Here is a 227,618-nt window from a genome sequence, read left to right as displayed (position 1 = left end):
GGGTGACCGGGCAGCACCCGCAAGGCACTTCCGTACGTACCGAGACATCCGTCAACCACATGGAGAACCCATGACGTTGCACATCTCCCGTACGCAGCGCGTCATCGCCGCATCCGTCGGGATGGCCACCGCCACCGCCCTCGCCGTGCTGCCCGGGAGCGCGTCCGCCGCGCCGGCCGACACCGCTCCGGCGAAGGCGACCGCGCGCACCGACGCCGCGCCCTCGCTCAGCTATGTCGTCAACCTCCGCAAGGGACAAGGGAGTTCGGCGCGGATCACCAAGGCGATCGCGGCCGCCGGGGGCACCGTTGTCCAGGCGTACGACCGGATCGGCGTGATCGTCGTCCACTCGGCCAACCCGGACTTCGCCAAGGCCATCAGAGAAGTACGCGGTGTCGCCTCGGCCGGTGCGACCCGGACCGCGCCGCTGCCCGCGCAGGCGACGACCGACGTCGGTACGCCGAAACTGCTCACCGAGGAAGAGGTGAAGGCCGCGACCGCCGGGGCGGCGGCCGGGGAGGATCCGCTGGAACCGTTGCAGTGGGATCTGAAGGCCATCAAGGCCGACAAGGCGCATGAGAGGACGCTCGGCAGCCCCAAGGTGACCGTGGGCGTCATCGACACGGGCGTCGACGACACCCACCCGGACATCGCGCCCAACTTCGACCGCGCCAAGTCGGTGAGCTGCATCGGCGGCAAGCCGGACACCACGGACGGCGCCTGGCGCCCGTTCGCCACCGGCGGCTCCCCGCACGGCACGCATGTGGCGGGCGAGATAGCCGCGGCGAAGAACGGCGTGGGCATCACCGGTGTCGCGCCCGGGGTGAAGGTCGCGGCGATCAAGGTGTCCACCCAAGGCGGCAGCTTCTTCTACACCGAGGCCGTCGTCTGCGGCTTCATGTGGGCGGCCGACCACGGTATCGACGTGACCAACAACAGCTATTACACGGACCCCTGGTACTTCAACTGCACCACCGACCCCGATCAGAAGGCGCTGGTCGAGGCGATCACCCGGGCCAGCCGGTACGCCGAGTCCAAGGGCACGGTCAATGTGGCGGCGGCCGGCAACGAGCGCTACGACCTCGCGGCCGACTCGATCACCGACCCGGCCAGCCCCAACGACAGCACCCCGGGCAACCGGACCGTCGACACGAACAAGTGCTTCGACATCCCGACCGAGCTCCCGGGTGTGGTCACGGTCGCCGCGACCGGGGCCAAGGGCCTGAAGTCCTCCTTCTCCAACTACGGTCTGGGCGTCATCGACGTGGCCGCGCCCGGCGGCGACTCCACGGTGTACCAGCCGCCGCAGGCCCCGGCCACCAGCGGCCTGATCCTCGGCCCGGTGCCCGGCGGCAAGTGGGCCTACATGGCCGGTACGTCCATGGCGACCCCGCATGTGGTGGGCGTGGCCGCGCTGTTGAAGTCCGAGCACCCGCACGCACCCGCCTGGAAGATCAAGGAGCTCCTGAAGGAGGGCGCCGACCCGACGGCCTGCCCCGACCCGTACGACATCGACGGCGACGGCAAGCCGGACGCGGTGTGCGAGGGCGGGGCGCGTCATAGCGGGTTCTATGGGGCGGGGATTGTGGACGCGCTCAACGCGGTGCGCTAGCGCGCGGCGGGCGCGGTTATTCGACTGCGGGCCGTCGTGGGCTGGGCGCGCAGTTCCCCGCGCCCCTTAAGCGCACCCGGAACCGCAGCGCGCTGCCGTGAGTTGGGGCCGGGTGGATCGTTCCGCCCGGCCCCGGCCGTGCCATAGTGCGTGCATGATTCACGCAACGGGGAGTGGTGGCGCGGACGGTACCGCGCAGGCTTGGGCGGCTTTGGGCGGCGATCCCGCTCTCACCGGACTGATCTCGTATGGCGGGCCCGGCGGGGTGTTGCCCGCTCGGTTGCCGGTGGTCGGGCTGGCCCGGGCCGCCGTCGCGGTGTGTTCGCTCGCCGCCGCCGAGCTGGCCGCGCAGCGCAGTGGTTCCCCGGTGCCGGGTGTGCGGGTGGACGACGGGGCGGTGGGCACGGCGTTTGTCAGTGAGCGGCATCTGCTCGTGGACGGGCGCGCGCCGGTCTCCTTCGCGCCGCTGTCCCGGTTCTGGCGCACCCGGGACGGCTGGGTGCGCACCCATGCCAACTACCCGCACCACCGCGCCCGTCTGCTCGCCGCGCTCGGGTTGCCCGACCTCGACGACGAGCGGGCCGTGGCGGCGGTCGGGGCGGAGTTCGCGGGGCGGCGGGCCGAGGACATCGAGACGGTGGTGTACGAGGCGGGCGGCCTCGCGGTCGCGGCCCGTACGCCCGGCGAATGGGCGGCGCACGAGCAGGGCCGGGCCGTCGCGGACCACCCGCTGCTGACGCTGACCCGCACCGACGAGGGCCCCGGACGCCGGCTCGGGCCCCTCTCCGGTTCGCCGCTGCTCCCGGCCGCCGGGGTACGCGTCCTCGACCTCACCCGGGTGATCGCGGGCCCGGTCGCCACCCGTACGCTCGCGCTGCTCGGCGCGGACGTGCTGCGGATCGACACCCCGCAGCTGCCGGAGAGCCAGGACGCGCACAGCGACACCGGCTCCGGGAAGCGCTCGGCCCTCCTGGACCTGCGCGCCCGCGCGGACCGCGCCGCGTTCGAGGAGCTGCTCGCGCAGGCGGACGTGGTGGTCACGGGCTATCGCCCGGGCGCGCTCGACCCGTTCGGCCTGGCCCCGGAGGCGATCGCCGCGCGTCGGCCGGGCGCGGTGGTGGCGCAGCTGTCGGCGTGGGGGCAGTACGGGCCGTGGGCGCATCGGCGCGGCTTCGACAGTCTGGTGCAGGTGGCGACGGGGATCGCGGCGGTCGAGGGCGCGTCCGACGGACGCCTGGGCGCGCTTCCCGCGCAGGCCCTGGACCACGGCACGGGCTATCTCCTGGCGGCGGCGGTGCTGCGCGCGCTGACCGAGCGCGGGCGGGACGGCGGCGGCCGGGTGGCCCGGCTCGCGCTCGCACAGACGGCGAAGTGGCTGGTCCACGATCTGCCGAGGCAACCGGCCGCGCCTGCGGGCCCGTACGACCCGGCTCCCTGGCTCGCGGAGACGGACAGCCCGGTCGGACGGCTGCGCCACGCGCTGCCGCCGGTCGCGTTCGCGGGCGGACCCGCGAACTGGGCCCGTCCGGCGGGACGTTGGGGCACGGACAGCCCGAAGTGGCTGCCCGCGTGATCCGGCCGGGGCGCTGCATGGAAGCGCCCCGACCCGTACTCGTACTACGTACGAACTACGGCTTGATCAGCACCTTCAGCGCCGTCCGCTCGTCCATCGCCTTGTAGCCGCCGGGAACGCCGTCGATGCCGACCGTCAGGTCGAAGACCGGGGACGGGTCGACGGCGCCGGACAGGACGTCCGGCAGGAGCTCGGGGATGTAGGCGCGGACCGGGGCGACGCCGCCGCGCAGGGCGATGTTGCGGTCGAACATGACGCTCAGGTCGAGTCCGGTGCCGCTGCCGTGCGGGACGCCGACATAGCCGATGGCACCGCCGTCGCGGGTGATCTCCACGGCCGTACGCATCGACTGCTCGGTGCCGACCGCCTCGATGACCGCGTGCGCGCCCTGGCCCCGGGTCAGCTCGCGCACCGCGTCGACCGCGGCCTCGCCGCGCTCGGCGACGACGTCCGTGGCGCCGAACCTGCGCGCGATGTCGGTACGGACCTGGTGGCGCCCGAGCGCGATGATCCGCTCGGCGCCGAGCCGCTTGGCGGCCAGGACACCGCAGAGCCCGACGGCCCCGTCACCGACGACGGCGACCGTGGCGCCGCGCTTCACGCCCGCGCCGACGGCGGCGTGGTGGCCGGTGCCGAGCACGTCGGAGAGGGCGAGCAGCGCGGTGAGCAAATGATCGTCCGAGGCCGCAGCTGCGGGCAGCTTGACCAGCGTGCCGTCGGCGAACGGCACCCGCACCGCCTCGCCCTGGCCGCCGTCGGAGCCCACCGAGCCCCAGAACCCGCCCTGCGGACAGGACGTCTGCAGCCCCTCGGCGCAGAACTCGCAGCTGCCGTCCGACCAGACGAACGGCGCGACCACGAGGTCACCGGCCTTGAACCCGTTCACCTCGGCGCCCGCGTCCTCGACGATGCCCAGGAACTCGTGCCCGATGCGCTGGCCGGGCTGGCGCGCGGATTCGCCCCGGTAGGCCCACAGGTCGCTGCCGCAGATGCAGGCGCGCAGCACACGCACCACGGCGTCGGTGGGCAGCTGCACCTTCGGGTCCGGCACCTCCTCCACCCGGATGTCGTGGGGGGCGTGGATCACGGTGGCGCGCATGGGGCAGGTCCTTGCTGGTCAGTCGGGGGGCGTACGGAACACGGCCGTACGGGAAGTCCGGTTCTCACCGTACGCCTGCGCGAGGAGTGCCTGCGCGGCGAGATACGTGAGCATCACCCAGAAGTCCGGGCGCGGCAGCTGCGGCCAGTCGGCGACGCCGGTGGCGATCAGCGTGTCGGAGAGCAGGAACAGCGCCCCGCCGAGCCCCACGACCGGCCCGAGCCCGCTGGAGCGGTACGCCATCGCGGTGAGCAGCAGGCTGTACCCGGCGACGGGGACGCGCAGACCGGCCGGAAGGTCGCCCCACAGCGCGGCCACGGTCCCGACGAGCGCGAGCCCGTACGCGGCCCCGAGTGCCCCGGACGTCCGGCCGCGCCCGAAGAGCACCAGGTAGCAGACGTGCCCGGCCGCGAACGAGCCCATGCCGAGCAGGAACGCGGGGTCGGCGCCGGAGAGCAGGAACACGTCCCCGCCCCAGCCGCACAGCAGCGCGGCCACCAGCAGGCGAGGGCCACCGCGCGCGTACACATGCCCTGCGAGCAGCGGCATGAGCAGCGGTTTGGCGACCACGTGCCCGGCCCGCCACCCTGCGGCGAGGCAGAGCAGGTCGACGACGGCGACGGCCCCGAAGGCGAGCAGCAGCGGCCGGACGAGCCGGGCGCGGTTCCCCTCGGCGGCGACCGCCGTCACGCGTGCTGCTCGGAGACGGGTGCGGGGTCGGTGACCGGCGTGGCCTCAGCAGACTCGGTCGCCTCAGTCGTGACGGGCGCGGCGGGCTGCCAGCCCGGCCCCCGGAAGACCCGCCCGGCCCGCTCGCGCCAGTTGCTCGCGGCCCGTACGTCACGGGCGATCGCCGCGTACTCGTGGGTGGCGACCCGCAGCGGGTTGAAGGTGGAGATGTTCTTGGTGAGCCCGTAGACGGGCCGGTCGGTCTCGGGCGTGAACGAGCCGAACATCCGGTCCCAGACGATCAGGATGCCGCCGAAGTTCCGGTCCAGATAGCCGCCCTGGGAGGCGTGGTGGACGCGGTGGTGGGAGGGCGTGTTCAGCACGAACTCGAACGGCCGGGGCAGCTTGCCGACCCGCTCGGTGTGCACCCAGAACTGGTACACGAGGTTGGTCGCCGAGCAGAACGCGAGCGCCGCCGGATGCACGCCAAGGGCGATCAGCGGAACGTAGAACGGCCACACCGTCCACGTCGTCCAGGGCTGGCGCAGCGCGGTGGTGAGGTTGAACTTCTTGCTGGAGTGGTGCACCACATGGCAGGCCCAGAGAATCCGGATCACATGGTGGCCCCGGTGCGACCAGTAGTAGAAGAAGTCCTGCCCGAGCAGCATCAGCGGAAGCGTCCACCAGTGGATGGGGATGCTGAGCGGGGTCAGCTCGTACACCAGGGTGTAGATCGCGACGATCGGGATCTTCCACAGCGCGTCGAAGACGAGGCTGCCGAGCCCCATGCCGACGCTGGTGGCGGCGTCCTTCGTCTCGTACCCGGCGGCATCGTCGTCCGGATGTATCCGGTAACTCACCATTTCGACGACGGTGAGCAGCACGAAGGCAGGTATCGACCACAGCACGACATCGGGCAGGTTCGGCGACATGCCTGCACCGTAGGGGCGGGGTGGCGGGTGCGCTAGAGGTTGTTACTGACAAGTATGCGAGACAAGTTGTCAGCGACTTTTGGCACCTTCTGCCAATGACGGCCCGGCCACCGGGCGTACGATTCCCCCCTTCGGGCCCCAGGGGGAGGTCAACTGCCGTGTCAGGCATGGAAGTTGTGCTCGTACGCGTGGCGAGCACGGTGGCCTCCACCGTCGCCAAGTCCCTCCTGAATCCGAAGCCCGGTGCGGGCCTGGTCTCGACTCCCGTCCGCCCGCTGCCGAGGCCCGCGTCGCCGGAGCGGCTTGCGAAGGTGCTCGGTCGGCGGCTCACCGACTCGTACGGCTCGCTGCCCGAGAACGAGCGGACGGCGGCGGCCGACGCGGTGGCGGACGCGTTCGCGGCGGCGGGCGGGATCACGCCGGAGCATCTGTTCGCGCTCGACCTGGACCCCGGGCGGCTGTACGCCGAGCTCCGCCGCCCGCACCCGGGCCCGGGCGAGGCCCTGTACGAGGAGCTGCTGGGGCACTGCTGCGTCCATGTGGTCGAGCAGCTGACCGCGCACCCCGCGTTCGCTGCGCGTGCGGCGGTGGAGCAGGCACGGGCGGCGGGCCGGACGTTCACGCTGGTGACGGACGTACGCGACCGGCTCGGCCCGCGCGCGGAGGCGGCGGCCCTGAGCTTCGAGGAGCAGTACGCGGCCTTTGTGACCGAGACGCACGGGCGCCTTGAGCTGTACGGGCTGACGCTGGGGCGCTCGCGGAGCGAGTGGGCGCTGGACACGGCGTACATCAGCCTCGCGGTGAGCGGGGAGCGCGGGGACTTCGGGCTTGCCCGGGGCGATCAGGTGGCGGTCAAGGGCGAGCGGGCCCTCCCCGCCCGGGGCGACCAGGTCGCGGTCAAGGCCGAGCAGGCACTCGCGGGCGCCGACCGCGTGGTGCTGCGGGGACCTGCGGGCTCCGGCAAGAGCACCCTCGTGCAGTGGCTGGCCCTCAACGCCGCCCGGCGCGCCTTCACCGGCGACCTGGCGGACTGGAACCGGTGCGTCCCCTTCATACTGCGGCTGCGCGCCTTCACCCAGGCCGACGCGCTCCCGCTGCCCGACGAGTTCCTGCGGGCGGCCGGGGTGCCGCTGCACATGCCCGCCCGGTGGGTGGAGCACCTGCTCTCCGTGGGCCGGGCGCTCGTCCTCGTGGACGGGGTGGACGAGGTCCCGACGCGGCTGCGCGCGCGTACCGAGACCTGGTTGAAGTCCCTGATCGCCGCGTTCCCGAACGCGCGGTACGTCGTCACCACCCGCCCCTCCGCCGTCCCCGTCGACTGGCTCTCCCGGCAGGCCTTCGTGGCCCATTCACTGCTGCCGATGGAGCGGGACGACATCCGCGCGTTCATCGGCCACTGGCACGACGCCGCGCGCGGCGAGTGCCTGAGCGACGCGGAACGCGCGCAGCTGGCGACGTACGAGACCTCGCTGCGCCAGGCGGTCGGCAGCCGTCGCGACCTGGGACGGCTCGCCACCAACCCGCTGATGTGCGCCCTGCTGTGCGCACTCAACCGCGACCGCCGGATGCAACTCCCGCGTGTAAGGAAGGAGTTGTACGACGCTGCCCTCGACATGCTGCTCGTACGACGGGACACGGAACGCGAGATCGCGTGCGTGGAGGGCGTCGAACTCACCCGCGAGGAACAGACCGCGCTCCTCCAGCGGCTCGCGTACTGGCTGATCCGCAACGCCCAGGTGGAGGCCGAGCAGGGCGAGGCCATGGAGATGATCGCCGACTGGTTGAGGGCGATGCCGCAGGTGCGCGGCACCGCCGAGCAGGTCTTCGCCCATCTCCTGATCCGCAGCGGCCTGCTCCGCGAACCGGCCCCCGGCACCGTCGGGTTCGTCCACCGCACCTTCCAGGACTACCTCGGCGCCAAGGCGGCGGTGGAGTCCCGCGACTTCGGCGTCCTGGCGGCGAATGCGCACGACGATACGTGGGACGACGTCGTGCAGATGGCGGTGGGGCATGCGCGCGCGGACGAACGGGCGCGGCTGCTGAAGCAGTTGCTCCGGCGCGCCGACCGGGCGCCGAAGCTGCGGCATCGGTTGGTGCTGTTGGCTGCGGCTTGCCTGGAGCACGCGCCCGAGCTCGACCCGGCGGTCCGGGAGTTGGTCCAGGCCCGGACGCGGGAGCTGCTGCCGCCGCACTGCCTGGATGACGCGGAGAAGTTGGCGAAGGTCGGCGAGCTGGTGCTTGAGCTGCTGCCGGGGCCGGAGGGGTTGGATGAGTACGAGGCGGGGGCGGTGGTGCGGACGGCTGCCGCGATCAGGGGGGATGCGGCGTTCGAGGTGATCTCTCGGTTTCGGGGGGATGGGCGGTGGCGTGTCGCCGACCAGATCTCCAGCGCTTGGGGGGCGTTCGACACCGAGGAGTACGCGCGGGAAGTGCTGGCGGCGGGGGCTTGGGACGAGGCCTCTCTGACCGCGACGACTCGGGAGGAGTTGCAGGCCTTACGGCTGGTTCCTGGGGCCCGCCGCGTCCGGGTGTCAGGAAACCACTCGGATCTCACCCCGCTGACCGAAGTCCGGGAAGCGGAGTACGTTTTCGTCTACGGCAGCATGGATCTGACAGACCTCACCCCACTGGCCTCTCTTCCCCGGCTCAAGGATGTGGGTCTGAGCCGGTGTTCGGCTCTGCGGGATCTGACACCGCTGGTCGGGCCGACCCTTGAACACCTCTCGCTCTACATGCTCGATCCGGACCTCTCACTGGAACCACTGCGGGAGATGACCGGCCTCAAGAGCCTGTACATCGCCCATCCCGCTCTCATCGAGAGCCTCGCCGAACTGCCCGTGGGCCCCCGGTTGAACTCTCTGATGCTTCAGCGCCAGATCCGCTACGCGAGCCTCGACGGCATCGAGCGCTGGCCCCTCCTCACCCGTCTCACGCTCGCCGGACAGTCGCAACTACGCGAACTGTGCCGGAGGCCCGACCTGCTCGGACGACTGACATACCTGGGCCTCTTCGAGCTCGACACTCTCGACCTGGGTGTGTTGGCGAGCGCCGCCCGGCTCCAAGGCCTGGTCATGACCGAGTGCGAACTCCCGGCCGGGCTGGGCGCATTGCGCGACCTGCCCCAGTTGACCGAGCTACACCTCTCCAGGTCGACGACCGCCGGAGCCCCGCTCGACCTCTCCCCGCTGGGCGACCTGCCCGCACTCACCATCAGGGTGCCCGACGACATGCCCCTTGTCGGCGCCGAACAAATCTCCCCAAGCCGACTGAAGATCTTCCGCACCCGCCCCTGACCCTCAAACCCCCGCCGCCCCCAACAACACCCCCGCCGCATACGTAACCCCCATAGCCACCGCACCCCCACTCACATTCCGCAGCACCGCCGCCCCCACCGGTGCCGAGCCCAGGCGGGCGCTCCACCAGCCCGTCAGGGCCAGCGCGGCCAGGACCGAGCCGACCGTCACGTACAGGCGTACCGACGCCGGGGGCAGCACGATGGCGAGCAAAGGCAGCAGGGCTCCCACCGTGAAGGCCAGGAAGCTCGCGCCCGCCGCGTGCCACGGGTTGGCCAGCTCGTCGGGGTCGATGCCGAGCTCCACGCGCGCGTGGGCGCGCAGGGCGTCGCGTTCGGTGAGCTGTTCCGCCGCCTCCCGGGCCAGCTCGGGGCTCAGGCCGCGGTCCTCCAACAGACCGGTCAGCTCGTCCAGTTCGGCCTCGGGCTCCTCGCGCAGCTCGCGCCGTTCCATCGCGAGGGCGGCCTTCTCGGAGTCGCGCTGGGTCGACACCGAGACGTACTCGCCCGCCGCCATCGACATCGAGCCCGCGAGCAGGCCCGCGAGGCCCGCCGTCAGGAGCGTCGAGCGGTCGCCGGTGGCGCCCGCGACGCCGACGACGAGGCCCGCGGTGGAGACGACGCCGTCGTTGGCGCCGAGAACTGCGGCCCGCAGCCAGTTCAGGCGCGCGCCGAGGGCTCCGCCATGGGCCTCGTCGTGCCCGCCGGACCCGTCGGGGCCGGGCGCCGTCTCCGCTTCCGTCATGCGGCGAAGGGTCTCACCCCCGCCGTCACCACACCCGTACCGACCCACCAAGGGCGAACACCGGGCTCGTCGCGTCCGGCGGGATCTCCTTGAGCGGCTCGGCGATCTCCTCGACGGTCGGGCCCACCGTCGCCGCGACCGCGTCCAGGAGCGGCAGGTCGAAGCCGTACACGCGCGCGGCGTTGCCGCCCACCATCCGTGCCACGTCCTCGCGCGGCAGCCCCGCGTACGCGAGGCGCAGGCCCTCGCGGGAGTACGGGGTCGTGCCCTCGTCGTGCGGGTAGTCGCTGCCCCACATGATCTTGTCGAGGCCGATCCGGTCGCGCAGCGGCACCTCGTGCGGGCGCATGAAGCTGGCGCCCACATAGCAGTTGTCGCGCCAGACCCGGCTCGGGCCCTCGCCCATCGACTCGGCCAGACCCGCGCCGAACCTGGACTCCGCCGTCGCCGCCCTGCTCGCCGCCGACACCAGGCGCTCGTGGTAGTAGTCCAGCATCTCGATGACGCCGGGGATCCAGCCCGAACCCTGCTCGGTGAGGATCAGTTTGAGCGAGGGGTGGCGGCGGAACGCGCCGCCGAAGATCAGATGCCAGAGCGCCCGGTGCGAGAACCAGGTGGTCTCCACCATGAAGACGGCCCGCGCGGCCGGTTCCTCGCCGAGCGGCGGGGACGCGGAGCCGCCATGGTGGTTCACCGGTACGTCCAGGTCCGCGCAGACCGTCCAGATCGGGTCGTACGCCGCCGAGTAGAGCTCCGGCAGTCCCGAGCCCGGTGGTGCGCCGGGGAGCAGGACGCCGCCGGTCAGGCCCGCCTCCTTGGTCCGGCGGATCTCCTCGACCGCCCGGTCGACGTCGTTGAGGAGGATCTGCGCCACGCCCGCCCGGCGGCCCGGGACCAGCTCACAGAAGTCGGCGAGCCAGCGGTTGTGGGCCCGTAGACCCGCCCAGCGCAGGTCCAGCTCCTCCCGGGTCGGCGCGGGGGCCATCAGGGACGCCGACGGGAAGAACGGCGGGATCGTGTTGGGGAAGATCACCTCTGCCACGATCCCGTCCGCCTCCAGATCGGCGATCCGCCGCTCGGAGTTCCAGTTGCGGTCGGCGGTGTCGGCGAGCAGATCCTCGTGCGGGTTGACGTAGGTGGCGGCCCAGGCGTCGAAGTCGTCGTGGTACCGCTTCTCCAGGTACGGCCTGTAGTCCAGCAGGTCGGCGCCCGCGTGGCAGTCGGCCGAGATCACCGTGTACCGGCCGGCGTTCATGACGCCCCCAGGACCGGGAAGTCGTGGTCGGTCAGCCAGTGCCGGCCCACCTCGCGCGAGCGCGCCCAGGACGCCTCGACGGCCGACTGGTCGTCGCTCTGGCCGAGTTCGGCCGGGGTCGGGCCGATGCGCCGGGCGATCGGGGCGAGCGCGGCGGCGTCGAAGCCGAAGACCTCGGCGGCCGCCAGACCCAGCATGCGGCGCGTCTCGGTCACCGGGATGTCGTGGAAGGTCTTCTTCAGCCACTCCCGGGTGTGCGGCCAGGTCCCTTCCGGATGCGGGAAGTCGGAGCCCCACAGGATGTTGTCGATGCCGATCTCGTAGCGCTGGGCGAGCTCGCGGCGCTTGGTGTTGGTGGCACAGACGAAGATCTGGCGGTCCAGGTACTCGCTGGGCGGCCGCTGCAGCTCGGCGAACGGCGAGAGCTTCTTGCCGCCGTGGGCGCCCAGATAGAGCCGGTCCATGAACCACAGCAGGTTCGGCAGCCACCAGCAGCCCGACTCCGCCACCCCGAACCTCAGCCCCGGATGGCGTTCGAAGACGCCGGACCAGAGCAGGAACCACAGCGGCCGCGCGGGCCACCAGGTGACCTCGCTGACGTAGATGCCCAGGTGGTCGCCGTACTCGTGGCGGGGCGCGGCGCCCGAGTGGGTCACCAGCGGCATCCCGGTCTCGGCGGCCGCCGCCCACACCGGGTCGTAACGGCGGTCGTGGTACGGGGCCTTGTCCACCCACATCGAGGGGATCATCAGCGCCCCGAGCCCGGACTCCTTGGCCCGGTGGATCTCGGCCACCACGCGCGCGACGTCGCCCGTCACCGGCAGCAGGGCGACCCCGCAGTGCCGTTCGGGGTGCTGCCCGACGAACTCGGCGAGCCACCGGTTGTGCGCCTGCGCGCCCGCCATGCCGAGGTCGGGGTCCTGGTCGCCGGAGAGGCCGAGACCCACCCCGAAGGGCGCGGCGGTCTGGCTGTCCACGGCGTCCGCGTCGGGGAAGACGACCTCGGCCGCCACCCCGTCGCCGTCGAGCTCCTTGAGCCGCCGCTCGACGTCCCAACCGCCTTGGAGGCCTTCCTCGTTGTCGGCGAACCACTTGGCCGCGAAGGCCTCGTTGCGTACGCCCAGGCGGGTCATCTCCTCGCGGCGCCGCTCGCGCCCGGCGAGGAAGTCGTCGAACTCCCGGTGGAAGCGGGAATCCAGATAGGGCCGGTACCGCTCGGTGGGCAGTCCGGCGTGGCAGTCGGAGGAAATGATCAGATACGGGTCGTTCGGCTCGGTCATCACTGCCGTCCTCAGTCCGCAGTAGTCCTCTGTCGTCCTCAGTCGTCCTCAGTCGAGAATGAAGTTCTCCAGGTACGTCGGTTCGGCCCGGTCCAGCATCGATTGCGACCTGGCCCTGATCTGCCCGTCGCTGTGTTCGCTCGGCGGGAGCAGCCAGAAGCGGTCGGCCCGGATGCCGTCCACGACCGTCTCTGCGACGTCCTCGACCGGGGTGAACTCGATCTCGCGCCCGGCCGCCCGCATCGCCGCCTCCCACTGGTCCAGGCTGCGGTAGGGCGTCTTGCGGGGCCGCTCCTTGGCGTACCGCTCGGGCCGGTTGCGGTGCGACTCCCACAGGCCCGTGCGCAGCATGTGCGGGCCGGGGAAGAGCACGGACGCGCCCACGCGCGCGTGCTCCGCCTTGAGATGCGCGTACAGCGACTCGGTCATGGTGACGACGGCCGCCTTGGTGACCGCGTACACGGACGCGGTGGGCAGCGGCGCGATCCCGCCGTCGCTGGAGGAGGTGTTGACCACATGGCCCGGCTCGCCCGAGGCGATCATGCGGGGCACGAAGGCCTGGATGCCGTGGAAGACGCCCCACACATTGACCGCGAAGGCCCACTTCCAGTCGTTGACCTCGTGCTCCCACATCCGGCCCTCGGCCCCGGAGCCGACGCCCGCGTTGTTGCAGAGCACGTGGACGCCCCCGAAGGCGTCGTACGCGGCGTCGGCGAGCGCCCGCACCTCCTCGCGCTCGGAGACGTCGACCACGCGCGCGTGCACCCGCGCACCCTCCTCGCGCAACTCCCCGGCCGCCTTCTGGAGCGGCGCCTCCTCGACGTCGGCGAGGACGACGTTCAGGCCCTCGGCCGCGAACCGGCGGGCCATCGCGAGCCCGATCCCGCTCGCCGCGCCCGTGACGACCGCCGTCCGCCCCTCGGCGAGCCGCATTAGAGGCTCCCCGCCGGCGGCCCGTCGAGGATCTGCTGCGGGTCGTCGTAACGCTGGTGGATATACGGCAACAGGGCCTTCGCGCTGACCCGTTCGGCCACCCGGCCGCGCTGGTCGGTGGTCTTCTCGCCGATGGTGATCTCCACCAGGCGGCGCACCGGCAGGTCCGCGACGGGGTCGTACATCGACTCGCGCAGCACCACGTCCCCGGTGATCCGCTCCAGCTTGCGGACCTTCTCGTTCCGTACGCAGTGGACCAGGACCGGGTCCATCTCCAAGCCCTCGCCGTCCACGGCGGGCAGGAACTTGAAGTAGAAGTCGACCTTCTCGGTGGGCTCCGGCAGCGGCAGGACGCTGTCGACGGCCCCGCGCACCTCGACGAAGGCGATGCCGTGCCGGGCGAGCGCGGCCCGTACGACCAGGCCGTCCCGCTCGACCGTGACCTCGCCGAGCTTCTTCGGCTCGCCGAACACCTCGCGCCCGCCGATCAGCGCGCGCTCATGGGTCATCGGCATCACCAGCGGGTACCACCCCGGCTGCCCGTCATGGACGGCGGACACCGCCACCGAGCCCGCGCCGAGCGGATGGCCGGGCAGCTCGACGCGGCTGATGTTCGCCCGTACGAGTGAATCCCCCGCGGGCTTGAGCGGCGGCGGCAGAACGGCCGCGACCGCGTCCGGATCGCTCTCCCAGACGGCCGTCACACCGGTGGACCAGATGTCGGGAAGCTTCGAGCTCGCGGTGCGCGCGGCCCGGATCTCCTCCTGAGTACGGGCGCCGTACCGTACGCGTGCCATGTCGTACCACCCTTCGTCGGTCGTGCCTCAGCCTGTGGTCGCCGTGCCGTCCCCCGGGGTTCTGTAACACAGTTACACCGCCGCCGATGAAGGGTAAAGAGCCGTGCGGGAACCGGAGTTGGGAGAAGGCGGGCCATGACGCGTACGTCTTTGAGCCGCGAGGAGATCCTGACGACCGCACAGGCCCTGGTCAGACAGCACGGCCCGGCAGCCCTCACCATGCGCAAACTCGCCGCCGAGCTGGGCACGGCGGTGACCTCGATCTACTGGCACGTCGGCAACCGCGAAGAGCTGCTCGACGCGCTCGTCGAGCGGACCGTGCGCGAGCTCGGCGAGATCCGGCCGCGCGGGCGCACCCCGGCCGCCCGGATCGTCTCGGTCGCCACCGCCCTGCGCAGGGAGCTGCGCGAGCACCCGCATCTGATCGCGATGGTCCATGAACGCGGCCTGACCGAGCGGATGTTCCTGCCCGCGCAGCAGGCCCTGGTCCACGAGGTCCACACGGCCGGGCTGCGCGGCGCGGCGGCGGCGCGGGTCGTCCAGGCCGTCCAGGTCCAGGTCGTCGGCCATGTCCTGGTCGAGCGCTACCGCGAACGCGCCCCCGCCCAGCACCCCGCCGAGGACGAGCTCTGGCATACCGCGTCCGCCGAACACGACCCCGCGCTCGCCCGCGCCCTGGCCCGGCCGGCGGACCCGGAGCGGCTGTTCGCGACCTCGGTGCGGGCCCTCGTGGACGGGCTGCTGGCGCAGCCGCGTTGACGGGCGCCGGTCGGACTGTCAGTGCGGCCCCGTATTCTCTGTGACCATGCTCGACGACCGTACGACAGCAGCGCCGACGTGGCCGACCGCCTACCCGCAGGGGTACGCGGTCGTCGACGTGGAGACCACCGGACTCGCCCGCGACGACCGGATAATTTCTGCTGCCGTCTACCGCCTGGACGCCCAGGGCAATGTCGAGGACCACTGGTACACACTGGTCAACCCCGAGCGCGACCCCGGGCCGGTGTGGATCCACGGCCTGACCACCGACGTGCTGGCCGACGCGCCGCTCTTCCCGGACATCGCCGGGGAGTTCGCCGAGCGCCTGGACGGCCGCGTCCTGGTCGCGCACAACGCGATCTTCGACTGGCAGATGATCGCCAGGGAGTACGCGCGGGCCAAGCGCACCGCGCCGGTGCGCCAGCGGCTGTGCACCATCGCGCTCTCCAAGGAGCTCGCCCTTCCGCTGCCCAACCACAAGCTGGAGTCGCTGGCCGCGCACTTCGGAGTGGTGCAGCAGCGCGCGCACCACGCGCTCGACGACGCGCGCGTGCTCGCCGAGGCGTTCCGCCCGAGCCTGCACGAGGCGGCGCGGGTCGGGGCGCGGCTGCCGCTGCTTGAGTGCCGCCCGCTGACCGAGTGGTCGGACGCGCCGACCGCCCCGCGCATCGGCTACCAGGCGACCGGTTCGGGTTCGTACGGACGCGGCTCCAGCTGGCGCCCGGCCCGTAAGCGCCCGGCGTGCCCGTACCCCAACCCGGGGCGTTACGAAGCGGACAAACCGCTCAAGCAGGGCATGCGGGTGGCGTTCTCCGGGGACACCTCCATCGACCGGGAGCTCCTGGAGGACCGGGCGGTCGAGGCCGGGCTGCACGTGGCGACCAGTGTGTCCCGGCTCACCAGTCTGCTGGTAACCAACGACCCGGACTCGGCGACCTCGAAGACCGTCAAGGCGAAGTCGTTCGGCACGCCGGTCGTCGACGAGGCCGCCTTCACCCAGCTGCTGCGGGACGTGGCTCCGGCAGACGGGTGAGTGCAGGGCGTGCCGCCCACCGATGCGGCCCGGCGCGCTCCACCCTGTGGCGCATGGCACGTTGCGAGGTCTGCGGAAACGACTACGGGATGTCCTTCGAGGTGCACGCGCAGGGCGCGGTGCATGTCTTCGACTGCTTCTCCTGCGCCATTCACCGCATGGCGCCCATCTGCGAACACTGCCGGGTCCAGGTCATCGGCCAGGGCGTCGAGGTCGAGGGCCACTGGTACTGCGGCGGGCACTGCGCCCGAGCGGAGGGCAGGGTGGGCATCGTCGACAAGGTCTGATCCCCCGTACCGAAGGCCGGGCCTCCCGTACCCCGAAGGTCCGGCCCTCCGTACGCCGACCCCCTGAGAACACCCCATGGTGGGAGTTGTACCTTCATGGGGTGTACCGCTTCCTGTTGTCCCGGCAGTGGGTGCTCGTCACCCTCCTCGCCCTCGTTCTCATCCCCACGATGATCGAGCTGGGCTTCTGGCAGCTGCACCGCCACCAGCACCGCGTCGCGCAGAACGCCGTCATCGCGGACAACCTGAAGGCGAAGCCGGTCCCGGTGACCCAGCTCACCTCCCCCGGACATGTCGTCCCGCACTCCCAGTACTGGCTGCGGGTCACCGCCACCGGTACGTACGACACGGCCCATGAGGTCGTCGTGCGCCGGCGGACCGCGGCCGACGGCCGGGTCGGCTACCACGTGCTCACCCCGTTTGTCCTCGACAGCGGCCCGACCGTGCTGATCAACCGGGGCTGGGTGGCGGACAACGGCAGCCAGACCGAGTTCCCGAAGATCCCCGCGCCGCCCAGGGGCGATGTCACGGTCACCGGCCGGCTGATGGCCGACCAGACGACCGCGGCCAGCGGCATCAAGGACGTCAAGGGCCTGCCGCCCCGCCAGGTCATGCTCATCAGCAGCGCCCAGCAGCAGAAAGCGCTCGGCCGGCCCGTCCTCGGCGGCTACATCGAGCAGACCGCGCCCGAGTCGGACTCCCCCGAGCTGATCCCCGCCCCCGACCACTCCTCGATCGGTCCCCACATGGCGTACGCCGTCCAGTGGTGGCTGTTCACCGCCGGGGTCCCGGTCGGCTGGGTGATCCTGGTCCGCCGCGAGAAGCGCGACCGGGCCGAGGCGGCGGCGCAGGCCGAGTCCGCGGAGCCCGCGCCCGCGGCCGCCTGAACCACCCGCGTACCACCGCCGCACCCCCGTCCGATGCGTACCGTCCGGTCCTATTGACGTATCGGTCTGATTGACAATTCCGCCGGGCGGGAACACGCCACTGCGTGACGCGACGTATCCAGCGCATCGAGGACTACGCCCTCATCGGCGACCTCCAGACCGCCGCCCTGGTGGGCCGGGACGGCTCCGTCGACTGGCTGTGCCTGCCCCGCTTCGACTCGGCGGCCTGCTTCGCGGCGCTGCTCGGCGACGACGACAACGGCCACTGGCGGATCGCCCCCGCGGGCGCCGGGGACTGCACGCGCCGCGCCTACCTGGACGACTCGCTCGTCCTGGAGTCCGTGTGGGAGACCCGCAACGGCACGGTCAAGGTCATCGACTTCATGCCGCAGCGCGATGTCTGCCCGGACGTCGTACGGATCGTCGAGGGCGTCAGCGGCAGCGTCGAGATGAGCTCGGTCCTGCGGCTGCGCTTCGACTACGGCCGGGTGGTGCCCTGGGTGCGCCGCGCCGACGGCCACCGGGTCGCGGTCGCGGGCCCCGACTCGGTGTGGCTGCGCAGCGACCCGGCCGTCAAGACGTGGGGCCAGCAGATGAGCACCCGCTCGTCGTTCACGGTCGGGCCGGGCGACAAGGTCGCGTTCGTCCTCACCTGGCACCCCTCGCACGAGCCCCGGCCGTCGATAATCGATCCGTACGAGGCGCTGGAGCAGAGCCTCGCGGACTGGCGCGAGTGGGCGGACAAGTGCCGCACGGAGGGCCCCTACCGGGACGCCGTGGTCCGCTCCCTCATCACGCTCAAGGCGCTCACCTTCGCCCCGACCGGCGGCATCGTGGCGGCCCCCACCACCTCGCTCCCCGAGGAGATCGGGGGCGTGCGCAACTGGGACTACCGCTTCTGCTGGCTGCGCGACTCCACGCTCACTCTGGAGGCGCTGGTCACCGCCGGGTATCTGGAGGAGGCGGCGGCCTGGCGCGACTGGCTGCTGCGGGCGGTCGCGGGTGACCCGGCGGACCTCCAGATCATGTACGGCCTGGGCGGCGAACGGAGGCTGCCCGAGGTCGAACTGCCGTGGCTGAGCGGCCACTTCGACTCCACCCCGGTCCGTATCGGCAACGCCGCCGTCGACCAGCTCCAGCTCGACGTGTACGGGGAGGTCATCGACTCGCTGCACCTGGCCCGGATGGCGGGCATGGCCGCCAAGCCGCACACCTGGAACGTCGAGCTCAGCCTGCTCGGCTTCCTGGAGTCCCGCTGGCGCGAGCCGGACGAGGGGCTGTGGGAGGTGCGCGGCACGCGCCGCCACTTCGTGCACTCCAAGGTGATGGCATGGGTCGCCGCCGACCGCGCGGTCCAGGCCCTTCAGAGCGACCCGTCGCGGCGCGGCGACGCCGAGCGCTGGCGGCGCATGCGCGACGAGGTGCACCGGGAGGTGTGCGAGAAGGGCTTCGACCCCGAGCGCAACACCTTCACGCAGTCGTACGGGTCCGAGGAGCTGGACGCGGCGACGCTGCTCATCCCGCGCGTCGGGTTCCTGCCGGGCGACGACCCGCGCGTGATCGGGACGGTGGACGCGGTACGGGCCGAGCTCGGCCGGGACGGCTTCGTGCGCCGCTACAGCACCGAGGGCCGCAGTGTGGACCCGCTGCCCGGCGGCGAGGGCACCTTCCTGGTCTGCTCGTTCTGGCTGGCCGACGCGCTGCGGCTGACCGGCCGCGAGAAGGAGGCGCGGGACCTGTTTGAGCGGCTGCTCGCCCTGCGCAACGACGTGGGCCTGCTCGCCGAGGAGTACGACCCGGTGGCCAAGCGCCAGTTGGGGAACTTCCCGCAGGCCTTCAGCCATATCGGCCTGGTGGCGACCGCGCTGGGGCTGGAGGCAGGATAGGCGCATGGATCTTGGACTGAAGGACCGCGTCTACGTCGTCACCGGCGCCTCCCGGGGCCTCGGCCTCGCCTCCGCGCGGGCGCTCGCGGCCGACGACGCGAAGGTCGTGCTCAGCGGCCGCGACGAGAAGGCGGTGGCCGAGGCCGCCGACGGGCTCGGCCCGAACGCACTCGGCGTGGCCGCCGACAACGCCGACCCCGCGACGCCCGCCCGGCTGATCGCCACCGCCCGTGAGCGGTTCGGCCGCTTCGACGGCGTGCTGATCAGCGTCGGCGGCCCGGCGCCCGGCTTCGTCGCCGACAACACGGACGAGCAGTGGCAGTCGGCCTTCGAGGCGGTGTTCCTGGGCGCGGTACGGACGGCCCGCGCGGCGGCCGCCGAGCTCGACGAGGGCGGGGTGATCGGGTTCGTGCTGTCCGCGTCGGTCCACGAGCCGATCCCGGGCCTGACGATCTCCAACGGGCTGCGCCCCGGGCTCGCGGGCTTCGCCAAGTCCCTGGCGGACGAACTGGGCCCGCGCGGCATCCGCGTGGTCGGCCTGCTGCCGTCCCGGATCGACACCGATCGCGTACGGGAGCTGGACGCGCTCTCCGGCGACGCGGAGGCGGCCCGCGCCGCGAGCGAGTCCCGCATCCCGCTGCGCCGCTACGGCACCCCGGAGGAGTTCGGCCGCACGGCCGCGTTCCTGCTCTCGCCCGCGGCGTCGTATCTGACGGGCGTGATGCTGCCGGTGGACGGAGGGGCGCGGCACGGGTTCTGAGGTCTGAACCGAGCTGGGCGCGGGCCCTCAGCTGACCCGCTGCGGGCGGTGCTTGACCGCGCGCATCCGTACCTCGGCCGGCAGCGCGGCCAGGCCCGCCGAGTCGCGGGCGTGGGCGAGGGCCTGCGAGGTGAGGAGCGCCAGGGCCTCGGCGGGGGCGGCGTGGGGTTCGAGCAGCAGGGCGGCGCGGGCCGCCGGGGTGGTGCGGCGGCCGTGCAGGCTCACCTGGGCGCGCGCCACCCCGTGCAGCGCCTCCGCCTCGCCCGCCAGGACCGTCTCCAGGGCCCGGCCGCGCAGCAGCGCGCCCTCGCCGTCGCCGGAGTCCACCAGGACCTCCGCCAGGCGTGCCCGGCGCAGTTGGGCGAGCAGCCACCACAGGGCGAGCAGGATCAGCACGGCGAGCGCGGCGATGACCACCGGCCACCACCAGCCGTAGTGGTGCCAGCGCTCCCGTCGGGCCCGGCTGAGCAGCACGTCGTCGGTGCCGTGCCAGGGCCACCACGAGGGCACGGACAGTCCGGCCCCGGCGGCGAGGACCGCGCCGCCCGCCGCGACCAGTACGAGCCCCACAAGACCCAGCAGCACCCGGTTCACCGTCCTCAGCACGGCTTCACCTCTTCCTGGCGGCGCGGCCCACGTACACGGAGAGGCCGGGCTGTGCGGCGAGCCCGAGCTCCTTGATGCCGGCGCCGAGCGCGGCGTCCAAGTCGGCGCGTACGTCGTCGAGTTCACGGAAGTGCGAGACGGCGCGCACGGCGACCTTGGCGCGGCCCATCCGGACGCGCGCCGACTGCACGCCCGGGACCTCCATGGCCCGGTCGCGCAGCACCAGCGCGGCGGCGGTCCGGTCGAGCCCGGCCCGTACCTCGGCGGACGGGCGCCGCATCGCCAGCAACTCCCGCAGCCCGGGCGTCACCGCGAGCACGATCAGCCAGAGCCCGAGCGCCACCACGACGCCCGCGCCGATGAGCACCACCACGTCGTCCAGGGCGTGCCCGGCCAGCCAGTCGGCGCCGCGGCGGCGCCAGCGCATCGCCGGGCGATCGGCCCGGACGGCCGCGATGTCGTACAACAGCGGCCCGGCCACGGCGAGTACGACGATCGCCACGACCGTGGCGGGCACGCGCCGCGTCGACCAGAACCGGCCGCCCCCGCCGTCCTCCCCTTCCGCGAGCACGGGGTCGTACGCGGCGGACGACTGCGACTGGTCGAGCCCGGCCTCGGGGTTCTTCTCCAGGACGACGGGGAGTCGGCGCGTCCGATCGTCGCCACCGGGCGCGTCCGGTTTCGCCTCATGCGGCGTGGGCTCGTTCACTGAATCCTCCCCCGATCCGCTGCCGTCCCGGTGTGCGCGGAGTGCAGCCGTTCGATCTGCACCGCCACCTCGGGCACCTCCATGCCCGCCAACGCCCTTACCCGCTCGGCGACTTGCCGACGCACGGCGCCGCACTGGGCGCCGATGTCGGAGGGGTAGCCGAGCTCCACGCTGACCCGGACCCGGGCCACCTCCTGGTGGACCGTCACCGTCGCGTGGGGCGCGGCGCCGCCCTCGGGGGGCGCCTGAAGCGCCTCGCGCGCCGCCTGCGCGGCGATCTTGGCCACCACCCGGTCGGCGATCCGGGTCGCCCCGCGCTCGCCGGGCTCGATCCGCTGGGGCGACGCCGTCGACGACACCGTCATGGGGCCTTGTCACCGCCGCCGGTCGCCGCGGTCCCGGGGACGGAAGAAGTCACCGGGTTCGATGTCGCCGTCCAGGAATCTGCCCGCCACGAAGCCGATCGCGCCGAGCGCCGCGACCAGCAGGAACGCCCCGAATCCGCCGAAGTATCCGGCGAAGCCGAGGGCCATGCCGGCCACCATGCCGATCACCGCCATGCTCATGTTGAGCTCCTCAGTCGGGGGCCGGGGCCTCAGTGGAGACGCGGCTCCGGCTCGTCCTCTTCCTCATCAGGAAGTTTCACATCGCTGACCGCGATATTGACCTCGACGACCTCAAGTCCCGTCATGCGCTCGACGGCCGCGATCACGTTCTCGCGTACGGCCCGGGCCACATCGGAGATCGACACGCCGTAGTCGACGACGATCTCCAGGTCGAGGGCCGTCTGGACCTCGCCGACCTCGGCCTTCACACCGCGCGCCACCGCCGACTTGCTCCCGCCGGGGACGCGGTCCCGCACGGCGCCGAACGTACGGGACAGGCCGCTGCCCATCGCGTGCACCCCGCCGACCTCGCGGGCGGCGAGCCCGGCGATCTTCTCGACCACGCCGTCGGCGATGGTGGTACGCCCACGGGCACCGGGATCGCCGCCGCCACGCTTGGCGGCAGAGGTCTTCCGGGCCCCACTCGTCCCGCTGTCCGGCGAATCCCGGTCCGGACCGGAGTGCTCGGGGCGGTTGCGCTGTGCGGTCTCGCTCATGGCGGTTCATCCCTTTCGGCTTCCCCCCGATTGCCCACACTAAGTGCGGTTCCCCACTCCCGCGCCGGGGATGCGGCAGGCTGGAGCAATGACGGCGGACGCGTGGGGCGCGGAAGTACGGCGCCGACTGGGCCTCGGCAGACTGCTGCCGCTCGGGGAGGCGGCGGACGGGGTGTGGGTGACCGAGCGGGCGGCGGGGGCCGTGCTGCGGTCGGCGGCGGGTGCGGTGCCGTCCCTGGCGCTGACGACTCTGCGCCTGTCGCCGGTGTCCCCGGCCTCGCCCGCGTCCTGGGCCCCGCCGAGCGCGCTGGGGGCGGGGGCGGTGCGGGTGTCGGCGGAGGTTTCGGTGTGGGGGTCCTCGCCGCTGCCCGTTCGGGTGGAGCGGCTTCGGGAGGTGCTGTGGGAGGCGGCGTCCTCGCGTCTCGGCCTGACGCTCACGGAGGTGGACGTGCACGTGACCGCGCTCCTGTCCGCCCCGGCGCATCCGCCGCCGGACACTCCCCCGAGCAGGCTACCTCCGTCCACGCCGCCGGCCCGTGCGGCGCTGGCGGTCCCGGGGGTGTCGTCCGTGACGACCGAACTCGGCCCACCACCGCTGTCGGTCCGCCCCGATCCCCCTGTCGTCCTGGAGCTGACGGTGGCTTCGGGGCACCGGGCGCTGGATGTGGCGCGGGCGGTTCGGGGAGTGGTGGGGGAAGGGGTGGGGGTGCTGGTGACGTGGGTGGGGTGATTTTCCCCCACCCCACCCCTCCCCGAAAGCCCTGGGCGGGCGGCCAAGTTCGTTCACCGCAGGCCGGTGGGGGTTGGTCGCGCAGTTCCCCGCGCCCCTAAGAGAGGGCCCGGAGGGCCCTTTTAAGGGGCGCGGGGAACTGCGCGACCAACCCAGCACGGTCCGCAGACAAAGCGGGGTGCAGGGGCGCAACCCCGCGTACCCACCCACCCAGCGGGGCGCAGGGGCGCAGCCCCGCTTGCCCACCCACCCCAGCGGGGTGCAGGGGGCGGAGCCCCCGCCCGGGGGTCCGGGGGCTCCGCCCCCGGGAAAACCCACCTCCGCCCCCACCCACCCCCGGAGGGTCTAGGTGAAGGGGCGGGGTGGGGCAAAGCCTCAGTCGGACAGACCCGCCAGGTCCCGCAGGCGCCGCGCCTGCGCCGCGCGCTCCGCGACGCGCTGGTCCTCGTACGTACGACCGGCCGCGCCCTCCAACAGCGCCTTCGTCTCGATCACCGCATCCCGCGGCGCCGCAAGAAGCGCGCCCGCCAAGTCACGTACAGCCGCGTCCAGTTCGGCACCCGGCACGGACAGGTTCGCGAGCCCGACCCGCTCCGCCTCCTCCGCGCCGACGAAACGACCCGTCGCGCAGATCTCCAGGGCGCGGGCGTAGCCCACGAGCCCGACCAGCGGATGCGTGCCCGTCAGGTCCGGCACCAGGCCCAGACTCGTCTCGCGCATGGCGAACTGCACGTCGTCGGCGACGACGCGCAGGTCACAGGCGAGCGCGAGCTGGAAGCCCGCACCGATCGCATGCCCCTGGACCGCCGCGATCGACACGATGTCGTTGCGGCGCCACCAGGTGAACGCCTCCTGGTACTCGGCGATGACCCCGTCGAGCTCCGCGTCGGAGCCGCGCGCGAGGTCGAGGAAGGACGGCTCGCCGTCGAAGCCCTCGGGAGTGAAGGCCTGACGGTCGAGCCCGGCGGAGAAGGACTTGCCCTCTCCCCGCAGCACCACGACCCGGACGGAGCCGGGCAGTTCCTGTCCGGCCGCCGCCAACGCCCGCCACAGAGCGGGAGACTGGGCGTTGCGCTTGGCCGGATTGGTCAGGGTCACCGTGGCGACCGCGTCGTCGACGGTGAGCCGTACGCCGTCCTTGTCGAGTACGGGGTCGGGCGAAGCCATGGGGCGCCTCCGGGTCAGGTGCGGTCAACAAGTGACTGCACAGTAACCACCCGGTCGACCACGCGGTCGACCGGGTGGCCACCAGACCCGGCGGGCCGTGGCCCGCCCGGCCCCGGTCAGGCCGTCGCGGTCTTCTTGCCGCGTGTCGCTCCGCCGCGTCCGCGGAGTACGACCCCGGACTCGCTGAGCATCCGGTGCACGAATCCATAGGAGCGGCCGGTCTCTTCGGCCAGCGCCCGGATGCTCGCACCGGAGTCGTACTTCTTCTTCAGGTCTGCCGCGAGCTTGTCGCGCGCGGCGCCGGTAACCCGGCTGCCCTTCTTCAGAGTCTCGGCCACCCGTGCCTCCTCATGGGAAGTGCGCTCTGGACTTCTCATGATCACCCCTCTCGGGCTTCCTGGCCACCCATTCGGCAAGGTCCGTCCCAGCGGGTTTGGGCGCAGGAACGAGCGAGGCTCGACCGGAACGCAGAGTTCCGGTCGAGCCCGAAGTGACCGTCGAGGCCGACCCGCCGCGAAGTGGCTGGTCAGAGGTGTGTTCCGGGTCACAGCCCGGAACAGGCCCGTCCCGTACGTACCGGATCTTGATCCCGTGCATGACACGCCGGGGTACGAGACGCACTCACTCAGATTGAGGATCACGCGTAAGCCGAATGATCCATATGGAGTGGATCAGTCGCGCTGGGTCACGCGAGAGCGACCAGATCCGCGTAGTCCGGACCCCACAGGTCCTCGACTCCGTCGGGCAGCAGGATGATGCGCTCCGGCTGCAGCGCCTCGACCGCGCCCTCGTCGTGGGTGACCAGGACGACCGCGCCCTTGTACGTACGCAGCGCGCCCAGGATCTCCTCGCGGCTGGCCGGGTCGAGGTTGTTGGTCGGCTCGTCGAGGAGCAGCACATTGGCGGACGAGACCACGAGCGTGGCCAGGGCCAGACGGGTCTTCTCGCCGCCGGAGAGCACACCGGCCGGCTTGTCCACGTCGTCGCCGGAGAAAAGGAACGAGCCCAGCGTCTTGCGGACCGCGACCAGGTCGAGGTCGGGGGCCGAGGAGCGCATGTTCTCCAGGACCGTGCGGTCCGGGTCGAGCGTCTCGTGCTCCTGGGCGTAGTAGCCGAGCTTGAGACCGTGACCCGGGGTGACCTCGCCGGTGTCCGCCTTCTCGGCGCCCGCGAGCAGCCGCAGCAGGGTCGTCTTGCCGGCACCGTTCAGGCCGAGGATGACGACCCGCGACCCCTTGTCGATGGCCAGGTCGACATCGGTGAAGATCTCAAGCGACCCGTACGACTTGGACAGGCCCTCGGCGGTCAGCGGGGTCTTGCCGCAGGGCGCCGGGTCCGGGAAGCGCAGCTTGGCGACCTTGTCGGAGACGCGGACCGCCTCCAGGCCGGAGAGCAGCCGCTCGGCGCGCTTGGCCATGTTCTGCGCGGCCACCGTCTTGGTCGCCTTGGCGCGCATCTTGTCGGCCTGCGAGTTGAGGGCCGCGGCCTTCTTCTCGGCGTTCTGGCGCTCGCGCTTGCGGCGCTTCTCGTCGGCCTCGCGCTGCTGCTGGTAGAGCTTCCAGCCCATGTTGTAGACATCGATCTGGGAGCGGTTGGCGTCCAGGTAGAACACCTTGTTGACGACCGTCTCGACCAGGTCCACATCGTGGGAGATCACGATGAAGCCGCCGCGGTACGTCTTGAGGTAGTCGCGCAGCCAGACGATCGAGTCCGCGTCGAGGTGGTTGGTCGGCTCGTCAAGGAGCAGGGTGTCGGCGTCCGAGAAGAGGATGCGGGCGAGCTCGACACGACGGCGCTGACCACCGGAGAGCGTGTGCAGCGGCTGGCCGAGGACCCGGTCGGGCAGGCCGAGCGCGGCCGCGATGGTGGCGGCCTCCGCCTCGGCGGCGTACCCGCCCTTGGTGAGGAACTCGGTCTCCAGGCGCTCGTACTTCTTCATCGCCTTCTCGCGCGTGGCGCCCTTGCCGTTCGCCATGCGGTCCTCGTTCTCGCGCATCTTGCGCAGCACGTCGTCGAGGCCGCGGGCGGAGAGCACCCGGTCGCGCGCGAGGACGTCGAGGTCGCCGGTACGGGGGTCCTGCGGCAGATAGCCGACCTCGCCGGAGCGGGTGATGGTGCCGCCGGCCGGCATGCCTTCGCCGGCCAGGCACTTGGTGAGGGTGGTCTTGCCGGCTCCGTTGCGGCCGACCAGGCCGATGCGGTCGCCCTTGGCGACACGGAAGGAGGCGGACTCGATGAGGACGCGGGCGCCGGCGCGCAGCTCGACGCCGGTGGCGGTGATCACGGAAATACTCCAGGGCGGGTGGGACGGCGGGATGGACGGGGGTCGCGGAGCGTCGCCGCCGTCTAATGCGCGAGGAGAATTGCCATGGGCCAATTCTAGCGGGGGTGTGCAACTGCTTTTACGTGCGGTGATACGAACGCCGGTCCGCCCGAGCCGGCTCCCGGGGAGACGTTTCGGCCCGCCTCACGCGCGCGTGGCGGCGTCCACGCGCGCGGGGAGGTCGTTTCCGAGCGGGGTGCGGCCCGGGGTGATCCGCCCGAGGGAGTCCACCGCCACCAGTTCCTGGGTCCAGACGTCCCGGTCGCGGCAGGGCTGGGCGACCAGCAGGACACCGTCCACGCGCGCGACGCGGCCGGGATCGAAGGCGCAGGAGCGCCGCGCGGGCAGCGTCCAGCGCAGATCACCGTCGGCGGCGCGGTAGGCCGTGATGCGCTCGGGGGTGACGACGGCGAGCATCGCACCGGCCCGGGCGGCCGGGCCGAGCTCCTGGAGCACCCCCGACGCCCGCCCGGGTCGGCCCGCGAGCCAGTCCGCCAGGCCCGGTACCGCCCGGTGCCAGCGGACCGCGTCGACCGCGAGCACGCGCGCGGTGTCGGTGACCATCCCGTCGCTCCACAGCGCGAAGGCGTGCCCGGGCGCCGTGCGCACGGCGAGCGGGCGCCGCCCCTCACGGCGGTAGGTCCAGCCGCGCGCCCCGCTCCTGGGGTCGTACGCCTCGACGGCCGCGCCCCTTACGCGCACCGCCGGACGGGGCGGGGCGGCGGGCGGCACGGTGAGGCGGTCGCCGTAGGGGGCGGGCCGGGCGTGGTGTGCGGCGGTGACCAGCGGCAGGGCCAGGACGGCGGCGACAGCGGCCAGCGCGAGACGGTTCCGGTCCATGAGGCGCCGAGCGTATCGGCCACCGAAACAAAAAGGGCGTAACGCAATGAACTGTTTGATAGTCGATGCCATACTCGGCACCACACAGAGTGATGAGCGCTGAACAGAGGGTGGTGTGCCCGTGCAGTTCGACGACGACGCCGATCTGGACACGTCCGAGGTCAAGGACGAACGAGGCAGCCGTATCCCTGGTGGCAGGGCGACCGTCGGCGGCGGGATCGTCGGGATCATCGCCCTGGCCCTGGGGCTGCTGTTCGGCGTCGGACCCGAGCAACTGGGGCTCTCCTCCGGCGACTCCGCACCGGCGACCTCGGTGTCCGCGCAGAGCCAGGTGCAGCAGAGCTGCCTCAAGGGCCGCGACGCCAACACCAAGGAGGACTGCCGGATCCTCGCCGTCGTCAACAGCGTGCAGGACTACTGGCGCCAGGAGTTCCCGCGCCGGGGCGGCAGTTACACGTCCGCGCAGACGGTGTTCTTCACCGGCCGGGTCTCCACCGCGTGCGGCGCGGCGACCTCGGCGGTCGGCCCGTTCTACTGCCCGGGCGACCGTCAGGTCTATCTGGACCTCGGCTTCTTCGACGAACTGCGCACCAAGTTCGGCTCCACCGGCGGCCCGTTCGCCCAGGCGTACGTGGTGGCGCACGAGTACGGGCACCACATCCAGAACCTGATGGGCACGCTCGGCCGGGCGCAGGACGGCCGCCAGGGCGCGGGCAGCAACGCCGTGAAGGTCGAGCTCCAGGCCGACTGCTACGCGGGCGTGTGGGCGCACCACGCCACCACGACCCCGGACAAGCGCACCGGGCGGCCGCTGCTGACCAAGCTCACCGACCAGGACATCCACGACGGCCTGGACGCGGCGGCCGCCGTCGGCGACGACCGGATCCAGGAGAAGTTCCAGGGCCGGGTCACCCCCGAGTCCTGGACGCACGGCTCGGCCCAGCAGCGCCAGCAGTGGTTCGCCACGGGCTTCCGCACCGGCGACATGGGCCGCTGCGACACCTTCGCACGCTGACCCCGCACCGTCCGCGCGCCGCCGGACCGGCCGTTGTCAGTGGCCGGTGCAAGACTGAGTTCCAGATCACATCGGCGGCATGACGCGGGCCCGGGGACGGGTCCGAGGGCTCGGAAAGGGAGTTTCGCGATGAGTGTGTATCCGACGATTCTGTACACGGACGCGAAGGCCGCGATCAGCCTGCTCAAGGACGCGTTCGGGTTCAGCGAGCTGAGTGTGTACGAGGGCGAGGACGGCACGGTGTTCCACGCCGAACTGGCCAGCGGGACCGGCGTGGTGATGCTGGGTTCGAAGGGACGCGGCGGCCTCTTCGATCAGACCATGCGGGACGCGGGCCCGGCGGGGGTGTACGTGGTGGTGGACGACGTGGACGCCCACCACAAACGGGCCGTGGAACACGGTGTGGAGATCCTGATGGAGCCCACCGACCAGGACTACGGATCGCGCGACTACATGGCGCGCGACGCCGAGGGCAACGTGTGGAGCTTCGGTACGTACGCCCCCGGCGCGAGCGGCTGACGTGCCCTAGACCCCGCCGGTGTGGACCTGGAACGCCGCGCGGCGCACGGCCTTGGCGAGCGCCGGGTCCGGGTGGGCGGCGGCGAGCGCGACCAGGACCTGGACGGTGCGGGGGTGGCCGACGACCCGGACCTCGTCGAGCAGGGCGGGCACGGTGCCCTGCACGGCCGAGTCGAGGTGACGCACCATCAACTCGACCTCGCCGTGGTCCGCGACGGCCGCCGCGGTGTCCACCCAGAGCCAGGTGGACTCCTCACGGGTGAGGACGGCGGTCGCGTCCTCGGGGTCGCTCCCCTCGTGCTCGGCGAGCCAGAGCAGGGCGTACGGACGCAGGAAGATCTCGTCCGTGGCCGCGCGCACCTCGGGCTCGGCCGGGGCGCCCACCACACGCAGCGCCTCGAAGGCGAGACCGCGCACCAGGGCGTCCTCGCCACGTGCGGCGTCGAGGAGTTCGGTGACGGCGCTGCCGACGGGCCGGGCCGCGAGCCAGGCGCGGTACTCGGCGCGGGCCGGGCCGGGGGTGAGCCGGGCGCAGCCGCGCAGCATGTCCTCGGCGGACTGCTCGATGTTCCCGGCGGGGCTCTGCGCGGCGACGCAGATCTGCTCCAGCTTGACCCACACCGCCCAGCTGCCGAGCGGGGTGAGGGTGGCCTGGCCCTCCCCGAGGACTAGCGCGCCGACGGCGGCGAGCCCGGCCAGGACCCAGTCGAGCAGCAGGGAGAGGAAGGCGAGAGCGGCGGGTCCCTCGCCGACGACGCCGTCCGCCTCGGCGTCGTGCGGCACTTCGCAGCGCTCGTCGCGCAGTTCCGCGACGCGCTGGCCGAGCAGATCGAGCAGCGCCGGTACGAGGACGGGACCGGCCGACAGCTGGAGGAGGGAGAGCACTTGGGGGACGGCTTCGACGACCTCGGCCACGGCGGCGGGCGCGATGGCGGCCGGGGCGGGGTGCACGATCGACCAGGCGTCGAAGAGGGCGACCCAGCCGCGCAGCACGGCGGCGTCGTCGCGGTCCCAGGCGCGCAGCCGCCAGCCGGGGCGTGCGGTGCCGCCGTGCAGCTCGACGAGTCCGGCGAGCCGGGCCCGGTCCCAGCCGGCCCGCACCTGAGCCGATGTCAACCGCAGCGCGGCGGCGGCCTGTTCGGCGGCCGGAGCGGACAGGGTGCCCGTCGGGGCGGGGCGTGGGGCGTTGCCCCGGGCGCGCTCGGCGTCGGCCCAGCGGGCGACCCGTACGGCGTCGGCGAGGACCACTCTGGCCTGGCGGGCCAGTTCGGCGGCGGCCGGGGTGCCCTCCGGCGGCCGGGAGCCCGGACGGGCTCGCCGGTCCGTCACGGCCCGGCGGGCGGTGGCCAGGGGGCGGGCTTCCTTCGAATGCGGGGCGCGGACAAGCCGCAGTCTGGAGTCGCGCGGCAACTTCTCTTCAGGCTTCCGGGACGTCACAGGTGCAGTCTTCCCGCTGACGGCCCGAAAGCCCAAACGGAATGCGATGCCTTGGTTCCGGGCCCGCCCCAGGCCCGGCCCCGGCCGCCGCTTCGAAGGCGTCGGCCCCGTCTGTCACATCAGCGGTGTGAGGAAGCGCCGCAGTGCCTCCTCGTAGCGCGCGGGGTTCGCGTTCCACATCGCGGCGTGCGGGGCGTGCTGGACCGTGTGCAGGGTCACCAGTTCCGGTCTGCGGGCGGCCAGTTCGCGGGTCGGGTGCCAGGGCGCCAGGGTGTCGTCGGGGCCGTGGAAGACGAGCGCCGGGACGCGCAGGACGTGCGGGTCGGCCGCCTCGCGCAGATGGTTTCCGTGCGGGCCGGTGCGGCCCTGGGCAGCCCGGACCGCGAGCGGGAGGAGGGCGCTCGGGGCGCCGTTGGCGATGGCGAGGGCGCGCACGGTGCCCTCCCAGTCGAGGACGGGCGAGTCGAGCACGACGCCCCCGACGCGGTCGCGCAGCGCGGAGTCGGTGGCGGCGCGCAGCGCCATGGTGGCGCCGGTGGACCAGCCGTGCAGGATGACGCGCTCGGCGCCGCTGCGTACGGCGTACCGGATCGCGGCGTCCAGGTCGCGCCACTCCGAGTCGCCGAGGTGCGCGAGCCCGTCCGGGGACCGGGGCGCGCCCTCGTCGCCCCGGTAGGAGAGGGCGAGCACCGGGAGTTTCTGGCGGTGCAGGAACTCCATGGTGTTCAGGGTGTGCTCGCGGGTTGTGCCCAGGCCGTGCACGGCGATCACCCAGGTCTTCCGGGCGCCTTCGACGAGCCAGGCGGGCAGCACGCCGAGCTCGGAGGGGATCTCGACGTCCTTGTGGTCGAGCCCCAGGGCCTCTCCCGGGTTGCCCCGGTGGATCTGCGGGGTCATCCACACCCGGTCCCCCGGCTCCGGGCTGCCCCGGGTGACCCGCTCCAGACGGCGCACCACGGTGTCCGCCGGGTGCTGGGCATGGTCGACGACCTCGCCGACCACCGCGTGGATGCCGGACCCCTCGATGCCGTACACACCGGGTCGCAGCGCGGCGAGGCAGCGGGTCAGGGCGATCCGCCCGGGTGCCGTGGCGTGCACGGTGAGCTCGGGGTCGGTGGGCAGCGGGCGTGGCGGCGCCTTGAGGGCCGCGTCGCTCGCGTACCGTCCGGCGGCCACCGCGGCCGCGCCGACGCCGATGAGTGTGGTGACGGCCGCTGCCGTCGCTGTAGCCGGGCGCACCGTTCCAGTGTCGGCAGCCCCTGGCCGTACGGCCAGTGGGCGAGGGCCTACCGGGGCACGCCCGCGTCCCCGCCCATCCCGCGCGGCCCGCCCGTCACCGCTGCCCGTACCCCCGGAACTGCTCGGCGGCCCGCTCCAGGTCGGCGTCGGAGAGCAGGGACGGGGTGCGGCCGGGCACGGAGGACGCGGCGAGCCACAGCCGGCACATCCACTCCAGCTGCGCGGTCCGGTCGTACGCCTGGGAAAGGGTCGTTCCGTACGTCATGGTTCCGTGGTTCTGGAGGAGGCATCCGGTGCGGCCCTCCAGTGCGCCCAGCATGTTCTCGGCCAGTTCCTCGGTCCCGTACAGCGCGTAGGGCGCGACCCGGACCGGGCCGCCGAGCGTGGCGGTCATGTAGTGGACCGGCGGGAGCTCGGTGACCAGGGTGGAGACGGCGGTGGCGTGCACGGCGTGGGTGTGCACGACGGCCCGGGCGTCGGTGGCGCGGTAGACGGCGAGGTGCATGGGGAGCTCGCTGGTCGGCCTCAGCGTGCCGATGACCTGGCGGCCCGAGAGGTCGACGGCGACGGTGTCGTCCGGGCCGAGCCGGTCGTAAGGGACCCCGGTGGGGGTGACGAGGACCAGGTCCCCGACCCGTACGGAGACATTGCCCGAGGTGCCGACGACCAGCCCTTCCGCGGCGGTCCGCCGCGCGGTGGCGGTCAGTTCGGCCCAGGCGGCGGCGGTCGGTTCGTGGTGGTCCGGCTCTCCCATGAACGCGATCCTCGCAGCTCCCGGAGGGCGCGCCGGGGAGTGAGCAGAATCTCTTCTATGGGCCGTTTCGCCTGTTCACCGGGTTTGTCAGGGCCTGCCCCCAGCAAAAACCGGTCAGAGACACCACTAAGCCCGCCCCAGTTCACCTTCCGTTCATCCAGGTTACTTACGTTCGTCCAGCCACTGACGTCGAACGATTGCCTGGGTAAATGGAACACATCACGCTGCTGCTCGCCATTGTGGTCGTGACAGCTCTAGTGTTCGATTTCACGAACGGTTTCCATGACACCGCCAACGCGATGGCCACGACCATCTCGACCGGCGCCCTGAAGCCCAAAGCCGCCGTGGCCATGTCCGCGGCGCTCAACCTGGTCGGCGCGTTCCTGTCGGTGGAGGTCGCCAAGACGATCTCCGGCGGGATCATCAACGAAAAGGGCATCAGAACCGAGGTGATCTTCGCGGCGCTCGTCGGCGCCATCCTCTGGAACCTGGTGACCTGGCTGCTCGGCCTGCCGTCCAGCTCCTCGCACGCCCTGTTCGGCGGTCTGATCGGCGCGGCCGTGATGTCGGCCGGCTGGTCCTCGGTCAACGGCTCCACCGTCGTCACCAAGGTGCTGCTCCCGGCCGTCGCCGCCCCGATCGTCGCGGGCTTCGCCTCGATGCTGGCGACGCGCCTGACGTACCGGATCAACCGGAACACCGACGAGAAGGCCACCGCCAAGGGCTACCGGGCGGGCCAGATCGCCTCCGCCGGTCTCGTCTCGCTCGCCCACGGCACCAACGACGCGCAGAAGACCATGGGCATCATCACGCTCGCCCTGGTCACCGGCGGTGTGCTGCACCCGGGCGCCAACCCCCCGATGTGGGTCATCGTCTCGGCCGGCATGGCCATCGCCATGGGCACCTACCTCGGCGGCTGGCGCATCATCCGCACCATGGGCAAGGGCCTGACCGAGCTCGCGCCGCCGCAGGGCTTCGCCGCCCAGTCCGGTGCCGCCACCGTCATCCTGGCCTCCTCGCACCTCGGCTTCTCGCTCTCCACCACCCAGGTCTGCTCCGGCTCCGTCATGGGCGCCGGCCTCGGCCGCAAGGGCGGTGTGGTCCGCTGGTCCACCGCGACCCGGATGTTCGTCGCGTGGGGCCTGACCCTGCCGGCCGCGGGTCTGGTCGGCGCCGGCGCCGAATTCCTGACCGGCCAGGGCACCTGGGGCATTGTCCTGGTGGCGATCCTGCTGGTCGCGGGCTCCGGCTTCATCTGGAAGCTGTCGCGCCGCGAGCCGGTCTCCCACACCGACGTCACCAACGCCCCGGCCGACGCCGTGACCGAGACCCCGGCCGAGCCCGCGGGTGTCGTCACCACCGCGATCGCCGCGGTCACCCCGCCCCCGACCGTCGCCGCCGTGGCCGCCGATCTGACGGCCACCATCCCGGCCCCGGCCCCGGTGGCCCCCGCCGACCCGGCCCGCCCGGCCGCCGTCTGACCCGGCCGCGCACCCTCTAAGGAATCGTCATGCACATCGACTGGGCAGCTCTCGGCACCGTCTTCGGTGTCAGCCTCATCGTCACCGTCGGCCTGGTGGGCCTGTTCACCGTCGGGATCGTCGGCCTCAGCAAGCAGCAGTCGGCCGCGTCCGGCAAGGGCAACGTCGCCCTGGCCCGCACCACCGCGTACGCCTGCTTCGCGCTCTGCGCGGCGGCCGTCGCGTACGGCATCAACCTGATCGTCGCCAAGTAACAGCGACTGTCCACGCGTCTCCAGAACCGCCCTCCGGTCTCCCCGGAGGGCGGTTCTCTGTGTGCCTCGGCACACTCTCCCGTCGCAGGTCAGCAGCGAGTTGACGGGCGTTCGCGGGCGTGGTGGACTGCCCGAGCCATTTACGGCGGCAGAAGAGGAAGCCGGTGCGAATCCGGCGCGGTCCCGCCACTGTCATCGGGGAATGAACCCCTGTGAGCCAGGAACTCTCACCGCCGGTCGACGTCGTACCAGGGCGCGGACACCCTGAGTGAGGACATACCGCCATGCGCGCCTGCCTGTTGCCGGCACCCCCCAGAAGTACCGGAGCTCTCCGCGGCGTTGCGGCGGGCTGATCCGATGCGTGCCGATCGCACCTTCGCGTACGGCGCCACCGCCGGGCTCCTCGGCGACCTGCTCCTCGGCGATCCCCGCCGGGGGCATCCGGTCGCCGCGTTCGGCCGCGCCGCGGCCGCCGTCGAGCGCGCGCTGTGGCGCGACCACCGGGGCTGGGGCGCACTGCACACCGCCGTGTGCGCCGGAGGCGCCGCGAGCGCCGCGCTGCTCGCCACGCGCGCGCTGCGCGACCGCCCCGCCGCGTCCGTCGCCCTGACCGCCGCCGCCACCTGGGCCGTCGTCGGCGGCACTTCGCTGGGCCGCGAGGCCCGCGCGATCGGCGCCGCCCTTGAGGCCGGGGACGTCGAGGCCGCCCGCGCGCGGCTGCCGCATCTGTGCGGGCGCGACCCGCAGTCCCTGGACGCGCCCGGCATCGCGCGCGCGGTCGTCGAGTCCGTCGCCGAGAACACCTCCGACGCCGTGGTGGGCGCGCTGGTGTGGGGCGCGCTCGCGGGCGTGCCCGGCCTGGTCGCGTTCCGGGCCGTCAACACCCTGGACGCGATGGTCGGTCACCGTTCGCCGCGCCATCTGCGGTACGGGTGGGCCTCGGCACGCCTGGACGACGTGGCGGGCTGGCCGGGCGCCCGGCTCACCGCCGCGCTCGCCGTGGCCGCCGGGGGCGCGCCGGGAGCCGCCGCGCGCGCGTGGCGGTCCGACGCGGCCAAGCATCCGAGCCCCAACGCCGGCCCCGTCGAGGCGTCGTTCGCGGGCGCGTTGGGCGTACGTCTTGGCGGCACCCTCTCGTACGGCGGCCGGGTCGAGCACCGTCCTGTGCTCAACAACGGCGGGCGCGCGGTGGAAGTTCCCGACATCGAGCGGGCGGTGCGGCTGTCGCGGCGGGTGGGCTGGCTGGCGCTCGGCGTGGCGATCGCGGTGAGGAAGGTACGGACATGAGTGGCGGACTGCTGGTCGCGGGCACCACCTCCGACGCCGGGAAGAGCGTCGTCACCGCCGGGATCTGCCGGTGGCTGGTGCGCCGGGGCGTCAAGGTCGCGCCCTTCAAGGGACAGAACATGTCCCTCAACTCCTTCGTCACCCGCGAGGGCGCCGAGATCGGGCGCGCCCAGGCCATGCAGGCCCAGGCCGCGCGCGTGGAGCCGTCGGCGCTGATGAACCCCGTGCTGCTCAAGCCGGGGAGCGACCGGTCGAGCCAGGTCGTACTGATGGGCAAGCCGGTCGGCGAACTGAGCGCCCGCGGCTACCACGGCGGGCGCCAGGAAGCGCTTCTCGGGACCGTCGTGGACTGTCTGGAGCGGCTGCGGGGCACATATGACGCCGTGATCTGCGAGGGGGCGGGCAGTCCGGCCGAGATCAACCTGCGGCGCACCGACATCGTCAACATGGGCATCGCGCGCGCCGCGAAGCTCCCGGTGGTCGTGGTCGGCGACATCGACCGGGGCGGGGTCTTCGCCTCGTTCTTCGGTACGACCGCGCTCCTTTCGCCGGAGGACCAGGCGCTGGTCGCCGGGTACATCGTCAACAAGTTCCGCGGCGACGTCTCGCTCCTTCAGCCCGGCATCGACATGCTGCGCGGCCTCACCGGACGTCATACGTACGGGATCCTGCCGTACGCGCACGGGCTCGGCATCGACGAGGAGGACGGCCTGCGAGTGTCGCTGCGCGGCGCCGTGCGCGAGTCCGTGGTGGCGCCGCCGATCGGCGAGGACGTGCTGCGGGTCGCGGTCTGCGCGATCCCGCTGATGTCCAACTTCACCGACGTCGACGCGCTCGCCGCCGAACCCGGCGTGGTCGTACGGTTCGTGGACCGGCCCGAGGAACTGGCCGACGCGGATCTGGTCGTCGTGCCGGGAACCCGGGGCACGGTCCGGGCGTTGGAATGGCTGAGGGAACGGGGGCTGGCGCGGGAGCTGGCGCGCAGGGCGGCCGAGGGGCGTCCGGTGCTGGGGATCTGCGGCGGGTTCCAGGTGCTCGGTGAGCACATCGATGACGAGGTCGAGTCACGGGCGGGTTCCGTGACGGGTCTCGGACTGCTGCCCGTGCGGGTGCGGTTCGCGGCCCGGAAGACACTTGCACGGCCGACCGGCGAGGCGCTGGGCGAGCGCGTGGAGGGATACGAGATCCACCACGGCGTCGCCGAAGTGCTGGGCGGGGAAGCCTTCTTGGACGGATGCCGGGTCGGTGCGGTCTGGGGGACGCACTGGCACGGGTCACTTGAGAGCGACGGATTCAGACGACGGTTCCTGGAGCAGGTCGCGAGCGCCGCGGGTCGGCGTTTCGTGCCCGCCCCGGACACCTCGTTCGGCGCGCTGCGCGAAGAGCAGCTGGACCGCCTCGGCGACCTCATCGAAGAACACGCGGACACGGACGCGCTCATGCGGCTCATCGAGCAGGGCGCGCCCGCAGGACTTCCCTTCATCGCACCTGGAGCACCCGCATGAGCACTGTGCTGTTGTTGTCGACCGCCGACACGGATCTCCTGGCGGCCCGGGCCTCCGGGGCGCCCTACCGGATCGGCAACCCCACCCGTATCGACGTGGCCGAGGAGCTGCCCGCGCTCATCGAGGGCGCGTCGGTGGCCGTCGTGCGCCTCCTCGGCGGCAAGCGCGCCTGGGAGGACGGGCTCGCGGCGCTCAAGGCGTCCGGGATCCCGACCGTGCTGCTCGGCGGCGAGTCCGTGCCGGACGCGGAGCTGATGGCCGAGTCGTCGGTCCCGGCCGGCGTGGTCGCGGAGGCCCTGCGCTATCTGGTCGAGGGCGGCCCCGGCAACCTCGTGGAGCTCGCCCGGTTCCTCTCCGACACCGTGCTGCTGACGGGTGTCGGCTTCGCCGAGCCGCAGAAGATGCCGGAGTGGGGCGTGCACGGCACGCGCGCGTACGTGGAGGGGCGCCCCACCGTGGGCGTGCTCTTCTACCGCGCCCATGAGCTCTCCGGGAACACCTCCTTCGTCGATGTGCTCTGCGACCGCATCGAGGCCCAGGGCGCCAACGCCCTGGCGGTGTACGTGAGTTCACTGCGCGGCGCCGAAGCCGCGCTCTACGAGGAGCTCGGCAAGGCGGACGCGCTGATCGCCACCGTCCTCGCGGCGGGCGGCACCACCGCGTCCCAGGCGAGCGCGGGCGGCGACGAGGAGGCGTGGGACATCGGCGCCCTCGCCGACCTCGATGTCCCCGTGCTGCAAGGGCTCTGCCTCACCTCGTCCAAGGCCGCCTGGGCGGCTTCGGACGCCGCCGTCTCCCCCATGGACGCGGCGATGCAGGTCGCCATCCCCGAGTTCGACGGACGCCTGATCACGGTCCCCTTCTCCTTCAAGGAGCAGGGCCCGGACGACGTCCCGGTCTACGTCGCCGACCCCGAGCGGGCCGCGCGCGTCGCCGGAATCGCCGTACGGCACGCCAAGTTGAAGCACAAGCCGAACGCCGAGAAGAAGCTGGCGCTCGTCTTCACCGCCTACCCGACCAAGCACTCGCGCGTCGGCAACGCGGTGGGCCTGGACACCCCCGCCTCCGCCGTCCGCGTCCTGGACGCGCTGCGGGACGCCGGATACGTGGTCGAGGGCCACCCGGACAACGGCGACGAGCTGATCCACCGGCTCATCAACGCCGGTGGCCACGACGTGGAGTGGCTGACCGAGGAGCAGCTGGCCGCCGCCCCCGCGCGCGTACCGCTCGCCGACTACCGGGCCTGGTTCGAGAAGCTGGAGCCCGAGCTGCGCGACAGCATGCTGGAGCACTGGGGCGAGCCGCCGGGCCAGCTCTATGTGGACGGCGACGAGATCGTGCTGGCCTCCCTCCAGTTCGGCAACGTCGTCGTGATGATCCAGCCGCCGCGCGGCTTCGGCGAGAACCCGATCGCGATCTACCACGACCCGGACATGCCCCCGTCGCACCACTACATGGCGGCCTACCGCTGGCTGGAGACTGCGACATCGGAGGGGGGCTTCGGCGCCGACGCGATCGTCCACATGGGCAAACACGGCACGATGGAGTGGCTGCCGGGCAAGGGCCTCGGCCTGTCGTCGGGCTGCGGCCCGGACGCGGTCCTGGGCGACCTGCCGCTCGTGTACCCGTTCATCGTCAACGACCCGGGCGAGGGCACCCAGGCCAAGCGGCGCGGCCACGCCACCGTCGTGGACCACCTGGTGCCGCCGATGGCCCGCGCCGACACATATGGCGACCTCGCCAAGCTGGAGCAACTGCTCGACGAGTACGCGCTGGTCAGCGACCTCGACCCAACGAAGGCCCCGGCCGTGCGGGCCCAGATCTGGACGCTGGTGAAGGCCGCCGAGCTCCACCACGACCTGCACGTCGACGAGCAGCCGGACGACGGCGACTTCGACGAGTTCGTCATGCACATCGACGGCTACCTCTGCGAGATCAAGGACGTCCAGATCCGCGACGGTCTGCACATCCTGGGCGGCGGCCCGGAGGCCGAGCCCCGGGTCAACCTGGTGCTCGCGGTGCTGCGCGCCTCGCAGGTGTGGGGCGGCCAGGCCAACGCGCTGCCCGGTCTGCGCGCCTCGCTGGCCGAGCACTTCGGCCTGGTGGAGAAGGAGCTCCTGGCCGAGCCGGGGACGCCGGTGAAGGTGCCGGTCGAGCTCACCGAGCTGGTCGATGGTCCGGCCCGTACGGCGGCGGACGCGATCGACCTCCTGGAGCAGCTCTGCCGCCGCCTGGCGGAGGGCATGGAGGAGCGCGACTGGTCCGTGCCGACGTGCGGCCCGCTGGTGGACGACGTCCTGGGCACGCAACTCCCGGACGCGGTCGCCGTGTTGGAGTTCGCCTGCCGCGAGGTGGTGCCGCGTCTGGCCCGTACGACGGACGAGATCACCCACATCCTGCGGGCGCTCGACGGCGGTTACGTCCCGGCGGGCCCGTCCGGCTCCCCCACCCGGGGCCTGGTCAACGTGCTGCCGACCGGCAGGAACTTCTACTCGGTCGACCCCAAGGCCATCCCGTCCCGGCTGTCGTGGGAGGTCGGCCAGGCGCTGGCCGACTCGCTGATCGCGCGCTACCTCGCGGACACCGGGGCGTACCCGAAGTCGGTGGGCCTCACCGTCTGGGGCACCTCCGCGATGCGCACCCAGGGCGACGACATCGCCGAGATCCTGGCGCTGCTGGGCTGCCGCCCGGTGTGGGACGACGCCTCGCGCCGCGTGACCGGCTTCGAGGTCGTCCCGGTCGCGGAGCTGGGCCGCCCCCGCATCGATGTGACGGTCCGCATCTCGGGCTTCTTCCGGGACGCGTTCCCGCACGTGGTGGGCCTGATCGACGACGCGGTACGGACGGTCGCCGAGCTCGACGAGCCGGCCGAGTCCAACTACGTCCGGGCACACGCCGACGAGGACACCGCCGAACACGGCGACCGCCGCCGCGCCACCGCCCGCATCTTCGGCTCCAAGCCGGGCGCGTACGGGGCGGGTCTGCTGCCGCTGATCGACGCGCGCAACTGGCGCAGCGACGCGGACCTCGCCGAGGTGTACGCGGTGTGGGGCGGCTACGCCTACGGCCGCGGGCTCGACGGCCGGGCGGCCCGGGGCGACATGGAGACGGCGTTCCGGCGGATCGCGGTGGCGGCGAAGAACGTCGACACCCGCGAGCACGACCTGGTCGACGCCGACGACTACTTCCAGTACCACGGCGGCATGGTCGCCATGGTCCGCCATCTGACGGGCGAGTCCCCCGAGGCGTACGTGGGCGACTCGGCGACCCCGGACCAGATCAAGACCCGCACCCTGGGCGAGGAGACCCACCGCGTCTTCCGCGCGCGCGTGGTCAACCCGCGCTGGATGGCGGCGATGCGGCGCCACGGCTACAAGGGCGCCTTCGAGATGGCCGCGACCGTGGACTACCTGTTCGGGTACGACGCGACGGCGGGCGTGGTCGACGACTGGATGTACGAGAAGTTGTCGGCGGAGTACGTGTTCTCTCCGGAGAACCAGGAGTTCATGCGCAAGTCCAACCCCTGGGCGCTGCGCGGCATTACGGAACGCCTGCTGGAAGCGGCGGACCGGGGGCTGTGGGCGGAGCCGGACGCTCAGACACTTGAGCAGCTCCGCGCGACCTATCTGCAGCTTGAGGGCGACCTGGAGGGTGACGACGCATGAGCACGCCTTATCCGTTCAGCGCGATCGTCGGGCAGGACGATCTGCGGCTCGGACTGCTGCTGAACGCCGTGTCCCCGGCGGTCGGCGGAGTCCTCGTACGCGGCGAGAAGGGCACGGCCAAGAGCACGGCCGTACGTGCCCTGTCCGCGCTGCTGCCCGAGGTCGACGTGATAGCGGGATGCCGGTTCTCCTGCGACCCCGTCTCGCCCGACCCGGCGTGCCCGGACGGGCCGCACGAGGCCGGGACCGGGGCGGCGCGGGCCGCGCGGATGGTGGAGCTGCCGGTCGGCGCCTCCGAGGACCGACTGGTGGGCGCGCTCGACATCGAGCGGGCGCTGGCGGAGGGCGTGAAGGCGTTCGAGCCCGGGCTGCTCGCCCATGCCCATCGCGGAATCCTGTACGTGGACGAGGTCAACCTCCTCCATGACCACCTCGTCGACCTGCTCCTCGACGCCGCCGCCATGGGTGCCTCGTACGTGGAGCGCGAAGGCGTCTCCGTACGGCATGCCGCGCGTTTCTTGCTGGTCGGGACCATGAACCCCGAAGAGGGCGAGCTGCGGCCGCAGTTGCTGGACCGGTTCGGGCTGACCGTCGAGGTCTCGGCCTCGCGGGAGCCGGACCAGCGGGTCGAGGTGGTCCGCAGGCGGCTCGCGTACGACGACGACCCGGCCGCTTTCGCGGCGCGCTGGGCCGACGAGGAGAACGCGGTGCGCGCGCGGATCATCGCCGCGCGGGCGCTGCTGCCCGAAGTCCGGCTCGGGGACGGCGCGTTGCGCCAGATCGCCGCCACCTGCGCGGCCTTCGAGGTCGACGGTATGCGGGCCGACATCGTGATGGCCCGGACCGCGACCGCGCTGGCCGCGTGGGCGGGGCGTACGGACGTACTCGCCGAGGACGTCCGGCAGGCCGCGCTGCTCGCGCTGCCGCACCGCCGACGCCGCAACCCCTTCGACGCGCCCGGCCTCGACGAGGACAAACTCGACGACACCCTCCAGGAGTTCGGGGAGCCGGACGGGGACGACGACCCGGATCCGGACGGTCCGGGCGGTGGCGGCGGGCAGCCGCCGCAGAACGACGGGCCGTCGCAGGACGGCGGCGCCGGGGACACCCCCGCGCGCCCCGAGGCGGCCGAGGGCGGCGAGCCGCAGCCCTCCGGAGCGGGCGAGCAGCGGGCCGTACGGGCGAGTGAGCCGTTCCGTACGAAGATGCTGAGCGTGCCGGGGCTCGGCGAGGGCGCGGCCGGACGCAGGTCGCGGGCGCGCACGGCGCACGGGCGGACCACGGGGGCCCGTCGCCCCCAAGGCGCGCTCACCAAGCTGCACTTGGCGGCCACCGTCCAGGCGGCCGCGCCGCACCAGCGGGCGCGCGGGCGTTCCGGGCGCGGCCTGGTCGTGCGGCGCGACGATCTGCGCCAGGCGACGCGGGAGGGCCGCGAGGGCAACCTCGTGCTCTTCGTCGTCGACGCGTCGGGCTCGATGGCGGCCCGGCAGCGGATGGGCGCGGTCAAGGGCGCGGTGCTTTCGCTGCTGCTCGACGCGTACCAGCGGCGGGACAAGGTCGGTCTGGTCACCTTCCGGGGCAAGGACGCGGAGGTGGCACTGCCGCCGACGTCGTCGGTGGACGCGGCGGCCGCGCGCCTGGAGTCGCTGCCGACGGGCGGGCGCACCCCGCTCGCGGCCGGGCTGCTCAAGGCGCACGACGTACTGCGGGTGGAGCGCATGCGGGATCCGTCGCGGCGGCCGCTTCTCGTGGTGGTGACGGACGGGCGGGCCACGGGCGGCGTGGACCCGGTGGCGCTCGCGGGCCGGTCGGCCCGGCTGCTCGCGGCCGAGGGGACCGCGTCGGTGGTCGTGGACTGCGAGTCGGGCCCGGTGCGCCTGGGTCTGGCGGCGGAGCTGGCGCGCGAGCTCGGCGGCCCGGCGGTCACGCTCGACGAGCTGCGGGCCGACTCGATCGCCGGTCTGGTCAAGGACGTACAGGGGACGAACAGGAGGGCCGCCTGATGCCGCAGGGACAGCCGAGTGTGGTGCCGGAGGACGGTCTGACGACCCGCCAGCGACGCAACCGGCCGCTGGTCGTGGTGCACACGGGCATCGGCAAGGGCAAGTCGACGGCGGCGTTCGGGCTCGCGCTGCGCGCCTGGAACCAGGGGTGGCCGATCGGGGTGTTCCAGTTCGTCAAGTCGGCGAAGTGGAAGGTCGGCGAGGAGAACGCGCTGAAGGTGCTCGGCGCCTCCGGCGAGGGCGGGTCCGTCGCCTGGCACAAGATGGGCGAGGGCTGGTCGTGGGTCCAGCGCGATGAGCAGCTGGACAACGAGGACAAGGCCCGTGAGGGCTGGGAGCAGGTCAAGCGCGACCTGGCGGCCGAGACGTACAAGCTGTACGTGCTCGACGAGTTCGCCTACCCGATGCACTGGGGCTGGATCGACACCGACGAGGTGATCGCGGTGCTGCGCGACCGCCCGGGGACCCAGCATGTGGTGATCACGGGCCGCAACGCACCGGAGAAGCTGGTGGACTTCGCGGATCTGGTGACCGACATGTCCAAGGTCAAGCACCCGATGGACGCCGGTCAGAAGGGGCAGCGGGGCATCGAGTGGTAGCACGTCTCGTCATCGCCGCGCCGTCGTCGGGCAGCGGGAAGACCACGGTCGCGACGGGCCTGATGGCCGCGTTCGCCGCGACCGGGCTCGCCGTGTCCCCGCACAAGGTGGGGCCCGACTACATCGACCCCGGCTACCACGCGCTGGCCACGGGGCGGCCGGGGCGCAACCTGGACGCGTACATGTGCGGCGCGGAGTTGATGGCTCCGCTGTTCGCGCACGGGGCGCGGGGTTGTGACGTGGCCGTGGTCGAGGGCGTGATGGGCCTGTACGACGGGGCGTCGGGCCACGGCGAACTGGCCTCCACCGCCCAGGTGGCGAAGCTGCTGCGGGCACCGGTGGTGCTGGTCGTGGACGCGTCGTCGCAGTCGCGGTCGGTGGCGGCGCTCGTGCACGGGTTCGCGTCGTGGGATCCCGAGGTGCGGATCGGCGGCGTGATCCTGAACAAGGTCGGCTCGGACCGGCACGAGGCGGGGCTGCGCGAGGCGCTGGACGAGTCTGGCGTCCCGGTCCTCGGCGCCCTGCGCCGCGCCGCCCCGCTGTCGACCCCGTCGCGCCACCTCGGCCTGGTCCCGGTCGCCGAGCGGCACCCGGACGCGGTGGCCGCGGTGGCGGCGATGGCGGAACAGGTGCGGCGGAGCTGTGACTTGGCCGCGCTGCTGGGGCTGGCCCGGTCGGCGCCGCAGCTCGACTGCGAACCGTGGGACGCGGCGGCGGCATTGTTCCCCCACCCCGCCCCTTCCCTGAACCCTCCGGGGGTGGGTGGGGGTGAAGGTGGTCTCCCGGGGGCTACGCCCCCGAACCCCCGGGGCGGGGGCTCCGCCCCCTGCACCCCTGGCGGGGCTGCGCCCCTGCACCCCCTCGCAGAACCTACGGCCCCTGCACCCCGCCCCGACCATGGTCCGCGCCGCCGACCCGTCGTGGCCCTCGCCGGAGGCCCCGCCTTCACGTTCTCGTATGCCGAGCATGCGGAGCTGCTCGCCGCCGCCGGGGCGGAGGTCGTGGTGTTCGACCCGCTCAGGGATGAGCAACTGCCCACCGGAACCGCCGGATTGGTCATCGGCGGCGGGTTCCCCGAGGTCTACGCCACCGAGCTCAGTGCCAACGCGCCACTGCGTAAAGCCGTCGGCGAGCTGGCGCGGTCCGGCGCGCCCGTCGCCGCCGAGTGTGCCGGGCTGCTCTATCTCGCGCGGTCGCTCGACGGACAGCCGATGTGCGGCGTCCTGGACGCCGACGCGCGGATGTCGGAACGGCTGACACTCGGGTACCGGGAAGCCGTGGCGGTGGGCGACAGTTGCCTGGCCGAGGCCGGTACCCGGCTGCGCGGGCACGAGTTCCACCGGACCGTCCTCGACCCGGGGGCGGGGCCCGCGCCCGCGTGGGGACTGGTGCACCCGGAGCGCCGGGTCGAAGGGTTCGTACAACAGGGCGTGCACGCGAGCTATCTGCATACGCACTGGGCCGCCCGGCCCACCATCGCCCGTCGGTTCGTTGAGAGGTGTGCCGGATGAGCAGGCTGGTCGGAGTCGGAGTGGGCCCCGGGGACCCGGAGTTGGTGACCGTGAAGGGCGTCAAGGCTCTTCAGGGTGCCGACGTCGTGGTGGTGCCCGTCATGGACACCGGAGAGCGCGGTCGCGCCGAGGCGACCGTGCTCCACTACGTGGACGGGGCCAAGGTCGTCCGGGTCGTCTTCGCGCTCAACGAGCGCACGGACCGGGGCCGGCGCGAGGCGGCCTGGGACGCGGCGGGCGAGAAGGTCGCGGAGCTGCTGCGCGCGCACGAGCGCGTCGCCTTCGCGACCATCGGCGACCCCAATGTGTACTCGACGTTCACCTATCTCGCCCAGACCATCGGCCAGCTGGTGCCGGGCACCGAGATCGCGACCGTGCCCGGGATCACCGCGATGCAGGACCTCGCCGCCCGCTCCGGCGCGGTGCTCACCGAGGGCACGGAGCCGCTGACGCTCGTCCCCGTCACCGCCGGGTCCGCCGTGCTCAAGGACGCGCTTGAGGGCCCCGGCACGGTGGTGGCGTACAAGTTCGGGCGCCAGGCCGGCGAGGTGGCGGCCGCGCTGCGGGCGACCGGGCGGATCGACGACGCGGTGTGGGGCTCGGCGCTCGGCCTGGACGAGGAGTCCATCAGCCCCGCCGCCGATCTCGACGGCAGCCCGCTGCCGTATCTGTCGACGCTCATCGCGCCCGCCCGGCGCGACGGCGGACGCGGCGGCAAGCTGTGACCGCGCCGGCGCCGGGTTCACTGCGCGAGCCCCACCACCAGCCAGATGAAGGCCACGCCCCCGACGGTGAAGAGCAGCGTCGAGCGGGCCGGGTGTTCGTGGTGGGCCTCGGGCAGGATCTCGGCGGCGGCCAGATACAGCAGCACCCCGCCGAAGAAGCCCAGATATCCGCCGAGCAGCTCGGCCGGAAGAGTGAACAGGAGCGTCGAGGCGGCGCCGACCATCGGCGCGAAGGCGTCCGCGACCAGCATCGCGACGGCCTTGCGCTTCTCGTTGCCGTACAGGCTGGTGATCGTGTACGTGTTGAAGCCGTCGGCGAAGTCGTGGGTGATCACGGCGATCGCCACGGCCGCGCCCATGCCCGCGCCGACCTGGAACGCCGCACCGATCGCGATGCCGTCCATCAGGCTGTGGCCGACCATCGCGGCGGCCGCCGTCAGACCCACCTGCGGCGCCCGCTCGTCGCCCCCATGTGCCGCGCTGCGCACGGCGAGCAGGCGTTCCACCAGGTGGGCGAGGAGAAAGCCGCCGACGAACAGGAGCAGCGCGGCCGGTACGCCGAAGATGTCGTCGCCCGCCGCGTCCAGCGCCTCCGGCAGCAGATCCAGGCCGACCACGCCGAGCATCAGCCCGCCCGCCAGGCCCAGCACCAGATGGCGCCGGTCGGTGACGCGCTGGGCGGTCCAGCCACCGACCAGTGTCATCAGGAACGCGCCGAGCGCGACGACCACCACCATGTGCCCTTGCTAACCGACTGACCCACCACCGCGCATTTCGCTTGACGACTGTGTGACGTACGAGAGGACTCCTCCCATGGCCGATGCCACCACCGGCAAGGTGACGATCGTCGGCGCCGGCCCCGGCGCCGCCGATCTGCTGACATTCCGCGCCGCGCGGGCGATCGCCGACGCCGACGTGGTGATCTGGGCCGCCAGCCTGGTGCAGGCCGAGGTGCTGGAGCACGCGCGCGAGGGCGCCGAGATCCTGGACTCGGCGGCGATGTCCCTGGAGGACGTCGTCGGGGTGTACGAGCGGGCCGCCCGGGAGGGTCTGAAGGTCGCGCGGATCCACTCCGGCGACCCGGCCCTGTGGGGCGGCACCCAGGAGCAGCTGGACCGGCTGGACGGGCTCGGCCTGGAGGTCGAGATCATCCCCGGTGTCTCCTCGTTCTCGGCGGTCGCGGCGATAGCGCAGCGCGAGCTGACCATCCCCGAGGTCTCCCAGTCCGTCATCCTCACGCGTCTGGGCGGCGGCAAGACGCCGATGCCGCCCGGCGAGGAGGTGCGCGAGTTCGCCCGGCACGGCACCACGATGGCGCTCTTCCTGTCCGCCGCCCGCTCCGGGCAGCTGGTGCAGGAACTGCTTGAGGGCGGCTACCCGACATCGACCCCGGTGGTCATCGCGTACCAGGCGACCTGGCCCGAGGAGCTGGTGCTGCGCTGCACGATCGAGACGCTGGAGGAGACGGTGAAGGAGCACAAGCTCTGGAAGCACACGCTCTTCCTGGTGGGCCCCGCCCTGTCGGCCTCCGGCACGCGCTCGCACCTCTACCACCCGGGCCACTTCCACGGTTTCCGCCGCGCCGACCCGGCCGCCCGCCGCGCCCTGAAGGCCGAGAAGGCGGAGCGCTCACCATCATGATCACCGTCATCGGTACGGGAACGGGCGCGCCGCTGGCGCCGGACGCCCTGGCCGCGCTGGCCGAGGCCACGCTGGTCACCGGCGCCGCCCGCCATCTGGACGCGGCCGAACTGCCGCCGGACGCACGGCAGTTGGTGCTCGGCCCGCTCGCGCCCGCACTCGACATCATCGCGAAGCACCGCGAGGAGGGCGGCCGGGTCGTCGTGCTGGCCTCCGGGGATCCCGGGTTCTTCGGGATCGTGCGGTCGCTGGCCGAGCGGTTCGGGCCCGAGGCGCTCGACGTACGGCCCGGGGTCGCCTCCGTCGCCGTCGCGTTCGCCCGGCTCGGACTGCCGTGGGACGACGCGCTGGTGGTCAGCGCGCACGGCCGGGATCTGCGGACGGCCGCCAATGTGTGCCGGGCGCACCCGAAGACCGCCGTGCTCACCGGCCCCGGCGCCGGACCCGCCGAGCTGGGCGCCGAGCTCGCCCGCCGGGCGCCCGACCGGCTGCTCGTGGTCGCCTCCGCGCTCGGTGACCCCGAGCGGGAGCAACTGGTCCGGGTCACTCCGGCGGAGGCGGCGGCCCGGGAGTGGGACGCGGTCAGCGTGATCGTCTGTCTGGACGAGGAGAAGGCCCTCTCGCCGGTACGGACGGTCGCGGGCCGCAGGTCCACGCCCGAGCGATGGGCCCTGGACGAGAGCGAGTTCGCCCACCGCGACTCGATGATCACCAAGGCCGAGGTGCGCGCGCTCGCGCTGGCCCGGATCGGGCCCCGGATCGGCGATCTGGTCTGGGACATAGGAGCCGGGTCCGGCTCGGTGGCCGTGGAGTGCGCCCGGTTCGGGGCTGCGGTGGTCGCGGTGGAGAAGACCGCCGAAGGCTGCGAGCACGTACGGGCCAACGCGACCGCGCACGGCGTGGATGTCCGGGTGGTGCACGGCGCGGCGCCCACGATCCTGTCCGATCTCACCGATCCGGACGCGGTGTTCATCGGCGGGGGCGGCCGTGAGCTGCCCGCCATAGTGACCGCCTGCGCCCGCCGGGCCCGGCGCTCGGTGGTGGTGGCGCTGGCCGCGCTCGACCGCGTGCCGGCCGTACGCGCCGCGCTCACCGGGGCCGGTCTGGTCACCGACGGCGTACTGCTGCAGTCCTCGCGTCTGGCGCCGCTGCCCGGGGACGTGACCCGGCTCGCCGCCACCAACCCCGTCTTCCTGCTGTGGGGCGACCGCCCCGCGACCTCTGTTCTCGAAGGAGCTGTTCAGTGATCGGCCTGATCTCCGCCACGGCGGCGGGCGCCACCGCCCGCGACCGCCTCGCCGCGGCCTGGCCCGGCCGGGTCCGGGTGTACGAAGGACCCGTGCGGGAGGCCGTGGAGCGGGCCTTCGCGGAGTGCGACGCCCTGGTGTGCTTCCTCGCCACCGGGGCCACCGTCCGGCTGCTCGCCCCGCTCCTGGCGGACAAGGCGTCCGACCCGGGTGTCGTCTGCGTCGACGAGGGCGTCCGCTTCGCGGTCTCGCTCCTCGGCGGCCACGGCGGCGGCGCGAACGCGCTGACCGAAGAGGTCGCCGACGTACTGGGCTGTACGCCGGTGGTGACCACGGCGACGGACGCGGTGTCCGTGCCGGGTCTGGACATGCTGGGCCTGCCGGTCGAGGGGGCGGTCGCCGCCGTCGGCCGCGCGATCCTGGACGGGGAGCCGGTGGCGCTGCGGGCCGACGCACACTGGCCGCTGCCCGCGTTCCCGCCGAACGTCACGGACACCTCGGGCGCGTCCGACGTCACCCTCCACCTCACCGACCGCGTCCTCGAACTCGGCTCCCGCGCGGCCGTGTTGCGCCCCAAGTCCCTGGTCGTCGGCGTCGGCGCCTCCAAGGACGCGGCCGTCGAGGAGGTCCTCGGCCTGATCGAGGAAGCGCTCGCCGACGCGGGGCTGAGCCCGCTGAGCGTGGCCGAACTGGCCACCGTGGACGCGAAGTCCGGCGAGCCTGGCATCGTCGAGGCCGCATCGCGGCTCGGAGTGCCCCTCACCACGTACACCTCGGAGGAACTGGCCGCCGCCAGCGTGCCGAACCCCTCCGACGCACCCCTCGCCGCCGTCGGCACGCCCTCGGTCGCGGAGGCCTCGGCGCTGGTCGGCGGGGGCGAACTCCTGGTGCCCAAGCGGAAGTCGGCGCCCGAGGGCCGGGCGGCGATGGCGACCTGCGCGATCGTACGGCGGGCTCCGCGCGGCCGGCTCGCGGTCGTCGGGCTCGGCCCGGGCGCCCGCGATCTGCTCACCCCGCGCGCCAAGGACGAGCTGCGCCGCGCCTCGGTGCTCGTCGGGCTCGACCAGTACGTGGACCAGATCCGCGATCTGCTGCGCCCGGGCACCACGGTCCTGGAGTCGGGGCTCGGCGCCGAGGAGGAGCGGGCCCGTACCGCCGTCGCCGAGGCGCGCAAGGGGCACGCGGTCGCACTGATCGGCTCCGGGGACGCGGGGGTGTACGCGATGGCGTCGCCCGCGCTCGCCGAGGCCGCCGACGACATCGACGTGCTGGGCGTGCCGGGCGTGACCGCCGCGCTGGCCGCCGCCGCGATCCTGGGCGCGCCGCTGGGGCACGACCACGTCTCCATCTCGCTCTCGGACCTGCACACGCCGTGGGAGGTGATCGAGCGCCGGGTGCGGGCGGCCGCCGAGGCGGACATCGTCGTCACCTTCTACAACCCGCGCAGCCGCGGCCGTGACTGGCAGCTGCCGAAGGCGCTCGGCATCCTCGCCGAGCACCGCACCCCGCACACCCCCGTCGGAGTCGTACGCAACGCCTCGCGCCCCGACGAGAGCAGCCGGCTGACCACGCTCGGCGTTCTGGATCCGGCGACCGTGGACATGATGACGGTCGTGACCGTCGGCAACACCGCGACCCGCGAGATCGCCGGCCGCATGGTCACACCGCGCGGCTACCGCTGGCAGTCCGGCACCGCTGGGGAGGCCAAGTGAGCAGGCCCTGGGAGCGTACGGTCCACCCGATCGAGGTGGAGTCGTACCGGCGGCTGCGCGCCCGTCTGGACACCTCGCACTTCGCGCCGCTGACCCGGGCCGTGGTGGAACGGGTCATCCACTCCGCCGCCGATCTGGCGTACGCGACCGATCTGGTCTGCGACGAGGCGACGCTGAGGGCGGCGCACGCGGCGCTGCACGGCGGGGCGCCCGTCGTCACCGACGTCGAGATGGTCGCGGCCGGGATCACCCGGCGCGAGACGGTCTGCCGCCTCAAGAATGCCAAGTCCGGCCCGGGACTCACCCGTTCGGCCCACGCGATCCGGCTGGCATACGAGGAGGTGGGCCCCGGCGCGCTCTGGGTGATCGGCAACGCGCCCACCGCGCTCGAAGAGCTCCTCACCCTGGACGCCGCGCCCGCGCTGGTCATCGGTCTGCCCGTCGGGTTCGTCGGGGCCGTCGAGTCCAAGCAGGCGCTGCGCGAGAGCGGTCTTCCGGCCGTCAGCAATGTTTCCGAGAAGGGCGGCTCGGCCGTGGCCTCCGCCGCCCTCAACGCCCTTCTGTACCACCCCTTCGGCAAGGAGAACCCGTGACCACCCCCCAGACCCAGCCCGCACTGCTCATCGCCGGGCACGGCACCCGGGACGACGCAGGGGCCGAGGCGTTCCGCGCGTTCGTGGAGGAGCTAGGCCGCCGCAACCCCGAACTGCCGGTCGCCGGCGGGTTCATCGAGCTCTCCCCGCCGCCGCTGGGCGAGGCCGTCACCTCGCTGGTGGAGCGGGGGGTCAAGAAGTTCGCGGCCGTACCGCTGATGCTGGTGTCGGCGGGCCACGCCAAGGGCGACATACCGGCCGCGCTGACCCGCGAGAAGGAGCGCCACCCCGGTATCTCCTACACGTACGGGCGCCCGCTCGGCCCGCACCCGTCGCTGCTCGCGGTCCTGGAGCGGCGGGTCGACGAGGTCATCGGCGACCTCGACCGCGCCGAGGTCACGGTGCTCCTGGTCGGCCGGGGCTCCACCGACCCGGACGCCAACTCCGAGGTGCACAAGGCGGCCCGGCTGTTCTGGGAGGGGCGCGGTTACGCGGGCGTGGAGACGGCGTTCGTGTCGCTCGCGGCGCCCGACGTGCCCTCGGGTCTGGACCGGTGCGAGAAGCTGGGCGCGCGGCGGATCGTGGTCCTGCCGTACTTCCTGTTCACCGGCATCCTGCCGGACCGGGTGCGGCAGCAGACCGAGGAGTGGGCGGCCGCGCACCCGTCGCTGGATGTCCGCTCGGCCGACGTCATCGGCGCCACCGAGGAGCTGCACGAGCTGGTCATGGAGCGCTACCGCGAGGCTGTCAAGGGCGATCTGCGGATGAACTGCGACTCCTGCGTCTACCGGATCGCGCTGCCCGGTTTCGAGGACAAGGTGGGACTGCCCCAGCAGCCCCACTTCCACCCGGACGACGACGGCCACCATCATCACCACCATGGCAGCCATGCGCACGCACACCACTGAGCACGATCTGCGCCACCACGGGGACGCCGAGGTCCGTGACTCCGGCGTGGCCCTCACCGACCTCGCGGTCAACGTCCGGGCGGGCACTCCCCCGGACTGGCTGCGGGAGGAGATCGCGGCGTCCCTGACCGGCCTCGCCGCCTACCCCGACGGGCGGGCGGCGCGGGCGGCGGTCGCGGAGCGGCACGGTCTGCCGGTGGAGCGGGTGCTGCTCACAGCGGGGGCGGCGGAGGCGTTCGTGCTGCTCGCGCGAGCTCTGACGTTCCGTCATGCCGTCGTGGTGCACCCGCAGTTCACCGAGCCGGAGGCGGCGCTGCGGGACGCGGGGCACTCGGTGGAGCGGGTCCTGCTGCGCCCCGAGGACGGCTTCCGGCTCGACCCCGCGTCGGTCCCGGCCTCGGCGGATCTGGTCGTGGTGGGCAATCCGACGAACCCGACGTCGGTGCTGCATCCGGGCGGTTTGCTGGCCCGACTCGCCCGTCCCGGGCGGACGTTGGTCGTCGACGAGGCGTTCATGGACGCGGTGCCGGGTGAGCGGGAGGCGCTGGCGGGCCGGACGGATGTGCCGGGCCTGGTGGTACTGCGCAGCCTCACGAAGACGTGGGGTCTCGCGGGCTTGCGCATCGGCTACGTCCAGGCCGAGCCGTCCGTGGTGGCGACGCTGTCGCGGGCGCAGCCCCTATGGCCCGTCTCCACGCCCGCGCTGGTGGCGGCGCAGGCATGTGTGTCTCCACGGGCGCTGGCGGAGGCGGACGAGGCGGCGCGGCGGCTGGTGGTCGACCGTGCGCATCTGCTCGCCGGTCTTGCGGAGTTCGAGGAGGTACAGGTCGTGGAGGCGGCGCAGGGTCCGTTCGTACTGGTCCGCGTGGCGGGAGGCGAGGAGGTACGGGCTCATCTGCGCGGCCTCGGCTTCGCCGTCCGCCGCGGCGACACGTTCCCGGGCCTGGGCCCGGAGTGGCTGCGGCTCGCGGTCCGCGACCGCGCGACAACAAACCACTTCTTGCAGGCCCTGGACCAAGCCCTAACGCTGACAGGCCCCACCCCACCCCTTCCCTGAACCCTCCCCGCCCCCACCCGGCCGCCCACCCAGGGCTTCAGGGAAGGGGCGGGGGAAGAGGGGCGCGGGGAACTGCGCGACCAGCCCCCCGCCCACCCGCAGACGAACCCCACTCCCCCGTCAGGACCTCCGCCTCGCGAAAACCACCGCCCCACCCCCCGCCACCAACAGCGCCACCGCCCCGCCCACCACATACGGCGTCGACGGACTCCCGCCCGTCTCCGCCAGCTTCGGGTCCCCCACCGCCTGAGGCTTCATCGCGGTGCTGGACGCGAGGTCGGCCGAAGGGGACTCGCACGTCGCCTCCGCCAGCGCGACCTCCCCCGTCACCTCCGCCACATTCAGCTTCAGCGGATTCACCGAGACCCGGAGACGCAGAGCCGTCGCCGCGGCCGTACGCGACGTCGTGCGGGTCGAGGACAGGTCCAGGGTGACCTCGCCGACCCCCGGCACCGCGACCCGCGTCGTCCCGCCCGTCGACAGCGTCACCTTCTTGCCGAGCACCGTCACCGCACCCAGCAGGTTCGACGACGCCACCGGGTGCGTACCCGCCTCGCAGACCGCCTTGGAGGTCACCTCCTGGACCTCGACCAGGGAGAGCAGCGGCAGGCCGGGGACGTGCAGACGGGCGTGGACCAGGTGCGTGTAGCCCTGGGCGCGGGCCCCCTCGACCGTCGCCTCCGCCTTGGCGACATCCGCGTCGAGCACACTGAACGGCTTCCCCTTGGCCACCCCGTCCAGCTTCACCGCCAGCGCGGTCTTCTGCGAACTCGCGGGCGCCTGGACCTCGTTGAGGGTGACCTTCAGGGGGACGTCGACCGTCTTGTTGAGGAGCGACACGTCCAGGCCGGTGCGCAGCACTACCGCGCCCGCCTTCCCGCCGTGACCGGCGCCGGTGCCCGTCGCGTACGCCGGTACGGGCGCGGCCAGGGCCAGCGATCCGAGCGTGAGCGCCACGGCGGCAGAAGTGCGCGCGGGCAGGCGGAAGTTGATGGTGTTCAAGGTGGTGGAACCCCCACAGGAGACATGAACCGTCACCCGTCCGCCCTCCCACGGGGACTCGTGGGACTCGCGAGAGCCAGGGGCGCGCCGGTGACTTGAGACACCGGAATCTTTTACACACAGAGAGTGAACCGATAGACACCTGGGGTTAGTTCACCCGAATGAGGCGACAACGGCCGCGTATTCGATCGATCTCGTACGCGCGTTCCCGGCAGCCGCCCCTAATAGCTGACCTTTGGCGTACGCCGGTTGACCCGCATCGGCGCACGCCGAGGAAGCGTAAGCAAGCACAACGACCCGCCACCCCGGACCGTCACGCTCCGCGTCACCCCACGATCCGTCCCCGCAGCAGTATCCGGCTCGGCGCCCCCAGCACCCGTACGTCCGCCCGCGGGTCCTGCTCGTACACCACGAGGTCCGCGGGCGCGCCCTCCTCCAGGAGCGGGCGGCCGAGCCAGGTGCGGGCGTGCCAGGCCGTCGCCGAGAGGGCGTCGAGCGGGGGGATGCCCGCCTTGACCAGCTCCGCCACCTCCGCCGCCACCAGGCCATGGGCCATGGAGCCGCCCGCGTCGGTGCCGACGAAGACGGGGATGCCGGCGTCGTACGCCGAGCGGACCGTGTCGTAGCGGCGTGCGTGCAGCCGGCGCATATGGGCCGACCAGACGGGGAACTTGGCCTCCCCGCCGTCCGCGAGATGCGGGAACGTGGCGATGTTGACCAGGGTCGGGACGATGGCGACGCCGCGCTCGGCGAAGAGCGGGATCGTGTCCTCGGTCAGGCCCGTCGCGTGCTCGATGCAGTCGATGCCCGCCTCGACGAGGTCGCGAAGCGAGTCCTCGGCGAAGCAGTGGGCCGTCACGCGCGCGCCCAGCCGGTGCGCCTCGGCGATCGCCGCCTCGACCTCGCCGCGCGGCCAGCACGCCGACAGGTCCCCCACCTCGCGGTCGATCCAGTCCCCGACCAGCTTGACCCAGCCGTCCCCGCGCCGCGCCTCGCGGGCCACGTACGCGACGAGGTCGCCGGGCTCGATCTCATGGGCGTAGTTGCGGATGTAGCGGCGGGTGCGGGCGATGTGGCGGCCCGCGCGGATGATCCTCGGCAGGTCGTCGCGGTCGTCGATCCAGCGGGTGTCGGAGGGCGAGCCCGCGTCCCGGAGCAGCAGGACGCCCGCCTCGCGGTCGGTGAGCGCCTGCTTCTCGCTGGTCTGGTCGTCGACCGGGCCGTGCCGGTCGAGCCCCACATGGCAGTGCGCGTCGACGAGTCCGGGCAGCGCCCAGCCGGTGACCGTGACGGCGTCGGCCGCGCCCGGCGGGCGTTCATAGGTGATCCGGCCGTCCACCGCCCACAGTTCGTCCCGTACGTCCTCGGGCCCCGCAAGCACCCGCCCCCGGACATGCACCACCGCGTGATCGCTCATGACCAGCACTGTACGAGGGCCTGGGTACCCTCGACCGAGAGGCTCGGCACTTCGGCGCCGGGCCCCGTGAACGCAAGCGCAGACGACCGAAGAAGGCATCGTGACTCACCCCCTGCTCGACCTGGCCCCGCTGTCCGCCGCCCGTTTCGCGGCCATCGAGCGACGGGTGGCCGCGCTGCTCGCCACCGAGCAGGACGTGGTGATCATGCAGGGTGAGGCGCTGCTGCCGCTTGAGGGGTGCATCCGGGGCGCCGCGCACCCGGGTTCCACCGCGCTGAACGTGGTGACCGGCCCGTACGGGCAGACCTTCGGCAACTGGCTGCGGGACTGCGGCGCGAACGTGGTCGATCTGGAGGTGCCGTTCCACACGGCGGTCACCGCCGAGGACGTCGACCGGGCGCTCACCGAGCACCCGGAGATCGACTTCGTCTCCCTGGTGCACGCGGAGGCGGCGACCGGCAACACCAACCCGGTCGCGGAGATCGGCGAGGTGGTGCGCCGCCACGGCGCGCTGTTCATGCTGGACGCGGTCGCGTCGGTGGCCGCCGAGCCGCTGCTGCCGGACGCGTGGGGCGTGGACCTGTGCGTGATCGGCGCGCAGAAGGCGATGGGCGGCCCGGCCGGGGTCTCGGCGGTGTCGGTGAGCGAGCGCGCCTGGGCCCGGATCGCCGCCAACCCGCGCGCCCCGCGCCGCTCGTACCTCTCGCTGCTCGACTGGAAGGAGCGCTGGATCGACGGCGGCCGCAAGGCGCTCCTGCACGCCCCGGCCCAGTTGGAAATGCTGGCCCTTGAGGCGTGTGTGGAGCGGATCGAGGCGGAGGGCCTGGACGCGGTGACGGCCCGGCACGCCTCGGCCGCGGCGGCCACCCGGGCGGGCGCCTCGGCGCTGGGCGGCGGCCTCCAGCCGTACGTGCACGACGCCCGGGACGCGGCCCCGGTGGCCACGACGCTGCGTACTCCGGCGGGAGTCGACGCCTCCGAGCTGGTCGCGAAGGCTCTCGCGGCCGACCCGGCGCTGCCGCTGATCGCGGGCGGCGGGGCGCTGGCCAAGGAGATGATCCGGGTCAACCACTACGGCGTGGACGCCACCCGGGGCGCGGTGCAGTCCTCGCTCGCGGCCCTCGGCGCGGCGCTCGGCGAGACGGGCCGGGCGGTCGACCTGGAGGCGGCCCGCCGAGCCGTCTCGCAGAGCTGGTGAATCTCCGGTACCCGATAAAACGGCGGCCATCCGCCTCTGCGACACCTTTTCCCCACAATAAATTCCAGCTGAATTAAACATAACGGGAAGCCACTTATTACGAGTGGCTTCCCGTTTTCTTCTGCCCGGACCCGTTGATCTCAAACACCAAGTTTTCAACAAGATTTCCGGGCGGCCACGGGTATGTGATCGACTCCACAAAGGTGTCTTTTTGTCCCGGAATTACCGGACAAACCGCCTCGCGCGTACACCTGCGTGATAACACAAGCCGCTCCCCGGCGCACCACCCTCCGCTAATGCGATTTCGATTTCCGCTGGGTAAATTCGCTCGGCATGACCGCCGCACAGACCGTCATCCATATCGACACCCCACGCGTCGAGGACGGCGCCGCGATCTGGCGTATCGCCCGCGACTCGGAGGTACTGGACCTCAACTCCTCGTACAGCTATCTGCTCTGGTGCCGCGACTTCGCCGCCACCTCCCTGGTGGCGCGCGACGGCGCCGGTGAACCGGTCGCCTTCGTCACCGGGTACATCCGGCCGGAGCGCCCGCAGACGCTCGTCGTCTGGCAGGTCGCCGTCGACCGCGACCAGCGCGGGCGCGGCCTCGCGGGCACCCTGCTCGAAGCGCTGACCTCGAAGGTCGCCGACTCGCACGGGGTGCGCCTGGTCGAGACGACCGTCACCCCCGACAACACCGCGTCCGACCGGCTGTTCACCGCGTTCGCCGAGCGGCGCGGCACCGCGCCGCACCGCGAAGTCCTCTTCGAGCGCGTGCTGTTCCCCGAGGACGGCCATCAGCCCGAAGTCCTCTACCGGATCGACCTGGGAGTACGACTGTGACCATCACCCCGCCCGCCCTGAGCGTCTTCGAGACCCTGGAGTCGGAGGTGCGCAGCTACTGCCGCGGCTGGCCCGCCGTCTTCGACCGTGCCCGGGGCGCCAAGCTCACCGACGAGGACGGCCATGAATACCTCGACTTCTTCGCCGGGGCCGGATCACTCAACTACGGCCACAACAACCCGGTGTTGAAACGCGCCCTACTGGACCATCTCGAACGCGACGGCATCACCCACGGCCTGGACATGGCGACCACCGCCAAACGCACGTTCCTGGAGACCTTCCAGAACGTGATCCTGCGCCCGCGCGACCTGCCGTACAAGGTGATGTTCCCGGGCCCGACCGGCACCAACGCGGTCGAGGCCGCGCTGAAGCTGGCCCGGAAGGTGAAGGGCCGCGAATCGGTGGTCTCCTTCACCAACGCCTTCCACGGCATGTCGCTCGGCTCGCTCGCGGTCACCGGCAACGCCTTCAAGCGGGCCGGCGCGGGTATTCCGCTGGTCCACGGCACCCCGATGCCGTTCGACAACTACCTCGACGGGCAGATCCCCGACTTCCTCTGGTTCGAACGGCTCCTTGAGGACGAGGGCTCGGGCCTGAACAAGCCCGCCGCCGTCATCGTCGAGACCGTGCAGGGCGAGGGCGGCATCAATGTGGCCCGGCCCGAGTGGCTCCGCGCGCTCGCCGACCTGTGCCACCGCCGCGACATGCTCCTGATCGTCGACGACATCCAGATGGGCTGCGGCCGCACCGGTGCCTTCTTCTCCTTCGAAGAGGCGGGCATCACGCCGGACATCGTCACCCTGTCGAAGTCGATCAGCGGCTACGGACTGCCCATGTCGCTCTGCCTGTTCAAGCCGGAGCTCGACATCTGGGAGCCGGGCGAGCACAACGGCACCTTCCGCGGCAACAACCCGGCCTTCGTGACCGCGACCGCGGCCCTTGAGGCGTACTGGACCGACGGGTCCTCCCTGGAGAAGCAGACCCGGGCGCGCGGCGAGCAGGTCGAGCAGGCGCTGATCTCGATCACCGAGGAGAACCTGGTCGACGTCAAGGAGTACCGGGGCCACGGCCTGGTCTGGGGCCTGGAGTTCCACGACGAGCACCGGGCCGGCGCGGTCGCCCGGCGCGCCTTCGAACTCGGTCTGCTCATCGAGACGTCCGGCCCGCGCAGCGAGGTCGTCAAGCTGCTGCCGCCGCTGACGATCACGCCGGAAGAACTGGACGAGGGGCTGCGCACCCTGGCCCGCGCGGTCCACGAGACCGCTTCCTGAACCCCCCTTTCCCCCCACAAGAAAGGCGCCAACCCACCGTGATAGTCCGTTCGTTGAAGGACATCGAGAACACCGACCGCCATGTCCGGGCCGCCTCCGGCACCTGGGAGAGCAAGCGGATCGTGCTCGCCAAGGAGAAGGTCGGCTTCTCCCTGCACGAGACGGTCCTGTACGCCGGTACGGAGACGTCCATGTGGTACGCCAACCACATCGAGGCCGTGCTGTGCGTCGAGGGCGAGGCCGAGCTCACCGACCACGAGAGCGGCGAGACCCACTGGATCGCGCCGGGCACGATGTACCTGCTCAACGGCCATGAGCGGCACACCCTGCGCCCCAAGACGGACTTCCGTTGCATCTGCGTCTTCAACCCGCCCGTCACGGGACGGGAGGACCACGACGAGAACGGTGTCTACCCGCTGCTCACCGAGGAGGCCTGAACCATGTCGGACCTGTACCCCACCCGGGGCGCCACCGAAGTCGTCACCCCGCGCCAGGACCCCGTCGTCTGGGGACCCTCCGCCGGGCTCGAATCGTACGAGCAGGACGGCTTCCTCACCGTCGACCAGCTGCTCGCGGACGACGAAGTCGGCTTCTACCGGCGCGAGTTGGACCGCCTGATCGCCGATCCGGCGGTGCGTGCGGACGAGCGCGCGATCACCGAGCCGCAGACCGGTTCGGTGCGGTCCGTCTTCGAGGTGCACCGGATCAGCGAGATCTTCGCGGGCCTGGTGCGCGACGAGCGCGTGGTCGGCACCGCCCGGCGCATCCTCGGCTCGGACGTGTACGTCCACCAGTCGCGCATCAACGTCAAGCCGGGGTTCGGCGCTTCCGGCTTCTACTGGCACTCGGACTTCGAGACCTGGCACGCCGAGGACGGCCTGGCGAACATGCGGACCGTCTCGGTGTCGATCGCGCTCACCGAGAACCACGACACCAACGGCGGCCTCATGATCATGCCCGGCTCGCACCGGGACTTCCTGGGCTGCGCGGGTGCCACGCCGCAGGACAACTACAAGAGGTCGCTGCAGATGCAGGACGCGGGCACCCCGTCCGACGAGGCGCTGACCAAGATGGCGGACCGGCACGGCATCCGGCTGTTCACGGGCCGCGCGGGCTCGGCGACCTGGTTCGACTGCAACTGCATGCACGGCTCCGGGGACAACATCACCCCGTATCCGCGCAGCAATGTCTTCATCGTCTTCAACAGCGTGGAGAACGCCGCGGTCGAGCCCTTCGCGGCCCCGATCAGGCGACCGGAGTTCATCGGGGCGCGGGACTTCACACCGGTGCGGTGAGGGGTCTTCCGGCCGGGGGTCCGGGGGTTGCCCCCCGGGAGATACGGCCCCCGGTGCGGTGGTGATCGTTGGTACGGTCGCTCCATGTCTGATGAAACGTCCCGAACTCCCGTCACCGCGGCCGATGTCGAACACTCCGTGCGGCTCTCGGTCACCGCGCTGCGGGCCGGGCTCGCCGGGGACTGGAGCGTCAAGGCCGGCTCGCTGGACTGGGACTGCTGGGAGACCGTCGAGCATCTGTCGGACGACCTGTTCGCGTACGCCGTGCAGCTCGGCCCGCAGCAGCCGCCGCTCGACGGCGACGTCCCGTACCTGTGGGAGGCGAAACGTCCCGGCGGGCCGCACAACGCGGTGCACGCGGACCGCGCGGCCGGGCCCGCCGGGCTGCTCCAGACCCTGGAGGCGAGCGGGGCGCTGCTGACCGCGATGGTCCGCACGGCGTCCCCGGACGTACGGGCTTACCACGGCTTCGGCATCTCGGACCCGGAGGGGTTCGCGGCGATGGGCGTCGTCGAGACCCTGCTGCACACCTACGACGTGGCGCAGGGCCTCGACGTGGCCTGGGCGCCGCCGCTGGGGCTGTGCGACCGGGTCCTCGCGCGGCTGTTCCGCGAGGTGCCGACGGATCCGGACCGGTGGCGGGTGCTGCTGTGGGCCACCGGCCGGGCGGAGCTGGCGGACCAGCCGCACCAGGACTCCTGGCGCTGGTACGGCGAACCGCTCAGTGACGCAGCCAGATCCTGAGCTCGCCGACCGGAGTGAACCCGGCGCGGACGGCGGCCGCGAGGTCGTCGCCGCTCTCGTAGCCGACGACCGGCAGGCCGGGCCAGTGCCGCGCGATGGAGGCGAGGCACCCGGCCCAGGCCGCGTCGAGGTCGCCATCGGCGGCGAAGAGGTTGGAGACGCCGACCACCGACTCGCTACGGGTGGCTATGGCGCCCGCGACGATCACCCCATCGCTGTCCCGATCCGCGAGGAACAGCTGGTCCTCGTCGGCGAGCAGCGCGGCCGGGAACAGCCCGTCGCCCTCCCCGCCCGCCCAGGCGTCCTCCCAGCACGCCAACTCCCCTTCGGTACGCACGAGTTCCCAGCCGGGGTCGGCCGCCTCGGGCGCGGGCCGGTGGATCCACTCGGCGCCGAACAGCACCTCGAAGCCCTCGTCCGTCAGGTCCAGGGTGGCGAAGCTGTCCTTGACCGAGGCGCCGGGCGAGGCGTCGATCCGCTCGACGATCTCGCGCGGGGAGGCGTCGGGGGCGAGGGTGACCGCGTCCGGGTAGAGCGGCGGGGTGCGGCGCGGGCTCGCCCAGGCGTACGGGCCCGTCTCGCCCGTGATGCCGTGCGCCCGGCACAGGGCCGCGCACCACTCGGCGTTGTTCCGGGCGGCCGCGCGCACCCGTACGTCGTTCCCGCTGTCCATGATCACGGCCCGATCCTCCCCTGTGGGACCGGGCCGCGACCACTGGTTATCGGCGGTGCGAGAGGTCAGGTCACAGGGCGGACAGGACGTCCAGGGCCCGGTCCACGTCCGCCGAGGAGTTGTAGAGGTGGACCGCGAACCGCAGATTGCCGCCTCGGGCGGAGCTGTACACCCCGGCCCGCAGCAGCTCCGGCTGTGCGCCGCCCAGGCCCGGCACGGCGACGACCGCCGAGTCGTCGGCGACCGACCGGTGGCCGAGGTCGGCGAGCCCGGCCCGCAGCCGGTCCGCGAGGGCCAGGTCATGGGCGTGCACCGCGTCGATGCCCACCTCTTCGAGCAGCGCGAGCGACTGCTCGGCCCCGTAGTACGACAGGAACGAGGCGGGCTCGTCGTACCGCCGCGCGGTGGCGGCGAGTTCGCGCACCGGGCCGTAGTTGTCGCCCAGGTCCTCGGCGGCGAACCACCCCGAGTGCAGCGGCACCAACTGCTCCTGCGCGTCCTCGGTGACGGTGAGGAACGAGGTGCCGCGCGGGCAGGTGAGGAACTTGAACCCGGCGGTGACCGTGTAGTCGTACGCACCCGCGTCCAGCGGCAGCCAGCCCGCCGACTGGCTGGCGTCGAGGAGCGTACGGGCCCCGTGCGCGGCCGCCGCCTCCCGTACGGCCGCGAGGTCCGCGATCCGTCCGTCGGACGACTGGACGGAGGAGAAGGCGACGAGCGCGGTGCCGGGCCGTACCGCCTCGGCCAGCGACTCCAGCGGGACGTACCGCATCTTCAGGTCGCCGCGGACCGCGAACGGCTGGACGACGGAGGCGAACTCGCCCTCGGGGGCGAGGACTTCGGCCCCGGCGGGCAGGGAGTGGGCGATCAGTGCGACATGGACGGTGACCGAGGAGCCGAGCGCGACCCGGTCGACGCCGACCCCGGTGAGCCGGGCGAAGGAGGCCCGTGCGGCGTTGGGCTGCTCGAAGCCGCCCGCGCCCAGCCGGGTGCCCGCCGCGTTCTGCCCGGCGAGCCCGGTGATGGCCTCGACGGCCCGCCGGGGCAGCAGCCCGGTGCTGGAAGTGTTCAGATACGTCGTCTCGGGGGCGAACTCGTCGCCCGCCAGGCGCTCCAGGATCTCCATGATCCCACCCTGCGTCCCCCTCGGCCCCGGGTCAATCAATGTCGATCAACAAGGGCTGAGGGGAACCATCAAGGGTTGCTTACGCGTTGGGCCCGATGACCCCATCGGGCGTACGCGTCAGGCGCGCGGGACCTCGCAGCCGTCCGGGCCGCAGACCTCGCCCTCGGCGGGCGCGGTACCGAGGGTCGCGAGGACCGGGCGGTGCTCCTGCCAGGCCTGCTCAAGCGCCTGGGTGAAGACCTCGGCGGGCTGGCCGCCGGAGATGCCGTACTTGCGGTCGACGACGAAGAACGGCACGGCGTTGGCGCCAAGAGCGGCGGCCTCGGCCTCGTCCGCGCGCACCTCGTCGGCGTACGCGCTCTCGTCGGCGAGCACGCCGCGCACCTCGTCCGCGTCGAGGCCCGCTTCCACGGCGAGCTCGACCAGGACCTCGGCGTCGAAGACGGAGCGCTCCTCGGCGAAGTTGGCCCGGTAGGCAAGGTCGAGCAGCGCGTCCTGGCGGCCGCGCGCCTTGGCCAGGTGCAGGAGGCGGTGGATGTCGAAGGTGTTGCCGTGGTCGCGGCCCTCGGTGAGGTAGCCGAGCCCCTCGGCGCGCGCGTTGGTGGCGACGTGCTCCTCCATGCCCCGGGCCTCGTCCAGGGTGCGGCCGTACTTCTTGGCCAGCATCGGGATCACCGGGCCGACGTCGCCCTTCGGACGGTTCGGGTCGAGCTCGAAGGAGCGGTGCACCACCTCGATGTCGTCGCGGTGGGCGAACTCCGCCAGGCCCTTCTCGAAGCGGGCCTTGCCGATGTAGCACCAGGGGCAGGCGATGTCGCTCCAGATCTCGACGCGCATGTCACTTCTCTCCGACTCGTCACGGGCTCGGTCTCGACCCCGATTTTGTATGACTTTCAAGTACTACAACCATGGCGGCCGTCTGCGCATTCCCGCACATTCCCGCCGGTCAGCGCGCGGCCTCCAGCTGGTTGAACGTGGCCCGGTAGGAGCTCGGGGTGAGGCCCGTGCGGCGGACCAGGTGGGCGCGGAGCGAGTCGGCGCTGCCCAGGCCGCTGGCCTCGGCGATCTGGTCCATGCCGAGTGTGGTGGTCTCCAGGAGCTCCTTGGCCCGCTCGATGCGCTGGTGCAGCAGCCACTGGAGCGGGCTGACACCGCTCTCGGCGTGGAAGCGCCGGGTCAGCGTGCGCACGCTCACGCCCGCGTGCCGGGCGAGGTCCGTCAGCGTGAGCGGCTTGTCGAGGTTGCGCATCGCCCAGCCCCGGGTGTCGGCGCAGACCACCCCCCGCTCGGCGGGCAGCGGGGTCTGGGTGAACTGGGTCTGCCCGCCGGGCCGCACCGGCGCGACGAGCGCGGCCCTGGCCACCCGGTTGGCGACGGCGGCGCCGTAGTCGGTACGGATGATGTGCAGGCACATGTCGATCCCGGCCGCGTACCCGGAGGACGTCATCACGTTCCCGTCCTCCACATACAGGACGTCGTCCTTCAGGGCGAGGGACGGATAGCGGCGGCGCAGTTCGTCGGCGAGCTCCCAGTACGTGGTGGCGCTGCGCCCGTCGAGCAGTCCGGCCTCGGCGAGCACGAAGGCGCCGCTGCAGATGGAGGTGATCCGCCGGCCCTCGGCGGCGGCGCGCCGGACCACCTCGACGGTGCGCGGGTCGGGCACGAACCGCTCTCCGGTGCCCGCGACCAGCACGGTGTCGGCGTCCGCCACGGCGTCCAGGCCCCGGCTGACATGGAGGTCGAGCCCGCCGGTGGTGGCGATCGGTCCCGGTTCCGGGGTGCAGACGGTCAGCTCATACCCGGGGGAGCCGTCGATCTCCACCTTCGCGAAGAGCAGTTCGGGAATGGCGAGGTTGAACATCGACACCCGGGAGGGCGCGATGACGACGAGGCGGTGCGGCCGCCAGGCGGCGGGCTCGCTCACGGGAACCTGGGGACTCGCTGAACCTGCGGCACTCATGGCCAGAACCTCCGGATGCATGGCATTCAGGTCACTACTGTAACCCGAGCGCGGCCGACAAGCTGAGGGCATGTCAACCAACGCCGTACCGCAAGCCGCCCCCGCAGACCGCGAGTTGGCGCACCACAAGGCACCCCGGAACCCCCGGACCTCCTCCCCCGGGATCACCCTCGTCGCCGCCCTCCTCGGCTTCGCGCTGATCACGCTCGACGCGTCCGTGGTGAACGTGGCCCTGCCCGCGATCGGCTCCGATCTGGGCGGCGGGATGTCCGGGCTGCAGTGGGTGGTGGACGCCTACACCCTGGCCTTCGCCGCCCTGATGCTCTCGACCGGCGCCTTCGCGGACCGGATCGGCTCGGCCAAGGCGTACGCGCTCGGCACGGTCGTCTTCACCCTCGCCTCGGCCGCCTGCGGCCTCGCCCCGAACCTGGGAGTCCTGATCGGCGCCCGTACGGTCCAGGGCACGGCGGCCGCCGTGGTCCTGCCCGCCTCGCTCGCCCTCGTACGCCAGGCCTACCCCGACCCGGCCCGGCGGGCCCGCGCGGTGGCGCTGTGGGCGGCGGGCGGCTCGGTGGCGGTGGCGCTCGGCCCGGTGGCGGGCGGCGCGCTGACCACGGTGTGGGACTGGCGCGGGATCTTCTTCATCAACCTGCCGCTGGGCCTGGCGGCCCTGGCCCTGACGGCCCGCGCCCCGCGCACGGCCCCCCGCCCCGCCCCGCTCGACCTGCCGGGCCAGCTGACGGCGGTGGTCGCACTCGCCGCGCTCGCCTTCGCGGTGATCGAGCAGGGCACGGTACGGATGACGGCGGGCGCGGTCGCGATCGTGGCGGCGGTGGCGTTCCTGCTGATCGAGTCGCGCGCGGCCCACCCGGTCGTCCCGCTGGGCCTGTTCCGTACGCCGACGGTCGCGCTCGCGGTCTCGGTGGGCGCGGCGGCGAGCGTGGCGTTCTACGGCGTGATCTTCGTCTTCAGCCTGTACTTCCAGCGGACGCGGGGCGAGTCGGCGCTCACGGCGGGCCTGATGTTCCTGCCGATGACGGCTCTGATCCCGCTGACGAACGTCCTCTCGGGCAAGCTCTCCAACCGCTACGGCCCGCGCCGCCCGATGCTGATCGGCCAGCTGGTCGCCATCGCGGGGCTGCTCCTGCTCCTCGTCCCCGACGAGCACACGCCCACCCTGCTCGCCGCGTTCCTGATGATCCCGCTCGCGCTCGGCTGCGGCCTGTCCGTCCCGGCGCTGACCGCCGCGATGATGGAGGCCCTGCCCCAGGAGCGCGCCGGCCTGGCGGCCGGAGTCCTGAACGCGGGACGCCAGGTCGCGGGCGCGCTGAGCGTGGCGATGTCGGGCGCGCTGGTCGCGGGCGGCAGCGGATTCGTCCCCGGGGTGCGGGTGAGCCTGGCGGTGTCGGCGGGGCTGTTCGTGGTGACGGTGCTGGTGACGCTGAGGGTGAAGACAGGGAAGAAGTAACGTGCGGGGGCGCCCCGGGCGGGGCGCTTGACCCTCACACCGTGTCAGGCAGTGAACTCGGAGACATCATGTTCACCATCGGAGACTTCGCCCGGCACGGCCGCGTATCGGTCCGGATGCTGCGCCACTACGACGCCACCGGCCTGCTGCGCCCGGCCCATGTCGACCCGGCCACCGGCTACCGCTTCTACACCGCCGCCCAGCTGGCCCGCCTGAACCGCGTCATCGCGCTCAAGGACCTCGGACTCACCCTCGCCCAGGTACGGGAGATCCTGGACGAACGGGTGAGTACGGAGGAGGTCACCCTGGAGTGCCCGGAGGACGAGACGGGGTGGGTGACGGAGTTGCAGGAGCCGGTGACACGGGGTTAATCCCCCACCCCACCCCTTCCCGAAAGCCTCCGGCGGATGTCGGTCGGCTGCGGGCCGGTGGGGGCCGATCACGCAGTTCCCCGCGCCCCTGGGTATTCAGGGGCGCGGGGAACTGCGCGAGCAACCCAGCACGATCCGCAGAAAAACGGGGGTCCGGGGTGCAGCCCCGAAGCGGGGTGCAGGGGCCGCAGGCCCCGCAGGAGGGGTCCGGGGGCTCCGCCCCCGGGAAGCCCACCTCAACCCCCACCCACCCCCGGAGGGTTCAGGAAACGGGCGGGGTGGGGAAAAATCGGCCGTCGACCCAGCGCGGCACCCCCACCGCCCCCTCCCGCAGCTCCACCGGCAGCAACGCCTCCGGCGTGCTCTGGTAGACCACCGGGCGGAGCCAGCGTTCGACCGCCGTCGCGCCGACCGACGTGGACGTCGACGTCGTCGCCGGGTACGGCCCGCCGTGATGCTGGGCCGGCGCCACGGCGACCCCCGTGGGCCACCCGTCCACCAGCACCCGCCCCGCAAGCCCCGACAGCGAGTCGAGCAGCTCCGCAGCCCCGCCAGAACCCCCCGCCGCCTCCCCCGCCGACACCTGAAGCGTCGCCGTCAGATTCCCCGGCAACCGCGAGAGCACCGCTCCGATCTCGGACGGATGCGCATACAGCGCGACCACCGTCACCGGCCCGAAGCACTCCTCCAGCAACAGATCGTGCGGCCCCGGAGACGCCAGCACAGCCGCCGGCACCGTCAGGAACCCCGCACTCACCGTGTGCTCCCCGCCCGCCCCCGGCGTGACCGGCGCCCCGACCCCGTCCAAGGAGGCCCGCTCCGCGACCCCGGCCACGAACGCGTCCCGCATCCGGTGGTCCAGCATCACCCCCGCCTCGGAGTCACTGACCGCCACCGTCAACGCCTTCACCAGCGCGTCCCCGCCCGCACCGGCCGGGGCAAGCACGAACCCCGGCTTGGTGCAGAACTGGCCGACGCCCAACGTCATCGACGCCCCGAGCCCCGCCCCGATCGCCTCGCCCCGCTCCTGAGCCGCATCCTCGGTGACCACGACCGGGTTCAGCGACCCCAGCTCGCCGTGGAACGGGATCGGCACCGGCCGGGCCGCCGCCGCGTCGAAGAGGGCGCGCCCACCCCGTACCGACCCGGTGAAGCCGGCCGCCGCGACCAGCGGATGGCGTACGAGCGCGATGCCCGCGTCGAAGCCGTGGACCAGCGCGACGACGTCCGCCGGCAGCCCCACCCGTACCGCCGCGCGCCGCAGCAGCGACACGCACAGCTCGGACGTGGCCGGATGGGCCGGATGCGCCTTGACCACCACCGGGCACCCGGCCGCGAGCGCGCTCGCCGTGTCGCCGCCGGGGACGGAGAAGGCGAGCGGGAAGTTCGACGCCGAGTAGACCGCGACCACCCCCAGCGGCACCTTCATCCGCCGCAGGTCGGGCCACGGCGGGGTGCGGTCGGCGTCGGCGTGGTCGATGCGTACGTCGAGGAAGGCCCCCTCGTCCACGACATCCGCGAAGGCCCTCAACTGGGCGGTGGTACGCGCGAGTTCACCGGTGAGCCGGACCGGCCCGAGCGCCGTCTCGGCGTCGGCGGCCTCGACCACATGCGCCCCGGCCCCGTCGAGCAGTTCGGCGGCGGTCCGCAGCAGGGCCGCCCGTACGCTCCGGTCGGCGAGCGCGCCGCGCGCCGCCCAGGCGGCCCGCACCGCCTCGTCGACCTCCTGGTCCGTCGCCTCCGCCGCGACCTGCTCCCGCGGCTTCCCGGTACGGGGGTCGACACTCCAGACTGGTGCTGTGCTCACCGCGATGTCCTTCCGGCTTCCGGTTCCGCCCGCGTACTGTCCACCACTTGTTCGGTATTCTGAACAAGATTCCTGCTGGTGAATATGCTGGACTCTATTGACGGGCGTTCTGCGTTGGCAAGACGCGCAGACAAGAAGGGGCGAGGTCGGATGTCGGCTGCCGAGACAGGTGGGGCCCAGGTCAAGTCCGCCGTACGTACGGTGGAGTTGCTGGAGTATTTCGCGGGGCGCCCCGGAATGCACTCCCTGGCCGCGGTCCAGGAAGCGGTCGGATACCCCAAATCCAGCCTCTACATGCTGCTGCGCACCCTGGTGGAACTGGGCTGGGTGGAGACCGACGCCACGGGCACGCGGTACGGGATCGGGGTGCGGGCGCTGCTCGTCGGCACCTCCTACATCGACGGCGACGAGGTCGTCGCGGCCGCGCGCCCCACGCTCGACCGGCTCTCCGACGACACCACGGAGACCATCCACCTCGCCCGCCTCGACGGCACCAATGTGGTCTATCTGGCCACCCGCCAGTCGCAGCACTATCTGCGGCCCTTCACGCGCGTGGGGCGACGGCTGCCCGCGCACTCCACCTCGCTGGGCAAGGCGCTGCTCGCCACCCACACCGACGAGCAGGTGCGCAAGCTGCTCCCGGAGACCCTTCAGCAGCTGACCGAGCACACCATCACCGACCGCGAGAAGCTCATCGAGGAGCTGCACCAGATCCGCGAGCAGGGGTACGCGGTGGACCGCGAGGAGAACACGCTGGGCCTGCGCTGCTTCGGCGTCGCCATCCCGTACCGGACCCCCGCGCGCGACGCGATCAGCTGCTCGGTGCCGGTGGCGCGGCTGACCCCGGCGCATGAACAGATGGTCAAGGACGCCCTGTTCGACGCGCGGGACCGGCTGACACTGGCCACCCGTAGGCTCTGACGCATGACTTCAGCGACCTCCGAACGCCCCCGGCCGACCGTCGTCCTCCGCGAGGTGCAGGACAGCGATCTCCCCGTGTTCTTCGGGCAGATGAGCGACCTGGAGTCGGTCCGGGTCGCGGCCTTCGGGCCCGAGGACCCCACCGACCGGGCCCGCTTCGACGCGCACTGGGCCCGTATCCGGGCCTCGGACACGGTGATACGCACGGTGCTCGCCGACGGCGAGGTCGCGGGACACGCCTCGGTGTACGGGCCGCCGGACGACCGCGAGGTGACGTACTGGGTGGACCGCGCGCTTTGGGGGCGCGGCATCGCCACCGCCGCCCTGTCCGCGCTGGTCGCCCTCGTCCCGCACCGCCCGCTCCACGCGCGCGCGGCGGCCGACAACGCGGGCTCGATCCGGGTGCTGGAGAAGTGCGGCTTCGTGATCACCGGCCACGACCGGGGCTTCGCGAACGCGCGGGGCGCGGAGATAGACGAGGTCGTCCTCACGCTGAAGGACTGACCGCCGCCCAGATGAGAGCTTTCTGAGAAATCCGGTCATAAGGAACGAATTCGGCCGCCCGGCTCGTCCTTTTCATGGGATGAACAAGATGATCAGGCGCGCCGCGGTCTTCTGTCTGCTGATGGTGCTCGCCCTTCTCGGGCGAGCCACCTATGTGCAGTTCTACAAAGGCCAGGCCCTCGCGGACGACAAGCTGAACCGGCGGAACACCATCGCGCAGTACGCGAACCCGCTCGGGGACATCATCGTGGCCGGCTCCCCGGTCACCGGATCGGAGAGGACCAAGAGCGGCGACCTCGCGTACAAGCGCACGTACAAGAACGGTGAGCTCTACGCGGCGGTGACCGGGTTCAGCTCACAGGTGTACGGGGCGACCCAGCTGGAGGGGATCTACAGCAAGGTGCTCGACGGCACCGACAACCGGATGAAGGATCCGCTCTCGGTGCTCACCGGCAAGCGGGCGGCCGGTGGCAACGTCCTGACGACCATCGACCCGGCCGTGCAGAAGGCCGCCTATGACGCGCTCGGCAACAAGAAGGGCGCGGCCGTAGCGATCGACCCGAAGACGGGTCGCATCCTGGGCATGGTCTCCACTCCGTCGTACGACCCGTCGAAGATCGCCGGATCGACGGACGGCGACGCCTGGAAGGCGCTGTCCGACGACCCGGACAAGCCGATGGTGAACCGGGCGATGCGCCAGCCGCTGCCGCCGGGTTCGACGTTCAAGCTGGTGGTGGCCGCAGCGGCGCTGGAGAACGGGCTGTACTCGTCGGTCGACGTGAACACCGACAGCCCCAACCCGTACACGCTGCCCAACACGCGGACCGTGCTGACCAACGAGAACGCGTCGGCGCCGTGCGAGAACGCCACCATTCGTACCGCGCTGCGGTACTCCTGCAACAACGTCTTCGCGAAGATGGCGGACCAGCTCGGCCAGGACAAGCTCCAGGCGATGGCGGAGAAGTTCGGCTTCAACGACGCCACGCAGGACGTGCCGGTGCGGGCCACCGCGAGTGCGTACCCCAAGGGCATGGACCGGGCGCAGACGGCGCTGACGGGCATCGGCCAGTTCGATGTGACCGCGACACCGTTGCAGATGGCCATGGTCTCCGCCGCCATTGCCAACGACGGCCTCATGGCATCGCCCCATATGGTCTCCAAGACCACGGACGCGGACGGGAACACCCTCCAGTCCTACAAGGATGCCGACAGCAAGCGGATCCTGTCGTCCGACACCGCGAAACAGTTGCGCAGCGCAATGGTGACGGTCGTCGAGGAGGGCACCGGTTCCAACGCCAAGGTGAGCGGCGCGGAGGTCGGCGGCAAGACGGGCACGGCGCAGCACGGCGTGGGCAACTCCAAGACGCCGTACGCCTGGTTCACGTCGTACGCGAAGGACTCGTCCACCGGCAAGGAGGTGGCGGTCGCCGTACTCATCGAGGACTCCGGCGCGGCGCGCTCGGAGGTCAGCGGCAACGGCCTGGCGGCGCCGGTGGCCCAGAAGATGATGCAGGCGGCGTTGAAGTCGTCGTAGGGCACGGGCGGCGTCGGGAATAGGGCATGCACCCGATTCCGCAGGGACGGCCTCACCGGCCACCGTTGCCCCTGTGAACAGGGCAGATAAGAGCACGACGGCGGGCAGGACGGCACGGCGGCCGCTGACCCGGGTCCTGGCGGACCGCAACGCGGGGCTGTATCTGACCGGGGTGGTGGTGTCCGGGTTCGGGTCGTCGGCGATGTGGCTGACGGCCGGGATCTGGGCCAAGTCGCTCACCGGCTCGGACGGTCTGGCGGCGCTCACCGTCTTCACCATGTGGGCGCCGACACTGGTGGGCCCGCTGCTGGGGACGGTGGCGGACCGGGTGCGGCGGCGGCCGCTGCTCGTGGGACTCAACCTGGGGATGGCGGCCCTGCTGCCGTCCCTGCTGGCGGTGGACTCGGCGGCCCGGATCTGGATCCTTTTCGCAGTCCTCCTCCTGTACGGAGTGAACGGCGTGGTCCAGGACGCGGCCGAGGCGGCGCTGGTGGCGACGGCCGTCGACAAGGACCTCCTGGGCGACTTCAACGGCCTGCGGATGGCGGTCAACGAGGGCATGAAGCTGGTGGCTCCGCTGGCGGGGGCCGGACTGTGCGCGCGGTTCGGCGGCGGTGCGGTGGCGGTCCTGGACGCGGTGACGTTTCTGCTGGCGGCGGGGATCTTCGCGCTGATACGGGTACGGGAGGCCCGGCCCGTCCCCGGCGGCGCCTGGCTCGCCGACACGTCCGAGGGGGCGCGTACGGTGTGGCGCTCCCCCGCGCTGCGGCCGCTGGTGCTCGCGGGCGCGGTGACGATGCTCTGCGCCGGGCTGAACGGGGCCGCGCTCTACGCGGTGGTGGACGAGCGGCTCGGCCACGCGGCGACGTACGCGGGCGTGCTGTACGCGGTGCAGGGCGCGGGCTCGGTGGCGGCCGGCCTGCTGTCCGGCCCCCTGCTGCGCCGCCTGCCGGAGCGGGCCTTCGCGGCGGCGGGGATCGCTCTGTTCGCGGTGTCGGTGTGCGGGCGGGCGCTGCCGTACGACGCGGTGGCACTGGCGTGCAGCGCGGGGATCGGGCTCGGGCTGCCGTGCGTGCTGGTCGCGGCGATGACGGCGGTGCAGCGGGAGACCCCGTCCGCGGCCCTCGGCCGCACGGCGGCGACGACCAACACGCTGCTGTTCGTCCCGAACGCGGTGGGGTTGGGGGTGGGGGCGGGGTTGGTGGGGATGGTGGGGATGGTGGGTTTGGTGGTGCTGTTGGTGGCGGTGGGGGCGGCCGCGCTGGCCTTGGCAGCAGGGTTGTTGACCCCACCCCGCCCCTTCCCGAAAGCCCTGGGCGGGCGGCCGGGTGGGGGGTGAGGGGTAGTTTCCCGGGGCTTCACCCCGGACCCCGGCGGGGCCTGCGGCCCCTGCACCCCGATTCGTCTGCGGATCGTGCTGGGTTGCTCGCGCAGTTCCCCGCGCCCCTAGGTAGTTAGGGGCGCGGGGAACTGCGCGATCAGCCACGCACGGTCCGCGGACAAAGAACCAGGCCGCCCGCCCAGGGCTTTCGGGAAGGGGCGGGGTGGGGCTAATCCAAGGCGCCAGAGCGCCGTACCGCCCCCAGATCCCCCTCCGACGCCAACCCCGCGTGGTACAGCCGAAGTTCCGTCGCCCCAGCCCCCGCCGCCCGCGCCGCATCGTCGGACAGCGCCCCCGGCCGACCCCCCATCCCCGCCACCACCGTGAAGTTCGCCGCGAGCACGCCCCCAGAAGCATGCGGGGCAAAAGAACACAGCAAGTCGACCGCGCCCCCCACGCACGGCACCACCACCCCGTCCGCAACCCCGAACACCCCCGCCGGATCGACCCCCACATTCGCCCCGCACCGATACACACGAGGATCCGCGTGCAGCAACACCTGGAATCCAGGGGCGGCAGCCGCGCGTACGGCCGCGACAACCTCCTCCTGGAGCCCCCGCGCCACCCCCGCCCGGTACCCGACCGTCGCCTCCAACAGCTCCCGACCCGCCACCGGCGCCGAACCCCTCCACGCCGCATCCAGCGCACCCCGCACCCGCGCCCTCAACTCATCCGCATCCAGCCCCACTTCCGCGTAACCCGCCCGGCACGAGCCGCAGAAGCACAGCGACATCAGGTACTGGGACAGCTCGTCCAGCTCCACCCCCGCGATCTTGTCGTGGGCGTGCAGATGCGCCAGCCCGTACCACCCGCAGGACTCCAGCTCGGTCCCGCGCGCCCCAGGACGTACCGCCGCCTCCGCCGCCAACGCGACCAGATACGCACGGACTTCGGGCCGCGCTATGCAGGGCGCCCACGGGTATCGGTCGCCGTACGCGTTGACCACCGACGTCTCGGGGTGCTCGGCGCCCAGCCGGGAGTTGTGGGCGAGGACGACCCAGGAGTGGACGTCGAGGCCGACGGCGGCGAGCGCTTCGGCGGCCCGGCCGTACGCGTCCCCGGAGGCCCACGCTCCGGCCGCGTACGGACGCAACGTCCGTCCGGACCAACGGTGTTCGTCGACGGGGTAGAGGACCGCCGCGTGCGAGGCCGTGACGATCCGGTGGCGCGGGTGGCGCGGGGTGAGGGCCCGGGTCGAGTGGTACGCGGCGGCCAGCGTCACCTGCCGCACCCCGAGGTCCGCGATCCGCGCGGCCGCGTCCGGGTCGCCGACGACGTCCCAGGGGTAGAGGAACACCGACGCCTTCACGAGCCCGCGCCGCCCACCGCGCTCACACCCGGCCCCGAACCCGGCTCCGCCAGCAGCGCCCGCCCCCGCTCGATCAGCGTGCCCAGCTGCTTCACGTGGTACGCGTCCGGCTCGCTCAGTGGTGCACGCACCTCGCCCACGTCCAGACCGGCCAGCCGCACCCCTGCCTTGACCAGCGAAACGGCGTATCCACGGCCCTGGTTGCGCAATTCGACGAGCGGTACGTAGAAGCCGTCCAGGAGGCGGTTCACCATGGCGTCGTCGCCGCTGTTCAGCGCCTGGTGGAAGGCCAGCGCGATGTCGGGCGCGAAGCAGAAGACCGCCGAGGAGTAGAGCGTGACGCCGATGCCCCGGTAGGCGAGGCCGGTCAGTTCGGCGGTGGGCAGGCCGTTGAAGTAGAGGAAATCGCGGCCGGGGAGCTCCCTGCGGACGGTGCTGACGATCCGCTGCATCAGGTCGAGGTCGCCGAGTCCGTCCTTGAGGCCGATGACGCCGTCGACCTGCGCGAGTCGGACCACGGTCGAGGGCGTGAGGACCGCGTTGTCGCGCTGGTAGACGATGACGTCGAGCGAGGTGGTGGCGGCCAGCGCGCGGTAGTGGCGCAGCAGGCCCTCCTGGTCGGCGACGACGAGGTACGGCGGCATGGCGAGCAACCCGTCGGCGCCCGCGTCCTCGGCCAGCTTCGCGTACTGGATCGCGACGGCCGTCCCGTATCCGGCGCCCGCCACCACCGGCACCAGACCCGCGGCCTCCTCCACGGCGGCCGCCACGCACGCGTGGAACTCCTCCGGCGTGAGCGCGTGGAACTCGCCGGTCCCACAGCACGCGAACACCGCGCCCGCGCCCGCCTCGATGCCGTTCCTCACGTGTGTACGGAAGGCGTCGAGGTCCAGGCTTCCGTCCGGCCCGAACGGGGTCACGGGAAAGAACAGCAGGCCGTCCAGCCGGGCGGCGAGCGGGGCCGAGTTCACAGGCTTCGCGGGTGTCACAGGCGTCACGGGCGCTCCCAGGCAAGACCATCGTGCACAATTCTGATTAGCGTCTACATCTCTGAACGCCGCCACGCTAAGGCAGCCCCTTAGTGGCGGTCAAGACGCGAAACGGCGCCATGCAGGGCCTTTCGCGAGCTCCACGCCACACTTGACGAGCTCGAAGCACGCTCCTTAGCGTGGCCATGGATCTGAATGACATTCATGAATACGTATCCCGCCGCGTCCCGCCCGCGCCCCGAGGAGATCCGCCCATGCCCGCTCCCCGTACCGTCCTGCTCACCGGCGCCGCCGGCGGACTCGGCACCCTGATGCGCGAACTGCTCCCGGCGTACGGCTACGACCTGCGCCTCTTCGACGTAGTACCCATCCCCGACGAGCCGGACGCGATCACCGCCGACCTCGCCGACAAGGGCGCGCTGCGCGAGGCGGTACGCGGCGTCGACGCGGTCCTGCATCTCGCGGGCATCTCACTGGAGTCGTCGTTCGACAAGATCCTGCGGGCCAACATCGAAGGCACGTACAACGTGTACGAAGCCGCGCGCGAAGAGGGTGTCGCGCGCGTGGTGTTCGCCTCCTCCAACCACGCGGTCGGATTCACGCCCCGGCCGATGGGTGCGACGCCGGTGGAGCGGGACGCGCTGATTCCCGTCGACACGCCGCACCGCCCCGACACGTACTACGGCCTCTCCAAGGCGTTCGGCGAGGACCTGGCCCAGCACTACTGGGACAAGTACGGCCTGGAGACCGTCTCGGTGCGGATCGGCGCGTGCTTCAAGGAGCCGACTTCGGTACGGATGATGTCGGTCTGGATGAGCCCCGGCGACGGCGCGCGCCTCTTCCACGCGGCGCTGACCGCCGAGCGCGTCGGCCACACCGTCGTCTACGGCTCCTCCGCCAACACCCGCCTCTGGTGGGACCTCTCGTCGGCGCGGGAGCTCGGATACGAGCCGCAGGACGACTCCGAGCCGTACGCCGAGAAGCTGATCGCCGAGGAGGGCGAGCTCGACCCCGGCAACCCGGACCACGCCTGCCTCGGCGGCCACTTCACCACCAACCCGCCGATCTGGCCGCACTGAGCCAGGGCCAGGGAAGCGACACCGGAAACGGGTGACGAGATTCGCGGGACGTTCAAGGAACCGTAAAGCCGCGCCGCTCGTTCCCCGGACATGACCGCTATGACACCTGGCTCGAACCTTCCGCTCCCGACCGCCCGCGTGGCGGTGGATGTCGCCGCTCCGGTGCGGCTCGACGTGTCGGGCCTGCTGCTCACCGCCGACGGCAAGGTGCGCTCCGACGACGACTTCATCTTCTACAACCAGCCGTCGGGGCCCGGTGTCACCTACCGGTCCGGCGGTGGCGGCGCGCCGGACGCGATCGTCGTGGACACCTCGGCCGTGCCGCCGGGCATCGAGAAGATCGTGGTCACCGCGAGCCCCGACGCGGCGGGCCAGACCTTCCAGGGCATCGAACCCACGGCCACCCTGCGCAACGCCGACGACGGCAGCGTGATCGCCACCTTCACCCCGCCGCAGCTCGGCGCCGAGACCGCGCTGGTCGTCATGGAGGTCTATCTGCGCGGCGGCGCGTGGAAGGCGCGCGCGGTGGGCCAGGGTTACGCGAACGGACTGGCGGGCATCGCCACGGACTTCGGCGTCTCGGTCGAGGAGGAGCCCGCCGCCGCGCCCACGCCCGCACCCGTAGCGCCCCCCGTAGCGCCCATGGCCGCGCCGCCCATGCCCTCGGCTCCCCCGACTCCGGCGGCGCCCGCGCCCGCCGCCGCGCCGAGCGGAAAGATCAACCTGGACAAGGGCCGGGTCAGCCTCCAGAAGAACCAGACCGTATCGCTGGTCAAGGGCGGCCGCCCGCTGCTCTCCCAGGTCAAGATGGGCCTCGGCTGGGAGCCCGCGTTCCGGGGCAAGGACATCGACCTGGACGCCTCGGTCATCGCCTACGGCCCGCAGCGCAACCACCTGGACAGCTGCTACTTCGGCAAGCTCTCCATCCTGAACGGCGCGATCAAGCACTCCGGCGACAACCTCACGGGCGAGGGCGCGGGCGACGACGAGGTGATCGTCGTCGACCTGGGCCGTATCCCGGCCGAGGCGACGGGCCTGGTCTTCACGGTGAACTCGTTCTCGGGCCAGAAGTTCACCGAAGTGGCCAAGGCGTACTGCCGGTTGATCGACGCAAGCACCGGCGAGGAGCTGGTCCGCTTCGACCTGACCAGCGCGGAGGCGCAGACCGGCGTGATGATGGCCAAGCTTATCCGGCAGTTCTCGGGCGAGTGGGAGATGACCGCGCTGGGGAACTTCGTGAAGGCCCGGACGGTACGCGGGATGGTGAAGCCGTCGGCCGAGGCGCTGTGATGCGCGGTGGCCCCGCCACCGACTGACAGCCGAGGCCGCCCCGCCACTCGACGGCGGGGCCCCGCAAGCCCCGCGCCCCCGAGGCCCGTCGCGCCCCCCTCGCGCGACGGGCCTCTCGCGTACCCGGGACGCCCGCGGCGGGCCTCCCGCATCCCCCGGGACGCCAGGTCGCGCACCACGGTTCCTGTGAAGACCCCACAACACCCACCGGACAAATCGATCCCCTTGGACCATCCCCCGCGCCCGCCTCCGGCTGGCACGCTCGGGGTATGAGTGATCTTGAAGACGTACTGGTGACCGGGCTCGGCGCGATCACCCCCCTCGGTACCGACACCGCGTCCACCTGGTCGGGGCTGCTCAGTGGCAAGTCCGGGGTGTCCCTGCTCGCAGAGGAGTGGGCGGAGCGGCTGCCGGTGAAGGTCGGGGCCGCGCTGCCCGTCGACCCGGCCTCGCTGCTCGACCGGGTCGAGGCCCGCCGCCTTGATCGATGTGAACAACTCGCCCTGATCAGCTCCCGTGAGGCCTGGCGGGACGCGGGCGCCCCCGAGGTGGAGCCCGAGCGGCTCGCCGTGGTCATCGGCACCGGCACCGGTGGCGTACTGACCACACTGGGCCAGGACGACACGTACGAGAAGGGCGGCGCCCGCAGGCTCTCGCCGTACGCCGTGCCGATGCTGATGCCCAACGGGCCGGCGGCCTGGGTGTCCATCGACCTCGGCGCGAAGGGCGGCGCGCGCACCCCCGTGAGCGCCTGTGCGTCCGGGGCCGAGGCGATCGCGATGGGGCTCGACCTGATCCGCGCGGGCCGGGCCGATGTGGTGGTCGCGGGCGGCACGGAGGCCTGTCTGCACCCGTTCACGCTCGCCGCGTTCGCGCAGATGAAGGCGGTGTCGACGCAGGAGAACGACCCGGAGTCGGTGTCCCGGCCGTTCGACGTGGACCGCAGCGGGTTCGTGATGGGCGAGGGCGCGGGCGTACTGGTCCTGGAGCGGGCGGAGTTCGCGCGGGCGCGGCGGGCGCGGGTGTACGGGGCCGTGGCGGGGGCGGGCGTGACCTCCAGCGCCGACCACATCACCGCGTCCGACGTGACCGGGCAGGTCCGGGCGATCGAAACGGCGCTGCGGGACGCCCGGTTGAGCCCGTCCGACATCGGCGTGGTGCACGCCCACGCCACCTCGACGCCGCCGGGCGACCTGGCCGAGGCGGAGGCGGTCGCCCAGGCCATCGGCACGCATCCGGTCGTCACCGCGACCAAGTCGATGACCGGCCATATGCTCGGCGCGTCCGGCGCGGTGGGCGCGATGGCGGCCCTGCTCGCCCTGCACGAGGGCACCGTCCCGGCCACCCGCAACCTCGACCGCCTCGACCCGGCGGTCGCCCTCGATGTGGTGGCGGGCACGAACCGTACGGGCCAGTGGGACGCGGCCCTCGCCAACTCCTTCGGCTTCGGCGGCCACAACGTCAGCCTGGTGCTCAAGCGGACGACCTGAGCCCAGTCGTCAGGCGGAGGTGCCGATCCCCTCGATGAGCAGCGTGAGATAGCGGCCCACGTCCTCGGGCCCGCCCCGGGAGAGTCCGGCGGCGGTGGCCAGGGCGTGGGTCAGGCGCAGGAGTTCGTTCCGCTTGAGGTCGCGGCGGACCGCGCCCGCGTCCTGCGCCGCGGCGAGCAGCCGGTCGGCGGCGCCCTTCAGGGATTCGCTGCACGCCGACAGGACCGGCGAGCTGCCGTCCGTGACGGCCGCGCCGAGCAGCGCCTTGAGCCCACGGATGCTCATCATCTGGTCGGCGAGCTCGGTCAGCCAGGCGGTCAGCGCCTCACCGGGAGGCAGCTGGGCCCTCAACTCGTCGGCCCGGGCGGAGATTTCGTCGATGCTCTCGACGTACACGCCCTCAAGGAGGGCCTGGCGGGTCGGGAAGTGCCGGTAGAGCGTGCCGGATCCGACGCCCGCGCGTTTGGCGATGTCGTCCAGGGACGCCTGCTCGCCGTGTTCCGCGAAGGCGACCGCCGCCTCTTTGAGGATGCGCTCGTAGTTGCGCCGGGCGTCGGCCCGCATCGGCTTGACCGCCGTCACGCCACCCGCCGAAGCCTTCGTGCCACCCGCTCCGACCTGTGTAGCACCCGCTCCCGCCTGCGTCATCGTGGTTCCTCCTTGCGAACCGGGGACTGTCTCCGTATCTTACCTGACATCAAACGGAGACAGTCCCCGCTTGAGGTGCCGCTTTGCGCTGCCCTCCTGCCGGGGCTTCCAGTACGGGAGTTGACCATGCCGTCCGCGCGTTCCGCTCAGACCGTCGCACCCTCGGGTACGACCCAGCACCCCCCGGCCGACACGGCAGGGACCGGGCGCCCCGGTGCCGTCCTGGCCGTCATCGTCACGGCGTACCTGATGGTCGGCGTCGACTCCACCGTCGTCAACGTCGCCCTGCCCGACATCCAGCACGACCTGCACTTCAGCACCACCTCGCTCTCCTGGGTGCTCAACGCCTACACCCTCGCCTTCGGCGGCCTCCTGCTGCTCGGCGGACGGATCGGCGACATCGCGGGCCGCCGCCGCACGCTCACCGTCGGCGTCAGCGTCTTCGCGCTCGCCTCCCTGCTCGGCGGACTCGCCGACGGCGGCGGCTGGCTGCTCGCCGCCCGTGCGCTCCAGGGCGTCGGCTCGGCGCTCACCGCGCCCAGCACGCTCGCGCTGATCACCACCAACTTCGAGGAGGGCCCGCGCCGCAACCACGCCCTGTCGATCTACACCTCGGTCGCCTCCATAGGCGCATCGCTGGGCCTGGTGCTCGGCGGCGCGCTCACCGCGTGGGCGTCCTGGCGCTGGGCGCTGCTGATCAACGTGCCGATCGGCGTCGCCGTCGCGGTGGCGCTGCCCCGGTACGTACGCGAGACGCCGCGCCGCGGCGGGCACTTCGACGCGGCGGGCGCGCTGACCGGGACCGCCGGGATGACGGCCCTCGTCTACGCCTTCGTACGGGTCGCGGAGCGCGGCTGGGGCAACGGCGTCGCCGAGCTCTCCTTCGCGCTGGCCGGGGTGCTGCTCGCCGCGTTCGTGTACGTCGAGTCGCGGGCCGCCCAGCCCATCGCGCCGCTGCGACTGTTCAAGGACCGCAACCGGGCGGGCGCGTATGTCGACATCCTGCTGCTGCCCGCCGGGATGTTCGGGGCGTTCTTCTTCCTGACGCAGTACGTGCAGCACGTGCTCGGATACGGGCCGCTGCGCGCGGGCTTCGCGTTCCTGCCGCTGACCCTCGCGATGTTCACCGTGCTCCGGTTCGTACCGAAGCTGCTCCAGCGGTACGGGGCGAAGCCGGTGCTGGTGACCGGGATGTCGCTGATGGTCGTCGCGGGCTTCTGGCTGACGCGGCTGACGGCCGACGGGGACTACGTGACCGGGGTGCTCGGGCCGATGGCGGTGCTCGGTGTGGGCGTCGGGCTCAGCTTCATGCCGCTGAACGCGACGATCCTGACCGGGGTGCAGGCTGCGGACGCCGGGGCCGCGTCCGGACTGCTGCAGACGCTGCAGTGGCTCGGCGGGACGCTGGGGCTCTCGGTCCTGGTGACGGTGGCGGGCACGGCCACCCGGGGCTCGTCCGGGACTCCGGCCGAGGTGATCACGCTGAGCGCGACGAGTGCGTTCGGGGTGGGCGCGCTGATCGCACTGAGCGCGGTGGTGGTCGCGGCGGTGGTGATCAAGGGCAAGGGGCGGGCGGCGCGCTGAAGCACCCGGCCCGGGTCCGGTCGGCCCGGGTCCGCCGGGGGCGGGCACCGCGTTGATCCCCCCGCCCATCGGGACGCATCTCACACCCCGGTATCTTCGTCCCCGCAACCGACCGGCGCGCCCCCGGCGTCGCACATCCTGACGACTGTGGGACTTGAGGGATGGACCAGGAGGTGCGGTGCGGGAGATCGGCGGGTACCGGCTCGTCGCGCTGCTCGGCGAGGGCGGTGCGGGGCAGGTGCATCTCGCCCGGGCCGGGTCGGGGCGGCTCGTCGCGCTGAGGACCGTGGACGCACGGCTCGCGGCCGACCCCCGCTTCCGCGAGCGGTTCCGCCGCGAGGTGGCCGCCGCCCGGGCCGTCGACAGCCCGTACACCGCCGGGATGCTCGCGGCCGACTCGGACGCCGAGCCGCCGTGGCTGGCCACCGCGTACTGCGCGGGCCCGTCCCTCTCCGAGGCCGTCTCCGCACTCGGACCGCTCGACGAGGGTCAACTCGCCGCCCTGGGCGCCCTGTTGGCACAGGCGCTGACCGCCGTCCACTCGGCCGGTCTCGTCCACCGCGACCTCAAGCCCGCCAATGTGATCGTGACCCGGGACGGGCCGAAGGTCATCGACTTGGGGATCGCCAAGGGGATCAGCGGTTCCGGGGACGACTCGACGGTCGGCTCACCCGGGTTCATCGCGCCCGAGCGCCTGACCCGGGACACCGAGACGGGCCCGCCCGCCGATGTGTTCGCGCTCGGCGGGCTGCTCGCGCTCTGCGCCACCGGCCGCAACCCGTTCGGCGCGGGCAGCGCCCCCAAGGTCCTCGACCGCACCCTGCACGACGAGCCCGACCTCGACGGGGTGCCGGGCACCGACTGGCGCGAGTTCCTCGGTCGTTGCCTGGCCCGCGACCCGGCCGGGCGGCCCACCGTGGCCGAGGCCCTGGCCTGGTGCGCCGGGCGCGGCACGCCCGAGCCCTGGTGGGAGCGGGAGCCGGTCACCGGCCTGATACGCCAGCACGAGGAGGCCACGGCCGAACTGGTCGCGGCGGCGCCCGTTCCCGAGGAACCGGTCCCGGCCCCCGAGGCACCGGCCGCCGTCCCGGACACGGCCGTCGCCACCCCGCCGACCACCCGCCGCCGGTTCCTGCTCTGGTCGGCCTCCGGCGCCGTCGCCGCCACCGGGATCTCGACCGCGGTCGCGCTGGACGGCGGCGGCGACACATCTGGGACCGCCACGGACACGAAGACCACGTCCTGGCCGCGCGGGCGCACCGTATGGACCCGCGAGATCGGCGATCTACAGCACGGCGGCTCCCTGCTGCGCCACGGCGACGCGCTCTACGTCCGGGACACCGCCCAGCTGACCCGGCTCGACCCGGCGACCGGCGCGGTCCGCTGGCAGCGCGACGCGCACGGCATCACCCAGGTCGTGCCGCACGAGAAGGACCTCGTCCACATCGTGCGGACCGACCACCTCGGCGCCCCGACCCTGGCCGCGCTCGACGCGACCACGGGCGCCATCCGCTGGGAGACCCATGACCGGGTCGCCGAACCGGACGGCTCCCACGGCCTGTTGGCGATCGGCGACAAGGTCGCCTGCCTGGTCACGTACGAGCCGTACGGTACGGAGGGGCGCCCATGGCACGCGTACGGCTACGACCTGCTGACCGGTGCCCCGCTCTGGTCCCACGAGGGCACGGCGGCGGGGGTGACGGCGCTGCGGCACGCGGGCGGGCGGTTCGCCATCGCCGCGTCGGACCCGCTCTATGTACTACGGGCCTCCGACGGCCGCCAGGAGGCGACGATCGAGGGCGGCGCACTCCGGCCCGACGCCCATCCCGGGGCCGTCGGCACCGGCTACTTCGCGGCGGGCGAGGCGGTCAGTGCCGTCGACCTGACGACCCGCACCACGCTGTGGTCCAGAGGCGTCACCGCTTCCGTCTCGGTGACGCCGACGGCCACCGGCGACCTCGTACACGCCGGTTCGCCCACGGAGCTGTGCGCCCTGGACGCGACCACCGGCAGAACACGCTGGCTGCGTACGGACGTAGCGCGGATCACGGCGCCCGGAAGCACCTCACCACTACTGGCGAACGGCCACCTGTACGCCACCGGCACCGACCAACCCGCCCTGCACGCACTAGACCCGGCAACGGGAAAGCCGGTCTGGGCAGCACCATTCGAGCGACATGGCGAGGTGTACGGAGCAGCCGGGGACGACTTGGTGCACATCTACACAGGCACCACCCTGACAACGTTCCGAGCCCCGAGCTAAACGCCGCACCCGTACCCCCAGGAGGGCCCGAAGGGCCCTTCAAGGGGCGCGGGGAACTGCGCGACCAGCCACACACAACCCGCAGCCAAGAGCCGGGCACCGCATCACAAGCGCTACGCCCGCGACCGGGCCTTGAACGCCGCCTTACGGGCTTCCTTCGCCACCTTCTTCTCCGGATGCAGCCGCCCCATCGCCTCCAGGACGTCCGCCGTGGCGGGGTGGTCGACCCGCCAGGCCGCGTCGAAGAAGCCACTGTGCTGGCCGACCAGCCCCTCCACCAGGCCCTGGAGCTCCTCCAGATCCCCGTCCACCGCCAGCTGCGCGGCGATCGTGTCCACGGCGAGCCAGAACACCATGGCCTCCGGCGGCGCCGGAACGTCCGCCGCGCCGCGCTCGGCGAGCCAGACCCGGGCGAGGCCGCCCAGCTCCGCGTCGTCCAGGACCTCGCGCAGCGCGGGCTCGGCCTCGGGGCCGGTGAGGGCGAGGGCCTGCTGGCAGTGCAGCCGGCGCAGCGGACCGCGCTCGTCCGAGCCACGCGCCGCCGCCAGCAACTCCCGTACAGCGGAAGGCATTTCATGCCGTGCCAGCCACTGCTCGGTCTCCGCGCGGGCGGCCGCCTCCGGGTAGTACGCGATGCCGTCGAGCAGTACGTCCGCGCCCTTGTCCGCGAGGTCGCCGACGGCCGGCGCCTCCACGCCCGCCTCCAGCATCCGGGCCCGTACGCCGTAGAGGCCGAGCGGGGTGAGACGGACCATGCCGTACCGGGCGACGTCCTCGTCGTCGACGGGCGGGGCGGGCTCCTCGCCCTCCTCGGCCATCAGCGCCTCGTCGACCGGCCGGTACTCGACCAGGCCGATCGGCTCCAGGAGGCGGAACTGGTCGTCGAGGCGCATCATCGCGTCCGAGACCTGCTCCAGGATGTCGTCGGTGGGCTCGCCCATGTCGTCGGGGACGATCATCGACGCGGCGAGCGCGGGCAGCGGCACCGGGCCGTCGCCCGCGCCGCCCTCGGTCACCGTGAGGAGGTAGAGGTTGCCGAGGACGCCCTCCAGGAAGTCCGTCTCGGCCTGCGGGTCCCATTCGAGCCGGTCGAAGTCGACCTCGCCGTCGTCGCCGATCAGATCGGCGAAGTCGTCGAGCACGGGGGCGGTCGCGTCCGCGAAGACCGCGTCGAACGCGTCGAGCCAGGTGGTCAGGACGTCCTGCGGGGAGCCGGAGGTGAGCAGGGCGAGCGCCTCGCCCTGGGTGGCGCTGCCTTCGCCGTCCTCGTCCTCGGCGTCCTCGACGTCGACAAGGGAGGCGTCGACGGCGACCCGCCAGGCTTCGCTCGCGTCCGCCCAGCCGTCCTCGTCGCCCGGCAGGCCCAGTTCGGCGGCAGCGGCGGGCAGTTGCTCCTCGACAAGCTCGCCCCCGGCCCCGACCCGGGTGTCCGGCCCGGCCCAGCGGGCGAGCCGGACCGCGCGGGCGAGCAGCGGCGCGGCGAGCGCGTCGCGCGCGAGCTCGGCCTCGGAGTGCAGCCGCACCGGCGGCAGGGTGGGGCGGTCTCCGGACATCTGTGGGGTACTCCTCGGCGAAGCGGTCTGGATCGAGAGGCACCCAGCGTAGACGTATTTCACCGGGTATCGCCGCGCCCGGCCACGCCCCCGTTCGGCCCGGCGGCGGGTTCCGGCCGGGGGCGCGACCGGTTGCGTACGAAAAGCGCGGCGGGCGCCCGGCGCCGCAGGACCGTCGGTTCACCTTCCCGTCGGGTTCCGGCCACCCGGCGACCCTTGACAACTGCCCCGCCCAGCCAAGAGATTGACGCGCGTAGAACTGCACAGCGCGCCACATCCCGGGCTTCGTGTGGAACTACAACGCGCCACCGCACGGGCGCGGCACGACACCAGTCCTCCCTCATCCCTTCGGAGTTCCTTGATGCCCGTTCCGAGAACCGCCGCCGTCTCCGCCGTCGTCGCCGCCGCGCTGGGCGCCGGTCTGCTCGCCGGCACCTCGTCGGCCGCCGCCGGCCCGGCCGCCCCCGTCACGGCCCGCATCCACGACATCCAGGGCACCACCCGTATCTCGCCGCTGGCGGGGCAGCAGGTCACCGAGGTGCCGGGCGTCGTCACGGGCGTCCGGACGTACGGCTCGTCGAAGGGCTTCTGGTTCCAGGACACCGTTCCGGACGACAACCCGGCCACCAGCGAGGGCATCTTCGTCTTCACGGGCTCGGCCCCGACCGTGGCGGTCGGCGACGCGGTCAAGGTCGCCGGCACGGTCACCGAGTACGTCCCGGGCGGCCTCGCTTCGGGCAACCAGTCGCTGACCCAGATATCCAAGCCGACGGTGACCGTGGTCTCCTCCGGCAACGCGCTGCCCGCCCCGGTGGTCATCACCGCCCGTTCCGTGCCCGGCCGCTACACCCCGGCGGGCGACCCGGCCGCGGGCAACAGCGTCAACGGCCTCACCCTCCAGCCCAAGAAGTACGCCACGGACTACTACGAGTCCCTGGAGGGCATGAACGTCCGCATCAACACCTCGCGCGTGGTCGGCCGCACCGACCAGTACAACGAGCTCTGGGCGACGGTGAAGCCCAACGAGAACAGGACCAAGCGGGGCGGCACGCTCTACTCGTCGTACGACGACCAGAACACCGGGCGCCTCCAGATCCAGAGCCTGATCCCGACGGCGCGGCAGCCGTTCCCCAAGGCGAACGTCGGCGACACCCTGACCGGCACCACCGAAGGCCCCCTGGACTTCAACCAGTTCGGCGGGTACACGATCGCCGCCCGTACGCTCGGCACGGTCAAGGACAACGGCCTCAAGCGCGAGAGCACCCGCAAGCAGCGCACCGGCGAGCTGGCGGTCGCCACGTACAACGTGGAGAACCTGCACCCCACCGACCCGCAGACGAAGTTCGACGCGCTCGCCGACGGCATCGTCACCCACCTCGCCTCGCCCGACATCGTGGCCCTGGAGGAGATCCAGGACAACAGCGGGGCGAAGGACGACGGCACGGTCGACGCGTCCGACACGATCAAGAAGTTCACGGACGCGATCGCCGCGAAGGGCGGCCCGGCGTACCAGTGGCGCTCGATCAGCCCGGAGAACGACAAGGACGGCGGCGAGCCCGGCGGCAACATCCGCCAGGTGTTCCTCTTCAACCCCGCGCGCGTGTCGTTCACGGACCGCCCCGGCGGCGACTACAAGACGGCCGTCGGCGTCACCGGCACCAAGGGCCACCCGGCCCTCACCCTCTCCCCCGGCCGGATCGACCCGGCCAACCCGGCGTGGGTGGACAGCCGCAAGCCGCTCGCGGGCGAGTTCGTCTTCAAGGGCCGTACGGTCTTCGTCATCGCGAACCACTTCGCGTCCAAGGGCGGCGACGAGTCGCTTCTCTCGCAGCACCAGCCGGTGCCGCGCTCCTCGGAGGCCAAGCGGCTGCTCCAGGCGCAGGCCGTGAACGGCTTCGTCAAGCAGTTGCTCGCGGTCGACAAGCACGCGCGCGTGCTCGCGATCGGCGACATCAACGACTTCGACTTCTCGGGCGCGACCAAGGCCCTGGAGAACGGCGGCGCGCTGCGCACGGCGTTCCGCTCGCTGCCGAAGAAGGAGCGTTACTCCTATGTCTACCAGGGCAACACCCAGGTCCTGGACCAGATCCTGACCAGCCCCGCCATCCGGAACTTCGACTACGACAGCGTGCACATCAACGCGGAGTTCGCCGACCAGACGAGCGACCACGACCCGCAGATCATCCGCTTCCGCCCGTAGGACCTCAGGTCCGTAGCCAAGCGGTTTTGTGGACGTCCGATGCAGCTCCGCGCCCCTCCTCAGGGGCGCGGGGAACTGCGCGACAAGCCACACACACCCCGCACCCGAAGGCTCACCTGGCTGAACCCGCCCTGCCGAGCGCTCAAGGTCAAGGCCGTAGATCATGTCATCCGACAATTTCCGGCCATGATCCCGCACACTGGACGGGTCCGGCGGAAGTCCCCGGACGCAGTTGTTCAGGGGAGCGGAGTACGTCATGGACCGCGCGGCCTTCAGTCGCAGGATCTTTCTCGGGGCGGCGGGCGCCGTCGCGGCGGCCGGAGCCGCGGGCTGCTCGTCCGACGGCGGGCCCGCGACCGGCACCCGCAAGGACCCCGGCGCGTCACCGGGCACCGAGGGCCCGGCCAAGGAGAACGACCGCCCGGGCGATGCCGGATGGCGGCTCAAGGGACGCGGCGGCAAGAACGAGATCGAGGGGTTCGCGGACCGCACCGGCGTCGCCCGGGGCGAGGCGTTCCGCCTCCACGTGCACACCACCGCCCCGACGTTCCGGGCCGAGGCGTTCCGGATGGGCTGGTACAGGGGCACCCTGGCCCGCAAGGTGTGGGAGTCGGGGACGCTCAAGGGCGTCCGCCAGCCCGCCGCGAAGGTGGCGGAGCACACCAACACCGTGACCGCCCCCTGGTCCCCGACCGCCGAAGTCCCCACCAAGGACTGGCCGGAGGGTGCGTATCTGATCAAGCTGACGGCGTCGACCGGCGGCCAGCGCTATGTCCCCGTCACCGTGCGCTCCGCCACCACCAAGGGCCGGGTGGTGCTGGTGAACGCGGTGGCGACCTGGCAGGCGTACAACGAGTGGGGCGGCTACAGCCTCTACAACGGCCCCAGCGACGACGACGGCGACCGCTCGCGCGCGGTCAGCTGCGACCGCCCGTACGACCGCGACGGCGACGGCCTGTTCCTCACCTACGAGCAGCCGGTCGTGGCGCTCGCCGAACGGCTCGGCCTGGAGCCCGCGTACGTCACCAACATGGACATCGAGCGCGATCCCGGGATCCTGGCGGGCGCCACGGCGGTGATCTCGCTCGGCCACGACGAGTACTGGACGCAGTCCATGCGCGACCGGGTCACCGCCGTCCGCGACGCGGGCACCAACATCGCGTTCCTGGGCGCCAACGCGTGCTTCCGCCGGATCCGCCTGGAGAAGACCGCGCTCGGCGAGCAGCGCCTCATCGTCTGCTACAAGAACGACTGGCCCAAGGACCCGGGCCGGGGCGAGGGCGAGCCGCCGACCACCAACTTCCGCGAACCCCCGCACGCCCAGCCGGAGAACTCCCTCACCGGCACGCTCTACGAGTCCAACCCGACCACCGCCGACTATGTGGTCACCTCCCCCGCCCACTGGCTCTTCGCGGGCACGGGGGTCAAGCAGGGCACCAAGTTCCCGGGCCTGGTCGGCACCGAGTACGACCGCGCCAACGGTGACGAGACCACGCCGCGCCCGATAGAGGTGATCTCGCACTCGCCGCTGACCTGCCGGGGTGTGCACTCGTACGCCAACTCGGCCTACTACACGGTGAAGTCGGGCGCGGGTGTCTTCAACACCGGCACCATGCGCTGGGTCCAGTCGACGATCGGCGAGGGCGGGCACGGCATCGACTCCCGTACCGCCGCGTTCACCTCGAAGGTCACGGAGAACCTGCTGCGGGCGTTCGCGGCCGGACCGGCCGGGCGGGCGCACCCGGCCAAGGACAACCTGGACTCCTTCCACCCGTACGCGGGCGACCCGACCTGGTCCCACCACGACCTCTGGTAGCCCCGGGGGTCAGCCTTCCTTGTCGCCGAGGCGCGCCAACTCGCTCTGGAACCAGTCCAGTCGGGCCTGGAGCAGCGCCGCCTCGGCGACGAGCTCCGGCACGGTCCGGCCCGGCGTCGGGGCGCCGATGTCGGGTCCTGGCGCGGCGAGCACCTTCAGCCCTTCGCCGCCGCGCGTGGCGAAGTCGGCGAAGGACACGGTCGCGCGCGGCCCGGCGCACACCGCGCAGACCGGCTCCACGACCCGCCACCCCGGCCGCCCCCAGCCCGCGTCGGCGAGCCCGGACGCCCGGCGCCCGCAGCGGCACGGCCCGGCGGTCGCGGTGCGCACCCGCTGACGGGCGTACCGCGAGCCGCGCTCGAACCTGATGTACCGCCCGAGCACCGAGACTTCCAGGAGCAGCGCGCCCCGGTGCTCGGCCACGCAGGTCAGCGCGTACGCCTCGGAGCGCTCGTGCAGACAGTGGAAGCCGCAGTCGCAGAGCCGCGAGGGCGAACGATGGCGCCGACCGTAGGCGCAACGCGCCTCGTCCAGAACTCCGTACGGGAGCGCGGCGCCCAGCGAGACGCCCAGGAACGCGGCCCGGGAGCCGTCCTGGGAGAGCGCCGGGTGGGCGATCTTGTAGCCGGTGGGCGGCTCCGTCGGGCGTTCCTCGGGGAGCCGCAGCCTCATCGGCCCGCCGTCACCCCGACGGGAACCTCGACCGGGATCTCTTCGGAGGCGGGGACGGCGTTGTCCCATCCCGCGTCCATGTCCCGTGCCGCAACGTCGGGCTGTTCTTCCGCGACACCAGTGGCGAGAGCCTTGCCGAGCCTCATGACGACCTCCGACGAGTACGACGGTACGGACATGAACGGACACACCGGTCTCTCATGGTGACGTACGACGTGCCGCAGGCCAAGAGCGCCCGGGAAGAGGCCGGTTCAAGAACACTTCAGCGCCACTTGTCGTTCACCCCAAGAAATTCTAAGTAGACCTTCACCATCCATACGACCCAGACTTCACGAATGACCCACTCACGCCCTTTCGGGCGCACGCTTTGCGCCATGATCACGCCCTTCACCGCCGACGACGCACTCGACCTGGACGGAGCCCAGCGGCATGCCGCGCATCTGGTGGCCGAGGGCTGCGACGGCCTGGTCCTGAGCGGCACCACCGGCGAGTCGCCGACCACGACGGACTCGGAGAAGGCCGCGCTCATCCGGGCGGTGCGCGAGGCGGTCGGCGACGACGTGCACGTCCTGTCCGGGGTCGGCACCCCGTCCACCCGGCACACCGTCGAGCTGGCCCGCCAGGCCGAACAGGCGGGCGCAGATGGCCTGTTGGTGGTGAGCCCGTACTACAGCCGCCCGCCGCAGGACGCGATCGAGGCGCACTTCCGTACGGTCGCGGACGCCACGGGGCTGCCGGTCATGCTCTATGACATCCCCGGCCGCGCGGGCGTCCGGATCGGCACGGACACGCTGCTGCGGCTCGCGGAGCACGAGCGGATCGTGGCGGTCAAGGACTGCGCGTACGACCTGCTCGGCTCGACCAAGGTCATCGGCCGCACGTCGCTGGCGTACTACTCGGGCTGCGAGGAGATGAACCTCCCGCTGTACGCGGTAGGGGGCGCGGGATACGTCAGCACGGTCGCCAACGTGATCCCCCGCCAGATGCGCGCCCCCCTGGACGCCCACGACAAGGGCGAACCGGCCGAGGCAACCCGCCTCAACCACCTCACGCTCCCCCTGTCGGAACTGATGATGTCCTCGGGCCTACCGGGCACGGTGACGACAAAGGCGTTGCTGGGCAACCCGGTGAGGGAACCGCTGCAACCGGCGTCCCCGGACCAGGTCGCCGTGTTGCGCAAGGCACACGACGACCTGGTCAGTTAGGGGCGCGGGGAACTGCGCGACCAGCCCCTACGGTCCGCAGACGAACAAACCACTCAGTTGTGACTGTGCAGAATCTCGTTGAGGCCACCCCACACGGCATTGTTGGGCCGAGCCTCAACCGCCCCGGTAACCGAGTTCCGCCGGAACAGGATGTTCGACGCACCCGAAAGCTCACGGGCCTTCACGATCTGACCGTCCGGCATCGTCACCCGCGTACCCGCCGTGACGTACAGCCCGGCCTCGACGACACACTCGTCCCCGAGGGCGATACCCACACCGGCCTCCGCACCCACGAGGCACCGCTCGCCGATCACGATGCGGACGTTGCCGCCACCCGACAGCGTGCCCATCGTGGACGCGCCGCCCCCGATGTCGGACCCGTCGCCGACGACGACACCGGCGGAGATCCGCCCCTCGACCATCGACGTCCCCAACGTGCCCGCGTTGAAGTTCACGAAGCCCTCGTGCATCACGGTCGTGCCCTCGGCCAGGTGCGCACCCAGGCGCACCCGGTCGGCGTCGGCGATACGGACGCCCTTGGGGGCCACGTAGTCCGTCATGCGCGGGAACTTGTCGACGGACGTCACCTGGAGGTGGAGTCCTGCGGCGCGGGCGTTCAGCCGTACCGTCTCCAGCTCGTCGACGGCGACCGGGCCGAGCGAGGTCCAGGCGACGTTGGCGAGCAGGCCGAAGATGCCGTCCAGGTTCTGGCCGTGCGGCTTGACGAGGCGGTGCGAGAGCAGGTGCAGCCGCAGGTAGGCGTCGTGCGCGTCGAGCGGCTTGTCGTCGAGCGAGGCGATGACCGTACGGACGGCGACGACCTCGACGCCCCGGCGCGCGTCTACGCCGAGCGCGTCGGCGGCGCCCTGGCCGAGGAGGGCGGTGGCCTGGTCGGCGCTGAGCCGCTCGGTGCCGGCCGGGCCGGGCTCGGCCACGAGCTCGGGAGCGGGGAACCAGGTGTCGAGAACGGTGCCGTCGCCGGCGATGGTGGCGAGGCCGGCGGCGACGGCGCCGGTGGAGCGAGAAGCAGTAGCAGTCGTGTCGGTCATAGCGGAAAACCTAACCGGCGGTGGCCCGCCGGGGCGAACCGGTCTCATGTGCCGGGCGCGCGTCACCCCCGGTCAGCGGGGTCCGCAGCCCCCGCGCCCGCAGCACGGCGAGCCCGGCGAGGCCCGCGAGGGCGGCGCACACGGGCCAGAGAAGCCCGGGCGCGGCGGTGTAGAGGGCGCCGCCGAGCGGTGGGGCGAGCACCTGGCCGCTGATGGAGGCGCCCGCGTACAGGCTCTGGAAGCGGCCCTGGGCGTGGGCGGGCGCCTGGTCGGCGACGTACGCGGTGGCGGTGGTCTTGTAGAGGATCTCGCCGAGGGTGAGCGACACCATCAGGGCGACGGCCCAGCCGATCGACGCGCCCGGGATGAGCATCGCGTAGCCGAGCCCGACCAGGAGCAGCCCGCAGCCGACGATCGACAGCGGCGCGCGGCGGCGCAGCGCGTGGGCGGCGGGCAGTTCGAGGCAGAGGATCACTCCCCCGTTGATCGCGATCAGCCAGCCGTACACATGGGCGTCCAGGCCGTGGTCGGCGAGGAAGACGGGCAGGGTGGAGTACTGCTGGCGGTAGACGAGGTCGACGCAGACGATCGCGGCGAGCAGGACGAGGACGGCGGGCCGGGCCCGCAGTTCGCGCCACAGGCCCGGGGCGCCGGGGTCGTACGACGGCCGGGTGTGCGCGGCCGCGCGGGCGGGCAGCACCCGGGCCGCGTACGCCGCGAAGAGCAGGGTGCCGAGGCCGTCGGCGGCGAACAGCCAGCCGTACGACCACTGGGCGGCGGCAAGGGCGCCGAGCGGCGGCCCGACGGTGAACCCGGCGTTCGACGCGAACCGCATCACGGCGAACCCCTGGCGGCGGCTGCCCTCGGGGACGGAGACCGCGACGAGTGCGGAGTTCGCCGCCCGGACCACGCCCGAGGCGTACTGGGCGAGCGGCAGCGCGGCGTACAGCGCGGCGGTCGGCAGCAGTCCGAGGACGGACAGGAGCGCGCCGCTGACGACCGCGCCCGCGAGCAGAGCGCGCCGGTGGCCGTAGCGGTCGCCGAACGAGCCGCCGGTGAAGTTCCCGGCGACCAGTCCGATGCCGCCGACCCCGCTGATCACTCCGGCCTGGGCCACGCCGAGGCCGCGCGGCCCGGTCAGGTACACGAAGAGATAGACGAACGTGAAGCTGACGACGGCGTTGAAGAAGATGCCGAAACACAACAGCCGGACAGTTCTCGGCACCGCGCGCAGAGCCCTCACGCCGTCTCCCCCTGAGATCGTTGCACCATGAGTGAGTTCCTTATGGGAACGGACTATGTCAGCATGGGGGCAGCAGGTCAACGGCGTACGCAAGGAAGGATGGGGGCCATGCCTCAACGCACCCGCCTGAATGACGAGCACTGCGCCATCGCCCAGGCCCTGGACGTGGTCGGCGACTGGTGGACCCTGCTGATCGTGCGCGACACCGCACGCGGGGTGCACCGCTTCGACGCGCTCCAGCGCGAGCTCGGCATGTCCCGCAAGGTGCTCGCCGAACGGCTGAGGCTGCTGGTGGAGACGGGGGTGCTGAGCCGGGAGCCGTACCAGGACCGCCCGGTCCGGTACGAGTACCGGCTCACCCCGCGCGGCCGCGCCCTGCTGCCCGTACTGATCGCACTCCAGGACTGGGGAGACACCTGGGTGCTGGGAGAAGGAGAGACGATGGCCACGGCGACTCAGGCGTCCGGGGAGACCGAGCGGGTGCGGGAGCTGGTGGGCACGAAGGTGCCGATGCTTCGACTGCCCGACTACGACGGCGAGTCGAGGGACCCGGTGGCGTCCGGAACGCCGTACACGGTCCTGTACTGCTTCCCCGGCGCGTACGCCCGCAAGGACGCCTATCCGCCCGGCTGGGCGGGGATTCCGGGGGCGCCCGGCTGCACCCTGGAGTCGTGCACGTTCCGCGACCAGCTGGCCGAGTTCACGGCGGCGGGCGCGACCGTGCACGGGGTGTCCAGCCAACGCCCGGACGAGCAGGGGGCGTTCGCGGACAAGGAGCGGCTGCGCTTCCCGCTCCTGTCGGACGCGGACCTCACGCTGACGGCCGCGCTGCGGCTGCCGACGTTCCGCACGGCCGGAGTGAGCCGCCTCAAGCGCCTGACGCTGGTGATCGACGCGGACCGTACGGTGATCGAGGCGCTGTACCCGATCACCGACATCGAGGAGAGCGTGCGGGGGGCGCTGGCGGCGGTGCGCCGGGCGGGGACCGCGGGCTGAGCCCTCAGCGCGTGGCGCCGCCCATGTTGACCAGCACCACGCCGCCGATGATCAGCGCGATCCCGGCGAACTTGGCGGCCGTCATCGTCTCGCCCATGAAGAGCATCCCGATGACGGCGATGACGGCCGTACCGGCGCCGGACCAGATCGCGTACGCCGTGCCCACCGACATCGACTTCAGGGTCAACGACAGCATGTAGAAGGCGAAGAGGTACCCGCAGACGGTGACCAGCGAGGGCGCGAGCCTGGTGAACCCCTCGCTGTACTTCATCGCGGAGGTGGCGGCGATCTCCGACGCTATGGCGCAGGAGAGCAGGACGTACGGCATGCGGAGAAGAATACCCGGCGATGCGTACACCCGTACATAACGACGGGATGAACGTCAGGGCAGCATTCGGGCAAGCAGCACGCGCGCGTACTCCTCGTCGTACTCGCCGCCCGTCAGCAGCGCCTGCAGACAGATCCCGTCCATCAGCGCGACCAGGCCGCGCGCGGTCACCGGGTCCGTGTGCCGGGCCAGCACCTCGGCCACGCCCTCGGCCCACTCGGCGGCGACGGGCCGCAGCGGGGGCCGCCGGAGCGCGGCGAGATAGAGCTCGTACTCCAGCTCCACGCGCGCCCGGTCCCCCGCGATCCACTCGCCCATCAGCCGCGCGAGCTCGGCGGCCACGTCCACGCCGGGCTCCTCCAGCGCCCCGCAGTCGCGGATCGCGGCGGCGAAACCCTCGTTGGCCTGCCGCAGCGCGGCCACCATCAGCTCGTCGAGCGTCTTGAAGTGGTACGTGGTGGAGCCGAGCGGCACATCGGCCTCGGCGGCGACGCTGCGGTGGCTGAGCCCGGCGATCCCGCGCTCGCCGACCACCCGAATCGCGGCGTCGATGATGCGGCCGCGCCGCTCGGGGTCGTACCGGCGGGCCATCACTCACACGTCCCCGGGTCGCACACCATGCCCCCGACCGTACCGGGCCGGGCTGCCCGGGCAGTTCGCGCGTCCGGTCGTACGCGGTACGGACAACGCCGGACGGCCCCCACGCGCCTGTGCGCGCAAGGGCCGTCCGGCGTACCACTGCCAAGGGGAGCTCAGACGTTGAACCCCAGCGCCCGCAGCTGCTCGCGCCCATCGTCCGTGATCTTGTCCGGGCCCCACGGCGGCATCCAGACCCAGTTGATCTTGAGTTCGTTGACGATGCCCTCGGTCGCGGACTTCGCCTGGTCCTCGATCACATCGGTCAGCGGGCAGGCCGCCGACGTCAGGGTCATGTCCAGGGTGGCGACGTTGGAGTCGTCGATGTGGATGCCGTAGATGAGGCCGAGGTTGACGACGTCGATGCCCAGCTCGGGGTCGACGACGTCGTACAGCGCCTCGCGGACTTCTTCCTCGGAGGCCGGCTTCAAGGTGGCCTCTGCGTTCTCGGTCATGCGCTCTTCCTCTCGGCTCCGGCACCCAGTGCCTGGGCCGTCGCGTCCTTCCAGGCCATCCAGCTCAGCAGAGCACACTTCACGCGCGCGGGGTACTTGGAGACGCCGGCGAACGCCACCGCGTCCTCCAGCACCTCCTCCATCGCGTCGTCCGGCTCCAGCTGGCCCTTGGACTGCATCAGCTCCAGGAACGTCTCCTGGATCCGCTGCGCCTCGTCGAGGTCCTTGCCGACGAGCAGGTCGTTGAGGACCGAGGCGCTGGCCTGGCTGATCGAGCAGCCCTGCCCCTCGTACGAGATGTCCGAGATCTGCGAACCCTCGTACTTGACGCGGAGAGTGATCTCGTCGCCGCACGTCGGGTTCACGTGGTGCACCTCGGCGTCACCGTCCCGCAAGCCCCGCCCGTGCGGATGCTTGTAGTGGTCCAGGATGACGTCCTGGTACATCGAATCCAGCTTCACGTCGTTTAACCCCTAGCCGAAGAAGTCTCGTACGTGCTCCAGCCCGTTCACCAGGGCGTCGACCTCGGCGGGCGTGGAGTACAGATAGAAAGACGCTCGCGTGGTCGCGGGAATTCCGTAGCGCAGGCAGACCGGGCGCGCGCAGTGGTGGCCGACCCGGACCGCGATGCCCTGCTCGTCCAGGACCTGGCCCACGTCGTGCGGGTGGATGTCGCCGAGGACGAAGGAGATCGCGGCGCCGCGGTCCTCGGCCGTGGTGGGGCCGATGATCCGCAGGTCGGGGACCTCCTGGAGGCGCTTGACCGCGTACTCGGTGATCGCGTGCTCATGCGCGGCGATCTTGTCCATGCCGATGGCGGAGAGGTAGTCCACGGCCGCGCCGAGGCCGACGGCCTGGGCGATCGGGGGCGTACCGGCCTCGAACTTGTGCGGCGCCGGCGCGTACGTCGACGAGTGCATCGAGACCGTCTCGATCATCTCGCCGCCGCCCAGGAACGGCGGCAGGTCCTCCAGGAGCTCCTGGCGGCCCCACAGCACGCCGATGCCCGTCGGGGCGCACATCTTGTGGCCGGTGAAGGCCACGAAGTCGGCCTGGAGCGCCTGCACGTCCAGCGGCATGTGCGGCGCGGCCTGGGAGGCGTCGACGCAGACCAGTGCGCCGACCTCCTGGGCGCGGCGCACGATCGCCTCGACCGGGTTGACGGTGCCCATCAGGTTGGAGACCAGCGTGAAGGAGACGATCTTCGTCTTCTCGGTGATGATCTCGTCGATGTTGGACAGGTCGAGACGGCCGTCGTCGGTGAGGCCGAACCACTTCAGCTTCGCGCCCGTGCGCTGCGAGAGCAGCTGCCACGGCACGATGTTGGAGTGGTGCTCCATCTCCGTGATGACTATCTCGGTCTCGTGGTCCACGCGGTAGGGCTCATCGGCCCAGCCCAGCATGTTGGCGACCAGGTTGAGCGACTCCGAGGCGTTCTTGGTGAAGATCACCTCGTCGCGGCTCGGCGCGTTGACGAACGCGGCGACCTTGTCGCGCGCGCCTTCGTACAGAGCCGTGGCCTCCTCGGCCACCGTGTACACACCACGGTGGACGTTGGCGTTGTGCCGCTCGTAGTACTCGTTGAGAGCGTCGAGCACCTGGCGCGGCTTCTGCGAAGTCGCCGCGCTGTCGAGGTACACGATCTTCTTCCCGTCGTGGACCACGCGGTCCAGCAAGGGGAAGTCCTTGCGGATCGCCTCGGTGTCGAGGAGGCCCGGCAGAATCGTCACTCGGAAGCGCCGCCCTTCGTGTATGCCTCGTAGCCCTCGTTCTCCAGCTTGTCGGCGAGCTCGGCGCCACCGGACTCGGCGATCCGGCCGTTCGCGAAGACGTGCACGAAGTCGGGCTTGATGTAGCGCAGGATGCGGGTGTAGTGCGTGATCAGCAGCGTGCCGACCTCGCCGGTCTCGCGGACGCGGTTGACGCCCTCGGAGACGATGCGCAGCGCGTCGACGTCCAGACCGGAGTCGGTCTCGTCGAGGATCGCGATCTTCGGCTTGAGGAGCTCCAGCTGAAGGATCTCGTGGCGCTTCTTCTCACCGCCGGAGAAGCCCTCGTTGACGTTGCGCTCGGCGAAGGCCGGGTCCATCTGGAGCTGCTCCATCGCGGACTTGACCTCCTTCACCCAGGTACGCAGCTTCGGCGCCTCGCCGCGCACGGCGGTGGCGGAGGTACGCAGGAAGTTGGAGACCGAGACACCGGGGACCTCGACCGGGTACTGCATGGCGAGGAAGACACCGGCGCGGGCGCGCTCGTCGACGGACATCTCCAGGACGTCCTCGCCGTCCAGGGTGACCGTGCCGCTGGTGATCGTGTACTTGGGGTGACCCGCGAGCGAGTACGCGAGGGTGGACTTGCCGGAGCCGTTGGGGCCCATGATGGCGTGGGTCTCGCCCTGCTTCACGGTCAGGTCGACGCCCTTGAGGATCTCCCGGGGGCCGTTCTCGGCTTCCACGGAGACGTGCAGGTCGCGGATTTCAAGCGTTGCCATGGGGACTTCAGTTCTCCTGGGACACGGAGACGAGAACATCGTCCCCTTCGATCTTTACGGGGTATACGGGCACGGGTCGCGTCGCGGGCAGGCCGGAGGGCTTGCCGGTGCGCAGGTCGAAGGTGGAGCCGTGCAGCCAGCACTCGATCTGGCAGTCCTCCACCTCGCCCTCCGACAGCGAGACGTTCGCGTGCGAGCAGATGTCGTGGATCGCGAACACCTCGCCCGCCGTGCGGACGACCGACACCGGCGTGCCGTCGAGTTCCACCCGCTTGGGGGTGTCCTCCTCCAGCTCGCTCAGTGCGCAGACGCGGACGAAGGCGGTCATCAGACGGACGCCTCCAGCTCCGCCTCGATCTTGGCGAGCAGGCGCTCCTCGACGTCCGCGACGCCGACCTGCTGGACGAGCTCCGCGAAGAAGCCGCGGACCACCAGACGGCGGGCCTCGGCCTGCGGGATGCCGCGCGCCATCAGGTAGAACAGCTGCTCGTCGTCGAAGCGGCCGGTCGCCGAGGCGTGACCGGCGCCGGCGATCTCGCCGGTCTCGATCTCCAGGTTCGGCACCGAGTCGACCCGCGCGCCGTCCGTGAGGACCAGGTTGCGGTTCATCTCGTAGGTGTCGGTGCCCTCGGCCTTGGCCTGGATGAGGACGTCGCCGATCCACACGGCGTGCGCGTCGTCGCCCTGGAGGGCGCCCTTGTACACGGCGTTGGACTTGCAGTGCGGCGTGTTGTGGTCGACGAAGAGCCGGTGCTCCTGGTGCTGGCCCTTGTCGGTGAAGTACAGGCCGAAGAGCTCGGCCTCGCCGCCGGTGCCCGCGTAGGAGACCCGAGGGTGCAGCCGGACCAGGTCGCCGCCGAAGGTGACCACGACGGACTTGAAGGAGGCGTCCCGGCCGACCAGCGCGTTGTGCTGGGAGACGTGGACGGCCTTGTCGTCCCAGTCCTGCACGGACACGACGGTCAGCTTGGCGCCGTCGCCCAGGATGTAGTCGACGTTGGCCGCGAGGACCGCGTCGCCCGTGTGGTCGATGACCACGACGGCCTCGGCGAAGGCGCCGAGCTCGACCACCTGGTGGGCGAAGACGGTGCCGCCCTCGCCGTGCACGGCGATACGGATCGGCTCGGTGAGGACCGACTCCTTGGGGACGGTGACGACCGAGGCCTTCTCGAACGAGGAGTACGCCTGGGCGGCGATGCGGTCGACCGGCGTACCGGCCTTGCCGAGCCGCGCGTCGTCGCGGCCGACGGTCTCGACGACGACGCCCTCGGGAGCCGTCACCTCCACGCGCACACCGTCGCCGGTCGCGGTCGCGGTGCCGTCGTGCAGCCCGCGCAGCCGCTCCAGCGGCGTGAAGCGCCACTCCTCCTCGCGGCCGTGCGGGACCGGGAAGTCCGCGACGTCGAAGGACGGGGGCGCGCTCATGCGCGTGGCGACGGTCGACTCGGCGGCCACCGCGATCGAACCGGCGGTGGTGGAGCCCGCCGGAATGTTCTGAGCCTCAGCCATGGCTGTCGTAGTGCTCTCTTCCTGGATCAGTCTGCGTTCGCTGCTGCGGGGACGGTCGCCGTACTAGCCGACCGAACCCTCCATCTGCAGCTCGATCAGCCGGTTGAGCTCAAGGGCGTACTCCATGGGCAGCTCCTTGGCGATCGGCTCGACGAAGCCGCGCACGATCATCGCCATCGCCTCGAACTCCGTCAGACCACGGCTCATCAGGTAGAAGAGCTGGTCCTCGGAGACCTTGGAGACGGTCGCCTCGTGGCCCATGGACACGTCGTCCTCGCGGACGTCGACGTACGGGTAGGTGTCGGAGCGGGAGATCGTGTCGACGAGCAGTGCGTCACAGAGCACGTTCGACTTCGATCCGGCCGCGCCCTCGCCGATCTCGACCAGACCGCGGTACGAGGTACGGCCGCCGCCGCGGGCCACCGACTTGGAGACGATGTTGGACGACGTGTTCGGCGCCATGTGGACCATCTTGGAGCCGGCGTCCTGGTGCTGGCCCTCGCCCGCGAAGGCGATGGACAGGGTCTCGCCCTTGGCGTGCTCGCCCATCAGGTACACGGCCGGGTACTTCATGGTGACCTTGGAACCGATGTTGCCGTCGATCCACTCCATGGTCGCGCCCTCGTACGCCACGGCGCGCTTGGTGACCAGGTTGTAGACGTTGTTCGACCAGTTCTGGATCGTCGTGTAGCGGCAGCGGCCGCCCTTCTTGACGATGATCTCCACGACGGCGCTGTGCAGCGAGTCCGAGGAGTAGATCGGGGCGGTGCAGCCCTCGACGTAGTGGACGTAGGCGTCCTCGTCGACGATGATCAGCGTCCGCTCGAACTGGCCCATGTTCTCCGTGTTGATACGGAAGTAGGCCTGCAGCGGGATGTCCACGTGGACACCCTTGGGCACGTAGATGAACGAGCCGCCGGACCACACGGCCGTGTTCAGCGACGCGAACTTGTTGTCGCCGACGGGGATGACCGTGCCGAAGTACTCCTGGAAGAGCTCCGGGTGCTCCTTCAGCGCGGTGTCGGTGTCCAGGAAGATGACGCCCTGCTGCTCCAGGTCCTCGCGGATCTGGTGGTAGACGACCTCGGACTCGTACTGGGCCGCGACACCGGCGACGAGGCGCTGCTTCTCCGCCTCGGGGATGCCGAGCTTGTCGTACGTGTTCTTGATGTCCTCGGGCAGGTCCTCCCAGGACTCCGCCTGCTTCTCCGTCGACCGCACGAAGTACTTGATGTTGTCGAAGTCGATGCCGGAGAGGTCGGAACCCCACTTGGGCATGGGCTTGCGGTCGAAGAGGCGCAGACCCTTGAGGCGCAGCTTCAGCATCCACTCGGGCTCGTTCTTCTTCGCCGAGATGTCGCGGACGACGTCCTCGGAGAGCCCGCGCTTGGCGGCGGAGCCCGCCGCGTCGGAGTCGGCCCAGCCGTACTCGTAGTTGCCCAGGCCTTCAAGTTCGGGGTGGGCAGTCTCCGTGGGGAGAGTCATGCGGGGTTCCTCCCGGCCGTGCTTGTGGATGCTGATTCGGTGGTGGTCTGTGGTGCGCTGTGCGGGATGAACGTCGTGCACACCCCGTCGCCGTGGGCGATGGTGGCCAGACGCTGCACATGGGTCCCGAGGAGGCGGGAGAAGAACTCCGTCTCCGCCTCGCACAGCTGCGGGAACTGCTCGGCGGCGTGCGCGACCGGGCAGTGGTGCTGGCAGAGCTGCTCACCCCGTCCGGGGAGCGGAGCACTGCGTGCCGTAGCAGCGTACCCGTCGGCGGTCAAGGCCTTGGCCAGAGCCTCGGTGCGCTCCTCGGGCCCGGCCGCGTCGAGCGCTTCGCGGTAGGTCTCGGCCTGCGCCTCGATGCGGGCGCGGGCGAACGCCACGACGGCTTCCTCGCCTGCCGCGCCGCCCCCCGCGGACCGCTCGATCCAGCGGAGCGCGTCGACGGCCAGCTTGTCGTACGACTGGTCGAAGGCGTCCCGCCCGCAGTCGGTGAGGGCGAAGACCTTCGCGGGCCTGCCACGGGTCCGTGCCCCGTACACCCGCTGTTCGCGGGGGGCCACGACCTCGTCGGCCACCAGCGCGTCGAGGTGGCGGCGGACGGCGGCCTGGGTGAGGCCGAGGCGCTTCGCGAGGTCCGCGACGGTGGAGGGCCCATGGTCCAGGATGGAGCGCGCGACCCGGTTGCGGGTGGACCGCTCACCGGTCGCGAGTTCCTCCTGCGGAGCCTCGCCAACGTTTTTCACAACACCATTGTTGCGTAATTCCTCAGAGCCTGACAAGCCACGTCTCGATCACTGAACGGTGCGGTGCATCACTTAGGCATACCTAAGGTGACCTGCGGAAACGATCTTTGATCGATCAAATGCGGCGCCCTCGAAATGGACCCCGGCGACCGGTGTGACCTCGGAGTATGGCCGCGCCGGGACGCTTTTCGGCTACCCGTTGGCGATCACTTTCGGCCGGGTCGCAGAGGGGTTCGACCGGGCCCCGCGATGGCCGGAAATCGAAGGTCGCGCACCCGCGCGTCCGTGCCTCCTTACGACCCCCGCCCCACGGTCCGGACCCCTTCCCGCGCTGCCTAGACTTGCCCGTCATGAAGAGCGAGCCCGTCGTCCAGGTGAGCGGCCTGGTCAAACGGTACGGATCGAAGACCGCCGTGGACGGCCTCGACCTGCGGGTTGCCGCCGGTACCGTCACCGCCGTCCTCGGCCCCAACGGTGCCGGCAAGACCACCACGATCGAGACCTGCGAGGGCTACCGCAGACCGGACGCGGGCACCGTCCGCGTCCTCGGCCTCGACCCGGTCGCCCAGGCCGAACAGCTGCGCCCGCGCATCGGCGTGATGCTCCAGTCCGGCGGCGTCTACTCCGGCGCCCGCGCCGAGGAGATGCTGCGCCACATGGCCACGCTCCACGCCCACCCCCTCGACGTGCCCGCGCTCATCGAGCGCCTGGGCCTGGAGAGCTGCGGCCGCACCACCTACCGCCGGCTCTCCGGCGGCCAGCAGCAGCGCCTCGCGCTCGCCATGGCCGTGGTCGGCCGCCCCGAGCTGGTCTTCCTGGACGAGCCGACCGCGGGCCTGGACCCGCAGGCCCGCCGCTCCACCTGGGACCTCGTACGGGAGCTGCGCGCCGACGGCGTCTCGGTGGTCCTCACCACGCACTTCATGGACGAGGCCGAGCAGCTCGCCGACGACGTCGCCATCGTCGACGCGGGCAAGGTCGTCGCCCAGGGCTCGCCCGAGACGCTGTGCAAGGGGGGCGCCGAGAACACCCTGCGCTTCACCGGCCGCCCGGGCCTGGACCTCGCCTCCCTGCTCAAGGCGCTGCCCGACGGCACGGCCGCCGCCGAGCTCACGGCGGGCGCCTACCGCATCAGCGGCACCGTCGACCCGCAGCTGCTGGCCACGGTCACCTCGTGGTGCGCCCAGCACGGGGTGATGCCCGACGGGATCTCCGTCGAGCGCCACACCCTCGAAGACGTCTTTCTTGAGCTGACCGGCAGGGAGCTGCGCTGATGAGTGCCGGTACGTACACGCCCAACCCGGGGGCGGCCCCCGTCGGCCGGATGATCAAGGCGCAGACCGCGCTGGAAACCCGGATGCTGCTGCGCAACGGCGAGCAGCTGCTCCTCACGGTGATCATTCCGGCGCTGCTGCTCGTCCTGTTCAGCGCCGTCGACATCATCGACACCGGCAAGGGCAAGTCGGTCGACTTCCTGACCCCCGGCATCCTGGCGCTCGCCGTGATGTCCACCGCCTTCACCGGCCAGGCCATCGCCACCGGATTCGAGCGCCGTTACGGGGTGCTCAAGCGGCTCGGCGCCTCGCCGCTGCCGCGCTGGGCGCTGATGACCGCGAAGACGCTGTCGGTGCTTGTCACCGAGGTGCTCCAGATCGTCCTGCTGACCGTGATCGCGTTCGCGCTCGGCTGGTCGCCGCACGGCAACCCGTTCGCGGTGCTGCTGCTCATGGTGCTCGGCACGGCCGCCTTCTCCGGGCTCGGCCTGCTGATGGCGGGCACCCTGAAGGCCGAGACGACGCTGGCCGGGGCCAACCTGGTGTTCCTGCTGCTGCTCGTCGGCGGCGGGGTCATCGTGCCGATGGACAAGTTCCCGGGCGGTGTCCAGGACACGCTCGGCCTGCTGCCCATCTCCGCGCTCTCGGACGGCCTGCGGGACGTGCTCCAGCACGGCGCGGCCATGCCGTGGGGCGACCTCGGGATCCTGGCGGTGTGGACGGTGCTGGGCCTGGGCGCTGCGGCCAAGTTCTTCCGCTGGGAGTAAAAACCGCTGGCAGCAAGGGGCCCCGGCGAGGGAAGCCCCCCTCGTGAAAACATGCACAAACGGACCCCTACGATAGAGCCCATGCCGAACGTGACCCGAGCCGATGTGGCCCAGGCGGTGCGCAACCCGCTCGCCTTCATCGCCGAGCGGTGGACCCCGTCGCCGCGGACCGTCCAGCGCGCGGCGCTCTCCGCCGTCGTCATGGCCGTCGTCATCGTGGTGACCGGCGGCGCGGTGCGGCTGACCGGGTCCGGGCTCGGCTGCCCGACCTGGCCCAAGTGCACCGACCAGAGCCTGACGCCGACCAGCGCGATGAACTTCCACAGCGCGGTCGAGTTCGGCAACCGGATGCTGACGTACGTCCTGTGCGCGGCGGTCGGCTGGGCCATCATCGCGGCCCGCGCGGCCAAGCCGTGGCGCACCGGCGTCACCCGGCTCGGCTGGGCCCAGTTCTGGGTGGTCATGGGCAACGCGATCCTGGGCGGCATCGTCGTCCTGGTCGGCCTCAACCCGTACACCGTCGCGGCCCACTTCCTGCTCTCCACCGCGCTGCTCACGCTCGCGATGCTCACCTGGCAGCGCACCCGTGAGGGCGACGGCGCGCCGCGCCCGCTGGTGGGCAGGGCCGTGGCGCAGCTGACCTGGCTGCTCGTGGCCGCGGCGGGCGCGCTGGTCGCGGTCGGCACGGTCGTTACCGGCGCCGGGCGGCACGCGGGCGACTCCAGCGACGTCGAGCGCATTCCGCTCAACTGGACCATGATCAGCCAGCTCCACGCGGACCTCGCGTGGGTGGTGGTGGCGCTCACGGTCGCGCTCTGGTTCGTCCTGAAGGCCGTCGACGCCCCGGTCGGCCCGCGCAACCGCGCCCGGGACCTGTTCCTGGTGCTGATGTCGCAGGGTGTCGTGGGCTATGTGCAGTACTTCATGAAGACCCCGGAAGCCCTGGTCGCGCTGCACATGTTCGGCTCGTGCCTGGTGTGGATCGCCGTGGTGCGCGTGCTGCTGTCGCTGCGCGAGCGCCCGGACGCGACCGCGCCGATCCCGGCCCAGTCAGACCCGGCTCTCACCCGCGCCTGACAGCCCGTACACCCGCCGCGCGTTGCCCGCCGCGATCATCGCGGCGACCCGCTCCGCGTCCGTACGCGCCCACGCGCCCTCGGCCACCCAGGCGCCCAGGACCCGGCTCAGCGCCTGGGTGAAAAGCCGCGCGCTCACCACGTGCAGCTCGGGCAGCCCGCGCGCGCCGCTGGAGTAGAGCAGCTTCCCGAACGGGGCGAGCTCAAGAAGCTCCGCCAGTACGTCGGCGGCCCGCGCGCCCGTACGCACCAGGGCCGGGCCCACGTCCGCGTACACATGCGGGAAGACGCTCGCCAGATGCGCGGCCTGGCGGTGGTACGGATAGCCGTGCAGCAGCACCAGATCCGTGCCCAGACCGTTGGTCGCGGCGGCGAACGCGGCGAGCCCGGTCGGGTCGTCCATGCCGAGCCTCAGCTGGAGCGGCCGCCCGGACGCCACCGCGCTCCACAGCACATGCCGCAGCAGCACCGGGTCCTCCAGGGGCCCCTGGATGCGGCGCCGGGTGAGCCAGCGGCCCGCCGCGCCACGCACCTCGCCGGGTCCCGGCGGATCGGCGTCGAGGCCCTGGCGCACGGCCGAGACGGAGATGAACGCGACGGCGGAGGCGGCCGCGGTGTGCACGGCCTCGGCGAGGTTGGCGAGGAAGGCGTCGACGGTGCCGGAGGTGTCGGCGACCTGCTCGGCGAGGAGTTCGAGCCGGACGATCTCATGGGCGTCGGCGGCCCCGGCGGCGGCGATCTCACCCGGCCCGGTCAGATCCCCGGGCAGGCCCGTGTCCACCAGATAGGTGGAGATTCCCGAGCCGCGCAAGAGCCGTCGGCCGGTCTCCAGGACGCCCAGTTCGCGTCGGCGGGCGAGATAGCGTGCCGGGGCGCAGTGCGCATCGAGGCCGAGCAGCGGCGGGCACCAGCGGCGCACCGCGAAGCCGGTCTGGGTGTCGAAGAACGTGGTGCCGGGGGCGGGCGGGGCGCCGGTCCTGCCGAGCTGCGTCTCGAAGGTGCCGAGCCCCAGCTCCGTACGGAGCACTCCGTGGCAGCACTGGTCCACCAGGTCCGGTGGGGGCACAGCGTCGATCATCCGGGACTCCCTGGGTGGATGTGCTTCCACCCCTCCTAACGGGTGAGTCCCGGATCAGTGTTGCTGGCCGTATGTTCCCCTTGTGGGATCAGGCGTTCTTCGGCCCGCCGAGCTGGAGGCCCGCCATCCGGGTCCACTCGTAGCGCCCGGTCTTCACCTTGGCCGCGAACTCGCCGTCGAAGTCGTCGTGGACGGTGATCCCGGCCTTCTCCACGGCGCTGCGCGCGATGTCGTACGTGGGGGCCACCAGGTCGCCCCAGCCGCCGTCCTCGCCGACGAGCACGATGCGGGCGCCCCTCTGGCCGATGTACGCCACCTGGCCCTCGGCGCCGCCGTGCTCCTTGGCGAAGTGGCCGATCTGCTTGGCGAGCGTGGTGGCCCGTCGCTCGGCCTTGGCGCTCTGCTTCTCGTCAACCTGGGTCTCTGCGGTCTCTGCCATGTGCAGGATGCTACTCGCGAGTAGATCAACGCGCGACGGGCGGAACGCGTGGTCTGTGCCACGCGTTCCGCCCGTCGGCGAAAGAGCTGGTGATCAGCGCAGGAACGGGTCCACGGCCACCGCCACGAACAGCAGCGACACATAGGTGATGGACCAGTGGAACAGGCGCATCTCCTTGAGCTTGGCGCCCGTCACCTCGGCCTTGGCGCGGGTCTGCAGCCCGTGCGCCTCCCACAGCCAGAAGCCGCCCGCGAGCAGCGCCACCGACGTGTAGAACCAGCCGGTGTAGCCGAGCGGGGTGAGCAGCAGCGAGACCGCGACCATCACCCAGCTGTAGAGGACGATCTGCTTGGCGACCACCTTGTTGGAGGCGACGACCGGCAGCATCGGCACGCCCACGCGCGCGTAGTCGTCCTTGACCTTCATCGACAGCGGCCAGTAGTGCGGCGGCGTCCAGAAGAACATGACGAGGAAGAGGATGACCGGCGCCCACGACATCGAGTTCGTCACCGACGACCAGCCGATGAGGACCGGCAGACAGCCGGCGATGCCGCCCCAGACGATGTTCTGCGAGGTGCGGCGCTTCAGGAGCATCGTGTAGATGACGACGTAGAAGAGCAGCGCACCGAGCGACAGCGCGGCGGACAGCCAGTTGACGAGCAGTCCGAACCACACGGTGGACACGACACCGAGGGTGAGGCCGAAGGCCAGGCACTCGCGCGGCGACACCATGCCGGTGACCAGTGGCCGCTGCGAGGTGCGGTCCATCAGCGCGTCGATGTCGCGGTCGATGTACATGTTCAGCGCGTTGGCGCCGCCGGCCGAGAGATAGCCGCCGACGGTGGTCGCCACCACCAGCCACAGCGACGGCACGCCCTGCTCGGCCAGGAACATCACCGGAATGGTGGTGATCAGCAGCAGTTCGATGATCCGCGGCTTGGTCAGTGCCACGAACGCCTTGACACGGGCCCCGAACGGCCGATGGCCCCCCGGGCTGGGAGTCAAGACGACCCCTGCGGGTCGGGACTCGACGGCCGTCACGCACACCCCTGACAGAGAATTCCCAGCAAGTCCCGGGGTACCAAGAAAGAGCTGGACCCGGCACGTTCCCGGGCGTGAAGGCCCGGTAAAGACTTGCGCGTACCACGCCACTCTAGACGTTGCCGATACGCCGCCCTTCGCGGGGGTGGGCTCGTGTTGGGGGCGGGTCGCCGCGACTTCGCCATGACCTCCCGACGACTTCGCCATGAGGCGCAAATGAGCACTTCCGGGCACTCTTGAGGTGTGCGTCCCAACCAGCGGGCACTCGAAAAATTGAGCGTTCCGGCGGGGGTAGGCTCGACAGCGCCCGGTGCGCCCTCAGTCACCGGGATTCAACATGTGGAGAGGAGCCCTGACTCAGGGTGAGCACCAAGCCGACCACCACAGACCTCGAGTGGACCGAACTGGACCAGAGGGCCGTCGACAACGGCCGCGTACTGGCCGCGGATGCTGTACAGAAGGTCGGCAACGGCCATCCTGGTACGGCGATGAGCCTGTCCCCGGCCGCGTACACCCTCTTCCAGAAGGTGATGCGCCACGACCCGGCGGACCCGGACTGGACCGGCCGCGACCGCTTCGTGCTGTCCGCGGGCCACTCGTCCCTCACGCTCTACATCCAGCTGTACCTGGCCGGGTACGGCCTGGAGCTCGATGACCTCAAGGCGTTCCGGACCTGGGGCTCCAAGACCCCCGGCCACCCGGAGTACGGCCACACCAAGGGCGTCGAGACGACCACCGGCCCGCTGGGCCAGGGTGTCGCCAACGCCGTGGGCATGGCCATGGCCGCCCGCTACGAGCGCGGCCTGTTCGACCCGGAGGCCGCCCTCGGCACCTCCCCGTTCGACCACTTCGTGTTCGCGATCGCGGGCGACGGCTGCCTCCAGGAGGGCATCTCCGCCGAGGCGTCCTCGCTCGCCGGTCACCAGAAGCTCGGCAACCTGGTCCTGCTGTGGGACGACAACCACATCTCGATCGAGGGCGACACCGAGACGGCCGTCTCCGAAGACACCATGAAGCGGTACGAGGCGTACGGCTGGCACGTCCAGCGCGTCGAGCCGCAGGCCAACGGCGACCTCGACCCGCAGGCGCTGTTCACCGCGATCGAGGCCGCCAAGGCCGAGACCGGGCGCCCCTCCTTCATCGCGATGCGCTCGATCATCGCCTGGCCCGCCCCGAACGCGCAGAACACCGAGGCCGCGCACGGCTCGGCGCTCGGCGACGACGAGGTCGCGGCGACCAAGCGCGTCCTCGGCTTCGACCCGGCGAAGACCTTCGAGGTCGCCGACGGCGTCATCGAGCACACCCGCGCCGCCCTGGACCGCGGCCGTGAGGCCCGCGGCGAGTGGGAGAAGTCCTTCGCCGCCTGGCGCACCGCCAGCCCGGAGCGCGCCGCCGAGTTCGACCGCATCGCCGCGGGCGAGCTGCCGGCCGGCTGGGAGAAGCAGCTCCCGGAGTTCGAGACGGGCAAGGGTGTCGCCACCCGCGCCGCCTCCGGCAAGATCCTCCAGTCGCTTGGCGCGGTCATCCCCGAGCTGTGGGGCGGCTCGGCCGACCTCGCGGGCTCGAACAACACGACGATCGACAAGAACTCGTCGTTCCTGCCCGAGGGCAACCCGCTCCCGGAGGCCGACCCGTACGGCCGCACGATCCACTTCGGCATCCGCGAGCACTCGATGGCCGCCGAGATGAACGGCATCGCGCTGCACGGCAACACCCGTATCTTCGGCGGCACCTTCCTGGTGTTCTCCGACTACATGCGCAACGCCGTACGCCTGTCCGCGCTGATGCACCTGCCGGTGACGTACGTGTGGACGCACGACTCCATCGGTCTGGGCGAGGACGGCCCGACCCACCAGCCCGTCGAACACCTGGCCTCGCTGCGCGCGATCCCGGGCCTCAACGTGGTGCGCCCGGCGGACGCCAACGAGACCGTCATCGCCTGGCGCGAGATCCTCAAGCGCTACACCAAGGTGTTCGGCAAGGGGGCCCCGCACGGCCTCGTGCTGACCCGTCAGGGTGTGCCGACCTACGAGCGCAACGAGGCCGCCGCCAAGGGCGGTTACGTGCTGTTCGACGCCGAAGGTGGCGACGCTCAGGTCGTCCTGATCGGCACCGGCTCCGAGGTCCAGCTCGCCGTCGAGGCGCGCGAGCAGCTGCAGGCCGCGGGCGTCCCGACCCGTGTCGTCTCGATGCCGTGCGTCGAGTGGTTCGAGGAGCAGGACCAGGCGTACAAGGACAGCGTCCTGCCGCCGTCGGTCAAGGCCCGGGTCGCGGTCGAGGCCGGCATCGGTCTGACCTGGCACCGGTACGTGGGCGACGCGGGCCGCATCGTCTCACTGGAGCACTTCGGCGCTTCGGCGGACGGCAAGGTCCTGTTCCGCGAGTTCGGCTTCACCGCCGAGCACGTGGCCGCCGCCGCCCGGGAATCTCTCGCCGCCGCGGCGCGCTGACGCCCGTATACGAACTAGTAGGAGATGCAATTCTCATGACAGACGCACTCAAGCGCCTCTCCGACGAGGGCGTGGCGATCTGGCTCGACGACCTGTCGCGCAAGCGGATCACGTCCGGCAACCTCGCCGAACTGATCGACCAGCAGCACGTGGTGGGCGTCACGACCAACCCGTCGATCTTCCAGAAGGCGATCTCCTCGGGTGACGGCTACGAGCAGCAGCTCGCCGACCTCGCCGCCCGCAAGGTCACCGTGGACGAGGCCATCCGCATGATCACGACGGCGGACGTGAGGGACGCCGCCGACATCCTGCGCCCGGTCTTCGACGCCACCGAGGGCCAGGACGGCCGGGTCTCCATCGAGGTCGACCCGCGCCTGGCGCACAACACCGCGGCCACCGTCGCCGAGGCCAAGCAGCTGGCCTGGCTGGTGGACCGGCCGAACACGCTCATCAAGATCCCGGCGACCAAGGCGGGCCTGCCCGCGATCACCGAGGTCATCGGCAAGGGCATCAGCGTCAACGTCACGCTGATCTTCTCGCTTGAGCGCTACCGCGAGGTCATGGACGCCTACCTGGCCGGTCTGGAGAAGGCCAAGGCGCGCGGCCTGGACCTCTCGAAGATCCACTCCGTGGCGTCCTTCTTCGTGTCCCGGGTGGACACCGAGATCGACAAGCGGATCGACGCGCTCGGCACCGACGAGGCCAAGGCCGCCCGCGGCAAGGCCGGTCTGGCCAACGCCCGTCTCGCGTACCAGGCGTACGAGGAGGTCTTCGCCTCCGACCGCTGGACCGCGCTCGACAAGGCGCACGCCAACAAGCAGCGCCCGCTGTGGGCCTCGACCGGCGTGAAGGACCCGGCGTACAAGGACACCCTGTACGTCGACGACCTGGTGGCGCCCAACACGGTCAACACCATGCCGGAGGCCACCCTGGAGGCGGCCGCCCACCACGGCGAGATCACCGGCAACACGATCGCCGGCACCTACGAGCAGGCCCGCGCCGAGCTCGACGCCGTCGAGAAGCTGGGGATCTCGTACGACGAGGTCGTGCAGCTCCTTGAGGACGAGGGCGTCGACAAGTTCGAGGCGGCCTGGAACGACCTGCTCAAGTCGACCGAGGCGGAGCTCCAGCGCCTGGCACCTTCGGAGGCATAAAACCTTGTCAAGCAGCAATCCGCTGCGTGACGCCGCCGACCGACGGCTCCCGCGTATCGCGGGGCCGTCGGGCCTGGTGATCTTTGGCGTCACGGGCGATTTGTCCCGTAAAAAGCTGATGCCCGCCGTGTACGACCTCGCCAACCGTGGTCTGCTTCCGCCGGGCTTTTCCCTGATCGGTTTCGCCCGCCGCGAGTGGCAGGACGAGGACTTCGCGCAGGAGGTGCACGACGCCGTCAAGGCGCACGCGCGCACGCCCTTCCGCGAGGAGGTCTGGCAGCAGCTCATCCAGGGCATGCGCTTCGTCCAGGGCGACTTCGACGACGACAACGCCTTCGAGCAGCTGAAGTCGACGATCGCCGAGCTCGACAAGGCGCAGGGCACCGGCGGCAACTTCGCGTTCTACCTCTCGGTGCCGCCGAAGTTCTTCCCCCAGGTCGTCCAGCAGCTCAAGAAGCACGGGCTCGCCGACCAGAAGAACGGCGCCTGGCGCCGCGCGGTCATCGAGAAGCCCTTCGGCCACGACCTGGTCTCCGCCAAGGAGCTCAACCAGGTCGTCCACGAGGTCTTCCCGCCGGACGAGGTCTTCCGGATCGACCACTACCTCGGCAAGGAGACCGTCCAGAACATCCTGGCGCTCCGCTTCGCCAACACCATGTTCGAGCCGCTCTGGAACCGGTCCTACGTCGACCACGTCCAGATCACCATGGCCGAGGACATCGGCATCGGCGGCCGCGCCGGGTACTACGACGGCATCGGCGCCGCCCGTGACGTCATCCAGAACCACCTCCTCCAGCTGCTCGCGCTGACCGCGATGGAGGAGCCCTCCTCCTTCGGCGCGGACGCGCTGGCGGCCGAGAAGACCAAGGTCCTGGGCGCGGTACGGCTGCCCAAGGACCTGGGCGCCAACACGGTTCGCGGCCAGTACGCGGCCGGGTGGCAGGGCGGCGAGAAGGCCGTCGGCTACCTCCAGGAAGACGGCATCGACCCCAAGTCGAAGACCGACACCTACGCCGCCGTGAAGCTGGAGATCGACAACCGCCGCTGGGCGGGCGTCCCGTTCTACCTGCGCACCGGCAAGCGCCTGGGCCGCCGCGTCACCGAGATCGCGGTGGTCTTCCAGCGCGCCCCGCACTCCCCCTTCGACCACACGGCGACGGAGGAGCTGGGCCAGAACGCGCTGGTCATCCGGGTCCAGCCGGACGAGGGCGTGACCGTCCGCTTCGGCTCCAAGGTGCCCGGCACCTCGATGGAGGTCCGGGACGTCTCGATGGACTTCGCCTACGGCGAGTCCTTCACCGAGTCCAGCCCCGAGGCGTACGAGCGGCTCATCCTCGACGTCCTGCTCGGCGACTCCAACCTCTTCCCGAGGGTCGAGGAGGTCGAGCTGTCCTGGCAGATCCTCGACCCGATCGAGGAGTACTGGGACAAGCACGGCAAGCCCGCGCAGTACCCGTCGGGGACCTGGGGCCCGGTCGAGGCGGACGAAATGCTCGCACGAGACGGACGGAGCTGGCGCCGGCCATGAAGATCGACCTTACGGACACCACGGCCAGCAAGATCAACAAGGCGCTGGTCCAGGGCCGCCGTGCCATCGGCACGCCGGCCGTGGGCATGGTGCTCACCCTGGTCATCGTCACCGACGAGGAGAACGCCTACGACGCGCTGCGCGCGGCGAGCGACGCCTCGCGCGAGCACCCCTCGCGCACGCTCGTCGTCATCAAGCGCGTCTCGCGCTCGCCCCGCGACCGCACCCAGTCGCGCCTGGACGCCGAGGTGCGGGTCGGCGCGGACGCGGGCACCGGCGAGACGGTCGTCCTGCGGCTGTACGGCGAGGTCGTCGACCACGCCCAGTCGGTGGTGCTGCCGCTGCTGCTGCCCGACGCGCCCGTCGTCGTCTGGTGGCCGGTCAGCGCGCCGATCGACCCGGCCAACGACCCGCTGGGCACCCTCGCCCAGCGCCGGGTCACCGACACCTACGCGGCCGAGCAGCCCATCCACGAGCTGACCGCCCGCGCCGAGACCTACACCCCGGGCGACACCGACCTGGCCTGGACCCGCATCACGCCCTGGCGCTCGATGCTGGCCGCGGCCCTGGACCAGGTGTCCTGCAAGGTGACCTCGGTCGAGGTGGAGGGCGAGGAGTTCAACCCGAGCTGCGAGCTGCTCGCCATGTGGCTCGCGGACCGGCTCGACGTACCGGTGCAGCGTTCGCTGTCGTCGGGCCCGGGCCTGACCGCCGTACGCATGGAGACGGACTGCGGCCCGATCGTCCTCGACCGCGCCGACGGCTCGCTGGCCACGCTCTCGATGCAGGGCCAGCCGGACCGCGCGGTGGCGCTGAAGCGGCGCGAGACGGCCGAGCTGATCGCCGAGGAGCTGCGGCGCCTGGACCCGGACGACACATACGCGTCCGCGCTGAAGTTCGGCGTGGAGCGGCTGTCTTCGGGGCAGGGGGCGAACGGGGCGGGTGCGTCGGCGGCTGCTGATGCGTCCACCTCGTCGTCCGATGCGGCCTCGGCCTCCGACGCCAAGCCCGCCGCGAAGAAGGCTCCGGCCAAGAAGGCGGCGGCGAAGTGAGTACCCCTCAGCTCGTCGTCCACCGTGACAAGGAGCTGATGGCGCAGGCAGCGGCGGCCCGGCTGATCACGAAGATCGTGGACGCCCAGGCCGCCCGCGGCTCGGCGTCCGTGGTCCTCACCGGCGGCCGCAACGGCAACGGGCTGCTCGCGGCCCTCGCCTCCTCCCCGGCCCGGGACGCGATCGACTGGTCGCGGCTCGATCTGTGGTGGGGCGACGAGCGGTTCCTGCCCGAGGGCGACCCGGAGCGCAATGTCACGCAGGCCCGCGCGGCCCTGCTGGACGCGGTGCCGGTCGACCCGAAGCGGGTCCACGCGATGCCCGCGTCGAACGGCGCGTACGGCAACGACGTGGAAGCGGCGGCCGCCGCCTACGCCGAGGAGCTGGCCGCCGCGGCCGGTCCCGAGGACCACGGCGACGTGCCGACGTTCGACGTGCTCATGCTGGGCGTCGGCCCGGACACCCATGTGGCGTCGCTCTTCCCGGAGTTGCCCGCGGTGCGCGAGACCGAGCGGACGGTGGTCGGGGTGCACGGCGCGCCCAAGCCGCCGCCGGTGCGGGTCACGATGACGCTGCCGGCGATCCGCGCGGCCCGCGAGGTGTGGCTGCTCGCGGCGGGCGAGGACAAGGCGCAGGCCGCGGCCATCGCCCTGTCGGGCGCGGGCGAGATCCAGGCCCCGGCGGCGGGCGCGTACGGACGTGGCCGCACCCTGTGGCTGCTCGACTCGGCGGCGGCCTCCCAGCTGCCGCGCGCGCTGTACCCGCCGGCGTCGCCCTGACACCGGCGTCACCGCTCAACGCACGGGCCCGGTCCACCTGTTGGTGGACCGGGCCCGCTGTGCGTCTCGGCGCGCGTCAGAGGATGATCTGCTCGCCGCCGGAAGCCTCAAGACGGGCGACGGCGGTACGGACCGCCGCCACGAACGTGTCGTAGACCGGGGTGGTGCTGGTCGCGCGGCCCGCGATGGTGTTCACGGTGAACATGGACTTGCGCAGCTCGGTCGTGAGCTCCAGCTGGGCGCCCTTGCCGAGCAGGGTCCGGTTGCAGATGTTGGCCGGGTCGACGCCCGACAGGTCCGGCTCGGCCGAGCCGTCGATGGTCTGGAACCCGGCCGCGCGCAGCGCGTCGTGCAGATACGTCTTGAAGGTGGTGTTGAGGCCGCCGACCACGACGGCCTCGGGGCGCGAGGCCGGCGCTCCGGCCTGGGCGGCGGTGCAGCCGTGCAGGCTCACCACGTTGAGGTTCGCGGCGGCGATGGACCGGGCGATCCTGTCGTCGCAGTGCTTCGAAGTGACGTGCAGCTCGCTGTTGTTGGAGCTCCGGATCGCCTCGAACATCCAGTAGTCGTACGCCGGGCCGCCCTTGGCCGCGAGCGTCGCCGGGTCGTATCCGGCGATGCCCAGGCAGAGCTCGGAGGTGCCGCCCTCGATCCCGCCGCCATGCAGCGCGAGGATCGCGGTACGGCCGTACGGAAAGGCCTTCTTCTGGTCACTGTCGACCTGCTCGTGCCGCTTGTAGCGTCTGGCGAAGTCCGTGCCCTCCTTCCCGGCGAGCCGGGTGTAGAGGTCGGTGTTGGACGCGTAGAGGTCCTTCGCCCCGGTGGCGTGGGCGGCAGTCGCGCCGACCCCGCTCAGCAGCGGACCGCTGACGGCAGCGGTGGCCAGGGCGGTGAGAACCGTGCGACGGCTGGTGGAAGTCATACGACAATGATCCATACCGTGCACAACACGGACATAGCGGGGGTGGCTTTCGGTCAACTGTGGCGGGACCCCACCGCGCGGGGGAGCAGGCGGCGCGGGCCGCCCCCTCCCCCGTCAGTGCATCAACGGCCGCGCAGCGAGCGGTACTTGGCGACCAGGGCCTTGCTGGACGCGTCCAGGCCCGGCACGTCCGCGCCATCGGTCAGCGCGGGCTCGACGCGCTTGGCGAGCACCTTGCCGAGCTCCACGCCCCACTGGTCGAACGAGTCGATGTTCCAGATGGCGCCCTGGACGAACACCTTGTGCTCGTACAGCGCGATCAGCTGGCCGAGGACGGACGGGGTCAGCTCCTTCGCCAGGATCGTGGTCGTCGGGTGGTTGCCCCGGAACGTCTTGTGCGGCACCAGCTCCTCGGGCACGCCCTCGGCCCGCACCTCGTCCGGCGTCTTGCCGAAGGCCAGCGCCTGCGTCTGGGCGAAGAAGTTGGCCATCAGCAGGTCGTGCTGGGCGACCAGGCCCTGCTCCAGCTCGGCGACCGGCTCGGCGAAGCCGATGAAGTCGGCGGGGATGAGCTTGGTGCCCTGGTGGATCAACTGGTAGTACGCGTGCTGCCCGTTGGTGCCCGGCGTGCCCCAGACGACCGGGCCGGTCTGCCAGTCCACCGCGTTGCCGTCGCGGTCCACGGACTTGCCGTTGGACTCCATGTCGAGCTGCTGGAGGTAGGCGGTGAACTTCGACAGATAGTGGCTGTAGGGCAGGACCGCGTGCGACTGGGCGTCCCAGAAGTTGCCGTACCAGACGCCGAGCAGACCGAGCAGCAGCGGCACGTTCTGTTCGGCGGGCGCGGTGCGGAAGTGCTCGTCGACCAGGTGGAAGCCGTCCAGCATCTCGCGGAACCGGTCCGGGCCGATGGCGATCATCAGCGACAGGCCGATCGCCGAGTCGTAGGAGTAACGGCCGCCGACCCAGTCCCAGAACTCGAACATGTTGGCCGTGTCGATACCGAAGTCCGCGACCTTCTCGGAGTTGGTCGACAGGGCCACGAAGTGCTTGGCGACGGCTTCCTGACCGGCGCTCAGCCCGCCGAGCAGCCAGCTCCGCGCCGAGGTGGCGTTGGTGATGGTCTCGATGGTGGTGAAGGTCTTGGAGGCGATGATGAACAGCGTCTCGGCCGGGTCCAGGTCGCGCACGGCCTCGTGGAGGTCGGCGCCGTCGACGTTGGAGACGAAACGGACCGTCAGCCCCCGGTCGGTGAACGAGCGCAGCGCCTCGTACGCCATCGCGGGGCCCAGGTCGGAGCCGCCGATGCCGATGTTGACGACGTTCTTGATGCGCTTGCCGGTGTGGCCGGTCCACTCGCCGGAGCGGACGCGATCGGCGAAGCCCGCCATCTTGTCCAGGACCGCGTGCACACCCGGCACCACGTTCTCGCCGTCGACCTCGACGACCGCCTCGCGCGGGGCGCGCAGCGCGGTGTGCAGCACCGCGCGGTCCTCGGTGGTGTTGATCTTCTCGCCGCGGAACATGGCGTCCCGCAGCCCGGCCACGTCCGCCGCCGCGGCCAGCTCGCGCAGCAGCGCCAGGGTCTCATCGGTGACGAGGTGCTTGGAGTAGTCGAGATACAGGTCGCCGACCCGCAGGGTGTACCCGGTGCCCCGGTCGGGGTCGTCGGCGAACAGTTCGCGCAGATGGGTGTCGCCCAACTGCTCGCGGTGCTTGCCCAGTGCGGTCCACTCGGGCGTCTGGTTCAGCCTGCTGCGGCCTTCGGTGTTCTTCTCGGACATCAGCCCACTTCTCTCAATACTCGCGTGCCTGCCCCGCTGCCCGTCCAACCTAATTGATCAGGACGTAAGGGCAGGAATCAGAGCGCCCACGGCGGCCAGGAACAAGCCGGACGCCAGCAGGGCCGGTGTGTTGAGCCCCCAGGAGGAGGCCGCCGCGCCGCCCATGACGGCGCCCAGCGGCGCCCCCGCGACGGCGAGCGTGCGGAAGGCCGCGCTGGTCCGTCCCAGCATCGCCTCCGGACTGCGCTCCTGCATCAGCGTCACCTGGTTGACGTTCCACACCATTCCCATCAGACCGAACACCGCCATGGCGGCGATCGATACCCACAGTTGGCGCACGGACCCCATGGCCGCCAGGCATCCCGTCTGGACCACGCCGGCCAGCAGCACGCTCCGCATCCGGCCCAGGCGCCGAGCCAGGCGCTGGGTGAGCAGGCCGCCCGCCACACTGCCCGCCCCGTACGCGGTGATCGCCGCCGCGTAGCCGCCGTGGCCGGAGTGCAGCCAGCCGGTGATGTGCAGGACCAGGGTGGCGATGAGCGCGCCCATGCCGATGTTGCAGAGGGTGGTGGCGACGCAGAGGGCGCGCAGGGCCCGGTCGGCCCACAGGGTGCGCAGCCCCTCGGCTATCTCGCCGCGCAGAGTGGAGCCGGGTGCGCGGGCGGGACGGTCGGGCGCGGCCGCCCGCAGCGAGGCCACCAGGGCCGCCGCGAGCACATAGCTGGCCGCGTCCGCCGCGTACGGCACACCGGCGCCCGCCGCGAGCAGCAGCGGCACCAGCGGGGCGGCGAGGAAGCCGCCGGCTATCTGCTGGCCGGTCATCAGCCGGGCGTTGGCCCGGCCGAGCGCGGGCTGCGGCACGAGCGCGGGCAGCAGGGCGGTGGCCGCGTTGTCGAAGAGTGTCTGCAGCGAGGTGAGCGCGAAGGCCAGCGCGATGAGCAGCCCTATCGAGGCGTGCCCGAGCGCGACGGCCACCGCGAAGGCCGCCACCAGCGCGCCCCGCACCAGATCGACCGCCCACATGGCTCGGCGCTGGTCCACCCGGTCGGCGACCGCGCCGCCGAGCAGCCCGAACAGCAGCCAGGGCAGAAACCCGCACGCCGTCACCAGCGCGATCAGCATCGGATCGCTGGTCAGCGACGCCGCGAGCAGGGGCAGCGCGGCGCCGCGCAGCGAGTCCCCGAACCGCGAGACCACGGCGGCGGTCCACAGCCGCCCGAACCCACCGCGCCAGGCGGGCACCTGGGCCACCGCACGCCCGACCGCCTCGACTGCTGCCACAACTCCCCCTCGTGAACGACTGATTCACACGGTAGGGGGAGCCACTGACAATGCCCTCGGAGGCGGTGGAGAGAGCGGGCGGACGGCGCGCACCGGACACCGGACGCGCCGGATGGACCGAAGGGCCCGGCAGGCGAACCGAGTTCGTCTGCCGGGCCCTTCGTTGTCAGATCTCGCCGCGGAGCTTGGCGAGCGCCTCCGCGAGGATCGCCTCGCCGTCCGCGTCGCTGCGCCGCTCCCGCACGTACGCGAGGTGGGTCTTGTACGGCTCGGTGCGCGGCGGGTCCGGCGGGTTGTCCCGGTCCTGCCCGGCCGGGAAGCCGCAGCGCGGGCAGTCCCACGTCTCCGGAACCTGTGCGTCACTGGCGAAGCTCGGCTGCGTCTCGTGCCCGTTCGAGCACCAGAAGGAGATGCGGAGACGCGGCGCGGACTCGCCGCGCTCGGCCTCCCCCATCGGCCCCGCTCCGACCCGGCTTCCCCGGATCGCGTTGCCACTTGCCACGGTCGTAACTCCCTGCGTGATGGTGCTCGAAGATGCCCCAGTCTACGTAAGGCCCAACGCGCGTCCAGCGATTGTAGTTACACCCCACCCGTGAACGCGGAAGACGTCCGTCACCTGTCCAGCTTCATCAGCAGACCAAGTACGACAATGCTCGCGAACCACAACAGACCGACCACGACGGTGATTCGGTCCAGGTTGCGCTCGGCGACCGAGGAACCGCCGACGGACGACTGCATTCCGCCACCGAACATGTCGGAGAGGCCGCCGCCCTTTCCCTTGTGCATCAGCACCAGCAGCATCAGCAGCAGGCTGAAGACGATCAGGGCAATCGAGAACCCGACAATCACGGCTGGACCAACTTCCTAGGACTGATATGTCGACGGGGGCCGGGGGGACGTATTCCATAATCCCGAGCCCGGCCCCCGCAAGGGTACGACGGATCCGCGCTACCGCATACTCACTGGTCGCGGAAGCGGACGATCTTGACGAACTCGTCGGCGTCCAGCGCGGCACCGCCCACCAGGGCGCCGTCGACGTCCGGCTGCGCCATGATCGCGGCCACATTCGAGGCCTTGACCGAGCCGCCGTACTGGATACGGACCTTTTCGGCCAGCTCCGGGGAGTACAGCTCGGCGAGGCGGCCTCGGATCGCGCCGCACACCTCCTGGGCGTCCTCGGGGGTCGCGACCTCACCCGTACCGATGGCCCAGACGGGCTCGTACGCGATGACGATGGACTCGGCCTGCTCGGCCGGGACGTCCTTGAGGCCGCCGTCCAGCTGGTTCAGCGTGTAGGAGACCTGGTCACCGGCCTTGCGGATGTCCAGGCCCTCGCCGACGCAGAGGATCGGGGTCAGGCCGTGCTTGAACGCGGCCTTCACCTTGGCGTTGCAGAGCTCGTCGCTCTCGGCGTGGTACTGACGGCGCTCGGAGTGGCCGACGGCCACATAGGTGCACTTCAGCTTGGACAGCATCGGGCCCGAGATCTCACCGGTGTAGGCACCGGAGTCCTGCGCCGAGATGTCCTGGGCGCCGTACTTGATCTTGAGCTTGTCGCCGTCGACCAGGGTCTGCACCGACCGCAGGTCCACGAAGGGCGGCAGGACCGCGACCTCGACGGCGTCGTAGTCCTTGTCGGCGAGGGCGAAGGCGAGCTTCTGGACGTGCGCGATGGCCTCAAGGTGGTTGAGGTTCATCTTCCAGTTGCCGGCCATCAGCGGGGTACGCGTGGTCACGGTGTTCAGTCCTCCAGTGCGGCAAGGCCGGGGAGCGTCTTGCCCTCAAGGTATTCGAGGCTCGCGCCGCCGCCGGTCGAGATGTGACCGAAGGCGTTCTCGTCGAAGCCGAGCGTGCGCACGGCGGCGGCCGAGTCGCCGCCGCCCACGACGGTGAAGCCGTCGCAGTTGAGCAGCGCCCGGGCGATCGCCGAGGTGCCGCCCGCGTAGTCGGGGTGCTCGAAGACACCGACCGGACCGTTCCAGAACACGGTCTCGGCGTCGGCGATCTTCGACGCGTACAGCTCACGGGTCTTGGGACCGATGTCCAGACCCTCCTTGTCGGCGGGGATCTTGTCCGCGTCGACGGTGACGAAGTCGGCCGGGGCCTTGGTCTTCAGGTCCGGGAAGTCGGCCGAGGCCAGGATGTCGACCGGCAGGACCAGCTCGACGCCGGTCTTCTCGGCGCGCTCCATGTACTCCGTGACGACCGGGATCTGGTCCTCCTGGAGGAGGGAGATGCCGACCTCGTGGCCCTTGGCCTTGAGGAAGGTGTACGCCATGCCGCCGCCGATGAGGATGCGGTCGGCCTTGCCGAGCAGCTCGTCGATCACGGCGAGCTTGTCGGAGACCTTGGCGCCGCCGAGGACCACCACGTACGGGCGCTTGACGTCGGCGGAGAGCTTCTTCAGGACGCCGACCTCGGTGGCGATGAGGAAGCCGGCCGCGTGCGGGAGGCGCGCGGGCAGGTCGAAGACCGAGGCGTGCTTGCGGTGCACCGCGCCGAAGCCGTCGCCCACGTAGAGGTCGGCGAGCTCGGCGAGCTGGTCGGCGAAGGCGCCGCGCTCGGCGTCGTCCTTGCTGGTCTCGCCCGCGTTGAAGCGCAGGTTCTCGATCACCGCGACCTGGCCGTCGGCGAGAGCGGCGACGGTCTCCTTGGCGGAGGCACCGACCGTGTCGGTGGCGAACGCGACGTCCGCGCCCAGCAGTTCGCCCAGGCGTACGGCGGCCGGGGCGAGCGAGAAGGCCGGGTCCGGCGCGCCCTTGGGGCGGCCCAGGTGCGAGGCGACGACCACGCGCGCGCCGGCCTCGGCGAGCTTCGCGACGGTCGGCAGGACGGCGCGGATGCGGCCGTCGTCGGTGATGTCGCTGCCCGCGAGCGGCACGTTCAGGTCGGCGCGGACGAAGACCCGCTTGCCCGAGACGCCCTCGGCGAGAAGTTCGTCGATCGTCTTCATATGTTTCTGCGACTCCTTGGAGAAGGACGAGGCAAGCCACAGGGCTCGTGCGGCGCATCGTTGCGCTGCCCGAGCCCTGTGCTCACATCGAGATGCCTGCCCTGAGACTTATCAGACTTAGAGCTGGCCGCCGACGAAGACGGTCAGGTCGACGAGGCGGTTCGAGTAGCCCCACTCGTTGTCGTACCAACCGAGGATCTTGACCGACTTGCCTTCCTGGACCATGGTCAGGGAGGAGTCGAAGGTGCAGGACGCCGGGTCGCTGACGATGTCGGAGGACACGATCGGGTCCTCGGTGTACGCCAGGATGCCCCGCAGATCGCCGTCGGCGGCCTTCTTGAACGCCGCGTTGACCTCGTCCTTGGTGACCTCGCGCTCCAGCTCCACGACCAGGTCGGTGGCCGAGCCGGTCGGGACCGGGACGCGCATCGCGATGCCGTCGAGCTTGCCCTTGAGCTTCGGCAGGACCAGGGCGGTGGCCTTGGCGGCGCCGGTCGTGGTCGGGATGATGTTCTCGGCGGCGGCGCGGGCGCGACGCAGGTCCGAGTGCGGGAAGTCCAGGATGCGCTGGTCGTTGGTGTACGCGTGGACCGTCGTCATCAGGCCCTTGACGATGCCGAAGTTCTCGTCGAGAACCTTGGCCATCGGCGCCACACAGTTGGTGGTGCAGGAGGCGTTGGAGATGACGTGGTGGTTGGCCGCGTCGTACTTGTCCTGGTTGACGCCCATCACGATGGTGATGTCCTCGTCCTTGGCCGGAGCCGAGATGAGGACCTTCTTCGCGCCACCCGCGATGTGCTTCTCGGCGTCGGCCTTCTTGGTGAAGATGCCGGTCGACTCGATGACGATGTCGACGCCCAGCTGACCCCAGGGGATGTCCGCCGGGTTGCGCTCGGAGAGCACCTTGATGGTGTGGCCGTCGACCGTGATGGTGTCGGCGGTGTGGGTCACCTCGGCCTTGAGACGACCCAGGATGGTGTCGTACTTCAGCAGGTGTGCAGTGGTCGCGGTGTCACCGAGGTCGTTGACAGCCACGATCTCGATGTCAGCACCCTGCTCCAGCAGCGCGCGGAAGTAGTTGCGCCCGATGCGGCCGAAGCCGTTGATGCCTACGCGGATCGTCACGAACCGATCTCCTCGTGGTACGCCGGGTTTCGCACGCCGGCGAGTTTCAATTTGGGATGTCCCCGACCGCTTACGACCCTACCTCTCCCCGAGCCGTGGAGTGACATCGAGCGCATTCGGCCCAGCGGGGCGGTCACCCGTATATGACCGACGGCCCGTACCTACCAACGGGTACGGGCCATCGGGGGGACTTTCGTCCCCACTACCGAGCGTGACCGGCGGTGCTTGGTCGGTCGGTGGGGCTTGACACGGACGCGATCAGTCCCGCAGTGCGCGGAGCGCCTTGGCGATCACGTTCTTGCGGTCGGCGGCCGACGGGATGTGCTCCAGGCCGAAGCCGAGCAGCACGGTGTCATGGGTGGTGACGGCCGCCTGGGAGTGGAACAGCGCCTGGGAGCGGGCCCAGTCGCCGACGTTGCCGGGGCTGCCGGCCGGCGGTCCGGGCACGCGCCACGCGCCGAGCGACGTCTCGAAGCCCTCGGCGCCCTGCGCGGCGCCGCCGATGACGAGCTTGGTGTCGTCGACGAAGGCGCCGACGCCGCCGGTGCCCGGGTCCGACACATACGAGACCGAGAGCTCGACCTGCTTGCCCGCGTACGCGCTGAGGTCGATGTTCACCGGCTGCCAGCCGTTGGAGGAGCCGGAGAACCGGTTCCAGGCGCCCGAGCTGCCGGTCGCCGTGCACGCCTTGGAGCCGACGGTGAGGTAGTGCGCGAGGAACGGGTGCGCCTGGACGTAGTAGCCCTGCTCGCACTGGGTGGGCACGGTCTGGCTGGTGCCGCCGTTGGCGTCCGGCAGGGTCGTCCAGTCCTCCTGCCCGACGGTGTGCGCCTCGACGATCACGTTGTCGAAGCCGGGCTCGGTGTCATAGCTGAGCTGGAACTGCAGGCTCGGCTTGTCGGCCGCCGCCGTGCCGCTCAGGTCGACGGTCCGGGACAGCCGCATATAGGCGTTGTCCTGGTGCTTGGCCGCCGCGAACCAGTCGCCCGCGAACGGCTCGAACGGGGTGCGGATCCCCGGGTAGCTGCCCGCGGCCGCGCTCTTGAACTGCGGGAACTGGTCGGGCTTGAGGGTGTCCGAGGTGATCGTGTACGCCCCGGCCAGGTTCAGCGGGTTGTCCGCCGCGTCGCCGAGCGTGGCCTTGGCGCCCGCGAGCGTGCCGGCGCCCTCGAAGGCGGGCGGGGACTTGAGGCCGACGCGGCTGTAGGCGCCGAGGTAGTACTGGGCGAAGTCGTTGGAGTCGGCGCCGCCGAGGTCGACGCTGCCACCGGCCTTCTCACCGGCGTTGACGAGCTTGCCGCCCTCGTTGAGGAAGTCGCGCACGGCCATGGTGACCGCCGCGGTGGGCCGGTCGGCGCCGGTGTACCAGACGGCCGTCCTGAAGTGGTCGAGCACGCCGAGCGGGCTCGGGGTGCCCTGGGTCGCCACGTCCCAGACCGCGGACTTGCGGCCGTTGTCGGCGAGCGCCTTGGTGTACTCGGCGACGTGCTTGGCGGGCGCGGTGCCGCCCTCCTCGGCGATCACCAGCGTGTCGCCCTTGGGCCGGTCGGCGACCGTGTACGTGAACGGCGTGCTGGAGGTGGGCTTTCCGGCCCGGGTGCGGCCGGTGTACCAGACCTCGACCTTGGACCCGACGTCCGCGCCCTCGATCGTGGCCCGGTACTGGTCGAAGGAGATGTTGTCGTCGCCGCCGTAGACGTCGCCGCCCTTCCAGGGCGAGAGGTCCTCGGTCTGCGTACGGCCGCCGTCGATGCGGTAGTTGAGGGTCTTGTCCCGCACCGACTTGCGCGCGGTGACGGCGACTTCCTGGTCCTCACCACGGGCGTACGAGGTGGCGAAGGTGTCCGGGGTGAAGTCGGGCGCCTCGATGCCGACCGGGGAGACCGGCTGGTCGGGGGTGCGCGCGGTGTCGGCGACGGCCAGCGCGAACGGGAGGTTCTTGGCGAACTCCTGCTGGATCAGCTTCTCGCTGTCCGGGAAGTTGAAGACCGACTGGCAGTCGGCCGGGTTCCACTGGTCGTTGGGGTCGAGGGCCGAGGCGGTCTGGCAGGTCGACATCTCCGGCGTGAACATATGGATGCCGTTGACGTTCGCCGCGTGGCCGTCGGCCTCGCCGTTGGTCGTGTACAGCTCGGAGGAGAGCTGGGAGCGGTAGCCGGGGATCGCGGGCTTGTCGGGCGTACCGGCGAGCACCTTGTACAGGACGTCGTCCGGGGTCGGGGTGGCCACCTGCCAGCCCACGCCGTACAGCAGCAGCTCGGCCGCCGAGTGGTAGTTGATCGCGTAGCTGAAGCCGACCCGCTTCTCGAACGAGTCCATCGCGCGGGTCTCCGGCTCGGAGGCCGGGGACGGGCCGCGGTAGGTCTCGTCGGCGGGGTCGGGGGACGAACCCTCGTTGTCGTAGCCCCATTTGTACGGGAAGTTACGGTTGGGGTCGACGCCGTCGCCGGGGGTGATCTTCCCGTCGCCGTTGTTGTCGCGCAGGTTCTTGCGCCACAGCCGCTGCTGGGTGCCGGTGAACGTGTAGTCGTAGCCGTCCGGGTTGGCGGAGATCACGAACCACAGCTCGGTGGAGTTCACGATCTTGGTGACCCGGGGGTCCTTGCCGTAGTTGTCGAGGTAGTAGTGCATCAGCCGCCGGGTCATCTCCGGGGTGATCCACTCACGGGCATGCTGGTTGGACAGATACAGCACGGAGGGCTTGGAGCCGTCCTTGGTCTTGTTGGCGCCCTTGGTGAGCTTGAGGGCGAGGATGTCCTGACCCCGGACCGTCTTGCCGATCGACTCGACCTTGGTGAGGTCCGGGTGGGCGATCCCGGTGTTGACGATCTCCTTCTCCAGGCCGTTGTCCCCGCTGTAGGGGCGGAAGACCCCGTCGCCCTGGGCCTTCACGCGCTTCTGGGTCGCGGCCGACAGGGTGTGCTCGGTGATGTCGACGCCCTGCTTCTTGAGCGCGCCGGCCTGTTGCTTGGTGAGGTACAGCTCGACGGTGGCGGATCCCTTGGCGGGGATCTGCGCGGTCAGTTCCTGGCCGTCCGCGCCCTGCTTGAGGAGAAGCGGCAGTTGCGACTGGTTGACGTTGGCGTGCCAGACGGAGAGTCCTTCGCCGCCACTGCCGCTCGGGCCCGCCTGGGCGGCGGGTGCCGCCGCCAGACCGGCCGTGAGCAGTGAAGCCGCGGCGAGGATCGCTCTCGCTCTGCGTCTCATTGGCCCCCCTTGCTGTTGTGTGCCACGAAAGTGACAGACGCCAGGCTCATGACACTTCATGATCATGTCAATACGTCGTGAAGGGTGTGGAAACGGAACGGCGCCCACACAAGTGGGCGCCGTTCACGGTGAGTTGAACCCTAGGCGTACGCGGGGACGCAGGCAGGGCGGCGACCCGCGCCGGGGCGGGAAGATCGCCCGATCAGCCGACCAGGCCGTCCGCCATCTCCTCGGTGAGGTTGGACTCGGTGCCGGGGATGCCCAGGTCCTGGGCCCGCTTGTCCGCCATCGCGAGCAGCCGGCGGATCCGGCCCGCGACCGCGTCCTTGGTCAGCGGCGGGTCGGCGAGCGCGCCCAGCTCCTCCAGGGAGGCCTGCTTGTGCTCCATGCGCAGCCGGCCGGCGGCCGCCAGATGCTCCGGCACCTCGTCGGCCAGGATCTCCAGGGCGCGCTGCACCCGGGCCCCGGCGGCGACGGCGGCCCGCGCCGAGCGGCGCAGATTGGCGTCGTCGAAGTTGGCCAGGCGGTTGGCGGTGGCCCGGACCTCGCGGCGCATCCGCCGCTCCTCCCAGGCCAGCACCGACTCATGGGCGCCGAGCCGGGTCAGCAGGGCACCGATCGCGTCGCCGTCGCGGACGACCACGCGGTCCACGCCGCGCACCTCGCGGGCCTTGGCGGCGATCTGGAGCCTGCGGGCCGCGCCGACGAGCGCGAGCGCGGCCTCCGGGCCCGGGCAGGTCACCTCAAGGGAGGACGAGCGGCCCGGCTCGGTGAGCGAGCCATGGGCGAGGAAGGCCCCGCGCCAGGCCGCCTCGGCGTCACAGGTGGCCCCCGAGACCACCTGCGGCGGCAGCCCCCGGATGGGACGGCCGCGGCCGTCGACGAGCCCGGTCTGGCGCGCCAGCTGATCGCCCCCGGCCACCACCCGTACGACGAAGCGCGAACCGCGGCGCAGCCCGCCCGGAGCCATCACGATCAGCTCGGAGCTGTGCCCGAAGATCTCCAGGATGTCCCGCTTGAGCCGGCGCGCCGCCATCGCGGTGTCCAGCTCCGCCTCGATCACGATGCGGCCGCTGACCAGGTGGAGGCCGCCCGCGAACCGCAGGATCGACGAGACCTCCGCCTTTCTGCAGCAGGTCCGGGTGACGGGGAGCCGGGAGATCTCGTCCTTCACCGCTGCCGTCATCGCCATGGGCCGATCCTTCCATGCATCCGAAAAATACGGTCGTACGCGGCGGCCAACAGCTCCCGGTCGTGCTTCGGGGACCCGTCGAGGGCGGCGACCGCCGCCAGCTCGACCACGGCACCGAGCTGCTTGGCGGCGTCGGCGAGGGACTCGCGGTCGGGCACGGCGGCCTCGTCGGCCAGCACCACGTCCAGGGCGAGTTTAGGGGCGTGTCGTCCCAAAACCTCCAAATGACGCTGCGGAGAGAAGCCATCGGTTTCACCGGGCTGGGGCGCCAGGTTCAGCGAGAGGACCTTGCGGGCCTTGGTCACGGTGAGCGCGTCGAGCAGGTCGGGGACCAGCAGGTGCGGGATCACCGAGGAGAACCAGGAGCCGGGACCCAGCACCACCCAGTCCGCGTCCAGGACGGCCTCCACCGCCTCCGGGACCGCGGGCGGGTCGTGCGGGACGAGGTGCACGGACTGCACCTCACCGGGGGTGAGCGCCACCGTGGCCTGGCCGCGCACCGTGTCCACGTCGGTCGGCCGGGCCGGGTCGTGGCCCCTGACCAGCGCCTCCAGCTCCAGCGGGACGGCGGACATCGGCAGCACCCGGCCGTGCGCGCCGAGCAGCTTGCCGACCAGGTCGAGCGCCTGGACGTGGTCGCCCAGCTGCTCCCAGAGGGCGACGATCAGCAGATTGCCGACCGCGTGCTCGTGCAGATCGCCCTTGGACTGGAAGCGGTGCTGGATGACCCGGGCCCAGGTCTGCCCCCAGTCGTCGTCGCCGCAGAGCGCCGCCAGCGCCTTGCGCAGATCGCCCGGGGGCAGCACGCCCAGCTCCTCCCGGAGCCGGCCGCTGGAACCGCCGTCGTCGGCCACGGTGACGACGGCGGTCAGGTCGCCGGTGATCCGGCGCAGCGCCGCGAGCGACGCGGAGAGACCCATGCCGCCGCCGAGGGCGACGACCTTGGGCTGGGCGCCACGCTTGCGGCCGGTGCGCAGCACCGGTCCGCTCGTGCGCCGTCGGTACACCTTCACTCGCGCCCCATGTCCCGGTGGACGACGACGGTCTCGATCCCCTCGGAGGCGAGGCGGGCGGCGAGCTTCTCCGACATGGCCACCGAGCGGTGCTTGCCACCGGTGCAGCCCACGGCGATCGTCACGTACCGCTTGCCCTCGCGGCGGTAGCCCGTCGCGATCAGCTGGAGGAGCTCGCTGTACTGGTTGAGGAACTCCTTGGCGCCCGGCTGGTTGAAGACATAGCCCGACACCTCCTCGTTGAGACCCGTGTACGGGCGCAGCTCCGGCACCCAGTGCGGGTTCGGCAGGAAGCGGCAGTCCACGACCAGGTCGGCGTCGACCGGCAGGCCGTACTTGTAGCCGAACGACATGACCGTGGCGCGCAGCTCCGGCTCCTCGTCCCCGGCGAACTGGGCGTCCATCTTGGCGCGCAGCTCGTGGACGTTGAGGCTGGAGGTGTCGATCACCAGGTCGGCGTCGCCGCGCAGCTCGCGCAGCAGATCGCGCTCGGCGGCGATGCCGTCGACGATCCGGCCGTCGCCCTGGAGCGGGTGCGGTCGGCGGACCGACTCGAAGCGGCGCACCAGCGCGTCGTCGGACGACTCCAGGAAGACGATCCGCCGGGTGACCTGCTTGGAGTCCAGGTCGGCCAGCGACTCGCGGAGGTTGTCGAAGAAACGGCGGCCGCGCACGTCGACGACGACGGCGATACGGGCCACATTGCCCTGGGACCGGGCGCCGAGCTCCACCATGGTGGGGATCAGCGCGGGCGGCAGGTTGTCGACGACGAACCAGCCGAGGTCCTCCAGGCACTTGGCGGCGGTGCTGCGCCCGGCGCCGGACATCCCGGAGATGATCACCAGCTCGGGGATGGCCGGTTCGGCGGCGTCGTTCGTCGTGCCCGTACTCACGTGTGCTGCTCCAGCTTCTTCGTCTGTTCGGTCGTGCTCAGTCATTTCGCGGATCCCCCGTCGTCCTCTTCAATGATCTCTCCTGTCGCCGTGTTCACGGCGGGTGCGGCCGGGGCTGCCTGCGCCAGAGCCGCGGCCACGGTCTCGGCCGTCTTGCGGCCTATCCCGGGAACTTCACAGATCTGCTCGATTGTCGCCGACCGGAGCTTCTTCACCGAGCCGAAATGCTTGACCAGCGCCTGTTTGCGGGACTCGCCCAGGCCCGGCACCGCGTCCAGCGGGCTGGCCTTGAACCGCTTCGTCCGCTTGGCCCGCTGATAGGTGATCGCGAACCGGTGAGCCTCGTCACGCACGCGCTGGAGCAGATACAGCCCCTCGCTGGAGCGCGGCAGCACGACCGGGTCGTCGTCACCGGGCAGCCAGACCTCCTCCAGACGCTTGGCCAGACCGCACACGGCCACATCGTCTATGCCCAGCTCGTCCAGGGCCCGCTTGGCGGCCGCCACCTGCGGCTGTCCACCGTCGACCACGACGAGCTGCGGCGGATACGCGAACCGTTTCGGCCGCCCGTCCTCGGTGCGAGGTCCGGCCTCCACGGGCGCCTCGCCAGGGGCCGGAACCTCACCGGAGGGAGCCGGTCCGGCCGGGGCGCCGTCGGTGTCGCCCTCGCCGTCCGCCCACTCCCCCAGCCGGGCGCTCTCGGCCAGATACCGCTTGAAGCGGCGGGTGATCACCTCGTGCATGGACCGGACGTCGTCCTGGCCCTCGAAGCCCTTGATCTGGAAGCGCCGGTACTCGCTCTTCCGGGCCAGGCCGTCCTCGAAGACGACCATGGACGCCACCACGTCCTCGCCCTGGAGGTGCGAGATGTCGAAGCACTCGATCCGCAGCGGGGCGCTGTCCAGCTCAAGGGCCCCGGCGATCTCCTCCAGGGCACGCGAGCGGGTGGTGAGGTCGGAGGCGCGCTTGGTCTTGTGCAGGGCGAGCGCCTGCTGAGCGTTGCGCGCGACCGTCGCCATCAGGTCCTTCTTGTCGCCGCGCTGCGGAACGCGCAGCGAGACCTGCGACCCGCGCCGCTCGGCGAGCCACGCGCCGACCGACTCGGCGTCCTCGGGCAGCGCCGGGACCAGCACCTCCTTCGGTACGGAGTCGCCGGTCTCCTCCCCGTACAGCTGCTGGAGCGCGTGCTCGACCAGGCCCGCCGTGTCGACGGCCTCGACCTTGTCGGTGACCCAGCCGCGCTGGCCGCGCACCCGGCCGCCGCGCACATGGAAGATCTGCACGGCCGCCTCCAGCTCGTCCTCGGCGACCGCGATCAGGTCCGCGTCGGTGGCGTCGGCGAACACCACCGCGTTCTTCTCCAGGGCGCGGCGCAGCGCCCCGATGTCGTCGCGCAGCCGCGCGGCCCGCTCGTACTCCATCTCCTCGGCGGCCGCCGCCATCTCCTTCTCCAGGCGGCGGATGTGCGTACCGGTGCGCCCGGCCATGAAGTCGCAGAAGTCCTCGGCCAGTTCGCGGTGTTCCTCGGGCGTGACCCGGCCGACGCACGGGGCCGCGCACTTGCCGATGTAGCCGAGCAGACAGGGACGGCCTATCTGGGCGGAACGCTTGAACACCCCGGCGGAGCAGGTCCGTACGGGAAAGACACGGAGCATCAGGTCGACGGTCTCGCGGATCGCCCACGCGTGTCCGTACGGCCCGAAGTAGCGCACGCCCTTCTTCTTGGCGCCGCGCATGACCTGGACCCTCGGGTACTCCTCGTTGAGGGTGACCGCGAGGTACGGATAGCTCTTGTCGTCGCGGTACTTGACGTTGAACCGGGGGTCGAACTCCTTGATCCACGAGTATTCGAGCTGAAGCGCCTCGACCTCGGTGGAGACGACCGTCCACTCCACGGAGGCCGCCGTGGTCACCATCGTGGCCGTGCGCGGGTGCAGGCTGGTGAGCGGCTGGAAGTAGTTCGCCAGCCGCTGGCGCAGGGACTTGGCCTTGCCGACGTAGATCACCCGGCGGTGCTCGTCCCGGAATTTGTAGACCCCCGGCGAGTCGGGGATCTGTCCCGGCTTGGGGCGGTAGCTGGAGGGGTCTGCCATGCCCACCACCCTACTGGCGGGCAGTGACAACGCGGGCGGCGGCGACCTCTGGGGGCGCCGCGATTAAGGGGCGCGGCGAGGTGCCGCTGTTAAGGGGCGCGGGGAGGTGTCGTCTTCAGGGGCGCGGGGAACTGCGCGACCAGCCGCGCACGATCCGCAGCCGGTCACGCAGTCCGAGAAGGGGCTACGCCCGGTTCACCCCACGCCTGCGACGCAGAGCCACCACGCCCAGCCCGAGCGCGCCGAGCGCACCCGCACCGGCCGTCACGGAGGCGGCCGTAACCGCATCATGCCCGCCGGTGGCGGACGCCGCGGCCTCGGCCCGCGCCTCAGAGGGCGCCGGCCCATACCCCCCGGCCTTGCCGGACTTCGCGTACGCGGAGCCGGGCAGCTTGTCCCCGTAGGCGAGCTGAACGCGCTTCTGATACGCGGCCAGGGTGGTCCCCCGCGCACCCACCGCCTTCACCGCGTCCTCGTCCAGCGGCAGCACACTGGCTCCCTTCTGGACGTACCACGCGTTGATCTGCGGCTCCTGGAAGACCGTGCCGCCCGGCAGCCGCTTCGCGCCCGCCGCGGCATAGCGGGACTCGTCGTCGCCGGTGGCGATGTTCACCACCTTCCAGGTGGTGCCCTGCGGCACCGTCCACAAGGAGGCCTTCTGGCCGTCGGAGGAGACGGCCGTGGAGGCCAGGTACTCCAGCTTCGCGACCGGCGCGCCCGCCTTCCCGGCGACGAACTCCGGGGAGAGCGTGTAGACGGGCACCGCGTCGCCCTGGATGCGCGGCGCGACGGCCGCCAGGGCCACCTTGCCGTCCCGGGCGAAGAAGCGGGAGAGCGTGGAGAGGGTCGCGGGCGAGGTGGCCGCCCGGTGGGCGGCGGCCTTGGAGTCGGCGGACGCCGAGGGAGTCCCGTCGGCCGACGCGTACGACGCGGCGAGGCCGGTGAGCAGCGCTGCCACGGCGGCGCAGGAGGACAGACGTCGGAGGTTCATCGTCGTCACGCCCCGATCCGGTAGAGCGAGTGGGTCCAGGAGAACGAGTCGTTGTCGACGTACCAGTCGTGCGACGCCCAGTTGTAGCGATCGCTGGAGGGCCAGGGGTCGCCCCAGTACACCCAGCTGTTGGCGGTGTCGTACCCGTACAGCACATGCATGTGACCGCCGCCGCTGGACCACTGGATACGGGTCTCGACCGGCCGGTTGGCGTTGATCTCGGTCTGTACGGTCGAGTAGCGCAGCCAACCGCTCACATACGAGCCGGAGTTGATCCCGGCCCAGTCGAGAGCGTTCTGCACATTGCCCAGATCCGCCTGCGAGTTGGGGCAGTCGTAGCCCTGCTGGCGCCCGAAGGCGGCGTTGCAGAACTGGTTCTGGCTGTAGTTCCGCCCGAACCAGGTGGCGATGGTGTTGCCACTGGCGGCCCAGCACCAGTTGTTCTTCTGCTGGGCCTGCATGGTGATGTTGAGGCGCTTCGACGCGGCTGCCGTGGCGGACGGCGTGTCGGCGGCGGTACGGGTGTCGGCGGCGGTGGCGGCTGTGGTGGTGCGGTGTTCCTGCGGGGATGCGACGGCTGTCGCCGTGGGGGCGGCGAGCAGGGCCATCACCACGAGGGCGAGGGCGGAAAGCCGTCTCTTGCGGTTGTGCATCGCGTTCCTCCCGAAGCGGGGGGTGTGGGGATGGAGGAGCGCGTCCGGACGCTTTCGATGAGCATCGAACGTTGTCGTGAGCCGGTCAACGCGCTTCAATGCGAGGTGAGACGCGGGTGTGAACGGAATGGCCGACATGTGAACGGGCCTTCCGGGCCCACCAGGCCGCCCGGGTCCTCCGGCGGCCCGTGACCACCCCTCGCCGTGAACGTTCACTGTGCGGTCCGTGCCATGAGCGGCGGCCCGGCGGTGAAGTCCGTCCCGGGGGCCCGGTTCACTCCGACCGTTCCGGCGTCCCGGCGCCCCGGCGTCTTCCTGGTATCCCGTCCGTTCCGAGCAGTCCCGAGGAGTTCCCCCATGCTCCACACCGATGCCGATCTGGCACAGGTGCTGCACACCGGCCCGTTCCACCTGGCGCTGCGCGCCGCCCTCTCCGTACGCGGACTGCCACTCCAGCGAGTCCAGCACCATCTGGCCGGGCGTGGCGTCAAGGTCGGTGTGACCAGCCTGAGTTACTGGCAGCAGGGTGCCCGGCGGCCGCAGCGCGCCGAGTCGCTGCGGGCGGTACGCGCCTTGGAGGAGGTCCTGGGACTGCCGGAGCGCTCGCTCCTTCGACTGCTCGACGACGGCGAGCGCGGGGCCGAGGCGGAACGTCCCGCCGCCCGCTCCTACCGCTCCCTCGTCGAGGCGTCCGGGGTCGTGGAACGGCTGATCACCGGCCTGGAGTCACCCGTGGACGGCGGCCTGCACACCGTCGGCCACCATGAGCGCGTACGGATCGGTGCGGGGCGCGAACTGCTCGGCCGCGACTCCCAGCAGGTGGTCCGCGCCCACCGCGACGGCGTCGACCGCTATCTCGCCATCCACCACGGCGACCCCGGCTGCGACCCGTCCCGGGTCGAGGTGCACGCGGCCGAGAACTGCCGTACCGGGCGGGTGCGTTGGGACGCCGCGACCGGTGTCCTCATCGCCGAGCTGCTCTTCGACGCCCGGCTGCGGGCCGGCGAGACCTATCTCTTCGGCTATGGCTTCGAGGACGGCACGGCCGGGCCGAGCAGCGAGTACGTACGCGGCTTCAGCTTCGCGGGCGGGCAGTACGTGCTCCAGGTCCGCTTCGACGAGCACGCGCTGCCGGTACGGTGCCGCCGCTTCGCCCAGACCTCGGCGGGTTCGACCCGCTCCGGCCGGGGCGACCTCACGCTCAGCGGCCAACACCGCACGGTGCACCTGGTGGAGCAGGGGGTGCGGCCGGGGATCCTGGGGATCGACTGGGGGTGGGCGTGAGGACGCTTTGAGTGGCGTCAGGCGTCGGGGCCCGCGACCAGTCGGCCGTTCTTCACCTTCACCGGGACGGACGGCAGCGGCACGGTCGCCGGGCCGTGCACGGGCTCGCCGGTCATCACATTGAAGCGGCTGCCGTGGCAGGGGCAGTTGCCGTGCCCGTCCTCGATCTTGTCGAGAAGGCAGCCGGCGTGCGTGCACTGCGCGCTGAACGCCTTGTACTCGCCCTTGGCCGGGCAGGCGACCATCACGCGCTGCTCGCGGTAGAGCTTGGCGCCGCCGACCGGGATCTCGTCGGGCGCACCGAGCGCTACCGGCGCGGTCGGGGTCGGCGTCTGGGCGTGGCCGAGCTTGGAGTCGGTGGAGCAGGCGGCCACTCCCAGCCCGGCGGCCCCGGCGAGGGCCGCGCCTTTCAGCACGGTGCGGCGGGCGGCGGGCTGGCCGGACATGGCTTCTCCACAGGTCAAGGGGGTCGGATGACCGCTCAGGGGGGTCGGATGACCCGTCCGACGATACCGGCGCCGACTGTGTGCCCGGCGCGGGGGCCGGGGGTGGGGCGGGTCGGGACGAATACCCGCAGGTGGGGCGGCCCGGGCAGGGGGTCGCGGCTCGTTGGAGGTGGAGCAGGTCCGGATGGATCCCCTCCGGATCCGGATGGGTGTACGTTCGCCGCGTGATCGTCGTCGCCGGAGAAGCCCTGATCGACCTGGTCCCCACGAGCCCCGGCGACCGGCTGAGCCCGCTGTCGCCCCGGCTCGGCGGCGGCCCGTACAACACGGCGGTGGCCCTCGGCAGACTCGGCGCCCGGGCCGCGTTCTGCTCCCGGGTGTCGACGGACGGCTTCGGCGAAGCCCTCCTCGACGGCCTGCACGCGGCCGGGGTCGACACCTCCCTCGTACAGCGCGGCCCGGAACCGACGACGCTGGCGGTGGCGACGATAGGCTCGGACGGGGCGGCGGGTTACGCCTTCTACGCCTCCGACACAGCCGACCGCCTCTTCGACCTACCGCCCGAACTCCCTCCCCACGTACGGGCGTTGGCGTTCGGCACCTGCTCGCTGATCCTTGAGCCGGGGGCGAGCGCGTACGAGGCGCTGCTGCGGCGGGAGTCGGCGCGGGGTGTGTTCACCCTGCTCGACCCGAACATCCGCCCGGACCTCATCCCGGACCCGGCCGCCTACCGCGCCCGCTTCCGCTCCTGGCTGCCGTACGTCTCCCTCCTGAAGCTGTCGGAGGAGGACGCGGCGTGGCTGGGCGACGACATGGAGGGCTGGCTGGCGGCGGGTCCGGAGGCGGTGGTGCTGACCCGGGGCGCGGCGGGGCTGACGGTGCGGACCCGCTCCGGGGAAGAGGTCTCCGTCCCCGGCGAACGCGTCGAGGTGGTCGACACGATCGGGGCGGGCGACACGGTGAACGCGGCGCTGCTGCGTGTGGTGGCGGGACGGGGCCCGCTGTCCGCCCCGGAGTGGTCCGACGCCCTCCGGTACGCGGCCAGGGCGGCGGCCCTGACCTGCACACGAGCGGGCGCGCAGCCGCCGCACGCGGCGGAGTTGCCCCCCACCCCGCCCGTTCCCTGAACCCTCCGGGGGATCTGTTCGGCTGCGGACCGTGCGGGGTTGCTCGCGCCCCTAACTACCTGGGGGCGCGGGGAGCTGCGCGACAAGCCCCCACCGGCGGTCAGCCGAAGACCGGGGCCCGGGGCGAAGCCCCGAGGGGGTGCAGGGGCGCAGCCGAGGAACGGGGTCCAGGGCGAAGCCCCACGGGGGTGCAGGGGCGCAGCCCCGCCCGGGGCCCGGGGGCGCAGCCCCCGGCAGCCCACCCCAACCCCCACCCGGCCGCCCGCCCAGGGCTTTCGGGAAGGGGCGGGGTGGGGAAATGCCCGCCGCAGGCGCAATCGCGGCTCAGGCCTTCCGCGCCCGGGACGCCGTCTTCTTGGCGGGGGCGGCCTTCTTCGCAACCCGCTTCGCGGGCTTCCGCACCGCCGCAACCGGCTCCGCGTCACTGATCCGGTCCGCGCCCAGGATGTCGCGCAGGAACTTCCCGGTGTGGCTCGCAGCCACAGACGCCACCTGCTCCGGCGTACCCTCGGCGATCACCAGACCACCACCGCTGCCGCCCTCGGGACCCATGTCCACGACCCAGTCCGCCGTCTTGATGACATCGAGGTTGTGCTCGATGACGATCACCGAGTTCCCCTTGTCGACAAGTCCGGACAGCACCTTGATCAGCTTCGAGATGTCCTCGAAGTGGAGACCGGTCGTCGGCTCGTCGAGCACGTACACCGTCCGCCCGGTCGACCGCTTCTGCAGCTCCGACGCCAGCTTCACCCGCTGCGCCTCACCGCCCGACAGCGTCGGCGCGGACTGGCCGAGCCGGACGTAACCCAGCCCCACCTCGTTCAGCGTCCGCAGATGACGCGCGATCGTCGGCACCGCCTCGAAGAACTCCAGCGCCTCCTCGATCGGCATGTCGAGGACCTCGGAGATGGACTTGCCCTTGTAGTGGACCTCCAGCGTCTCCCGGTTGTAGCGCGCCCCGTGGCAGACCTCGCACGGCACGTACACGTCCGGCAGGAAGTTCATCTCGATCTTGATCGTGCCGTCGCCCGAGCAGTTCTCGCAGCGGCCGCCCTTGACGTTGAAGGAGAACCGGCCGGGGAGGTAACCCCGCACCTTCGCCTCCATCGTCTCCGCGAACAGCTTCCGTACGTTGTCGAAGACACCCGTGTACGTCGCCGGGTTCGACCGGGGCGTACGGCCGATCGGCGACTGGTCGACGTGGACGACCTTGTCGACGAGGTCGTCGCCCGCCACGCGCGTGTGCCGCCCGGGCACGGTCCGCGCACCGTTCAGCTCCCGGGCGAGATGCGTGTAGAGGATGTCGTTGACCAGGGTCGACTTTCCGGAGCCGGAGACACCGGTGACCGCGGTCAGCACGCCGAGCGGGAACGAGACGTCGATGTCCCGGAGGTTGTTCTCCTTGGCGCCGTGCACGGTGAGCTTGCGCGACGGGTCCGCGGGACGGCGCACGTCCGGCAGCGGGATGGACTTCTTGCCCGCCAGGTACTGCCCGGTCATCGACTCCTTGTTGGCGAGGAGCTGCTTCAACGGGCCGCTGTGGACGACCTTGCCACCGTGCTCACCGGCGCCCGGGCCGATGTCGACGACCCAGTCCGCCACCTTGATGGTGTCCTCGTCGTGCTCGACGACGATCAGGGTGTTGCCCATGTCGCGCAGCCGGACCAGGGTTTCGATCAGGCGGTGGTTGTCGCGCTGGTGCAGGCCGATCGACGGCTCGTCCAGCACGTAGAGCACGCCGACCAGGCCCGAGCCGATCTGGGTGGCGAGCCGGATGCGCTGGGCCTCGCCGCCCGAGAGCGTCCCGGCGGCGCGGTTGAGCGAGAGGTAGTCCAGGCCGACGTCGACGAGGAAGCGCAGCCGCTCGTTGACCTCCTTCAGGACCCGCTCGGCGATCTTCTTGTCGCGCGCGTTGAGCTTCAGCTCGCCCAGGAAGTCCGCGCAGTCGCTGATCGACATAGCGGAGACCTCGGCGATGGACCGGTCCATCACAGTCACCGCGAGAACCAGCGGCTTGAGTCGCGTGCCCTCACAGGTCGGGCAGTGGACCTCGCGCATATAGCCCTCGAAGCGCTCGCGCGCCCCGTCGGACTCCGCCTCCGAGTGGCGCCGCTTGACGAACGGCACCGCGCCCTCGAACGACGTCGTGTACGCGCGCTCGCGCCCGTACCGGTTGCGGTAGCGCACCTCGATCTGGGTCTTGTGGCCGTACAGCAGCGCCTTCTTGGCGCGCTGCGGCAGCCCCGCCCAGGGGATGTCCGTACGGAAGCCGAGCTCGTCGGCGAGCGCGCCGACCAGGCGGGCGAAGTAGTCCTTGGTGTGGCCGAGCGACCACGGCGAGACCGCGCCCTCGTCGAGGGACTTCTCCTCGTCGGGGATGATCAGCTCGGGGTCGACCTCCATGCGCGTGCCGATGCCCGTGCAGTCCGGGCAGGCGCCGAAGGGCGAGTTGAAGGAGAAGGAACGCGGCTCCAGCTCCTCGAAGGACAGGTCGTCGTACGGGCAGTACAGATGCTCCGAGTACATCCGCTCGCGCTCGGGGTCGTCGGCGGCGAGGTCGACGAAGTCGAGCACCACCATGCCGCCGGAGAGCCCCAGCGCGGTCTCCACCGAGTCGGTGAGGCGGCGCTTGGCGGAGTCCTTCACCGTGAGGCGGTCGATGACCACCTCGATGGTGTGCTTCTCCTGCTTCTTCAGCTTGGGCGGCTCGGCGAGCTGGATCGTCTCGCCATCCACGCGCGCGCGGCTGTAGCCCTTCGTCTGCAGGTCGGCGAAGAGGTCGACGAACTCGCCCTTGCGCTCGCGCACCAGCGGCGAGAGCACCTGGAAGCGGCTGCCCTCCGGCAGCTCCAGCACCTTGTCGACGATGGCCTGCGGCGACTGGCGGGTGATCGGCCGACGGCACTCGGGACAGTGCGGCTTGCCGATGCGCGCGAAGAGCAGACGCAGGTAGTCGTAGACCTCGGTGATCGTGCCGACCGTCGAGCGCGGGTTGCGCGAGGTCGACTTCTGGTCGATGGAGACGGCGGGCGAGAGACCCTCGATGAAGTCGACGTCCGGCTTGTCCATCTGGCCGAGGAACTGGCGGGCGTACGAGGAGAGCGACTCGACATAGCGGCGCTGCCCCTCGGCGAAGATCGTGTCGAACGCGAGGGACGACTTGCCCGACCCCGAGAGCCCGGTGAAGACGATGAGGGAGTCGCGCGGGAGGTCGAGCGAGACGTTCTTGAGATTGTGCTCGCGCGCGCCACGGACGATGAGACGGTCGGCCACGCCGGTCCGCACCTTTCTTGGAGAGAAGCAGGGGGCGGAACCCCCGTCTCAGACTATGGGGGGTCGCCAGGGCGATGGTTCGGTTTACAGCCAAGGATGCCTGATGCCACTGACGAGCCTATAGCACGCGCATTCGATTTACGGACTCGTCCAACCGGCTTCACCCGAATGAGTGGCGGGGCTATCGTCGGCCTCATGATTGATCACGCCCACGACCTGGACTCTGTACGGGAAGCCACCGACCGGCTGCTCAGCGCAGCCGCCGCACTGGACAACGCGGCCGTCGCCGCACCGTCACGGCTGCCGGGCTGGAGCCGCGGCCACCTCCTCGCCCATGTCGCCCGCAACGCGGACGCGCTCGTCAATGTGCTCGCCGGGCGCCCCATGTACGAGAGCGGCGAGGCGCGGGACGCCGACATCGCGCGCGACGCGGCCCGCCCGCTCGACGTCCACCTCGCCGACCTGCGCGAGAGCGCGGCCCGCTTCCAGGAGGAGGGCGCCCGGCCCGCCGACTGGAGCCGCACGGTCGAGCTGCGCAACGGCGTGAAGGACTCCGCCGCCCGCATCCCCTTCCGCCGTCTGATCGAGGTCGAGCTGCACCACGTCGACCTGGGCGTCGGCTACGAGCTGGAAGCCCTGCCGGACGAGTTCGTGCGGCGCGAGATCCAGTTCCTGGCCGACCGCTTCAGCGGCAACCCGACGGTCCCGCCGGTCACCCTCACCGGCAACAACGGCCACACCCAGCGCACCGGCGGCGACACGGGCACCCCGGTCACCGTGGGCGGTCCCCCGTGGGACCTGCTGGGCTGGCTCGCGGGCCGCCGCGACGGCGCCGCCCTGGAGGTCACCGGCGGCTCCCTGCCCGCCCTGCCGCCACTGTGATCACCGGGCTAGGCTGAAGCCATGACGTACAGCGGAGCGGTGAAGGTCGGCGGTCCGGCGGATGTGCACGAGCTGCCGGATCTGATGATCTCGAAGGTCGCGGTCGGCGCGATGGACAACAACGCGTATCTGCTGCGCTGCCGGGCCACCGGCGAGCAGCTGCTGATCGACGCGGCGGCCGAGCCCCACACCCTCCTGACGCTGATCGGTGACGACGGCATCAAGTCCGTCGTCACCACCCACCGTCACGGCGACCACTGGCAGGCGCTCGCCGAGGTCGTCGCCGCCACCGGCGCGACGACCTACGCGGGCCGCCACGACGCCGACGGCATCCCGGTGGCGACCGACGTCCCCGTCGAAGACGGGGACACCATCCGGGTCGGCCGGGTCGAGCTGACCGCCCGCCACCTGGTCGGCCACACCCCCGGCTCGATCGCGCTGGTCTACGACGACCCGCACGGCCACCCGCACCTGTTCACCGGCGACTGCCTCTTCCCGGGCGGCGTCGGCAACACCTTCAAGGACCCGCAGGCCTTCGCCAGCCTCCTCCACGACGTCGAGACCAAGCTCTTCGCCGTCCTGCCCGACGAGACCTGGGTCTACCCGGGCCACGGCAACGACACCACCCTCGGCGAGGAGCGCCCGAAGCTGCCGGAGTGGCGCGCCCGCGGCTGGTAGCCCGCGCAGCCCGGCGCGGGATGCCTTCGGTGCGGCGAAACCCCGTACCACCAGCTCACTTCTCCCGCGCTCGCGCTTCCGCACGCCCCCCGTAACCGCCGACGAGCACGGGTAGTTGGCGCGATATGCGCTCCTCACCCATCTCTCCCGTCACATCACCCTCGATGCTGCGGCTCGCCGGCGCCTCGCTGGCGGGCACCGCGGTCGAGTTCTACGACTTCTTCGCGTACGGGACGGCGGCCGCGCTCGTCCTGGGCCCGCTGTTCTTCCCCACGTTCTCCCCGCTGGCCGGAACTCTGGCCGCTTTCGCCACCTTTGGGATCGGCTTCATCGCCCGGCCGCTCGGTTCCGCCGTCTTCGGTCACATCGGCGACCGCTACGGACGACGCCCGGTGCTCTTTCTCTCGCTGTTCCTGACCGGTACGGCAACGGTCGCCGTCGGCTGCGTACCCCCGTACGCGACGATCGGCGCGGCCGCACCCGTACTGCTGCTGCTTCTGCGCTTTCTGCAGGGACTCGGGCTCGGCGGCGAGTGGGGCGGGGCGGTGCTGCTGGCCGTCGAGCACGCGCCCGCGCGGCGCCGGGCCCTGTGGTCGTCGTTTCCGCAGATGGGCCCCTCGGTGGGCTTTCTGCTGGCCAACGGCCTGATGCTGGCCCTGTCCGCAGGACTGAGCGACGCCGAGTTCCGCGACTGGGGCTGGCGAATTCCCTTCTGGGGAGCTGGAGTTCTGGCTGCGGGCGGGCTGCTGCTGCGCACATCCCTCGCCGAGACCCCGCAGTTCCAGGAGATCCGCGAACCGGCCAGGCTGCCCCTGCTGGAGGTGGCCCGCGACCACTGGCGCCTCGTCCTGCTGACCGCCGGGGCCCTCTCGTTCGGATACGCCGTGTTCTACGCGGTCACCACCTGGTCCCTCGCCTACGGCACGGAACGGCTCGGCGTGAGCCGTACGGTCATGCTCGTCTGCATCATGGCGGCCGTCGCCGTCAAGGGCACGGCGACGCCACTGGCGGCCCTGCTCGGCGACCGGTACGGCCGTCGCCCGCTCTGCCTCGTGGGCTGCGCGGCCAGCGCCCTGTGGATGTTCCCGATGGTCGCGCTCCTTGAGACCGCCGAACCGCTGCTGATGTTCGCCGGGTTCCTGGGCGCGATGCTCGCCTTCATCACCATGTTCGCGGTGATCGCCGCGTATCTGCCCGAGCTGTACGAGCCCCGGGTGCGGTGCACGGGCGCAGCCGTCGGCTACAACCTGGGCGGGGTGCTCGGCGGGGCGCTGACCCCGGTCGTGGCGACCGCGCTGGCGCGCGGCGACGGGCCACCGTGGGGCGTGGCGGCCTATCTGACCGGGGTCGCGCTGCTGAGCCTGGGCTGCTTCGCGCTGCTGCCGGAGACGCGGCCCGCACCCTCCCCGGCCGAGACGGGAGCGGAGCCGGCACCGGCGTGACGGCGCCTACAGGTCTTCCTGCTCCTGGATGTCGCAGTTGGTGAAGGCGGGCGCCCGGGTCGAGAGCGCGGCGAGTTGCTTGGAGAGTTCGGTGGTCTCGGGGTTGTCGCTGTTGGCCATGGCCTCCTCGTACGAGTTGAACTCGACCACCGCCAGATAGCGGTTCGGGTTGTCCCGGTCCTTGAGCAGGGTGCGGCGGACGGGCGCGATCTTCCGGCCCTCGGCGCGGGCCTTCTCCTCGTAACTGCGGATGAGATCGCGCATCTCGTCCGCGCGCTCGGTCTCGAAGTCGATGATCTGCGCGAACTTCATGGGTTCCTCCTGGTCCGCGGCGCCCCCGCGGACCGGGAGCTCTCCCGTCCAAGCAAACACCGGCCGGCGGTCCCGGCAACCGCGATTCCGACCGGCCGGTGTACGTGATTCCGCTACGCCGTACGAGGTCAGACCTCGACGCTCTCCGGCCGATCCGCCTCGGCCGCCGCCTGCTTCCTGGTGGCCATGAGGCTGGTGACAGTGGTGATGACCAGCACGCCGCAGATGACGCCGAGCGAGACCGGGATGGAGATCTCGGGGACGTTCACCCCGTTCTCGTGCAGGGCGTGCAGCACCAGCTTCACACCGATGAAGCCGAGGATCACCGACAGGCCGTAGCTCAGGTGGACCAGCTTCTTGAGCAGCCCGCCGATGAGGAAGTACAGCTGGCGCAGGCCCATCAGCGCGAACGCGTTGGCGGTGAAGACGATGTACGGGTCCTGGGTCAGGCCGAAGATCGCGGGTATGGAGTCCATCGCGAACAGCACGTCGGTGGTACCGATGGCGAGCATGACGACCATCAGCGGGGTGAGGATCCGCTTGCCGTTGCGCTCGATGAAGAGCTTGGTGCCGTGGTACCGGTCGGCCACACCGAACCGCTGCTCGATGGACTTGAGCAGCCGGTTCTCCTCGAACTCCTCTTCCTCGCCGCCGGAGCGCGCCTCCTGGATCAGCTTCCAGGCGGTGTAGATCAGGAACGCGCCGAAGAGGTAGAAGACCCACGAGAAGTTGGCGATGACGGCGGCGCCGGCCGCGATGAAGATCGCCCGCAGCACCAGGGCTATCAGCACACCGAAGAGCAGCACGCGCTGCTGGAGATGGCTCGGCACCGAGAACTTCGCCATGATCAGGATGAAGACGAAGAGGTTGTCGACGGAGAGCGACTTCTCGGTGATGAAGCCCGCGAAGAACTCGCCGGACGCCTGGCTGTTGCCGAACACCAGCAGGCCGACGCCGAACAGCGCGGCGAGCACGATCCAGACGACCGTCCATATTCCGGCTTCTCTGACCGAGACGTCATGGGGCTTGCGCCCGATGAAGAAGTCGACCGCGATGAGGGCGCACAGACCGAGAATGGTCAGCACCCACAGGGTCAAGGAAACGTCCACTGTTCCTCCGGCTTCGTACCGCTACTGATCAGCGTCGTCGCTGCCGGAGGTCTCCTCCACCCGGGCACATGCCGTGCCGCGAGCCGGTGTCCCGGGACCGGTCGATCGGTCCGTACTGACGGGAACGCCGCAGTCGGGAGTACTCCCCTCCGATACCGGAAGCCTACCCCAATCACCAAGAGAAGGTAAAGAGATGGGTAAAGAAAAGCCAAGCCGGTGGGTGCGGAGGGGAGCACGAATGGGCGCACGCGAATCCGCGCACGCTGCTCGACCCGTCTGACCTCGCTCTATGACCCCGCTCTGCGGCCCCGCTCAGTGGGGCCAGGCGCGGCGGGCCTCGGCGACCTGCGCGAGCACCGTCCCGAGGATCGCGCTGCCGGGCGGCACCAGCGGCGGCTCGTACGTCCAGGTGTGCCCCACCCAGGGATCGGCGAGGTGGTCGTCCGGGACCGGCGTGAGCCGCAGCAGCGAGCGCCAGAGCGGCTGGAGCACCGGCCCGTACGCGCTGGCGTCCTCGCGGTCCGCGACCATCAGCAGATGGACCCCGACCGACGGGCCCTCGTCGGCGAGATAGCGCAGCTGGTTGACCGCGCGGTCGTCGAAGCCGTGCGGGAAGTCGTTGACGATCAGCAGTTGCTCGGCCGTGTCCATGCCGGGCGGCAGCGCGTCCGCCCCGGCGCCGCCGCGCGCGGCCATCTGGAGCAGGTCGACGCGTTCGGTGAGCCCACTCAGGACGGCCGCCACTCCCCGGGCACCGGCGGCGGGCGGCGCGGCCAGCACGCCCGACCCGGTCAGCGGGGCGAGGGCCCCTGCCGCCGCGCCCGCCGGGTCGATGACGCTCACGGCGAACTCCCCCGCCGGATAGACCGCGAGCAGCCGCGCCGCCAGCGCCACCGCCGTCTCCACGGCGAGACCCTTGACCTGCTCGGCGTCCATGAAGTCGGCGGACTCGGCGTCGGACCGGCCGGAGTCGATCCACAGTCCGCGCTCAAGGGGCAGCCGCACCAGCATCGGAATCCGCAGCTCGGGCCGCTCCGGCAGCCGGAGGTCGCCGACGCGCAGCGCCATCGGGATCTCCATCGGGGTGCGGTAGCCGTGCCAGACGGGGTTGTCCCAGCTCGCGTAGGCGGGCGGCAGGGCGGGCTCGACGACCTCGGACTCGGCGGTCAGCTGCGCCACGTCCCGGTCGAAGGCCTCCTGGGCCCGGCCGACCAGCTCCTCGCGGCGCGCGGCGGCCTCCTCGCGCGCGTGGTCGCCGGTGGAGCCGATCCGGCTGCGCGGATCGGCGAGAACCCGGTCGAGCTCCTGCTCCATCCGCGAGTCCGCGAAGTCGACGGCGCTGCGGTACGCGGCGGTGGTGCGGGCCAGGTCCTCGAACATGCCCCACACCTGGTTGTAGAGCCGCTCGTCCATCGACCACCCCGTGGCGTCGCCCGCCACCGGACGCGACGGCTCGCCGGGAGCAGCGGCCGGGGCGGTGGGCGCCGGCGGGGGCGCGCTGGTCTGCCGGCGCGGATGCGCGTAGTCGATGGGCCCGGCGCCGGTCAGGGGGCGCTGGGCGGCTGTCTGTGGCGGTGCGGTGTCCGCCTGGCCGCCGTCCGTCCCGGCGGTGCCCGCCGCCCCGGCCCGCACCCGGGCCTCGTCGGACGTACGGGGCGGGGGCGCCGCGACCGAGCGGGAGGCGCCGAGCGCGACCGCGTCGAGGATCGTCTCGGCGAGCTGACGGGCCTGCGGCAGCCCCTGGTCGGCGAGCATGTCGGCGAGGCCGCCCGCGTAGCCCTGGCCGATCGCGCGGACCTTCCAGGCGCCGTTGCGCAGATAAAGCTCCAGCGCGACGACCGCCGACTCGGCGTCCAGGCCGGTGATCGTGTAGCTGACGACCTCCGTGCCGTCGAGACCGGTGACGGCCACGAAGGGCGCGGCCACGGCGGCGAACCGGCTGGGCCCGGCGGTCCCGAGCGGCAACGCGAGCAGCACGCTCACCCGGTGCACGTCCTGCGGCAGTGCCTCCAGGTCGACGGCGAGCCGGTGGTCGGCGGCGGCCTGCCGGGACACCTCCAGGCCCGGGAGCGTGGGCGAGCCGGGGTGCGCGACCCACTCCGTCCCGCGCACCGTGCCCTTCGCGTCCCCGAGGGTGGCGCCCGCGACAACCGGTATGCCGGCCGACACCCGGATCTCCAGTCGGGTCCGGGGCAGGGGGTGGTTCTGTCCCCGTACCAGCTCGGCCGTCATCGCTCTTGTCCCCTCGTCGAGTTGCCGGTGGTGCGCGGCAGCTCCCGGCGGCGTACCTCCGGGAGCTGCGGTGTCGGCCCTGGCGGCCGGTGGTGCCTGCGTGCGGGCCGCGCCTACAGGTGCGGCAGGATCGCCGGCATCAGGTCCTGGAAGGTGCGGCCGTTGGACGGGGTGCCGATGGCGGTCATCTGCCAGCCGGCGCCCGAGCGGTGCACCTTGGCCATGATCTGCGCCGTGTACTGACCGCCGCCGTCCAGCGTGTAGCGCGCCAGCTCCTGGCCGTTGGTCTCGTCGACGATGCGGCAGAAGGCGTTCTGCACCTCCTGGAACGTCTGGCCGGTGAACGAGTTCACCGTGAAGACGATCTGGTCGATGTGGACCGGGACGCGCTGGAGGTCGACCAGGATCGACTCGTCGTCACCGCCCTGGCCCGCGCCGCCCACCAGGTTGTCGCCGGTGTGGCGCACCGAGCCGTCGTCGCTGACGAGGTGACGGAAGAACACCACGTCCACCGGCTGCTTGTCGGCGAAGAGCACCGCCGAGGCGTCCAGGTCGATCTCCCGGGTGCGCGAGCCGAACAGCCCGCGGCGCGGCGCCGCCTGCCAGCCGAGCCCCATCCGCACCGCGGTCAGGGTGCCGCCACCCTGCTTCTCCAGGCTGATCGCCTGGCCCTTGGTCAGATTGACCGTCACGCGCTGTCCCCTCTCCGCTTTCTTACGTACTCCGCGCCGAACCCTACGCAGTGGCGCGACGGGCGCCACCACGCAGGCCTGTTTTGTGGCGGTCTTGCAACACACCGGGCATGGCCCGCTCAGGCCTGGCCCGCCTCCCGCATCTGCCGCAACTCCTTCTTCAGCTCCCCGACTTCATCACGCAACCGGGCGGCGATCTCGAACTGCAGCTCGGCGGCCGCGGCCCGCATCCGGTCGGTCATCTCCTCGATCTGCTCCGCGAGTTGGGCGGCCGGACGGTCGGTCAGCACCTCGCCGCCCTTGCCCGCCTTGGCCTTCGACTTCGCCGTCTTGGCACCGAGGGAGGGCACGGGGGCCTTGGCACCCTTGCCGTCCTTGCCCTTGCGGTAGCCGGAGCCGAGCAGCTGCTCGGTGTCGACCTCCTCGCGCGCGATGGTCGCGACGATGTCATTGATCTTCTTCCGCAGCGGCTGCGGGTCGATCCCGTGCTCCTTGTTGTACGCGACCTGCTTCTCCCGGCGGCGGTTGGTCTCCTCGATGGCCTTCTCCATCGCCGGGGTGATCTTGTCGGCGTACATATGGACCTGGCCCGACACGTTGCGCGCCGCGCGGCCGATGGTCTGGATCAGCGAGGTGCCCGACCGCAGGAAGCCTTCCTTGTCGGCGTCGAGGATCGCGACCAGCGACACCTCGGGCAGGTCCAGGCCCTCGCGGAGCAGGTTGATGCCGACCAGGACGTCGAACTCGCCCGCCCGCAGCTCCCGCAGCAGCTCGACCCGGCGGAGCGTGTCGACGTCGCTGTGCAGGTAGCGCACCTGGATGCCCATCTCCAGGAAGTAGTCGGTCAGGTCCTCGGCCATCTTCTTGGTGAGGGTGGTGACCAGGACGCGCTCGTCCTTCTCCGTGCGCTTGCGGATCTCGTGAACCAGGTCGTCGATCTGGCCCTCGGTGGGCTTGACCACGACCTCCGGGTCGATCAGGCCGGTGGGGCGGATGATCTGCTCCACGAAGCCGTCGCCGCGCGAGAGCTCGTACTTGCCGGGGGTCGCCGAGAGGTAGACGGTCTGGCCGATGCGGCCCAGGAACTCCTCCCACTTCAGCGGCCGGTTGTCCATCGCGGAGGGCAGCCGGAAGCCGTGGTCGACCAGCGTCCGCTTGCGGGAGGCGTCGCCCTCGTACATCGCGCCGATCTGCGGGACGGTGACGTGCGACTCGTCGAGGACGAGCAGGAAGTCGTCCGGGAAGTAGTCGAGGAGGGTGTTGGGGGCGGTGCCGGGGTCGCGGCCGTCGAAGTGCATCGAGTAGTTCTCGACGCCCGAGCAGCTGCCGATCTGGCGCAGCATCTCGATGTCGTACGTGGTGCGCATCCGCAGCCGCTGGGCCTCCAGGAGCTTGCCCTGCTTCTCCAGCTCGGCCAAGCGCTGCTCCAGCTCCTTCTCGATGCCGTTGACCGCCTTCTCCATGCGCTCCGGGCCCGCCACGTAGTGGCTGGCCGGGAAGACGTAGAGCTCGCGGTCCTCGCTGATGACCTCGCCGGTGAGCGGGTGGAGGGTGGACAGCGCCTCGATCTCGTCGCCGAACATCTCGATCCGGACGGCCAGCTCCTCGTAGACCGGGAAGATCTCGATGGTGTCGCCGCGCACCCGGAAGGTGCCGCGCGCGAAGGCCACGTCGTTGCGGGTGTACTGAATGTCGACGAAGCGGCGCAGCAGCTGGTCGCGGTCGATCTCCTCGCCGACCTTGAGCGGCACCATCCGGTCCACGTACTCCTGCGGAGTACCGAGGCCGTAGATGCACGAGACGGAGGCGACCACGATCACGTCGCGGCGGGTGAGCAGCGAGTTCGTCGCCGAGTGGCGCAGCCGCTCGACCTCCTCGTTGATCGAGGAGTCCTTCTCGATGTACGTGTCAGACTGCGGGACGTACGCCTCGGGCTGGTAGTAGTCGTAGTACGAGACGAAGTACTCGACGGCGTTGTTGGGCAGCAGCTCGCGGAACTCGTTCGCCAGCTGGGCCGCCAGCGTCTTGTTCGGCGCCATGACGAGCGTGGGGCGCTGGAGCTTCTCGATCATCCAGGCAGTCGTCGCCGACTTTCCGGTGCCGGTCGCACCCAGCAGGACGACATCCTTCTCACCTGCACGGATGCGCCGCTCCAGCTCGGCGATGGCCGCCGGCTGGTCGCCGCTGGGCTGGTAGGGACTGACGACCTCGAAGGGCGCCACCGTACGTTCGATCTTGGAAACGGGCCGCATGGAACCACCGTACGACCCCCCACTGACACTCGGGCCCGATCGGCCCGCGGGCGGGGCTCGCCGGGCCCCGGATCACCAGTCGTGCGGGGACGAGGAGCCCTCGCCGGGCTGGTGCCGGGCGGACCACGCGGTCGGCTCGGGGAACGACGGCAGGTGCCGGGGAACGGGCGCTGGGCGGGGCGGCCGCTTCTCCCAGTCGGGCCGGCCCATCACCACCAGCGGGTCGAACATGACGACCACGCCCGCGAGGACCAGGAACGCGACCGGGCCGATGAGCATCGGCGCCAGCACCGTGGCCGGGGACTCCCCCGCCGACGGTCCGGCGCCCTCGTGCAGATGGACGCTGAGCGCGGCCATCCCGGTGTAGTGCATGCCGCTCACGGCCAGCCCCATGACGACGCTGGCCCCGAGGCTGGCCAGGAAGCCGTTGACGGAGACGGCCGCCCAGAGGGCGGCGGTGGCGGCGACGACCGCGATCACCACGGAGAGGCTGACGGTGAGGGTGTTGTACTCGAACTGACCGTGCAGTCGAATTCCGGCCATCCCGAGGTAGTGCATGGACGCCACCCCGAGGCCGGTGATGGTCCCGCCGGTGACCAGCGCCATCGGCGTCGCCCCCCGGTAGCCGACGATGAAGATGCCGATGCCGACCATCACGATGGCGAGGCCGAGACTGGCGAACGTGATGCCCCGGTCGTAGCTCAGGACCTCCTGGCGGACCGTGAACCCCATCATCGCGATGAAGTGCATGGTCCAGATCCCGGAACCTATGGAAGTGGCGCCCAGCGCCAGCCAGCCCGCCTTGAACGAGCGCTCGGTGCGCAGCGATCTGGCGGTGCAGCGCAGTCCGAGCGCACCGCCCAGACAGGCCATGAGGAACGCCACGACTGGCGTGACGATGCCGTAGGAGAAGCCGTCGACCGTCCCGTGCATATCCGTGTGCCCTTCACCCCGTACCGACTACCGACTGAAGAGGCCGACTGTCTCGCTCAGGCCCTGGTTCGGGGCGACATTAAGGCTCGCCGAGCGACAGGCAAACATTTTCACGCCATTTTGTCGACACCCCGGACGCGGCGTGCGGTCCGGGTGGTTCCGTTTCGGTCGCCGGGACGTGTCCGGTTGGTACGGATTGGGCGTCCGGTGACCGGACGGGCGGGTGCGGGTGCGGCGGTCCGAGAGGCCTGCGTACGGCGGCCCGGCGGGCGTTGTCAGTGGGGGGTCGTACGGTGACGGCATGAACAGCAACGGGCAGTTCGAGCAGGCCCCGCAGGAGCCGGGGCGGGTGGTGTGGGCGGTCGTCGGCAGCGACATCGGGCCCCTGCTGCTCGCCGCGACCGACCAGGGCCTGGTGAACGTGGTCTTCCACGCCGACGAGGCGCTACGGGACAGGGCCCTGCGGGGTCTGGCGGCCCGGCTGGGCGCCGAGCCGACGCCCGCCCGGCCCGGCGAGACGGGCCCGCTGGCGGAGCCCATACGCCAGCTGGAGGCCTACTTCGCCGGTGAGCTGCGCGCGTTCGAGCTGCCGCTGGACTGGACGTTGTCCTCCGGGTTCAACCGCCAAGTGCTCCGCGAACTGGAGGCAACTGTTCCGTACGGCACGGTGGTCGGGTACGGCGACCTCGCCGAGCGCGTCGGACAGCCCCGGGCGGCCCAGGCGGTCGGCGCCGCCATGGGCTCCAACCCACTGCCGGTGGTGGTGCCCTGCCACCGAGTGGTGGAGAGCGACGGCGGGCTCGGCGGGTTCGGCGGTGGTCTGGAGACCAAGCGGAAGCTGCTCGCCCTGGAAGGGGTGCTGCCGCAGCCGCTGTTCTGAGGCGCGTGCGCCCGAGGCCGGGGCTCTTCGGTGCCCCGGACCGGAGCGGGCGCTACAGAACGGCAGCGGGCGCTACAGGCTGATGTGGTACGCCTTGCGCAGCGTCTCGTGGACGGTCCACGTCGTGCGGTCGCCCTCGCGCAGCACGCAGACATCACCGGGGCCGATCTCCAGGATGTCGCCGCCCTCCACCTCGACGGTCGCGCGCCCGCTCACCACGACGAAGAGCTCATTGGCCTCGATGTCGGTGACCACGCCCGGCGTGATCTGCCAGATACCGCGGATCTGCTTGCCGTCGGGCGACTCCCAGAGCACCTTGCCGGTGACCACCGGGTCGCCGGAGACGATCTGGGCGGGGTCGAGGGGCTCCGGCTCCAGCTCGGTGCCCGGGATGTGGACAACGAACGAGGCGGGCGACGCCGCGTCGGCGGAAGGGGTGTCGAGCTGATCATTGGTCGTCATGGCGGGCCAATCTAGCCAGGCCTTCGACGCCACCTCTGGCCGGGACCGCCGACCGGGAGCAGACTCCCCGTGAGTGGGTCGCGGGGGCGGGCCCCGTAGGCCTCGCGGCCTCCGCCTCCGCGCGCCTCGCACGGGTGATCGCCTCCCTGACGTTTACGCGGCACACGCGCGCGCCAGAGATGGTGCATGCCCTACGACGACGTACTCAAGGTGTCCGAGGAGGTGCGGGAGGCCCAGGCCGGAGGGCGTCCCGTGGTCGCTCTGGAGTCCACGATCATCGCGCACGGACTGCCGCGCCCGCGCAATCTGCGGGTCGCGACGGAGCTGGAGGAGCTGGTACGGGCCCAGGGCGCCGTCCCCGCCACGATCGCCGTCCTGGACGGGCTGCCCCATGTCGGCCTGGACAAGGACCAGTTGGAGCGGGTCGCGGGCGGTGGCATGCGCAAGTTCGGTCACCGGGACCTGCCCATGGCGCTGGCCTCGGGCGCGAGCGGGGCGACCACGGTCTCCGCGACCGCGCATCTCGCCCACCGGGCGGGGATCCGCGTCTTCGCCACCGGCGGGCTCGGCGGGGTGCACAGGGGCTGGACCGAGACGCAGGACGAGTCGGCGGACCTGCGACTACTGGCCCGGACGCCGATCGCCGTGGTGTGCGCCGGGGTCAAGTCGATCCTCGATGTGCCGGCCACGTTGCAGCGGCTGGAGACGCTGGGCATCGGGGTGGTCGGATACGGCACGGAGTTCTTCCCGGGGTTCTATCTGGCGAGCTCCGGCGAGCCGGTGGACTGGACGGTGCGGTCGCCGCAGGAGGCCGCCGAAGTGGTGCGGGCGCATGACGCGCTGGGCCCGGACTCCGCGCTGATCGTGGCCAATCCGGTCCCGGAGGCCGAGCAGTTGGACCCGGCGCTGCACGACCGGGTGCTGGCCGAGGCCCTGGCCGAGTGCCGCGAACAAAGCATCGCCGGCCAGGCCGTCACCCCGTTCCTGCTGGACTACCTGATGCGGCACACCGGAGGGGCGTCGCTGGAGGCGAACGTGGCCGCGGTGCGGGGCAACGTACGCCTCGCGGCGGCGATCGCGGCGGCGCTGTGAGCGATACGGCGGGTGGTGCGGCGGACCACCGTGGCCACCTTGCGGATCCGGCCGCCTCCGCCCGTACGGATCTCCAGGGCCGCGCGCGGCGTGGGCTGCTGGTCGTCGGGGACGTCGTGACCGATGTCGTCGCGCGCCACCGGGGGCCGCTGGCTGCGGCGACGGACACAGCGGCCGAGATACGCACCGTCCCCGGCGGGGCGGGCGCCAACGCGGCCTGCTGGGCAGCCCATTCGGGCTGCGCGGACGTACGGATGCTGGGTCGCGTCGGGAGCGACGCGGTCGCCTGGCACGAGCGGGTGCTGCGGCGCGCGGGCGTGCGGCCCCTGCTCGTCCCCGACACGGCGGCGCCGACCGCCACCGTCGTATCGCTGGTCGACACGGCGACCGCCGAGCGCACCTTCCTCACCGACAGCGGCGCCGTCCTGCGCATAGCCCCGGCCGACTGGAACCCCGCGTTCCTCGACGGGATCGGCCATCTGCACCTCTCCGGCTATCTGTTCTTCGCCGACGTCAGCCGCGAACTCGCCATCACCACCTGCCGTTCGGCGCGGGCCGCCGGGGTGCCGGTGAGTCTGGACCCGGCCTCGGCAGGCTTCCTCACGGAGCTCGGCGCCGAAAAGTTCCTGGCGGCGGCCGAGGGCGTGGACGTCCTCCTGCCCAATGCCGACGAGGCACGCTTGCTCACTGGGTTACCCGAACCGGCTAACGCCGCAGCCGAGTTGAGCCGCCGATTCCCGCTGGTCGCGGTCACGCTGGGAGCGACGGGTGCGTTGGTGGCGGCGGGTGGAGACGTCGTGGCCCGGGTATCCGCCCCGCCGACGGAATCTTCAGCCGTCGACTCGACGGGCGCGGGCGATGCGTTCACCGGCGGCTTCCTCGCTGCGCGCCTCGCGGGCGCCGACCCGGCCGAGGCCGCGGAGACCGGTTGCCGGGCGGGTGCGGAGGCGGTGACGCTGGTGGGCGGCCGACCACCTGTACGCGACTGACGACGGCGTACGCGACCGACACCGTGCCCCTACCATTCGCTGGCCCTAACGACCGGCACCCGTCCCGCTCCACGCCGGATGCCTCGGGTCGTCGGCGCGCACGACCACATCGGCGGCCTCCCCCGGCCGCACCTCCTCCTCGTACCGTTCGAACGCGGGAAGCGTCCATAGGGCGCTGTCCTCCGTACGCCGCCGCAGCGCGCCCGGCGACAGACGGACATGCACGGTGAGGTCGAACGGGAACCAGCGCCCCAGCAGCATCGGCCCGTGCAGCAACAGCACTCCTCCCTTCGGGAGGAGTTGATAGGAACTGCGGGTCGCCCGGTCGGTCACCGGGTCCCAGAGGTCCGGCAGCACTCGTCCCGTACCCCCGGGCTCCAGCGGATCGAAGACCTCCCGCCACAGCGCGGCGGTGTCGAACCATCCGTCGACGTACGTGTCCGGGTCCTCGCGGCCGTACTCGTACCGCAGTGAGGCGGGCCGCAGAAAGCCCTCGGTGGACAGGACCAGGACCGACCGCCCCCGTATGCGCAGGGCCTCCGCGACAGCCTCCGCCAGTTCGCCGGGCCGGGCGGCGGGCGCGCCGTCGACGCCGACGCGCAGCCAGGGCCCGTCGGTCTCGGCCTCCAAGTCCATGGCTCGGTCCGCGAGGGCCTCGGTCAGCCGTTCCCAGGTGATCGCTTCGAGTCGCACGCCTCCATGATGCGTGCAGCTGAAAGTGGCGCGACGCGTGGCACCGCCTGCGTCGACGCGTGAAGTGGCGTGCGGCGCGGGGTCACTCGCCCCGCAGCGCCACCGCGACGGGCCCGTCGCCCGCCACCTCGATCCGCCCTTCCTTCACTCCCTCCTCGACCGTCAGCGTGCCCTTGGCTAGCGCGCGGCAGGTCTCGGCGTCCATGACGAGCCGCGCGTCGGCGTCGGGCGCGGCTCCCTCCCCGTACACCGGTCCCAAGTCGGCCAACGGCTCGTCGCCACCAACGCGTACATGGAACTCGCCCTCGTCCAACCGCACATCAAGGACGGCGGGCGCGCCCGGAAGCCGCCGCAGCCGCTGGATCAGCGGGATCGCGAACCAGTGCGCGCGCACGGCGTCGGTGGGCCGCCGCTCCGCCAGCTCCGGCGCGCCCCAGGCGGCGAGGGCGGTCAGGACGGGCAGCAACTCACGTCCACGCGCGGTCATTTCGTACACGGTCGCCACCCCGGGTGGTGGCAGCTTGCGACGGGTGGCCAGCCCTTCGCGCTCCATGTCCTTGAGCCGGGAGGCGAGAACGTCCGTGGAGACACCCGGCAGATCTGCGTGCAGATCTGTATAACGACGCGGTCCGGCGAGGAGTTCCCGGACGATCAGCAGCGTCCACCGGTCCCCGACGGCATCGAGGGCGCGGGCCGCGGCGCAGTACTGGTCGTAGCTTCGACGACGTGGCTGACGTGGCATACGACGCAGTCTAGACAAGATGTTGGACTTTCCAAGCTCCCACTTGGTAAAACCAAGCAAGCACTACGAGAGTGACGCCAGAGGGATCTGACGCCAGAGGGATCTGGGAACCCGGGAGGGCCACGGCATGGAGTTCCGGCAGTCGAGCAAGCTGAACGAGGTCTGTTACGAGATCCGCGGCCCGGTGATCGAACACGCCAACGCGCTGGAGGAGGCGGGCCACAGCGTGCTGCGCCTGAACACCGGCAACCCGGCGCTCTTCGGCTTCGAGGCGCCGGAGGAGATCGTCCAGGACATGATCCGGATGCTCCCGCAGGCCCATGGCTACACCGACTCGCGCGGCATCCTCTCTGCCCGCCGCGCGGTCGTCCAGCGCTACCAGGCGATGGGGCTCCCGGACGTCACGGTGGACGACGTCTTCCTGGGCAACGGCGTCTCCGAGCTGATCTCCATGGCCGTACAGGCGCTGCTCGAAGACGGCGACGAAGTCCTCATCCCGGCGCCGGACTACCCGCTCTGGACGGCCGTCACCACCCTCGCGGGCGGCCGGCCGGTGCACTACCTCTGCGACGAGTCGGCCGAGTGGTACCCCGATCTCGACGACATGGCCGCGAAGATCACGGACCGCACCAAGGCCGTGGTCATCATCAACCCCAACAACCCCACGGGCGCGGTCTATCCGAAGGAGATCATCGAGGGGATCCTGGATCTGGCCCGCCGCCATCACCTGATGGTCCTCGCGGACGAGATCTACGACCAGATCGTGTACGACGACGCCGTGGCGCACACCGCCGCCGCGCTCGCCCCCGACCTCGTCGTCCTGACCTTCAGCGGCCTCTCCAAGACGTACCGGGTGGCCGGGTTCCGCTCCGGCTGGATGGTCGTCACCGGTCCCAGGCAGCACGCGAAGAACTATCTGGAGGGGCTGACCATGCTCGCCTCCATGCGGCTGTGCCCCAACGCACCCGCCCAGTACGCGATCCAGGCCGCGCTGGGCGGTCGGCAGTCCATCAGGGAACTGACCGCGCCGGGCGGCCGGTTGCGCGAGCAGCGCGACCGGGCCTGGGAGAAGCTGAACGAGATCCCGGGTGTGACGTGCGTGAAGCCGAAGGGCGCGCTGTACGCGTTCCCCCGGATCGACCCCAAGGTTCACCCGATCGAGGACGACGAGAAGTTCGTCCTTGACCTGCTGCTGCGGGAGAAGATCCAGGTGGTGCAGGGCACGGGCTTCAACTGGCCGCGCCCGGACCACTTCCGGATCCTGACGCTGCCGCATGCCGACGACCTGGACGCGGCGATCAGCCGGATCGGGCGCTTCCTGAGCGGATACCGCCAGTAGCGTCCGGGGGTGTGGGGATACGTACAAGAAGGGGGCGCGATGGGGATACGTATAAAAAAGGGGCCGGAAAAGGAGCGGACCCGGGGGCATGGCCGGCCCCCGAGTCCTGTGTGATGCCGCCGGATTACACACGCCGAAACGCTTGAGAACCCAGGTCAGTTTTATGTCGCCGCATCCTGCCTTTAGACGACCGCGGATCGAAGCTCCACGGGCCGGAGTCGAACCGGCATCTCGACGCACAAGGGCCTGGGCCCGGTTGGTCCGGCGATCGGCGGCGAATGCTGAGTCTGGAGCAATAGTCTGAGATTGATGACGGCACCCGCGTCTCGCGGGGCCGCACAGTCACGACGAACTTCAGTTTCAGCTTTGCGCTCCTCGCGCACCCCGACCGTGAACGCGTCACAGCCGGGGAGTCTCTGACGCTATCCGGTAAGCCGGTCACTGGCTGAACAGATAGCCGAATACCGCGTCACCCACGCGCTGATCGGTGACGTCGATGCCATTGGCCTCCTCGCGGGCGAACTTGACCGCCTGCTGCACCTTCTCGATTCGGGCGAGCAGTTCGTTGACCCGTCGGGCGGGCAGCGCGCCGGAGAACTTCACGGTCGTCCAGTAGCCGACCGGAACGTCCTCGTAATACACCTCGACCTGAGCCGGATGCTTTTCGGTCGCCTCCGCCTTGACGTGGTTGCGCGGCACCTTCTTCGTACGCAGTGTCCGTACCGGCTCGGTCTTCCAGGAGTCGGTGGACGGGTCCTGCACCCACGACTCGGCGGCGTCGAGCACCGGCAGCCTGCGCACGAACGCATTGATGTCCGCGAGCTGCTTCTCAAGGAAGAGCAGATACGAAACCGGGGCCCCGGCGACGAGAACTCGCCCGTCGACCGTGATGTCGGCGCGAGCCTCGCAGTTCGCCCAGTCCTTGGTGGCGGTCACATCGAACAGCCGGGTGAGCGTCACCGCGGTGTCACGCAGCACATCCTCGGCCTTGACCTGCACCAACGTCGACTCGGGCGGCAGCTGCTCACCCTCCTCGTCCTTCGGCTGGTAGGTCCGGGAGATGCCGGCCAGCAACGCGGGCTTCTGCAGGCCGTGCTGAGCTGACGTCAGGTCCTGATGCGACTTCGACTTGATTCCCTTTTCGACTGCGATGATCTGATTGAGTTTCGCCACGTGATGAACGCTAGCAATGCCAACACGGTTTGCACGACCGATTATTGAGGGATCGAGAAGGGGAGGGAGACGTCGCTGCGGTATGCCGCGCGCATACCGGCGCCCCCTAACGCCCGCTGCCCGGCACCCGGTTCGAGAGGTGGCCGCCCATTCTCGTCATAGAACCCCGAGGACGTCACCGCTGCGTCGAATGCCAGCGGGGCCCGCTCCCCCGGCTCGTCCTGGATTCGGGCGCGCCACGGTGTCTGGACTGCTCGGACCTCGGCCATCTCGTCTTCCTGCCGCGCGGCGACACGGCCCTGACGCGCCGCGCCCGCGAGGAGAGCGCGCTCGCCGCCGTCGTGATCCGCTTCAACCGCCGCCGACGCCGTTACGAACGTCAGGGCGTCCTCGTCGAGGAGGCCGCGCTCGCCGCCGCCGAACAGCGATGCCTGGCCGACGCGGAGGCCCGCGCCCGCCGCCGCGCACGCGACGCGCTCCGGCGGACCGCCGAGGACGTGCGCTTCACCGCCGCCCTGGAGGCCGAGATCCTGCGCTTGTTCCCCGGCTGCCCACCCGACCGGGCCCACGACATCGCGACCCACGCCTCGGTGCGCGGCAGCGGCCGCGTGGGCCGCAGCGCGGCGGGCCGCGCCCTGGACGAGGACGCGGTCACAGCGGCGGTCCGCGCCTCCGTACGCCACCTGGACACGCCCTACGACGACCTCCTCATGTCCCACGTCCCCCGCAACCGGGCCCGGGCACGGGTGGCGGGCCAGATCGAGGCGGTACTGGCGGCTTGGGCGGCGGGGCGGGGTTATGCCCCGTCGGCCGACGGGCGCAGGGATATCGCCTCCACCGGATCCCGCCCCGCCCTCCCCCGGGGCCACCAGTCCTCGCGGTCCGGGTCGGACTCGTAGGGGTACCAGAGGCCGTCGCGGCCGTAGCGGAGTTGGGTCGTGGGGGTGGAGAGGTGGTTGCGCCAGGGGCGGAAGCCGGGGTGGCCCGCGGCCGCCAGGGCCGGGCGTGCGCGGTCGAAGGGGCCGGCCGGGGGGTCCCAGGGCTCTTCGAGCACCGCGAGGGCCGCCGGGCCGCCCTGGCGCCAGGCCGCCACCGCGCGGGCCAGGTCGGTGGGGGTGCGGTCGGTGGCCTGGGACAGCGCGGCGTACAGCGCCCGGGTCGTGGAGGTGACGCCCGAGCCGGGATGCGCCGCGGCCAGACGGACCGCGTCCTGCCAGGTCGTCAGGGGCGCGATCGGGTCCTCGCCGGTGGTGAGGAGGGCATACGCGCGGGCCGCCGCCTCGGTGGCCAGCAGGTCGAGGGCGAGCGGGTCGGGGGCGCCCGGCAGCGCGGGAAAGGCGGGCGGATGGCCCGCGCGCGCCGGGGGCGGGAACGGCGGCGGAAGCGCGGGCCGGGTGCGCGGGCGGACTGCCTCGCGCGCGGCGACGGTGGGGAGTTCGGGCGCCGGGGTGTCCCGCTCCACTGCCATCCGGGCGGTGTTGCGGCGGGTGAGCGCGGCGAGCGTCTCCTGCTCGCCCAGGCCGCGCAACAGCAGCAGGACGAACGGGTCCTCGTCGAGGAGCCGCGCCGTCTGGTAGCAGAGCGCCGCCGCATGCTTGCAGGGGTAACCGTCGTCCGGGCAGGAGCAGTCGGGGATCAGATCACCCGAGCCGGGCAACAGGTCGACCTGGTCGGCGAGTGCGTGCGGCAAGTCCTTGTCGAGCAGGGCCGCGATGTGGGACGGGTCCTGCGCCGCCGTGTCCAGGAAGTCCTCCCACGCCTGGTCGGGGAGGGTGCGCAGACGCAGTTCCGTACGGTACGGGCGGGGGCGCGAGCCGTGGACATACGCGGTGATCCGGCCGGGCGTGACCGTGATCGCGTCGACATGGCCCGCTGCCGCGTATTTCCGGCCCCGGGCGAGCCTGGCCGGGTCCAGGGCCAGGCCCTCCAGCGCCTCGATCCAGGCCCCGCCCCACCACGTACCGGTCCGCTCCATGCGGGCGCCCAGCGCGGGGAAGGTGCGGCGGCGGTCGTCGTACCGCGTGACCGGCAGAGGGCTCATGTGGTCCTCCGCAGAGAGATGAGGTCCGCCAGTTCGCGGTCGGTGAGTTCGGTCAGGGCGGCCTCGCCCGAGCCCAGTACCGCGTCGGCCAGGGCCCGCTTGGCGGCGAGCATGTCCGCGATGCGGTCCTCCACGGTGCCTTCGGCGATCAGACGGTGGACCTGCACCGGCTGGGTCTGGCCGATACGGTACGCGCGGTCGGTGGCCTGTTCCTCGACGGCCGGGTTCCACCACCGGTCGTAGTGGACGACATGGCCCGCCCTGGTGAGGTTGAGGCCGGTGCCCGCAGCCTTCAGGGAGAGGATGAAGACCGGCACCTCACCGGACTGGAACACGTTCACCAGACGGTCGCGCTCCGCCACCGGCGTGCCGCCGTGCAGGAGTTGGGAGGGGACACCGCGCGCGGTGAGGTGCGCGGAGAGCAGCCGGGCCATCGACACGTACTGGGTGAAGACGAGGACCGAGCCGTCCTCCGCGAGGATCGTGTCGAGGAGCTCGTCCAGGAGGGCGAGCTTGCCGGAGCGGGCGTGCAGGCGGGGCGCGGATTCCTTGAGGTACTGCGCGGGGTGGTTGCAGATCTGCTTGAGCGCGGTCAGCAGCTTCATGATCAGGGCCCGGCGGGCGATGCCCTCCGCCGCCTCGACGCCGGCCATCGCCTCGCGGACGACCGCCTCGTAGAGGGAGGCCTGTTCGCGGGTGAGCGGGACGGGGTGGTCGGTCTCCGTCTTGGGCGGCAGCTCGGGCACGATGCCGGGGTCGGACTTCTTCCTCCGAAGGAGGAAGGGACGGATCAGCCGGGACAGACGCTCGGCGGCCGCCTCGTCCTCGCCGTTCTCGACGATCCGAGCATGGCGCGCGCGGAACGACTTGAGCGGGCCGAGCAGCCCCGGCGTCGTCCAGTCGAGCAGGGCCCACAGCTCGGAGAGGTTGTTCTCGACCGGGGTGCCGGTGAGCGCGATCCGCGCGGGCGCCGCGATGGTGCGCAGAGCCTTGGCGGTCGCCGAGAACGGGTTTTTGACGTGCTGCGCCTCGTCGGCGACGACCATGCCCCAGGTGTGCGCGGCCAGTTGGGGCGCGCTGCCGCGCATGGTGCCGTACGTGGTCAGGACGAAGCCGCCCTCGGCACCGGTCAGGCTGCGGCCGCTGCCATGGAAGCGGCGGACCGGGACCCCCGGTGCGAACCGGGCGATCTCCCGCTGCCAGTTGCCGAGCAGCGAGGCCGGGCAGACCACCAGCGTCGGCTCGGTGCGGGCACGTCGCAGATGGAGGGCGATCACCGTGATCGTCTTGCCGAGGCCCATGTCGTCGGCGAGGCAGCCGCCGAGGCCGAGCGAGGTCATCAGGTCGAGCCAGGCGAGCCCGCGCAGCTGGTAGTCACGCAGGGCCGCGTCCAGACCGGCGGGCTGGACGGTGGCCTGCGGGCCGTCGGTGAGGCGGTCGCGCAGCACGGCGAGCGCACCCGCGGGCACCGCCTCGACCGTCTCGCCATCGACCTCTGCGGTGCCGGTGAGCGCGACCGAGAGCGCGTCCACGGGGTCGAGCAGCCCCAGGTCCCGCTTGCGGGCCTTGCGCACGAGCTCGGGGTCGGCCACCACCCACTGGCCGCGCAGCCGCACGATCGGGCGGTGGGCCTCGGCGAGGATATCCATGTCGGACTGGCTCAGCGGCTCGCCGCCGAGCGCCAACTCCCAGTTGAAGGAGAGCAGTTCACCGGCGTCGAAGAACGACGTGCCGTCCGTCGCGGAACCGGGTGCGGGCCGCACGACAGCGGTGGCGGTCAGTCCACGGGCCAGCTCGCGCGGCCAGTGCACGGACACCCCTGCCGCGTCCAGGCGCGTCGCGGCCGCGCCCAGCAGGTCGTACAGCTCGCTCTCGGTGAGCGCCAGCACATCCGGTACGGACCGTTCGAGCAGCAGGCCCAGCGGTGGCCACACGCGGGCCGCGCGGCGCAGCGCGAGCAGCGCGTCGATCCGCGCGCGGGGGCCGAACGCGTCGGCCCGCTCGCCCGCCCACAGCCCGGCCGCGTCGATGACCAGGGTGGGGTCGGCGAGGCTGTGGACCTGGACGATCGCCGAGCCGGCCCGCCGCGCGTCCTCCTCGTCGTCGCTGTCGAACAGCCCGTACCCGGAGAGGTCCAGCCGCAGCGAGACGCGGACGCCCGCGTCCATACCGGCTGCGGCCTCCGCAGCCCATACGCGCGCGGTGGGCAGATGCTGGGGCGCGGCCGCCGCGAACGCCGGTCCCGCCGCGTGCGGGGCGGCCGGGGTGCGCGGCAGGCTGTCCGCGACCGCGTCCAGGAAGGCCCGCACCAGCGCCTCCGGGTCGGGCAGCCGCAGGGAGCCGCGGCCGGGGACGGGCACCCCGTACGCCTCGTACGGCATCGCTGCAGCGATCGCGCGCAGCTGCGCGATGTCGTCGGCGTCCAGCGGGCCCGCCCGCCAGGCGTCGTGGTCGGTCCCGGTCAGGCCGGGCAGGAGTCGGCCGCGCGCGACGAGGTGCAGGGCGTGCAGCGCGGCGGCGCCCCAGGCGGCGGCCGCCGGATGCGCGGCGGGGTGGTGCCGGGCCCGGACCAGCAGGGGCAGGGCCTCGACGACGCGCAGCAGCCGGGCGGCGACGGTACGGCTGCGGGCGCCGCCGCCGTGGCGCCGGACGACGGTCAGCTCGGCCACTTCGGCGCCCTCACCGAGGTGCGGCTCGGCGCCCGGCGGCGCCCCGCCCGCCGGGTCCCAGAAGGCGACCTTGCCCTCGCGAGGCAGCCCCGCGGGCAGGAACACCGCTGCGGCGGTCACGCCCGGCGCGGGCGCGAACGCCACCGTCGGCTCGGTCTGCGTCATGGTCCGGTCACCTCCCCTCGTCCGTAGCGCCGTGGATCAACGGACGATCCGCGACTGACCTACGACCTTACGGGCGGGGTCTGACAATCGGGCATCGGCGCCTCAGCGCACCCCCTCCCACAAGGCACGTTCCGCCGCGCGCGGGTCCCGCACCAGCTCGGTGGGAGTGTCGGGCGAGGCGCCGAAGACCATCGTCGTGCGGGTCTCCGGGTCGTACACGTCCCAGCCCGGGTCTCCCGTCGCGGCGAAGGCCACCCACGCCGCGTGCATGGCGTCCGCGACGGCCTGTGGCGGGCTGTCGCCGAGCATCGGGGCGTTCGCGGGGTCGCGCAGGTTGTCGAAGACGAAGGCGATCTCCGCGCTGTGGCAGGCACCGAGCAGGCCCCCGTACGACGGCGAGCGCCAGGCGAACTCGTACATGTGCGAGCCGGGGACGGACTCGGCGGCGCGGATCGCCGGGATCCGGTAGAACCAGTCGGTCGCGACCGCGTCGAAGAGCTCGCCGGGGGCGGCGCCGGGACGGCTCTCGGCGTAGACGGGCAGGGCCTTGTCGGGGTCGAGCCCGTACTCCGCCGTCGTGCGGCGCAGCTTCTCCTCGGGCAGCAGGTGCAGGCGCTCGGTGGGGACCAGGAAGAGGCGGTACTCCTCACGGTTGCTGCCGACCAGCAGCTCCACCCCGCAGTCCGGGGACGGCAGCGGCAGCGCGTCAAGGACCGGCTCGAACGGCATCATGTTGAGGATCGCCTCGCCCCACAGCGCGGGGTCGGGGTGGGCGCCCATCTCGGCCCGCAGCCCCGCCTGGGCCGGCAGCAGGTCCGCGAAGGGGACCCGGGCGAACGCGTCCGTGAGCGCCGTCCCCGTGGCCTCGATGCCCAGCTTCGCCGCGAGCCGTGCGGTGATCAGGTCGGCCGTGTCCGGCGGCAGGAAGTGGTGGGCAGCGCCGCTCTGCAGGATCGCCCGGCGGAACAGCCCACGCGCGCGTGGCATCGCGAGGAGCGTGCCGATGCTCATCGCGCCCGCCGACTCGCCGAACACCGTGACGCGGTCCGGGTCGCCGCCGAAGGCCTCGATGTTGTCGCGGACCCACTCCAGGGCGGCGATCTGGTCGAGCAGTCCCCGGTTGTCCGGCCTGCCCGGGAGTCGCAGGAAACCGTCCGTGCCAAGGCGGTAGTTGAGGCTCACGAAGACGACGCCATCGCGCGCGAAGGACGTCCCGTCGTACACGGACACCGAGCCCGAGCCGTTGGAGAACGCCCCGCCGTGCAGCCAGACCAGCACCGGAAGACCGCCGCCCGGCCCCGGGTGCGGGGTGCGGACGCTGAGGTTCAGACAGTCCTCGCCCTGACCGCTGTCGGCGTCGGGGATCAGACTGTACATGGGCGGTGCGTACGGGGCCCTGGGCGCGGACGGACCGTGGCCGAAAGCGTCGCGTACACCGTCCCAGGGAGCTGCCGGGGCCGGTTCGAGGAAGCGCCGTGGGCCGAACGGCGGTGCCGCGTACGGGATGCCGAGGAAGGACGTCACCCCGTCGCTCCCGGTGCGTCCTCGGACCATCCCCTGGCGGGTCGTGCACACGCGCGTGCCCATCGATTCCATCCGCGTCTCAGACTCCTTCGGCCAGCGTCTCCAGCAGGGCCTCGCCGAACTCCTCGGGACGTTCGACGTGCACCGCGTGCCCGGCTCCGGGCACTGTCACCTCTCGTACCCTGCCGCCCACGCGCGCGTAAAGGCCGAGAACATGCCGTGTCTGGCCAACCATCGGCTGCGCCGGGGTGCCGTCCCAGCCGGGCACCGCGCCGATCGCGCCGAGGTGGGCGAGGTCGAAGAGCGACGTGTCGGAGACGATCATGTCGTCCTCGCCGCGCACCCAGGTCACCGGCGGCTTGACCAGGAGCGCGGCGACCGCTGTGTGCAGGTCGTCGACGCGGAAGTGGGTGGGAGCAAGGCAGTTGAGGACCCCGCGCGTGCCGGGTGCGATGCCGGGCCACGCGCGCGAGGGGCGGCTGTCGCCCGGGTAGTGGTCGTCCCCGACGCGCGTGCTGAGCATCGACTCGACGTACTCGTCCTCGCGTTCGGGCCGCAGCGGCGGCTTCACGTAGTACGAGGCGAGGACGGCGCGGGGCGAGAGCGGGGACTCCTCGCCCCGGTCGCCCTCGGCCAGCAGCCGGACGAAGTCGGGGCTGGCGGTACCGCCGCCGGAACCGGCCCCGTCCGGCGAGTTGAGCCGCCCGTCCACACCTTGGGTGCCGCCGAAGCCGTACGGGGACACGGGGTTGACCAGGGTCAGCGAACGGACGGCAGCCGGCTGGTCCCTCATGTGTTGCAGCACCACACCAGCCCCCATGGACCAGCCGACGAGATGTGTTCGCTCCATATGAAGCGCGTCGAGGAGCACCGCCAAGTCGTCGGCGTAGTCGCGCAGTCCACGGGTCGCGTCGACCGGCAGCGGGTCGGTGCCGCCGAAGCCGCGCAGATCGACGGCGATCGGCCGGTAGCGCTCGGGCAGGGCGAGCAGGGCGTCCTGCCAGAAGACGGACGACGAAACGTTTCCGTGCACGAAGACGACCGGTTCGCCCGCATCCCTGGAAGCGTCCTCCAGGATGTGCTGGGTGAGGCGGGCGGTGGGCACCCGGCGTGCGGTGAGCGTGGTCATACGGGCCGTCCTCGGGCTCGGGGAGGGGGTCGGTGCGATCAGGCGAGCCAGGAAGCGACTTGCGCCTCCGACGCGCTGTTCCAGCCCAGTTCGAGGTGGTTGGCACCGGCCACGGTGGCCGTGGCGCCGACCGTGGCGATACCGGTGGTGTCGAGCGCGCTGGAGACGAAGACGACTCCGTCGCTGGGGCCGCGGTTCTCGTTGAAGATGCCGATCACATCCGGCGAGCCGCCCGCCAGCAGGTAGGTCGTGACGGAGGCGGGGGTTCCGGCCCGCTGGAGCGGGCCGACCAGCGAGCCCGCGTCGATGGCCGCCTGGATGCCGTCGCCCGCCGTGTAGAAGCCCTGGCCTCCGTGGTACGTCGTGTACCAGTCCTGCGCCGTCTGGTCGACGCCGTACACGCCGTCCCAGCGGGCCAGCATCTGCCGCTGGCCGGGGTAGTCGTCATAGCCGCCGGAGGGCGTCATGGAGAACTCGGGATGCGCCGTGTACGTCCCGTAGCAGGTCATCCGGGAGTGCGGCGAGGGCGCGTTGATCTTGCCGCCGCACTCCGGCCAGATGGAGAAGTCATGGGCCCAGCCGTGGGCGTACGGATAGTCGAAGCCGCCGTTGGGGCCGCCGAGCGTGATCAGTTTCCGTACGTCACCGGCGTACGCACGACCCCAGGCAGGCTTCAGTGACGAGACGTAGGCGCGCGTGGACATCTCGCCCTTGCTCCAGCCGACCAGGTCCACCTGGGGCACGCCGAGCTTCGCCTTGATGAGCGCGACGGCGTCGCCGACGGCCTGCGCCTGCATCAGGTTGTCGCCCTGCTTGTGGGCGAAGCCGATGGCGAAGACGCGGTGACCCCGGGCCGAGAGGTACTGCATCAGGCCGGTCGAGGGGCACGACAGCGCGCCGCAGCCGTAGCCGCCCGCTTCGCCGGGGTTGGCCCATGCGCGGTCGGCGGTGTCGTTGGCGCCGTGCACCAGGAGGACCGGGGTGGCCTTTGCACCAGTGTTCCAGCCGGGCGCCGAGTAGAGCAGGAAGCGGTCCGAGGTGGGGCGGGCGACGCCACCGAAATAGGTGACGCGAACGCCGTCCTGGTTTCCACGCCCGTCCGGCGGGTAGCCCTCGGCAGCCGTCGCCTGGAAGCCGGGGGTGGTGTCGCGGTAGCGCTCGACCTTCTCCCAGCCGTTGGTGACGGTGCCGGCTCCGTAGGTGCCCTCCAGAGCGAGGTACGACGGCGCAGTGGCGCTCGTGACGGTGTTGCTCGCGGCGGTGGCGCCGCCTCCGCCGGTCACCAGTGCCCCGAGTGCTGCCGTCACGGCCAGCACAGCCCGCCACCCCGCACTGTGTCTGCTTCGCACGTCCGTGCCCCCTCGCCTAGGCTGATCCGACTGCGCGGTAGACGCTAGGCAGGCGGTGCACTCCTGGGGGATATGTGCGCACCACACAAGCGGATACCCCGATGTGGGGGCTCATCATGTGGGTCATGTCGCCCGGCCGGCCGCGCACCGGATGCCCGGTGGGCGTCCAGCGGTAAGAGTTGCGGTACTGACCGCCGCAGCACTGCCGTACAGACGAGGACCGCTCATGTCCGTGCCTGTTCCCCAGCCCGTGTCGTCCCTGTCCGCGTCGGCGCGTTCCGCCGCCACGCGCAGGCGGCTGGGGCTCGCCGCCGGTGCGGCACTGCTCACGCTCGCCGGCGCGGCCTGCTCAAGCCTCGACCGTACGGCGGTCGGCACGTTCTCGTACTCGACGGCGGCGGAACGTATCGTCAAGATCAGCAGCCCGCCCGTCAAGGGCTGCCACCGCATGGCTCCGGCCGGTGCGACGGCCGTGCTCAACAACACGCTGGCCGATGTGCGCGTCTACCGGACGCCGGACTGCAGCGGCGACGAGATGAAGTACATCCCGAGCCGTCTCGCCGACAACATCGCGCCCAACACCCTGCCGTGGCGCAGTTACGCCTTCGTCCACTGACGGGCCGCCAGGACGGCCCTGGCGGGCTCAGGAGTAGGGGCGCGCAGGGCCGTCACAGCTCGAACCAGCCGTGTCCGCAGTACCAGTGCCCGCCCGCGAGCAGATGGCCCGCCACAGCGCGCTCCAGGGGCGTGCGCTGGAGCAGGGTCTCGACCGCCAGGTCCGGATCGCCGAAGACGAAGCCGACCGGTAGCCGGTCGTAGGCCTCCATATCCTGGAACGAGGTCCGGAACCGGCGCTGAAAGCACAGGATGTTGGAGTCCTCCGGCAGGTACTTCTCCAGCTGCGCATCCAGCAGCCAGGAGTCGCAGACAGCGACCCGGTAGGGCTCGTCCGGATAGTGGCGTGCGAAGAACTCCCTGGCCAGCGCGAGCGAGGCATCGCACGCCTGTGACGTCAACGGGCCACGGTAGTCCGGCACATGGATGCTCAGACAGGGATCGCCCTCCCCCAGAGGCAGCCCCGCCGCACTCAGCGCCTCGCCCGTCTGGTTCCGGAGCCGGGCGCGCTGGAACTGCAACCGGCCTAACTGGTAGACCTCGCCGCGGAAGTGCAGCGAAAGCCAGTGCGGCTTGACCAGCCCGGCATTTCCGTACCGCCGCCGGTGCACGGCCATATGGCGCCCGAGGTCGGTGAGGGTGCGGCGGGTGACGTCTGGGGGCACGCCCCGTTCACGGTGGTACGCGCGCGTGAAGGGCAACGCCGCGAGGAGCACCACTACGGGGAGGAGCCGCCCCGCATCACCCAACCCCTCCGGGACAGGGGGTAGTTCACGGGAGCCGACCACGACACCGATGTCGGACACCAGCTCCCGTACGGACCGCTCCACGAACGCCCGCAACTCCGGGTCGTACTCCACCCGCCGCGCCAGCGCGGTCAGTTCGTTGATGTCCTCGTGCGGTACGGCCAGGTCGAGCAGCGTCTCGGGCAGCTCGTCCCCCACCGGCAACAGCGCGTCCACGTCCACCATGCGCGTCACCCTATGCGGCGCCGTGGCGCGAAGAAGCGGGTTGCCGGGCGCCCGCACCACGCATGACGGATGGATCCGGCCACTCGGTGGGTAAAATCCACCTAGAAGAGGCGATGGCCATGCGCACGGGGAGTGAACCCACGACTGCGCGCAGTCCGCTGCGGATGCGGTTCTGGCTGAGCGTATGGGGGCTGATCTGGGCCCTCGCGGGCACGGCGGGCTTCGCCGTGGAGCACCGCCCCGGCTGGATGGCGGCCTGCGCGGTCCTGGCCGCGGTGATCACGACCGACCTCTGCATGATCATCCACCACATCCACCAGGGCCCCCACTACCAGCCCGGCCCGGACATCCCACCGTACGAGCCACCCCGGCGGCGCTAGGGCCGGTCTCCGGCCTGGCGAGCCTCGTCAGGATCGCCGCCACCCGGCTACGCGTCACCCGCCGTGTCGAAGCGGGCCGCCTCCAGGTACTCCGGCTTGGGCTCCAGGGCCGCGGCCAGGCGGAAGTGGCGCAGGGCCTGGTCGGGCCGGGCTGTGCGCTCGTAGGTGCGGGCCAGAGCGAAGTGGGCGAACGCGTTGTCGGGTTCACGCTCCAGGACGAGCTGGAACTCCAGCTCAGCCGAACGCAGTTGGGCCGCGGCGAAAAAGGCACGGGCACGCAGCAGCCGGGCCGCGGTGTTCTCGGGGTGGGCCGCGATGACCGAGTCGAGGAGCTTCACCGCGCCGCGCGGGTCCTTGGCCGCGAGCAGGTGCTCCGCCGTGCGGAAGTCGATGACGTGCGTTTCCGGGGTGCTCTCGGCCACGGTCGAGTCCTTTCCCTTGCTGCGCGTTGACAACGCACTGCCCAGTTGGGTTATTCCATATGCGCACCGCCCGCCATCGAGTCCGCCCGCGCCGCTACAGGGCCGCCGCCGCCAGAACCAGCCCCACGGCCAGTACGGCGGCTCCTGCCGCTATGAACGAACGGTCCAGGCCCGTGCGTTCCCGGCCGAGCAGAATCACTTCGCGCGGGTCGGCGGGGTCGTAGGAGAGCCGGACGCGGCCGCCGGGCGTGAGCGGCTCGCGGCGGGACGGCGGGACCGGGGACGGCAGTTCGAGGACTCGGCCGTCGACCGTCTCGTACTGCAGGAGCGGGCGTCCGGAGCCGGGCGGCGCGGGCTTGACCAGCGCCCAGGCGAGCCCGCCCGCCTCCATGAGGCGCCGGGTCTCCCGCAGCCCGTAGGCACCGGCCAGTAACGCCACCAGGCCGCCGAAGGCCGTGAAACCCGCCAATACGAAGAGCACATCGCGATCGTATTCCTCGCGGGAACGGACCGGGGTGCGGTTTTTGCACGATGCATACGGCAACGGTCATTCGCGGCCATCCGCCGCCCCATCGGGCGCTATTGCTGGGCCGCGCGCTCCACGAGCTCGCCCCACACCTTCCTGACCTGGGGTTCCAGCGCTTCCAGCGGACCGTCGTTGTCGATGACCAGATCCGCCACCGCGAGGCGCCGCTCACGGGTCGCCTGGGCCGCCATACGGGCCTCGGCCTCGGACTTCGTCATGCCGCGCAGCCGGGTCAGCCGGTCGAGCTGGGTGGCGGGGGCGGCGTCGACGACGACCACCAGGTCGTACAGAGGGGCCAGACCGTTCTCCGTCAGCAGCGGGACATCGTGGATCACCACCGAGTCGGCGCCCGCGGCCGCCTCAAGCTCCGCCGAGCGGGCGCCCACCAGGGGGTGGACGATCCCGTTCAGGACCGCCAGCTTCTCGGGGTCGGCGAAGACGATGGCACCCAGCGCCGGGCGGTCCAGAGCGCCTTGTGGCGTCAGGATTCCCGCGCCGAACGCCTCGATCACGGCCGCGAGCCCCGGGGTTCCGGGCGCGACCACCTCGCGCGCGATCTTGTCGGCGTCGATCAGCACGGCTCCGTACGAGACGAGCAACCGTGACACTTCGCTCTTACCGGCACCGATTCCGCCGGTCAGGCCCACCTTCAGCATGAGCGGCAGCCTAGGGGATACCGCTCATGCCGTCGGTCACAGGTCTCCTTCACGCTCCGCGAGGAACCGCTCGAACTCCCGGCCCAGCTCGTCCGCCGACGGCAGATCCGCCGGTTCGGCGACCAGGTTGCCCCGGGTCTCGGCGCCCGCGATCGCGTCGTACTGGTGCTCAAGACCCTGCACCAGGGTGACCAGTTCCTCGTCGCCCTCGCCGATCTGGCGCTCGATCTCGGTCTGGGTGCGCTGCGCCTCGGTCCGCAGACTGTGGGCGACGCTCGGCAGCACCAGGCCCGTCGCCGCCGTGATCGCCTCCAGGGCGGTCAGCGCCGCGTCCGGGTAGGCCGAGCGCGCCACATAGTGCGGCACGTGCGTGGCGACACCCAGGACGTCGTGGCCGGCCTCCATCAGCCGGTACTCGATCAACGACTCGGCGCTGCCGGGTACTTGGGCCTCGTCGAAGGGCGAGCGGTGACCCGGCATCAGATCCGTGCGGTTGCCGTGCGGGGTGATGCCGACCGGGCGGGTGTGCGGAACGCCCATGGGGATGCCGTGGAAGTTGACCGAAAGGCGTACGCCGAGACGCTCGACGATCTGCCGTACGGCGACCGCGAAGCGCTCCCACTCGACGTCCGGCTCCGGGCCCGACATCAGCAGGAACGGCGCGCCCGTGGCGTCCTGGACCAGGCGCACCTCGATCGCGGGCGTCTCGAAGTCCGTCCAGCGGTCCCGCTTGAACGTGAGCAGCGGGCGGCGGGCGCGGTAGTCGACAAGTCTGTCGTGGTCGAAGCGGGCCACCACCTGGTGGGGCAGGGTGTCCAGCAGCTTCCCGACGATCTGCTCGCCGGTCTCACCCGCGTCGATGTATCCGTCGAAGTGGTACAGCATGACCAGGCCTGCCGACTCCTGCGCGAGCGCCATGTCGACGACTGCGAGGCCCTTCGGCTCCCATTCGTACAAACTCTGCGGATCAAGCACGATTACCGCTCCTCCTCGTGTTCGTAGAGAAGAACGCCCCCTGGGGCAACGGCATTCCCGCGCGCGCCCGTTTCACATGCCGTTCTCATGACGGCCGGACGGACTCCGCATCGCGGTATCCCGGGCGTGGCCCAGACCTTGGCGTGCTCACGCGCCGACCTCGTGGAGTACCCGCACCCCACAACGATGTAAGGCCCGCTCCCCATAGGGGAGCGGGCCTTACATTCGGCTATCTACCAGCTGGGGTCAGAGCGTCAGCTCTGGCCGCCCGCCAGCTTCTCGCGCAGGGCAGCCAGGGCCTCGTCCGACGCCAGGGCGCCGGAGTTGTCGTCCGACTCCGAGGAGTACGAACCACCCGAGATGCCGGCACCGGCGTTGCCACCGGCGGCCGGGGCGGCAGCGCCCTCGGCAGCGGCGGCCTCGTCGGCCTCGCGGGACTTGATGACCTGGGCCTGGTGCTGCTCGAAGCGCTGCTGCGCCTCGGCGTACTGGCCCTCCCACGCCTCGCGCTGGGTCTCGTAGCCCTCGAGCCAGTCGTTGGTCTCGGGGTCGAAGCCCTCGGGGTAGATGTAGTTGCCCTGGTCGTCGTAGGACGCGGCCATGCCGTACAGGGTCGGGTCGAACTCGACCGACGCCGGGTCGGCACCGAAGGACTCGTTGGCCTGCTTCAGCGACAGCGAGATCCGGCGACGCTCAAGGTCGATGTCGATGACCTTGACGAAGATCTCGTCGTTGACCTGGACGACCTGCTCCGGGATCTCCACGTGGCGCTCGGCCAGCTCGGAGATGTGGACCAGACCCTCGATGCCCTCGTCGACGCGCACGAACGCACCGAACGGAACGAGCTTCGTGACCTTACCCGGGACGACCTGACCGATCTGGTGCGTACGGGCGAACTGCTGCCACGGGTCCTCCTGCGTCGCCTTCAGCGACAGGGAGACACGCTCGCGGTCCATGTCGACGTCGAGGACCTCGACGGTGACTTCCTGGCCGACCTCGACAACCTCGGACGGGTGGTCGATGTGCTTCCAGGAGAGCTCGGAGACGTGGACGAGACCGTCGACGCCACCCAGGTCCACGAAGGCACCGAAGTTGACGATCGAGGAAACGACGCCGGAGCGGACCTGACCCTTCTGGAGGGTGGTGAGGAACGTCTGGCGAACCTCGGACTGGGTCTGCTCCAGCCAGGCGCGGCGGGACAGGACCACGTTGTTGCGGTTCTTGTCCAGCTCGATGATCTTCGCCTCGAGCTCCTTGCCCACGTAGGGCTGGAGGTCGCGGACGCGGCGCATCTCGACGAGGGAGGCCGGCAGGAAGCCACGGAGGCCGATGTCGAGGATGAGACCACCCTTGACGACCTCGATGACGGTACCGGTGACGATGCCGTCCTCTTCCTTGATCTTCTCGATGGTGCCCCAGGCACGCTCGTACTGAGCGCGCTTCTTCGAGAGGATCAGGCGGCCTTCCTTGTCCTCCTTCTGGAGAACCAGGGCCTCGATCTCGTCGCCGACCTTGACGACCTCGTTCGGGTCGACGTCGTGCTTGATCGAGAGCTCGCGGCTCGGGATGACACCTTCGGTCTTGTAACCGATGTCGAGCAGGACCTCGTCCCGGTCGACCTTCACGATGACGCCGTCGACGATGTCGCCGTCGTTGAAGTACTTGATCGTCTCGTCGATCGCGGCGAGGAAGGCTTCCTCGTTACCGATGTCGTTGACCGCAACCTGCGGGGTGGTGGCGGTGGTCTCGGTGCTGCTCGTCATGTGGGAAAGGGCTCCGGTACGGACATGAAGTCGTAGGTACTGCTACGCCGAAAGCCCGTATCGCCTCTGCAGAAGCCGGACAGCCTAGGAAACGCCCGACCCGGCGAACCGGGGGCGCCTCGAAACCGAGGGGACATACAACAGTGGGAGCGCGCCTGCTACGTCTGAGGTGCGCAGGCTCGCAGCGCAACTTGTAGCATACGGGGGCAGCCGGACAGGGTCAATGCGCGAAGGCGCACACCCGGGGCGGATCCCCGCATTCCCGGCACAACTAAGGTTCTCCGAGGCCACGTAGGCCCAAGCAGGCCCCTGCAGAACGCGATGGACCATCCGCGTTCACGCTCTGCGCAAACTACAACGACGGGCACGATGATCCAAGAGCACGAGGCCGAATACGAGCCCGAGGCGACCCGGCGTGACGCCGGGGACGCGGAGAGCAGCCGCGCGAGCCGTGGCTGGTGGGACCGGAACGCCGACGAGTACCAGACCGATCACGGAGCGTTCCTGGGGGACGACCGGTTCGTCTGGGGCCCGGAGGGGCTGGACGAGGCGGAGGCCGCGCTGCTGGGCCCTGTGGAGTCCCTCAAGGGACTGGACGTCCTGGAGATCGGCGCCGGAGCGGCCCAGTGCGCACGCTGGCTGGCCGCCCAGGGCGCCCGCGCGGTCGCCCTGGACCTCTCGCACCGCCAGCTCCAGCACGCCCTGCGCATCGACGGCGGAGCTGTTCCGCTGATCGAGGCGGACGCGGGGGCGCTGCCCTTCGCCGACGGATCCTTCGACCTCGCCTGCTCCGCCTACGGCGCGGTCCCGTTCGTGGCCGACCCGGTGCGGGTCTTCCGGGAGGTGCGGCGGGTGCTGCGGCCGGGCGGGCGCTGGGTCTTCAGCGTCACCCACCCCATCCGCTGGGCGTTCCCGGACGAGCCGGGCCCGGAGGGCCTGAGCGTGGCTGCCTCCTACTTCGACCGCACGCCGTACGTGGAGCAGGACGAGACGGGCCACGCGGTGTACGTGGAGCACCACCGGACGCTGGGCGACCGGGTCCGCGACGTGGTGGCCGGGGGCTTCCGGCTGCTCGACCTGGTCGAGCCCGAGTGGCCGGCGTGGAACACACAGGAGTGGGGCGGCTGGTCCCCGCTGCGGGGCAATCTGATCCCGGGCACGGCGATCTTCGTGTGCGAGCGGGACTGAAGGTCGGGGCGCGCGGTCGCCCCGACCCGGTTTAGAACGTCACCTCGACCCCGACCCAGTTCAGAGCGCCGTCGCTCCGCCCGGGGTCTGGCCAGGTCGAACCATTAGTCATACAAACCGGCGGGTCTGTGGACAACCGGAAACGGGCCCGGGCCGGGACGTACGAGACTGTGGACGTGATCCGAACCGACGTGATCGAGCGTCTTCCCGTACGCCATGCCGTGCCCGAGTTGCTGAGCGCACTCGACGAGCGCGGCACGGCGGTCCTGTCCGCGCCCCCGGGCACCGGCAAGACCACGCTGGTACCACTGGTGCTGGCCGGGCTGACCGGGATAGGGCCGCGTCGGCGGGTGCTGGTGGCCGAGCCCCGGCGGATGGCCGTACGGGCGGCGGCGCGCCGGATGGCATGGCTGCTCGGCCAGGAGGTCGGGGACGCGGTCGGCTTCTCGGTGCGCGGCGAACGGCGCACCGGCCCCGGCACCCTCGTCGAGGTGGTGACCACCGGTGTCCTGCTCCAGCGACTGCAACGCGATCCCGAACTCGCGGGTGTGGACGTGGTGTTGCTCGACGAATGCCATGAGCGCCATCTCGACGCGGACACCGCGATCGCGTTCCTCGTGGATGTACGGGCCACCCTGCGCCCTGAGCTCCAGCTGATCGCGGCGTCCGCGACCAGTGACGCGGACTCCTGGTCGCAGCTGCTGACCGTGCTGGACGGCACGGGTCCGGCCCCGGTGGTGCGCAGCACGGGCCAGGGCCACGGGTCGGCGTTCTACTACGCCCCACCGCCCGCCGGGATCCGTCCCGCGCACGGCACCTGGGTGGACCCGCAGCTGCTGCGCCATGTGGCGGCAACGGTCCGGCTCGCCCTGGAGGCGCACGACGGGGATGTCCTCTGCTTCCTGCCCGGGACCGGAGAGATCGCCCGGACGGCCGGAATGCTGGACGGGGTGGACGCGGAAGTCCTGCAACTGCACGGAAGAGCTCCGGCAGCGGTCCAGGACGCAGTGCTGCGGGGCGGCGAAGGGCGCCGTCGGGTAGTCCTGGCGACCTCGGTGGCGGAGTCGAGTCTGACCGTGCCCGGGGTCCGGATCGTGGTCGACTCAGGGCTGGCGCGCGAGCCGCGCGTCGACCACGCCCGGGGGCTCGGCTCGCTGGCGACCGTGTCGGTATCGGACGCGGGGGCGACCCAGCGCCTGGGCCGGGCCGGCCGCGAGGCGTTCGGCACCGTGTACCGCTGCTGGGCCCCGGCCGACGACGTGCGGCGGCCGCGCTTCCCGTCCCCGGAGATCAAGATCGCGGACCTGACGTCCTTCGCGCTCCGGGCCGCGTGCTGGGGCGATCCGACCGCGCAGGGCCTGGCCCTGCTCGACACTCCGCCCGCCGGGGCGATGGCGGCGGCCCGTTCCGTACTGACCGCGATCGGCGCGGTGGACGAGGCCGGCCGGGCCACCGACCGGGGCGTGCGGATGGCACGGCTCGGGGTGCACCCCCGACTGGCCAGGGCGCTCCTCGACGGTGCCGCCGAGGTGGGCGCCCGGCGTGCCGCCGAGGTGGTGGCCCTGCTGAGCGAGGAACCGCCGAGGGAGTACGGGGACGACCTGGCGGCGGCGTGGCGCACGGCCCGCCGGGGCGGGGACGGATACGCGGCGCGCTGGCGTCAGGAGGTGCGGCGGCTGACGTCGGCGCTTTCCGGGCCGACGGGTGGTACGGCATCGGATGCGGGTGGGCCCGGTTCGGATGCCGGTGCTCCCGGCGCAGATGGCACTGGTCCGGGGTCGAGTGCGAGGCGTCCCGGCTCGGGTGCCAGTGGTCCCGGATCGCATGCCAGCGGTCCCGGGTCCGATGACGCCGTGGCCGGGCTCATCACCGCGCTCGCGTTTCCTGAGCGGGTTGCGCGGGCCCGGGGTGAGGGTGCCTATCTGATGGTGTCCGGCACTCGTGCCGAGCTGCCCCCGGGTTCGGGGCTGCGGAGCGCGGGGTGGCTGGCCGTGGCCGTCGCGGACCGGCCGGTGCGGGCCGCGTCGGCGCGGGTGCGGCTCGCCGCGGTGGTCGACGAGGACATCGCACGTCTGGCGGCTGGGCCGCTGCGGACCGAGGGCGAGGAGGTGCACTGGGAGGACGGTGACGTGGTCGCCCGGCAGGTGGAGCGGCTGGGCGCGGTGGAGCTGGCGATACGGCCGTTGAAGGAGCCCGATCCCGCTCTGGTGCGGCAGGCGCTGCTGGACGGGCTCGAAGCGGAGGGCGTCGGGCTGCTGCGCTGGTCGCGGGAGGCCGAGGGCCTGCGGGAGCGGCTGGCGTTCCTGCACCGGACCCTGGGCGAGCCGTGGCCGGACGTCTCGGACGCCGCGCTGCTCGCGCGGGCCGGGGAGTGGCTGGAGCCCGAGCTGTCTCGGGCCCGGCGCAGGACGGATCTGGGGCGGCTGGACGCCGGGCAGGCGCTGGCGCGGCTGCTGCCGTGGGCGAGCGGGGAGGCGGCGCGGCTCGACGAGCTGGCGCCGGAACGCATAGAGGTGCCCAGTGGGTCGCGGATCAGGGTGGAGTACGGCGGTGCTCAGCCCGTGCTCGCGGTGAAGCTCCAGGAGATGTTCGGGTTTGAGGGGACGCCGGAGGTCTCCGGGGTGCCGGTGCTCATACATCTGCTCTCCCCGGCGGGCCGACCGGCCGCCGTCACCGCCGACCTGGCGAACTTCTGGCGGGAGGGGTACCGCGCGGTCCGGGCCGAGCTGCGCGGGCGCTACCCCAAGCACCCCTGGCCGGAGGACCCTTCGAAGGCCGAGCCGACCCGGCACACCAACGCCCGCCTCAAACGGTGACCGCTCCAGTCGCCGACCGCACTGGTATCTGACGCTCGGGTCGCTGTCCGTCCCGGTCGCCGGACGTCCCGGTCATACGCCGACCGGGGTCGGCTCCGTGTCGCTCGCCGGGGCCGGGGCGGCCGGGCGGCGGCTGCGGGCCTCCAGCCAGAGGGAGAGGGCGAGCAGTGCCGTACCGAGTCCGAGGAAACCCCAGGGGAGGTAGGAGGTGAGCAGCAGGACCAGGGTGCGGTTTTTCTTGATCAGAGCAACGGTGTGGTCGACGTAGTCCTCGCGCATCTTCACATGCCCGGAGAACACGGTGATCTTGTCCTTGCCGAACAGGGCCGTGGCGTTGTGGAGTTCCTCCTGGTGGATCTCCTCGCCGTTGACCGGGCCGCCGGTCACCGGGTCGACCCAGAACATCCGCTTGGTGCTGTACCACCGGGTCATGCCGGTCTGCTTGGCCACGTCGGGGGTGACACCGAGGGGCATGGCCCTGGGGAAGGGGACCTGGGTCCAGGGGATGGTCTGCTCGAAGTAGTAGACCTTGAGGCCGTGGAACGTGGTGGTGCCCTTGTAGTGGATGGGGGCGGTGGTGCGGGTCTGGGCGTCGAAGTACTCGTAGTCCCGTTTCTCGGTCAGGAACGGCCACTTGAACTCGATGCCGTCGCGCCTGACCGGGTCGCCGTCGACCATCTCGCCGGTGGCGTGGACCGGGGCCTGACTGTGGGCGTCGAAGATGTAGCGCTCGGGGATCTTGGAGACGAACTGACCCTTGTCGTCCACGACATAGGACAGGGCGTCCCAGACGACGACGTCCTTGCCGGCGGTCTTCTCGATCTTCCGGGACTCCGCGACGTTGCCCTTGAGGGTCTGCACGATGGTCACCTTGGGCACCGTGACGGAGGTGAAGTGCTGGTAGTCGATGAGGGTGGCGTTCTTCGCCTCAAGCACCGTCTCCTGGTACTGGCTCGGCGGGATCTTGGCGAGCCGGGGGAAGGCGTACCAGCGCAGCAGCGGGGAGAGCGCCGCGAAGAAGACGGCGAGGGCGAGCAGGATCAGGCTGGCTTTGCGTCGCATGCGGCCGGCTCTCCTCTACTTCCCGGGCGTGATCGCCCCGGGTGCGCTGGGGACGGTGGTGAGCAGCGGGTTGGGCGAGGTGGTGCCCTCGGGCCCGCCGATCGCCGAGACGGTCAGGACGATGGCGAGGGCGGCGGCGAGCCCGATGGCCGCGGCGATGAGGGCGCGCATGCTCGGCCTCCCGGAGAACTGATGGGTCGTCAGGATTGGGGCACGGTAGCAACGCGGAGGTGAGATGAGAACACGCAGGACCGCCCCCGCTGCCGGGCGGGGCAGCGGGGGCGGTCCTGGAAGAGACGCGGCGGGTTCCGCGTGGTGAGGGCAGTCAGGCCACCGTGAGCTTGACGTCGAGGGTGGCGCCGCCCGGGGTGGTGAGCCGGAGCACGAAGGTCCCGGTCTGACCGTCCGCGTAGATCTTGGGGAGCTTCAGCACGCCGTTGGCGTCGGTCTTCAGGTCCTTGAGGGTCCGGATCGGGTTGCCCTTGTCGTCCTTGAAGTAGGGGCCCTTGTCGTTGACCTTGGGGTCGGCGGCTGTGGCGCCGGGGGCGGTGGGCTCCGGGGTCACGATCATCGCGGCGGCCACCGCGATGCCGGGGACGACGGCTCCCTTGTACGTGGCCTTGACCTCCACGTAGTTGGCGAACTCGGTGCCAGGGGCGGCCTTCAGGTCCTTGGTGTCGGTGCGCGCCAGGGCGTCCGCCTGGCGGGCGTTGACGGTCGCGGTCCACTTGATCTCGGGCAGCGAGGTGCCGACCACGGTGGCCCGGACTGTGAAGGTACCGGCCTGCTCGCCCGCTTGCAGGGCGGGGGCGGTGGCCCGGCCGTCGCTGCCGGTGGTGACGGTGACCTGTGTGGCGCCGCCCGCGAACTTGGCGTCGGTGGCGCCGATGACCTGGAACCGGACGACCGTCTTGGCCATCGGCAGGCCGAACTGGTCCTTGACGCGGACCTTGGCCTGTCCGGCGAACTGCGAGCCTGCGGTGGCGGACAGCGGCGCGGTGCCCGCGTCCTCGAACGTGCTCGCCTGCTTCGACGGCAGCGGCTTGGGCGTGCCGGGGTCGCTCGGAGTGGGCTTCGAGGGCTCCGTGGGCGTCGGCTTCGGGCCGGGCTTCGACGGGGTGGGCTTCGGCGTCGGATTCGGCTTCGGCGTCGCCGACGGGGTCGGGCCGGTGCCGGAGGGGCGGCGGCTCGGGGTGTCGCTGCGGCTGCCCGGCAGGGTGCCCGTGCCGTTCGGGATCTCGTGCGTGCCGCGCTTGTAGTAGTCGAACCACGAAAGGACGGTGCTCAGGTATTCCTGCGAGTGGTTGTAGCTGAGCACCGCCTGGTCCAGGTCGCTCTGGAGCGCGAGGTCGCGGGTGCTGCCGCAGAGGTAGTAACCGGCCGCGAGGGAGGCGTCGTAGATGTTGTTGGGGTCCTTGACCCCGTCGCCGTTGCCGTCGCGGCCTGCGGTCGCCCACGTGGAGGGGATGAACTGCATGGGGCCGACCGCGCGGTCATGGACCTTGTCGCCGTCGTAGAGGCCGCCGTCGGTGTCGGGGATGTTCTCGAAACCGACGCCGTTGAGGACCGGGCCGAGGATCGGGGTGAGCGTGGTGCCGTTGGCGTCGACGCGGCCGCCGTTCGCCTGGCCCGACTCGACCTTGCCGATGGCCGCGAGTATCTGCCAGGGAAGGTGGCAGGACGCCTTGTCGCGGGCGAGCGCCGCCTCGGCCTTCTTGTAGGCGTCGAGGACGGTCGCGGGTATGCCCTGCGAGTCGGCGCCGGTGATGGGCGAGGTGGTGGTCGGGGCGCCCGGCGGGTTCGGGGAGACGAGGGGCGGAAGGTCCGTGTAGTACGGCGAGTTACCGCTGGCCGGGGCGTTGGGCTGGGGCGTCGGGGTGCCCGACGCCGCCTGGTCGCCCGCGGGTCCGTTGGTGAGGACGCCCGGTCCCTGGGAGGCGGAGAGCGCTGCCACCGCCGCCGCGGCCACCGCGGTCGTGGTCGCTCCCCTGCGCAGTCGTCGGCCAATCTGCGGTGCCATAACTTCGAGCCCCTCCCCGTGGTCAGCAGTTCGCGCTCCCCAGCGCTAGGACTCAGGAGACCCTACGGCACCCACGGGGTGTCGCGACACTGCCTCCTGAGCCTTATTCACCTTTTCACCGCTTCGTCACCCTGGGGTTGCCCAGGTATGGCGCAATCGGTGCCCCGCCGTACCGTCGGGGCTGCCCGGCCTGACAGGCCACATGACGCACCCACATGACAGGTCGACATGACACATGAATCTGCCCGCCGGGTGCGGCACCCGGCGGGCAGTCGGTTCGGGCCCGGTGTCCCGGGCCAGCGTGTCAGTGTGCGGCGGACTCCCAGTCCCCGCCCGCGCCCACCGACACGTCCAGCGGGGCGCGGAGTTCGACCGCCGAGGCCATCTCCCGGCGGACCAGGGCCTCGACCTTCTTGCGCTCCCCCGGCGCGATCTCCAGGACGATTTCGTCGTGGACCTGGAGCAGCATGCGGGAGTTCAGACCCGCCTCGGTCAGGGCGCTGTCCACCTTCAGCATGGCGACCTTGACGATGTCCGCCGCCGTGCCCTGGATCGGGGCGTTGAGGGCCATCCGCTCGGCCATCTCGCGCCGCTGGCGGTTGTCGCTGTTGAGGTCCGGCAGATAGCGGCGACGGCCCAGCATCGTCTCCGTGTAGCCGGTGGCCCTGGCTTCCTCGACCACGCGCTGGAGGTAGTCCCGTACGCCGCCGAAGCGCTCGAAGAACGTGTCCATCAGGCCGCGCGCCTCGGCCGCCTCGATGTTCAGCTGCTGGGAGAGGCCGAACGCCGAGAGCCCGTAGGCCAGTCCGTACGACATCGCCTTGATCTTGCGGCGCATCTCCGGGTCGACATGGGTCTTGTCGACGCCGAAGACCTGGGACGCGACCGTCGTGTGCAGGTCCTCGCCGGAGGCGAAGGCCTCGATCAGGCCCTCGTCCTCGGAGAGGTGGGCCATCACGCGGAGCTCGATCTGGCTGTAGTCGGCGGTCAGCAGCGACTCGAAGCCCTCGCCGACCACGAAGCCGCGACGGATGGCCCGGCCCTCGTCCGTACGTACGGGAATGTTCTGGAGGTTGGGGTCGGTCGAGGACAGGCGGCCGGTCGCCGCGACCGTCTGGTTGAAGGTGGTGTGGATGCGCCCGTCCGCAGCGACCGTCTTGATCAGGCCCTCGACGGTGACCCGCAGCTTCGCCTGCTCGCGGTGGCGCAGCATGATGACCGGCAGCTCGTGCTCGGTCTGGGCGGCCAGCCACGCCAGCGCGTCCGCGTCCGTCGTGTAGCCGGTCTTCGTCTTCTTCGTCTTGGGCAGGGCCAGCTCGCCGAAGAGGACTTCCTGGAGCTGCTTGGGCGAGCCCAGGTTGAACTCATGGCCGACCGAGGCGTGCGCCTCCTTCACGGCCTGCTGCACCGCGCCCGCGAACTGCTGCTCCATCGCCTCCAGATGGGCGCGGTCGGCCGCGATGCCGTACCGCTCCATCTTGGCGAGCAGGATCGAGGTGGGGAGCTCCACTTCGTGGAGCAGCTCGGTCGCGCCCACTTCGCCGAGCCGCTGAGTGAACGCGTCGCCGAGGTCGAGGACCGCGCGCGCCTGCGTCATCAGGGCCTCGGCCTCGGCCTGGTCGTCCGCGCCGAAGGCGAGCTGTCCGTCGGCGGCGCCCGCGGGGGCGAGCTCGCGGCCCAGGTACTCGACGGACAGCGCGTCCAGGGCGAAGGAGCGGCGGCCGGGCTTGACCAGGTACGCGGCGAGCGCCGTGTCCATGGTGACGCCCGCGACGCTCCAGCCGTGCTCCGGGAAGACCCGCATCGCGGCCTTCGCGTTGTGCAGGACCTTGGGCTTCGCGGCGTCCGCGATCCAGGCGGCGAAGGCGCGCTCGTCGGCCTCGTCGAGCGCGGCCGGGTCGAACCAGGCGGCGGGGCCGTCGGCGGCGGCCAGCGCGATCTCGGTGACGCTGCCGGTGCCCAGCGCCCAGGTGTCGACCGACGCCAGGCCCAGCGGCCCGGAGCCTTGCTCGGCCAGCCACGGGGCGAGCTCGCCCGCGCCCAGGACCGCGCCGTCGAGCTCCACGCCCGCGGCGGGGGCCGGGGCCTCCTCCTCGCCCGCGCCCGGGTCGACGGCGAGCAGCCGCTCGCGCAGGGACGCGTTGCGGATCTCCAGCACGTCGAAGAAGCCGGTCATCGCCGACCGGTCGTACGGGGCGCGCTCCAGGTCGGCCGGACCCTTGGGCAGCTCCACGTCGCGCACCATCTCGGTGAGGCGGCGATTCAGGCTCACCGACTCCAGGTGGTCCCGGAAGTTCTGCCCGGCCTTGCCCTTGACCTCGTCCGCGCGCTCGACCAGCTCGGCGAAGGAGCCGAACTGGTTGATCCACTTCGCGGCGGTCTTCTCGCCGACGCCGGGGATGCCCGGCAGGTTGTCGGACGGGTCGCCGCGCAGCGCCGCGAAGTCCGGGTACTGCTGCGGGGTCAGGCCGTACTTCTCCTCGACCTTCTCCGGGGTGAAGCGGGTCAGCTCGGAGACGCCCTTGGTCGGGTACAGCACGGTCACGTGCTCGGAGACCAGCTGGAAGGAGTCGCGGTCGCCGGTGACGATCAGGACCTCGAAGCCGGCCGCCTCGGCCTGGGTGGCCAGGGTCGCGATGATGTCGTCGGCCTCGAAGCCGTCGACCGCGAACCGGTCGACGTTCATCGTGTCGAGCATCTCGCCGATCAGCTCGACCTGGCCCCTGAACTCGTCGGGGGTCTTGGAGCGGTTGGCCTTGTACTCCGGGAACTCCTCGGAGCGCCACGTCTTGCGGGACACGTCGAACGCGACCGCGAAGTGCGTGGGCGCCTCGTCACGCAGCGTGTTCGCCAGCATCGACGCGAAGCCGTACACGGCGTTGGTCGGCTGACCGGACGCGGTGGTGAAGTTCTCCGCGGGCAGCGCGAAGAACGCCCGGTACGCCAGGGAGTGCCCGTCCATGAGGAGCAGGCGCGGTCGGTTGTCTGGGGTCTTCTTCGATGCTGTCTCAGCCACGTCCCCGATCCTGCCACGCCCCACTGACAATCCCCGCCAGTGCGCTCCCGGGACCGCGCCGGGACGGTTGTCAGTGGTCCGTGACAGGATCGGAAACGTACGGATCGCACACGTCGCTCGAAGGGGAGCGCCATGGCCACCAAGCCGCCCGCAGGGGACCCGGTTCAGGACGCGCCGCAGGTCGCGCCGCCCAAGCACGCCGCGGCCGGGCTGCCCGCCATCGGGTACACGGCGCTGGTGGCCCAGCAGCAGATGGGTGCGGTCCGGGCGACGCGGACCCTGCTCAAGGTCAACCAGAAGGACGGCTTCGACTGTCCGGGCTGCGCCTGGCCGGAGGGCGACAAACGCCACATCGCGGAATTCTGCGAGAACGGGGCGAAGGCGGTCGCCGAGGAGGCGACGCTGCGCCGCGTCACCCTCGACTTCTTCGCCGCGCACCCGCTCTCCGACCTCGCCGGTCGCAGTGGGTACTGGCTGGGCCAGCAGGGCCGGATCACCCAGCCCATGTATCTGCCGGAGGGCGCCGACCGGTACGAGGCGGTGACCTGGGAGCGGGCCTTCGAGATCATCGCGGCCGAGCTCAAAGCACTGGAATCGCCCGACGAGGCGCTCTTCTACACCTCGGGCCGCACCAGCAACGAGGCCGCGTTCCTGCTCCAGCTCTTCGCGCGCGAGTTCGGCACCAACAACCTGCCGGACTGCTCCAACATGTGCCATGAGTCGTCGGGTTCGGCGCTCACGGAGACGATCGGCATCGGCAAGGGCAGCGTCTCCCTGGAGGACATGCATCAGGCCGACCTGATCATCGTCGCCGGGCAGAACCCGGGCACGAACCACCCCCGGATGCTCTCGGCCCTGGAAGAGGCCAAGCGGGCGGGCGCGAAGATCATCTCGGTGAACCCGCTGCCCGAGGCGGGCATGGAGCGCTTCAAGAACCCGCAGACCGCCAAGGGCCTCGCGCTCGGCGGCCAGGCGCTCAACGACCTGTTCCTCCAGATCCGCATCGGCGGCGACCAGGCCCTGTTCCGTCTCCTCAACAAGCTGATCGTGGAGACGGAAGGCGCCGTGGACGAGCTGTTCGTCCGCGAACACACCCATGGATACGAGGAGTTCGCGGCCGCCGCCCGGGCCGCCGACTGGGACGAGACGCTGGCCGCGACGGGCCTCACGCGCGCGGAGATCGAGCAGGCGCTGTCCATGGCGCTCGCCTCCAAGCGGACCATCGTGTGCTGGGCGATGGGCCTGACCCAGCACAAGCACGCGGTGGCGACGATCCGGGAAGTGGTCAACTTCCTTCTGCTGCGCGGCAACATCGGCCGCACCGGCGCGGGCGTGTGCCCGGTGCGCGGCCACTCCAACGTCCAGGGCGACCGCACGATGGGCATCTTCGAGCGGCCCGCTCCCGCGTTCCTCGACGCCCTGGAGAAGGAGTTCGGCTTCGCCCCGCCCAGGCACCACGGCTACGACGTGGTGCGCTCCATCGAGGCGCTGCGCGACGGCAAGGCGAAGGTCTTCTTCGCGATGGGCGGCAACTTCGTGGGGGCCACACCCGACACCGAGGTCACGGAGGCCGCGATGCGCCGGGCCTCGCTCACCGTCCATGTCTCCACCAAGCTCAACCGGTCGCACGCGGTGACCGGCCGGCGCGCGCTGATCCTGCCGACGCTCGGCCGCACCGACAAGGACGTCCAGAAGAGCGGCAAGCAGTTCGTGACCGTCGAGGACTCGATGGGGCTCGTGCACTCCTCGCGCGGCAACCTGAAGCCCGCGAGCCCGCATCTGCTCTCCGAGCCCGCCATCGTCGCCCGCCTCGCGCGCGCCACGCTCGGCGCCGACTCCACGGTGGACTGGGAGGAGTTCGAGAAGGACTACGCGACGATCCGCGACCGCATCGCGCGCGTGGTCCCCGGGTTCGAGGACTTCAACGCGCGCGTGGCCAGGCCCGGCGGTTTCCGGCTGCCGCACGCGCCGCGCGACGAGCGCCGCTTCCCCACGAAGACCGGCAAGGCCAATTTCACGGCCGCGCCCGTGGAGTACCCGACGGTGCCCGAGGGCCGGCTGCTGCTGCAGACCCTGCGCTCGCACGACCAGTACAACACCACGATCTACGGTCTCGACGACCGCTACCGGGGCATCAAGGGCGGCCGCCGGGTCGTGCTCGTCAACGCCGAGGACGCGCGCGAGCTGGGCTTCGCGGACGGGGCGTATGTGGACCTGGTCAGCGAGTGGAAGGACGGCGTGGAGCGGCGGGCGCCCGGGTTCCGGGTCGTGCACTACCCGACCACACGGGGCTGCGCGGCGGCGTACTACCCGGAGACGAACGTCCTGGTGCCGCTGGACTCCACGGCGGACACCAGCAACACCCCTGCCAGCAAGTCCGTGATCGTACGTCTGGAACAATCGGCGACGGTCTAAGCGTTCGCTCAGACACGGCCAGAAGGAACCGGACCACGATCGGAGTCCCGCCCATGGGTGAGCAGAGCAAGGTGAAGTTCCCGCAGGAGGTCATCGACGAGTACGCGGCGCTGGGGATCGACCTTCCCGCGCTGTTCTCCGCGGGTCACCTCGGCACCCGGATGGGCGTGGAGGTCCTGGAGGCCTCGGCCGAACGGGTCGTCGGGACGATGCCGGTCGAGGGGAACACCCAGCCGTACGGGCTGCTGCACGGCGGCGCCTCGGCGGTGCTCGCGGAGACGCTCGGGTCCGTGGGGGCGATGCTGCACGGGGGCATCTCGAAGATCGCGGTGGGTGTCGATCTGAACTGCACGCATCATCGGGGGGTGCGGAGCGGGCTGGTCAGGGGGGTGGCGACGCCGGTGCATCGGGGGCGGTCCACGGCGACGTACGAGATCGTCATCACCGATGAGGACGGTAAGCGGGTGTGTTCGGCTCGGCTGACGTGTCTGCTGCGGGACGCCGAGGGCGCCAAGGGCTGACGGCTGGCCGCGCCGTCTTTACGACCCGGGCGGGCGGTGCCACTCTGCGGGCATGAGTGGCATCGGGCCCGTCGAGCCGGGGGACTCGGCCGACGGTGGCCCGTGGGCCGGGCCGGCCCAACCGTCGGACGTCGTCGGCGCGAGGCCCTCCGGGCGGGAGGGCGTTGAGCAGGGACGGGGCTGGGGGCGGAGGAACAGTTACCCGGCAACGGGGTCCGCTGTGCCCACCCGTCCCGCCCTGCGGGACGATTGCCCACAGCGGGGTAGACGGAGACTCGCCGCCGCACTCCTCGCTGTCACCGCCGCCCTGACCCTCCTCCTCTGGCCCACTCACCCCGGCCACAACGCCCCCCGCCCGTCCCCCGGACCCCCGCTCCCCCCGTTGTGGCCCGCTCAGACCGTCTCGCTTCACTACGTGGGACTCGACGAGCCGATCGCCGCGTACAAAGCCTCGGCCGTATTCGCCTTCATGGTCACCACCGATCCCCGGCACGGGGATTCCGTGACGGTTGATCAACTCGCCCAGGCGTTCCCGGAGATCGGGACCAGCACCCTTCCCGCCGTGCCCTTCACCGTGCCCGCGGGCGGTACCGTACGGGTCGTCGTGCGGCTCACCGCGCGGAGCTGTTCCGGGTTTCCGCTCGATCCGGATCTGCCGTACCTCGACACGACGCTGACCAACAACTACGCGACCGAGCAGCACAGTTACCTCTTCGACGGGCGCTACGCCCGCGACCTCTCCCGCTACCTGCACACCATCTGCGCGTCAACACCCTTGACCCGTACGGCAGTTGTGTCACCGATCGTGACGCCCTAACGTTCCCCCCACGGCGACCCCGTCGGGAACCGGACAGCGCGCCGCACCACGGTACGCACCGTTCCGGTTCCGTCCCGGTGGGCGGAACGACAACCCACCGCGCGCACCTCACCCCCTCCGGCCGCCACATCCGTCACTCCACCCACACCCCGCGGAGGAGCCTTCCGGCCACTCCCGATCGTAACGCTCCGTAACATGCGCGAATTACGCAAACGGGATCACTTGCTCCGGTACGCCGCTGTGAGAACGGCGCGGAAAACGCATAGATCCAGGTGGCACACACAAGACCTACAAGTCCTGGCACATGCCGGTGTCAGTAGCAAGAACGGCCCAAGCCCCTTAGCGGAACTGGGAATTCTCAGCATGTGGGCACCCCTCCGGCTCACCAATGCCCCCATCTGTCCACAGAGTTCCCGCGCCGGTGTCCGCTCCCCATAACAAGAAAGTCACATCCTGACCTTCCCTGGTCCCCGACTCGGTCACCTGCGCTTAGAGTCACGGCCAGTCACCGCGCCGCCGGGCGCGTCTGCTGCACGGCCACCGGTACCACCCCAGTACGGCCCGGCGAGTCACACGGCGCCTCAGCGGAGGCGTCGCGCCAGGGAGAGGACATATCGTGCGACACCGTTCCTTGCTCATACTCACCACCGTGCTCACCACGGGGGCGCTCACCCTCACCGCCTGCGGGTCGCGCGGCGGCGGCAGCTCAAGCAGCGACAAGAACACCACCGTCGTCATCGGTGTGGACGCCCCCCTGACCGGCCAGAACTCCGCGACCGGCCTCGGCATCCAGTACGGCGTACAGATCGCCGTCGACGACGCCAACGCGAAGAAGCTGGTCCCGGGTGTCACCTTCAAGGTCAAGGCCCTGGACGACAAGGCCCTGCCGCCGACCGGCCAGCAGAACGCCACCGCGCTCGTCGCCGACAAGGACGTCCTCGGTGTGGTCGGCCCGCTGAACTCCGGCGTGGCCCTGACCATGCAGCAGGTCTTCGCCACCGCCAACCTGGTCGAGATCTCCCCCTCGAACACCAACCCCACCCTGACCCAGGGCAAGGACTGGGCGGCCGGGAACAAGACCCGTCCGTTCAAGACCTACTTCCGCACCGCCACCACCGACGCCATCCAGGGCGGTTTCGCGGCGGACTACGCCTTCAACGGTCTGCACAAGAAGAACGTCTTCGTCGTCGACGACAAGCAGACGTACGGCGCCGGCCTGGCCACGCTCTTCAAGCAGGGCTTCACCAAGGCGGGCGGCAAGGTCGCGGGCGAGGACCACGTCAACGTGGGCGACAAGGACTTCGCCGCCCTGGTCACCAAGATCAAGAACTCGGGCGCCGACCTCGTCTACTACGGCGGCCAGTACGACGAGGCGCAGATCGTCACCAAGCAGCTCAAGGACTCCGGCGCCAAGGTCCCGCTCTTCGGCGGCGACGGAATCTACAGCGACACCTTCATCTCCACCGCCGGCAAGGCGGCCGAGGGCGACCTCGCCACCTCGGTCGGCGTGCCGGTCGACACCCTGGACGCGGCCAAGACCTTCATCCAGACGTACAAGGACAAGAAATACCCGGGTGACTACGGCACCTACGGCGGCTACTCGTACGACGCCGCCACCGCGATCATCAAGGCCGTCGGCAACGTGGTGAAGGACGGCAAGGTCCCGTCCGACGCCCGTCAGAAGATCGTCGACGAGGTCCAGAAGGCCCAGTTCCAGGGCATCGCCGGCGCGGTCGCCTTCGACCAGTACGGCGACACCACCAACAAGCAGCTGACCGTCTACCAGGTCACCAACGGGAAGTGGAAGGCCGTCAAGAGCGGCACGTACAACGCCGGCTGATCCAGCCCGCACCCGCACCACCCGATCCACAGCGTCACCTGATCCACCGCACGACAACAGGGCCGCGCGGCCATGACCACCCGTCCGACCGCGCGGCCCGACGTCTACTTCCTGCACGCTCCCCATCCCATGGAGGCCTTGCGGTGCACACTCTGCCGCAGAACCTGGCCAACGGGCTGCTCCTCGGCTCGATGTACGGGCTGATCGCCATCGGCTACACGATGGTGTACGGCATCGTCCAGCTCATCAACTTCGCGCACGGCGAGATCTTCATGACCGGCGCCTTCGGCGGCCTCACGGTCTATCTCTATGTGCTCCCCGACGGCATATCCATGTGGATAGCCCTCCCCCTGATGCTCATCGGCGGCGCGATCGTCTCCGTACTCATCGCGCTGGGAGCGGAACGGTTCGCCTACCGACCACTGCGCGGCGCACCACGCCTGGCGCCACTGATCACCGCCATCGGACTCTCGCTCGCGCTCCAGCAGGCGGTCTTCAACTGGTACCCGAAGGCCAAGACCGACGAGAACTTCCCGCAGATTCCCGGCGGCCCCTTCCACATCGGATCGGTCACCTTCGGCACCGGTGACATCTTCCTGATCACGGCGGCGCCGCTCTGCATGGCCGCGCTCGCCCTGTTCGTCCGCTCCTCCCGCACCGGCCGCGCCATGCAGGCCACCGCGCAGGACCCGGACACCGCCCAGCTGATGGGCATCGACACCAACCGCATCATCATGGTGGCCTTCGCCATCGGCGGTCTCTTCGCCGCCGTCGCGGGCATCGCCTGGGGCCTGAAGTACGGCTCCATCAAGTACGAGATGGGCTTCCAGGCCGGTCTCAAGGCGTTCACCGCCGCCGTCCTCGGCGGTATCGGCAACATCTACGGCGCGATGATCGGCGGCGTGGTCCTCGGCCTCGCCGAGACCCTGGCCAGTGCCTACATCGCCAACGTCCCGGGGATGCAGCAGCTCGGCGGCTCCGGCTGGGCCAACGTCTGGGCCTTCGTCCTCCTCATCCTCGTCCTGCTCTTCAGGCCACAGGGCCTGGTGGGCGAACGCGTCGCGGACAGGGCGTGATCGACATGACCACCAGCACCACCACCGGCGTCACCGAAGTGGCCACCGAGCAGCGCGGTCTCGTTCCGCTGCCCGCGCCCGTCGCCCGGCTGCTCGTCGCGGTCGGCGCCGTCGCCACCATCGCCTCCACGTTCCTCGCGTGGACCTGGACCGCCGACTTCCCCGGCGACCTCACCGTCACCGGCTACCCGGCCGGACTGCAGACCCTCACCATCGTCGGCGCGGCGCTCACGCTGCTCTACGCCCTCAACCTGTGGGACATCCAGGGTCTGCGCTGGCTCAACCCGGGCCGCTCCAACAACCCGGTGCTCCTGGCGGCCGTCTCCGCGTTCGTGGTGGTCTGGTTCACCGCCATCGCCATCTCGTACGACCTCGGCGGCCTCGCCAACCTCGAACCCGGCGCGTACGTCGCGGCCGTAGCGGCGCTCGTCCCGGTGATCGGCGCACTCGCCCTGCCGCGCTCCGGCAGGTCCCTGCGCGACCACATCGCCAAGCCCGACGACATCCCGCCCGCCGCGCCGCTGCCCAGCTGGGTCCAGCGCGTGATCATCTCCCTGGCCACCGCACTCGGCCTGGTCGTGTTCACGTACGGCATCGGGGTGAACGACGACGAGAGCGAGACCTTCATCGGTCTGCTGCTGCTCGTGCTGTTCGGCTCCATGGCGCTGTTCGCCGCCGGGCTCTTCGAACGGTTCACCGAACTCAACGCGCGGCACAAGGGGTTCGCGACCACCGCCGTCTTCCTGGCGGCCGTGATCTTCCCCTTCACCCAGAGCGAGGACCACAACGCCAACCTCGGCGCCAACATCCTCATCTTCGGCACCGTCGCCCTCGGCCTCAACATCGTCGTCGGCCTCACCGGACTGCTCGACCTCGGTTACGTGGCCTTCCTCGGCGTCGGCGCGTACGCGGCCGCCCTGGTCTCCGGCTCCGAGTTCTCCCGGTTCTCCGGCGTCCAAGTCCCCTTCTGGGCCGCCGCGTTGATCGGTATGAGCGCGTCGCTGGTCTTCGGCGTCATCATCGGCGCCCCGACCCTGCGGCTGCGCGGCGACTATCTCGCCATCGTCACCCTCGGCTTCGGAGAGATCTTCCGGATCACCGTCAACAACCTCGACGGCGGCTCCGGCCCCAACCTCACCAACGGCCCCAACGGCATCGCCAACATCCCGGACCTGGAGATCTTCGGGTTCAACCTCGGCAGCGCCCATGACATCGCGGGCCGCACGATCGGCCGCTTCGGCAACTACCTGTTCCTGATGCTGCTGATCACGGCGCTGATCGTGCTCGTCTTCAACCGCGCCGCCAACTCCCGTATCGGCCGCTCCTGGATCGCCATCCGCGAGGACGAGACGGCCGCGACCGCCATGGGCATCAACGGCTTCCGGGTCAAGCTCATCGCCTTCGCCCTCGGCGCCTCCCTCGCGGGCCTCGCCGGCACGGTCTTCGCCCACGTCAACTACAGCGTGGTGCCCAGCCCCTTCCAGTTCGCCGGAGCCGCGCCGCCCAACTCGGCGTTCCTCCTGGCGGCCGTCGTCCTCGGCGGTATGGGCACGGTCAGCGGCCCGCTCCTGGGCGCGGCCCTGCTCTACCTGATCCCCGAGAAGCTCGGCTTCCTCAAGGAGTACGAACTCTTCGGCTTCGGTGTCGCCCTCATCCTGCTGATGCGGTTCCGCCCCGAGGGCATCGTCGCCAACCGGCGCCGCCAGCTCGAATTCCACGAGACCGGCCAACTGGACGTGCCCGAACAAGGGCTCCCGGACACCACCGTCGGCGTCACCAAGGCGGAGGCGTAACCATCATGACCACCACCATCGCCACCAGCCCGGTGCTCGAAGCGTCCGGCGTCACCATGCGCTTCGGCGGTCTGACCGCCGTGCGCAATGTCGACCTCACCGTCAACAGCGGCGAGATCGTCGGTCTCATCGGCCCCAACGGCGCCGGCAAGACCACCTTCTTCAACTGCCTCACCGGGCTCTACGTCCCGACCGAGGGCAAGGTCTCGTACAAGGGGACCGTGCTGCCGCCCAAGCCGCACCTGGTCACCCAGGCCGGTATCGCGCGCACCTTCCAGAACATCCGGCTCTTCGCCAACATGACCGTCCTGGAGAACGTCCTGGTCGGTCGGCACACCCGGACCAAGGAAGGCCTCTGGTCCGCGCTGCTGCGCGGCCCCGGCTTCAAGAAGGCCGAGGCCAAGTCGCGTGAACGGGCCATGGAACTCCTGGAGTTCATCGGTCTGCAGCACAAGGCCGACCACCTCGCCCGCAACCTCCCCTACGGCGAACAGCGCAAGCTGGAGATCGCCCGGGCGCTGGCGAGCGAGCCCGGCCTGCTGCTCCTGGACGAGCCGACGGCCGGTATGAACCCGCAGGAGACCCGGGCCACCGAGGAGATGGTCTTCGCCATCCGGGACATGGGCGTCGCCGTGCTCGTCATCGAGCACGACATGCGCTTCATCTTCAACCTGTGCGACCGCGTCACCGTACTGCTCCAGGGCGAGAAGCTCGTCGAGGGCACGTCCGACGTCGTCCAGGGCGACGAGCGCGTCATCGCGGCGTACCTCGGCACCCCGTTCGAGGGCGCGCCCGGCGCGGAGGAGATCGCGGAGGTGGAGGCGGCCGAAGCGGACGCGGTGGCGGACGCGACGCCCGAGGCCTCCCCGGCGGCCGATCCGGCTCCGGCCGCCGAAGCCGCCGAGGAACCGGCGGAAGCCGACGCTCCAGGAACGACCCGTACTGAAGGAGACTCCCAGTGACCGCACTTCTGGAAGTCGAGGACCTCCGCGTCGCCTACGGCAAGATCGAGGCCGTCAAGGGGATCTCCTTCACCGTCGAGGCCGGGCAGGTCGTCACCCTCATCGGCACCAACGGCGCCGGCAAGACCACCACGCTGCGCACCCTGTCGGGGCTCCTCAAGCCCTCGGCCGGAAAGGTCATGTTCGACGGGCAGCCGCTCGCGAACATCCCCGCGCACAAGATCGTCTCGCTGGGGCTCGCCCACTCCCCCGAGGGGCGGCATATCTTCCCGAGGCTGAGCATCGCCGAGAACCTCCAGCTCGGAGCATTTCTCCGCAATGACAAGGCCGGGATCGAGAAGGACATCCAGCGCGCCTACGACATGTTCCCCATCCTGGGCGAACGCCGTAAGCAGGCCGCCGGCACCCTCTCGGGCGGTGAACAGCAGATGCTCGCGATGGGCAGGGCGCTCATGTCCCAGCCCAAGCTGCTGATGCTGGACGAGCCGTCGATGGGCCTCTCCCCGATCATGATGCAGAAGATCATGGAGACCATCGTCGAGCTCAAGGCCCAGGGCACCACGATCCTGCTCGTCGAGCAGAACGCCCAGGCCGCGCTGTCCCTCGCGGACCAGGCCCACGTCATGGAGGTCGGCGAGATCAAGCTCTCCGGCTCCGGCCAGGACCTCCTCCACGACGAGAACGTCCGCAAGACGTACCTGGGCGAGGACTAGCAAGGGGTTACGCGTACGGGCCGCGCCACGAGAAGTGGCGCGGCCCGTGATGCCTTAAGGGGCGCGGGGAACTGCGCGAGCAACCACGCACGGTCCGCAGCCGAAAACCCGCTAAGACCCCTTCGCCGCCTTCTTCTCTTCCGCGTCCTCGATGACAGCCTCAGCGACCTGCTGCATAGAGAGCCGCCGATCCATCGACGTCTTCTGGATCCACCGGAACGCGGCGGGCTCAGTCAACCCGTACTGCGTCTGCAGAATCGACTTCGCCCGATCCACCAGCTTGCGCGTCTCCAGACGCTGGCTGAGATCCGCGACCTCCTGCTCCAGCGCCTTAAGCTCGGTGAACCGCGACACCGCCATCTCGATCGCGGGCACCACGTCGCTTTTGGAGAACGGCTTCACCAGATACGCCATCGCCCCCGCGTCCCGCGCCCGCTCCACCAGGTCGCGCTGCGAGAACGCGGTGAGCATCAGGACCGGCGCGATGGAGTCCTTGGCGATCTGCTCGGCGGCGGAGATGCCGTCGAGGATCGGCATCTTCACATCGAGGATGACCAGGTCGGGCCGGTGCTCCCGGGCCAGCGCGACGGCCTTCTCCCCGTCCCCGGCCTCGCCGACGACCGCGTAGCCCTCTTCTTCGAGCATCTCCTTGAGGTCGAGGCGGATCAGCGCCTCGTCCTCGGCGATGACGACGCGGGTCGTCAGCGGCGGGACGTGCGACTGGTCGTCGTCGGCGGCGGGCTGGGGCGACTCGGGGGCGGTCACGGGGGCTCCTAGGTGCGGGGCAAGTACTGCTTCCCAAGAGCGTACCCAGCTGCGGTAAGGTGTGGTCACGGCGGGTAGCCGCCTACCTTTGGTTTAAAGGATGCCCCGGTAGCCCAGCGGTAGAGGCAATGGTCTCAAACACCATCCAGCGTCGGTTCGAATCCGACCCGGGGTACTTTTCGTTCGAATCCATGGTCACGCCTCCTTGAGGTGTGGCGTGCCCAGGTAAGGGAATTCCGGCAGCAGGTCCGTGTGCGGGCCGATGTGGTCCGTCGGGACCTTCCCGCCGGAGACCATGGCGAGCCGCGCCGATGTGACGTCGTCCGTGAGGGTGCGGCCGTTGGGATACGCGGCGGGCCTGCTCCGGTCGTAGCGCAGGATGTCGGGCAGCACCGTGCGCAGGACCTCTTCCGCCAGCTCCTCGCTGTAGCCGCCGGTGTGCCGCAGGACGGCCGTCCAGGGCGCGAGGTAGGTGTCCCAGTCGTCGGCCGGTTCACCGGCGTTGTACGCGTCCTTGGCGTCCTCGGCGTTGAAGTACGCCGTGAGCGAGGGGTGCCCGCCCCGGTCCACCGACTTCAGCTCCCCGCCCTGGTGCACGCTGACGCGGGCCCACACGCCGATCTCGGGCTGGGCGCCGAGCTCCATGCTGGGCATTTCGAGGACGATGCCGAAGACGTTCTTCTCGGCGCCCCAGTCGGTGCCGGTCCACTGGAAGTCGTTGACGATGCCGAAGAGGTCGGCGAAGAAGGGGTCGCTGCGCAGCCCGGCCGAGACCATGTACGGGCCCGCCTCGGTGACCACGGGGTGCGGGCCGAAGCTGACGGGTGCGTCGACGAACAGCGGGGTCCCTGCCGCCTCGTGGGCGCGGGCCTCGTCGCCGGTGGCGCGGTGGACGGTGAGGGTCTGCTCGCCGTCGTCGGCGGGGTCGGAGAAGGTGAAGCTGTAGGCGATGTGCGCCTGGTGGTCGCCGACGGTGTCGATGTTGATCCGGTACACGGCGTCGGGATGGAAGGCCCGGCCGCCGGTGGGCGCCTCGGGGTTGACGTTCATGATCAGGACGGTGCGGCCGCCCGGCACCGTGAAGACGAAGAGGTCGGTGAGGTCCAGGCGCGCGTCGCCCATGGGTGAGCGGAGGTCGGGCCCGCTGAGGTGATGTGACATGGCGTCAGCCTGGAGGCGGCGCGCCCCGGGACGTCGGGACCGGGCCGTCGGGTCATCCCTTCGGCCCGGCCCGCTCCCCGGTGTGGGCGATGCGCCCCTTACTCGTACGACCGCATGACGCGCTCTCGTACACCCGTCTCACGGTGTGTCAGCTCTTCGGGCTGTCGTCCTCGCCGATGTGATGGACGCGGACGAGGTTGGTCGAACCGGGGACCCCGGGCGGGGAGCCTGCCGTGATGACCACGATGTCGCCCCGCTCGCAGCGCCCGATCTTCAGGAGTTGTTCGTCGACCTGGGCCACCATCGCGTCCGTGGACTCGACGTGCGGGCCGAGGAAGGCCTCCACGCCCCAGGTGAGGTTGAGCTGGGAGCGGGTGGCCGGGTCGGGGGTGAAGGCGAGCAGCGGGATCGGCGAGCGGTAGCGCGAGAGGCGCTTGACGGTGTCGCCGGACTGGGTGAAGGCGACGAGGTACTTGGCGTTCAGGAAGTCGCCCATCTCGGCCGCCGCGCGGGCCACCGCACCGCCCTGGGTGCGGGGCTTGCTGCGTTCGGTGAGCGGCGGCAGGCCCTTGGCCAGCACGTCCTCCTCGGCGGCCTCGACGATGCGGGCCATCGTGCGGACCGTCTCGACGGGGTACTTGCCGACGCTGGTCTCGCCCGAGAGCATCACCGCGTCCGTGCCGTCGATGACCGCGTTGGCCACGTCGGAGGCCTCGGCCCTGGTGGGGCGGGAGTTGTCGATCATCGAGTCGAGCATCTGGGTCGCCACGATCACCGGCTTGGCGTTCCGCTTGGCCAGTTTGATGGCGCGCTTCTGGACGATCGGGACCTGTTCGAGCGGCATTTCGACGCCCAGGTCGCCGCGCGCCACCATGATTCCGTCGAAGGCGGCCACGATGTCGTCGATGCTGTCGACGGCCTGCGGCTTCTCGATCTTGGCGATCACCGGGATGCGGCGGCCCTCCTCGTCCATGACGCGGTGGACGTCCTCGATGTCGCGGCCGCTGCGGACGAAGGAGAGCGCGATGATGTCGGCGCCGGTGCGCAGGGCCCAGCGCAGGTCGTCGACGTCCTTCTCGGAGAGCGCGGGCACGGAGACGGCGACGCCGGGCAGGTTGAGGCCCTTGTGGTCGGAGACCATGCCGCCCTCGACGACGCGGGTGCGCACCCGAGGTCCGTCGACGCCGACGACCTCCAGGGCGACCTTGCCGTCGTCGACGAGGATGCGCTCGCCGGGCGTGACGTCCTCGGCGAGGCCGGAGTAGGTGGTGCCGCAGGTGTGGCGGTCGCCCTCGACGTCCTCGACGGTGATGGTGAACTCGTCGCCGCGTTCAAGGAGTACGGGACCTTCACGGAAACGCCCGAGCCGGATCTTCGGGCCTTGAAGGTCTGCGAGTACACCGATACTGCGGCCCGTTTCGTCGGACGCCTTGCGGACGCGGTGATATCGCTCCTCGTGATCGGCGTACGTGCCGTGGCTGAGATTGAAGCGGGCGACGTCCATTCCGGCCTCGACCAGTGCCTTGATCTGGTCGTACGTGTCGGTGGCGGGCCCCAGGGTACAAACGATCTTTGCTCGGCGCATGCTTCGAGCCTAGGGCTTACCGGTCGGTAGAGAATTCGTCCCGCGTGACTACTCAACAACCTTTGCATGAAGGCTTATTGACAACTGTTGAATTGTGCGCCGGGGCGCTCCGATGAGCGGAAAGCACTGTCTCCGGACCCGGCGCACACCCTTGACATGTTCCGGTCCTGACGCTGAAATATGTTCGTTTTCGTTCGAGCTCGTTGAATTCGGCGCCACTACACCGACGGAGCCGCACATGTCATCGTTCAGAAAGTTCAGAAAACGGGCCGGCACCGCACTCGCCACGATTCCCCTGCTCGCCGGCGGCTTGGTCGCCCTCGCCGCCACGGCCGCGCCGCCCGCCGCGGCCGTCGACAACGGCCAGGCCCGCACCCCGCAGATGGGGTTCAACAACTGGAACTCCACGCACTGCCGGGCCGAGTTCAACGAGGCCATGGTCGAGGGCATCGCCGACACGTTCGTCTCGCAGGGCCTCAAGGCCGCCGGGTACACCTACGTCAACATCGACGACTGCTGGGCGCAGCCCAACCGGGACGCGAGCGGCAACCTGGTGCCCGACCCGGTGCGTTTTCCCCACGGGATCAAGGCCGTGGCCGACTATGTGCACTCCAAGGGCCTGAAGTTCGGCCTCTACTCCAGCGCGGGCACCAAGACCTGCGACGTCCAGGGCTTTCCCGGCGGGCTCGGCCATGAGCAGCAGGACGCGAACCTGTGGGCGTCGTGGGGCGTCGACTATCTCAAGTACGACAACTGCAACAACGGCGGCGTGGACGCACAGCAGCGCTACAAGGCCATGGGCGACGCCCTGGAGGCCGCCACGCGCGCGACCGGCCGCCCGATCCTCTACAGCATCTGCGAGTGGGGCTCCAACCAGCCCTGGACCTGGGCGTCGAACGTCGGCAACTCCTGGCGGACCACCGGCGACATCAGCGACAACTGGTCGAGCATGATCTCCATCGCCCATCAGAACCAGTCGCTCGCGCCGTACGCCGGTCCCGGCGGCTGGAACGACCCCGACATGCTGGAGGTCGGCAACGGCGGCATGACGGACACCGAGTACCGCACCCACTTCAGCCTCTGGTCGCAGATGGCCGCGCCGCTGCTGATCGGCAGCGATCTGCGCAGCGCCAGCGCCTCGACGCTGGCGATCCTCAAGAACACCGACGTGATCGCGGTGGACCAGGACGCGCTGGGCAAGCAGGGCACGGTGGTGTCCAACTCCGGCGGCCTGGTCGTGATGTCCAAACCCCTTGCGGACGGCGGCCGTTCGGTCACCCTCACCAATGAGAACACCACCGCCCGCACCATCTCCACGACCGTGAAGGACATCGGCATCGGCGGCGCCTCGTCGTACGCGCTCAAGGACCTGTGGTCGAAGGCGACCAGTACGACGAAGAACGCGATCAGCGCGTCCGTGCCCGCGCACGGCACCGTGATGTTCCGGGTGACGCCGGGCAGCCCGGTGCCGCCGCCGACCGGGGTGAACCAGCTCAGCGACCTGCCGTGGACGTCGGCGGTCGGCGGCTGGGGTCCGGTCGAGCGCGACCGCAGCAACGGCGAGCAGGCGGCGGGCGACGGCCGCACCCTCACCATCGGCGGTGTCACCTACGCCAAGGGCCTGGGCACGCACGCACCCAGCGACATCTCGTACTACCTGGGCGGCAGTTGTACGACGCTCGGGGTCGACGTGGGCGTCGACGACGAGGTAACGAACAACGGATCCGTGGTGTTCCAGATCTGGCGGGACTCCACCCTGGTGGCCGACAGCGGGCTGCGCACGGCCGCCGATCCGCCCAAGCACCTGACCGCCGACCTCAAAGGCGGCACCAAGCTGCGGCTCGTGGTGACGGACGGCGGCGACGGCATCAACTTCGACCACGCCGACTGGGCCGACGCCAAGTTGGCCTGCGGCGAAGGCCCTTCGGCCGGTACGCATGACATCAGCGATCTGACGTGGGAATCGGCCACCAACGGCTGGGGCCCGGTCGAGAAGGACCGCAGCAACGGCGAGCAGGCGGCCGGTGACGGCACGCCGCTGACCATCAACGGAACCGTGTACGCCAAGGGCCTCGGCACCCACGCGCCGAGCTCCGTCGCGTACTACCTGGGCGGCACCTGCTCCTCGCTGACCACGGCGGTCGGGGTGGACGACGAGGTGACCACCAAGGGGTCGGTGGACTTCCAGATCTGGCGGGACTCCACGCTCGTCGCCGAGAGCGGCACGCTGACCTCCGCGGACGCGGCCAAGCAGCTCACCGCCGATCTGACCGGCGCCATGGAGGTGCGCCTGGTGGTCACCGACGCCGGGGACGGCATCGACTACGACCACGCCGACTGGGCGGGGCCACGGCTCACCTGCGCGTAAGCGATCACCGAGCGCCCGCCGTCCCGCGCCACGCGCGCGTGGGCGGCGGGCGTCCGTGTATCCGCGGGTAAGGGGCGCGTGACTTCTCCAGGTCATCGAACAGAAACCTGAGAGGGGTGTTGCGAACGGCAGTTCTGCGCCAAAATCCTCTCGACCTTCTACGCGCGTCGAGCGTGTCTACGCGCGTAACACACCGTCAGGGAGTGCAACAAATGCCGCTGAACCGTAGGACGTTCCTGGGCAGCTCGGCCGCCGCCGGGGCCGGCGTCGCCATCGCCGGAGGCGTCGCGGTCCCCGCCGAGGCCGAAGAGCAGCACCACGGCAAGGGCCACGGCCGTCCGCCGAAGCGGTACTCGTTCACCGTCATGGGCACCACCGACCTGCACGGCCACGTCTTCAACTGGGACTACTTCACCGACAAGGAGTACGACGACAAGGCGCACAACGACGTCGGCCTCGCGAAGGTCGCGACGCTGGTCAAGCAGGTGCGCGAGGACAAGGGTCACCGCAACACGATGCTGATCGACGCGGGCGACATCATCCAGGGCACCCAGCTCTCGTACTACTACGCGCGCGTGGAGCCGATCACCGGCACGCACGGCAAGCGCGGCCCCAAGCACCCGATGGCGCTGGCGATGAACCACATGCGCTACGACGCGGCGGCGCTCGGCAACCACGAGTTCAACTACGGCATCCCCACCCTGCGCGCGTTCCAGGAGCAGCTCAACTTCCCGCTGCTCGGGGCGAACGCGCTGGACGCGAAGACGCTGAAGCCCGCGTTCCCTCCGTACGCGGTGCGGTGCCTGAAGGTGCACGGCGGCCCGGACGTCAAGGTCGGCATCCTGGGTCTGACCAACCCGGGCATCGCCATCTGGGACAAGGCGAACGTCCAGGGCAAGATGACGTTCCCGGGTCTGGTGGAGCAGGCGAAGAAGTACGTGCCGCGGCTGCGGGCGCTCGGCTGTGACGTCGTGATCTGCACGGACCACTCGGGTCTCGACGGCAGCACCTCGTACGGCGACGCGCTGCCGTACCCGGAGAACGCGTCGTCGCTGGTGGCGGAGCAGGTGCCCGGCATCGACGCGATCCTGGTGGGCCACACCCACAAGGAGGTGCCCTCGCGGACGGTGGTGAACAAGGAGACCGGCAAGTCGGTGGTGCTGTCCGAGCCGTACATGTGGGGCATGCGCCTGAGCGTCTTCGACTTCGAGCTGGAGCTCTCGCGCGGCCAGTGGCAGGTCACGTCGGTGAAGGCGGACGTGCTGAACGCCAACACCGCCGACGAGGACCCGGTCGTCGCCAAGCTGGTGCGGGCCGAGCACGAGAAGGTCGTGGCGTACGTCAACCAGGTCATCGGCACGTCGAAGACGGCCATGACCACGGCCGAGGCGGCCTGGAAGGACGAGCCGATCATCGACCTGATCAGCACGGTGCAGGCGGAGACGGTGAAGGCGGCGCTCGCGGGTGGCGCGTACGCCTCGCTGCCGGTGCTGTCGCAGGCGTCCTGCTTCTCGCGGAACGCCGCGATTCCGGCCGGGACGATCACCATCAAGGACGCGGCGGGGCTCTACCCGTACGAGAACACGATGGAGGCCCGTCTGCTGACGGGTGCGCAGCTCAAGGACTATCTGGAGTTCTCGGCCCGGTACTACGTGCAGACCCCGGCCGGTGCGCCCGTCGACACGTCGAAGCTGACGAACGCGGACAATACGCCGGACTACAACTACGACGCGGTGTCGGGGCTTACGTACGACATCGACGTGGCGAAGCCTGCGGGGTCGCGGATCGTGAACCTGTCGTTCCAGGGCAAGCCGCTGGACCCGGCGGGTCAGTTCGTGCTCGCGGTGAACAACTACCGGGCCAATGGGGGTGGTGGGTTCCCGCATGTCGCCACGGCCAAGCAGGTGTGGGCGAACTCCGACGAGATTCGCAACACGATCATTGCCTGGGTGAAGGCGAAGGGGACGATTGACCCCGCCACGTTTGCTTCTGTGGACTGGAAGCTCGTGCGCGACGGGGTCCCGGTCTTCTAGGGTTCGCTTTTCGTCTGCGGGGCGTGGGGGGCTGGTCGCGCAGTTCCCCGCGCCCCTAATTGGCAACCTCCGTCATCCCTCCAGTGGGATCAGGCCCTCCGGGGTCTTCGTCTTGCGGGGTTCCGCGGGTTCCGTCAGGCCGAATGTCGTGAATGCCGTTCGGGTTGGCAAGGGGTAGGGCTCCTTGCCTGTCAGGGTGTTCAGGATTTGGGCGCTGCGCCAGGCCGCGAGGCCCAGGTCGGGGGCGCCCACGCCGTGGGTGTGCTTTTCCGCGTTCTGGACGTAGACCGCGCCCGTCACCGAGCTGTCGAGGACCAGTCGGAACTCGGCGTCGATGCGCGGGCGTTCGGAGGAGTCGAGGCGCATGTACGGGTCGAGGCCGGCCAGCATGCGGCCCAGGGGACGCTCGCGGTAACCCGTGGCGAGGACGACCGCGTCGGTGGTGAGCCGTGAGCGCGCGCCCTGCTGGACGTGTTCCAGGTGCAGCTCGACCTTGGTGGTGGCGACCCGGCCCGCGGTGCGGACGGTGACGCCCGGTGTGAGGGTCGCGTCGGGCCAGCCGCCGTGCTGGGTGCGGCGGTAGAGCTCGTCGTGGATCGCGGCGATCGTGTCCGCGTCGATGCCCTTGTGGAGCTGCCACTGGCGCGGCACGAGCTGGTCGCGCATGGGCTCGGGCAGGGCGTGGAAGTAGCGGGTGTAGTCGGGCGTGAAGTGTTCGAGGCCCAGCTTGGAGTACTCCATCGGCGCGAACGTCTCGGTGCGGGCGAGCCAGGTCACGCGCTCCTTGCCCGCCGGGCGGGCCCGCAGCAGGTCGAGGAAGACCTCCGCGCCGGACTGGCCCGAGCCGACGACGGTCACATGGTCGGCGGCGAGGAACCGCTCGCGGTGGTCGAGGTAGTCCGCCGAGTGGATCACCGGCACGGCGGGCGCGTCGGCGAGGGGCTTGAGCGACTCCGGTACGTACGGCTCGGTGCCGACGCCGAGGACCAGGTTGCGGGCGAAGGTACGGCCCAGGGCCTCGGCCTGGCCGTGCACGTCGAGCTGGGTGAAGTCGACCTCGAACAGCTCGCGTTCGGGGTTCCAGCGGACCGCGTCGACCTGGTGCCCGAAGTGCAGCCCGGGCAGGCTCTCGCTCACCCAGCGGCAGTACGCGTCGTACTCGGTGCGCTGGATGTGGAAGCGCTCGGCGAAGTAGAACGGGAAAAGGCGCTCGCGGTGGCGCAGGTAGTTGAGGAACGACCAGGGGCTCGCCGGGTCGGCGAGGGTCACCAGATCGGCCAGGAACGGGACTTGGAGGGTGGCGCCCTCGATGAGCAGCCCGGGGTGCCAGTGGAAGGCGCGGCGCTGTTCGTAGAACGCGGTGGAGAGGCCGCCGGGGACGCCGTGCGCGAGGGCGGCGAGCGAGAGGTTGAACGGGCCCACTCCGATGCCGACCAGGTCGTGCGGGTGGTCCAGGTCTGGGGCGAGTGCCGGTGCGGTCATCGGGGGATGCTGCCTTCCACGATCTTGAGGAGCTGGGCCAGGTCGTCGGTGGTGGCGTAGGGGTTGAGGAGGGTGGCCTTGAGCCAGAGCCGCCCGTCGGCGCGGGCCCGGCCGAGCACGGCGCGGCCCTCGGTGAGCAGCGTCCGGCGGATCTGCGCCACCTCGTCGTCGGGGGCACCGGCCGGGCGGAACAGGACGGTGGAGAGGGCGGGGCGTCCGTACAGCTCAAGGGCCGGATGTTTCTCGACCAGGTCGGCGAACGTGTGCGCCGCCTCGACCGTGCGGTCGACGAGGTCCGCGAGTCCGGCGCGGCCGAGTGCGCGCAGGGTGACGGCGATCTTCAGTACGTCGGGTCTGCGGGTGGTCCGCAGGGAGCGGCCGAGGAGGTCGGGCAGGCCCGCCTCGGTGTCGTCGTCGGCGTTGAGGTAGTCGGCGGTGTGCGCGAGCGCGGCGAGGCGGGCCGGGTCGGGGACCGCGAGCAGCCCGGCGGCCACCGGCTGCCAGCCGAGTTTGTGCAGGTCGAGGGTGACCGACTGGGCCCGCTCGATGCCGCGCAGGACGGCCCGGTGGGTCGGGCTGAAGAGCAGCGGTCCACCGTACGCGGCGTCGATGTGCAGCTCGGCGCCGTGCCGTGCGCACAGGTCGGCGATCTCGGGGAGCGGGTCGACGGCGCCGGTGTCGGTGGTCCCGGCGGTGGCGGTGACGAGGACGGGGTGGTGCAGATCGGTGAGGGCGTCGTCGAGCGCGGCCAGGTCGAGGGTGCCGGCGGGGGCGGGCACGACGACGGGGTCGGGGAGTCCGAGGAGCCAGGCGGCGCGCGGGACGGAGTGGTGGGCGTTGGCGCCGCACACCGGCTGGACCGCGCCGTGCCGCTCGCGCGCCAGGAGCAGCGCGAGCTGGTTGGACTCGGTGCCGCCGGTGGTGACCAACGCGTCGCCGCCGCCGAAGAGTTCGGCGGCCAGGGCTCGGGTGACATGGCCTTCGAGCTCGGCGGCGGCGGGTGCCTGGTCCCAGGAGTCCAGGGACGGGTTGAGGACGGCGGCGGCGAGGTCGGCGGCGGCGGCGAGCGCGAGCGGCGGGGTGTGCAGATGCGCGGCGCAGCGGGGGTCGGCGGGGTCGGCCGCGCCCTCCGCCACCGTACGTACGAGAGCGGCGAGCGCCTCCTCGGCGCCGGTGCCCTCGGCCGGGAACACCTCCCGTACGGCGGCCGCGACCCGCACGGCGACGGCCTGCGGCCCGCCTCCCGGCAGCGGCCCGCCCCGGACCACCGCGCCGTCCCGCAGCGCGTCGAGGACGACACCGATCAGGGGGCGCAGGGCGGCGGGGCCGGTGGGGCCGCCGGCGAGGGGCGGGGTGTGCATGGGGAGGTCCTTCGGGTGGGCGAACGACGGCCCCACCAGCGTGCTGCGTCACACGGTGGTCCGGCTGCCCTGCACAACGATCTCAACCCGAAAGTGGTACTGCCTTGCGGAGGCGGGGTGTTGGGGGGTGGCGCGCTGGTATGAGCACCACCCCCCTGGGACCTCTGGACTGCGAGCCCCGGACCTCCCGTCGTGCGCTTACGACTCCCGTACCGCCAGCGCCCGGCGCAGGTCGTCGACCTGGTCGGCGAGCTTGCGGCGCAGGGCCGGCAGCAGGTCCTCGCGGGCCAGGCACGCCTCGCCCAGAGTCACCGCCTCCGCGTCGATCGCGAAGTGCGGGAAGGCGTGACGGCCCGCCGCCTCCGCGATCGCGGGGCCGCGCCGGTCGGCGAGCGGGACCGCGTCGGCGTAGAACCGCGTCACGTACTCCCGTACGAGATCGGCCTGTTCGGGCTGCCAGAAGCCCTGGGCCGTCGCCGTGAACAGGTAGTTCGACAGCTCGTCGCCCTCGAACATGGCCGCCCACGCGGCCGCCTTGGCCGCCGGGTCGGGCAGGGCCGCGCGGCAGCGGGCCGCGCCTTCCTCGCCGGTGGCGCTGGGGTCGCGCGCGAGCTCGGCCGCGATCGCCGCCTCGTCGGTCGCGCCGAGGACCGCGAGGCGGTTCAGGACGCGCCAGCGCAGCTCGGGGTCGAGCTCCGGGCCGCCGGGCACGCTGCCGTCGACCAGCCACTCCTGGATGGTGTGCGGCTGGGCGGCGCAGTCGATGAAGTGGCGCACGGCGGTGAGCCGCAGGCCCGGGTTGTCGCCGTCCTCGGTGCGCCGGATCAGGTCCCGGGTCAGCTCGGTGAGCAGCGCGAGCGCGGCCGGGCGGGCGTCGGGGGCGAGGAAGCGGTTGGCGGCCTGCGCGGCGGCGAAGGTGAGGACGCCCTGCACAATGGCGAGGTCCGACTCGTACGGCAGATGCGCGCGGGCCGTCTCCAGGTAGGCGACGGGCTCCAGTTGGCCGTCGCGGACCATGTCACGGGCGGCGTTCCAGACGACCGCGCGGGCGAGGGGGTCGGGGAGACCGGAGAGGGTACGGAAGGCCGTCTCCGAGGACTGTTCGTCGAGGCGGACCTTGGCGTAGCTGAGGTCGCCGTCGTTGAGGAGGACGAGCGCCGGGCGGGCGCCGGTGCGGGTCAGGGGCGCGCCCGGCACGTCGATCTCGAAGCGCTCGCGCAGCACGAGGCGGCCGGGGCTCGACGGGTCGATGTCGTACGCGCCGACGGCGATCCGGTGCGGCCTGCTGCCGTCCTGGTCGACGGTGAGGGTCCAGGAGCCCTCGGCCTCCTCGACCACCGGCGTCAGCGTGTCCACGCCCGTGGTGCGCAGCCAGCTCTCGGCCCAGCCGTGCACGTCCCGGTCGGTGGCGGAGGCGAGGTTGTCGATGAAGTCGGCGAGCGTGGCGTTGCCGAACTTGTGCCGCTTGAAATGGGTGTTGATGCCCGCGAGGAAGTCCTTCTCGCCCATCCACGTCACCAGCTGGCGCAGCGCCGAGGCGCCCTTGGCGTACGAGATGCCGTCGAAGTTGAGCATCGCGGAGGCGGTGTCCGGCACGGCGTCCGGGTCCGGGGCGACGGGGTGGGTGGAGGGGCGCTGGTCGGCGTCGTAGCCCCAGGCCTTGCGCACGATGCCGAAGTCGACCCAGGTGTCGGTGAAGCGGGTGGCCTCGGTGAGCGTCTGGTAGCCCATGTACTCGGCGAACGACTCGTTCAGCCAGATGTCGTCCCACCAGCGCAGCGTGACGAGGTCGCCGAACCACATGTGGGCCATCTCGTGTGCGATGACCATGGCGCGGGTCTGGCGCTCGGTGTCGGTGACGGCCGAGCGGTAGATGAACTCGTCCCGGAAGGTGACCAGACCGGGGTTCTCCATCGCGCCCGCGTTGAACTCGGGCACGAAGGCCTGGTCGTAGGAGTCGAACGGGTACGGCTCGTCGAACTTCTCGTGGTAGCGGTCGTAGCACTGCCGGGTGATCTCGAAGAGCTCGTCGGCGTCGGCGTCCAGGTAGGGCGCGAGCGAGCGGCGGCAGTGCAGGCCGAACGGCAGGCCCGCGTGCTCGGTGGTCACCGAGTGGAAGGGGCCGGCGGCGAGCGCCACGAAATAGGTGGAGAGCAGCGGGGTGGTGGCGGCCTTCCAGCGGCCGTCCTCCTGCTGCGCGGTGATGCCGTTGGCCAGCACGCTCCAGCCCTCGGGCGCGGTGACCGTGAGGTCGAAGGCGGCCTTCAGGTCGGGCTGGTCGAAGGCGGCGAAGACGCGCTGCACGTCCTCCATGAAGAGCTGGGTGTACGTGTAGGTCTCGCCGTCGACCGGGTCGGTGAAGCGGTGCAGCCCCTCACCGGTGTGCGAGTAGGTCATCGCCGCGTCCAGGCGCAGCTCGTGGGGGCCCTCGGCGAGGCCGGTGAGCGCGATCCGGTTCTCGACGAGCGAGGCGGGGTCGAGCGGCTGCCCGTCGAGGCTGACCGAGCGCAGAACGGCGGGCTTGACCTCGACGAACGTGTCCCCGGCCGCGCGCGCGGTGAAGTGGATGACGGTACGGGAGTCGAAGGTGTCCTCGCCGGTGGTCAGATCGAGTTCGATCGCATACCGCTGTACGTCGAGGAACTGGGCTCGGGTCTGCGCTTCGTCGCGCGTCAGTACGGACATGGGGGCCATGCTGCCTGATGGCCCCCCGTCCGCACAGCGGGATTGCGTTGCGCTCTGAGCGCACGGGCGCTACGGCGTCAGGAAGACTTCGCGATCGTCTCGTGGTGCCTGATCACCTCGGCGATGATGAAGTTCAGCAGCTTCTCGGCGAAGGCCGGGTCCAGCTTGGCGTTCTCGGCGAGCCGCCGCAGCCGGGCGATCTGCTCGGTCTCGCGGGTCGGGTCCGCCGGGGGCAGCTTGTGCTGGGCCTTGAGGTGGCCGACCTGCTGGGTGCATTTGAAGCGCTCCGCGAGCATGTGCACGACGGCCGCGTCGATGTTGTCGATGCTGTCGCGGAGCCGGGCGAGCTCCGCCTGCACGGAGGGGTCGATCGTGGTCATGGTCGTCGAGCTTACGTGGCCCGGCCCGCGATCGTCGGAGGGTGTTCGGGATCCGGGACACGGCTGCTCCAGCCGCCGGGGACGGCCCGGCCCTGCTGCTCGCGGAAGCGGACCGGGGCGATGCCGACCCGGCGGGTGAACAGCCGGGAGAAATAGGCCGGGTCGTCGTACCCGACGCGCCGGGCCACGGCGGCGACCGGCAGCTCGGTGGCGGCGAGGAGTTCCTTGGCCCGGCCGAGCCGGATGCCGAGGAGGTAGTCCTTGGGGCTGCACCCGGCACCCCGGCGCACCGCGACGCGCAGCTCGGCAGGGGTCATCCCGTGCCGTGCCGCGTGCTCGGCGACCGACAGGGGCTGGAAGGCGTCGCGGGCGAGCGCCTGGAGGACCGGGTCGCCGTCGGGGGCCAGGTCGGCGCGGGCGCGGCGCAGGGCGACCAGGAGTTCATGGACGGCCGCGCCCGTCTCGACCTCCAGGAGCGGGTTGCCCCGGCGGGCCGCCCGCGCGATCTTCCCGACGGCGGCCCGGGCGCCCCCGGTGTCGGCGAGCGGGACGACCGGGCGGTCCGGCTCGATGTAGCCGAGCTCGGTGTAGGTGGCCGTCGCGGGCCCGGTGAAGTCGACGAAGGACTCGTCCCAGCCGGTCGCCGGGTCGGGCCCGTAGTGGTGCGGGACGCCCGGGGTGAGCCAGATCAGCGCGGGCGCGACGACCGCGACCCGCACCCCGTCCGCGCCCCGGAACCAGCCGCCGCCCGCGCAGACGACCACGGCCACATGGTGGTCGAGGGTGCGCGGCCCGACCGTGGGCAGCAGCCCGTGCTGCATCCCGACGCCGAGGCAGACCAGGCCGAGCCGATGATGGACCGGGCTCGGGGTGAAATAGCGCATCCAGGTGTGGTATCCACCCATTTCGCCGCCTCCCGTTCCGCACGTAGGCCCAACCCCTTGCGTCCAATCAGCGCCGATCTTTGTCCATGGACCGGCGGGGCGCCAGGGACAAAAGTGGCGGGGGCGAGCGGACGAGAGACGGGCGGGGGCCGGTGGCTGACTTCACCGTGGGTGACGAGGACTTTCTGCTGGACGGGCGGCCGGTGCGGCTGCTGTCGGGGGCACTGCACTACTTCCGGGTGCACGAGTCCCAGTGGGGCCACCGGCTGGCGATGCTGCGGGCGATGGGGCTCAACTGCGTCGAGACGTACGTTCCATGGAACCTGCACGAGCCGACGCCGGGCGAGTTCCGCGACCCCGGCGCGCTCGGCCGGTTCCTGGACGCGGCCGAGGCGGCCGGGCTGTGGGCGATCGTGCGCCCCGGCCCGTACATCTGCGCCGAGTGGGAGAACGGCGGCCTGCCGCACTGGCTGACGGGCCCCCTGGGGCGACGGGTGCGCACCCGGGACGCGGAGTATCTGGGCCATGTACGGCGCTGGTTCGGGGAGCTGCTGCCGCAGGTGGTGGCGCGGCAGATCGACCGGGGCGGCCCGGTGCTCATGGTGCAGGTCGAGAACGAGTACGGCAGCTACGGCTCGGACCAGGAATACCTGCGCGCCCTCGTCGGGCTGCTGGGCGAACTGGGCGTCTCCGTGCCGCTGTTCACCTCCGACGGGCCCGAGGACCACATGCTGACCGGCGGGTCGCTGCCGGGCTTGCTCGCCACCGCGAACTTCGGCTCGGACGCGCTCGGGGCCTTCGAGGTGCTGCGTCGTCACCAGCCGAAGGGACCGCTGATGTGCATGGAGTTCTGGTGCGGCTGGTTCGACCACTGGGGCGCGGAGCCGGTCGTACGGGACGCGCGCGAGGCGGCCGGGGCGCTGCGCGAGATCCTGGAGTGCGGCGCCTCCGTCAACCTCTACATGGCGCACGGCGGCACCAGTTTCGCGGGCTGGTCGGGCGCGAACCGGGACGGCGAGGCGCATGTCGGAAAGCTGCTGCCGGACGTGACGTCGTACGACTACGACGCGCCCGTCGACGAGGGCGGCCGCCCGACTCCGAAATTCTGGGCGTTCCGGAAAGTGCTCGCCGAGCACCAGGACGGCCCCCTCCCGCAACTCCCGCCTCCACCAAGGACGTTGGGCACCCCCGTCACCGTGCCGCTGACCAAGTGGGTGGCCGCCGAGGACGTACTGGAGGCACTGGGCTCACCCGAGAGCGAGTACGGGATACCGCCGACGTTCGAGGAGCTGGACGTGGACCGGGGCGTGGTGCGCTACCGGTTCGAGGTGCCGGGGCCCCGGCAGCCGTATCCGCTGCGGGTGGAAGGGCTGCGCGACCGGGCGGTCGTATACGTCGACGGGGTGCGGGCGGGGGTGCTGACCGAGGACGACGCGGTGCTGCCCGAGCCGGTGGCGGGGCCCGCCGCTGTCGAGCTGTGGGTGGAGTCGCTGGGGCGCGTCAACTACGGACCGAGGCTCGCCGAACCCAAGGGCATCACCGTCGGGGTACTCCACGAACGGCAGTTCCTGCACGGCGTACGCGCGCGTGGACTGCGGCTCGACGCGTTCGAGGACGCGGACCGGATGCGGCGGCTGCCGTTCCGTTCAACTGCGGAGAACAGCGGACAGGGTCTGTTTCAGGGCACGTTCGACGTTCAAGAACCCGGCGATGCCCGCCTTGAACTTCCGGGTCTGGTACGAGGTTTCGCCTGGGTGAACGGATTCAACCTCGGGCGTTACTGGTCCGCCGGACCACAGCGGTCCCTTCACGTCCCGGGAGCGGTGCTGCGGGAACAAGCCAATACGGTATGGGTTTTGGAGCTGGAGCTTGATGATTCAATCAATCCGGAAGTGAAATTCCACTAGCCTCGAAGAGCGCGAGGAAAGCGCGTTCCATCTCCCGTCGCACACATCGAGGTTGACATGAAGGATCTCATCACCCGGTCCCGCATCGCCAAGTTGGCCGCCTCCGGTGCCGCCGTGGCGGCGACCGTACTGCTCGCGACTCCGGCGAGCGCCGCGACCGCCATCTCGGTGACCCCGAACACCGGGCTCTCCGACGGCCAGACGGTCACGATATCGGCCTCCGGCTACACGCCCGGCGCCGCCGTGAACGTGGGCGAGTGCGCCTCGGCCACCGTCTGTTCCACGGATGTCAAGTACCTCACCGCCGACGCCAACGGCGCCGTCTCGGTGAGCTACAACGTCGCGAAGGCCTTCACCGCCAAGGACTGGTCCACGGGCAAGGACGTGACCGTGGACTGCGCCGCCGCGCAGTGCAACATCACCGCCTGGGAGCAGACCACCGGCAACACGGTCCAGACGATCGCCTTCAAGTAAGCAAACCGCCTCAACAAGCCCGTGATCTCCTCCTGATCATGTGAATCCCGCGGGCCGCCCCGTCCCCTCGTATCGGGGCGGCCCGCGTCCCTCCCGTCAGAGCTCGCGCACCTCGAAGGCGTCGAGCACGAACTCCGCCGTCCCGTCGTCGCCCGTCTTGCGCAGCCCGACCCAGACCTCACCACTCGCCGGGGCCGTGAACTCATAGGCGTAGACGGTTGGTTCGTTGGCCGACGGGAGTGCTTCGCGGCTCAGCTCACGCGTCGCCGAGCCGTCGTCGAGGCCGGTGATCCAGGCGTACTGGCCCGCCTTCTCGTTCTCGTATCGGAACGCGACGCGATAGCGCTTACCGGGGAGGAACCGGACGGTGAACGGAACCGTCCGGTAGACCAGCCCATCGTTCTCGCCGCGCGACTTCAGCGACTGACCGCCGTCGATCACGTCGTCGATCGCCTTGCCGTTCCAGCCGCGCTGGGTGTACGGCGCGTGCCGCTGCGCGATGTGGGTGCGCGGGTCGGTGGCGCCGCCCGCGTCGCCCTTGACGAAGACACCCCAGCCCTGTGGCACGTTCTCGAAGTCCTCGTACGCGAGCGTGCCCGCCTTGGCGGTGCGGCGCGCGGCGACGATCCGTACGTTGTCGAACCGCACCCGGGCGCTCCCGGCCTCCGCGCGCAGGGTCAGCTCGACCGGGCCGCCGCCCTCGGGGACGGTGAAGTACGTGAACATCCGCTGGAAGCGGGTGCCGTGCTTGCGGTCGGCGGCCACGTAGTTGCCCGCCGTGGACGTCGCCGTCCAGTTGCGCGCGGTGACGCCGTCGGCGGTGCGGGCCTCCAGGGCCGCCGTGCGCCGCTCGTCCGCCCGCTCCCCCACCTCGACCTGCACGGACGCCGCGTACTGCCCGGGTGCGAGGCGACTGAGGCGCTGGCCGACGGCGGCCGCCGTGCCCGCGCCGATCACCAGCTCGTAGTCGCCGAGCTCGCTGCGGCGCACGGACGCAGGGCCGCCGACCGTCCAGCCGTCCAGGGAGCCGGAGTTGAAGCCGGGGTCGTGCAGCAGGGTGCCCTGGCCCCAGCCTGGTCGGCGGGCGGCGACGCGGTCGCGGTAGACGACATACGGCTGGGCGGCCTCGGCGTCGAGGGTGACGCTCCCGGCGCGGACCGGCAGATCGCGTACGTGCACCCGCCCCTGGTCGGTCAGCCGGTACAGCGCCACCGACCGCGATCCGGCCCAGCCGCGCGGCAGCCGCCAACTAGTCGTCCCACCATCCGGGTTGTAGTGATACAGCTTCGCCGGATCAAGCGCGCTGCGCGGCTCCCATGGCAGCAGATAGGAACCGCCGTCGTACACCACGCGCGCGTCCGTCGTGATCCGGCGGACGCCGTCCGTGTCGGAGACGGCGGTGGCGGTCGGCCCGGAGAAGGTGATCTCGTGGTCGTTCCAGCGCCGGATCGGATACGCCTGGAGGTACTTGGCGGGCAGCGACTCGGTCCAGATCAGCCGGTAGAACGCCGTCCAGTCGGTCTTGCCGACCCAGCCCTCGAAGTTGCCCATATGGACATGGCCGAGCAGGGTCGGCCATTTGTTGGCGAACACGTCCTTCTGGTGGTTACGGAGGAAACGGATCAGCCGGGAGTTGATGCCGCGCGAGGTGTCGCCGCCGTAGTCGGTCTCGTTCGCCCAGTGCGACCAGAGCGAGGAGCGCTCCAGGCCGTGCCCCCACTCCGAGGCGACCAGCCAGCCCTGGTCGCGCAGGGCGCGCTGGAGGCGGTCGGAGGTCCAGCCGGACTCGCGGAAGACGTCGAGGTAGATCGCGTTGAGCGCGGGGTCCGCGTCCCGGCGCAGCTGCGCGAAGCGGCGCACGATGTCGCCGGAGACCAGGTCGCGGCGCTGGTCGATACGGTACGACTGGTCGAGCCAGTCCCACTGCTGGTTCTTCTTGTCGACCAGCGTCTCGGAGAAGGCGTGGGCGACGGGGTACGACTCGGTCGCGTTCACATGGACCGCGAAGTCGCTGTTCCACTTGCGGCCCTCGCGGACCAGGAAGTTGAGGTCTTCGAGACCGCCCGCGCGTTCGTTGTAGTTGCCCGCGTAGTCGGGGTGCGCCGAGTCGTGGCCCTCGGACTGATAGCCCTTGAGCAGCGTGAACTGGCGCAGGCCGTCCGTCGCGAGCGAGATCCGCTTGACGTTGTCGAGGGTGGCGAGGAACGGATTGGTGGCCTGCGAGGCGAAGTTGAAGGGGATGTGCGGGACGACACGCAGGTGCTGCTCGTCGGCGCCGAGCGGGGTCACCATGATCTCGCGCAGCGCGGTCGCCGCGTCCTGCCAGTCCACCGCGTTGCCGCCGCCCCGGCCCCTTGTGATGATCACGGTGGCGTACGGCAGCGGCTCTGTGGCGTCGACGGGGGCGGTCGCCGCGCGGTGCGTCCACTGGCCCGGGACCAGCTGCGCCGTGACGTGACCGCCCCGCTTCACCGTCCGGCGCCACAGCCGCCCGTTCTCCCAGGTGGTCCCGGCGGCGCTGTCGGGCTTGTCGTAGACGGTGTTGGTCTCGATCGCCCCGCCGAGGCCGTCGTGCGCGACGACGGCGTACGCGCAGCCGACGGGTGCGGTGTCCGTGACCGTGTCCTTGGTGACCAGGACCAGCGTGTCGCCGCTCTTCGCCTTGTCCAGCTGGATCTTGGCGGCGAGCAGCGCGGCGCCGGGCTGGTCGTCGCGTACGGAGAGCAGGGCGAGGCCGGGGATCTGGATCGTGCCGATCCGCAGCGCCGGGGTGTCGTGGATGCGGGTGATCCGCCAGTGGACTCGGTTGCCGTCGACGCGGATCTCCGCGCGGATCTCGGTGCCGTTGTCGAACGCGAGCGTGTACGTGATGTGGTCGCGGGTGGGGTGGGCGGTGACGTGGGGGGTGTGGGGTGCGCCGTCGATGAGGACGTCGTGGACGGGGTCCTCCTGTCCGTACAGCCGGGCGCCGGTGGTTCGGTCGGTGTACGAGATCACGCGCGGGAACCGGGTGTCGACGCGTACGTCCAGGTCTCGGGAGCGGATGACGCACTCGGTGGCCGCGCTGGCGGTGCCGTTCACCCCGAGGGCGACCCCGGCTCCGGCCAGCGCGGTGACCGCGACCACCGTCCTCCGCTTCGGTCCGCGTACTTCGGCGTCCACGCTTCCTCCTCGTGCCGGGGGGTCGGTGCGGTCACCTTGGGCCGGGGGGTGTGGGTGCGCCCATGGACAAAGGGGAGGGGGTCTTGGACTAAGTGTTCGTCTGCGGGCCGGCGGGGGCTGGTCGCGCAGTTCCCCGTGCCCCTAAAGGCCTGCGGCTGAGCCAAGTTCTCGGGATCAGGCGGACTACCTAAGGGGCGCGGGGAACTGCCCGAGCAACCCCCACCGGGCCGCAGACGAACCACCGGCTCACTCCAGCGGCAGGACCGCCAGCACCAGCCACCCGCCCTCCGGCGACGGGCCCGCCGTCAACTCGCCGCCCAGCGCCGACACCCGCTCCGTCAGGCCCGCGAGGCCGAACCCGTCGCCCCGGGCGGAAAGCGGGAGACGAGCCGCCCGGGAGCCGTCGTCGGCGACCCGGACCTCCAGGCCCGACCCGACCACCCGCAGCCCCACCCGCACCGCACTCGCATCCCCCGCATGCTTGCGGACGTTCGTCAACGCCTCACGCACCACGCGATACGCCGCGGCCGCGACCTCGCCGGGCACACGCGCCTCCAGGCCGGGCTCGACGTGCAGCACGGCCGGCGGGCCCGCCAGGGAGAAACGGTCGGCCAGTTCGCGGATCTGCGCGAGACCCGCGACCGGCTCCGTCTCGGGATCGCCCGCACGCAACACCCGCACCAGACGCCGCATCGCACTCAGCGCCTCACCCCCCGCGTCCTCGATCCGGCCGAACGTGTCGGCCGCCCGCTGCCCCTCTACCGAGGTGAACCGGGCCGCGCGGGCCTGGACGACGATGCCGGTGACATGGTGGGCGATCAAGTCGTGCAGCTCACGCGCGAGTTCGAGGCGCTCGGCCTGCCGTACGGCCTGGAGATCGCGCACCCGCTGCCAGGACTGGGCGCGCAGCAGCAGCGAGTACGCGCTGACCACCACCGTCAGCACCGCGAAGAGCAAGGTGAACCGGCCGGGCGAGGCATCCCGCACCGGCACCGCCGTACAGCCGAGCCCGAGCAGCGGGCCGAGGACGGCGGCGGTGCGCGACGGCGCCCGCAGCAGCACGGCCGACAGCAGGACAAGGAGCGCCACCGCCTCGCCCATCCCCCAGACGATCTCCGGCCGGTCGAAGAACATCAGCCCCGTCGCGGTCCAGGTGACGGCCGCCGCGACCCAGGCCCGTACGACCATGGGAACCCCCGGCCAGGGCAGCGCGCACAGACAGACCACCAGGCCCGAGGCCCAGACGATCGCGTGCGGCCGGGTGGGCTGGCGGGCGAGCGCCAGGCCCTCGAAGACCACCAGGCCGACGAGGACCGCGGCGAGCGCCACGCGGGCGGCCTCGGCCGCGTGCGGATGGGTGCGCAGCCAGGTGCGTACGGGACTCACGCCGCGCCCGTGGCCAGGCCGCTCTCCCAGGCCCAGGCGGCGATCTCCACCCGGTTCCGGGCCCCGAGCTTGCCCTGCACATTGGCCAGATGGGTCTTCACGGTGGAGAGGGAGACATACAGGTCGGAGGCGATCTCGGCGTTGGTGGCGCCGCGCGCCAGGCACCGTACGACATCGCGTTCGCGCTCGGTGAGGGGTTCGGCGGGGCGGCGCACGGACCCGGCGGGCCGGGCGGTGGCGAGCTCCTTCAGCAGCCGGACCGTGATCGCCGGGGAGACCAGCGAGTCACCGGCGGCGGCCGCCCGGACCGCCTCGACCAGCATCTCGGGGCTCGCGTCCTTGAGCAGGAACCCCGAGGCGCCGCCGTGCAGGGCGGCGTGGACGTATTCGTCCAGGTCGAAGGTGGTGACGATGACGATGCGCGGGCGCTCGCGGCCCGAGAGGCGCCGGGTCACCTCCAGGCCGTCGAGGCCGGGCATCCGGATGTCGAGGAGCAGGACGTCCGGGTCGAGCCGGTCGACCGCCGCGAGCGCGGCCGGGCCGTCCGGGACGTCGTCCAGGACCTCGATGTCGGACCGGCTCTCCAGGATCATGCGGAACCCGGTCCTGACCATCTCCTGGTCGTCCGCGATGACCACTGTGATCGGCATGTCCCTATATGACCAGGTTCGGCCGGACGCCCGCAAATTCCGGGCGCCCGGCCACAAAGGCGATCACACCATCACAGCGTCGCGGCCGCCTGCGCTATGTCGGCGGCGAAGGTCGAGACCTCGCTGTAGACGCCGGGATAGCCGGGCTCGGCGCATCCCTGGCCCCAGCTGACGATGCCGACCTGGATCCAGGCATTGCTGTTGTCCTTGCGGAACATGGGTCCACCGGAGTCGCCCTGGCAGGTGTCGACGCCGCCCTGCTGGAGGTAGCCGGCGCAGATCTCGTCACCGGGGACGAGGTCGCCGCCGTACGCGGCCTGGCAGTCCGCGTCGGAGACGAACGGGACCGTCGCCTTGTAGAGATAGCGCTGCTGGCCGCCGCCCTCGCTGCGGGCGCCCCAGCCGGCGATGGTGAAGGTGCCGTTGTTGAACTCGGTGGTGGTGGCGATCTTGAGCGTGGGCTGGCTGACCGGCTTGGCGAGCTTGATCAGCGCCCAGTCCTTGCCCTTGCCGTTGTAGCCGGGCGCCTGGAGCACCTCGGTCGACTTCACCTTGACGGCGCTGCCGCTCTGGAGGTCGACGACGCCCGTGGTGGCCGTGATGGAGGTGTTCGCGCCGGAGCCGTCCACACAGTGGGCGGCGGTGAGCACGATCTGCCGGCTGTAGAGGGCGCCGCCGCAGCCCATGGAGAGGCGGACCATGAACGGGAACTCGCCCTGGGCCGCGCGGGTTCCGCCGACGACGGGCATCGGGGAGGCGGTGGCGCCGGTGGCGGGTTGCAGGGTGACCGCCGCGAGGGTGACCGCCGCGACGGCCACGCATCTCTTGAGCGCACGCACGATGGTGTTCTTCAAGGAACTGCCTTTCGTGGGGGGTTGGAGAGCCACACCCCGGCACGCCCGGTCCCGTACGCCGCTCGCGCAGCGCATGTCATGGGCGCGTCAAAGCGTGTCCGAGGATTATCCGGAACCCGCCGTACCCGCTACAAGGAGCACTTTCCGGCCAGGCGTACTGCACCACCGGCCGCGCCATGACCGCCGTACAGTGGAGGCCGGTTCACCGTCGTACGGGGGTGCCAGCGTGTCCCACGAGAGCGCGGCCGGGTCCAGTCCGGTCGTCCACGGATATCCGCACCTCGACACCGTGCGGGCGGCGATCACCGCGCTGCACAAGCGGCTGTCGTACGACGGGCTCCAGTCGTACGCGACGAGCGTGCTGCCCGCCGACGTGGCCTTCGCCGACCAGGACGACCTGCACCTCGGGGCCCAGCGGGTGGCCCGGGCGCTGGTCCAGCACCTGCGGCTGCCGGAGGCCCGGATGATCGTGGGCTTCCGCGAGATGCAGCACGCGGCGGCGGTCGAACTCGCGGCGGGACCGGAGTACTTCATCGAGCTCAACGACCGCTTCCGGCACCACCGGCGGGACATCGGGGCCGCGCTCGCGCACGAGATCACGCATGTGCTGCTGCACCGGCTCGACCTCTCGTTCCCGGGCACGCGCGACAACGAGATCCTCACCGACACCGCGACCACCTATCTGGGCGCGGGGTGGCTGCTGCTCGACGCGTTCCGGGAGGACGGCGTCTCCAGCCAGAAGCTCGGCTATCTCACACCGGAGGAGTTCGGTTACGTCCTGGCCAAGCGGGCGGCCGTGTTCGGCGAGGACCCCTCACCGTGGTTCACCAGCCCTCAGGCGTACCCCGCGTACACGGCGGGCCTCACCCAGGCCCGGCGCGACCTCCAGCAGCCACCGCTGGTGGCGGCGGGCTGGGCGGGACGGCGGCGCTACGCGAAGGACCGCCGCTACGCGAACGAGAACGGCGGCCTGTCGACCGGCGGGCTCCCGTACTCCTTCGAGAACGACCGCGGGGAGCTGCGGGTCTGCTTCGCGTGCCCGACGTGTCATCAGCGGATCCGGGTACCCGTGCGGGGGCGCGTACGGGCGCGATGCGCGCTGTGCCGCACGGTCCTGGAGTGCGACACCTGATGACGATCATGGATGGGGCTTTCGAACGTAAGGTCGACATATGGACCTGTTCGAGGCGGTACTGGCCGGTGACGACGACGCGGTGATGTGGGCGCTGCGGTCGGGGGCGGCCGCGGAGAGCGTGGACGCGGAGGGCACGACCGCGCTCTATCTGGCCGCCGTCGAGAACCGGCCGGGCGCGGTCCGGCTCCTCCTCGCCGCGGGCGCCGACCCCGAGCGCGCGAGCGGCCCGGACGCGTCGGACCTGCCGCTGTGCGGCGCGGCGTGCGGCGGCCACACCGAGGTCGTACGCTCCCTGCTCGCGGCCGGCGCCCACCCGGACCTGCGCGAGTCCTTCGGCTTCACGGCCATGACGTGGTCGGTACGCCTGGGCCACGCCACCACGACGGCGGCCCTGCTCGCAGCGGGCGCCGACCCGTCCCTGCCGGGCCCGACGGGCGAACCGCTCCTGGTCCTGGCAGCCCGCCGAGGCTCCCTACCGACGGTGCGCACACTGCTGCGATACGACGCACCGGCCCGCCGCGAGGCCCTGACAGAGGCCCGCCGCTGGCTCACCCGCGACATCGCGGACGAACTGCGCCGACAACTGGTCCGGACGTACGGCGAGGAGATAGAGACGGCAGTCCGCCGGGTGAAGGACGAGGACGGCGTGACGATAGTGGCGGAGGCAAGGCGAGACGGAACGGTCTGGGCAACCGTGGACCAGCAAACCGCGCACGCGGAGATAGCAACACTCCTGGAGGCCCCCTAAGGGGCGCGGGGAACGGCGCGACCAGCCCCCACCGGCCCGCAGCCAACGAACACACCCTCGACCTGGCCAAAAGGCGCCAGCCGTCGCGGCCGAAAATCGCCCCAACCCGCCGTCCGCCAGGACCACCCCCGCCTCCCCCCGTTAACCGCGGAGTCACGCACCACCCCCGTAATGAAGGAGTTGTCTGTACAACAGTTGGCTGTACAACTCCGTACGGCCTCGCCCCTCATGGAGCCCACGTGACGACCGCCCCCCGTATACGCCGCACCACCGGTATCGCCCTCGCGCTCACCGCATCCGCGTTCGCCCTCGCCGCGTGCGGCGCCAAGAGCGACGCCAAGTCCGTCGACTCGGCCGGGAAGGGCGGCGGGCAGAACATCGCGACCGCCGCGACCGCCAAGGACGCGGGCGGCATGGACGCGCTCGTCACCGCCGCCAAGAAGGAAGGCACGCTCAACGCGATCGCCATCCCCCGCGACTGGGCCAACTACGGCGCGATCATCGACGGGTTCAGCAAGAAGTACGGCATCAAGGTCGCCGTCGACAACCCGGACGGAACCAGCCAGGACGAGATCAACGCCGTCAAGACCCGCAAGGGCCAGGACCGCGCCCCCGACGTCCTCGACCTCGGCGCCTCGTTCGCGCAGGCCGCGGCCCAGCAGGGCCTGACCGCCCCGTACCGCGTCGAGGCGTACGACAAGATCGCCGAGGGCCAGAAGGACGCGCAGGCGCGCTGGTTCAACGACTACGGCGGCTATGTCTCGATCGGCTGCGACGCCAAGCGCGTCAAGGAGTGCCCGCAGACCTTCGCCGATCTGCTGAAGCCCCAGTACAAGGGGCAGGTCGCGCTGAACGGCAACCCCACCAAGTCGGGTTCCGCGTTCGCCGGTGTGTACGCGGCCTCGCTCGCGAACGGCGGTTCGTTCGACGACATCCAGCCCGGCCTCGACTTCTTCGCCAAGCTCAAGAAGAGCGGGAACTACAACCCCGTCGAGTCCACCCCGGCCACCGTCGAGAAGGGCGAGACCCCGATCAGCATCGACTGGGACTACCTCAACGCCGGTTACGGCGAGGAGTTCAAGTCCAAGGGTCTGGACTGGAAGGTCGCCGTGCCCACCGACGGCGTCTACGCCCAGTACTACTCGCAGGCCGTCAACAAGGACGCCCCGCACCCGGCGGCCGCGCGGCTGTGGCAGGAGTACCTGTACTCCGCCGAGGGCCAGAACCTGTGACTGAAGGGGCACGCCCGCCCGGCGCTCATGAGCGTCATGGAGCAGGACGGCACCCTCGACAAGGACGCGGCGGCCAAGCTCCCGAAGGTCGCGGGCACCCCGAAGTTCCCCAGCGAGCAGCAGACCGCCCGGGCGAAGACGGTCCTCGCCCAGGGCTGGGCCAAGGCGATTTCGGGCTGACGCTGTGACGATCGAGACCACCACCCCGGCCGGGGCTTCGGCCCCGGCCCGGGCGGCCACAACTGCCGTGGCGGACAAGGCGGTTACCAAGCACCGCCGTCCCGGCCCCTGGCTCGCCGCCGTCCCGCTGCTCCTCTTCGTCGCGCTCGCCTTCGGCCTCCCGGCGATCGCGATGCTCGACGGGGCGCTGACGGTGAACGGTTCGTACGGCCTGGCCAACCTGGACGCGTCCGTGCACGGCGCCTACCGCACCGCGCTGCTCGGCAGCCTCAAGCTCGCGGCCACCACCGCCGCGATCGGCTCGGTGCTCGGGCTGCTGCTCGCGCAGGCCGTCGTCACCTCGCGCGGCAAGGTGCTGCGCGAGAGCGTGCTCACCGCGTCCGGCGTCCTCGCCAACTTCGGCGGCGTGCCGCTCGCCTTCGCCTTCGTCGCGACGCTGGGCAACGCCGGTGTGCTCACCACCCGCCTCGGGCTCGGCGACCACGGCTGGAGCCTCTACAGCTTCTGGGGCCTGGCGATCACGTATCTCTACTTCCTGATCCCGCTGATGGTGCTCACCGTGGCGCCCGCGCTCGACGGGCTGCGCCCGCAGTGGCGCGAGGCGGCCCTCAACTCCGGTGCGAGCACCTGGCAGTACTGGCGGCACGTCGGTATCCCGGTGCTGCTGCCGACCCTGCTCGGCGGGTTCGTGCTGCTCTTCGGCAGCGCCTTCGCCGCGTACGCCACGGCCGCCGCGATGGTCGGCAGCTCGGTGCCGCTGGTGACGCTCCAGATCGCGGACGCGCTCTCCGGCAACGTCCTGCTCGGCCAGGAGAACGTGGCGCTCGCGCTCAGCCTCGACATGGTCATGGTCGCGGCCCTCGTCATGGCCGTCCACCTGCCCCTGACGCGAAGGAGCGCCCGATGGCTCGCCTGACGCAGCCGCTGCGCCCGTGGCGCGGCGCGGTCCTCGGCGTGGCCGGGGTCTACTTCCTGGTCCCGCTGCTCGCCGCCGCGGTCTTCACGATCGACATCCCGAATCAGGGCCTCACCCTCTCCTCGTACACCCAGATCTTCGCCGCCGACGGCTTCAGCACCGCGCTGCTGCTCTCCCTCGGCCTCGGGCTCACCACGGTCGCGCTCGCGCTGGTCCTGACGGTCCCGGCCGCGCTCGCCGTGCGGCTCTCGGGGTCGGGACGGCTGCGGGCGGTCCTGGAGACGGTGTGCACGCTGCCGCTGGTGGTGCCGCCGGTGGCGCTGGTGGCCGGGATCGGGACGGTCCTGAAGTGGGGCCCTGACCACCTCTCCACCACCCCGCTGTACCAGACGTTCGTGGCCATCCAGAATCCCGACTTCCCCGTCATCCTGGTCCTGGCGTACGTGGTGATGGCGCTGCCGTTCGTCTACCGCTCGCTCGACGCGGGGCTGCGCGCCGTCGACGTCCGTACGCTCGTCGAGGCCGCCCGGGATCTGGGCGCGTCCTGGCCGCGTGCGATCTTCTCGGTGGTGCTGCCCAATCTGCGGACCGCGCTGCTCAACGCGTCGTTCCTGGCGCTCGCGCTGGTCCTCGGCGAGTTCACGGTGGCGCAGCTGCTCGGATTCCAGCCGTTCGCGGTGTGGATCGTGCAGGCGTCCGGCTCCAACGCCCAGTTGTCGGTGGCCGTCTCGCTGCTCAGCCTGGTGCTGACCTGGGTGCTGCTGCTCGTCGTGACGGGCCTGGCCCGCACCCGCTTTCGTATCCCCGTCCGCAAGAACAAGAAGGAGGCGGGCGCGTGACGATCACCGACGCACCTGCGCGCACCGGAACCGCCCTGAAGATCCGGGGGCTACGCCGCACCTTCGGCTCGGCCGTCGCGCTCGACGGGCTCGACCTCGATGTCGCGCCCGGTGAACTCCTCGCCCTGCTCGGCCCGTCGGGCTGCGGCAAGACCACGGCGCTGCGGGTCCTCGCGGGCTTCGAGCGGCCGGACGCCGGGCAGGTGCTGCTGGACGGCGAGGACATCGTGCCGGTGCCGGCCAACCGGCGCGACACCGGGATGGTCTTCCAGTCGTACAGCCTCTTCCCGCATCTGACGGTGGCCGAGAACGTCGCCTTCGGGATGCGGATGCGCAAGGTCGCGGCGGCCGAACGCCGGTCGCGCGCCGCCGAGTTGCTGGAGCTGGTGGGCCTGCCCGACCACGGCACCCGCTTTCCGCACCAGCTCTCCGGCGGTCAGCAGCAGCGGGTCGCGCTGGCCCGCGCGCTCGCGCTGCAGCCCCGCCTGCTGCTGCTCGACGAGCCGCTGTCCGCGCTCGACGCCAAGGTGCGCGTCAGCCTGCGCGAGGAGATCCGCCGCCTCCAGCTGGAGCTCGGCATCACCACGGTCTTCGTCACGCATGACCAGGAGGAGGCGCTGTCGATGGCCGACCGGGTCGCGGTGATGCACGGCGGGCGCCTCGAACAGTGCGCGAGCCCGGCCGAGTTGTACGACCGTCCGGCGACGCCGTTCGTGGCGTCCTTCATCGGCACGATGAACCGCGTCCCGGGCCGCCCGACGGCGGACGGGCAGGCCGAGGTCCTGGGCGTCACGCTCCCGGTGGACGGGCCGGTCGCCGGTGCCACCGAGTTCCTGCTGCGGCCCGAGGCACTGGACGTCACGGAGGGCGGCCCGGACCAGGTGACCGGCAGCGCCTTCCACGGCGCGAGCACCCGGCTGCACATCCGGCTCGCGGACGGAACCCAGGTCAAGGCCGACCTCCCCTCGCACGCGGCGGGCGCGTTCGGCGCGGGCGCTGCCGTGACCGTACGGCCGCAGCGGCGTCCGGTGCTGGCGGCGGGTGAGGACGCGTGAGCGGGCTGCGGGCCGTCCTGTTCGACATGGACGGCACCCTGGTGGACACCGAGGCGGCCTGGGTCGAGGTCGTCGAGCAGGTCTCGGCCCGGCACGGTTACGTCCTGGCCGGTGCGGGGCGGCGAGCCGTCTACGGGCGGTCGGTGGAGGACACGGCCGCGATGCTGAGCGAGCCACTGAACGAGCAACAGGCGGTCCTTGCCGCCGAGTTGGGCGATGGATTCGCGGCGCGGCTCGCGGACGGGGCCGAGCCCCGGCCGGGCGCGGTCCGGCTGTTGTCGGTGCTGCGCGAGCACGGGGTGCCGACCGCGCTGGTGTCGGCCTCGCCCCGAGCCGTGGTCGACAAGGTGGCGGCCTCGCTGGCCGGGCACCGCTTCGACGCGGTCTACGGCGCGGAGGACACCGTACGGACCAAGCCCGCGCCCGATCCGTATCTGGCGGCAGCGGCGGCCCTCGGGGCGGAGCCCTCGCGGTGTGTCGCCGTCGAGGACACGGTGACCGGTGTGACGTCGGCGGAGGCGGCGGGATGCGCGGTGCTCGCGGTGCCGTCCATGGAACCCATCGCGCCCGCGGCGGGCCGAACGGTGCTGGCTAGTCTGGAGGAAGCGGATCTCGCGTTGCTCCGCTCGCTGATCCGCACCGGCTGACACATCCAGGGGGAGAACGTGGCAGGCAAGGCGCCGCTGTACCGGAAGGTGGCCGGCGATCTGCGGGCCGCCATCACCGCGGGCGAGTACGGGTCGGGGGCGCGGCTGCCCGCCGAGGACGAACTCGCCCGCACCTACGGGGTGTCCAGGGGAACGATCCGCCAGGCGCTCGGCGCGCTGCGGGCCGACGGCCTGGTGACCTCGCGGCGCGGTGCGCGGCGGGTGGTGCTCGGCGGGGCCGGCGGGGCGCGGCTGCAGAGCTTCGAGGAGCTGCGGTCCTTCGCGCGCTGGGCCCGCTCGCTGGGCGAGGTGCCGGGCGGCCGGACGGTCTCGGTGGACCCCGGCGAGGCGAGCGAGGAGGAGGCGTACCATCTGCGACTGCCGCTGGGAGAGCGGGTGTTCCGGGTGCTGCGGGTGCGTACGCTGTCCGGCGCGCCGGTGATGGTGGAGCGCACCACGTATCCGGAGCGGGTGGGCGAGCTCGTACTCGCGATGGACCCGCAACTCGCCTCGCACGCGGATGAGTTGGAAGCGCACGGAATACTGTTCGTCGACGCCCATCACACGATCGACGTGGTCCCGGCGGACGCGGCCGACGCGGAACTGCTGGGCTGCGGGGCCGGGGAGGCCCTGCTCCGTGAACGCCGCCGCTCCACCGACCCGGCGGGGCTGCCGCTCGAATGGTCCCAGGACCGCTATCTCCCGGGCACGGTGGCGTTCACGGTGCGGAACTCGACCGGGTCGCGCGCGATGGGCAGGAGCCTCGGCGGCTCCTGACCATCGGCGCTTTTCGGCCGTACGGATCTCTCAGGTCGAGCGGGACTTGAGGCTGCGGCTCAGCAGCCGAAGTCGATCAGGTTGAAGGTCGCGTAGTGGTCCGAGGTGTAGTAGTCCTCGTTGTCCTGCTCACCGGTGACGACGCGGCGGGCGCCGCGCGTCGGAGCGCCGGGCGTCACGACGGTGTACTCGTGGTAGTAGCCGCTCGACTCCGACGGCAGGACGTGCTCGCGGTTGGTGAAGACCACCCCGTCCTGCGAGTACGGGAACGGGCCGCCCTGCGCGATCAGGTCGAGCGTGTCGTGCGCCTGCGAGGGCAGGGCCCCGTAGCAGATGCTGCCGGTCGACTGGGTGGACGCGGTGGCCGTCAGCGCGGACGGGCCGACGAGGAGGGTCGCGGCGAGGGCGGCGACGCCGCCGAGCGTGGCGAGACGCTTGGTTATGCGTGGGGGGTTACTCATGCGTCACATGATGACGCGCGTAGAGCGGGGTTAGTCAACGCCAAAATCATTGAATTTCCCACGAGTTAACCTGCGGCACCCTGGCGTAACGGAGGCGTCCACCGCTATTTGTCACAAGGGGGATAATTTAGCCATTCTTTCGTTTCAGCAAACTAAGGAGTTGCTACTCTCCCCCGCATGGACGACAGCAACGGCACTGACCGCGCCAAGGCGGTCGAAGACCTTCTGAGCGTGGCGCGCGAACACAGCGGCGTCACGGTGATGTTCCACACCGCCGTCGCCGGAAAGCAAGGCCTCGGCGCCTCGGAGAGCAAGACGCTCGATCTGCTCGAACGGTTCGGCCCGCTCACCGCCAAGGACCTCTGCCAGCACACCGGCCTCGCCCCCGCCTCCGTCACCGGTCTCGTCGACCGCCTGGAGACCAAGGGCTTCGTACGCCGCGCCAAGCATCCCACCGACAAGCGCCGCGTACTCATCGAGATCCGCCGGGAGAACGTGGCCGGTCTGAAGCGGTTCTTCGCGGACTGGTCCAGCGAAATGGCGCTGTTCTGCGACGAGTTCACGACGGACGAGCTGAAGAGCGTCGTACGGTTCCTGGCCGGTACGAGCACGCTGCAACGGGAGGCCGCGACCCGGCTGACGTCGTAACCCGGCCACCCTCTCCGCCGCGAACCGTCCCCGGTCTCCCCTTCACCCCGCCCCGTACACAGCCCCCGGCGCCTGCGCCCGCTCCAGCAGTTCGCGTGCCGTCGCGCCCGCCTCCGCCGGGGTCCTACGGGCACCCCTGTCCGCCGTCGGGCCCGGACGCCAGCCCTCCATCACGGTGATCCGGCCCGCCTCGGCCTCGAAGACGCGGCCCGTGACACCGTCGCTCGCGGCCGAGCCGAGCCAGACCACCAGGGGCGCCACATCCTCGGGTTCGGCCGCGAGATCGGCGAAGGCACGTTCCGTCATACGGGTGCGTGCCGCCGGGGCGATCGCGTTGACCTGGACGCCGTAGCGGGCGAGTTCGGCCGCCGCGACCAGGGTCAGACCGACGATCCCGGCCTTGGCGGCCGCGTAGTTGCCCTGCCCGACGCTCCCCAAAAGCCCGGCGCCGGACGTGGTGTTGACGACCCGGGCCACCGGCCGTCGCCCCGCCTTCGACTCCGTACGCCAGTACGCGGCCGCCTCCCGCAGCGGCAGGAAGTGGCCCTTGAGGTGGACGCGCATCACCGCGTCCCAGTCGTCCTCGTCGAGGTTCACCAGCATCCGGTCCCGCAGGAAACCCGCGTTGTTGACGAGCGTGTCCAGTCGGCCGAAGGTGTCGAGCGCCGCCTCGACCAGTGAGGCCGCGCCCTTCGCCGTCGCGATGTCCCCGCCGTGCGCGACCGCCTCGCCGCCCGCCGCCCGGATCTCGTCGGCCACGTGCTGGGCGGGGCTGTCGGAGCCGGGGGTGCCGTCGAGGCCGACGCCGAGGTCGTTGACGACGACCTTCGCGCCTTCGGCCGCGAACGCCAGGGCGTGGGCGCGGCCGAGACCCCGCCCTGCGCCGGTCACGGCCACGACCCGGCCCGCACTCATGCCAGAAGTCATCTCAACTCCCTGTGTTTTCCGATGTGTTGACCGTTGCCGCGTCCAAGAACGCCGGGCGTTCTCCCCCGCCGTGGACCAGGAGGGAGGCGCCGGTGATGTACGAGGCCGCGTCGGAGGCGAGGAAGACGGCTGCGGCGCCCACGTCGGAGGGCTCGGCCAGTCGCCCGAGCGGCACGGTCCGCTCCACGGCAGCAACCCCCTGTGCGTCCCCGTAGTGGAGATGCGCGAGCTCGGTGCGGACCATGCCCAGGACCAGGGTGTTGACCCGCACTTCGGGCGCCCACTCCACCGCCATCGAGCGGGCCAGGCTCTCCACCCCGGCCTTGGCTGCGCCGTACGCGGCGGTCCCGGGCGAGGGGCGCGTACCGCTGACGCTGCCGATCATGACGACCGAGCCGCCTGACGTACGCAGGTACGGGTACGCGGCGAGGGTAGCGGTCAGCGGTGCGGTGAGGTTGAGGGCGATCACGCGCGCGTGGCGCTCGGCGTCGGACTCGCCTCGGCCTTCCGCGAGCAGCCGGTACGGCGTGCCGCCCGCGTTGTTGACGAGGAGGTCGAGGTGCCCGTACGCCGTCGCGACCGCGTCGAAGAACTCCCGTACCGCCTCGCCATCGCGCAGGTCGACCGGGCGGAACTCGGCCTCGCGGCCCGCCACTTGGACCGGCCGGTCCGGTGGGCGCCGGGCACAGACCACGACGTCGGCGCCCGCCGCGAGGAGCGCCCGTGCGATGCCCGCGCCGACGCCCCGGGTGCCCCCGGTGACGACCGCAGCCTTCCCGGCCAGCTCCATCCGCTGCTACCTTCCCTACCTAACAAATGTTTGGTGGAAAGGTAGCTGATCCGCTCATGGGTGTCTCCACCACCGCCCCCGAAAAGGGGATTTCCGTCGTCACGGTCGACTTCCCGCCCGTCAACGCGCTGCCGGTGAAGGGCTGGTACGAACTGGCCGACGCCGTACGCGCCGCCGGGCGCGACCCCGGCGTCCGCTGTGTCGTCCTGGCCGCCGAGGGGCGCGGCTTCAACGCCGGGGTCGACATCAAGGAGCTGCGCCGCGACCGGGGCCACAGCGCGCTCATCGGCGCCAACCGGGGCTGCTACGAGGCGTTCTCGGCGGTGTACGAGTGCGAGGTGCCGGTCGTCGCGGCGGTGCAGGGGTACTGCCTCGGCGGCGGCATCGGCCTGGTCGGCAACGCGGACGCGGTGGTCGCCTCGGAGGACGCCACGTTCGGACTGCCCGAGCTGGACCGGGGCGCGCTCGGCGCCGCGACCCATCTCGCCCGGCTCGTCCCCCAGCATCTGATGCGCGCGCTCTACTACACCTCGCGGACGGTCACGGCCCGGGAGCTGCACGCGCACGGCTCGGTCTGGAGGGTCGTCGAGCGCACCGACCTCCCCTCCGCAGCCCTGGAGTTGGCGCGGGAGATCGCCCGCAAGGACGGCACGCTCATCCGGCTGGCGAAGGCCGCCATCAACGGCATCGACCCCGTCGACGTACACCGCAGCTACCGCTACGAGCAGGGCTTCACCTTCGAGGCCAACCTCAGCGGGATCGCGGACCGGCTCCGCGCCGACTTCGGCGGCGGGGAAGGAGCGGATCAGGCATGACCGACAAGACCATGACGCCCGACGAGGTGGCGGCACGGCTGCGCAGCGGCATGACCGTCGGCATCGGCGGCTGGGGCTCGCGCCGCAAGCCGATGGCGCTGGTCAGAGCGATCCTGCGGTCTTCCATCACCGACCTGACCGTCGTCTCGTACGGCGGTCCGGACGTCGGGCTGCTCGCCGCCGCCGGACGCGTCCGCAAGCTGGTCGCCCCCTTCGCGACCCTCGACTCGATCCCCCTCGAACCGCACTTCCGCGCGGCGCGCGAGGCGGGCGCGTTCGAGCTGATGGAGATCGACGAGGCGATGTTCATGTGGGGGCTGCACGCGGCCGCCAACCGGCTGCCGTTCCTGCCCGTACGGGCAGGGCTCGGCTCGGACGTCATGCGGGTCAACCCCACGCTGCGCACGGTCACTTCACCGTACGAGGACGGCGAGACGTTCGTCGCGATGCCCGCGCTGCGCCTGGACGCGGCCCTGGTCCATCTGAACCGCGCGGACCGCCTGGGCAACGCGCAGTACCTGGGCCCGGACCCGTACTTCGACGACCTGTTCTGCGAGGCGGCGGAGGCGGCGTACGTCTCCTGCGAGCGTCTGGTGGACGCGGGCGGCTTCGCGGACGCGGTCCCCCAGACCCTCCTGGTCGGGCGCCACTCGGTCACAGGTGTGGTGGAGGCGCCCCACGGGGCGCACTTCACGTCCTGCGCGCCGGACTACGAGCGGGACGAGCCGTTCCAGAAGCTGTACGCGACGACGCCGTGGGCGGAGTTCGCGGCGCGGTTCCTGTCGGGGCCGGACGAGAAGAGCTATCAGTCGGCCGTCCAGGCCTGGCACGAGGAGGTCCGGTGATCACCCGCGCCGAGTACTGCGTGATCGCGTGCGCCGAGGCCTGGCGGGGCGACGGCGAGGTGCTGGCCAGCCCGATGGGCCTGATCCCGTCGCTGGGCGCGCGTCTCGCCCGGCGCACCTTCGCCCCGGACCTGCTGCTCACGGACGGCGAGGCGACGCTGGTGGGGGCGGACGGGGCGGCGGAGGGCTGGCTCCCGTACCGCCGTCATCTGACCATGGTCACCGGCGGCCGCCGGCACGTGATGATGGGCGCGAGCCAGATCGACCGCTTCGGCAACCAGAACATCTCCTGCATCGGCGACTGGGCGACCCCGACGCGCCAGCTGCTGGGGGTGCGCGGAGCTCCGGTCAACACCCTGAACAACCCGGTGAGTTACTGGATCCCCAGGCACTCACCCCGGGTGTTCGTCCCGGCGGTCGACATGGTGTGCGGCGTGGGCTACGACCGCGCGGCCGCCGCCGGGGCGCGCTACCACCGCATTCCCCGGGTCGTGAGCGACCTGGGCGTCTTCGACTTCGCGACGCCGGACCGCTCGATGCGGCTGGCGTCGCTGCATCCGGGGGTGACGGTGGAGGAGGTGCGGTCGGCGACGGGCTTCGAGTTGGTGGTCGACGCCGAAGTCCCGTACACGCGTGATCCGACTCCCGAGGAGCTGCACTGCATACGAGAGGTGATCGACCCGTCGGGGCATCGTGAGCGAGAGGTCCGGTCCGCCTGATGGAGACGGCGTTGACGGCGCTCGTCGGGGTGCGGCACCCGATCGTGCAGACAGGCATGGGCTGGGTGGCCGGGCCCCGGCTGGTGACCGCCACGGCCGAGGCGGGGGCGCTGGGGATCCTGGCCTCGGCGACGATGACCACGGACGCGCTGCGGGCGGCGGTACGGGAGGTCAAGTCCCGTACGGACGCGCCGTTCGGGGTCAATCTGCGGGCGGACGCGGGGGATGCGCGGGAGCGGGTGCGGATCATCGTGGAGGAGGGGGTACGGGTGGCGTCCTTCGCCCTCGCCCCCTCGCGCGAGCTGATCGCCGAGCTCAAGGACGCGGGGGTGGTGGTCGTGCCGTCCGTCGGGGCGCGGCGGCACGCCGAGAAGGTCGCGGCGTGGGGCGCGGACGCGGTGATCGTGCAGGGCGGGGAGGGCGGCGGCCACACCGGCGAGGTGGCGACGACGGTCCTGCTGCCGCAGGTGGTGGACGCGGTGGACATCCCGGTGATCGCGGCCGGCGGCTTCTGCGACGGGCGCGGTCTGGTGGCGGCGCTGGCGTACGGGGCGGCGGGGGTCGCGA

Annotated in this window: 199 protein-coding genes, 1 tRNA gene, 2 pseudogenes and 1 riboswitch (1 of these 203 running past the window's edge); of the genes and pseudogenes, 96 read left to right on the top strand and 106 right to left on the bottom strand. The window is 71.4% G+C overall.

Annotated elements, in window-relative coordinates:
- The first annotated feature begins 70 nt into the window (after window positions 1–70).
- Together ACT1U9_RS24640 and ACT1U9_RS24635 are read left to right on the top strand one after the other, a co-directional pair.
- Window positions 71–1,612, top strand: coding sequence for a S8 family serine peptidase (locus ACT1U9_RS24640; protein WP_444534837.1), 1,542 nt, complete (start codon window positions 71–73; stop codon window positions 1,610–1,612).
- Between the two features lie 154 nt (window positions 1,613–1,766).
- Window positions 1,767–3,185, top strand: a complete 1,419-nt coding sequence (locus tag ACT1U9_RS24635; protein WP_444534836.1) for a CoA transferase — start codon at window positions 1,767–1,769, stop codon at window positions 3,183–3,185.
- A gap of 55 nt (window positions 3,186–3,240) precedes the next feature.
- Here the strand turns inward: ACT1U9_RS24635 and ACT1U9_RS24630 are convergent, their stop codons facing one another.
- The 3 genes from ACT1U9_RS24630 to ACT1U9_RS24620 are packed head-to-tail and all read right to left on the bottom strand — an operon-like array spanning window position 3,241 to window position 5,885.
- The gene (locus ACT1U9_RS24630; protein ID WP_444534835.1) at window positions 3,241–4,284 is read right to left on the bottom strand and encodes a zinc-dependent alcohol dehydrogenase family protein; all 1,044 of its coding nucleotides are present in this window, start codon (window positions 4,282–4,284) and stop codon (window positions 3,241–3,243) included.
- An 18-nt stretch (window positions 4,285–4,302) separates the two neighbouring features.
- Window positions 4,303–4,974 carry a lysoplasmalogenase gene (locus ACT1U9_RS24625; RefSeq protein ID WP_444534834.1) on the bottom strand — a complete coding sequence of 224 codons (672 nt, stop codon included), beginning with the start codon at window positions 4,972–4,974 and terminating at the stop codon, window positions 4,303–4,305.
- On the bottom strand, window positions 4,971–5,885 hold the full coding sequence (locus ACT1U9_RS24620; RefSeq protein WP_444534833.1) for a sterol desaturase family protein: 915 nt from the start codon (window positions 5,883–5,885) through the stop codon (window positions 4,971–4,973). Before ACT1U9_RS24620 ends, ACT1U9_RS24625 begins: the two co-directional genes overlap by 4 nt.
- 167 nt (window positions 5,886–6,052) lie before the next feature.
- On the opposite strand from ACT1U9_RS24620, the gene ACT1U9_RS24615 reads away from it, so the two are divergent.
- Complete coding sequence (locus ACT1U9_RS24615; RefSeq protein ID WP_444534832.1) at window positions 6,053–9,178, top strand: NACHT domain-containing protein; 3,126 nt, start codon at window positions 6,053–6,055, stop codon at window positions 9,176–9,178.
- 3 nt (window positions 9,179–9,181) lie between these two features.
- Here the strand turns inward: ACT1U9_RS24615 and ACT1U9_RS24610 are convergent, their stop codons facing one another.
- The 5 genes from ACT1U9_RS24610 to ACT1U9_RS24590 are packed head-to-tail and all read right to left on the bottom strand — an operon-like array spanning window position 9,182 to window position 14,187.
- Window positions 9,182–9,922, bottom strand: a complete 741-nt coding sequence (locus ACT1U9_RS24610; RefSeq protein ID WP_444534831.1) for a VIT1/CCC1 transporter family protein — start codon at window positions 9,920–9,922, stop codon at window positions 9,182–9,184.
- 25 nt (window positions 9,923–9,947) lie between these two features.
- A complete protein-coding gene (locus ACT1U9_RS24605) occupies window positions 9,948–11,177 on the bottom strand; it encodes an amidohydrolase family protein (protein ID WP_444534830.1) in 1,230 nt (409 codons plus the stop codon).
- A complete protein-coding gene (locus ACT1U9_RS24600) occupies window positions 11,174–12,457 on the bottom strand; it encodes an amidohydrolase family protein (protein WP_444534829.1) in 1,284 nt (427 codons plus the stop codon). The genes ACT1U9_RS24605 and ACT1U9_RS24600 overlap by 4 nt, the downstream gene beginning before the upstream one ends.
- 48 nt (window positions 12,458–12,505) lie before the next feature.
- The gene (locus ACT1U9_RS24595) at window positions 12,506–13,390 is read right to left on the bottom strand and encodes an SDR family NAD(P)-dependent oxidoreductase (RefSeq protein ID WP_444534828.1); all 885 of its coding nucleotides are present in this window, start codon (window positions 13,388–13,390) and stop codon (window positions 12,506–12,508) included.
- Window positions 13,390–14,187 carry an acetoacetate decarboxylase family protein gene (locus tag ACT1U9_RS24590; RefSeq protein WP_444534827.1) on the bottom strand — a complete coding sequence of 266 codons (798 nt, stop codon included), beginning with the start codon at window positions 14,185–14,187 and terminating at the stop codon, window positions 13,390–13,392. Before ACT1U9_RS24590 ends, ACT1U9_RS24595 begins: the two co-directional genes overlap by 1 nt.
- 135 nt (window positions 14,188–14,322) lie before the next feature.
- Here ACT1U9_RS24590 and ACT1U9_RS24585 point away from each other — a divergent pair, with 135 nt between their 5' ends.
- The 6 genes from ACT1U9_RS24585 (at window position 14,323) to ACT1U9_RS24560 (ending at window position 19,799) form a co-directional block, all read left to right on the top strand.
- Entirely contained in the window at window positions 14,323–14,946 is a 624-nt protein-coding gene (locus ACT1U9_RS24585) for a TetR/AcrR family transcriptional regulator (protein WP_444534826.1), read from the top strand.
- 40 nt (window positions 14,947–14,986) lie between these two features.
- A complete protein-coding gene (locus ACT1U9_RS24580) occupies window positions 14,987–15,979 on the top strand; it encodes a DEDDh family exonuclease (RefSeq protein ID WP_444534825.1) in 993 nt (330 codons plus the stop codon).
- Between the two features lie 53 nt (window positions 15,980–16,032).
- Complete coding sequence (locus ACT1U9_RS24575; protein WP_188274533.1) at window positions 16,033–16,266, top strand: hypothetical protein; 234 nt, start codon at window positions 16,033–16,035, stop codon at window positions 16,264–16,266.
- A gap of 101 nt (window positions 16,267–16,367) precedes the next feature.
- Window positions 16,368–17,153: an SURF1 family cytochrome oxidase biogenesis protein gene (locus ACT1U9_RS24570; protein ID WP_444534824.1), complete on the top strand. Its 786-nt coding sequence runs from the start codon at window positions 16,368–16,370 to the stop codon at window positions 17,151–17,153.
- A 104-nt stretch (window positions 17,154–17,257) separates the two neighbouring features.
- Window positions 17,258–19,039, top strand: a complete 1,782-nt coding sequence (locus ACT1U9_RS24565; protein ID WP_444534823.1) for a glycoside hydrolase family 15 protein — start codon at window positions 17,258–17,260, stop codon at window positions 19,037–19,039.
- 4 nt (window positions 19,040–19,043) lie between these two features.
- Window positions 19,044–19,799: an SDR family oxidoreductase gene (locus tag ACT1U9_RS24560; protein ID WP_444534822.1), complete on the top strand. Its 756-nt coding sequence runs from the start codon at window positions 19,044–19,046 to the stop codon at window positions 19,797–19,799.
- Between the two features lie 27 nt (window positions 19,800–19,826).
- Here ACT1U9_RS24560 and amaP read toward each other — a convergent pair whose 3' ends face one another.
- The 5 genes from amaP to ACT1U9_RS24535 are packed head-to-tail and all read right to left on the bottom strand — an operon-like array spanning window position 19,827 to window position 22,216.
- A complete protein-coding gene (gene amaP / locus ACT1U9_RS24555; protein WP_444534821.1) occupies window positions 19,827–20,405 on the bottom strand; it encodes an alkaline shock response membrane anchor protein AmaP in 579 nt (192 codons plus the stop codon).
- A 4-nt stretch (window positions 20,406–20,409) separates the two neighbouring features.
- Complete coding sequence (locus ACT1U9_RS24550; RefSeq protein WP_444534820.1) at window positions 20,410–21,114, bottom strand: DUF6286 domain-containing protein; 705 nt, start codon at window positions 21,112–21,114, stop codon at window positions 20,410–20,412.
- Complete coding sequence (locus ACT1U9_RS24545) at window positions 21,111–21,479, bottom strand: hypothetical protein (protein WP_444534819.1); 369 nt, start codon at window positions 21,477–21,479, stop codon at window positions 21,111–21,113. Before ACT1U9_RS24545 ends, ACT1U9_RS24550 begins: the two co-directional genes overlap by 4 nt.
- A gap of 9 nt (window positions 21,480–21,488) precedes the next feature.
- Window positions 21,489–21,680, bottom strand: a complete 192-nt coding sequence (locus tag ACT1U9_RS24540) for a hypothetical protein (protein WP_361431696.1) — start codon at window positions 21,678–21,680, stop codon at window positions 21,489–21,491.
- Between the two features lie 29 nt (window positions 21,681–21,709).
- The gene (locus tag ACT1U9_RS24535; protein WP_444534818.1) at window positions 21,710–22,216 is read right to left on the bottom strand and encodes an Asp23/Gls24 family envelope stress response protein; all 507 of its coding nucleotides are present in this window, start codon (window positions 22,214–22,216) and stop codon (window positions 21,710–21,712) included.
- Between the two features lie 88 nt (window positions 22,217–22,304).
- Between ACT1U9_RS24535 and ACT1U9_RS24530 the strand changes: the two genes are divergently transcribed.
- Window positions 22,305–22,946 carry a nucleopolyhedrovirus P10 family protein gene (locus tag ACT1U9_RS24530; protein ID WP_444534817.1) on the top strand — a complete coding sequence of 214 codons (642 nt, stop codon included), beginning with the start codon at window positions 22,305–22,307 and terminating at the stop codon, window positions 22,944–22,946.
- A gap of 375 nt (window positions 22,947–23,321) precedes the next feature.
- Here ACT1U9_RS24530 and ACT1U9_RS24525 read toward each other — a convergent pair whose 3' ends face one another.
- The 4 genes from ACT1U9_RS24525 to ACT1U9_RS24510 all read right to left on the bottom strand — a co-directional run bounded on the left by ACT1U9_RS24525 (window position 23,322) and on the right by ACT1U9_RS24510 (window position 27,276).
- A complete protein-coding gene (locus ACT1U9_RS24525) occupies window positions 23,322–24,113 on the bottom strand; it encodes an enoyl-CoA hydratase/isomerase family protein (protein WP_444534816.1) in 792 nt (263 codons plus the stop codon).
- 116 nt (window positions 24,114–24,229) lie between these two features.
- A complete protein-coding gene (locus ACT1U9_RS24520) occupies window positions 24,230–24,451 on the bottom strand; it encodes a helix-turn-helix domain-containing protein (RefSeq protein WP_188274522.1) in 222 nt (73 codons plus the stop codon).
- A gap of 347 nt (window positions 24,452–24,798) precedes the next feature.
- A complete protein-coding gene (locus ACT1U9_RS24515) occupies window positions 24,799–26,397 on the bottom strand; it encodes an ABC-F family ATP-binding cassette domain-containing protein (RefSeq protein WP_444534815.1) in 1,599 nt (532 codons plus the stop codon).
- 183 nt (window positions 26,398–26,580) lie between these two features.
- Window positions 26,581–27,276 carry a hypothetical protein gene (locus tag ACT1U9_RS24510; RefSeq protein WP_444534814.1) on the bottom strand — a complete coding sequence of 232 codons (696 nt, stop codon included), beginning with the start codon at window positions 27,274–27,276 and terminating at the stop codon, window positions 26,581–26,583.
- Window positions 27,277–27,397: 121 nt separating this feature from the next.
- Between ACT1U9_RS24510 and ypfJ the strand changes: the two genes are divergently transcribed.
- Together ypfJ and ACT1U9_RS24500 are read left to right on the top strand one after the other, a co-directional pair.
- Complete coding sequence (gene ypfJ / locus ACT1U9_RS24505) at window positions 27,398–28,291, top strand: KPN_02809 family neutral zinc metallopeptidase (protein WP_444534813.1); 894 nt, start codon at window positions 27,398–27,400, stop codon at window positions 28,289–28,291.
- Between the two features lie 129 nt (window positions 28,292–28,420).
- Entirely contained in the window at window positions 28,421–28,810 is a 390-nt protein-coding gene (locus ACT1U9_RS24500) for a VOC family protein (RefSeq protein WP_444534812.1), read from the top strand.
- A 6-nt stretch (window positions 28,811–28,816) separates the two neighbouring features.
- Here ACT1U9_RS24500 and ACT1U9_RS24495 read toward each other — a convergent pair whose 3' ends face one another.
- The 3 genes from ACT1U9_RS24495 to ACT1U9_RS24485 all read right to left on the bottom strand — a co-directional run bounded on the left by ACT1U9_RS24495 (window position 28,817) and on the right by ACT1U9_RS24485 (window position 32,240).
- Entirely contained in the window at window positions 28,817–30,247 is a 1,431-nt protein-coding gene (locus ACT1U9_RS24495) for a hypothetical protein (RefSeq protein WP_444534811.1), read from the bottom strand.
- Window positions 30,248–30,361: 114 nt separating this feature from the next.
- A complete protein-coding gene (locus tag ACT1U9_RS24490) occupies window positions 30,362–31,486 on the bottom strand; it encodes an alpha/beta hydrolase (protein WP_444534810.1) in 1,125 nt (374 codons plus the stop codon).
- A 94-nt stretch (window positions 31,487–31,580) separates the two neighbouring features.
- Entirely contained in the window at window positions 31,581–32,240 is a 660-nt protein-coding gene (locus tag ACT1U9_RS24485) for a class II aldolase/adducin family protein (RefSeq protein ID WP_444534809.1), read from the bottom strand.
- Between the two features lie 209 nt (window positions 32,241–32,449).
- On the opposite strand from ACT1U9_RS24485, the gene ACT1U9_RS24480 reads away from it, so the two are divergent.
- The 9 genes from ACT1U9_RS24480 (at window position 32,450) to cobI (ending at window position 45,270) form a co-directional block, all read left to right on the top strand.
- The gene (locus tag ACT1U9_RS24480) at window positions 32,450–33,721 is read left to right on the top strand and encodes an inorganic phosphate transporter (RefSeq protein ID WP_444534808.1); all 1,272 of its coding nucleotides are present in this window, start codon (window positions 32,450–32,452) and stop codon (window positions 33,719–33,721) included.
- Between the two features lie 29 nt (window positions 33,722–33,750).
- On the top strand, window positions 33,751–33,975 hold the full coding sequence (locus ACT1U9_RS24475; RefSeq protein WP_188274514.1) for a hypothetical protein: 225 nt from the start codon (window positions 33,751–33,753) through the stop codon (window positions 33,973–33,975).
- Between the two features lie 103 nt (window positions 33,976–34,078).
- Window positions 34,079–34,276, top strand: a riboswitch (cobalamin riboswitch).
- A gap of 56 nt (window positions 34,277–34,332) precedes the next feature.
- Complete coding sequence (locus tag ACT1U9_RS24470; protein ID WP_444534807.1) at window positions 34,333–35,262, top strand: cobalamin biosynthesis protein; 930 nt, start codon at window positions 34,333–34,335, stop codon at window positions 35,260–35,262.
- A complete protein-coding gene (locus tag ACT1U9_RS24465) occupies window positions 35,259–36,767 on the top strand; it encodes a cobyric acid synthase (RefSeq protein ID WP_444534806.1) in 1,509 nt (502 codons plus the stop codon). The genes ACT1U9_RS24470 and ACT1U9_RS24465 overlap by 4 nt, the downstream gene beginning before the upstream one ends.
- A complete protein-coding gene (cobN, locus tag ACT1U9_RS24460; protein ID WP_444534805.1) occupies window positions 36,764–40,432 on the top strand; it encodes a cobaltochelatase subunit CobN in 3,669 nt (1,222 codons plus the stop codon). Before ACT1U9_RS24465 ends, cobN begins: the two co-directional genes overlap by 4 nt.
- Window positions 40,429–42,435 carry a putative cobaltochelatase gene (locus ACT1U9_RS24455; RefSeq protein WP_444534804.1) on the top strand — a complete coding sequence of 669 codons (2,007 nt, stop codon included), beginning with the start codon at window positions 40,429–40,431 and terminating at the stop codon, window positions 42,433–42,435. The genes cobN and ACT1U9_RS24455 overlap by 4 nt, the downstream gene beginning before the upstream one ends.
- Entirely contained in the window at window positions 42,435–43,034 is a 600-nt protein-coding gene (gene cobO / locus ACT1U9_RS24450) for a cob(I)yrinic acid a,c-diamide adenosyltransferase (RefSeq protein ID WP_188274472.1), read from the top strand. The genes ACT1U9_RS24455 and cobO overlap by 1 nt, the downstream gene beginning before the upstream one ends.
- Window positions 43,028–44,545 (top strand): cobyrinate a,c-diamide synthase, encoded by a 1,518-nt coding sequence (locus ACT1U9_RS24445; protein WP_444534803.1) that lies wholly within the window; start codon window positions 43,028–43,030, stop codon window positions 44,543–44,545. Before cobO ends, ACT1U9_RS24445 begins: the two co-directional genes overlap by 7 nt.
- The gene (gene cobI, locus ACT1U9_RS24440) at window positions 44,542–45,270 is read left to right on the top strand and encodes a precorrin-2 C(20)-methyltransferase (RefSeq protein ID WP_444534802.1); all 729 of its coding nucleotides are present in this window, start codon (window positions 44,542–44,544) and stop codon (window positions 45,268–45,270) included. The genes ACT1U9_RS24445 and cobI overlap by 4 nt, the downstream gene beginning before the upstream one ends.
- Before the next feature lie 17 nt (window positions 45,271–45,287).
- On the opposite strand, the gene ACT1U9_RS24435 is transcribed toward cobI, so the two are convergent.
- The gene (locus tag ACT1U9_RS24435; protein ID WP_444534801.1) at window positions 45,288–46,007 is read right to left on the bottom strand and encodes a ZIP family metal transporter; all 720 of its coding nucleotides are present in this window, start codon (window positions 46,005–46,007) and stop codon (window positions 45,288–45,290) included.
- A 76-nt stretch (window positions 46,008–46,083) separates the two neighbouring features.
- Between ACT1U9_RS24435 and cobM the strand changes: the two genes are divergently transcribed.
- The 6 genes from cobM to cobC are packed head-to-tail and all read left to right on the top strand — an operon-like array spanning window position 46,084 to window position 52,428.
- On the top strand, window positions 46,084–46,911 hold the full coding sequence (gene cobM / locus ACT1U9_RS24430) for a precorrin-4 C(11)-methyltransferase (RefSeq protein ID WP_444534800.1): 828 nt from the start codon (window positions 46,084–46,086) through the stop codon (window positions 46,909–46,911).
- Window positions 46,908–48,158, top strand: a complete 1,251-nt coding sequence (cbiE, locus tag ACT1U9_RS24425; protein ID WP_444534799.1) for a precorrin-6y C5,15-methyltransferase (decarboxylating) subunit CbiE — start codon at window positions 46,908–46,910, stop codon at window positions 48,156–48,158. Before cobM ends, cbiE begins: the two co-directional genes overlap by 4 nt.
- Window positions 48,155–49,870: a precorrin-3B C(17)-methyltransferase gene (gene cobJ, locus ACT1U9_RS24420; RefSeq protein ID WP_444534798.1), complete on the top strand. Its 1,716-nt coding sequence runs from the start codon at window positions 48,155–48,157 to the stop codon at window positions 49,868–49,870. The genes cbiE and cobJ overlap by 4 nt, the downstream gene beginning before the upstream one ends.
- Window positions 49,867–50,463 carry a precorrin-8X methylmutase gene (locus tag ACT1U9_RS24415; protein ID WP_444534797.1) on the top strand — a complete coding sequence of 199 codons (597 nt, stop codon included), beginning with the start codon at window positions 49,867–49,869 and terminating at the stop codon, window positions 50,461–50,463. The genes cobJ and ACT1U9_RS24415 overlap by 4 nt, the downstream gene beginning before the upstream one ends.
- On the top strand, window positions 50,460–51,371 hold the full coding sequence (locus ACT1U9_RS24410; RefSeq protein WP_444534796.1) for a sirohydrochlorin chelatase: 912 nt from the start codon (window positions 50,460–50,462) through the stop codon (window positions 51,369–51,371). The genes ACT1U9_RS24415 and ACT1U9_RS24410 overlap by 4 nt, the downstream gene beginning before the upstream one ends.
- Window positions 51,343–52,428, top strand: a complete 1,086-nt coding sequence (gene cobC, locus ACT1U9_RS24405; protein ID WP_444534795.1) for an Rv2231c family pyridoxal phosphate-dependent protein CobC — start codon at window positions 51,343–51,345, stop codon at window positions 52,426–52,428. The genes ACT1U9_RS24410 and cobC overlap by 29 nt, the downstream gene beginning before the upstream one ends.
- Before the next feature lie 120 nt (window positions 52,429–52,548).
- On the opposite strand, the gene ACT1U9_RS24400 is transcribed toward cobC, so the two are convergent.
- Both ACT1U9_RS24400 and ACT1U9_RS24395 read right to left on the bottom strand, forming a co-directional pair.
- The gene (locus ACT1U9_RS24400) at window positions 52,549–53,430 is read right to left on the bottom strand and encodes an SCO1860 family LAETG-anchored protein (RefSeq protein ID WP_444534794.1); all 882 of its coding nucleotides are present in this window, start codon (window positions 53,428–53,430) and stop codon (window positions 52,549–52,551) included.
- A gap of 325 nt (window positions 53,431–53,755) precedes the next feature.
- Window positions 53,756–54,847 carry an amidohydrolase family protein gene (locus ACT1U9_RS24395; protein WP_444534793.1) on the bottom strand — a complete coding sequence of 364 codons (1,092 nt, stop codon included), beginning with the start codon at window positions 54,845–54,847 and terminating at the stop codon, window positions 53,756–53,758.
- A 100-nt stretch (window positions 54,848–54,947) separates the two neighbouring features.
- Between ACT1U9_RS24395 and ACT1U9_RS24390 the strand changes: the two genes are divergently transcribed.
- The 6 genes from ACT1U9_RS24390 (at window position 54,948) to ACT1U9_RS24365 (ending at window position 60,198) form a co-directional block, all read left to right on the top strand.
- Window positions 54,948–56,045, top strand: coding sequence for a pyridoxal-phosphate-dependent aminotransferase family protein (locus ACT1U9_RS24390; protein WP_444534792.1), 1,098 nt, complete (start codon window positions 54,948–54,950; stop codon window positions 56,043–56,045).
- A 333-nt stretch (window positions 56,046–56,378) separates the two neighbouring features.
- The gene (gene ectA, locus ACT1U9_RS24385; RefSeq protein ID WP_444534791.1) at window positions 56,379–56,888 is read left to right on the top strand and encodes a diaminobutyrate acetyltransferase; all 510 of its coding nucleotides are present in this window, start codon (window positions 56,379–56,381) and stop codon (window positions 56,886–56,888) included.
- Window positions 56,885–58,159 carry a diaminobutyrate--2-oxoglutarate transaminase gene (gene ectB, locus ACT1U9_RS24380; protein WP_444534790.1) on the top strand — a complete coding sequence of 425 codons (1,275 nt, stop codon included), beginning with the start codon at window positions 56,885–56,887 and terminating at the stop codon, window positions 58,157–58,159. The genes ectA and ectB overlap by 4 nt, the downstream gene beginning before the upstream one ends.
- A 38-nt stretch (window positions 58,160–58,197) precedes the next feature.
- Window positions 58,198–58,596, top strand: a complete 399-nt coding sequence (locus ACT1U9_RS24375) for an ectoine synthase (protein WP_188274457.1) — start codon at window positions 58,198–58,200, stop codon at window positions 58,594–58,596.
- Between the two features lie 3 nt (window positions 58,597–58,599).
- On the top strand, window positions 58,600–59,454 hold the full coding sequence (gene thpD, locus ACT1U9_RS24370) for an ectoine hydroxylase (RefSeq protein WP_444534789.1): 855 nt from the start codon (window positions 58,600–58,602) through the stop codon (window positions 59,452–59,454).
- 84 nt (window positions 59,455–59,538) lie between these two features.
- Window positions 59,539–60,198 (top strand): hypothetical protein, encoded by a 660-nt coding sequence (locus ACT1U9_RS24365; RefSeq protein WP_444534788.1) that lies wholly within the window; start codon window positions 59,539–59,541, stop codon window positions 60,196–60,198.
- Here the strand turns inward: ACT1U9_RS24365 and ACT1U9_RS24360 are convergent.
- The 4 genes from ACT1U9_RS24360 to ACT1U9_RS24345 form a co-directional block, all read right to left on the bottom strand.
- Complete coding sequence (locus ACT1U9_RS24360; RefSeq protein WP_444539233.1) at window positions 60,176–60,871, bottom strand: hypothetical protein; 696 nt, start codon at window positions 60,869–60,871, stop codon at window positions 60,176–60,178. The two genes, ACT1U9_RS24365 and ACT1U9_RS24360, sit on opposite strands and share 23 nt — an antisense overlap.
- A gap of 70 nt (window positions 60,872–60,941) precedes the next feature.
- Entirely contained in the window at window positions 60,942–61,997 is a 1,056-nt protein-coding gene (locus tag ACT1U9_RS24355) for an aminotransferase class V-fold PLP-dependent enzyme (protein ID WP_444534787.1), read from the bottom strand.
- A 117-nt stretch (window positions 61,998–62,114) separates the two neighbouring features.
- Window positions 62,115–62,834, bottom strand: coding sequence for a DsbA family oxidoreductase (locus tag ACT1U9_RS24350; protein ID WP_444534786.1), 720 nt, complete (start codon window positions 62,832–62,834; stop codon window positions 62,115–62,117).
- 109 nt (window positions 62,835–62,943) lie between these two features.
- Window positions 62,944–63,858 carry a GlxA family transcriptional regulator gene (locus ACT1U9_RS24345; protein WP_444539232.1) on the bottom strand — a complete coding sequence of 305 codons (915 nt, stop codon included), beginning with the start codon at window positions 63,856–63,858 and terminating at the stop codon, window positions 62,944–62,946.
- 169 nt (window positions 63,859–64,027) lie between these two features.
- On the opposite strand from ACT1U9_RS24345, the gene ACT1U9_RS24340 reads away from it, so the two are divergent.
- Both ACT1U9_RS24340 and ACT1U9_RS24335 read left to right on the top strand, forming a co-directional pair.
- On the top strand, window positions 64,028–65,425 hold the full coding sequence (locus tag ACT1U9_RS24340) for an MFS transporter (RefSeq protein WP_444534785.1): 1,398 nt from the start codon (window positions 64,028–64,030) through the stop codon (window positions 65,423–65,425).
- 68 nt (window positions 65,426–65,493) lie between these two features.
- Window positions 65,494–65,727: pseudogene (locus tag ACT1U9_RS24335) on the top strand (MerR family transcriptional regulator); the annotation flags it as partial.
- Window positions 65,728–66,058: 331 nt separating this feature from the next.
- Here ACT1U9_RS24335 and ACT1U9_RS24330 read toward each other — a convergent pair.
- The gene (locus ACT1U9_RS24330) at window positions 66,059–67,603 is read right to left on the bottom strand and encodes an aldehyde dehydrogenase (NADP(+)) (protein ID WP_444534784.1); all 1,545 of its coding nucleotides are present in this window, start codon (window positions 67,601–67,603) and stop codon (window positions 66,059–66,061) included.
- A gap of 150 nt (window positions 67,604–67,753) precedes the next feature.
- Here ACT1U9_RS24330 and ACT1U9_RS24325 point away from each other — a divergent pair, with 150 nt between their 5' ends.
- The 4 genes from ACT1U9_RS24325 (at window position 67,754) to ACT1U9_RS24310 (ending at window position 71,901) form a co-directional block, all read left to right on the top strand.
- The gene (locus tag ACT1U9_RS24325) at window positions 67,754–68,524 is read left to right on the top strand and encodes an IclR family transcriptional regulator (protein WP_444534783.1); all 771 of its coding nucleotides are present in this window, start codon (window positions 67,754–67,756) and stop codon (window positions 68,522–68,524) included.
- Between the two features lie 3 nt (window positions 68,525–68,527).
- Entirely contained in the window at window positions 68,528–69,028 is a 501-nt protein-coding gene (locus ACT1U9_RS24320; RefSeq protein ID WP_444534782.1) for a GNAT family N-acetyltransferase, read from the top strand.
- 79 nt (window positions 69,029–69,107) lie between these two features.
- Window positions 69,108–70,562, top strand: coding sequence for a peptidoglycan D,D-transpeptidase FtsI family protein (locus ACT1U9_RS24315; RefSeq protein WP_444534781.1), 1,455 nt, complete (start codon window positions 69,108–69,110; stop codon window positions 70,560–70,562).
- Between the two features lie 73 nt (window positions 70,563–70,635).
- Window positions 70,636–71,901 carry an MFS transporter gene (locus ACT1U9_RS24310; RefSeq protein WP_444534780.1) on the top strand — a complete coding sequence of 422 codons (1,266 nt, stop codon included), beginning with the start codon at window positions 70,636–70,638 and terminating at the stop codon, window positions 71,899–71,901.
- A gap of 211 nt (window positions 71,902–72,112) precedes the next feature.
- On the opposite strand, the gene ACT1U9_RS24305 is transcribed toward ACT1U9_RS24310, so the two are convergent.
- Together ACT1U9_RS24305 and ACT1U9_RS24300 are read right to left on the bottom strand one after the other, a co-directional pair.
- Window positions 72,113–73,252: a hypothetical protein gene (locus tag ACT1U9_RS24305; protein WP_444534779.1), complete on the bottom strand. Its 1,140-nt coding sequence runs from the start codon at window positions 73,250–73,252 to the stop codon at window positions 72,113–72,115.
- Entirely contained in the window at window positions 73,249–74,223 is a 975-nt protein-coding gene (locus ACT1U9_RS24300; protein WP_444539231.1) for a 5-dehydro-4-deoxyglucarate dehydratase, read from the bottom strand. The genes ACT1U9_RS24305 and ACT1U9_RS24300 overlap by 4 nt, the downstream gene beginning before the upstream one ends.
- Window positions 74,224–74,495: 272 nt before the next feature.
- On the opposite strand from ACT1U9_RS24300, the gene ACT1U9_RS24295 reads away from it, so the two are divergent.
- From ACT1U9_RS24295 to ACT1U9_RS24285, 3 genes are all read left to right on the top strand, one after another.
- Window positions 74,496–75,320 carry an NAD-dependent epimerase/dehydratase family protein gene (locus tag ACT1U9_RS24295; RefSeq protein WP_444534778.1) on the top strand — a complete coding sequence of 275 codons (825 nt, stop codon included), beginning with the start codon at window positions 74,496–74,498 and terminating at the stop codon, window positions 75,318–75,320.
- Between the two features lie 90 nt (window positions 75,321–75,410).
- Window positions 75,411–76,610 (top strand): TerD family protein, encoded by a 1,200-nt coding sequence (locus ACT1U9_RS24290; protein WP_444534777.1) that lies wholly within the window; start codon window positions 75,411–75,413, stop codon window positions 76,608–76,610.
- Between the two features lie 269 nt (window positions 76,611–76,879).
- On the top strand, window positions 76,880–78,100 hold the full coding sequence (locus ACT1U9_RS24285; RefSeq protein ID WP_444534776.1) for a beta-ketoacyl-[acyl-carrier-protein] synthase family protein: 1,221 nt from the start codon (window positions 76,880–76,882) through the stop codon (window positions 78,098–78,100).
- Window positions 78,101–78,109: 9 nt separating this feature from the next.
- On the opposite strand, the gene ACT1U9_RS24280 is transcribed toward ACT1U9_RS24285, so the two are convergent.
- The gene (locus tag ACT1U9_RS24280) at window positions 78,110–78,682 is read right to left on the bottom strand and encodes a TetR/AcrR family transcriptional regulator (protein ID WP_444539230.1); all 573 of its coding nucleotides are present in this window, start codon (window positions 78,680–78,682) and stop codon (window positions 78,110–78,112) included.
- A 192-nt stretch (window positions 78,683–78,874) separates the two neighbouring features.
- On the opposite strand from ACT1U9_RS24280, the gene ACT1U9_RS24275 reads away from it, so the two are divergent.
- Together ACT1U9_RS24275 and ACT1U9_RS24270 are read left to right on the top strand one after the other, a co-directional pair.
- Complete coding sequence (locus ACT1U9_RS24275) at window positions 78,875–80,332, top strand: MFS transporter (protein WP_444534775.1); 1,458 nt, start codon at window positions 78,875–78,877, stop codon at window positions 80,330–80,332.
- A 178-nt stretch (window positions 80,333–80,510) separates the two neighbouring features.
- Window positions 80,511–82,595, top strand: a complete 2,085-nt coding sequence (locus tag ACT1U9_RS24270) for a protein kinase domain-containing protein (RefSeq protein ID WP_444534774.1) — start codon at window positions 80,511–80,513, stop codon at window positions 82,593–82,595.
- A 113-nt stretch (window positions 82,596–82,708) separates the two neighbouring features.
- Here ACT1U9_RS24270 and ACT1U9_RS24265 read toward each other — a convergent pair whose 3' ends face one another.
- Window positions 82,709–84,148, bottom strand: coding sequence for a hypothetical protein (locus ACT1U9_RS24265; protein WP_444534773.1), 1,440 nt, complete (start codon window positions 84,146–84,148; stop codon window positions 82,709–82,711).
- Between the two features lie 361 nt (window positions 84,149–84,509).
- On the opposite strand from ACT1U9_RS24265, the gene ACT1U9_RS24260 reads away from it, so the two are divergent.
- Window positions 84,510–86,348, top strand: coding sequence for an endonuclease/exonuclease/phosphatase family protein (locus ACT1U9_RS24260; protein WP_444534772.1), 1,839 nt, complete (start codon window positions 84,510–84,512; stop codon window positions 86,346–86,348).
- A 256-nt stretch (window positions 86,349–86,604) separates the two neighbouring features.
- Window positions 86,605–88,164: a N,N-dimethylformamidase beta subunit family domain-containing protein gene (locus ACT1U9_RS24255; protein WP_444534771.1), complete on the top strand. Its 1,560-nt coding sequence runs from the start codon at window positions 86,605–86,607 to the stop codon at window positions 88,162–88,164.
- Window positions 88,165–88,173: 9 nt separating this feature from the next.
- On the opposite strand, the gene ACT1U9_RS24250 is transcribed toward ACT1U9_RS24255, so the two are convergent.
- Both ACT1U9_RS24250 and ACT1U9_RS24245 read right to left on the bottom strand, forming a co-directional pair.
- Window positions 88,174–88,836 carry a hypothetical protein gene (locus tag ACT1U9_RS24250; RefSeq protein ID WP_444534770.1) on the bottom strand — a complete coding sequence of 221 codons (663 nt, stop codon included), beginning with the start codon at window positions 88,834–88,836 and terminating at the stop codon, window positions 88,174–88,176.
- Complete coding sequence (locus tag ACT1U9_RS24245; protein ID WP_444534769.1) at window positions 88,833–89,015, bottom strand: hypothetical protein; 183 nt, start codon at window positions 89,013–89,015, stop codon at window positions 88,833–88,835. The genes ACT1U9_RS24250 and ACT1U9_RS24245 overlap by 4 nt, the downstream gene beginning before the upstream one ends.
- A gap of 156 nt (window positions 89,016–89,171) precedes the next feature.
- Between ACT1U9_RS24245 and dapA the strand changes: the two genes are divergently transcribed.
- A complete protein-coding gene (dapA, locus tag ACT1U9_RS24240) occupies window positions 89,172–90,041 on the top strand; it encodes a 4-hydroxy-tetrahydrodipicolinate synthase (RefSeq protein WP_444534768.1) in 870 nt (289 codons plus the stop codon).
- A gap of 53 nt (window positions 90,042–90,094) precedes the next feature.
- Here the strand turns inward: dapA and dapD are convergent, their stop codons facing one another.
- Together dapD and ACT1U9_RS24230 are read right to left on the bottom strand one after the other, a co-directional pair.
- Window positions 90,095–91,090, bottom strand: a complete 996-nt coding sequence (dapD, locus tag ACT1U9_RS24235; protein WP_444534767.1) for a 2,3,4,5-tetrahydropyridine-2,6-dicarboxylate N-succinyltransferase — start codon at window positions 91,088–91,090, stop codon at window positions 90,095–90,097.
- A gap of 10 nt (window positions 91,091–91,100) precedes the next feature.
- Window positions 91,101–92,333: an MFS transporter gene (locus ACT1U9_RS24230; protein ID WP_444534766.1), complete on the bottom strand. Its 1,233-nt coding sequence runs from the start codon at window positions 92,331–92,333 to the stop codon at window positions 91,101–91,103.
- 108 nt (window positions 92,334–92,441) lie between these two features.
- Here ACT1U9_RS24230 and ACT1U9_RS24225 point away from each other — a divergent pair, with 108 nt between their 5' ends.
- Window positions 92,442–93,329: a winged helix-turn-helix transcriptional regulator gene (locus ACT1U9_RS24225; RefSeq protein WP_444534765.1), complete on the top strand. Its 888-nt coding sequence runs from the start codon at window positions 92,442–92,444 to the stop codon at window positions 93,327–93,329.
- 4 nt (window positions 93,330–93,333) lie between these two features.
- On the opposite strand, the gene ACT1U9_RS24220 is transcribed toward ACT1U9_RS24225, so the two are convergent.
- The 10 genes from ACT1U9_RS24220 to ACT1U9_RS24175 form a co-directional block, all read right to left on the bottom strand.
- Window positions 93,334–93,657 (bottom strand): DMT family transporter, encoded by a 324-nt coding sequence (locus ACT1U9_RS24220; protein WP_444534764.1) that lies wholly within the window; start codon window positions 93,655–93,657, stop codon window positions 93,334–93,336.
- Window positions 93,658–93,711: 54 nt separating this feature from the next.
- Window positions 93,712–94,248 carry a TetR/AcrR family transcriptional regulator gene (locus ACT1U9_RS24215; protein WP_444534763.1) on the bottom strand — a complete coding sequence of 179 codons (537 nt, stop codon included), beginning with the start codon at window positions 94,246–94,248 and terminating at the stop codon, window positions 93,712–93,714.
- 161 nt (window positions 94,249–94,409) lie between these two features.
- Entirely contained in the window at window positions 94,410–94,748 is a 339-nt protein-coding gene (locus tag ACT1U9_RS24210; RefSeq protein ID WP_067157773.1) for a metal-sulfur cluster assembly factor, read from the bottom strand.
- On the bottom strand, window positions 94,745–95,209 hold the full coding sequence (gene sufU, locus ACT1U9_RS24205) for a Fe-S cluster assembly sulfur transfer protein SufU (RefSeq protein ID WP_188274289.1): 465 nt from the start codon (window positions 95,207–95,209) through the stop codon (window positions 94,745–94,747). The genes ACT1U9_RS24210 and sufU overlap by 4 nt, the downstream gene beginning before the upstream one ends.
- Window positions 95,210–95,221: 12 nt before the next feature.
- Window positions 95,222–96,478, bottom strand: a complete 1,257-nt coding sequence (locus ACT1U9_RS24200; protein WP_444534762.1) for a cysteine desulfurase — start codon at window positions 96,476–96,478, stop codon at window positions 95,222–95,224.
- The gene (sufC, locus tag ACT1U9_RS24195; RefSeq protein WP_188274287.1) at window positions 96,475–97,239 is read right to left on the bottom strand and encodes a Fe-S cluster assembly ATPase SufC; all 765 of its coding nucleotides are present in this window, start codon (window positions 97,237–97,239) and stop codon (window positions 96,475–96,477) included. Before sufC ends, ACT1U9_RS24200 begins: the two co-directional genes overlap by 4 nt.
- Window positions 97,240–97,246: 7 nt before the next feature.
- Window positions 97,247–97,567: a non-heme iron oxygenase ferredoxin subunit gene (locus tag ACT1U9_RS24190; RefSeq protein WP_067157688.1), complete on the bottom strand. Its 321-nt coding sequence runs from the start codon at window positions 97,565–97,567 to the stop codon at window positions 97,247–97,249.
- Entirely contained in the window at window positions 97,567–98,748 is a 1,182-nt protein-coding gene (sufD, locus tag ACT1U9_RS24185) for a Fe-S cluster assembly protein SufD (RefSeq protein ID WP_444534761.1), read from the bottom strand. The genes ACT1U9_RS24190 and sufD overlap by 1 nt, the downstream gene beginning before the upstream one ends.
- Window positions 98,749–98,811: 63 nt before the next feature.
- The gene (gene sufB, locus ACT1U9_RS24180; protein WP_361429060.1) at window positions 98,812–100,233 is read right to left on the bottom strand and encodes a Fe-S cluster assembly protein SufB; all 1,422 of its coding nucleotides are present in this window, start codon (window positions 100,231–100,233) and stop codon (window positions 98,812–98,814) included.
- A complete protein-coding gene (locus ACT1U9_RS24175) occupies window positions 100,230–100,979 on the bottom strand; it encodes a helix-turn-helix transcriptional regulator (RefSeq protein WP_444534760.1) in 750 nt (249 codons plus the stop codon). The genes sufB and ACT1U9_RS24175 overlap by 4 nt, the downstream gene beginning before the upstream one ends.
- A 350-nt stretch (window positions 100,980–101,329) precedes the next feature.
- Between ACT1U9_RS24175 and ACT1U9_RS24170 the strand changes: the two genes are divergently transcribed.
- The 3 genes from ACT1U9_RS24170 to ACT1U9_RS24160 all read left to right on the top strand — a co-directional run bounded on the left by ACT1U9_RS24170 (window position 101,330) and on the right by ACT1U9_RS24160 (window position 104,097).
- Window positions 101,330–102,253 carry an ABC transporter ATP-binding protein gene (locus ACT1U9_RS24170; RefSeq protein WP_444534759.1) on the top strand — a complete coding sequence of 308 codons (924 nt, stop codon included), beginning with the start codon at window positions 101,330–101,332 and terminating at the stop codon, window positions 102,251–102,253.
- Window positions 102,253–103,020 carry an ABC transporter permease gene (locus ACT1U9_RS24165; protein ID WP_444534758.1) on the top strand — a complete coding sequence of 256 codons (768 nt, stop codon included), beginning with the start codon at window positions 102,253–102,255 and terminating at the stop codon, window positions 103,018–103,020. The genes ACT1U9_RS24170 and ACT1U9_RS24165 overlap by 1 nt, the downstream gene beginning before the upstream one ends.
- Before the next feature lie 81 nt (window positions 103,021–103,101).
- Window positions 103,102–104,097 carry a COX15/CtaA family protein gene (locus ACT1U9_RS24160; RefSeq protein WP_444534757.1) on the top strand — a complete coding sequence of 332 codons (996 nt, stop codon included), beginning with the start codon at window positions 103,102–103,104 and terminating at the stop codon, window positions 104,095–104,097.
- Here the strand turns inward: ACT1U9_RS24160 and ACT1U9_RS24155 are convergent.
- From ACT1U9_RS24155 to ACT1U9_RS24145, 3 genes are all read right to left on the bottom strand, one after another.
- Window positions 104,071–105,174, bottom strand: a complete 1,104-nt coding sequence (locus ACT1U9_RS24155) for an amidohydrolase (protein ID WP_444534756.1) — start codon at window positions 105,172–105,174, stop codon at window positions 104,071–104,073. The genes ACT1U9_RS24160 and ACT1U9_RS24155 overlap by 27 nt on opposite strands.
- Before the next feature lie 88 nt (window positions 105,175–105,262).
- Window positions 105,263–105,613 (bottom strand): hypothetical protein, encoded by a 351-nt coding sequence (locus ACT1U9_RS24150; RefSeq protein ID WP_444534755.1) that lies wholly within the window; start codon window positions 105,611–105,613, stop codon window positions 105,263–105,265.
- 93 nt (window positions 105,614–105,706) lie between these two features.
- Window positions 105,707–106,660 (bottom strand): heme o synthase, encoded by a 954-nt coding sequence (locus ACT1U9_RS24145; protein ID WP_444534754.1) that lies wholly within the window; start codon window positions 106,658–106,660, stop codon window positions 105,707–105,709.
- Between the two features lie 356 nt (window positions 106,661–107,016).
- Here ACT1U9_RS24145 and tkt point away from each other — a divergent pair, with 356 nt between their 5' ends.
- The 5 genes from tkt to pgl are packed head-to-tail and all read left to right on the top strand — an operon-like array spanning window position 107,017 to window position 113,617.
- A complete protein-coding gene (tkt, locus tag ACT1U9_RS24140; RefSeq protein ID WP_444534753.1) occupies window positions 107,017–109,104 on the top strand; it encodes a transketolase in 2,088 nt (695 codons plus the stop codon).
- A 35-nt stretch (window positions 109,105–109,139) separates the two neighbouring features.
- Window positions 109,140–110,258, top strand: a complete 1,119-nt coding sequence (gene tal, locus ACT1U9_RS24135) for a transaldolase (protein WP_444534752.1) — start codon at window positions 109,140–109,142, stop codon at window positions 110,256–110,258.
- A 4-nt stretch (window positions 110,259–110,262) separates the two neighbouring features.
- Window positions 110,263–111,786 carry a glucose-6-phosphate dehydrogenase gene (gene zwf / locus ACT1U9_RS24130; RefSeq protein WP_444534751.1) on the top strand — a complete coding sequence of 508 codons (1,524 nt, stop codon included), beginning with the start codon at window positions 110,263–110,265 and terminating at the stop codon, window positions 111,784–111,786.
- Window positions 111,783–112,838 carry a glucose-6-phosphate dehydrogenase assembly protein OpcA gene (gene opcA, locus ACT1U9_RS24125; RefSeq protein ID WP_444534750.1) on the top strand — a complete coding sequence of 352 codons (1,056 nt, stop codon included), beginning with the start codon at window positions 111,783–111,785 and terminating at the stop codon, window positions 112,836–112,838. Before zwf ends, opcA begins: the two co-directional genes overlap by 4 nt.
- Window positions 112,835–113,617, top strand: a complete 783-nt coding sequence (gene pgl, locus ACT1U9_RS24120) for a 6-phosphogluconolactonase (protein ID WP_444534749.1) — start codon at window positions 112,835–112,837, stop codon at window positions 113,615–113,617. The genes opcA and pgl overlap by 4 nt, the downstream gene beginning before the upstream one ends.
- 76 nt (window positions 113,618–113,693) lie before the next feature.
- Here the strand turns inward: pgl and ACT1U9_RS24115 are convergent, their stop codons facing one another.
- The 15 genes from ACT1U9_RS24115 to ACT1U9_RS24045 form a co-directional block, all read right to left on the bottom strand.
- Window positions 113,694–114,539 carry a poly-gamma-glutamate hydrolase family protein gene (locus tag ACT1U9_RS24115; RefSeq protein ID WP_444534748.1) on the bottom strand — a complete coding sequence of 282 codons (846 nt, stop codon included), beginning with the start codon at window positions 114,537–114,539 and terminating at the stop codon, window positions 113,694–113,696.
- 122 nt (window positions 114,540–114,661) lie between these two features.
- Window positions 114,662–116,323 (bottom strand): glucose-6-phosphate isomerase, encoded by a 1,662-nt coding sequence (gene pgi / locus ACT1U9_RS24110; RefSeq protein WP_444534747.1) that lies wholly within the window; start codon window positions 116,321–116,323, stop codon window positions 114,662–114,664.
- A 57-nt stretch (window positions 116,324–116,380) separates the two neighbouring features.
- Window positions 116,381–117,604 carry an MFS transporter gene (locus ACT1U9_RS24105; RefSeq protein ID WP_444534746.1) on the bottom strand — a complete coding sequence of 408 codons (1,224 nt, stop codon included), beginning with the start codon at window positions 117,602–117,604 and terminating at the stop codon, window positions 116,381–116,383.
- Between the two features lie 166 nt (window positions 117,605–117,770).
- Window positions 117,771–118,106, bottom strand: coding sequence for an RNA polymerase-binding protein RbpA (locus ACT1U9_RS24100; protein ID WP_003976875.1), 336 nt, complete (start codon window positions 118,104–118,106; stop codon window positions 117,771–117,773).
- A gap of 110 nt (window positions 118,107–118,216) precedes the next feature.
- Entirely contained in the window at window positions 118,217–118,453 is a 237-nt protein-coding gene (secG, locus tag ACT1U9_RS24095; protein WP_444534745.1) for a preprotein translocase subunit SecG, read from the bottom strand.
- Between the two features lie 110 nt (window positions 118,454–118,563).
- Entirely contained in the window at window positions 118,564–119,340 is a 777-nt protein-coding gene (tpiA, locus tag ACT1U9_RS24090) for a triose-phosphate isomerase (RefSeq protein WP_444534744.1), read from the bottom strand.
- A gap of 5 nt (window positions 119,341–119,345) precedes the next feature.
- Window positions 119,346–120,557, bottom strand: coding sequence for a phosphoglycerate kinase (locus tag ACT1U9_RS24085; protein ID WP_444534743.1), 1,212 nt, complete (start codon window positions 120,555–120,557; stop codon window positions 119,346–119,348).
- Between the two features lie 117 nt (window positions 120,558–120,674).
- Window positions 120,675–121,682 (bottom strand): type I glyceraldehyde-3-phosphate dehydrogenase, encoded by a 1,008-nt coding sequence (gap, locus tag ACT1U9_RS24080; protein WP_444534742.1) that lies wholly within the window; start codon window positions 121,680–121,682, stop codon window positions 120,675–120,677.
- Between the two features lie 258 nt (window positions 121,683–121,940).
- Entirely contained in the window at window positions 121,941–124,889 is a 2,949-nt protein-coding gene (locus ACT1U9_RS24075) for a M14 family zinc carboxypeptidase (protein ID WP_444534741.1), read from the bottom strand.
- Window positions 124,890–125,091: 202 nt separating this feature from the next.
- Entirely contained in the window at window positions 125,092–126,081 is a 990-nt protein-coding gene (gene whiA / locus ACT1U9_RS24070; RefSeq protein ID WP_188274264.1) for a DNA-binding protein WhiA, read from the bottom strand.
- Window positions 126,072–127,094 (bottom strand): gluconeogenesis factor YvcK family protein, encoded by a 1,023-nt coding sequence (locus ACT1U9_RS24065; protein WP_444534740.1) that lies wholly within the window; start codon window positions 127,092–127,094, stop codon window positions 126,072–126,074. The genes whiA and ACT1U9_RS24065 overlap by 10 nt, the downstream gene beginning before the upstream one ends.
- The gene (rapZ, locus tag ACT1U9_RS24060) at window positions 127,091–128,032 is read right to left on the bottom strand and encodes an RNase adapter RapZ (RefSeq protein ID WP_188274262.1); all 942 of its coding nucleotides are present in this window, start codon (window positions 128,030–128,032) and stop codon (window positions 127,091–127,093) included. The genes ACT1U9_RS24065 and rapZ overlap by 4 nt, the downstream gene beginning before the upstream one ends.
- Complete coding sequence (gene uvrC / locus ACT1U9_RS24055) at window positions 128,029–130,080, bottom strand: excinuclease ABC subunit UvrC (RefSeq protein ID WP_444534739.1); 2,052 nt, start codon at window positions 130,078–130,080, stop codon at window positions 128,029–128,031. Before uvrC ends, rapZ begins: the two co-directional genes overlap by 4 nt.
- A 184-nt stretch (window positions 130,081–130,264) precedes the next feature.
- Window positions 130,265–131,071: a hypothetical protein gene (locus ACT1U9_RS24050; protein WP_444539229.1), complete on the bottom strand. Its 807-nt coding sequence runs from the start codon at window positions 131,069–131,071 to the stop codon at window positions 130,265–130,267.
- Between the two features lie 5 nt (window positions 131,072–131,076).
- On the bottom strand, window positions 131,077–131,724 hold the full coding sequence (locus ACT1U9_RS24045; RefSeq protein WP_444534738.1) for a papain-like cysteine protease family protein: 648 nt from the start codon (window positions 131,722–131,724) through the stop codon (window positions 131,077–131,079).
- A 357-nt stretch (window positions 131,725–132,081) separates the two neighbouring features.
- On the opposite strand from ACT1U9_RS24045, the gene ACT1U9_RS24040 reads away from it, so the two are divergent.
- Window positions 132,082–133,008 carry a hypothetical protein gene (locus tag ACT1U9_RS24040; RefSeq protein WP_444534737.1) on the top strand — a complete coding sequence of 309 codons (927 nt, stop codon included), beginning with the start codon at window positions 132,082–132,084 and terminating at the stop codon, window positions 133,006–133,008.
- A 17-nt stretch (window positions 133,009–133,025) separates the two neighbouring features.
- Here ACT1U9_RS24040 and ACT1U9_RS24035 read toward each other — a convergent pair whose 3' ends face one another.
- Entirely contained in the window at window positions 133,026–133,454 is a 429-nt protein-coding gene (locus tag ACT1U9_RS24035; protein WP_188274257.1) for a Rieske (2Fe-2S) protein, read from the bottom strand.
- Between the two features lie 224 nt (window positions 133,455–133,678).
- Between ACT1U9_RS24035 and ACT1U9_RS24030 the strand changes: the two genes are divergently transcribed.
- Window positions 133,679–134,581: a carbohydrate kinase family protein gene (locus ACT1U9_RS24030; protein WP_444534736.1), complete on the top strand. Its 903-nt coding sequence runs from the start codon at window positions 133,679–133,681 to the stop codon at window positions 134,579–134,581.
- A gap of 324 nt (window positions 134,582–134,905) precedes the next feature.
- Here the strand turns inward: ACT1U9_RS24030 and uvrA are convergent, their stop codons facing one another.
- Window positions 134,906–137,854 (bottom strand): excinuclease ABC subunit UvrA, encoded by a 2,949-nt coding sequence (gene uvrA / locus ACT1U9_RS24025; protein WP_444534735.1) that lies wholly within the window; start codon window positions 137,852–137,854, stop codon window positions 134,906–134,908.
- 195 nt (window positions 137,855–138,049) lie between these two features.
- Here uvrA and ACT1U9_RS24020 point away from each other — a divergent pair, with 195 nt between their 5' ends.
- The 3 genes from ACT1U9_RS24020 (at window position 138,050) to ACT1U9_RS24010 (ending at window position 140,856) form a co-directional block, all read left to right on the top strand.
- Window positions 138,050–138,736 (top strand): maleylpyruvate isomerase family mycothiol-dependent enzyme, encoded by a 687-nt coding sequence (locus tag ACT1U9_RS24020; protein WP_444534734.1) that lies wholly within the window; start codon window positions 138,050–138,052, stop codon window positions 138,734–138,736.
- 21 nt (window positions 138,737–138,757) lie between these two features.
- Window positions 138,758–139,414, top strand: coding sequence for an MBL fold metallo-hydrolase (locus ACT1U9_RS24015; RefSeq protein ID WP_444534733.1), 657 nt, complete (start codon window positions 138,758–138,760; stop codon window positions 139,412–139,414).
- Window positions 139,415–139,578: 164 nt separating this feature from the next.
- Window positions 139,579–140,856: an MFS transporter gene (locus ACT1U9_RS24010; RefSeq protein WP_444534732.1), complete on the top strand. Its 1,278-nt coding sequence runs from the start codon at window positions 139,579–139,581 to the stop codon at window positions 140,854–140,856.
- Between the two features lie 6 nt (window positions 140,857–140,862).
- Here ACT1U9_RS24010 and ACT1U9_RS24005 read toward each other — a convergent pair whose 3' ends face one another.
- The 6 genes from ACT1U9_RS24005 to ACT1U9_RS23980 form a co-directional block, all read right to left on the bottom strand.
- A complete protein-coding gene (locus ACT1U9_RS24005; protein ID WP_444534731.1) occupies window positions 140,863–141,168 on the bottom strand; it encodes a hypothetical protein in 306 nt (101 codons plus the stop codon).
- A gap of 128 nt (window positions 141,169–141,296) precedes the next feature.
- A complete protein-coding gene (locus ACT1U9_RS24000; RefSeq protein WP_444534730.1) occupies window positions 141,297–142,277 on the bottom strand; it encodes a TerC family protein in 981 nt (326 codons plus the stop codon).
- 312 nt (window positions 142,278–142,589) lie between these two features.
- A complete protein-coding gene (locus tag ACT1U9_RS23995) occupies window positions 142,590–144,509 on the bottom strand; it encodes a TerD family protein (RefSeq protein ID WP_444534729.1) in 1,920 nt (639 codons plus the stop codon).
- A 113-nt stretch (window positions 144,510–144,622) separates the two neighbouring features.
- Window positions 144,623–145,201 carry a TerD family protein gene (locus ACT1U9_RS23990; protein ID WP_444534728.1) on the bottom strand — a complete coding sequence of 193 codons (579 nt, stop codon included), beginning with the start codon at window positions 145,199–145,201 and terminating at the stop codon, window positions 144,623–144,625.
- Window positions 145,202–145,320: 119 nt separating this feature from the next.
- Window positions 145,321–147,453, bottom strand: coding sequence for an excinuclease ABC subunit UvrB (gene uvrB, locus ACT1U9_RS23985; protein WP_444534727.1), 2,133 nt, complete (start codon window positions 147,451–147,453; stop codon window positions 145,321–145,323).
- 72 nt (window positions 147,454–147,525) lie between these two features.
- Window positions 147,526–148,386: an MHYT domain-containing protein gene (locus tag ACT1U9_RS23980; protein WP_444534726.1), complete on the bottom strand. Its 861-nt coding sequence runs from the start codon at window positions 148,384–148,386 to the stop codon at window positions 147,526–147,528.
- Between the two features lie 301 nt (window positions 148,387–148,687).
- On the opposite strand from ACT1U9_RS23980, the gene ACT1U9_RS23975 reads away from it, so the two are divergent.
- Window positions 148,688–149,266 (top strand): methylated-DNA--[protein]-cysteine S-methyltransferase, encoded by a 579-nt coding sequence (locus ACT1U9_RS23975; protein ID WP_444534725.1) that lies wholly within the window; start codon window positions 148,688–148,690, stop codon window positions 149,264–149,266.
- Window positions 149,267–149,338: 72 nt separating this feature from the next.
- Here the strand turns inward: ACT1U9_RS23975 and ACT1U9_RS23970 are convergent, their stop codons facing one another.
- Window positions 149,339–149,728: a cupin domain-containing protein gene (locus ACT1U9_RS23970; protein WP_444534724.1), complete on the bottom strand. Its 390-nt coding sequence runs from the start codon at window positions 149,726–149,728 to the stop codon at window positions 149,339–149,341.
- Window positions 149,729–149,914: 186 nt separating this feature from the next.
- On the opposite strand from ACT1U9_RS23970, the gene ACT1U9_RS23965 reads away from it, so the two are divergent.
- Together ACT1U9_RS23965 and ACT1U9_RS23960 are read left to right on the top strand one after the other, a co-directional pair.
- Window positions 149,915–150,820, top strand: coding sequence for a pseudouridine-5'-phosphate glycosidase (locus tag ACT1U9_RS23965; protein WP_444534723.1), 906 nt, complete (start codon window positions 149,915–149,917; stop codon window positions 150,818–150,820).
- Window positions 150,821–150,915: 95 nt separating this feature from the next.
- A complete protein-coding gene (locus tag ACT1U9_RS23960; protein WP_444539228.1) occupies window positions 150,916–151,809 on the top strand; it encodes a carbohydrate kinase family protein in 894 nt (297 codons plus the stop codon).
- Between the two features lie 45 nt (window positions 151,810–151,854).
- Here the strand turns inward: ACT1U9_RS23960 and ACT1U9_RS23955 are convergent, their stop codons facing one another.
- On the bottom strand, window positions 151,855–152,502 hold the full coding sequence (locus ACT1U9_RS23955; RefSeq protein WP_444534722.1) for a uridine kinase: 648 nt from the start codon (window positions 152,500–152,502) through the stop codon (window positions 151,855–151,857).
- 82 nt (window positions 152,503–152,584) lie between these two features.
- A complete protein-coding gene (locus ACT1U9_RS23950) occupies window positions 152,585–153,244 on the bottom strand; it encodes a winged helix-turn-helix transcriptional regulator (protein WP_444534721.1) in 660 nt (219 codons plus the stop codon).
- Between the two features lie 127 nt (window positions 153,245–153,371).
- On the opposite strand from ACT1U9_RS23950, the gene ACT1U9_RS23945 reads away from it, so the two are divergent.
- The gene (locus tag ACT1U9_RS23945; RefSeq protein WP_444534720.1) at window positions 153,372–154,583 is read left to right on the top strand and encodes a pyridoxal phosphate-dependent aminotransferase; all 1,212 of its coding nucleotides are present in this window, start codon (window positions 153,372–153,374) and stop codon (window positions 154,581–154,583) included.
- A gap of 438 nt (window positions 154,584–155,021) precedes the next feature.
- On the opposite strand, the gene ACT1U9_RS23940 is transcribed toward ACT1U9_RS23945, so the two are convergent.
- Window positions 155,022–155,756, bottom strand: coding sequence for a DUF7873 family protein (locus ACT1U9_RS23940; RefSeq protein WP_444534719.1), 735 nt, complete (start codon window positions 155,754–155,756; stop codon window positions 155,022–155,024).
- Between the two features lie 149 nt (window positions 155,757–155,905).
- Here ACT1U9_RS23940 and ACT1U9_RS23935 point away from each other — a divergent pair, with 149 nt between their 5' ends.
- Window positions 155,906–156,655, top strand: coding sequence for a DUF2293 domain-containing protein (locus ACT1U9_RS23935; RefSeq protein WP_444539227.1), 750 nt, complete (start codon window positions 155,906–155,908; stop codon window positions 156,653–156,655).
- On the opposite strand, the gene ACT1U9_RS23930 is transcribed toward ACT1U9_RS23935, so the two are convergent.
- The 5 genes from ACT1U9_RS23930 to ACT1U9_RS23910 form a co-directional block, all read right to left on the bottom strand.
- Complete coding sequence (locus ACT1U9_RS23930) at window positions 156,553–157,797, bottom strand: SWIM zinc finger family protein (RefSeq protein WP_444534718.1); 1,245 nt, start codon at window positions 157,795–157,797, stop codon at window positions 156,553–156,555. The genes ACT1U9_RS23935 and ACT1U9_RS23930 overlap by 103 nt on opposite strands.
- Entirely contained in the window at window positions 157,794–160,631 is a 2,838-nt protein-coding gene (locus ACT1U9_RS23925) for an SNF2-related protein (protein WP_444534717.1), read from the bottom strand. The genes ACT1U9_RS23930 and ACT1U9_RS23925 overlap by 4 nt, the downstream gene beginning before the upstream one ends.
- A gap of 102 nt (window positions 160,632–160,733) precedes the next feature.
- Window positions 160,734–162,218 carry a carboxylesterase/lipase family protein gene (locus ACT1U9_RS23920; RefSeq protein WP_444534716.1) on the bottom strand — a complete coding sequence of 495 codons (1,485 nt, stop codon included), beginning with the start codon at window positions 162,216–162,218 and terminating at the stop codon, window positions 160,734–160,736.
- A gap of 16 nt (window positions 162,219–162,234) precedes the next feature.
- A complete protein-coding gene (locus ACT1U9_RS23915; protein ID WP_444534715.1) occupies window positions 162,235–163,284 on the bottom strand; it encodes an alpha/beta fold hydrolase in 1,050 nt (349 codons plus the stop codon).
- Between the two features lie 38 nt (window positions 163,285–163,322).
- Complete coding sequence (locus ACT1U9_RS23910; RefSeq protein ID WP_444534714.1) at window positions 163,323–164,591, bottom strand: esterase/lipase family protein; 1,269 nt, start codon at window positions 164,589–164,591, stop codon at window positions 163,323–163,325.
- A gap of 268 nt (window positions 164,592–164,859) precedes the next feature.
- On the opposite strand from ACT1U9_RS23910, the gene ACT1U9_RS23905 reads away from it, so the two are divergent.
- Entirely contained in the window at window positions 164,860–165,249 is a 390-nt protein-coding gene (locus tag ACT1U9_RS23905) for a hypothetical protein (protein WP_444534713.1), read from the top strand.
- A gap of 52 nt (window positions 165,250–165,301) precedes the next feature.
- On the opposite strand, the gene ACT1U9_RS23900 is transcribed toward ACT1U9_RS23905, so the two are convergent.
- Window positions 165,302–166,219, bottom strand: a complete 918-nt coding sequence (locus ACT1U9_RS23900) for an acyltransferase domain-containing protein (RefSeq protein WP_444534712.1) — start codon at window positions 166,217–166,219, stop codon at window positions 165,302–165,304.
- A 119-nt stretch (window positions 166,220–166,338) separates the two neighbouring features.
- Between ACT1U9_RS23900 and ACT1U9_RS23895 the strand changes: the two genes are divergently transcribed.
- Window positions 166,339–166,599: a DUF6343 family protein gene (locus ACT1U9_RS23895; RefSeq protein ID WP_188274233.1), complete on the top strand. Its 261-nt coding sequence runs from the start codon at window positions 166,339–166,341 to the stop codon at window positions 166,597–166,599.
- A gap of 47 nt (window positions 166,600–166,646) precedes the next feature.
- On the opposite strand, the gene ACT1U9_RS23890 is transcribed toward ACT1U9_RS23895, so the two are convergent.
- The 5 genes from ACT1U9_RS23890 to rpsA all read right to left on the bottom strand — a co-directional run bounded on the left by ACT1U9_RS23890 (window position 166,647) and on the right by rpsA (window position 170,941).
- Entirely contained in the window at window positions 166,647–167,021 is a 375-nt protein-coding gene (locus ACT1U9_RS23890; protein WP_444534711.1) for a tetratricopeptide repeat protein, read from the bottom strand.
- 94 nt (window positions 167,022–167,115) lie between these two features.
- Window positions 167,116–167,502, bottom strand: coding sequence for a hypothetical protein (locus ACT1U9_RS23885; protein ID WP_444534710.1), 387 nt, complete (start codon window positions 167,500–167,502; stop codon window positions 167,116–167,118).
- 98 nt (window positions 167,503–167,600) lie between these two features.
- Window positions 167,601–168,203 carry a dephospho-CoA kinase gene (gene coaE / locus ACT1U9_RS23880; protein WP_444534709.1) on the bottom strand — a complete coding sequence of 201 codons (603 nt, stop codon included), beginning with the start codon at window positions 168,201–168,203 and terminating at the stop codon, window positions 167,601–167,603.
- Between the two features lie 36 nt (window positions 168,204–168,239).
- Window positions 168,240–169,121 carry a PAC2 family protein gene (locus tag ACT1U9_RS23875; RefSeq protein WP_398998950.1) on the bottom strand — a complete coding sequence of 294 codons (882 nt, stop codon included), beginning with the start codon at window positions 169,119–169,121 and terminating at the stop codon, window positions 168,240–168,242.
- A gap of 311 nt (window positions 169,122–169,432) precedes the next feature.
- Window positions 169,433–170,941: a 30S ribosomal protein S1 gene (gene rpsA / locus ACT1U9_RS23870; protein WP_101387822.1), complete on the bottom strand. Its 1,509-nt coding sequence runs from the start codon at window positions 170,939–170,941 to the stop codon at window positions 169,433–169,435.
- A 369-nt stretch (window positions 170,942–171,310) separates the two neighbouring features.
- Here rpsA and ACT1U9_RS23865 point away from each other — a divergent pair, with 369 nt between their 5' ends.
- Window positions 171,311–172,129 (top strand): class I SAM-dependent methyltransferase, encoded by an 819-nt coding sequence (locus tag ACT1U9_RS23865; protein ID WP_444534708.1) that lies wholly within the window; start codon window positions 171,311–171,313, stop codon window positions 172,127–172,129.
- Between the two features lie 176 nt (window positions 172,130–172,305).
- Window positions 172,306–174,945 (top strand): ATP-dependent helicase C-terminal domain-containing protein, encoded by a 2,640-nt coding sequence (locus ACT1U9_RS23860; protein ID WP_444534707.1) that lies wholly within the window; start codon window positions 172,306–172,308, stop codon window positions 174,943–174,945.
- Window positions 174,946–175,017: 72 nt separating this feature from the next.
- On the opposite strand, the gene ACT1U9_RS23855 is transcribed toward ACT1U9_RS23860, so the two are convergent.
- The 4 genes from ACT1U9_RS23855 to polA all read right to left on the bottom strand — a co-directional run bounded on the left by ACT1U9_RS23855 (window position 175,018) and on the right by polA (window position 181,043).
- The gene (locus ACT1U9_RS23855; RefSeq protein WP_444534706.1) at window positions 175,018–176,007 is read right to left on the bottom strand and encodes a DUF3068 domain-containing protein; all 990 of its coding nucleotides are present in this window, start codon (window positions 176,005–176,007) and stop codon (window positions 175,018–175,020) included.
- 15 nt (window positions 176,008–176,022) lie between these two features.
- Complete coding sequence (locus ACT1U9_RS23850) at window positions 176,023–176,178, bottom strand: SPW_0924 family protein (protein ID WP_188274225.1); 156 nt, start codon at window positions 176,176–176,178, stop codon at window positions 176,023–176,025.
- A 154-nt stretch (window positions 176,179–176,332) separates the two neighbouring features.
- Entirely contained in the window at window positions 176,333–178,027 is a 1,695-nt protein-coding gene (locus ACT1U9_RS23845; protein WP_444534705.1) for a lytic transglycosylase, read from the bottom strand.
- A 304-nt stretch (window positions 178,028–178,331) separates the two neighbouring features.
- Entirely contained in the window at window positions 178,332–181,043 is a 2,712-nt protein-coding gene (polA, locus tag ACT1U9_RS23840) for a DNA polymerase I (RefSeq protein ID WP_444534704.1), read from the bottom strand.
- A gap of 132 nt (window positions 181,044–181,175) precedes the next feature.
- Between polA and ACT1U9_RS23835 the strand changes: the two genes are divergently transcribed.
- From ACT1U9_RS23835 to ACT1U9_RS23800, 8 genes are all read left to right on the top strand, one after another.
- Entirely contained in the window at window positions 181,176–183,458 is a 2,283-nt protein-coding gene (locus ACT1U9_RS23835; protein ID WP_444534703.1) for an FdhF/YdeP family oxidoreductase, read from the top strand.
- A gap of 53 nt (window positions 183,459–183,511) precedes the next feature.
- On the top strand, window positions 183,512–183,979 hold the full coding sequence (locus ACT1U9_RS23830) for a hotdog fold thioesterase (RefSeq protein WP_444534702.1): 468 nt from the start codon (window positions 183,512–183,514) through the stop codon (window positions 183,977–183,979).
- A 415-nt stretch (window positions 183,980–184,394) separates the two neighbouring features.
- The gene (locus ACT1U9_RS23825) at window positions 184,395–184,796 is read left to right on the top strand and encodes a hypothetical protein (RefSeq protein WP_444534701.1); all 402 of its coding nucleotides are present in this window, start codon (window positions 184,395–184,397) and stop codon (window positions 184,794–184,796) included.
- A 616-nt stretch (window positions 184,797–185,412) separates the two neighbouring features.
- Complete coding sequence (locus ACT1U9_RS23820) at window positions 185,413–186,636, top strand: branched-chain amino acid ABC transporter substrate-binding protein (RefSeq protein ID WP_444534700.1); 1,224 nt, start codon at window positions 185,413–185,415, stop codon at window positions 186,634–186,636.
- 143 nt (window positions 186,637–186,779) lie between these two features.
- Window positions 186,780–187,712 (top strand): branched-chain amino acid ABC transporter permease, encoded by a 933-nt coding sequence (locus ACT1U9_RS23815; RefSeq protein ID WP_444534699.1) that lies wholly within the window; start codon window positions 186,780–186,782, stop codon window positions 187,710–187,712.
- 5 nt (window positions 187,713–187,717) lie between these two features.
- Complete coding sequence (locus ACT1U9_RS23810) at window positions 187,718–189,505, top strand: branched-chain amino acid ABC transporter permease (RefSeq protein ID WP_444534698.1); 1,788 nt, start codon at window positions 187,718–187,720, stop codon at window positions 189,503–189,505.
- Window positions 189,506–189,510: 5 nt separating this feature from the next.
- The gene (locus ACT1U9_RS23805) at window positions 189,511–190,467 is read left to right on the top strand and encodes an ABC transporter ATP-binding protein (RefSeq protein WP_444534697.1); all 957 of its coding nucleotides are present in this window, start codon (window positions 189,511–189,513) and stop codon (window positions 190,465–190,467) included.
- Complete coding sequence (locus ACT1U9_RS23800; RefSeq protein ID WP_444534696.1) at window positions 190,464–191,180, top strand: ABC transporter ATP-binding protein; 717 nt, start codon at window positions 190,464–190,466, stop codon at window positions 191,178–191,180. Before ACT1U9_RS23805 ends, ACT1U9_RS23800 begins: the two co-directional genes overlap by 4 nt.
- 111 nt (window positions 191,181–191,291) lie before the next feature.
- Here ACT1U9_RS23800 and ACT1U9_RS23795 read toward each other — a convergent pair whose 3' ends face one another.
- Window positions 191,292–191,945 (bottom strand): ANTAR domain-containing response regulator, encoded by a 654-nt coding sequence (locus ACT1U9_RS23795; RefSeq protein WP_361430156.1) that lies wholly within the window; start codon window positions 191,943–191,945, stop codon window positions 191,292–191,294.
- Window positions 191,946–192,047: 102 nt separating this feature from the next.
- Between ACT1U9_RS23795 and ACT1U9_RS23790 the strand changes: the two genes are divergently transcribed.
- Window positions 192,048–192,120: transfer RNA gene (locus ACT1U9_RS23790), tRNA-Leu, on the top strand.
- Between the two features lie 20 nt (window positions 192,121–192,140).
- Here ACT1U9_RS23790 and ACT1U9_RS23785 read toward each other — a convergent pair.
- Both ACT1U9_RS23785 and pyk read right to left on the bottom strand, forming a co-directional pair.
- Window positions 192,141–193,106, bottom strand: a complete 966-nt coding sequence (locus ACT1U9_RS23785) for a DUF4331 family protein (protein ID WP_444534695.1) — start codon at window positions 193,104–193,106, stop codon at window positions 192,141–192,143.
- Window positions 193,107–193,254: 148 nt separating this feature from the next.
- Window positions 193,255–194,691, bottom strand: a complete 1,437-nt coding sequence (pyk, locus tag ACT1U9_RS23780; protein WP_444534694.1) for a pyruvate kinase — start codon at window positions 194,689–194,691, stop codon at window positions 193,255–193,257.
- Window positions 194,692–194,929: 238 nt separating this feature from the next.
- Between pyk and ACT1U9_RS23775 the strand changes: the two genes are divergently transcribed.
- Both ACT1U9_RS23775 and ACT1U9_RS23770 read left to right on the top strand, forming a co-directional pair.
- Window positions 194,930–197,059, top strand: a complete 2,130-nt coding sequence (locus tag ACT1U9_RS23775) for an NPCBM/NEW2 domain-containing protein (RefSeq protein ID WP_444534693.1) — start codon at window positions 194,930–194,932, stop codon at window positions 197,057–197,059.
- Window positions 197,060–197,271: 212 nt separating this feature from the next.
- A complete protein-coding gene (locus ACT1U9_RS23770; RefSeq protein WP_444534692.1) occupies window positions 197,272–199,092 on the top strand; it encodes a bifunctional metallophosphatase/5'-nucleotidase in 1,821 nt (606 codons plus the stop codon).
- 72 nt (window positions 199,093–199,164) lie between these two features.
- Here ACT1U9_RS23770 and ACT1U9_RS23765 read toward each other — a convergent pair whose 3' ends face one another.
- The 5 genes from ACT1U9_RS23765 to ACT1U9_RS23745 all read right to left on the bottom strand — a co-directional run bounded on the left by ACT1U9_RS23765 (window position 199,165) and on the right by ACT1U9_RS23745 (window position 205,905).
- Window positions 199,165–200,574, bottom strand: a complete 1,410-nt coding sequence (locus tag ACT1U9_RS23765) for a lysine N(6)-hydroxylase/L-ornithine N(5)-oxygenase family protein (RefSeq protein ID WP_444534691.1) — start codon at window positions 200,572–200,574, stop codon at window positions 199,165–199,167.
- The gene (locus ACT1U9_RS23760) at window positions 200,571–201,935 is read right to left on the bottom strand and encodes a pyridoxal phosphate-dependent decarboxylase family protein (protein ID WP_444534690.1); all 1,365 of its coding nucleotides are present in this window, start codon (window positions 201,933–201,935) and stop codon (window positions 200,571–200,573) included. The genes ACT1U9_RS23765 and ACT1U9_RS23760 overlap by 4 nt, the downstream gene beginning before the upstream one ends.
- Window positions 201,936–202,133: 198 nt before the next feature.
- Window positions 202,134–204,620, bottom strand: a complete 2,487-nt coding sequence (gene pepN, locus ACT1U9_RS23755; RefSeq protein WP_444534689.1) for an aminopeptidase N — start codon at window positions 204,618–204,620, stop codon at window positions 202,134–202,136.
- A 77-nt stretch (window positions 204,621–204,697) separates the two neighbouring features.
- On the bottom strand, window positions 204,698–205,000 hold the full coding sequence (locus tag ACT1U9_RS23750) for a chorismate mutase (RefSeq protein WP_188274206.1): 303 nt from the start codon (window positions 204,998–205,000) through the stop codon (window positions 204,698–204,700).
- A gap of 11 nt (window positions 205,001–205,011) precedes the next feature.
- A complete protein-coding gene (locus tag ACT1U9_RS23745; protein WP_444534688.1) occupies window positions 205,012–205,905 on the bottom strand; it encodes a helix-turn-helix domain-containing protein in 894 nt (297 codons plus the stop codon).
- Window positions 205,906–206,036: 131 nt separating this feature from the next.
- On the opposite strand from ACT1U9_RS23745, the gene ACT1U9_RS23740 reads away from it, so the two are divergent.
- Window positions 206,037–207,791 (top strand): glycoside hydrolase family 35 protein, encoded by a 1,755-nt coding sequence (locus tag ACT1U9_RS23740; protein ID WP_444534687.1) that lies wholly within the window; start codon window positions 206,037–206,039, stop codon window positions 207,789–207,791.
- A 57-nt stretch (window positions 207,792–207,848) separates the two neighbouring features.
- Complete coding sequence (locus tag ACT1U9_RS23735; protein ID WP_444534686.1) at window positions 207,849–208,265, top strand: enediyne antibiotic chromoprotein; 417 nt, start codon at window positions 207,849–207,851, stop codon at window positions 208,263–208,265.
- Between the two features lie 96 nt (window positions 208,266–208,361).
- Here the strand turns inward: ACT1U9_RS23735 and ACT1U9_RS23730 are convergent, their stop codons facing one another.
- The 4 genes from ACT1U9_RS23730 to ACT1U9_RS23715 all read right to left on the bottom strand — a co-directional run bounded on the left by ACT1U9_RS23730 (window position 208,362) and on the right by ACT1U9_RS23715 (window position 214,317).
- The gene (locus ACT1U9_RS23730; RefSeq protein ID WP_444534685.1) at window positions 208,362–211,427 is read right to left on the bottom strand and encodes an endo-alpha-N-acetylgalactosaminidase family protein; all 3,066 of its coding nucleotides are present in this window, start codon (window positions 211,425–211,427) and stop codon (window positions 208,362–208,364) included.
- A 246-nt stretch (window positions 211,428–211,673) separates the two neighbouring features.
- Window positions 211,674–212,813: a sensor histidine kinase gene (locus ACT1U9_RS23725; protein WP_444534684.1), complete on the bottom strand. Its 1,140-nt coding sequence runs from the start codon at window positions 212,811–212,813 to the stop codon at window positions 211,674–211,676.
- Window positions 212,810–213,463 carry a response regulator gene (locus tag ACT1U9_RS23720; RefSeq protein WP_444534683.1) on the bottom strand — a complete coding sequence of 218 codons (654 nt, stop codon included), beginning with the start codon at window positions 213,461–213,463 and terminating at the stop codon, window positions 212,810–212,812. The genes ACT1U9_RS23725 and ACT1U9_RS23720 overlap by 4 nt, the downstream gene beginning before the upstream one ends.
- Before the next feature lie 71 nt (window positions 213,464–213,534).
- Window positions 213,535–214,317, bottom strand: a complete 783-nt coding sequence (locus tag ACT1U9_RS23715) for a S1 family peptidase (RefSeq protein ID WP_444534682.1) — start codon at window positions 214,315–214,317, stop codon at window positions 213,535–213,537.
- Window positions 214,318–214,543: 226 nt separating this feature from the next.
- Between ACT1U9_RS23715 and ACT1U9_RS23710 the strand changes: the two genes are divergently transcribed.
- The 8 genes and pseudogenes from ACT1U9_RS23710 (at window position 214,544) to ACT1U9_RS23675 (ending at window position 221,846) form a co-directional block, all read left to right on the top strand.
- The gene (locus ACT1U9_RS23710; protein WP_444534681.1) at window positions 214,544–215,449 is read left to right on the top strand and encodes a hypothetical protein; all 906 of its coding nucleotides are present in this window, start codon (window positions 214,544–214,546) and stop codon (window positions 215,447–215,449) included.
- 40 nt (window positions 215,450–215,489) lie between these two features.
- Window positions 215,490–216,200 (top strand): ankyrin repeat domain-containing protein, encoded by a 711-nt coding sequence (locus ACT1U9_RS23705; protein WP_444534680.1) that lies wholly within the window; start codon window positions 215,490–215,492, stop codon window positions 216,198–216,200.
- 257 nt (window positions 216,201–216,457) lie between these two features.
- Window positions 216,458–217,612 (top strand): annotated as a pseudogene (locus tag ACT1U9_RS23700) (ABC transporter substrate-binding protein).
- Window positions 217,613–217,679: 67 nt separating this feature from the next.
- On the top strand, window positions 217,680–218,528 hold the full coding sequence (locus ACT1U9_RS23695; RefSeq protein ID WP_444539226.1) for an ABC transporter permease: 849 nt from the start codon (window positions 217,680–217,682) through the stop codon (window positions 218,526–218,528).
- Window positions 218,516–219,367, top strand: a complete 852-nt coding sequence (locus ACT1U9_RS23690; protein ID WP_444534679.1) for an ABC transporter permease — start codon at window positions 218,516–218,518, stop codon at window positions 219,365–219,367. Before ACT1U9_RS23695 ends, ACT1U9_RS23690 begins: the two co-directional genes overlap by 13 nt.
- Window positions 219,364–220,422 (top strand): ABC transporter ATP-binding protein, encoded by a 1,059-nt coding sequence (locus ACT1U9_RS23685; protein ID WP_444534678.1) that lies wholly within the window; start codon window positions 219,364–219,366, stop codon window positions 220,420–220,422. The genes ACT1U9_RS23690 and ACT1U9_RS23685 overlap by 4 nt, the downstream gene beginning before the upstream one ends.
- A complete protein-coding gene (locus ACT1U9_RS23680) occupies window positions 220,419–221,069 on the top strand; it encodes an HAD family hydrolase (RefSeq protein ID WP_444534677.1) in 651 nt (216 codons plus the stop codon). Before ACT1U9_RS23685 ends, ACT1U9_RS23680 begins: the two co-directional genes overlap by 4 nt.
- An 18-nt stretch (window positions 221,070–221,087) precedes the next feature.
- Window positions 221,088–221,846: a GntR family transcriptional regulator gene (locus ACT1U9_RS23675; RefSeq protein ID WP_444534676.1), complete on the top strand. Its 759-nt coding sequence runs from the start codon at window positions 221,088–221,090 to the stop codon at window positions 221,844–221,846.
- Window positions 221,847–221,905: 59 nt separating this feature from the next.
- Here the strand turns inward: ACT1U9_RS23675 and ACT1U9_RS23670 are convergent, their stop codons facing one another.
- Window positions 221,906–222,307, bottom strand: coding sequence for a ribonuclease domain-containing protein (locus tag ACT1U9_RS23670; RefSeq protein ID WP_444534675.1), 402 nt, complete (start codon window positions 222,305–222,307; stop codon window positions 221,906–221,908).
- Between the two features lie 177 nt (window positions 222,308–222,484).
- On the opposite strand from ACT1U9_RS23670, the gene ACT1U9_RS23665 reads away from it, so the two are divergent.
- Window positions 222,485–222,955, top strand: coding sequence for a MarR family winged helix-turn-helix transcriptional regulator (locus tag ACT1U9_RS23665; RefSeq protein WP_444534674.1), 471 nt, complete (start codon window positions 222,485–222,487; stop codon window positions 222,953–222,955).
- 42 nt (window positions 222,956–222,997) lie between these two features.
- Here ACT1U9_RS23665 and ACT1U9_RS23660 read toward each other — a convergent pair whose 3' ends face one another.
- Both ACT1U9_RS23660 and ACT1U9_RS23655 read right to left on the bottom strand, forming a co-directional pair.
- Entirely contained in the window at window positions 222,998–223,882 is an 885-nt protein-coding gene (locus tag ACT1U9_RS23660) for an SDR family oxidoreductase (RefSeq protein WP_444534673.1), read from the bottom strand.
- 1 nt (window position 223,883) lies between these two features.
- A complete protein-coding gene (locus tag ACT1U9_RS23655; RefSeq protein WP_444534672.1) occupies window positions 223,884–224,672 on the bottom strand; it encodes an SDR family oxidoreductase in 789 nt (262 codons plus the stop codon).
- Window positions 224,673–224,728: 56 nt separating this feature from the next.
- Here ACT1U9_RS23655 and ACT1U9_RS23650 point away from each other — a divergent pair, with 56 nt between their 5' ends.
- The 4 genes in view from ACT1U9_RS23650 to ACT1U9_RS23635 are tightly spaced (each overlapping or abutting the next) and all read left to right on the top strand, a layout consistent with a single transcriptional unit that may run on beyond the window.
- Window positions 224,729–225,487 carry an enoyl-CoA hydratase family protein gene (locus ACT1U9_RS23650; RefSeq protein ID WP_444534671.1) on the top strand — a complete coding sequence of 253 codons (759 nt, stop codon included), beginning with the start codon at window positions 224,729–224,731 and terminating at the stop codon, window positions 225,485–225,487.
- Window positions 225,484–226,332: a CoA transferase subunit A gene (locus ACT1U9_RS23645; RefSeq protein WP_444534670.1), complete on the top strand. Its 849-nt coding sequence runs from the start codon at window positions 225,484–225,486 to the stop codon at window positions 226,330–226,332. Before ACT1U9_RS23650 ends, ACT1U9_RS23645 begins: the two co-directional genes overlap by 4 nt.
- Window positions 226,329–227,051, top strand: coding sequence for a CoA-transferase subunit beta (locus ACT1U9_RS23640; RefSeq protein WP_444534669.1), 723 nt, complete (start codon window positions 226,329–226,331; stop codon window positions 227,049–227,051). Before ACT1U9_RS23645 ends, ACT1U9_RS23640 begins: the two co-directional genes overlap by 4 nt.
- A protein-coding gene (locus ACT1U9_RS23635) for an NAD(P)H-dependent flavin oxidoreductase (protein ID WP_444534668.1) crosses the window boundary here: on the top strand, window positions 227,051–227,618 show its 5' portion. The gene runs 491 nt beyond the window's last position; the window shows 568 of its 1,059 coding nt (coding positions 1–568); it begins with the start codon at window positions 227,051–227,053; its stop codon lies off the right edge, out of view. Before ACT1U9_RS23640 ends, ACT1U9_RS23635 begins: the two co-directional genes overlap by 1 nt.

It is taken from the genome of Streptomyces sp. BR1 (genome assembly GCF_052373795.1).
In the GTDB taxonomy this organism is placed as follows: domain Bacteria; phylum Actinomycetota; class Actinomycetes; order Streptomycetales; family Streptomycetaceae; genus Streptomyces.
This window is presented reverse-complemented; position numbering and strand designations above follow the sequence as displayed.

Excerpts from the sequence above, each read along its gene's own strand:
- cobI (WP_444534802.1), top strand. The coding sequence starts at position 44,542 with ATGAGCAGGCTGGTCGGAGTCGGAGTGGGCCCCGGGGACCCGGAGTTG.
- ACT1U9_RS24600 (WP_444534829.1), bottom strand. The coding sequence starts at position 12,457 with ATGACCGAGCCGAACGACCCGTATCTGATCATTTCCTCCGACTGCCAC.
- ACT1U9_RS23865 (WP_444534708.1), top strand. The coding sequence starts at position 171,311 with ATGATCCAAGAGCACGAGGCCGAATACGAGCCCGAGGCGACCCGGCGT.
- coaE (WP_444534709.1), bottom strand. The coding sequence starts at position 168,203 with ATGCTGAAGGTGGGCCTGACCGGCGGAATCGGTGCCGGTAAGAGCGAA.
- sufB (WP_361429060.1), bottom strand. The coding sequence starts at position 100,233 with ATGACTCTCCCCACGGAGACTGCCCACCCCGAACTTGAAGGCCTGGGC.
- ACT1U9_RS23925 (WP_444534717.1), bottom strand. The coding sequence starts at position 160,631 with ATGACGCAGACCGAGCCGACGGTGGCGTTCGCGCCCGCGCCGGGCGTG.
- ACT1U9_RS24265 (WP_444534773.1), bottom strand. The coding sequence starts at position 84,148 with ATGTCCGGAGACCGCCCCACCCTGCCGCCGGTGCGGCTGCACTCCGAG.
- ACT1U9_RS24475 (WP_188274514.1), top strand. The coding sequence starts at position 33,751 with ATGCACATCGACTGGGCAGCTCTCGGCACCGTCTTCGGTGTCAGCCTC.
- ACT1U9_RS23850 (WP_188274225.1), bottom strand. The coding sequence starts at position 176,178 with ATGCGCGCCCTCATCGCCGCGGCCATCGGGCTCGCCGCCGCCCTCGCC.
- ACT1U9_RS24340 (WP_444534785.1), top strand. The coding sequence starts at position 64,028 with ATGTCAACCAACGCCGTACCGCAAGCCGCCCCCGCAGACCGCGAGTTG.
- sufC (WP_188274287.1), bottom strand. The coding sequence starts at position 97,239 with ATGGCAACGCTTGAAATCCGCGACCTGCACGTCTCCGTGGAAGCCGAG.
- ACT1U9_RS24275 (WP_444534775.1), top strand. The coding sequence starts at position 78,875 with ATGCCGTCCGCGCGTTCCGCTCAGACCGTCGCACCCTCGGGTACGACC.
- uvrB (WP_444534727.1), bottom strand. The coding sequence starts at position 147,453 with ATGCGGCCCGTTTCCAAGATCGAACGTACGGTGGCGCCCTTCGAGGTC.
- ACT1U9_RS23830 (WP_444534702.1), top strand. The coding sequence starts at position 183,512 with ATGGGTGAGCAGAGCAAGGTGAAGTTCCCGCAGGAGGTCATCGACGAG.
- ACT1U9_RS24635 (WP_444534836.1), top strand. The coding sequence starts at position 1,767 with ATGATTCACGCAACGGGGAGTGGTGGCGCGGACGGTACCGCGCAGGCT.
- ACT1U9_RS23855 (WP_444534706.1), bottom strand. The coding sequence starts at position 176,007 with ATGCGACGCAAAGCCAGCCTGATCCTGCTCGCCCTCGCCGTCTTCTTC.
- ACT1U9_RS24225 (WP_444534765.1), top strand. The coding sequence starts at position 92,442 with ATGCCTCAACGCACCCGCCTGAATGACGAGCACTGCGCCATCGCCCAG.
- ACT1U9_RS23980 (WP_444534726.1), bottom strand. The coding sequence starts at position 148,386 with ATGCACGGGACGGTCGACGGCTTCTCCTACGGCATCGTCACGCCAGTC.
- cobN (WP_444534805.1), top strand. The coding sequence starts at position 36,764 with ATGAGCACTGTGCTGTTGTTGTCGACCGCCGACACGGATCTCCTGGCG.
- ACT1U9_RS23660 (WP_444534673.1), bottom strand. The coding sequence starts at position 223,882 with ATGACTTCTGGCATGAGTGCGGGCCGGGTCGTGGCCGTGACCGGCGCA.
- pgi (WP_444534747.1), bottom strand. The coding sequence starts at position 116,323 with ATGTCCGAGAAGAACACCGAAGGCCGCAGCAGGCTGAACCAGACGCCC.
- ectA (WP_444534791.1), top strand. The coding sequence starts at position 56,379 with ATGACCGCCGCACAGACCGTCATCCATATCGACACCCCACGCGTCGAG.
- ACT1U9_RS23770 (WP_444534692.1), top strand. The coding sequence starts at position 197,272 with ATGCCGCTGAACCGTAGGACGTTCCTGGGCAGCTCGGCCGCCGCCGGG.
- ACT1U9_RS24295 (WP_444534778.1), top strand. The coding sequence starts at position 74,496 with ATGCCCGCTCCCCGTACCGTCCTGCTCACCGGCGCCGCCGGCGGACTC.
- ACT1U9_RS23915 (WP_444534715.1), bottom strand. The coding sequence starts at position 163,284 with ATGACCACGCTCACCGCACGCCGGGTGCCCACCGCCCGCCTCACCCAG.
- ACT1U9_RS24610 (WP_444534831.1), bottom strand. The coding sequence starts at position 9,922 with ATGACGGAAGCGGAGACGGCGCCCGGCCCCGACGGGTCCGGCGGGCAC.
- ACT1U9_RS24560 (WP_444534822.1), top strand. The coding sequence starts at position 19,044 with ATGGATCTTGGACTGAAGGACCGCGTCTACGTCGTCACCGGCGCCTCC.
- opcA (WP_444534750.1), top strand. The coding sequence starts at position 111,783 with ATGAAGATCGACCTTACGGACACCACGGCCAGCAAGATCAACAAGGCG.
- ACT1U9_RS24010 (WP_444534732.1), top strand. The coding sequence starts at position 139,579 with ATGCTGCGGCTCGCCGGCGCCTCGCTGGCGGGCACCGCGGTCGAGTTC.
- ACT1U9_RS24535 (WP_444534818.1), bottom strand. The coding sequence starts at position 22,216 with ATGAGCGAGACCGCACAGCGCAACCGCCCCGAGCACTCCGGTCCGGAC.
- ACT1U9_RS24035 (WP_188274257.1), bottom strand. The coding sequence starts at position 133,454 with ATGTCCGGCCAGCCCGCCGCCCGCCGCACCGTGCTGAAAGGCGCGGCC.
- ACT1U9_RS24605 (WP_444534830.1), bottom strand. The coding sequence starts at position 11,177 with ATGAACGCCGGCCGGTACACGGTGATCTCGGCCGACTGCCACGCGGGC.
- ACT1U9_RS24245 (WP_444534769.1), bottom strand. The coding sequence starts at position 89,015 with ATGTCCGTACCGTCGTACTCGTCGGAGGTCGTCATGAGGCTCGGCAAG.
- ACT1U9_RS24585 (WP_444534826.1), top strand. The coding sequence starts at position 14,323 with ATGACGCGTACGTCTTTGAGCCGCGAGGAGATCCTGACGACCGCACAG.
- ACT1U9_RS24085 (WP_444534743.1), bottom strand. The coding sequence starts at position 120,557 with ATGAAGACGATCGACGAACTTCTCGCCGAGGGCGTCTCGGGCAAGCGG.
- rapZ (WP_188274262.1), bottom strand. The coding sequence starts at position 128,032 with ATGACTGAGCACGACCGAACAGACGAAGAAGCTGGAGCAGCACACGTG.
- ACT1U9_RS24150 (WP_444534755.1), bottom strand. The coding sequence starts at position 105,613 with ATGGCAGAGACCGCAGAGACCCAGGTTGACGAGAAGCAGAGCGCCAAG.
- ACT1U9_RS24595 (WP_444534828.1), bottom strand. The coding sequence starts at position 13,390 with ATGCGGCTCGCCGAGGGGCGGACGGCGGTCGTCACGGGCGCGGCGAGC.
- ACT1U9_RS23930 (WP_444534718.1), bottom strand. The coding sequence starts at position 157,797 with ATGAGCCCTCTGCCGGTCACGCGGTACGACGACCGCCGCCGCACCTTC.
- pyk (WP_444534694.1), bottom strand. The coding sequence starts at position 194,691 with ATGCGCCGAGCAAAGATCGTTTGTACCCTGGGGCCCGCCACCGACACG.
- ACT1U9_RS24315 (WP_444534781.1), top strand. The coding sequence starts at position 69,108 with ATGAACAAGATGATCAGGCGCGCCGCGGTCTTCTGTCTGCTGATGGTG.
- ACT1U9_RS23970 (WP_444534724.1), bottom strand. The coding sequence starts at position 149,728 with ATGACGACCAATGATCAGCTCGACACCCCTTCCGCCGACGCGGCGTCG.
- ACT1U9_RS24485 (WP_444534809.1), bottom strand. The coding sequence starts at position 32,240 with ATGGGAGAGCCGGACCACCACGAACCGACCGCCGCCGCCTGGGCCGAA.
- ACT1U9_RS24350 (WP_444534786.1), bottom strand. The coding sequence starts at position 62,834 with ATGCGCGTCGAGATCTGGAGCGACATCGCCTGCCCCTGGTGCTACATC.
- ACT1U9_RS24290 (WP_444534777.1), top strand. The coding sequence starts at position 75,411 with ATGACCGCTATGACACCTGGCTCGAACCTTCCGCTCCCGACCGCCCGC.
- ACT1U9_RS23920 (WP_444534716.1), bottom strand. The coding sequence starts at position 162,218 with ATGGGCACGCGCGTGTGCACGACCCGCCAGGGGATGGTCCGAGGACGC.
- ACT1U9_RS23705 (WP_444534680.1), top strand. The coding sequence starts at position 215,490 with ATGGACCTGTTCGAGGCGGTACTGGCCGGTGACGACGACGCGGTGATG.
- ACT1U9_RS24045 (WP_444534738.1), bottom strand. The coding sequence starts at position 131,724 with ATGCACAACCGCAAGAGACGGCTTTCCGCCCTCGCCCTCGTGGTGATG.
- cobM (WP_444534800.1), top strand. The coding sequence starts at position 46,084 with ATGGCCGATGCCACCACCGGCAAGGTGACGATCGTCGGCGCCGGCCCC.
- ACT1U9_RS24020 (WP_444534734.1), top strand. The coding sequence starts at position 138,050 with ATGATTGATCACGCCCACGACCTGGACTCTGTACGGGAAGCCACCGAC.
- sufD (WP_444534761.1), bottom strand. The coding sequence starts at position 98,748 with ATGGCTGAGGCTCAGAACATTCCGGCGGGCTCCACCACCGCCGGTTCG.
- ACT1U9_RS24510 (WP_444534814.1), bottom strand. The coding sequence starts at position 27,276 with ATGGACCGGAACCGTCTCGCGCTGGCCGCTGTCGCCGCCGTCCTGGCC.
- pepN (WP_444534689.1), bottom strand. The coding sequence starts at position 204,620 with ATGTCCGTACTGACGCGCGACGAAGCGCAGACCCGAGCCCAGTTCCTC.
- ACT1U9_RS23945 (WP_444534720.1), top strand. The coding sequence starts at position 153,372 with ATGGAGTTCCGGCAGTCGAGCAAGCTGAACGAGGTCTGTTACGAGATC.
- ACT1U9_RS23735 (WP_444534686.1), top strand. The coding sequence starts at position 207,849 with ATGAAGGATCTCATCACCCGGTCCCGCATCGCCAAGTTGGCCGCCTCC.
- rpsA (WP_101387822.1), bottom strand. The coding sequence starts at position 170,941 with ATGACGAGCAGCACCGAGACCACCGCCACCACCCCGCAGGTTGCGGTC.
- ACT1U9_RS24620 (WP_444534833.1), bottom strand. The coding sequence starts at position 5,885 with ATGTCGCCGAACCTGCCCGATGTCGTGCTGTGGTCGATACCTGCCTTC.
- ACT1U9_RS24210 (WP_067157773.1), bottom strand. The coding sequence starts at position 94,748 with ATGACCGAGAACGCAGAGGCCACCTTGAAGCCGGCCTCCGAGGAAGAA.
- ACT1U9_RS24545 (WP_444534819.1), bottom strand. The coding sequence starts at position 21,479 with ATGACGGTGTCGTCGACGGCGTCGCCCCAGCGGATCGAGCCCGGCGAG.
- tal (WP_444534752.1), top strand. The coding sequence starts at position 109,140 with ATGACAGACGCACTCAAGCGCCTCTCCGACGAGGGCGTGGCGATCTGG.
- ACT1U9_RS24155 (WP_444534756.1), bottom strand. The coding sequence starts at position 105,174 with ATGATCGACGCTGTGCCCCCACCGGACCTGGTGGACCAGTGCTGCCAC.
- cbiE (WP_444534799.1), top strand. The coding sequence starts at position 46,908 with ATGATCACCGTCATCGGTACGGGAACGGGCGCGCCGCTGGCGCCGGAC.
- ACT1U9_RS23965 (WP_444534723.1), top strand. The coding sequence starts at position 149,915 with ATGCCCTACGACGACGTACTCAAGGTGTCCGAGGAGGTGCGGGAGGCC.
- ACT1U9_RS24220 (WP_444534764.1), bottom strand. The coding sequence starts at position 93,657 with ATGCCGTACGTCCTGCTCTCCTGCGCCATAGCGTCGGAGATCGCCGCC.
- ACT1U9_RS24455 (WP_444534804.1), top strand. The coding sequence starts at position 40,429 with ATGAGCACGCCTTATCCGTTCAGCGCGATCGTCGGGCAGGACGATCTG.
- ACT1U9_RS23655 (WP_444534672.1), bottom strand. The coding sequence starts at position 224,672 with ATGGAGCTGGCCGGGAAGGCTGCGGTCGTCACCGGGGGCACCCGGGGC.
- ACT1U9_RS24360 (WP_444539233.1), bottom strand. The coding sequence starts at position 60,871 with ATGGACAGCGGGAACGACGTACGGGTGCGCGCGGCCGCCCGGAACAAC.
- ACT1U9_RS23765 (WP_444534691.1), bottom strand. The coding sequence starts at position 200,574 with ATGACCGCACCGGCACTCGCCCCAGACCTGGACCACCCGCACGACCTG.
- ACT1U9_RS24395 (WP_444534793.1), bottom strand. The coding sequence starts at position 54,847 with ATGAGCGATCACGCGGTGGTGCATGTCCGGGGGCGGGTGCTTGCGGGG.
- ACT1U9_RS23905 (WP_444534713.1), top strand. The coding sequence starts at position 164,860 with ATGTCCGTGCCTGTTCCCCAGCCCGTGTCGTCCCTGTCCGCGTCGGCG.
- ACT1U9_RS23665 (WP_444534674.1), top strand. The coding sequence starts at position 222,485 with ATGGACGACAGCAACGGCACTGACCGCGCCAAGGCGGTCGAAGACCTT.
- ACT1U9_RS24325 (WP_444534783.1), top strand. The coding sequence starts at position 67,754 with ATGTCGGCTGCCGAGACAGGTGGGGCCCAGGTCAAGTCCGCCGTACGT.
- ACT1U9_RS23835 (WP_444534703.1), top strand. The coding sequence starts at position 181,176 with ATGGCCACCAAGCCGCCCGCAGGGGACCCGGTTCAGGACGCGCCGCAG.
- ACT1U9_RS23745 (WP_444534688.1), bottom strand. The coding sequence starts at position 205,905 with ATGGGTGGATACCACACCTGGATGCGCTATTTCACCCCGAGCCCGGTC.
- ACT1U9_RS24540 (WP_361431696.1), bottom strand. The coding sequence starts at position 21,680 with ATGAGCATGGCGGTGATCGGCATGGTGGCCGGCATGGCCCTCGGCTTC.
- ACT1U9_RS23750 (WP_188274206.1), bottom strand. The coding sequence starts at position 205,000 with ATGACCACGATCGACCCCTCCGTGCAGGCGGAGCTCGCCCGGCTCCGC.
- ACT1U9_RS23720 (WP_444534683.1), bottom strand. The coding sequence starts at position 213,463 with ATGCCGATCACAGTGGTCATCGCGGACGACCAGGAGATGGTCAGGACC.
- ACT1U9_RS23810 (WP_444534698.1), top strand. The coding sequence starts at position 187,718 with ATGACCACCAGCACCACCACCGGCGTCACCGAAGTGGCCACCGAGCAG.
- ACT1U9_RS23690 (WP_444534679.1), top strand. The coding sequence starts at position 218,516 with ATGGCTCGCCTGACGCAGCCGCTGCGCCCGTGGCGCGGCGCGGTCCTC.
- ACT1U9_RS23845 (WP_444534705.1), bottom strand. The coding sequence starts at position 178,027 with ATGGCACCGCAGATTGGCCGACGACTGCGCAGGGGAGCGACCACGACC.
- ACT1U9_RS23875 (WP_398998950.1), bottom strand. The coding sequence starts at position 169,121 with ATGGCGCTCGCGCAGGAGTCGGCAGGCCTGGTCATGCTGTACCACTTC.
- ACT1U9_RS23760 (WP_444534690.1), bottom strand. The coding sequence starts at position 201,935 with ATGCACACCCCGCCCCTCGCCGGCGGCCCCACCGGCCCCGCCGCCCTG.
- dapA (WP_444534768.1), top strand. The coding sequence starts at position 89,172 with ATGACCCACTCACGCCCTTTCGGGCGCACGCTTTGCGCCATGATCACG.
- ACT1U9_RS24630 (WP_444534835.1), bottom strand. The coding sequence starts at position 4,284 with ATGCGCGCCACCGTGATCCACGCCCCCCACGACATCCGGGTGGAGGAG.
- ACT1U9_RS23775 (WP_444534693.1), top strand. The coding sequence starts at position 194,930 with ATGTCATCGTTCAGAAAGTTCAGAAAACGGGCCGGCACCGCACTCGCC.
- ACT1U9_RS24040 (WP_444534737.1), top strand. The coding sequence starts at position 132,082 with ATGCTCCACACCGATGCCGATCTGGCACAGGTGCTGCACACCGGCCCG.
- ACT1U9_RS24615 (WP_444534832.1), top strand. The coding sequence starts at position 6,053 with ATGGAAGTTGTGCTCGTACGCGTGGCGAGCACGGTGGCCTCCACCGTC.
- ACT1U9_RS24285 (WP_444534776.1), top strand. The coding sequence starts at position 76,880 with ATGAGTGATCTTGAAGACGTACTGGTGACCGGGCTCGGCGCGATCACC.
- whiA (WP_188274264.1), bottom strand. The coding sequence starts at position 126,081 with ATGGCGATGACGGCAGCGGTGAAGGACGAGATCTCCCGGCTCCCCGTC.
- ACT1U9_RS23785 (WP_444534695.1), bottom strand. The coding sequence starts at position 193,106 with ATGTCACATCACCTCAGCGGGCCCGACCTCCGCTCACCCATGGGCGAC.
- ACT1U9_RS24250 (WP_444534770.1), bottom strand. The coding sequence starts at position 88,836 with ATGAGGCTGCGGCTCCCCGAGGAACGCCCGACGGAGCCGCCCACCGGC.
- ACT1U9_RS24075 (WP_444534741.1), bottom strand. The coding sequence starts at position 124,889 with ATGAGACGCAGAGCGAGAGCGATCCTCGCCGCGGCTTCACTGCTCACG.
- dapD (WP_444534767.1), bottom strand. The coding sequence starts at position 91,090 with ATGACCGACACGACTGCTACTGCTTCTCGCTCCACCGGCGCCGTCGCC.
- ACT1U9_RS24115 (WP_444534748.1), bottom strand. The coding sequence starts at position 114,539 with ATGACTTCCACCAGCCGTCGCACGGTTCTCACCGCCCTGGCCACCGCT.
- cobC (WP_444534795.1), top strand. The coding sequence starts at position 51,343 with ATGGCAGCCATGCGCACGCACACCACTGAGCACGATCTGCGCCACCAC.
- ACT1U9_RS24500 (WP_444534812.1), top strand. The coding sequence starts at position 28,421 with ATGAGTGTGTATCCGACGATTCTGTACACGGACGCGAAGGCCGCGATC.
- ACT1U9_RS24215 (WP_444534763.1), bottom strand. The coding sequence starts at position 94,248 with ATGGCCCGCCGGTACGACCCCGAGCGGCGCGGCCGCATCATCGACGCC.
- ACT1U9_RS23650 (WP_444534671.1), top strand. The coding sequence starts at position 224,729 with ATGGGTGTCTCCACCACCGCCCCCGAAAAGGGGATTTCCGTCGTCACG.
- ACT1U9_RS24435 (WP_444534801.1), bottom strand. The coding sequence starts at position 46,007 with ATGGTGGTGGTCGTCGCGCTCGGCGCGTTCCTGATGACACTGGTCGGT.
- cobO (WP_188274472.1), top strand. The coding sequence starts at position 42,435 with ATGCCGCAGGGACAGCCGAGTGTGGTGCCGGAGGACGGTCTGACGACC.
- ACT1U9_RS24320 (WP_444534782.1), top strand. The coding sequence starts at position 68,528 with ATGACTTCAGCGACCTCCGAACGCCCCCGGCCGACCGTCGTCCTCCGC.
- ACT1U9_RS24480 (WP_444534808.1), top strand. The coding sequence starts at position 32,450 with ATGGAACACATCACGCTGCTGCTCGCCATTGTGGTCGTGACAGCTCTA.
- ACT1U9_RS24365 (WP_444534788.1), top strand. The coding sequence starts at position 59,539 with ATGTCTGATGAAACGTCCCGAACTCCCGTCACCGCGGCCGATGTCGAA.
- ACT1U9_RS24050 (WP_444539229.1), bottom strand. The coding sequence starts at position 131,071 with ATGAACCTCCGACGTCTGTCCTCCTGCGCCGCCGTGGCAGCGCTGCTC.
- ACT1U9_RS24345 (WP_444539232.1), bottom strand. The coding sequence starts at position 63,858 with ATGTTCAACCTCGCCATTCCCGAACTGCTCTTCGCGAAGGTGGAGATC.
- ACT1U9_RS23900 (WP_444534712.1), bottom strand. The coding sequence starts at position 166,219 with ATGGTGGACGTGGACGCGCTGTTGCCGGTGGGGGACGAGCTGCCCGAG.
- ACT1U9_RS24525 (WP_444534816.1), bottom strand. The coding sequence starts at position 24,113 with ATGGCTTCGCCCGACCCCGTACTCGACAAGGACGGCGTACGGCTCACC.
- ACT1U9_RS24165 (WP_444534758.1), top strand. The coding sequence starts at position 102,253 with ATGAGTGCCGGTACGTACACGCCCAACCCGGGGGCGGCCCCCGTCGGC.
- ACT1U9_RS23805 (WP_444534697.1), top strand. The coding sequence starts at position 189,511 with ATGACCACCACCATCGCCACCAGCCCGGTGCTCGAAGCGTCCGGCGTC.
- ACT1U9_RS24005 (WP_444534731.1), bottom strand. The coding sequence starts at position 141,168 with ATGAAGTTCGCGCAGATCATCGACTTCGAGACCGAGCGCGCGGACGAG.
- ACT1U9_RS24260 (WP_444534772.1), top strand. The coding sequence starts at position 84,510 with ATGCCCGTTCCGAGAACCGCCGCCGTCTCCGCCGTCGTCGCCGCCGCG.
- ACT1U9_RS24255 (WP_444534771.1), top strand. The coding sequence starts at position 86,605 with ATGGACCGCGCGGCCTTCAGTCGCAGGATCTTTCTCGGGGCGGCGGGC.
- ACT1U9_RS24355 (WP_444534787.1), bottom strand. The coding sequence starts at position 61,997 with ATGGAGATCCTGGAGCGCCTGGCGGGCGACGAGTTCGCCCCCGAGACG.
- ACT1U9_RS23645 (WP_444534670.1), top strand. The coding sequence starts at position 225,484 with ATGACCGACAAGACCATGACGCCCGACGAGGTGGCGGCACGGCTGCGC.
- ACT1U9_RS23975 (WP_444534725.1), top strand. The coding sequence starts at position 148,688 with ATGAACAGCAACGGGCAGTTCGAGCAGGCCCCGCAGGAGCCGGGGCGG.
- ACT1U9_RS24190 (WP_067157688.1), bottom strand. The coding sequence starts at position 97,567 with ATGACCGCCTTCGTCCGCGTCTGCGCACTGAGCGAGCTGGAGGAGGAC.
- ACT1U9_RS23950 (WP_444534721.1), bottom strand. The coding sequence starts at position 153,244 with ATGCCACGTCAGCCACGTCGTCGAAGCTACGACCAGTACTGCGCCGCG.
- thpD (WP_444534789.1), top strand. The coding sequence starts at position 58,600 with ATGTCGGACCTGTACCCCACCCGGGGCGCCACCGAAGTCGTCACCCCG.
- ACT1U9_RS24470 (WP_444534807.1), top strand. The coding sequence starts at position 34,333 with ATGCGTGCCGATCGCACCTTCGCGTACGGCGCCACCGCCGGGCTCCTC.
- ACT1U9_RS24170 (WP_444534759.1), top strand. The coding sequence starts at position 101,330 with ATGAAGAGCGAGCCCGTCGTCCAGGTGAGCGGCCTGGTCAAACGGTAC.
- ACT1U9_RS24590 (WP_444534827.1), bottom strand. The coding sequence starts at position 14,187 with ATGGCACGCGTACGGTACGGCGCCCGTACTCAGGAGGAGATCCGGGCC.
- ACT1U9_RS23895 (WP_188274233.1), top strand. The coding sequence starts at position 166,339 with ATGCGCACGGGGAGTGAACCCACGACTGCGCGCAGTCCGCTGCGGATG.
- uvrC (WP_444534739.1), bottom strand. The coding sequence starts at position 130,080 with ATGGCAGACCCCTCCAGCTACCGCCCCAAGCCGGGACAGATCCCCGAC.
- ACT1U9_RS24015 (WP_444534733.1), top strand. The coding sequence starts at position 138,758 with ATGACGTACAGCGGAGCGGTGAAGGTCGGCGGTCCGGCGGATGTGCAC.
- ACT1U9_RS24465 (WP_444534806.1), top strand. The coding sequence starts at position 35,259 with ATGAGTGGCGGACTGCTGGTCGCGGGCACCACCTCCGACGCCGGGAAG.
- ACT1U9_RS24530 (WP_444534817.1), top strand. The coding sequence starts at position 22,305 with ATGACGGCGGACGCGTGGGGCGCGGAAGTACGGCGCCGACTGGGCCTC.
- ACT1U9_RS24640 (WP_444534837.1), top strand. The coding sequence starts at position 71 with ATGACGTTGCACATCTCCCGTACGCAGCGCGTCATCGCCGCATCCGTC.
- ACT1U9_RS23995 (WP_444534729.1), bottom strand. The coding sequence starts at position 144,509 with ATGACGGCCGAGCTGGTACGGGGACAGAACCACCCCCTGCCCCGGACC.
- ACT1U9_RS23670 (WP_444534675.1), bottom strand. The coding sequence starts at position 222,307 with ATGAGTAACCCCCCACGCATAACCAAGCGTCTCGCCACGCTCGGCGGC.
- ACT1U9_RS24160 (WP_444534757.1), top strand. The coding sequence starts at position 103,102 with ATGCCGAACGTGACCCGAGCCGATGTGGCCCAGGCGGTGCGCAACCCG.
- ACT1U9_RS24575 (WP_188274533.1), top strand. The coding sequence starts at position 16,033 with ATGGCACGTTGCGAGGTCTGCGGAAACGACTACGGGATGTCCTTCGAG.